At 33.5% G+C, this 215,893-nt stretch carries 211 protein-coding genes, 1 other RNA gene, 2 pseudogenes and 2 riboswitches; of the genes and pseudogenes, 60 read left to right on the top strand and 154 right to left on the bottom strand.

Annotated elements, in window-relative coordinates:
- Positions 1-265: 265 nt before the first annotated feature.
- The 7 genes from KA909_RS02140 to KA909_RS02110 form a co-directional block, all read right to left on the bottom strand.
- Positions 266-1,081 carry a MetQ/NlpA family ABC transporter substrate-binding protein gene (locus KA909_RS02140; protein WP_053029847.1) on the bottom strand — a complete coding sequence of 272 codons (816 nt, stop codon included), beginning with the start codon at positions 1,079-1,081 and terminating at the stop codon, positions 266-268.
- A 20-nt stretch (positions 1,082-1,101) separates the two neighbouring features.
- Entirely contained in the window at positions 1,102-1,797 is a 696-nt protein-coding gene (locus KA909_RS02135) for a methionine ABC transporter permease (protein WP_075109416.1), read from the bottom strand.
- Positions 1,790-2,815 carry a methionine ABC transporter ATP-binding protein gene (locus tag KA909_RS02130; RefSeq protein ID WP_193839598.1) on the bottom strand — a complete coding sequence of 342 codons (1,026 nt, stop codon included), beginning with the start codon at positions 2,813-2,815 and terminating at the stop codon, positions 1,790-1,792. Before KA909_RS02130 ends, KA909_RS02135 begins: the two co-directional genes overlap by 8 nt.
- Before the next feature lie 86 nt (positions 2,816-2,901).
- A riboswitch (SAM riboswitch) is annotated at positions 2,902-3,007 on the bottom strand.
- 57 nt (positions 3,008-3,064) lie between these two features.
- On the bottom strand, positions 3,065-3,361 hold the full coding sequence (locus KA909_RS02125; protein WP_075109418.1) for a thioredoxin family protein: 297 nt from the start codon (positions 3,359-3,361) through the stop codon (positions 3,065-3,067).
- Positions 3,354-3,740 carry a toprim domain-containing protein gene (locus tag KA909_RS02120; protein WP_053029854.1) on the bottom strand — a complete coding sequence of 129 codons (387 nt, stop codon included), beginning with the start codon at positions 3,738-3,740 and terminating at the stop codon, positions 3,354-3,356. Before KA909_RS02120 ends, KA909_RS02125 begins: the two co-directional genes overlap by 8 nt.
- Positions 3,741-3,930: 190 nt before the next feature.
- Positions 3,931-4,311 carry a glycine cleavage system protein GcvH gene (gcvH, locus tag KA909_RS02115; protein WP_053029855.1) on the bottom strand — a complete coding sequence of 127 codons (381 nt, stop codon included), beginning with the start codon at positions 4,309-4,311 and terminating at the stop codon, positions 3,931-3,933.
- 114 nt (positions 4,312-4,425) lie between these two features.
- Positions 4,426-4,779 carry an arsenate reductase family protein gene (locus KA909_RS02110; protein ID WP_053029856.1) on the bottom strand — a complete coding sequence of 118 codons (354 nt, stop codon included), beginning with the start codon at positions 4,777-4,779 and terminating at the stop codon, positions 4,426-4,428.
- 141 nt (positions 4,780-4,920) lie between these two features.
- Between KA909_RS02110 and KA909_RS02105 the strand changes: the two genes are divergently transcribed.
- A complete protein-coding gene (locus KA909_RS02105; RefSeq protein ID WP_053029857.1) occupies positions 4,921-5,244 on the top strand; it encodes a thioredoxin family protein in 324 nt (107 codons plus the stop codon).
- A 725-nt stretch (positions 5,245-5,969) separates the two neighbouring features.
- Here KA909_RS02105 and KA909_RS02100 read toward each other — a convergent pair.
- Positions 5,970-6,509 (bottom strand): nitroreductase family protein, encoded by a 540-nt coding sequence (locus KA909_RS02100; RefSeq protein WP_193839599.1) that lies wholly within the window; start codon positions 6,507-6,509, stop codon positions 5,970-5,972.
- 70 nt (positions 6,510-6,579) lie between these two features.
- Complete coding sequence (aroD, locus tag KA909_RS02095) at positions 6,580-7,305, bottom strand: type I 3-dehydroquinate dehydratase (RefSeq protein WP_193839600.1); 726 nt, start codon at positions 7,303-7,305, stop codon at positions 6,580-6,582.
- Positions 7,306-7,468: 163 nt separating this feature from the next.
- On the opposite strand from aroD, the gene KA909_RS02090 reads away from it, so the two are divergent.
- The 3 genes from KA909_RS02090 (at position 7,469) to KA909_RS02080 (ending at position 9,411) form a co-directional block, all read left to right on the top strand.
- Positions 7,469-7,891 (top strand): organic hydroperoxide resistance protein, encoded by a 423-nt coding sequence (locus KA909_RS02090; protein WP_053029860.1) that lies wholly within the window; start codon positions 7,469-7,471, stop codon positions 7,889-7,891.
- A 290-nt stretch (positions 7,892-8,181) separates the two neighbouring features.
- A complete protein-coding gene (locus KA909_RS02085; RefSeq protein WP_193839601.1) occupies positions 8,182-8,673 on the top strand; it encodes a GNAT family N-acetyltransferase in 492 nt (163 codons plus the stop codon).
- Between the two features lie 120 nt (positions 8,674-8,793).
- Complete coding sequence (locus tag KA909_RS02080; protein WP_193839602.1) at positions 8,794-9,411, top strand: LysE/ArgO family amino acid transporter; 618 nt, start codon at positions 8,794-8,796, stop codon at positions 9,409-9,411.
- Between the two features lie 214 nt (positions 9,412-9,625).
- Here KA909_RS02080 and KA909_RS02075 read toward each other — a convergent pair whose 3' ends face one another.
- The gene (locus KA909_RS02075) at positions 9,626-10,234 is read right to left on the bottom strand and encodes a histidine phosphatase family protein (RefSeq protein ID WP_193839603.1); all 609 of its coding nucleotides are present in this window, start codon (positions 10,232-10,234) and stop codon (positions 9,626-9,628) included.
- 226 nt (positions 10,235-10,460) lie between these two features.
- Here KA909_RS02075 and KA909_RS02070 point away from each other — a divergent pair, with 226 nt between their 5' ends.
- The gene (locus KA909_RS02070) at positions 10,461-10,703 is read left to right on the top strand and encodes a hypothetical protein (protein WP_053029866.1); all 243 of its coding nucleotides are present in this window, start codon (positions 10,461-10,463) and stop codon (positions 10,701-10,703) included.
- Here the strand turns inward: KA909_RS02070 and KA909_RS02065 are convergent.
- On the bottom strand, positions 10,695-10,898 hold the full coding sequence (locus KA909_RS02065) for a sterile alpha motif-like domain-containing protein (RefSeq protein ID WP_053029867.1): 204 nt from the start codon (positions 10,896-10,898) through the stop codon (positions 10,695-10,697). The two genes, KA909_RS02070 and KA909_RS02065, sit on opposite strands and share 9 nt — an antisense overlap.
- A gap of 550 nt (positions 10,899-11,448) precedes the next feature.
- Between KA909_RS02065 and tsaA the strand changes: the two genes are divergently transcribed.
- From tsaA to lnsA, 3 genes are all read left to right on the top strand, one after another.
- Entirely contained in the window at positions 11,449-11,706 is a 258-nt protein-coding gene (gene tsaA, locus KA909_RS02060) for a type II toxin-antitoxin system antitoxin TsaA (RefSeq protein ID WP_210129909.1), read from the top strand.
- Between the two features lie 23 nt (positions 11,707-11,729).
- The gene (tsaT, locus tag KA909_RS02055) at positions 11,730-11,918 is read left to right on the top strand and encodes a type II toxin-antitoxin system toxin TsaT (RefSeq protein WP_053029869.1); all 189 of its coding nucleotides are present in this window, start codon (positions 11,730-11,732) and stop codon (positions 11,916-11,918) included.
- 114 nt (positions 11,919-12,032) lie between these two features.
- A complete protein-coding gene (gene lnsA, locus KA909_RS02050; RefSeq protein WP_210129908.1) occupies positions 12,033-12,614 on the top strand; it encodes a lipoprotein N-acylation protein LnsA in 582 nt (193 codons plus the stop codon).
- A gap of 117 nt (positions 12,615-12,731) precedes the next feature.
- On the opposite strand, the gene KA909_RS02045 is transcribed toward lnsA, so the two are convergent.
- Complete coding sequence (locus KA909_RS02045) at positions 12,732-12,968, bottom strand: hypothetical protein (RefSeq protein WP_210129907.1); 237 nt, start codon at positions 12,966-12,968, stop codon at positions 12,732-12,734.
- Between the two features lie 412 nt (positions 12,969-13,380).
- Here KA909_RS02045 and KA909_RS02040 point away from each other — a divergent pair, with 412 nt between their 5' ends.
- Complete coding sequence (locus tag KA909_RS02040; RefSeq protein ID WP_312883888.1) at positions 13,381-13,866, top strand: hypothetical protein; 486 nt, start codon at positions 13,381-13,383, stop codon at positions 13,864-13,866.
- A gap of 251 nt (positions 13,867-14,117) precedes the next feature.
- Here the strand turns inward: KA909_RS02040 and KA909_RS02035 are convergent, their stop codons facing one another.
- The gene (locus KA909_RS02035; protein WP_193839604.1) at positions 14,118-14,732 is read right to left on the bottom strand and encodes a GNAT family N-acetyltransferase; all 615 of its coding nucleotides are present in this window, start codon (positions 14,730-14,732) and stop codon (positions 14,118-14,120) included.
- A gap of 131 nt (positions 14,733-14,863) precedes the next feature.
- Between KA909_RS02035 and KA909_RS02030 the strand changes: the two genes are divergently transcribed.
- The 5 genes from KA909_RS02030 (at position 14,864) to KA909_RS02010 (ending at position 17,530) form a co-directional block, all read left to right on the top strand.
- Positions 14,864-15,610 (top strand): poly-gamma-glutamate hydrolase family protein, encoded by a 747-nt coding sequence (locus KA909_RS02030; RefSeq protein WP_075109338.1) that lies wholly within the window; start codon positions 14,864-14,866, stop codon positions 15,608-15,610.
- 87 nt (positions 15,611-15,697) lie between these two features.
- On the top strand, positions 15,698-15,985 hold the full coding sequence (locus KA909_RS02025) for a hypothetical protein (RefSeq protein WP_075109337.1): 288 nt from the start codon (positions 15,698-15,700) through the stop codon (positions 15,983-15,985).
- Positions 15,986-16,045: 60 nt separating this feature from the next.
- Positions 16,046-16,270: a hypothetical protein gene (locus KA909_RS02020; protein ID WP_053029879.1), complete on the top strand. Its 225-nt coding sequence runs from the start codon at positions 16,046-16,048 to the stop codon at positions 16,268-16,270.
- Positions 16,271-16,397: 127 nt separating this feature from the next.
- The gene (locus KA909_RS02015; protein WP_193839605.1) at positions 16,398-17,138 is read left to right on the top strand and encodes a hypothetical protein; all 741 of its coding nucleotides are present in this window, start codon (positions 16,398-16,400) and stop codon (positions 17,136-17,138) included.
- A gap of 215 nt (positions 17,139-17,353) precedes the next feature.
- The gene (locus KA909_RS02010; RefSeq protein WP_174841502.1) at positions 17,354-17,530 is read left to right on the top strand and encodes a hypothetical protein; all 177 of its coding nucleotides are present in this window, start codon (positions 17,354-17,356) and stop codon (positions 17,528-17,530) included.
- A gap of 991 nt (positions 17,531-18,521) precedes the next feature.
- Here the strand turns inward: KA909_RS02010 and KA909_RS02005 are convergent.
- From KA909_RS02005 to KA909_RS01925, 17 genes are all read right to left on the bottom strand, one after another.
- A complete protein-coding gene (locus KA909_RS02005; protein ID WP_142237148.1) occupies positions 18,522-19,529 on the bottom strand; it encodes a hypothetical protein in 1,008 nt (335 codons plus the stop codon).
- 706 nt (positions 19,530-20,235) lie between these two features.
- Positions 20,236-21,150: an iron-hydroxamate ABC transporter substrate-binding protein gene (locus tag KA909_RS02000; RefSeq protein ID WP_193839606.1), complete on the bottom strand. Its 915-nt coding sequence runs from the start codon at positions 21,148-21,150 to the stop codon at positions 20,236-20,238.
- Positions 21,151-21,667: 517 nt separating this feature from the next.
- A complete protein-coding gene (locus KA909_RS01995; RefSeq protein ID WP_210129906.1) occupies positions 21,668-21,883 on the bottom strand; it encodes a hypothetical protein in 216 nt (71 codons plus the stop codon).
- 381 nt (positions 21,884-22,264) lie between these two features.
- Positions 22,265-22,576, bottom strand: a complete 312-nt coding sequence (locus KA909_RS01990) for a phage head closure protein (protein ID WP_210129905.1) — start codon at positions 22,574-22,576, stop codon at positions 22,265-22,267.
- Positions 22,577-22,674: 98 nt separating this feature from the next.
- Positions 22,675-24,318 carry a terminase large subunit gene (locus KA909_RS01985; protein WP_210129904.1) on the bottom strand — a complete coding sequence of 548 codons (1,644 nt, stop codon included), beginning with the start codon at positions 24,316-24,318 and terminating at the stop codon, positions 22,675-22,677.
- On the bottom strand, positions 24,311-24,643 hold the full coding sequence (locus tag KA909_RS01980) for a hypothetical protein (protein WP_210129903.1): 333 nt from the start codon (positions 24,641-24,643) through the stop codon (positions 24,311-24,313). The genes KA909_RS01985 and KA909_RS01980 overlap by 8 nt, the downstream gene beginning before the upstream one ends.
- Positions 24,644-24,783: 140 nt before the next feature.
- Positions 24,784-25,074 (bottom strand): HNH endonuclease, encoded by a 291-nt coding sequence (locus KA909_RS01975; protein WP_210129902.1) that lies wholly within the window; start codon positions 25,072-25,074, stop codon positions 24,784-24,786.
- Entirely contained in the window at positions 25,067-25,348 is a 282-nt protein-coding gene (locus tag KA909_RS01970; RefSeq protein ID WP_210129901.1) for a head-tail connector protein, read from the bottom strand. Before KA909_RS01970 ends, KA909_RS01975 begins: the two co-directional genes overlap by 8 nt.
- Positions 25,349-25,413: 65 nt before the next feature.
- A complete protein-coding gene (locus tag KA909_RS01965; RefSeq protein WP_210129900.1) occupies positions 25,414-26,652 on the bottom strand; it encodes a phage major capsid protein in 1,239 nt (412 codons plus the stop codon).
- A gap of 1 nt (position 26,653) precedes the next feature.
- Entirely contained in the window at positions 26,654-27,223 is a 570-nt protein-coding gene (locus KA909_RS01960; RefSeq protein ID WP_210129899.1) for an HK97 family phage prohead protease, read from the bottom strand.
- Positions 27,210-28,409, bottom strand: a complete 1,200-nt coding sequence (locus tag KA909_RS01955; RefSeq protein ID WP_348634704.1) for a phage portal protein — start codon at positions 28,407-28,409, stop codon at positions 27,210-27,212. The genes KA909_RS01960 and KA909_RS01955 overlap by 14 nt, the downstream gene beginning before the upstream one ends.
- A 109-nt stretch (positions 28,410-28,518) precedes the next feature.
- Complete coding sequence (locus KA909_RS01950) at positions 28,519-28,872, bottom strand: pathogenicity island protein (RefSeq protein ID WP_151366276.1); 354 nt, start codon at positions 28,870-28,872, stop codon at positions 28,519-28,521.
- A 334-nt stretch (positions 28,873-29,206) separates the two neighbouring features.
- Positions 29,207-31,798, bottom strand: a complete 2,592-nt coding sequence (locus KA909_RS01945) for a phage NrS-1 polymerase family protein (RefSeq protein ID WP_245339326.1) — start codon at positions 31,796-31,798, stop codon at positions 29,207-29,209.
- Between the two features lie 99 nt (positions 31,799-31,897).
- Positions 31,898-32,152 (bottom strand): DUF1474 family protein, encoded by a 255-nt coding sequence (locus KA909_RS01940; RefSeq protein WP_037558399.1) that lies wholly within the window; start codon positions 32,150-32,152, stop codon positions 31,898-31,900.
- A gap of 1 nt (position 32,153) precedes the next feature.
- A complete protein-coding gene (gene tscA, locus KA909_RS01935) occupies positions 32,154-32,357 on the bottom strand; it encodes a type II toxin-antitoxin system antitoxin TscA (protein WP_210129898.1) in 204 nt (67 codons plus the stop codon).
- A 3-nt stretch (positions 32,358-32,360) separates the two neighbouring features.
- Positions 32,361-32,504, bottom strand: a complete 144-nt coding sequence (locus KA909_RS01930; RefSeq protein ID WP_164967148.1) for a hypothetical protein — start codon at positions 32,502-32,504, stop codon at positions 32,361-32,363.
- Between the two features lie 10 nt (positions 32,505-32,514).
- On the bottom strand, positions 32,515-32,733 hold the full coding sequence (locus tag KA909_RS01925) for a helix-turn-helix transcriptional regulator (RefSeq protein ID WP_210129897.1): 219 nt from the start codon (positions 32,731-32,733) through the stop codon (positions 32,515-32,517).
- Between the two features lie 188 nt (positions 32,734-32,921).
- Between KA909_RS01925 and KA909_RS01920 the strand changes: the two genes are divergently transcribed.
- The 3 genes from KA909_RS01920 to KA909_RS01910 are packed head-to-tail and all read left to right on the top strand — an operon-like array spanning position 32,922 to position 35,151.
- Positions 32,922-33,839 carry a helix-turn-helix domain-containing protein gene (locus KA909_RS01920; RefSeq protein WP_011276365.1) on the top strand — a complete coding sequence of 306 codons (918 nt, stop codon included), beginning with the start codon at positions 32,922-32,924 and terminating at the stop codon, positions 33,837-33,839.
- Positions 33,829-34,917, top strand: coding sequence for a site-specific integrase (locus KA909_RS01915; protein ID WP_210129896.1), 1,089 nt, complete (start codon positions 33,829-33,831; stop codon positions 34,915-34,917). Before KA909_RS01920 ends, KA909_RS01915 begins: the two co-directional genes overlap by 11 nt.
- A 12-nt stretch (positions 34,918-34,929) precedes the next feature.
- Positions 34,930-35,151, top strand: a complete 222-nt coding sequence (locus KA909_RS01910) for a hypothetical protein (RefSeq protein WP_210129895.1) — start codon at positions 34,930-34,932, stop codon at positions 35,149-35,151.
- A 92-nt stretch (positions 35,152-35,243) separates the two neighbouring features.
- Here the strand turns inward: KA909_RS01910 and ssrA are convergent.
- From ssrA to KA909_RS01850, 12 genes are all read right to left on the bottom strand, one after another.
- Positions 35,244-35,605: a transfer-messenger RNA gene (gene ssrA / locus KA909_RS01905) on the bottom strand.
- Between the two features lie 236 nt (positions 35,606-35,841).
- Positions 35,842-36,312 (bottom strand): SsrA-binding protein SmpB, encoded by a 471-nt coding sequence (smpB, locus tag KA909_RS01900; protein ID WP_011276368.1) that lies wholly within the window; start codon positions 36,310-36,312, stop codon positions 35,842-35,844.
- Positions 36,313-36,336: 24 nt separating this feature from the next.
- The gene (gene rnr, locus KA909_RS01895; protein ID WP_210129894.1) at positions 36,337-38,715 is read right to left on the bottom strand and encodes a ribonuclease R; all 2,379 of its coding nucleotides are present in this window, start codon (positions 38,713-38,715) and stop codon (positions 36,337-36,339) included.
- A 40-nt stretch (positions 38,716-38,755) separates the two neighbouring features.
- Complete coding sequence (locus KA909_RS01890) at positions 38,756-39,496, bottom strand: alpha/beta hydrolase (RefSeq protein WP_210129893.1); 741 nt, start codon at positions 39,494-39,496, stop codon at positions 38,756-38,758.
- A gap of 228 nt (positions 39,497-39,724) precedes the next feature.
- Entirely contained in the window at positions 39,725-39,958 is a 234-nt protein-coding gene (gene secG, locus KA909_RS01885; protein WP_011276371.1) for a preprotein translocase subunit SecG, read from the bottom strand.
- Between the two features lie 67 nt (positions 39,959-40,025).
- On the bottom strand, positions 40,026-40,496 hold the full coding sequence (locus KA909_RS01880) for a hypothetical protein (protein ID WP_075109134.1): 471 nt from the start codon (positions 40,494-40,496) through the stop codon (positions 40,026-40,028).
- A 246-nt stretch (positions 40,497-40,742) separates the two neighbouring features.
- The gene (gene eno / locus KA909_RS01875) at positions 40,743-42,047 is read right to left on the bottom strand and encodes a surface-displayed alpha-enolase (RefSeq protein WP_011276373.1); all 1,305 of its coding nucleotides are present in this window, start codon (positions 42,045-42,047) and stop codon (positions 40,743-40,745) included.
- 153 nt (positions 42,048-42,200) lie between these two features.
- Positions 42,201-43,718: a 2,3-bisphosphoglycerate-independent phosphoglycerate mutase gene (gene gpmI, locus KA909_RS01870; RefSeq protein ID WP_075109133.1), complete on the bottom strand. Its 1,518-nt coding sequence runs from the start codon at positions 43,716-43,718 to the stop codon at positions 42,201-42,203.
- Between the two features lie 2 nt (positions 43,719-43,720).
- Positions 43,721-44,482 carry a triose-phosphate isomerase gene (gene tpiA, locus KA909_RS01865; RefSeq protein WP_210129892.1) on the bottom strand — a complete coding sequence of 254 codons (762 nt, stop codon included), beginning with the start codon at positions 44,480-44,482 and terminating at the stop codon, positions 43,721-43,723.
- 126 nt (positions 44,483-44,608) lie between these two features.
- Positions 44,609-45,799 (bottom strand): phosphoglycerate kinase, encoded by a 1,191-nt coding sequence (locus KA909_RS01860; RefSeq protein ID WP_053029904.1) that lies wholly within the window; start codon positions 45,797-45,799, stop codon positions 44,609-44,611.
- Between the two features lie 163 nt (positions 45,800-45,962).
- Positions 45,963-46,970, bottom strand: a complete 1,008-nt coding sequence (gap, locus tag KA909_RS01855) for a type I glyceraldehyde-3-phosphate dehydrogenase (RefSeq protein ID WP_011276377.1) — start codon at positions 46,968-46,970, stop codon at positions 45,963-45,965.
- Between the two features lie 48 nt (positions 46,971-47,018).
- Positions 47,019-48,035: a sugar-binding transcriptional regulator gene (locus KA909_RS01850; protein WP_075109132.1), complete on the bottom strand. Its 1,017-nt coding sequence runs from the start codon at positions 48,033-48,035 to the stop codon at positions 47,019-47,021.
- A 337-nt stretch (positions 48,036-48,372) separates the two neighbouring features.
- Between KA909_RS01850 and KA909_RS01845 the strand changes: the two genes are divergently transcribed.
- The gene (locus KA909_RS01845) at positions 48,373-48,591 is read left to right on the top strand and encodes a hypothetical protein (protein ID WP_193839625.1); all 219 of its coding nucleotides are present in this window, start codon (positions 48,373-48,375) and stop codon (positions 48,589-48,591) included.
- Between the two features lie 228 nt (positions 48,592-48,819).
- Here KA909_RS01845 and KA909_RS01840 read toward each other — a convergent pair whose 3' ends face one another.
- Complete coding sequence (locus KA909_RS01840; RefSeq protein ID WP_053029907.1) at positions 48,820-49,518, bottom strand: DUF4887 domain-containing protein; 699 nt, start codon at positions 49,516-49,518, stop codon at positions 48,820-48,822.
- 205 nt (positions 49,519-49,723) lie between these two features.
- On the opposite strand from KA909_RS01840, the gene KA909_RS01835 reads away from it, so the two are divergent.
- The 3 genes from KA909_RS01835 to KA909_RS13435 all read left to right on the top strand — a co-directional run bounded on the left by KA909_RS01835 (position 49,724) and on the right by KA909_RS13435 (position 51,315).
- Positions 49,724-49,903, top strand: a complete 180-nt coding sequence (locus KA909_RS01835; RefSeq protein ID WP_075109128.1) for a hypothetical protein — start codon at positions 49,724-49,726, stop codon at positions 49,901-49,903.
- Between the two features lie 305 nt (positions 49,904-50,208).
- Positions 50,209-51,108 carry a TIGR01777 family oxidoreductase gene (locus tag KA909_RS01830; protein WP_193839626.1) on the top strand — a complete coding sequence of 300 codons (900 nt, stop codon included), beginning with the start codon at positions 50,209-50,211 and terminating at the stop codon, positions 51,106-51,108.
- An 18-nt stretch (positions 51,109-51,126) separates the two neighbouring features.
- On the top strand, positions 51,127-51,315 hold the full coding sequence (locus KA909_RS13435; RefSeq protein WP_228480579.1) for a hypothetical protein: 189 nt from the start codon (positions 51,127-51,129) through the stop codon (positions 51,313-51,315).
- Positions 51,316-51,500: 185 nt separating this feature from the next.
- Here KA909_RS13435 and clpP read toward each other — a convergent pair whose 3' ends face one another.
- The 21 genes and pseudogenes from clpP to fakB1 form a co-directional block, all read right to left on the bottom strand.
- A complete protein-coding gene (gene clpP / locus KA909_RS01825) occupies positions 51,501-52,085 on the bottom strand; it encodes an ATP-dependent Clp endopeptidase proteolytic subunit ClpP (RefSeq protein ID WP_053029910.1) in 585 nt (194 codons plus the stop codon).
- 617 nt (positions 52,086-52,702) lie between these two features.
- A complete protein-coding gene (gene whiA, locus KA909_RS01820; protein ID WP_053029911.1) occupies positions 52,703-53,647 on the bottom strand; it encodes a DNA-binding protein WhiA in 945 nt (314 codons plus the stop codon).
- Positions 53,648-53,778: 131 nt separating this feature from the next.
- Complete coding sequence (locus tag KA909_RS01815; RefSeq protein ID WP_193839627.1) at positions 53,779-54,765, bottom strand: gluconeogenesis factor YvcK family protein; 987 nt, start codon at positions 54,763-54,765, stop codon at positions 53,779-53,781.
- On the bottom strand, positions 54,762-55,676 hold the full coding sequence (rapZ, locus tag KA909_RS01810; protein WP_053029913.1) for an RNase adapter RapZ: 915 nt from the start codon (positions 55,674-55,676) through the stop codon (positions 54,762-54,764). The genes KA909_RS01815 and rapZ overlap by 4 nt, the downstream gene beginning before the upstream one ends.
- A 201-nt stretch (positions 55,677-55,877) precedes the next feature.
- Positions 55,878-56,819, bottom strand: a complete 942-nt coding sequence (gene trxB / locus KA909_RS01805) for a thioredoxin-disulfide reductase (RefSeq protein WP_053029914.1) — start codon at positions 56,817-56,819, stop codon at positions 55,878-55,880.
- A gap of 63 nt (positions 56,820-56,882) precedes the next feature.
- Positions 56,883-58,322 (bottom strand): tetratricopeptide repeat protein, encoded by a 1,440-nt coding sequence (locus KA909_RS01800; protein WP_193839628.1) that lies wholly within the window; start codon positions 58,320-58,322, stop codon positions 56,883-56,885.
- A gap of 16 nt (positions 58,323-58,338) precedes the next feature.
- The gene (locus tag KA909_RS01795; protein ID WP_075108219.1) at positions 58,339-58,818 is read right to left on the bottom strand and encodes an acyltransferase; all 480 of its coding nucleotides are present in this window, start codon (positions 58,816-58,818) and stop codon (positions 58,339-58,341) included.
- A complete protein-coding gene (gene lgt / locus KA909_RS01790; RefSeq protein WP_193839629.1) occupies positions 58,818-59,663 on the bottom strand; it encodes a prolipoprotein diacylglyceryl transferase in 846 nt (281 codons plus the stop codon). The genes KA909_RS01795 and lgt overlap by 1 nt, the downstream gene beginning before the upstream one ends.
- A 3-nt stretch (positions 59,664-59,666) precedes the next feature.
- Entirely contained in the window at positions 59,667-60,602 is a 936-nt protein-coding gene (gene hprK, locus KA909_RS01785) for an HPr(Ser) kinase/phosphatase (protein WP_053029918.1), read from the bottom strand.
- Positions 60,603-61,055: 453 nt separating this feature from the next.
- A complete protein-coding gene (gene uvrA / locus KA909_RS01780; RefSeq protein WP_075108221.1) occupies positions 61,056-63,890 on the bottom strand; it encodes an excinuclease ABC subunit UvrA in 2,835 nt (944 codons plus the stop codon).
- A 7-nt stretch (positions 63,891-63,897) separates the two neighbouring features.
- Positions 63,898-65,883 carry an excinuclease ABC subunit UvrB gene (gene uvrB / locus KA909_RS01775; RefSeq protein ID WP_075108222.1) on the bottom strand — a complete coding sequence of 662 codons (1,986 nt, stop codon included), beginning with the start codon at positions 65,881-65,883 and terminating at the stop codon, positions 63,898-63,900.
- Positions 65,884-66,334: 451 nt separating this feature from the next.
- Positions 66,335-66,562: a CsbA family protein gene (locus KA909_RS01770; RefSeq protein WP_053029921.1), complete on the bottom strand. Its 228-nt coding sequence runs from the start codon at positions 66,560-66,562 to the stop codon at positions 66,335-66,337.
- A 5-nt stretch (positions 66,563-66,567) separates the two neighbouring features.
- Complete coding sequence (locus KA909_RS01765; protein WP_053029922.1) at positions 66,568-67,209, bottom strand: YfbR-like 5'-deoxynucleotidase; 642 nt, start codon at positions 67,207-67,209, stop codon at positions 66,568-66,570.
- Positions 67,210-67,416: 207 nt separating this feature from the next.
- Positions 67,417-68,238: pseudogene (locus KA909_RS01760) on the bottom strand (oxidoreductase).
- 338 nt (positions 68,239-68,576) lie between these two features.
- Positions 68,577-69,440 (bottom strand): COG3942 and LysM peptidoglycan-binding domain-containing protein, encoded by an 864-nt coding sequence (locus tag KA909_RS01755; RefSeq protein WP_193839913.1) that lies wholly within the window; start codon positions 69,438-69,440, stop codon positions 68,577-68,579.
- Positions 69,441-69,880: 440 nt separating this feature from the next.
- Positions 69,881-70,997, bottom strand: a protein-coding gene (prfB, locus tag KA909_RS01750) for a peptide chain release factor 2 (RefSeq protein ID WP_176747945.1) whose coding sequence is annotated in 2 segments (ribosomal slippage) — positions 69,881-70,924 and positions 70,926-70,997 — 1,116 coding nt in all. Because the reading frame shifts where the segments join, the coding sequence is not laid out codon by codon here.
- A gap of 104 nt (positions 70,998-71,101) precedes the next feature.
- A complete protein-coding gene (secA, locus tag KA909_RS01745; protein WP_053029924.1) occupies positions 71,102-73,639 on the bottom strand; it encodes a preprotein translocase subunit SecA in 2,538 nt (845 codons plus the stop codon).
- A gap of 425 nt (positions 73,640-74,064) precedes the next feature.
- Entirely contained in the window at positions 74,065-74,643 is a 579-nt protein-coding gene (hpf, locus tag KA909_RS01740; protein ID WP_070854846.1) for a ribosome hibernation-promoting factor, HPF/YfiA family, read from the bottom strand.
- 61 nt (positions 74,644-74,704) lie between these two features.
- Positions 74,705-75,379 carry a ComF family protein gene (locus KA909_RS01735; RefSeq protein ID WP_193839630.1) on the bottom strand — a complete coding sequence of 225 codons (675 nt, stop codon included), beginning with the start codon at positions 75,377-75,379 and terminating at the stop codon, positions 74,705-74,707.
- Positions 75,372-76,454: a DEAD/DEAH box helicase family protein gene (locus tag KA909_RS01730; RefSeq protein ID WP_245339325.1), complete on the bottom strand. Its 1,083-nt coding sequence runs from the start codon at positions 76,452-76,454 to the stop codon at positions 75,372-75,374. The genes KA909_RS01735 and KA909_RS01730 overlap by 8 nt, the downstream gene beginning before the upstream one ends.
- A 459-nt stretch (positions 76,455-76,913) precedes the next feature.
- On the bottom strand, positions 76,914-77,780 hold the full coding sequence (fakB1, locus tag KA909_RS01725; RefSeq protein WP_193839631.1) for a fatty acid kinase binding subunit FakB1: 867 nt from the start codon (positions 77,778-77,780) through the stop codon (positions 76,914-76,916).
- A gap of 143 nt (positions 77,781-77,923) precedes the next feature.
- Between fakB1 and KA909_RS01720 the strand changes: the two genes are divergently transcribed.
- Positions 77,924-78,565, top strand: a complete 642-nt coding sequence (locus tag KA909_RS01720; protein WP_070854849.1) for a YigZ family protein — start codon at positions 77,924-77,926, stop codon at positions 78,563-78,565.
- Positions 78,566-78,623: 58 nt separating this feature from the next.
- Here the strand turns inward: KA909_RS01720 and KA909_RS01715 are convergent, their stop codons facing one another.
- The gene (locus tag KA909_RS01715) at positions 78,624-79,709 is read right to left on the bottom strand and encodes a glycosyltransferase family 4 protein (RefSeq protein ID WP_193839632.1); all 1,086 of its coding nucleotides are present in this window, start codon (positions 79,707-79,709) and stop codon (positions 78,624-78,626) included.
- A gap of 366 nt (positions 79,710-80,075) precedes the next feature.
- On the opposite strand from KA909_RS01715, the gene gdpS reads away from it, so the two are divergent.
- From gdpS to pepT, 4 genes are all read left to right on the top strand, one after another.
- Positions 80,076-81,146 carry a GGDEF domain-containing protein GdpS gene (gdpS, locus tag KA909_RS01710; RefSeq protein ID WP_210129891.1) on the top strand — a complete coding sequence of 357 codons (1,071 nt, stop codon included), beginning with the start codon at positions 80,076-80,078 and terminating at the stop codon, positions 81,144-81,146.
- A 231-nt stretch (positions 81,147-81,377) separates the two neighbouring features.
- Positions 81,378-82,139, top strand: a complete 762-nt coding sequence (locus KA909_RS01705; protein WP_053029932.1) for a threonine/serine exporter family protein — start codon at positions 81,378-81,380, stop codon at positions 82,137-82,139.
- A gap of 16 nt (positions 82,140-82,155) precedes the next feature.
- Positions 82,156-82,650, top strand: a complete 495-nt coding sequence (locus KA909_RS01700; RefSeq protein WP_053029933.1) for a threonine/serine exporter family protein — start codon at positions 82,156-82,158, stop codon at positions 82,648-82,650.
- 14 nt (positions 82,651-82,664) lie between these two features.
- Complete coding sequence (pepT, locus tag KA909_RS01695; protein WP_053029934.1) at positions 82,665-83,894, top strand: peptidase T; 1,230 nt, start codon at positions 82,665-82,667, stop codon at positions 83,892-83,894.
- Positions 83,895-83,964: 70 nt separating this feature from the next.
- Here the strand turns inward: pepT and KA909_RS01690 are convergent, their stop codons facing one another.
- The 3 genes from KA909_RS01690 to KA909_RS01680 all read right to left on the bottom strand — a co-directional run bounded on the left by KA909_RS01690 (position 83,965) and on the right by KA909_RS01680 (position 86,725).
- On the bottom strand, positions 83,965-85,086 hold the full coding sequence (locus KA909_RS01690; RefSeq protein WP_193839634.1) for a glycerate kinase: 1,122 nt from the start codon (positions 85,084-85,086) through the stop codon (positions 83,965-83,967).
- 310 nt (positions 85,087-85,396) lie between these two features.
- Positions 85,397-85,717, bottom strand: a complete 321-nt coding sequence (ytxJ, locus tag KA909_RS01685; protein WP_053029936.1) for a bacillithiol system redox-active protein YtxJ — start codon at positions 85,715-85,717, stop codon at positions 85,397-85,399.
- A 132-nt stretch (positions 85,718-85,849) separates the two neighbouring features.
- Complete coding sequence (locus tag KA909_RS01680) at positions 85,850-86,725, bottom strand: EMYY motif lipoprotein (RefSeq protein ID WP_193839635.1); 876 nt, start codon at positions 86,723-86,725, stop codon at positions 85,850-85,852.
- A gap of 109 nt (positions 86,726-86,834) precedes the next feature.
- Here KA909_RS01680 and KA909_RS01675 point away from each other — a divergent pair, with 109 nt between their 5' ends.
- From KA909_RS01675 to KA909_RS01665, 3 genes are all read left to right on the top strand, one after another.
- Positions 86,835-87,350 (top strand): GrpB family protein, encoded by a 516-nt coding sequence (locus tag KA909_RS01675; RefSeq protein ID WP_210129890.1) that lies wholly within the window; start codon positions 86,835-86,837, stop codon positions 87,348-87,350.
- A 79-nt stretch (positions 87,351-87,429) separates the two neighbouring features.
- Positions 87,430-88,353: a UDP-N-acetylmuramate dehydrogenase gene (gene murB, locus KA909_RS01670; RefSeq protein ID WP_075108235.1), complete on the top strand. Its 924-nt coding sequence runs from the start codon at positions 87,430-87,432 to the stop codon at positions 88,351-88,353.
- 32 nt (positions 88,354-88,385) lie between these two features.
- Positions 88,386-88,700, top strand: coding sequence for a CHY zinc finger protein (locus tag KA909_RS01665; RefSeq protein ID WP_210129910.1), 315 nt, complete (start codon positions 88,386-88,388; stop codon positions 88,698-88,700).
- A gap of 53 nt (positions 88,701-88,753) precedes the next feature.
- Here the strand turns inward: KA909_RS01665 and KA909_RS01660 are convergent, their stop codons facing one another.
- The 8 genes from KA909_RS01660 to nrdI all read right to left on the bottom strand — a co-directional run bounded on the left by KA909_RS01660 (position 88,754) and on the right by nrdI (position 98,334).
- Positions 88,754-89,794, bottom strand: a complete 1,041-nt coding sequence (locus KA909_RS01660; RefSeq protein ID WP_193839637.1) for a ferrated catecholamine ABC transporter substrate-binding lipoprotein SstD — start codon at positions 89,792-89,794, stop codon at positions 88,754-88,756.
- A 257-nt stretch (positions 89,795-90,051) separates the two neighbouring features.
- Positions 90,052-91,089 (bottom strand): ferrated catecholamine ABC transporter substrate-binding lipoprotein SstD, encoded by a 1,038-nt coding sequence (locus KA909_RS01655; protein WP_075108238.1) that lies wholly within the window; start codon positions 91,087-91,089, stop codon positions 90,052-90,054.
- 111 nt (positions 91,090-91,200) lie between these two features.
- A complete protein-coding gene (locus KA909_RS01650; RefSeq protein WP_075108239.1) occupies positions 91,201-91,986 on the bottom strand; it encodes an iron ABC transporter ATP-binding protein in 786 nt (261 codons plus the stop codon).
- Positions 91,983-92,942, bottom strand: a complete 960-nt coding sequence (locus tag KA909_RS01645) for an iron chelate uptake ABC transporter family permease subunit (protein ID WP_075108240.1) — start codon at positions 92,940-92,942, stop codon at positions 91,983-91,985. Before KA909_RS01645 ends, KA909_RS01650 begins: the two co-directional genes overlap by 4 nt.
- Positions 92,926-93,900: an ABC transporter permease gene (locus KA909_RS01640; protein WP_075108241.1), complete on the bottom strand. Its 975-nt coding sequence runs from the start codon at positions 93,898-93,900 to the stop codon at positions 92,926-92,928. The genes KA909_RS01645 and KA909_RS01640 overlap by 17 nt, the downstream gene beginning before the upstream one ends.
- Before the next feature lie 871 nt (positions 93,901-94,771).
- Positions 94,772-95,740, bottom strand: a complete 969-nt coding sequence (gene nrdF / locus KA909_RS01635; RefSeq protein ID WP_053029945.1) for a class 1b ribonucleoside-diphosphate reductase subunit beta — start codon at positions 95,738-95,740, stop codon at positions 94,772-94,774.
- A gap of 127 nt (positions 95,741-95,867) precedes the next feature.
- Entirely contained in the window at positions 95,868-97,973 is a 2,106-nt protein-coding gene (gene nrdE / locus KA909_RS01630; RefSeq protein WP_193839638.1) for a class 1b ribonucleoside-diphosphate reductase subunit alpha, read from the bottom strand.
- Entirely contained in the window at positions 97,936-98,334 is a 399-nt protein-coding gene (gene nrdI, locus KA909_RS01625) for a class Ib ribonucleoside-diphosphate reductase assembly flavoprotein NrdI (protein ID WP_053029947.1), read from the bottom strand. Before nrdI ends, nrdE begins: the two co-directional genes overlap by 38 nt.
- Positions 98,335-99,124: 790 nt before the next feature.
- Between nrdI and KA909_RS01620 the strand changes: the two genes are divergently transcribed.
- From KA909_RS01620 to KA909_RS01605, 4 genes are all read left to right on the top strand, one after another.
- Positions 99,125-100,009, top strand: coding sequence for a DMT family transporter (locus KA909_RS01620; RefSeq protein WP_075108243.1), 885 nt, complete (start codon positions 99,125-99,127; stop codon positions 100,007-100,009).
- A 5-nt stretch (positions 100,010-100,014) separates the two neighbouring features.
- Positions 100,015-100,515, top strand: coding sequence for a preQ(1) synthase (gene queF / locus KA909_RS01615; RefSeq protein ID WP_053029949.1), 501 nt, complete (start codon positions 100,015-100,017; stop codon positions 100,513-100,515).
- Positions 100,516-100,818: 303 nt separating this feature from the next.
- Positions 100,819-102,324 carry an S-Cys-Gly-3M3SH uptake peptide MFS transporter gene (locus KA909_RS01610; RefSeq protein WP_053029950.1) on the top strand — a complete coding sequence of 502 codons (1,506 nt, stop codon included), beginning with the start codon at positions 100,819-100,821 and terminating at the stop codon, positions 102,322-102,324.
- 210 nt (positions 102,325-102,534) lie between these two features.
- Positions 102,535-103,461, top strand: a complete 927-nt coding sequence (locus KA909_RS01605) for a diacylglycerol/lipid kinase family protein (protein ID WP_075108245.1) — start codon at positions 102,535-102,537, stop codon at positions 103,459-103,461.
- A gap of 73 nt (positions 103,462-103,534) precedes the next feature.
- Here KA909_RS01605 and KA909_RS01600 read toward each other — a convergent pair whose 3' ends face one another.
- The 7 genes from KA909_RS01600 to KA909_RS01570 all read right to left on the bottom strand — a co-directional run bounded on the left by KA909_RS01600 (position 103,535) and on the right by KA909_RS01570 (position 113,631).
- Positions 103,535-104,068 carry a 5' nucleotidase, NT5C type gene (locus KA909_RS01600; protein ID WP_193839640.1) on the bottom strand — a complete coding sequence of 178 codons (534 nt, stop codon included), beginning with the start codon at positions 104,066-104,068 and terminating at the stop codon, positions 103,535-103,537.
- A 179-nt stretch (positions 104,069-104,247) separates the two neighbouring features.
- Complete coding sequence (gene hisC, locus KA909_RS01595) at positions 104,248-105,303, bottom strand: histidinol-phosphate transaminase (protein WP_210129889.1); 1,056 nt, start codon at positions 105,301-105,303, stop codon at positions 104,248-104,250.
- A gap of 94 nt (positions 105,304-105,397) precedes the next feature.
- Entirely contained in the window at positions 105,398-106,912 is a 1,515-nt protein-coding gene (locus tag KA909_RS01590) for a peptide MFS transporter (protein ID WP_193839642.1), read from the bottom strand.
- A 267-nt stretch (positions 106,913-107,179) separates the two neighbouring features.
- Positions 107,180-108,694, bottom strand: a complete 1,515-nt coding sequence (locus KA909_RS01585; protein ID WP_075108248.1) for an ABC transporter permease/substrate-binding protein — start codon at positions 108,692-108,694, stop codon at positions 107,180-107,182.
- The gene (locus KA909_RS01580) at positions 108,691-109,659 is read right to left on the bottom strand and encodes an ABC transporter ATP-binding protein (protein ID WP_075108249.1); all 969 of its coding nucleotides are present in this window, start codon (positions 109,657-109,659) and stop codon (positions 108,691-108,693) included. The genes KA909_RS01585 and KA909_RS01580 overlap by 4 nt, the downstream gene beginning before the upstream one ends.
- Positions 109,660-109,957: 298 nt before the next feature.
- Positions 109,958-111,736 (bottom strand): DNA helicase RecQ, encoded by a 1,779-nt coding sequence (gene recQ / locus KA909_RS01575; protein ID WP_107629644.1) that lies wholly within the window; start codon positions 111,734-111,736, stop codon positions 109,958-109,960.
- A gap of 14 nt (positions 111,737-111,750) precedes the next feature.
- On the bottom strand, positions 111,751-113,631 hold the full coding sequence (locus KA909_RS01570; RefSeq protein WP_075108251.1) for an ABC-F family ATP-binding cassette domain-containing protein: 1,881 nt from the start codon (positions 113,629-113,631) through the stop codon (positions 111,751-111,753).
- A 119-nt stretch (positions 113,632-113,750) separates the two neighbouring features.
- Here KA909_RS01570 and KA909_RS01565 point away from each other — a divergent pair, with 119 nt between their 5' ends.
- The gene (locus KA909_RS01565; RefSeq protein ID WP_053029959.1) at positions 113,751-114,569 is read left to right on the top strand and encodes a ZIP family metal transporter; all 819 of its coding nucleotides are present in this window, start codon (positions 113,751-113,753) and stop codon (positions 114,567-114,569) included.
- A gap of 549 nt (positions 114,570-115,118) precedes the next feature.
- Here the strand turns inward: KA909_RS01565 and ltaS are convergent.
- From ltaS to KA909_RS01530, 7 genes are all read right to left on the bottom strand, one after another.
- On the bottom strand, positions 115,119-117,056 hold the full coding sequence (gene ltaS / locus KA909_RS01560) for a polyglycerol-phosphate lipoteichoic acid synthase LtaS (RefSeq protein ID WP_193839643.1): 1,938 nt from the start codon (positions 117,054-117,056) through the stop codon (positions 115,119-115,121).
- Between the two features lie 537 nt (positions 117,057-117,593).
- Positions 117,594-118,598 carry a 5-oxoprolinase subunit C family protein gene (locus tag KA909_RS01555; RefSeq protein WP_053029961.1) on the bottom strand — a complete coding sequence of 335 codons (1,005 nt, stop codon included), beginning with the start codon at positions 118,596-118,598 and terminating at the stop codon, positions 117,594-117,596.
- Positions 118,586-119,302, bottom strand: a complete 717-nt coding sequence (locus tag KA909_RS01550; RefSeq protein WP_193839644.1) for a 5-oxoprolinase subunit B family protein — start codon at positions 119,300-119,302, stop codon at positions 118,586-118,588. The genes KA909_RS01555 and KA909_RS01550 overlap by 13 nt, the downstream gene beginning before the upstream one ends.
- Positions 119,303-119,326: 24 nt before the next feature.
- The gene (locus KA909_RS01545; protein ID WP_193839645.1) at positions 119,327-119,533 is read right to left on the bottom strand and encodes a hypothetical protein; all 207 of its coding nucleotides are present in this window, start codon (positions 119,531-119,533) and stop codon (positions 119,327-119,329) included.
- 57 nt (positions 119,534-119,590) lie between these two features.
- Positions 119,591-120,199 carry an aminotransferase class IV gene (locus KA909_RS01540; RefSeq protein ID WP_075108255.1) on the bottom strand — a complete coding sequence of 203 codons (609 nt, stop codon included), beginning with the start codon at positions 120,197-120,199 and terminating at the stop codon, positions 119,591-119,593.
- Entirely contained in the window at positions 120,200-121,345 is a 1,146-nt protein-coding gene (locus KA909_RS01535) for a chorismate-binding protein (protein WP_193839646.1), read from the bottom strand.
- A gap of 3 nt (positions 121,346-121,348) precedes the next feature.
- Positions 121,349-121,924, bottom strand: a complete 576-nt coding sequence (locus KA909_RS01530; RefSeq protein WP_075108257.1) for an anthranilate synthase component II — start codon at positions 121,922-121,924, stop codon at positions 121,349-121,351.
- A 153-nt stretch (positions 121,925-122,077) separates the two neighbouring features.
- Positions 122,078-122,124: riboswitch (PreQ1 riboswitch) on the top strand.
- A gap of 160 nt (positions 122,125-122,284) precedes the next feature.
- On the opposite strand from KA909_RS01530, the gene queC reads away from it, so the two are divergent.
- The 4 genes from queC to KA909_RS01510 all read left to right on the top strand — a co-directional run bounded on the left by queC (position 122,285) and on the right by KA909_RS01510 (position 124,809).
- On the top strand, positions 122,285-122,956 hold the full coding sequence (gene queC / locus KA909_RS01525; RefSeq protein WP_053029967.1) for a 7-cyano-7-deazaguanine synthase QueC: 672 nt from the start codon (positions 122,285-122,287) through the stop codon (positions 122,954-122,956).
- Between the two features lies 1 nt (position 122,957).
- Positions 122,958-123,377 (top strand): 6-carboxytetrahydropterin synthase QueD, encoded by a 420-nt coding sequence (queD, locus tag KA909_RS01520; RefSeq protein ID WP_053029968.1) that lies wholly within the window; start codon positions 122,958-122,960, stop codon positions 123,375-123,377.
- Entirely contained in the window at positions 123,377-124,093 is a 717-nt protein-coding gene (gene queE, locus KA909_RS01515) for a 7-carboxy-7-deazaguanine synthase QueE (RefSeq protein WP_053029969.1), read from the top strand. Before queD ends, queE begins: the two co-directional genes overlap by 1 nt.
- Positions 124,094-124,197: 104 nt before the next feature.
- Positions 124,198-124,809, top strand: coding sequence for a hypothetical protein (locus KA909_RS01510; RefSeq protein WP_075108258.1), 612 nt, complete (start codon positions 124,198-124,200; stop codon positions 124,807-124,809).
- A gap of 44 nt (positions 124,810-124,853) precedes the next feature.
- Here the strand turns inward: KA909_RS01510 and KA909_RS01505 are convergent, their stop codons facing one another.
- The 9 genes from KA909_RS01505 to norA form a co-directional block, all read right to left on the bottom strand.
- Positions 124,854-125,843 (bottom strand): glycosyltransferase family 2 protein, encoded by a 990-nt coding sequence (locus KA909_RS01505; protein ID WP_075108259.1) that lies wholly within the window; start codon positions 125,841-125,843, stop codon positions 124,854-124,856.
- Positions 125,844-126,003: 160 nt separating this feature from the next.
- Positions 126,004-126,843, bottom strand: coding sequence for an aldo/keto reductase (locus tag KA909_RS01500; protein WP_075108260.1), 840 nt, complete (start codon positions 126,841-126,843; stop codon positions 126,004-126,006).
- Between the two features lie 256 nt (positions 126,844-127,099).
- On the bottom strand, positions 127,100-128,476 hold the full coding sequence (locus KA909_RS01495) for a hemolysin family protein (RefSeq protein WP_053029973.1): 1,377 nt from the start codon (positions 128,474-128,476) through the stop codon (positions 127,100-127,102).
- A gap of 703 nt (positions 128,477-129,179) precedes the next feature.
- On the bottom strand, positions 129,180-131,150 hold the full coding sequence (locus tag KA909_RS01490; RefSeq protein WP_193839648.1) for a PTS fructose transporter subunit IIABC: 1,971 nt from the start codon (positions 131,148-131,150) through the stop codon (positions 129,180-129,182).
- Between the two features lie 5 nt (positions 131,151-131,155).
- A complete protein-coding gene (pfkB, locus tag KA909_RS01485) occupies positions 131,156-132,076 on the bottom strand; it encodes a 1-phosphofructokinase (protein ID WP_210129888.1) in 921 nt (306 codons plus the stop codon).
- 2 nt (positions 132,077-132,078) lie between these two features.
- On the bottom strand, positions 132,079-132,834 hold the full coding sequence (locus tag KA909_RS01480; RefSeq protein ID WP_075108263.1) for a DeoR/GlpR family DNA-binding transcription regulator: 756 nt from the start codon (positions 132,832-132,834) through the stop codon (positions 132,079-132,081).
- Positions 132,835-132,987: 153 nt separating this feature from the next.
- Complete coding sequence (ybaK, locus tag KA909_RS01475; RefSeq protein ID WP_053029977.1) at positions 132,988-133,467, bottom strand: Cys-tRNA(Pro) deacylase; 480 nt, start codon at positions 133,465-133,467, stop codon at positions 132,988-132,990.
- 94 nt (positions 133,468-133,561) lie between these two features.
- Positions 133,562-134,047, bottom strand: coding sequence for a hypothetical protein (locus KA909_RS01470; protein ID WP_193839649.1), 486 nt, complete (start codon positions 134,045-134,047; stop codon positions 133,562-133,564).
- Positions 134,048-134,301: 254 nt separating this feature from the next.
- Positions 134,302-135,474: a multidrug efflux MFS transporter NorA gene (gene norA / locus KA909_RS01465; protein WP_193839650.1), complete on the bottom strand. Its 1,173-nt coding sequence runs from the start codon at positions 135,472-135,474 to the stop codon at positions 134,302-134,304.
- Positions 135,475-135,707: 233 nt separating this feature from the next.
- Here norA and KA909_RS01460 point away from each other — a divergent pair, with 233 nt between their 5' ends.
- The 3 genes from KA909_RS01460 to KA909_RS01450 all read left to right on the top strand — a co-directional run bounded on the left by KA909_RS01460 (position 135,708) and on the right by KA909_RS01450 (position 137,223).
- Complete coding sequence (locus tag KA909_RS01460; protein ID WP_193839651.1) at positions 135,708-136,127, top strand: PPC domain-containing DNA-binding protein; 420 nt, start codon at positions 135,708-135,710, stop codon at positions 136,125-136,127.
- Positions 136,128-136,330: 203 nt separating this feature from the next.
- On the top strand, positions 136,331-136,948 hold the full coding sequence (locus KA909_RS01455; RefSeq protein ID WP_053029981.1) for a DUF1361 domain-containing protein: 618 nt from the start codon (positions 136,331-136,333) through the stop codon (positions 136,946-136,948).
- The gene (locus KA909_RS01450) at positions 136,945-137,223 is read left to right on the top strand and encodes a hypothetical protein (protein WP_070854468.1); all 279 of its coding nucleotides are present in this window, start codon (positions 136,945-136,947) and stop codon (positions 137,221-137,223) included. Before KA909_RS01455 ends, KA909_RS01450 begins: the two co-directional genes overlap by 4 nt.
- A gap of 273 nt (positions 137,224-137,496) precedes the next feature.
- Here the strand turns inward: KA909_RS01450 and KA909_RS01445 are convergent, their stop codons facing one another.
- From KA909_RS01445 to KA909_RS01430, 4 genes are all read right to left on the bottom strand, one after another.
- Positions 137,497-138,870, bottom strand: coding sequence for a cryptochrome/photolyase family protein (locus tag KA909_RS01445; RefSeq protein WP_193839652.1), 1,374 nt, complete (start codon positions 138,868-138,870; stop codon positions 137,497-137,499).
- A 98-nt stretch (positions 138,871-138,968) separates the two neighbouring features.
- Positions 138,969-140,534: an SLC13 family permease gene (locus KA909_RS01440; protein ID WP_228480582.1), complete on the bottom strand. Its 1,566-nt coding sequence runs from the start codon at positions 140,532-140,534 to the stop codon at positions 138,969-138,971.
- Positions 140,535-140,709: 175 nt separating this feature from the next.
- Positions 140,710-141,006 (bottom strand): hypothetical protein, encoded by a 297-nt coding sequence (locus tag KA909_RS01435; RefSeq protein ID WP_053029985.1) that lies wholly within the window; start codon positions 141,004-141,006, stop codon positions 140,710-140,712.
- Between the two features lie 75 nt (positions 141,007-141,081).
- Positions 141,082-142,011, bottom strand: coding sequence for a CobW family GTP-binding protein (locus tag KA909_RS01430; protein WP_075108271.1), 930 nt, complete (start codon positions 142,009-142,011; stop codon positions 141,082-141,084).
- A 223-nt stretch (positions 142,012-142,234) separates the two neighbouring features.
- On the opposite strand from KA909_RS01430, the gene mgrA reads away from it, so the two are divergent.
- Positions 142,235-142,672, top strand: a complete 438-nt coding sequence (gene mgrA / locus KA909_RS01425) for a global transcriptional regulator MgrA (RefSeq protein WP_053029987.1) — start codon at positions 142,235-142,237, stop codon at positions 142,670-142,672.
- A gap of 130 nt (positions 142,673-142,802) precedes the next feature.
- Here the strand turns inward: mgrA and KA909_RS01420 are convergent, their stop codons facing one another.
- Together KA909_RS01420 and KA909_RS01415 are read right to left on the bottom strand one after the other, a co-directional pair.
- On the bottom strand, positions 142,803-144,464 hold the full coding sequence (locus tag KA909_RS01420) for an amino acid ABC transporter ATP-binding/permease protein (protein ID WP_193839654.1): 1,662 nt from the start codon (positions 144,462-144,464) through the stop codon (positions 142,803-142,805).
- Complete coding sequence (locus KA909_RS01415) at positions 144,461-146,092, bottom strand: ABC transporter ATP-binding protein/permease (protein ID WP_193839655.1); 1,632 nt, start codon at positions 146,090-146,092, stop codon at positions 144,461-144,463. Before KA909_RS01415 ends, KA909_RS01420 begins: the two co-directional genes overlap by 4 nt.
- A gap of 430 nt (positions 146,093-146,522) precedes the next feature.
- Here KA909_RS01415 and KA909_RS01410 point away from each other — a divergent pair, with 430 nt between their 5' ends.
- The 4 genes from KA909_RS01410 (at position 146,523) to KA909_RS01395 (ending at position 149,311) form a co-directional block, all read left to right on the top strand.
- Positions 146,523-147,392 (top strand): undecaprenyl-diphosphate phosphatase, encoded by an 870-nt coding sequence (locus KA909_RS01410; protein WP_053029990.1) that lies wholly within the window; start codon positions 146,523-146,525, stop codon positions 147,390-147,392.
- Positions 147,393-147,605: 213 nt separating this feature from the next.
- Positions 147,606-148,280, top strand: coding sequence for a hypothetical protein (locus KA909_RS01405; RefSeq protein WP_053029991.1), 675 nt, complete (start codon positions 147,606-147,608; stop codon positions 148,278-148,280).
- A 6-nt stretch (positions 148,281-148,286) separates the two neighbouring features.
- Positions 148,287-148,745: a YaiI/YqxD family protein gene (locus tag KA909_RS01400; protein WP_193839656.1), complete on the top strand. Its 459-nt coding sequence runs from the start codon at positions 148,287-148,289 to the stop codon at positions 148,743-148,745.
- Positions 148,745-149,311: an LOG family protein gene (locus tag KA909_RS01395; RefSeq protein ID WP_053029993.1), complete on the top strand. Its 567-nt coding sequence runs from the start codon at positions 148,745-148,747 to the stop codon at positions 149,309-149,311. Before KA909_RS01400 ends, KA909_RS01395 begins: the two co-directional genes overlap by 1 nt.
- Positions 149,312-149,401: 90 nt before the next feature.
- Here KA909_RS01395 and KA909_RS01390 read toward each other — a convergent pair whose 3' ends face one another.
- The 4 genes from KA909_RS01390 to KA909_RS01375 all read right to left on the bottom strand — a co-directional run bounded on the left by KA909_RS01390 (position 149,402) and on the right by KA909_RS01375 (position 151,543).
- Positions 149,402-149,947: a GNAT family N-acetyltransferase gene (locus tag KA909_RS01390; RefSeq protein ID WP_053029994.1), complete on the bottom strand. Its 546-nt coding sequence runs from the start codon at positions 149,945-149,947 to the stop codon at positions 149,402-149,404.
- Between the two features lie 102 nt (positions 149,948-150,049).
- On the bottom strand, positions 150,050-150,346 hold the full coding sequence (locus KA909_RS01385) for a hypothetical protein (RefSeq protein ID WP_053029995.1): 297 nt from the start codon (positions 150,344-150,346) through the stop codon (positions 150,050-150,052).
- 191 nt (positions 150,347-150,537) lie between these two features.
- The gene (locus KA909_RS01380; RefSeq protein ID WP_193839658.1) at positions 150,538-151,029 is read right to left on the bottom strand and encodes an SA0632 family lipoprotein; all 492 of its coding nucleotides are present in this window, start codon (positions 151,027-151,029) and stop codon (positions 150,538-150,540) included.
- A gap of 64 nt (positions 151,030-151,093) precedes the next feature.
- A complete protein-coding gene (locus tag KA909_RS01375) occupies positions 151,094-151,543 on the bottom strand; it encodes a GNAT family N-acetyltransferase (protein WP_193839659.1) in 450 nt (149 codons plus the stop codon).
- 125 nt (positions 151,544-151,668) lie between these two features.
- On the opposite strand from KA909_RS01375, the gene KA909_RS01370 reads away from it, so the two are divergent.
- Entirely contained in the window at positions 151,669-152,358 is a 690-nt protein-coding gene (locus tag KA909_RS01370) for a DUF1129 family protein (protein ID WP_053029998.1), read from the top strand.
- A 156-nt stretch (positions 152,359-152,514) separates the two neighbouring features.
- Here the strand turns inward: KA909_RS01370 and KA909_RS01365 are convergent, their stop codons facing one another.
- The 4 genes from KA909_RS01365 to KA909_RS01350 form a co-directional block, all read right to left on the bottom strand.
- On the bottom strand, positions 152,515-153,003 hold the full coding sequence (locus KA909_RS01365; RefSeq protein ID WP_070854491.1) for a DUF456 domain-containing protein: 489 nt from the start codon (positions 153,001-153,003) through the stop codon (positions 152,515-152,517).
- Between the two features lie 3 nt (positions 153,004-153,006).
- Positions 153,007-154,224: an MFS transporter gene (locus KA909_RS01360; RefSeq protein WP_210129887.1), complete on the bottom strand. Its 1,218-nt coding sequence runs from the start codon at positions 154,222-154,224 to the stop codon at positions 153,007-153,009.
- Positions 154,225-154,270: 46 nt separating this feature from the next.
- Positions 154,271-155,125, bottom strand: coding sequence for a LysR family transcriptional regulator (locus tag KA909_RS01355; protein WP_075108278.1), 855 nt, complete (start codon positions 155,123-155,125; stop codon positions 154,271-154,273).
- A gap of 137 nt (positions 155,126-155,262) precedes the next feature.
- Positions 155,263-155,880 (bottom strand): ribonuclease FAU-1 family protein, encoded by a 618-nt coding sequence (locus tag KA909_RS01350; RefSeq protein ID WP_070854493.1) that lies wholly within the window; start codon positions 155,878-155,880, stop codon positions 155,263-155,265.
- A gap of 222 nt (positions 155,881-156,102) precedes the next feature.
- Here KA909_RS01350 and KA909_RS01345 point away from each other — a divergent pair, with 222 nt between their 5' ends.
- The gene (locus KA909_RS01345; RefSeq protein ID WP_075108279.1) at positions 156,103-157,206 is read left to right on the top strand and encodes a 5-methyltetrahydropteroyltriglutamate--homocysteine S-methyltransferase; all 1,104 of its coding nucleotides are present in this window, start codon (positions 156,103-156,105) and stop codon (positions 157,204-157,206) included.
- Positions 157,207-157,261: 55 nt separating this feature from the next.
- Here the strand turns inward: KA909_RS01345 and KA909_RS01340 are convergent, their stop codons facing one another.
- The 5 genes from KA909_RS01340 to KA909_RS01320 form a co-directional block, all read right to left on the bottom strand.
- Positions 157,262-157,753, bottom strand: a complete 492-nt coding sequence (locus tag KA909_RS01340; RefSeq protein WP_075108280.1) for a cupin domain-containing protein — start codon at positions 157,751-157,753, stop codon at positions 157,262-157,264.
- Positions 157,753-158,469: a YebC/PmpR family DNA-binding transcriptional regulator gene (locus KA909_RS01335; RefSeq protein ID WP_210129886.1), complete on the bottom strand. Its 717-nt coding sequence runs from the start codon at positions 158,467-158,469 to the stop codon at positions 157,753-157,755. The genes KA909_RS01340 and KA909_RS01335 overlap by 1 nt, the downstream gene beginning before the upstream one ends.
- A gap of 151 nt (positions 158,470-158,620) precedes the next feature.
- Entirely contained in the window at positions 158,621-158,980 is a 360-nt protein-coding gene (locus tag KA909_RS01330) for a transcriptional regulator, SarA/Rot family (RefSeq protein WP_193839916.1), read from the bottom strand.
- A gap of 141 nt (positions 158,981-159,121) precedes the next feature.
- Positions 159,122-161,278, bottom strand: a complete 2,157-nt coding sequence (locus KA909_RS01325) for a helix-turn-helix transcriptional regulator (RefSeq protein ID WP_210129885.1) — start codon at positions 161,276-161,278, stop codon at positions 159,122-159,124.
- Positions 161,279-161,602: 324 nt separating this feature from the next.
- Positions 161,603-162,262, bottom strand: coding sequence for a Bax inhibitor-1/YccA family protein (locus KA909_RS01320; protein ID WP_193839661.1), 660 nt, complete (start codon positions 162,260-162,262; stop codon positions 161,603-161,605).
- 498 nt (positions 162,263-162,760) lie between these two features.
- On the opposite strand from KA909_RS01320, the gene KA909_RS01315 reads away from it, so the two are divergent.
- Positions 162,761-163,579, top strand: a complete 819-nt coding sequence (locus tag KA909_RS01315) for a LysM peptidoglycan-binding domain-containing protein (protein WP_075108283.1) — start codon at positions 162,761-162,763, stop codon at positions 163,577-163,579.
- A gap of 468 nt (positions 163,580-164,047) precedes the next feature.
- Here KA909_RS01315 and KA909_RS01310 read toward each other — a convergent pair whose 3' ends face one another.
- The 7 genes from KA909_RS01310 to KA909_RS01280 all read right to left on the bottom strand — a co-directional run bounded on the left by KA909_RS01310 (position 164,048) and on the right by KA909_RS01280 (position 171,377).
- On the bottom strand, positions 164,048-165,052 hold the full coding sequence (locus KA909_RS01310) for an inorganic phosphate transporter (RefSeq protein ID WP_053030648.1): 1,005 nt from the start codon (positions 165,050-165,052) through the stop codon (positions 164,048-164,050).
- A 14-nt stretch (positions 165,053-165,066) separates the two neighbouring features.
- Positions 165,067-165,684 (bottom strand): DUF47 domain-containing protein, encoded by a 618-nt coding sequence (locus KA909_RS01305; protein ID WP_011276491.1) that lies wholly within the window; start codon positions 165,682-165,684, stop codon positions 165,067-165,069.
- 274 nt (positions 165,685-165,958) lie between these two features.
- Positions 165,959-167,848 carry an ABC transporter permease gene (locus tag KA909_RS01300; protein WP_193839662.1) on the bottom strand — a complete coding sequence of 630 codons (1,890 nt, stop codon included), beginning with the start codon at positions 167,846-167,848 and terminating at the stop codon, positions 165,959-165,961.
- Positions 167,838-168,599 (bottom strand): ABC transporter ATP-binding protein, encoded by a 762-nt coding sequence (locus KA909_RS01295; RefSeq protein ID WP_053030651.1) that lies wholly within the window; start codon positions 168,597-168,599, stop codon positions 167,838-167,840. The genes KA909_RS01300 and KA909_RS01295 overlap by 11 nt, the downstream gene beginning before the upstream one ends.
- A gap of 132 nt (positions 168,600-168,731) precedes the next feature.
- Complete coding sequence (locus tag KA909_RS01290) at positions 168,732-169,772, bottom strand: sensor histidine kinase (protein ID WP_210125394.1); 1,041 nt, start codon at positions 169,770-169,772, stop codon at positions 168,732-168,734.
- Positions 169,765-170,439: a response regulator transcription factor GraR/ApsR gene (graR, locus tag KA909_RS01285; protein WP_193839664.1), complete on the bottom strand. Its 675-nt coding sequence runs from the start codon at positions 170,437-170,439 to the stop codon at positions 169,765-169,767. The genes KA909_RS01290 and graR overlap by 8 nt, the downstream gene beginning before the upstream one ends.
- Positions 170,440-170,453: 14 nt before the next feature.
- Positions 170,454-171,377 carry an NAD(P)H-binding protein gene (locus KA909_RS01280; protein ID WP_075108287.1) on the bottom strand — a complete coding sequence of 308 codons (924 nt, stop codon included), beginning with the start codon at positions 171,375-171,377 and terminating at the stop codon, positions 170,454-170,456.
- A gap of 111 nt (positions 171,378-171,488) precedes the next feature.
- Between KA909_RS01280 and KA909_RS01275 the strand changes: the two genes are divergently transcribed.
- The gene (locus tag KA909_RS01275; protein ID WP_075108288.1) at positions 171,489-171,995 is read left to right on the top strand and encodes a GNAT family N-acetyltransferase; all 507 of its coding nucleotides are present in this window, start codon (positions 171,489-171,491) and stop codon (positions 171,993-171,995) included.
- Positions 171,996-172,423: 428 nt separating this feature from the next.
- Here KA909_RS01275 and KA909_RS01270 read toward each other — a convergent pair whose 3' ends face one another.
- The 14 genes from KA909_RS01270 to KA909_RS01205 form a co-directional block, all read right to left on the bottom strand.
- Positions 172,424-173,470, bottom strand: coding sequence for an alpha/beta hydrolase (locus KA909_RS01270; protein WP_210129884.1), 1,047 nt, complete (start codon positions 173,468-173,470; stop codon positions 172,424-172,426).
- Between the two features lie 258 nt (positions 173,471-173,728).
- Positions 173,729-174,796: a YkvI family membrane protein gene (locus tag KA909_RS01265; RefSeq protein WP_193839666.1), complete on the bottom strand. Its 1,068-nt coding sequence runs from the start codon at positions 174,794-174,796 to the stop codon at positions 173,729-173,731.
- An 832-nt stretch (positions 174,797-175,628) separates the two neighbouring features.
- Positions 175,629-176,129: a hypothetical protein gene (locus tag KA909_RS01260; RefSeq protein ID WP_053030666.1), complete on the bottom strand. Its 501-nt coding sequence runs from the start codon at positions 176,127-176,129 to the stop codon at positions 175,629-175,631.
- A gap of 145 nt (positions 176,130-176,274) precedes the next feature.
- On the bottom strand, positions 176,275-176,655 hold the full coding sequence (dhaM, locus tag KA909_RS01255; protein ID WP_075108867.1) for a dihydroxyacetone kinase phosphoryl donor subunit DhaM: 381 nt from the start codon (positions 176,653-176,655) through the stop codon (positions 176,275-176,277).
- Positions 176,652-177,233 carry a dihydroxyacetone kinase subunit DhaL gene (gene dhaL / locus KA909_RS01250; protein WP_075108866.1) on the bottom strand — a complete coding sequence of 194 codons (582 nt, stop codon included), beginning with the start codon at positions 177,231-177,233 and terminating at the stop codon, positions 176,652-176,654. Before dhaL ends, dhaM begins: the two co-directional genes overlap by 4 nt.
- 32 nt (positions 177,234-177,265) lie before the next feature.
- The gene (gene dhaK / locus KA909_RS01245) at positions 177,266-178,228 is read right to left on the bottom strand and encodes a dihydroxyacetone kinase subunit DhaK (RefSeq protein ID WP_193839667.1); all 963 of its coding nucleotides are present in this window, start codon (positions 178,226-178,228) and stop codon (positions 177,266-177,268) included.
- Positions 178,229-178,464: 236 nt separating this feature from the next.
- The gene (locus KA909_RS01240; protein ID WP_210129883.1) at positions 178,465-179,481 is read right to left on the bottom strand and encodes a FecCD family ABC transporter permease; all 1,017 of its coding nucleotides are present in this window, start codon (positions 179,479-179,481) and stop codon (positions 178,465-178,467) included.
- Positions 179,478-180,437 (bottom strand): FecCD family ABC transporter permease, encoded by a 960-nt coding sequence (locus KA909_RS01235; protein WP_398577053.1) that lies wholly within the window; start codon positions 180,435-180,437, stop codon positions 179,478-179,480. Before KA909_RS01235 ends, KA909_RS01240 begins: the two co-directional genes overlap by 4 nt.
- Positions 180,438-180,514: 77 nt before the next feature.
- Positions 180,515-181,312: an ABC transporter ATP-binding protein gene (locus KA909_RS01230; RefSeq protein WP_053030677.1), complete on the bottom strand. Its 798-nt coding sequence runs from the start codon at positions 181,310-181,312 to the stop codon at positions 180,515-180,517.
- A gap of 215 nt (positions 181,313-181,527) precedes the next feature.
- On the bottom strand, positions 181,528-182,361 hold the full coding sequence (locus KA909_RS01225; RefSeq protein WP_053030679.1) for a YitT family protein: 834 nt from the start codon (positions 182,359-182,361) through the stop codon (positions 181,528-181,530).
- 726 nt (positions 182,362-183,087) lie between these two features.
- On the bottom strand, positions 183,088-184,320 hold the full coding sequence (locus KA909_RS01220; RefSeq protein ID WP_070854508.1) for a NupC/NupG family nucleoside CNT transporter: 1,233 nt from the start codon (positions 184,318-184,320) through the stop codon (positions 183,088-183,090).
- 375 nt (positions 184,321-184,695) lie between these two features.
- Positions 184,696-186,867, bottom strand: coding sequence for a bifunctional glycosyltransferase/CDP-glycerol:glycerophosphate glycerophosphotransferase (locus KA909_RS01215; protein WP_193839670.1), 2,172 nt, complete (start codon positions 186,865-186,867; stop codon positions 184,696-184,698).
- Positions 186,868-186,886: 19 nt separating this feature from the next.
- Positions 186,887-188,392, bottom strand: coding sequence for a glycosyltransferase (locus KA909_RS01210; protein WP_245339324.1), 1,506 nt, complete (start codon positions 188,390-188,392; stop codon positions 186,887-186,889).
- A 164-nt stretch (positions 188,393-188,556) separates the two neighbouring features.
- Complete coding sequence (locus KA909_RS01205) at positions 188,557-190,284, bottom strand: ABC transporter ATP-binding protein (protein ID WP_193839672.1); 1,728 nt, start codon at positions 190,282-190,284, stop codon at positions 188,557-188,559.
- Positions 190,285-190,424: 140 nt separating this feature from the next.
- Here KA909_RS01205 and pbp4 point away from each other — a divergent pair, with 140 nt between their 5' ends.
- Positions 190,425-191,717, top strand: a complete 1,293-nt coding sequence (gene pbp4, locus KA909_RS01200; protein ID WP_210129882.1) for a penicillin-binding protein PBP4 — start codon at positions 190,425-190,427, stop codon at positions 191,715-191,717.
- A 720-nt stretch (positions 191,718-192,437) separates the two neighbouring features.
- Positions 192,438-194,122, top strand: a pseudogene (locus tag KA909_RS01195) (IS1182 family transposase).
- On the opposite strand, the gene tagD reads toward KA909_RS01195, so the two are convergent.
- The 4 genes from tagD to KA909_RS01175 form a co-directional block, all read right to left on the bottom strand.
- Positions 194,115-194,513 carry a glycerol-3-phosphate cytidylyltransferase gene (tagD, locus tag KA909_RS01190; protein WP_016930898.1) on the bottom strand — a complete coding sequence of 133 codons (399 nt, stop codon included), beginning with the start codon at positions 194,511-194,513 and terminating at the stop codon, positions 194,115-194,117. The pseudogene KA909_RS01195 and the gene tagD overlap by 8 nt on opposite strands.
- A 99-nt stretch (positions 194,514-194,612) precedes the next feature.
- On the bottom strand, positions 194,613-195,677 hold the full coding sequence (locus KA909_RS01185) for a glycosyltransferase family 2 protein (protein WP_075108859.1): 1,065 nt from the start codon (positions 195,675-195,677) through the stop codon (positions 194,613-194,615).
- A complete protein-coding gene (tarB, locus tag KA909_RS01180; RefSeq protein ID WP_193839674.1) occupies positions 195,674-196,762 on the bottom strand; it encodes a teichoic acid glycerol-phosphate primase TarB in 1,089 nt (362 codons plus the stop codon). Before tarB ends, KA909_RS01185 begins: the two co-directional genes overlap by 4 nt.
- A gap of 110 nt (positions 196,763-196,872) precedes the next feature.
- On the bottom strand, positions 196,873-197,685 hold the full coding sequence (locus KA909_RS01175; RefSeq protein ID WP_049426488.1) for an ABC transporter permease: 813 nt from the start codon (positions 197,683-197,685) through the stop codon (positions 196,873-196,875).
- Between the two features lie 324 nt (positions 197,686-198,009).
- Between KA909_RS01175 and tagH the strand changes: the two genes are divergently transcribed.
- Positions 198,010-198,804 carry a teichoic acids export ABC transporter ATP-binding subunit TagH gene (tagH, locus tag KA909_RS01170; protein ID WP_210129881.1) on the top strand — a complete coding sequence of 265 codons (795 nt, stop codon included), beginning with the start codon at positions 198,010-198,012 and terminating at the stop codon, positions 198,802-198,804.
- Positions 198,805-199,034: 230 nt separating this feature from the next.
- On the opposite strand, the gene tarA is transcribed toward tagH, so the two are convergent.
- Complete coding sequence (gene tarA, locus KA909_RS01165; protein WP_075108856.1) at positions 199,035-199,799, bottom strand: N-acetylglucosaminyldiphosphoundecaprenol N-acetyl-beta-D-mannosaminyltransferase TarA; 765 nt, start codon at positions 199,797-199,799, stop codon at positions 199,035-199,037.
- 206 nt (positions 199,800-200,005) lie between these two features.
- Here tarA and KA909_RS01160 point away from each other — a divergent pair, with 206 nt between their 5' ends.
- The gene (locus KA909_RS01160) at positions 200,006-200,749 is read left to right on the top strand and encodes a M50 family metallopeptidase (RefSeq protein ID WP_193839675.1); all 744 of its coding nucleotides are present in this window, start codon (positions 200,006-200,008) and stop codon (positions 200,747-200,749) included.
- Positions 200,750-200,816: 67 nt separating this feature from the next.
- Here the strand turns inward: KA909_RS01160 and KA909_RS01155 are convergent, their stop codons facing one another.
- Together KA909_RS01155 and KA909_RS01150 are read right to left on the bottom strand one after the other, a co-directional pair.
- Positions 200,817-201,464 carry a metal-dependent transcriptional regulator gene (locus tag KA909_RS01155; RefSeq protein ID WP_053030796.1) on the bottom strand — a complete coding sequence of 216 codons (648 nt, stop codon included), beginning with the start codon at positions 201,462-201,464 and terminating at the stop codon, positions 200,817-200,819.
- A gap of 331 nt (positions 201,465-201,795) precedes the next feature.
- Positions 201,796-203,838, bottom strand: a complete 2,043-nt coding sequence (locus tag KA909_RS01150; protein WP_053030699.1) for a cation:proton antiporter — start codon at positions 203,836-203,838, stop codon at positions 201,796-201,798.
- A gap of 417 nt (positions 203,839-204,255) precedes the next feature.
- On the opposite strand from KA909_RS01150, the gene KA909_RS01145 reads away from it, so the two are divergent.
- The 3 genes from KA909_RS01145 (at position 204,256) to KA909_RS01135 (ending at position 207,007) form a co-directional block, all read left to right on the top strand.
- Positions 204,256-205,161, top strand: a complete 906-nt coding sequence (locus KA909_RS01145; protein WP_193839676.1) for a phosphatase PAP2 family protein — start codon at positions 204,256-204,258, stop codon at positions 205,159-205,161.
- Between the two features lie 135 nt (positions 205,162-205,296).
- Positions 205,297-206,544 (top strand): ArgE/DapE family deacylase, encoded by a 1,248-nt coding sequence (locus tag KA909_RS01140; protein ID WP_193839677.1) that lies wholly within the window; start codon positions 205,297-205,299, stop codon positions 206,542-206,544.
- Between the two features lie 223 nt (positions 206,545-206,767).
- Entirely contained in the window at positions 206,768-207,007 is a 240-nt protein-coding gene (locus KA909_RS01135; protein WP_193839678.1) for a DUF3923 family protein, read from the top strand.
- Positions 207,008-207,181: 174 nt separating this feature from the next.
- On the opposite strand, the gene KA909_RS01130 is transcribed toward KA909_RS01135, so the two are convergent.
- Genes KA909_RS01130 through KA909_RS01095 form a run of 8 tightly spaced genes read right to left on the bottom strand, consistent with a single transcriptional unit; the run spans position 207,182 to position 213,693 of the window.
- Positions 207,182-207,703: a Na+/H+ antiporter subunit G gene (locus KA909_RS01130; protein ID WP_075108850.1), complete on the bottom strand. Its 522-nt coding sequence runs from the start codon at positions 207,701-207,703 to the stop codon at positions 207,182-207,184.
- Positions 207,678-207,980: a Na+/H+ antiporter Mnh2 subunit F gene (gene mnhF2, locus KA909_RS01125; RefSeq protein WP_053030711.1), complete on the bottom strand. Its 303-nt coding sequence runs from the start codon at positions 207,978-207,980 to the stop codon at positions 207,678-207,680. Before mnhF2 ends, KA909_RS01130 begins: the two co-directional genes overlap by 26 nt.
- Positions 207,977-208,459: a Na+/H+ antiporter Mnh2 subunit E gene (mnhE2, locus tag KA909_RS01120; RefSeq protein WP_053030713.1), complete on the bottom strand. Its 483-nt coding sequence runs from the start codon at positions 208,457-208,459 to the stop codon at positions 207,977-207,979. Before mnhE2 ends, mnhF2 begins: the two co-directional genes overlap by 4 nt.
- A complete protein-coding gene (gene mnhD2, locus KA909_RS01115) occupies positions 208,456-209,955 on the bottom strand; it encodes a Na+/H+ antiporter Mnh2 subunit D (protein WP_070854515.1) in 1,500 nt (499 codons plus the stop codon). Before mnhD2 ends, mnhE2 begins: the two co-directional genes overlap by 4 nt.
- A complete protein-coding gene (gene mnhC2, locus KA909_RS01110) occupies positions 209,945-210,295 on the bottom strand; it encodes a Na+/H+ antiporter Mnh2 subunit C (RefSeq protein ID WP_075108849.1) in 351 nt (116 codons plus the stop codon). The genes mnhD2 and mnhC2 overlap by 11 nt, the downstream gene beginning before the upstream one ends.
- Positions 210,292-210,717 (bottom strand): Na+/H+ antiporter Mnh2 subunit B, encoded by a 426-nt coding sequence (gene mnhB2 / locus KA909_RS01105; protein WP_053030719.1) that lies wholly within the window; start codon positions 210,715-210,717, stop codon positions 210,292-210,294. Before mnhB2 ends, mnhC2 begins: the two co-directional genes overlap by 4 nt.
- Positions 210,704-213,106 carry a DUF4040 family protein gene (locus KA909_RS01100; protein WP_193839679.1) on the bottom strand — a complete coding sequence of 801 codons (2,403 nt, stop codon included), beginning with the start codon at positions 213,104-213,106 and terminating at the stop codon, positions 210,704-210,706. The genes mnhB2 and KA909_RS01100 overlap by 14 nt, the downstream gene beginning before the upstream one ends.
- Positions 213,107-213,135: 29 nt before the next feature.
- Entirely contained in the window at positions 213,136-213,693 is a 558-nt protein-coding gene (locus KA909_RS01095) for a tyrosine-type recombinase/integrase (RefSeq protein WP_053030723.1), read from the bottom strand.
- A 142-nt stretch (positions 213,694-213,835) separates the two neighbouring features.
- Here KA909_RS01095 and sroA point away from each other — a divergent pair, with 142 nt between their 5' ends.
- From sroA to KA909_RS01080, 3 genes are all read left to right on the top strand, one after another.
- The gene (gene sroA, locus KA909_RS01090; RefSeq protein ID WP_053030725.1) at positions 213,836-214,042 is read left to right on the top strand and encodes a sigS mRNA-stabilizing protein SroA; all 207 of its coding nucleotides are present in this window, start codon (positions 213,836-213,838) and stop codon (positions 214,040-214,042) included.
- 34 nt (positions 214,043-214,076) lie between these two features.
- A complete protein-coding gene (locus tag KA909_RS01085; protein ID WP_053030728.1) occupies positions 214,077-214,298 on the top strand; it encodes a DUF2922 domain-containing protein in 222 nt (73 codons plus the stop codon).
- 354 nt (positions 214,299-214,652) lie between these two features.
- Complete coding sequence (locus KA909_RS01080) at positions 214,653-215,579, top strand: DMT family transporter (protein WP_193839680.1); 927 nt, start codon at positions 214,653-214,655, stop codon at positions 215,577-215,579.
- Positions 215,580-215,893 lie beyond the last annotated feature (314 nt).

Raw genomic sequence — 215,893 nt, 5'->3', positions numbered from 1 at the left:
TTAGTTAAGTAATGCTTATTTTAATGATAAGTACTTGACTAATCGTAGGAATAAGGGAGCGGGACAGAATTCTTTTGAATTCGTCGTCCACTCCTAGCTTGCTTTACTTGAAGCATTTCTTAATGAAATTCTCTTTGGTAGGGCTCCGCATCCTCAAGGTTGACTAGAACTGAAAAAGTTTAATTTAAGCGCTTTTTCAGTTCAGTCAGCTACTATGAATTTGCAAAATAGCATCATTATATTATTGATGTCCTAGCCTCTATGCTTACTTCGCTGGTACAACTGCACCTTTGTATTTATCTTTAATGAAGTCTTGAATCTCTTTAGATTGTAATACTTCCATTAAAGCTTTGATTTTTTCATCATCCTTATGTCCTTTTTGAACTGCAATTAAGTTTGCGTATGGGTTGTTGTTTGCTTTTTCAACAGCAATTGAATCTTTTTGTGGACTTAATCCTTGATCAATTGCATAGTTAGAGTTGATGATTGCAGCATCTACATCTTCGTTTTGATAGATTTTTGGAAGATATTCTGCTGATTGTTTACTGTTAAATTTAATGTCTTTTTTATTTTCAGTGATATCTTCGAATTTAGCATCTTCGATTTTTACACCTTTTTTGATTTTAATTAATCCTTCATCAACAAAGAATTTTAAGAAACGACCTTGCTCTGCTGGGTTATTTGAAACATATACTGTTGCACCTTTAGGAAGGTCTTTTAAACTTTTATATTTTTTAGAGTAAACAGCCATTGGTTCTAAGTGAACTTTACCTGCATCTTCAATTTTGTATCCTTTTTCTTTACTTTCAGTTTTTAAGTAAGGTACGTGTTGGAAATAGTTCGCGTCTAGTTCACCTTTATCTAACAATTTGTTTGGTGTTGTGTAATCGTTAATTGTTTTAATTTCTAGATCATAGCCCTTCTCTTTAAGTAAAGGTTTCGCTTTTTCTAGAATTTCAGCGTGTGGTGCTGGAGATGCACCTACAACGATTTTCTTATCTTTGTCACCACTACCATTGCCACAAGCTGCTAAAACGACAGTTAATGTTAGTACTAAAATTAAGCTTAAAAGTTTTTTCATTAAATCATTCCTCTTTTCTTTTAGCGTTTGTCAATTTTATTTGTAATCCAATCCCCAATAAATTGGATTATAAATACGATAATTAAAATAAATACAGTTGAAACTAAAATGACATCATTTTGGTTACGCGTAAATCCTGTTAAGTAAGCTAAGTTACCTAAACCACCTGCACCAATAACACCTGCAATTGCAGTAGATCCAACTAATGCGATTGCTGTTACGGTAATACCTGAAACGAGTGCTGGCATTGCTTCTGGTAATAGTACTTTACGAACAACCGTCCAAGTACTTGCTCCCATTGACCAAGCCGCTTCTATAACACCTTTATCTATCTCTTTAAAAGCAATTTCAACTAATCTTGCATAGAATGGCGCTGCGCCGATGACTAATGCTGGTAAAGCACCCGTTGGACCACTGATTGTTCCGAGTAAGACACTTGTAAATGGAATTAATAACAAGATTAAGATGATAAATGGAATTGCTCGGAACAGGTTAACTATAAATGAAACGATACTATAAAAGACTCTAGCACCTTTCGAATTACTCTTGGCTGATAGAAATAAAAGTACACCTAAAATCAAACCAAAAATAAATGCGAAAATCGTCGACACAATAGTCATATAAAGCGTTTCATAAATGGCTTGCCATACTTCTGGCCACTGGACGTTAGGCATTGTAATCATCTCTTTAAAAATATCACCGTATGATTTATCCATGCTTAACCACCTCCACATTTACATGTTGCTGATGTAAATCTTCTTTAAATGTCTCAAATTCTGTTTCAGCAATATGTGGTATGTGAACCACTAAGAAGCCTACTGCACCGCCACGTGTGTTTTTAATATTTGCCTCAAGAATATTGATATCAATGTTATGTGTTTTACTTATGTACGAAACAACGGGTTCTGTCGTATTATCACCATTGAAATTAAGTCTAACGATATAAGCATCTGAATCTAACGGTTCAAGATGTTGGATAGATTCTTCAAAATCATCATCTAAATCATCTTTCACGAAGCGTTTAGTCACTTCGTGTTGTGGATTTTCAAATACTTGCGTTACTTTACCTTGCTCTATCACACGTCCGCTTTCCATAACTGCTACTTCATCACAAACACGTCTGATAACGTGCATTTCATGTGTGATGATCACAATTGTAAGATTTTCGCGCGCTTTAATCTTTAACAGTAAGTCTAATATTTCATCTGTTGTTTGTGGGTCTAATGCACTAGTAGCTTCGTCACATAATAGAACATCTGGTGCGTTTGCCAAAGCTCGTGCGATGCCGACTCTTTGTTTCTGACCACCTGATAATTCAGAAGGATAAGCATTTTCTCGTCCCTTCAAACCAACAAGATCAATTAATTCTCGTGCTCTTTCAATTGCTTTACCTTTAGAGTATCCTGCAATTTCTAACGGGAACATAATATTGCGAAGTACCGTTCTTGACCATAATAAGTTAAAGTGTTGGAATACCATACTTACTTTTTGACGTTTTTTTCTTAATTCTGCTTTTGAAAGTTTGTTAATATTATCGCCATCTATAATAATATCGCCAGATGTAGGCGCTTCTAGATTATTGAACATTCTAATTAACGTACTTTTACCAGCACCAGAGAATCCGATAACTCCAAAAATAGAGCCCGTTTCTATATTTAAGTTAACGTGATCAACTGCTAGTACATCCTTATCTTTTGTGTGATAGCGTTTAACAACTTGATTTAACTCAATCACGTTTAGTGCCTCCTTAAAATTCATTATGTAATTAAAAAAATGCTTTCTCACTTTAGATTAAGTTGAGAAAGCATTGATTCATCTTTCTCTCATCTTCTAAAGTAATTAACTTTATGTGAATTGGCACCATTTCTAATATTAGACGGTTGCCGGGCTTCATAGGGCACATCCCTCCACCTCTCTTGATAAGAGTTTTCGCACTATTTAATTAATTTATATCCTACCATTGCACTATAATTTCGTCAACAATTATTTTAATTTTTCTAACAAATAAGGTACAGATTGAAATGCATAAATTCTATCTACCTCTATGTCCTTATTCATAACAATTAGAACAGGTACTGACATAATTTTGTTACGTTCACTATATTTAGGATGGTAATTCAAATCGATTTTTTTAACGGGTAAATGTAGTATTTCATTCGCAATATCGAGCATTCGCTCAGACATTTTACATGTACCACACATCGGTGTGTATCCGAAAATGAGGTGTTTATCTTTATTAAAATTCTCACTAATATCTTCAATTTCTATAGATTTACTCATGCATGATTACTAACCTTTCAGTCGTTAAATTGGGAATTAGACGTTTTTCTTTACGTACTGTAAAGCCATGTTTACTCAATACATGCGCAAGATAGTTCTTGGGACATCTAGCAACTTCACAATATGTTTTATCAACATAAATGTGTTCACATTCACTAAGATGACGTTTAAACCACTTTCTTATCTTTTCACCTTCGTCATCTGAATCTGCTAGCACAAAGACTTGCTTGTCATATAATGTTTCAATCATGTCATCTAATTTATCAATACTCATTGTACCATGCGTACAAATAATATTGATAGGTTCAGCGATGACTTGTTGTACTCTCTTCTTATCAGATTTGCCTTCAACAATTATAACTTTATTTAAAATTGCCATGTTAATCCACCTTCTAAGTCGATAATAAACAATCAGTTACTTCTTCACAGAACGCGCATACCTTAAACATCATTTACAATTACTTAACAATGTACGCAATTAAAGACGCCATACCAAACTGAGATGATTACTTTATAGATAAAAAGACAAAATAAAAACTCCATGATCGCAATCAAGGAGTTTAAATTAATTATTCACCAATCATTTCTTTATATTGATCAGCTGATAATAATTCATCTAATTGACTTTCATCGCTAAGTTCAACTTTAACCATCCATGCTTTCTCATATGGTGATTCGTTAACAAACTCAGGACTATCTTCTAATTCTTCATTTGATTCTACAACTTTACCAGATACTGGCGCATATAATTCAGAAACAGTTTTAACTGATTCTACACTACCAAAAGTATCCCCTTCGTTGATTTCATCATCAACTTCTGGTAATTCAACAAATACGATGTCACCTAATTCGCCTTGTGCGTATTCAGTGATACCAATTGTTACTGTGTTGCCTTCAACTTTTACCCATTCATGTTCTTTTGAATATTTTAATTCGCTCGGTACTGCCACGAGAATCCCCTCCTAAAAATAATTACAATTTAATGATGCCATACAGTAAGGTTTCATTCAACTATTAAAGTAAAAGTTACAATAATTTATATAAATAAAATTTGTAATTTTAAACTATAACCAAATTTCTTTGTATTGATCTTCTTTAAATCCTAATGTGATGTTTTCTCCAGAAATAGCTAGTGGTCGTTTAACTAACATGCCATCAGAAGCTAATAGATTTAATTTTTCATCAGTAGATAAATCTTTTAATTTATCTTTTAAACCTAATTCTCTATATTTTGCACCATGCGTATTAAATAGTTTATTAACTTCTACACCTGTTTTATCGATAATATCTTCAAACTCTTTTTTAGTTGGTGTGTGTTGTACAATGTCAATCGGTTCATAACTTACGCCATGCGCATCTAAAAATTTTGCTGCTTTTTTACAAGTTGTGCAATTTGAATATTGATAAAATTTAATCATTCAGATGTAACCTCCTATTTCGTCTTATTTTAAATATATCAGATAATCTATGTAAACGCTCTATATTTTAAGCTTAATTTTTCATTTAAAGTAAATTATTCGTTATAATACATTTAGTATTAATTAAAAGGAGCGTTTATTATGCAAAGTATTACTACAACTGATGCGTTTAAATCAACAATCGAAAGTGATAAACCCGTTATCGTTAAATTTGAAGCCGGTTGGTGTCCTGATTGTAAAGCAATGGATATGTGGATTGATCCAATCGTTGAAAAGTATAACGATTACGATTGGTACACTGTAAATCGTGATGAACTTGAAGATGTAGCTGCAGAAAATGATGTAATGGGTATCCCTAGTTTATTAGTATTTGAAAATGGTAATAAACGCGCACATTTACATTCTGCAAATGCTAAATCACCTGAGCAAGTAGAATCATTTTTAGACGAAACGTTTAATAAATAAGACGTAGCAACGAAAAATAATTTAAACATTTAGTCTTTATATTACGGCGTAGTTGACTGAACTTGAGATAAGTTTGTCTTTTGGTCAGCTTCTAACTCAAATAAGAGTCTGGGACATAATTCCTAGAGAAATAGCCAGTAAATGAGTTTTAACAAATTCATTTACTGGCTTCTTTATTTAGAATACTCCGTATTGTTGGCTCGCTTGCCCAACGTGCTTTGCTTGTAGAAACTGATTAACTCAGTTTCTCTGTGTTGGGGCCCTTCTTATGGGACAGCTTCAGCCTGTAGTCCTCTAAAGAAATTCTTAGATGAACATTTACTCATTCTGTTGTGATGCTTGCCTAGGGGGATGGGTCGAGCCGCGGTCTCGACACTTATCCTACTCCCTCAGGCGTCACACAACGTCATTCGTAGTTCATCTTTAGAATTTCTTACATAAGTGCGCTAGCACTTATGTTCATTAATAATCAACGCAAGAGTCTCGCCAAAATACTTTGTATTTAATAGAAATTGTCTTTATTTACTTATCCAAGAACTTTATGTCCCGGACTCTTATCGTTTTAGCAATAACTCACTGGTTTGAAAATGCGCTTAAATCAATTTCTTTCAAACCTAGTCATGATTGCCACCGTGCCCAAGTGAAGAAAATTTTATCAAGAAATTCTCTTTCCTAAAGAGGGACGACGAATTTATTTTACTTCTGTCCCACTCTCTCCGTTCATTCTAATACTTAGAAATTAAATGTTTATTTTTACGTGATGCTTTTGGTGGCACTTCTTCTAAATCTGTTAAATATAGGAAACCTGCAATAATTTCGTCTCCTTGTACACCAAATACTTTTCGAACTTTAGGTTCAAAAATATAAGGTGGTGTCTTCCAACATGTACCAATACCTTGTTCATGCAATAGTAGCATTAAATTTTGAGCATACGCACCCATCGCAAAGAAGTTTTCGCGATTTTGTCGTTGTCTTGGATCTGTTTTAAGCACGAGTACTAACATGCCACCCAAATTAGTCACATTCTGGTAGTGGTCTTCTTGTTTATCAGGGTCATTTGGAAAAGCAAAATGCGTAACATCTCTACTCATCTCCCCTAATCTATCCTTAGCTATATGGATAATTCTCCATGGTTCTCGCATTCCATGATTTGGAGCATCTGCTGCTTTCTCAATCGCTTGATAAAGCTTATTATCATCTATAGTCATATCATGTTTGAATTTCTTAATACTTCTTCTTGAAGCAATTGCTTCTTGTAGTTCCACAATTATCGCCCCTTATTATTGATAATTCTTCTCAATTATAAAACCTTTACCACTTAATTTCAAATGTCTATTAATGATTCTCATAAAATAGTAATTGCTGTTTTAAACGATTGATATGTATTTGTCCTGGCGCTTGAGGTTCACCTAAACATCCATATGATACTGTACCACCAAATACACCTTGCGCAGTTCTACTCACTAAACCAGTACTAGACATTGAAATACCAATCACTTTCGCATCTAATGTATCTGCACTTGCTGCCATTGCTTCAAGTAACGTAACCACATCTTCTTTGCCATGAGGCATCACAGCAATTTTGACATAATCAGGATTGAATTGATTCATTTTATAATAAGTAAATTTTAATATATCTGTTTCAGGCGTTTCTTCAAAATTGTGATATGAAATGACAACTTGTTTATTGTTTTGATGTGCTAAGTTGACTAAATCTCGGTATGCACTGACATCACAATCACTATCCCATTCAATATCAATCATATGGCAATGATGACCTTTGATAATGTTGTTCAATAAAGCCATGTAGCTTTCATACGACATTTCACCTTGGCCACCTTGTGACAGCGTACGATATGTTACTAAAACTTTAACGCTCAAATTCATATCTTGTAGACGCTTGAGATTGGATTCAAGTAACTCAAGATGTTGTTGTTTCCATTGATCAATTCGTAATTCTAGTATATCCATATCTTCACTAAAGACCTGAATATCATCTAGTGTTGCTGTATCCAATAATTGATTCGGAGCTACTGTTGCAGCCACTTCAACGTTAGTCATAAAGTTTCCTTCTTCCTAAATTAAACTTGCATTTATTTTAAACTATTGTCAGTCTATCTCCAACCTCAAGTAACTTACTTTATCGATTAATTTACTATTTAATGATTTAATATTTTATAAATGGGTAGATAATGATTGTATACGAATTTAGGAGGTAATAATAATGGCAGTTCAATATGAAACAAAAGCAACAAACGTTGGTGGACGTAAAGGACATGTAAACACTGACGATAATGCAATAAATGTAGATGTATTACCACCACAACAAGCGGACGGAAAAGCAACTAACCCTGAACAATTATTTGCAGCTGGTTACGCTTCATGCTTTAATGGTGCATTTGACCTTATCTTAAAACAAAATAAAGTGCGTGGCGCTGAGCCAGAAGTAACTTTAACTGTACGCCTTGAAGATGATCCTGATGCAGAAAGTCCAAAACTAAGTGTAGCAATCGATGCTAAAGTAAAAAATGTATTATCTCAAGAAGACGCTGAAAAATATTTACAAGATGCACATGAATTCTGTCCATATTCTAAAGCAACACGTGGTAATATCGACGTTGACTTAAATGTGGAAGTTGTAGAATAATTGCATTTTAAATAAATAGACAAATAATTAATTTAATCACTTGTCTTAGCTTTAGACACAAAAATTCTTTTTTCTAGAATTTTTGTGTCTTCTTTTTTTGTGAAATTTTCAGATTTAAGTTATTCTATAAATACAGTAAATAAATAACTTTATAAAACATTTATACATATTAAATCTCAAATAGTTTATAATAAAATTGTTTTTACATCAATTTTTTTGAGCTTGACCTATTAATCATACAAATTTTGCGATTATAGAACTGTGACCTATGATAGGTATAGGAGGACATAATGACAACGATTCGTATACTAAAACAAAATGACTTAGCATATTATACTCAATTATTATCAAGCAATTCCCACACTTATTCATGGGATAAAGTATACCTCGAGAATATCTCTAATGATGACCTGAATCAAATACTTTCTGATGATGAAGCATTTTGTAATATAATCGGTGCATTCAAGGATGATAAACTTGTTGCATGTGTGACATTACGTCAGTTAAAACAAGTTGGAACTTCTCATAAAGCCATTCTAGAGAATTTATTCTTTCTTGATAAAAAGGATGAAACAACACTTCAAGATTTAATGAAAGCTGCTTTAGATCATGCCAAATCTCGTAATATCGAAAAACTAATGACATGTGTGACGTCTAATAACATTACCGGTAAAATCTTTTTCTCAACTTTAGGATTTGAAACATTAGGACTTGAAGCGAAATCTTCAAAAATTGGTGATGACTATTTTGATGTACATTGGTTATTATATGATATTGTCTAACCCTTTTTCATAATTGCTTAACATTTTTCTAGACATTTCATATGTGACCTTTATAATGAATTTTATATTCTAAATTTTCAGAATTTGTTGATTCAAAATTGCTTATATGTGGGGTATAAAATGATACAAGCTGTTATACACGGGCTCTTATTGGCAATAGGCTTAATACTACCTTTAGGTGCCCAAAATATATTTGTCTTTAACCAAGGTGCTAATCAAACGAAATTTCGGCGTGCACTGCCTGCTGTAATTACAGCTGGACTATGTGATTCTTTACTCATAGTATTAGCTGTCATAGGTGTATCTTTAATCCTTATGTCATTTCCATTGCTCCAAATTGTAGTATACATCATTGGATTAATATTTCTACTATATATGGCATGGTCATTGTGGCATGAGCAAAGTACGCATTTAGATGATCAGAGGGGAATCTCACCTGCTAAGCAAATAAGCTTCGCCCTTTCTGTTTCACTCCTTAATCCACATGCAATTATGGATACAATTGGAGTGATTGGTACAAGTGCCTCTGCCTACACCGGTTCTGAAAAGATAGCTTTTACTATAGCGACGATTAGTATTTCATGGTTGTGGTTTATCTTTTTAGCAATTGCTGGACGCAGTGTGGGTCACTTTGATAAGTCAGGTCGATTATTGATAATATTAAATAAAATATCAAGCATTATCATTGTTATCGTTGCATTAATGATACTTCAAAAAATGTTCCATTTACTATTTTAAAAGTGCTGTTGTATATGCGCTAAGGACTCATTCTAAATAGCACACTAAAAAGGGGGAGGGACATAAGTAATATAATAATGCTATTTAGCAAATTCGCAGTAGCTGACTGAACTGAGAAGGCGCTTAAATAAAGCTTTTCTCAGTTCTAGTCATCCTTGCGGGGGTGGGACGACGAATTCAAAAGAATTCTGTCCCACTCCCTTCATGAACCAATTTAATTTTCATGTTTAGAAATATCACCATTTTCTGGATCAATTTTTTCTATAAATTGAAATGCGTTATTGTCATATGTAAATTTTAAAATATGACAATTTCCAATAAAGTATTGCGTTGCTGCTACATCTCCAATAACTTTTCTTAAAAAAACATCAAGTGTCGTTCCGTGACTGACAACTAAATTAGTATCACTATCTGTGGTACGCATAATTTCGGTTAAAGTGCCGATAAAACGCGCCTCAACTTCTTCCTTAGATTCTCCGTCAAACACAACCAAACGGTCTCCAAATGCATCTTCGACATCATAATTTGAATTTAATAAATCATTACTTTCCCCTTCTAAAATCCCAAAATGCCATTCTTTAAGTCCCTTTAGGCGCTTATAGTCTTGATCAGGTACAACACATTCTAACGTATCACATGCACGTTCCGAACTTGATGAATATAAATTTCCAAATGAAATGTGATGTGCCTCAAAATATTGACTTGCTTGTTTAGCTTGAGCGATGCCTAAGTTTGTTAGAGGAGAGTCACTTGCCCCTTGCACCTTGCCTCTTAGATTAAACATTGTTTGTCCATGTCTCATTAAATAGAGTGTTTTTACCATTATATACACCTCAAACGTAAATTTTGCTTCTAATCATTCACTTTTATCGATAGTGTTACTAGTTACTACTAATGCTTAAGCACAATTGAATTTTCGAGTAATAGTATACATTAATTTTTTAATTTTCAAAAACAAGAACATCGAAAAAATTTATAAAGTGGTTTGAATACCGTCATGATGGGTATAAATTATTATAAGATTCACAATTCTAAAAGGAGTGTCATTGATGAGCAATCATAATGAATATAATTATGTTAATCCAAATAAGCTCTCGTTAGATTGGGAATGTTTAATCATAAGCAAAACAGACATGTTATTAGATGGTGTTCCTCAAGAATTAATTAATTCTTGGATGGACAGAAATATTATTGAACCTTTTTCAATAAAAAATAATGAAATTAACTTTAAAACTAAAGATGTGTGGAATGCGTTAAACACGCAAAATTGGTATTACGCTCACTCAAATTAATTTATATAAACTTATTGCTCTATTTGTACTTTCAATAAGTTGGTGATCGACGTAGTTTGACATAACGTACGCTCTAATGACTTGATTATTTCGTTCATGTTTCGGAAACTCACCGTCATTCTCGATATACTGAGCTAAACTTCCAAGAGGCGTATCATCGTTAATAAACCCAATTACAAAATCATAAAATGTCATAGTTCCCCCTCCTCAGTTTAATTATGCTTTCTTTGAATATTTCATTATTAATTTTGTCTAAACATATAATATAACTCAACTTTAATATGTAATTAGCATTTATTTTGCTTATTTGTAGTATATAATGTCTTACATTTAATATACTGTTTAAGATTATTAAATCATTAACCCAATAAATAATCACTAAATTTATCATTTATTTAATGGTATCTTGTTGTAATTGTTACAATTAAGTGAATCATTCGAGGTGCGTTTATTTAATTGTGCAGCATATATGAATTTGAAAATAACTATTCAACTCAATTTTCAATTTAATAAGAGATATGATGTCAACCGTTGCTTTATAGCGGTTGGCTTTTTGTATTTACAAATGTTGTCATATTAGTTTGATATTCATTATTGCTTACTTTCCAAATATAAGCAACTAAATTTTTACCAAATTTCAATATTAAGATAAAAACATTTAATTACTTTGATTAACTCGTGTTACCGGTATAAAATAAATGATATGATGTTAGTAAGTTTAACGAATTATAAAGAGGTGACACCCATGAATAATAATAAAATTTTTTGGATAAATATTTTTATGACACTTTTATTTCTGGGCTTTAATATCGTTGTCACCTATAATCCAGATTTAGATGATTTCTTTTGGCTAGTTCCAGGACTTACGGTTAATGGCATTACCATTATATTAAGTTTGAGCACTGCCCTTATTTGTAAGAACATAGTTAGCGAAGTGATTTTTCTAATTAATATTGTTATGCTTCTATACTACATTTATCCTATGGTATATACATTTTTTTAAATTAATATTTAGGAGGCTTACACATGAGTTTGCATTTAACCATATTATTATGGCTCGGGATCATTTTCGTAGTAGCAGCCTCAATTATATTGGGCTTATTACTTAAATCTAAAAAAGAAGAACGCAAAGAATCATACTTAGGCTTTACCGTCATATTTTATATTTTCGGATTTGCATTATTAATCTATGTATTCATATTCGGTATATTATAGCGGTGAATTAGGGAGTGTGACAGGAATCTTATTACATTCATTGTCGCACGCCTTTTTTATTATTATCTATATGCAATATTCATAAATATTTAATAATTACTAAGGAGTACAAAAATGAAATGTCTAATTTCTTCATTTATAAAAATACAATTAGTAATATTAATTACTTTTCTACCTTATTCGACGCATGCAATCGCGCATACAGATGATACAAAAGTACTCTCTCCAACCGAAGATGATTTTGATTTACAGCCAGGTGATATCATACTTACTAAGGGGCCAGTTTTATTTGGATTCTTTGGACATTCAAGTATTGCATTAGATCATGATACTGTTTTACAAATAGAAGGTCCAGGTGATGAACCCATTACTGAATCCTTCCATTCTTTCAAACAACGATTTGGTGAAGGAAAGGATGATTGGATTAAAATTTATCGTTGTACTATGCCAGGTGCTGGAGAGAAAGCTGCCAAGTGGGCTGAAACGCACTATAAAGATACAGATAAAACCTATTTAGTCACTTTAAATCTTAAGAGCGAAAGATTTACATACTGCACTAAAATTATTTATCAGGCATACAAATATGGTGTAAGTAAAAATGCTATTAATGAACATGGATTACTTATCATTTCCCCTTATACCCTAGTAGACAACTTCACCGATGATTACCAACTCCAATTAGTTAAACAATACTAAATAGATATCGCAAGGGAGTGTGACAGAAATAAAATTTTTTCAAATTTTATTTCGTTGTACTACTGCTAACATATAGTTGTAGCCTGAGACATCGATTGTTGTCTCAGGCTTTTTGGATTACACTGTTTCTTTGAAATAATTAATGAAATGCTCGTTTTCTTCTAATAATTCAATATACGAAATAGAACTAAACGGGATAATACGTGTACAATTTTTTAGCGGATAGATAATAATTTCATTTTCATAATCTAAATGAATATCATTTTCCATCACCATTTTTTTAGTACCTACCACAATCGCAATGGCTTTAAAATCATTGTTATCAAAGTACCTTTTTAATAATTTTTTATTCATGTTATCTCACATCCTATTCACTTCATATTTACCATTATTTTGTAAAATATCAGTGAAGTTACTGTATGTTTTATGTAAATTTGTTTTTGAAAATATTTTCAAAAAATAAAAACATTCAATATCTATTTCATTATAAAATAATAATATATTAAATTTAGGAGTGACTATATTGAAAAAAGTTTTATTTACATTATTATTAAGCCTATTTCTATTAGCAGGCTGTAGCTTTTCAAACTAAGACAAGGAAAACGATCATTCTAAGTCTAAGACAACATCTCAAGATAACAAAGATAATGATAAAGAGAAAGACAATCAACAGTCTAGTGCTAAATCGTCAAATAAAGATGCGCAAAGTGATCATCCATCCACGCAACAAAGTAATGACGACCACTCGTCTAATAAACAAGACTCAGTGTCCCAAGACACTAAGCAAATTGATGTTCAAAATATAACTGATCGAGCAACATTAGAAACAGTGATTTATAGTAATAACTATACTGAAATAGAAAAAATTGCTGCATACAATAGCGCGGTAGCTAATGGCGTCATTCCTCAAGGTAATGTGATGGAAGGTCCTGCAAGCGCTGCATACGAAAGCTCATTACGCGTTGAACGTGGACAAGAAAAATCAATTTATGATCAATCAAACCAAACTTCTGAGACAGATGATATAGATGATCCTAATGCAGAAATCAATGCTGCCACTAATGAGGATGAGTATGTTGACGCTTTGAGAAAGAAATATAACGGTGGCTTATCTTCAGGAGAACTTCAAACAAAACACGCCATTGAAGAAGGTTATTATGATGGTGATGATGCTGATGAAGTATATGAAACAATTCAACAACGCGAACAAGATATAGCTAACGGTAAATATGATAAGTACAAGCGTAATTAGTAAAAATTGAGTTGAATAGACATAGAGAGTAGCTAACATGAGGCTAGGACATTATAAAATGTTTCAGCTTCCTTGTTATCTTGGCAATCGCTAATTGATTTGAAAATGCGCTTAAATCAAGCATTATTCAAACCTAGTCATCCTTGACGGCGAGGCCCCAGCAAAGAGCATTTCACTAAGAAATTCTACAAGTTAAGCAAGCTGAGTACGGATAAAGCATTTACTTGATTCCTCTCCCGCACCCGATGATGTTATGCTTTATTTACTTCTTTTCTCATTTTATAAAGATAGTATGGTTTATGATTAATTTCTCCAACAATTTCAAATCCCATTTTTTGATACAATTTCAATGCTGCTTTATTATCTTTCACTACTGTTAACGATAGTTTACTAAATCCTGATGCTTTAGCTTTTTGTTCTGCAACATTTATAAGTTGTTGACCGACACCTTTCCCTCTGGCATTAGGCATCGTCGCTAGCATACTAATATGATATTCATCTTCGTTGCCTTCATCCATCGTAACAAGTGAATAAAACGATTTTGGGTGTGTGATGATAGACTTGAAGGGTTTAATTTTATTCATTGAAATAATTTGAAGTACGGTTGGTATCAACGCCTCATCAATTTGTTTTAAAGGACTGCACGTGATTGCACCAAGAACTTGGTCACCTTCTAAAGCCACAAATGACATATCATGACTAAATCGATTCGCATGATTTTGCCATAATCGTTGTAAGTCTTCAACAATTTCTTTATCTTTAGATTTACCTAGTATAATCGGGGCCATGTCGTCTATTGCCGCATATATTAATTGTCCCCCTTCTTGATGATGCGGTTGTGCTGATTGAATAGTTAATTTAGTCAATGTTATTCCTCCCTATTTAACTATTTACTTATTTTTTAAAATTAAACAATATTTGAGCTTATGAGTAATATAATTTATAATATAAAAGTTAATTTACACATTTTATTATTTCATTTAAAAAGGAAGGTCGTATGAGAAAAAGAAAAAACTGGTATTCAAAAGTATATTATTTATTTGTTACTGTCTTAATTATTGCTATTATAGCGATTGCATTTATACTCTATAAAACGCGTGAAGAAAAACAAAATCGCTCACTAGATTATTATTCAAATTTTCAAGAATTAAAAGATGATACAACAGAAGGTAAAGACTGGCGTGTTAAAACAAAAAACCGCAAAGATAATCACATCCTTGTTACGGCCATTCACGGTGGCGGTATTGAACCGGGTACGACTGAACTCGCTCGTCGTGTGGCCAATCTAGGTAACTATGATTTTTATACTTTTGAAGGATTAATGCCTAAACATAATGAACGTTTGCATATTACTTCAACTGTATTTGATGAACCAACCCTCTTAAAAATGTTGGACCACTCCGAAGAGACTATATCCATTCATGGCTATGCAGGTGAAGATCCAATTGTTTACGTTGGCGGCAAAGATAAACAATTAGCCAAATCAATAACAAAATCATTAAAACGTAAAGGTTTCACAGTTCAAAAGAGTCCTAAAGGTGTTGAGGCAACATCATCCTCCAATATCATTAATAGAAATGACAATGATACCGGCGTACAACTTGAATTAACAACCGGACAACGTGCACTGTTTTTTAAAGATAAACAACTGGATCAACAAACAAGATCGAATCCAGACAACTACACCCGTACGTTCTACAAATTTGCCAAAGCAGTTAATCAAGGCATCGAAAACGCTCAATAATCTATTCTCAGGTGCTAAGCTACCCTCACTACGTTTTCACCCCTATTTAAATTGGGTATAAAGTACTATAGTGAGGGGGAACGTGTTATGTTAGAAACATTAACTCAAGAACAAAAATATACAATAGCGAAATTTTATAAATTATATATGGAACGTTCTAATGAAGGTCAGTCAGAAAATGAAGCAAATTATTTTGGTAATAGTATAAAAACACAAGACGATTATTTCTGTGATCGTGAATATGATGATTTTTTAGAGAATTGTAAAGTACTCATTGATTATGGTTATCTAGATGGACAACTAACAGCAGATAGAATTGACGATATTACGATTACTAACAAAGCTTTCACGGAGATAGAACAAAGTTTTAAATAATTAAACCGCTACGTTAGACTATGACTAACGTAGTTTTATTTTTATGAAAAAGGTGAATATATGACTAACTGGAAAATTAATAATCAATCACATAGACAATTAATGGTTCAAGCATATGAAAATGAAATCTCTATAGTTGAACCTTATCATAATGGTGCATTTAGAATATTAGCAGAAATCGACTTAAATCAAACATCGAATGAAACACAACTTAATGATGAAAAACTATATGTTTCTGTCAGCAAAGAGAATGAGGAGATTAACATTTACGATAGAGTCAATTAATGTGATACATAAAGCCTTTACACTACTGTTTTCAAATAGTAATTAGATGTTAATTACAAGGTAATATGTATTTAATAATATGTGTAGTACAATACAATTAATAATGTAAATTAAATGGAGGTAGCCTATGGAGAAACTGTTGTTCTATACAGGCACGGTATTATTAATCATAGCGATTATTTTAATTTTATTCGCTATTGTGGCAGTTTTTAAAAATAAAAACTATTTAAAATATTTCGCAATGGCTATTACGATTATTTTACTTAGCATGCTTGCTTTAGGCATTCATAAAATGATTGAAAGTAACAATCCATCTGAAAATCACGCAACACAATCTAAAGAGGATAAATCGTCTAAAGAAAAAGATAAAGATAAGGATAAACAAAGCAAAGACAAAAAAGATAATAACAACGATAAAGATGATAGTAATGTTACTCAAGAAGAACAAAATCGCTCTGAAGAAACATCAGCTAATAATGAAACAAATACTCAAGAACAGCAAGACACACAACAAGAACAACCAACCGCTGAACAATCAACTAATGAAACACCTTCTACACAACAAGGAACTACACAAAACAATGCAGTCAATAATCAAAATTCAAATCAATCAAACAACTCAAACCAATCTTATAATCAAAATGGCAGAAATATAAATAACAACTCTAATAATGGCGATCACAACAGTTCAAACGAGAATGCTACTACAGACAACAACTCAAGTGCTGAAGACCAGTCAAATGCTGAAAATCAAGCAGATGATAATCAGGTCCAAAGTTATTCTGTAGATAGTGCAAATGGACAGTTTAGAAGTAATGATACATCAGCAGAAAGTAATACTAATGAGACAGTTAATAGTACAAATTAATTAATAGTGAAATAGTGTGTTTTCTATATTCACTGTAACTAGCCTTGTCACTCAGTGAATGAGATAACAATGACGTAGCTTATCTCATTTATTCGATTTAATTGAATTTATAAATTATTATTAACTGTTGAATTTTTAGAAAAGTGTGACATACTTATATTAATATTATTTATATCAATTAGATATTAAATATAATTAAACAAAGGGTGACACATATGAAAAAAGTAGCTTTTGTACTGCTTTCAAGTTTTTTATTATTAGGGGCATGCGGTAATAATGATGACCCAGTAGACAATGTTAAGAAAAGTTCTGACAAAAAAGACAATCCTAACGCGCATAAAGACAAAGGCGAATCAGATCGTACAGATGGTAAAAAAATTAACGATAACTAATAGCAAAACTAGCATTTACGTGTTTCATTTATTGAAACAGTAAATGCTAGTTTTTTTGTTTTTACATATGCCTAAAACGATACGTTGACTTACTTTCAATTGTGATCTTTATCAAATAATTTTCCGACATCTTTTAATAAATCTTTACTTCCTAGCCATGTAGAAAGAGATGACATCATAAAACTAATCGCTTTCGTTAATAATTCCATATTTCAACAGCTCCTTTACTAACGAGTTGTCTTAGTTCATCATGCTGACTTTAGTCTGCTTACTATATATACCACATCGAAATTGGATGTAACATCATTGAAGCGTGGTGCAAAATTTTAAATCCTTTTTAACCCCAGCTTGCTTTGCTTGTAGAATTTCTTTATGAAATTCTCGTTGCTGGGGCCCCGAACCCCAGCTTTCTCTACTCGTGGAATTTCTTTTCGAAATTCTCTTTGCTGGGGCCCCGAACCACAGCTTTCTCTACTCGTGGCATTTCTTTTCGAAATTCTCGTTGCTGGGGCCCCGAACCACAGCTTGCTTTGCTTGTAGAATTTCTTTATGAAATTCTCTTTGCTGAGGACCGACTTTACTGAGAAAAGCTTAATTTAAGTATCTTATCAATTCAGTCAGCTACTGCAAATTTTCCAAATAGCATTATCATATTATTTATGTTGAAGAATCTTTAAAAAGCGTTAGAACCTTTCGTTCTAACGCTTCGTCTACATTTATTGAAATTTGCATTTCAAATCCGATAATCAATGTACTTGTTTTAAAGTCCACGCACGACCGTTGACTAAAAAGAGAACAAGTCCTACTTACTCTCTTTCCTAAGTTATTTAAAACTTATTCTTAGCTATGCAATGTATTTCGGTTTATAACGTCCACGCATTGTCGTTGACATTTATATTATAACATTTTTATTAAATATTTCAATACTAATAAATATAATATAATTTAGTTGCGCTCATTCAATATATTTTGGATATGACTATGTTGCTTATCAAAAACGCTTAGTCCACGCTTTAAATAGCTTATTGTTTTGGAACTTCACAGTATACATCGTGTATCTATTAATAGAATTTACGATATCATTTACAATCTTTGTATTAACATGCGATTTTAATAATTCGTCTATCTCTATTTTACATTCATTATAAATTGTAGTGATATCAATCACATTTTGCACTTCTAATAACTTTGTTATTTTTACTCTACATTCAGCAATTAACATCTTATCTGCCTTTTCTTTTGCCATAATTTTTCTTTTTTGACTATTACGTGCTTCAGCCTCTTTTAATAATTGCTGTCGTTTTAACTCTCGCTCTTTTCTCAATGCTTCCTGTTCTTTTTCTCTTTGAATACGTCTTTCTCGTTCTAGTTCTTCTATATACGCAAGATATTTCTTTCTATGAAAATAATCAATCAAAGCAAAGACTTTCTGTTCGATGTTAGTGGGCAAAGCCATACTATACTTTTTAAAATCATTAATTAATTCAATATTCTTACTTGTAATAGGCTTTGATGAATTCGCATTAAATTCTTTCACATCTAACTCAGAGATTGTAGTCCACTCTTTATACATGTTTATCACTTTACAATGATACTCTGAATCATTCATTAATTTCTCATGATTTAAGAGTACATCATCCAACCAATCATCTAACAAAAATATATTCTTTCTAACCTGATACGCAATACGATTTGGAATGCCACTATGTTCTTTAAAATGTTCAATCCCAAGTTTCATAATTGTGTCTTTTGACTTTGATCGAAGTATATATTGATACTTTAATTCTTTTCCACATTCACAATATAACGGCGTATCATTACAACTCGTTCGGTAATTTTCATTTACTTTAAAGTCGATAAGTTCCCACTCTTCTGAATAGCGATACATATCATTGATTAATATATTCTTTTTTCTGTATTTATAATACTTAAACAGTATTTCTCTTTGGTTCTCAGTTAATTGACTGATTAAAGCATGTCTATGTTTCTCGTTATTCACATATCTCAAATAACCACCTCTTCTACTTATAAGGGTTAACTTTAGTTCATTACACATTAGTGTGATGGTTTGATTTGTATATTTGCATATGTAAAAAAGAGATATGACTAATCACTCATTAATCATATCTCTTTATCAACACTATGATATTCAATTATAATGCCTAGTCTCATAGCAGACGGCTACTACTGTACATGATTTTGTTTTTTAAAGTCCACGCATGGTCGTTGACTTAATTATATTATAATAATTTTATATAATAAATACAACATTTATATATTCTAACCTAGAAACGTTTAAATACAAAACAAAAAGAGTCCGGGACATAAATAATATAATGCAGCTATTTTGCAAATTCGCAGTAGCTGACTGAACTGAGAAGGCGCTTAATTCAAGCTTTTCTCAGTTCTAGTCATCCTTGCGGGCGGGGCCCCAACAAAGAGAATTTCACTAAAAAATTCTACAAGCAAAGAAAGCTGGGAGTGGACGACGAATTTAAAAGAATTCTGTCCCACTCCCTACATAGTGGAGACGGCGGGAGTTCATTAAAGCTTTTATTTGTTAATGTAAAAACATATATTAATGTTGTCATAACAATGATTATATTGCTTATCAAATTTAGTGTAAAATGTTAATCCGGTTGTTTCATTTAATCACTCCTTAAAAATATTGTTATTAATACATAAGAAATTTTTATAACTTATTTCTAGTGAGATTTATTTAAAATTTCTTTTTTTAATTTACTTCTCAAATGTTCTAATGTAATGGGATCTGTGAACCAATAATCTTCTGCTTTATATGAAATTACATGTCCTTTTTTTACAGCTTCAATATTCTGCCATGTATGTGTTTTTTCAAAATCAAATTTTGCGTACGAAGGTTTACTTAAAAATATATAATCACCAGCATATTTACTAATATTTTCTTTTGAAATGGAAGCATAACCTTTTTTATCTTCTTGTAATTTATCTTTATATTGCTTTGTCATTGGCATACCGAATGCATCATGAACAATATCCAAACCACGACCCCATGTAGAGTTATATATGTATATTTGCTTTTCATCTGGTTCAAACACAGATGCTGTTGCTTGACCAACTTTACTTTGAATTTCTTTTTTATCTTTTCTAGTTTTATCTTCCCACTCTTCAATCCATTTTTTGGCTTTATCCTCATTATTAGTCAACTTGCCTATTTCTTTTAATATTTCTTTATGATTGTATTTATTGTATGTATATGGGACTGTTGGCGCTATTTTTTGATATTTTTTAATATTTTTATCCATAGCATCTACAACTATTAAATCTGGTTTTGCTTTAGCAACTTTTTCAACATCATTTTCTCCAATATAATCAACCCCTTTTAAATAAGGTTTTAAAATTGAAGAATCTTTAGTTATATCTGAAACAGCAATTGGTTTGATTCCTAACTTTATAAAATCACCGACATAAAATCCGGTTAAAACAGCAACTCTTTTAGGTTTCTCTGGTACTTTCAGTGTTTTACCATTTTCAATTTTATAGTCTCTAGTCTTTATCGAGCTACTTGTTTTATCGACAGATGCTGAACACGCAGTCAAAATAAATAAACTACATAATAAAATTCCAAATAATCTTTTCATAATATCATCCTTTAATTTTTAATTTATATTCATTTTCAATTGATATTCATTTTCAATTATAGATTTTTAAAAATAATAGTCAATATTTGTATGTAACCCTCTCGATGATATGAATGTAATACGTAAATTTGTATTCACTGTCTGCAACGTGTACGATCATATTTTTATATCAATGTACAAAAACTGTTTTGCCATTAAAATAAGCACATTCCTGATTAATAGGTAGTTTAGTTTGAGCATTTTATAATTAAAATAAAAAATAGGCAAGTACCGAAGTACCTGCCTAGAAAAGGATCATTCGCTTTTTTACTCGGCTCTATAATAAAAAGCCTACAACCACAAGGGTTATAGGCTATATAATGGAGACGGCGGGAGTTGATAAATAGCATTATTAATGAATTTAAAATTCTTTATGAATGTTGTTATATCAATGTTTTGATTGCCTTAGACATTGAGTGTAAAATGTTAAAATTGCAAAAACAAGAAAAATTTGTGGCAATCATTTAAGATTATGTCACTACATAAATTGTATATATAATATATCTGAGCCTCTGACTACTACGTGTGTTTTACCGACAAAAATATAATTTGCATCATCAGAAATTTTTAATCTATCAAGATTATCTCCAGTGATACTTGTCACTTTTTCTGCACGTACATATGAATATTTAATTTCTGTTAATTCTTTAATTTCTATATATTTATCATCTTTTAATTGGATAAAGCAATTCATCATAAAACCTCCTTATATACATATGTAATTATATACTGTTCAAACTATAAATAAAAGTTATCTTATTTACCTTTTGTTATAATTTTATGTTATAATATAAGTGTATCAATAATCTATTAAATTGATACATCTGTTGTATTCGACTGGTTTCAGTTGAATACTCCAAACGTTTTTCATCTTGATAGTTTTCTTTAATTGACTTTATGGTCATTAATATGAATCTTTAAATTTAAGTTGTTCTCAGAATCTTACAATTGGGTTACGGAAACGTCACATTTATTTGTGGCGTTTTTTTAATACACTTATACATAAAACATTTTCTCACTGCAACACAGAGTTTCTCTCAGCGTCTAAAAAAAGCCCTATTTATATAATAAGGCTTTAATCACTAACTTCTGCAAAGATCGTTAGCGTTTGATTTATTCCATTATCATTAGTGACTGATACTATATTATAATCTTTTCCATTATATCTAACATACTGACGTGGATTAATTCCTTTTCTGTATCTGATAATGAAACGGACATTTTCTTTATTTGCTGTAAGTCTCCATTGTTGAAACTCATTCCCTTTCATTGTTTTAACATCTGCCCAAGGTGTAGCAATTACAACTTTAAATGAGCCAAACGCCTCAGGACTATCATTTTCCTGTTCTTCTAAAATTTCAATCTTATTATTAAAATGATATGCCATTGTTTATCCTCCTTCTTAAATTACTCGCATGCGAGTAATTAGGTATTTCAAACAAATTGTGGTACGTATCAGAATTTAAATATGACGATGTCGTCACATTACATCGCTCTTAAAAATTGCTCATAGTTATCAAATAAACCTACATAGGCATCTAGTAACGACGCTACACCATCAATACGACGTTTAGGCGACTGGTTCTTAATTGGCACAATGTTACCGTTTCTGTCAGTTTCACAACCTGTGTTACTCAAACACCACTTCAATATTGGATTATTATTATAATTAATTTTATGCTTCTCTAAGTCAGCGCCCATATTTTGCATTGGTAAACTTAACGTTTTAGCCCCCTGTGGTGTTCGTACCATGTGAAAGCCGTACGCTTCCATTTCATCTACCCAATATCTTGCCGAATAGTTATCGTAATATATCCACAGTGGCGATATGTCATAGTCATTCATCATCTCAATAAACCAGTCCGTAATATCGCTATAATCAATCGTATTGCCACTGCATAAGCGTAATAGGCCTTGCTCGTGCCATTTGTCATACGGTATTTTGTCCTCATGCACACGTTTATATAAATTATCTTCAGGCAACCAATACATCTGATGAACGTATCTCATTTCAGTTTCAGGGTCAATAAATAATAACGTGGCACAACTTAGGTCTGTTGTGATAGAGAGGTCTGCCCCACCTATCGCATACCAACCTGTAAAATCTTTAATATCGAATGTATTTTCATTATTGATTGCATCGAATGTTAGCCATGCGCTATTTGTCACTTCACGTATGTTAAAATCTTTGGTTAAGATACCTGTTAAGTCATTCATATTATTTTGCGCTCGTGCCACTTTACGCTCAATATCTTCAACTTTTTTTGATACACCTAATGCAGGATTAGCTTTCTGCCAACAATCAGGGAGCTTGTATTCTGCCTTATGGTCTAACTCATACATAATCGGTAGAAAGTTATCATCAGTGAAATTACCATCGACTACGTTACAAGCATACTCATATAAATCATCAAAGATTGTACCCCTATGCGTACCAGCTGTTGTAATCATAATCAGTAATGGCTGTGTACGTGCTGACTGAGATTGTTTCATTACTTCATAAAGGTTTCTATCTTGGATAGAATGTAATTCATCAATCACAACTAAATGCGCATTCAAACCATCTAACGAATTGGAGTTCTTGCCTAATGATTGCATCTTGCTAAAGTTATGTGCAAAGTATAAATCAGACTTACGCTTACGGATATTTCTGTTTAAATCTGGGCTCTGTACAATCATTTCATGCGCTTGATCGAATAATATATTTGCTTGGTCACGTTTCGATGCAACAGAATACACCTCTGAGCCACTTTCACCGTCTGCAATCATCATGTATAAAGCAATCGCTGCTAACATGGTTGTCTTACCATTCTTACGACCAACAAAGAAAAATGATTCAGTATAGCGTCTATAACCTGTTTCTCTATCCACAAAGCCAAATAACGCCGAAATATAAGCCTTTTGAAATAGGTCTAATACTAATGGTTTGCCAGCAAGTTCACCTTTAGAATGACGGCAGAAATTTTCAATAAATTGAATTGGTCGCATGGCTTTATCTTCATCAAAGATATACTTGTCGTGATGTTCCATGTCTTGAACTAATTTCTGATATTGTTTTTTAACACGTTTAGAAGTCACAATTTCGCCATTCTCTATTGCTTTATAATACTGTTCAATATAGTTAGCCATTAGTCACAAAGTCCATGAATGCGTCTGATTCTTCAGTGTCTTGTGGCAATAGAGATAATAATTGCTTAAGTGTAGCGTTATACTTCGAAACTGTCGTATTGTATGACTTCATAGCAGGGCTTTCTTTTAGATAAGACTGTTCACCTTGTGTGAAGATGTATGTTGCACCATGTGTGCGTACTGTATTTTTCAATTCTTCCATTGTTTCTTTCATGAAATTTAATTCTTCTATTAAATCATATGCAACTGGTTTATTAATATTATTATCTTTATCAATTTGCATTTTAAGTTGTTCTAAATTAATTGATTTATATATCTTATTCATATTTTATTCTCCTTAAAATAATTATTAGGCACCCCTAAACTTTTAAAATATCGGATAGAGGAAAAGTTAAGCCCAGCACCGGTTCCCCTCAAATCCTTTCATATCAATAACATGGGGGTGTATTTAATTTTATTATTATATTATATTTTTATTAAATTCCCTTTTTCATCAAATCTTAATCCTTCACCTGTTGTTGGACTGCCAAAGTGTTCTTGATTGTGGCACGTCTGACATAAACATTCTAGTAAATCATGGTTCAATGACACGTAAGGATTAGTATAGTTCTCTGAATTTAAATACACTTTGTGATGACAGATAGACGCTACATCTCCACATCGTTCACACATATAATTCTGTGATGCCATGTAACTATTCTTGCACTTTTGCCATTTAGCTGATTTATAAAACGCTCGTGGTACACTCCTAGCCATCGTGCTCACTTCCTAATGCATGTAATGCGCCTAGTAAGCTATCAATTGTACGCTTTAATCGTTCGCTATCTTGTGTTTGAGGGTCAAACCATAACTGAAGTATAAACTTTGCTGTTGTTTGTGCTAATGGCTGAACTGGTTCATCTAACCAATCACGACCAGTAGTAATATATAAGTAGTTTGGTATTGCCTCAACTAATGGAATGATAATATCATCGTTAAAATCTCCATCAACTCTCAAAGCATTACGTGCATCTTCTATTGATAAAATCATAGCGTTCACTCCTTTATGAATAAAGGACACCAGCTAATCACTGATGCCCTCACTGGTTTATATTGTTATGCTTCCGCTGTTGTAGTAGATAACTTAACAAACGCTTCACTCATTAATACACGAGTATCTGCTACTGCCATAGCTCTATAATCAATTAAGCCGCTGCGGAATGATGATTCACGTGATGATTCAAGCATAATACCTTGTGGCAAGTTATAGCCTATATAGTTGAAGTCACCTAAAATAATTGTGCCGTCTTCGATATTGTCATCAATGATAACTTGCTTACCAAAGATATATCCAACATTCTCATGTTGCGCATCTTGGATAAAGATAGGTCGTTGATTGTTATCCATCACACCGTACACTTGGTTATATAATGTAGCGTTACTCATTGCAAACTTCGCATTTTGTGCATAGCCACGTGATAACATACCTAATGCTTTTGTGAAGTCTGTGTACTTACCTGTTACATCTACTGTGTTTGTAGTGTCCCACTTGATGCCTGTTAGGATACCTTCGCCCTGTCCTTTACCTGTACCATTGATTAATGCATATTCGATCGCTTCAACAACACAGTTAGTTAATTCTTCTACTAGATAAGACTCGAACGCTTGAATGCTCATTGTTTTAGCTTTAACTGAGATAGAGAATACTTTTAAGATTTCATTAGCTTCAAATTGTACTGATGCTGTGATTGGTTTATCTGCTTCTACATAAGCGCCCTCTGTATGCCATTCTGCACGATCCTGTGGCGTACCGATTGGAATACGAATTTTAGTAGGCATATTAAACGTACGAACGTTTGCAAGTAAGCCACCTTGTGTGCGTGCTTTCTTAATTACTTCATTCAAAGTTTGCTCTGGAATAACTGCGCTTGAATTACTTGATGAAGCGAATTCATCTGCACGATGTTCAATGTCTTGTTGTTCCATTGCTCTATTGAATGTACGTTGTTCAATATCTGTTAAGTTTTTACCTAACATTGTTTTAAAGAATGCTGAACGATATTCATTTGAGCCAAAGATATTTTCTGTTGGCACTTCATTTTGTCCTCGTAATTGTGTCCCTGTAATTGGATTGTATGAACGTTGCTCTGTATTATTTTGTTCCACTTGTTGATTCTCCTTATCTTTAATATTTGCTTTAGCTTGGTTTAAGCCTTCGATTTCTATATTTAATTTAGTCACATTTGTTTCTGGGTCTGTATCAATTTGACCTTTAATTTCTCTTGCTCGTGTTTCGATTTCTTCTAGTGAAGAATTACGATAATAATTAAATGCCTCACTTACTGTATTAAACATATTAGTTAATCTCCTTTATAAATAATTTGTTAAGGTTAATTTTCGCTTGATTGATTTGTTGTTGTCGTATTTCCGCCTCTTGCATTTCACTTCTAGCCTCTACTGACGTTTCAGCATAAGCAGGAAAATTCACGACTGAAAACTCTAATACCTTATCTATCTTGTTGATAGTTCTTGTTCTTGTTTCCACATCATAGTCAAAGCCTTGACTACTACACGTGAAACCGAATGACATGCCTGTCATATCGCCCCGTTTTACTGCCGTATAAACAGAGCGTGCTTCTTCGGTATTAGGTAAGGTTGCCCGAATGTGCAAACCAACATCGCTAGTCCACACTTTCATAGTCTTAGGCGCTTTTGCTAAAGGTAACCTGTTTTGGTCATGTGACACTAATAGACGTGTATCATTCAGATTTACACCGTCTAACGCATTACGCTTAATGACTTCGCTATATGAGCCATTAGGTGTATTAATGAGCGCTGGTTTATTAAATACTATCGGTGTACCTTCTAGCACAAGTTCATCATCTGAACGATCTGTTTTGATTTCTGCGCTTCTAATTTCCTTCATCTTGTCCGACCTCCTTATCTCCCATCTGATAATTCTTTGCTAGCGTCTTTTCTATATAGTTAAGACTTTGTATGCGTTCGTCTCCATCTTCCACGCTTGATAGGTTCATTAAGTCACGTGCTTCATTGATTGTAAGTAAGCCAAGTGGTAACAATTCTTTTATCATATTTGATTTAGATTGATTACTCGCATACTGTAATTTAGATGATTCAAAAATAATACGATTACTGAAGGCTTGTTCACGTTCAGTAAATATTTTATCTGTGAGTTCTGATGAAAGTTGTATCGCAAAAGGTTCTATTGTCGATTCATAAAACGCTTGCCATAGATTTTCATCATATTTACCCGTCACAATATCCTCATTGATACCTAGATAGTCGTATATCTTTTTCTTAACGACTTCCATTTGTGATGTATCTATTTGAACATCTGACGTTTTTAATGGAATGTATTCAAGCATGGCATCTAAAGGAATAACGCCCCCGTTGTTACTCATAGAAAGATAATCATTCATAAACGCATCTTTCTTTTCCTTAAGTTTGGAATCTGCTAATTTTTGATTATATTTCAATATCCCTCTGATTTGTGCTGAGTTTTTAATCGCTGATTCCATACCTAAGTTTTGTGTATGAGCCAAGTCTAGCGTATTCATAATGGCTGAATTGTCATCACCTAATAATTCATTAGAATTAAAATGACGGCGTAATATAGCCACCTCGGACAATCTAAAATGAACAATCTCACCATCTTTAAATAAACACTTTAGAAACATCTCGCCTGCACCATCGACCACATACTCAACGCTTGTTGGTGTCAGTGGGTACAAACCTGAAAGATTTCCCTTATTGTCTTTTTGAATGAGAATAAACGCATTATTGAATAAGTAATATTGTGTTGCGATTTTATAAAGAAAATCATAACCACTCATATATGGGTTAGGTCTATTCTGTAATAATCGGTTAATTTTATAATTGTTAAAGTCTTTTGTATCGTTCACATGCTTACCTGATAACTTCGCAATATGTCGAGCAATTGCATCTACTGCACTCCGAAATATGTCATTTGAATACGCATCTCCGTTAAACTGCGAAAACGATTGAAGGCTACCTGAAAGCATTTCAAACTGTCTTGATGTGGTCTGTTCTATCTTATCCAGTCCAAGCATCTTATTAATCCACTTCGGCACATCGTCACCTACTTTTTATATTGTTCACGCTCTATTTTAGTACCTGGTACTAATTATTTACTTAAATTATACCACAAAAGGCTCTATGAAGCCAATTGTGGTAGGGGTTTTAGGCTGTTTTTGTCTTTGAAAATACAACGGGTAGCCAACACTCACGTTTTGCATCGGACGGCTTACGCAATATCGGTAATGAGAGCGATTTACCATCTACTAAATATACAAACGGCTCACATATGTTCATGGCTATATGCCCGTCTCTCTTGAGCTCAGCAATAATATTGAATGCTTGTTTATTCCAACCTATCCAAAATATGACGTTCTGCTGCTCACCACTGCTATATGCGCCATTACCTCTATAATTAAAATGGTTTTCATCAAATAGTTCCTCAATCTCCACGAATGAAGTCCCGTCGTGCCTTTTTATATATTCTAAAATAATTTGTTTCATTCTATTTTTGTTCATAGTTTTAACCTCAGCCTTTCATATGTTTTATTAAATGTTGGAACTATTTCCATGCACATTCCCCTTAATTTTCAATATTATGGAACTCGTTCAGACTTACTCTCACAAGGTGTTTAACCGTATAGTTCCATAATTCCACATTTTTTTATTAATAGAGCTATATATTTTAATTAATACTTAAACTAAGTATGATTAATAAAATTAAAATAATATTAGGTATTTAAATATTTTTATGGAACTTATGGAACTATATGAGTAAAACCATTGATATAACAACATTTAATAGTTCCATATTTTTAAATATTATTATGGAACTATTATGGTACTCATGGAACTAATCTAAATCTATAAATTCTAATTCTTTATCATAATTTGTGAAATCAAAACCTAATTCATTCATAATTTCATTTTTAATAGCATAACCTCTAGGTTTTCTACCTTCATGACTAATTCTTTTTGTATAGGTATTTTTATCTGTGATTAAATAACCACGTTCTTTCCATTGTTTTACAATTGGATTTAACTCATTTCCTAAAAGTTGTTTGACTGTCTCACCTAATACACATAGAAAATCATTTTTGTGTACGGCTTTAATGTCACCTTTAAATACTTTAGTGTATCCTTCACCTTCAATATTGTTTCTGTTAGCATCTAAATATTGTAATACGTTTTCTAATAGCAGCAATGGTTTATCAATATTTTTATTATTTCTTAACATACTGGTATGCGCTTGATTAGTAATCACATAGGGATCATGCTCAAATCCTTCAATATCATTTAATATTTCACCAGCAACTCTAAGTAGTGCAAAACTACGTGCTATCCTTTGCATTACTTCATTATTATTTGCTTTCTCAACGAAATACCTTAGCGCACTTTTAAATGCTTTCTTGTAATCTTCTTTTTTACTCTCGTATTGCTTAATAAATAATTTTCCTAAAAGTCCATGATTTTCTTCCATTGCGTCTGCTATATCACTAAAGGCTAGTTTATCCATGTTAGGAAACGGCTCATCTTGTAAAGTAATCACTCGACCAGCTAAGCCACCTTTTTCTGATAAATCGGGTATAGATACCTCACCACTTGAAAGCATAATATTATGCCATGTTTCTGCATAATCTAAGCCACGATTTGAATTAGCCCTGCTTTTTGATTCTCCACCTGAAAACTGATAAACAATATAAGGTAATTTATTGATATTATTGATTTTTCTTGTGTCGTCTTTAATAATTGGAAATGTATTCAAAAATGCTGCCATTCGTTCAATACTCACATTAGTAGTATTCCACTCAGTTATTAATCTGTCTGTTCCCCAAACGCTTGCACATATCAATAATGTGAAAGTTTTACCGCTTGAAGTACGCCCTGATATTTCACTTACAAAAGGATCAACTTTAAAATCCTTCAATAAGATAGAGCCTAGCGAACTATATAACATCATCATCACCATAGGTTTAGACTTAATCGGATTAAATACGCCGTTTATATAGCCTTCAATCGTTCCTTTAGTTTCAAAGGCTTTAATTAAAGATTGATAACCTTTATCAGAATTAAACAACTGATGTTCGTTATTTTCTTGATCTTCTTCATAAGGTGATATAAAAGCGTTCCCTATATAACCTAAACGTGTGGCTATATTAATAACGGGTTTATTGTTTATTCTCATAAACATTGCCAAATATTCTACTAATTCAGTACGATTAGAAGTTGTTACGTCAAAACCTTTACTTGCTAAATTTATTATGTGTTGAGCATCAACGATTTCACGTGCAGTAACTTTTAATTCATAGGGCAATTTATTTTGTGTAAAGGATAATTGATAATAAAATTCACCAGTTTCAACATCTTTAAATTTATGTTTAATAAATGGTGGTGTAGATGTTAGTAGTTTAGGCACAACTTGCTTATTATCACCTTTTCCTTTTTCTACAAGTTTATAAAGCCAATTGTTATCACCAATCACATAGTTATCAGGTATTTTCTCTTCATCATTAAGTATCACATCAAAGTCATCAAACTTTTTAACTTTATAAACTTCTTTTTGATTTGCAATAGCCTTATTAAGCTCTAATTCCCCCCATGTGGTATTACCACGCTTACTATCCCATTTATCAGTTAAATTATTATAGGTTAAAAATATCTGTTCCATTTGCTGCTTATCTTTGCCTGTATAGAAAGCTAGATAATGCAATAAGCTTTGCACTGCTTCACTAGGACTATCAAAATACTTTTCAAAGTTACCTTCCAATAAGTCGCTAATCTTATCTTTTTGTTTAGATTTCATCATAAGATTTATAACTTCTTCATCTGATAACTCGCTTTTATGATTAGGATCATAAGTTAAAGTAGTTTCAATAGTTTGTTCTTCTTTGAAGAATCGTTCTACTAAATTATTTAATATTTCCTGTTCTTCACAAATTTCAGATTGTCCGATTGTTTCACCTGTGACTGTCATAAATCTAGCCTTATCGTACAATTCTATATCCAAATCTGAACGCTTTTTCTTACGTTGTTCAGGTAATTCTCCTTTAAAAAAACAATGTAATCCAGTACCACTAGGCGACATTTCACAGTAGGTGAGTTCTGTCATTTCTAATGCTAAATCTGAATTGATTTGACCGTTCTCATCAATAGCATTATCTATATCTAATACTATATAATCATCATCTTTACTTAATACAAATCCAAGTCCTTTATATAACTTATTATTTTCCAAAATTTTATAAACAAAATCAAAACTAGACCAATCATCTCTTTTAGTAGAACTAGCTTTGTAACCTCCACTTTTATAAGGTACTTTTTTAAATTCCTGTTTCTTATCATTCCATTCAGCACGCCATAATACCCATTGTGGCAATTCTTTTAATTCTTCGGGTATTTCTAGCGTATTTACTTCAATTATCTTATCTTTTTCTTTAATTGCCATTTAATTCCTCCCAAATACTTCTAAAACAAAGCACGAAATGGTAAAATAAAAATGTGGTAAATAAACCATTCCATGCTTGTTTATTAGTTGTATATTACGCTATGCGTTATCAGTTCTGTCGCCAAACTTCGCTGATGACGCTTTTTCTATTTGTAATCTCATTTCATACTCATTTTTTTGAGCCTCTACTAATCTTTCATACATAAGTTCAATTGCTTCTTTTTTGTTATTGTTCTTTAATAGTTCAATTGCCTTATTATATGTTTTAGCTTCAAACGCATGTGATGTATATAAGACTATATCTTTCACACGGTTTACTTTTTTATGATCATATTTCTTTTTGAATAGTTTCATCTTATTTCACTCCATCAAAATTATTTTCAATTTGTTGTAATGCCCACTCGATTATTGCTTGCAAGTGTTCCTCACGATTTACTGTTTCAACCCATTCATTATGACCTTCTTCAAAACGATGTTCATATTCTGTTGCTTTATCCCCAACAGTTGTCCCTAACGTTGTATAAATATCTTGAATAACATCTTTTTGTTCTTGTTCCATCTTTTACGCCTCCAAGTTTTCATAATTTAAGAATGCGATTGTGCTTCCTAATAGATAAATTGCTAGTCCTACATGAAACGCTATAAACGCACTAGCTAATACAGTAATTAAACTGATTAATAATAGCTGTAATGTGAATTTAACCATTTTGAACCTCCTATGAACCTACTTTAATATTTTTACTAAACAAATCATCAATTGACATACCATACATTTCACTCAAGATTTTAGCCTCTGGTAATGTGAAATAAGCTTTACCACTTTCTTTCAATTGATAACGTTGTGGAGTTATTCCTAATTTCTGAGCTACTTTCTTTTGAGTATCTCCTTTTTCTTTTCTTGCAATGTATAACATCGGATAATTTAAACTTGCCATTGCAATTCCTCCTTTTGAACTTTTTAGAACTGTACTATAAAAATTATAAGTTCTTAAAAAAACAGAACTTTTTAGAACTTACAAGTTAATAATAATGTCTTTAGTTAAAAAAGTCAATAAAAACATTGTACTTTTTAGAACTTTAGTTATATTATATAGACATATATTATTAATAAGGAGGCTATTTCATGTACGATAAAGCTTCTATCGGAAAAAGAATAAAAGAAATTAGACTGAAAATTGGAAAGACGCAAACACAATTCGGTGATTTATTTTCAGCAAGTAAAGGTAATGTAGCAACTTGGGAAAAAGGAGTTTCTTTGCCAAATGCTAAGCGATTAAAAGAAATTGCAAGGCTTGGGGATATGACAACCGATCAATTATTATACGGTTACAATAAAGATGTGTATATCACAATTTATAATAATTTATTAGAAAATAATCCTAAAGAAACCTCTGTTGGTAAAGCATTAAGATACCCAGAAAAAGCAGTAATTAACGAATTATTAAAATCTGCAATTGAATATACGAGCGAAGTACCTATTTTTAAGGATAAGATAAAATCAGAAGAAGATATACTAAAAAATGAATTTTATTATTTTATAGAAAAAACATTTTTAGATTATTATGTTAAAAATCATAAATCTAACAATAATATCTTAATCCTAGCAGAAGATTCCATAACTAATATAAAATCTAATATCAGTGAGTATCAATTTTATGATTTTAACTTACAATTACCAAAAATTTTTAATGAGGCTACTTTGCTTTTTGATGAGTATGAAAATTCTGTTAGTTTAGAGTTGTTAAAAGAAATTGAAAAATTAAGCACCAATTTTTTAGAGGAAATTAACAAATTGAAAGCTAAATATCCAGATAATACTCCACAAAGGATAATAAATGCACAAGTATTTCAAAATGAACCTCTCAAACCGTTAGCTAATTATTCGTTTGATATTCCAGATATTAAAAATAATAAAGATAAGCAAAATTACATTTTCGAAAACCTAAATACTACTATCAATGAGTTAATAAAAGATAATCCTCAATTAATAAAATGGATTAATAAAAATTATATTCACAAGTGTGATTTAAATGAATCATAATTTAAACCTATCCCACAATATCCACAAAGATGGTAAACGTGGTACATATTATTTTAGAATTACCTATTATGATAGAACCAATAAAAGAAAAGAGATAAAACGCTCTGGTTTTAAGCAACGTAAAGAGGCTGTGAAAAAATGCAATGAGATTATGGACGAGTTGGAAGGTATAGGACAAATTAATAAATTGCCTTTTGATAAATTAGCTCAGGAATATTTAGATTGGTATTCTGCACGTCGAAAGGCTTCAAGTGTTAAATCCTTAAAGACACATTTAAATAATCATCTAATACCTCATTTTAATTCTATTGATGTTTTTAATCTTACGACACAAGATGTTATGAAGTTTCAAAACAAGAAATTAAAAGAAGGTCATTCAGGGGAATATCTTAAAAAAATGCATGTATTTTTAGTATCCTTACTTAACCACGCTATGAAGTACCATGATTTAAAATCAAACGTTGCTTCATTAGTTGGTAACTTTGAAATTGAATCAAACAAACGCCTTAATTATTGGACGCTAGATCAATTTAACCAATTCTATGAAGTGCTACCTACTATTGAACAAAAATTATTTTTCAAATTACTGTTTTATAGTGGCGCTAGAAAAGGCGAAATACGAGCATTGACGTGGCAAGATATAAACTTTGATGATAATTATATCCACATAAACAAAACGGACTATCACGGCGATGTGACAGTCCCCAAAACAAAAGCAGCCATACGTGATATTTACTTACCTACTCACATGATGGACGACTTAAAAGAATATTTGAATTGGTATCAAAATAATAACATATATAAAAATGAATATGTGTTATTCGGTACATTTTTCAAAGCATTTAGCGAGTCAAAAATAGATCGTTGGTTTACTAACGCTTATAAGTTACTTCCTACCGACTTCCCTAAAATAGTAATTCATGAAATACGTCATAGCCATGCGTCACTTTTAATTAATCACGGTGCTAGTTTAATGGTTATTGCTCAAAGATTAGGTCATTCTTCAATAGAAGAAGTAAGCACACGGTACGGACATTTATATCCTAGTACACAAAAAGAAATAGTTAAATACTTATGAGGTGTTATAAATATGAGTTGGGAAATAATAAATAATACAAAATTTGAACTTGATTTTAATAACTTAGAAAAAGATATAATCATTCTTAACAAAATAAATAATACTCAATTAGTTTACTTGAAATATGATGTGAAAAACAATACCTACATAGTAGATGAAATAGTCAATGGCTTGATCACTGAAATAAGTGACAATAAAAAATCTATAACAATATATAAAAATGTGGCGCTCTAAAATAGAGCGTCTTTTTTATGTTGTGGCATATCTGTGGCAATACTGTGGCAACAAAAATAAAAATCCTACAACCACAAGGGTTATAGGCTATATAGTGGAGACGGCGGGATTCGAACCCGCGTCCAGAGGTCCTGATACACACCTTTCTACGTGTGTAGTCTATTGATAAATTTCGCATAATAGTAAGCAACAGACAACCAGTATTATGCTAGTTTGATTGGATTTCATCTAAACAGACTTCAAACGGCAGTGTTTAGCATATCCTACTAGGGTTGAATCGCGTTAACAGCACGTAGGCGATGCTGTTAGGCGATGCAGAGTGCTATTACGCAGCTACTGCGAAATTATTGTTTGATTTGTCAGTTATATTTACTGAAATGTGTTGATGTCGGAGACAACCCTCCGACACGCTTAATGTGCTCGAGGGACCCCTGTCGAATCCAAAAACGCCCCCGAAATAATATTAGATACGTTTAGTATATAACACCCCTTTATGGCATCATGTACAAACGCAGTAACTGATTGAACTGAGAGGCTACTAATCTAAAGCATTTCTCAGTTCTAATCATTCTTGCGAGATTGAGATGATGCATTCGGTTAGAATGTCACCCCCATCACTAACTAACATATCAGTTCATTCACAACATCAGTTATCATACCAAATAGAGACCAATTAAGCAACAAACACGCTTAATAACGGTCCTTAATCGCACGATCTACATCACGTTTCATTGCTTTATCTTTTAAAGCTTGACGCTTATCGTGTATCTTTTTACCACGGGCTACACCTAATAAAACTTTACACTGACCATGCTTTAAATACAGTTTCAATGGAATAAGAGAATATCCAATTTCTCTTGTACGTTCTCCAAGTTTAATAATTTCCTTTTTATGGAGTAATAACTTTCTAGAACGTAAAGGGTCATGATTAAAACGGTTCCCTTCTTCATAAGGGGCAATATGCATATTATTAATGAACATTTCGCCACGTTTAACTTGCGCATAGCTATCTTTCAAATTAGCACTACCACGACGAATGGATTTAATCTCTGTCCCTTTTAATGCAATACCCGCTTCAATGGTATCTTCAATATTATAATCATGTCTAGCTTTTCGGTTTTCAGCTAATGTACCGGGTGATTTTGTTTTCTTCTTAGCCATTAATCTCTGTCACCTCTTTGCTGATTATTTTTTCTTGCGTCGTGATTTTTTCTTCACACTTTTATCTTTGTAAAATGGTTTGTGATTCGTTTTACCTTTTTTATCACGATTACGTTGATTCTTACCTTTTCGTTGCTTACGTTTTTTCTTTTTGCCTTTATGATTATCATCTTTTGATTTATCTAGAGATTTGCCACGTGTTTTAGCCTGAATGGTTTTTCCTCTTGATGGACGCTGACTTCGTTCATTTTTCGGTAATGGCATACCAACGATTTGGAAGTCTATCATACGCTCATCTACATCAACATGTGTGACTTTTACTGTAACTTGATCACCTATGCGGAATACTTTTGCTTGGCGTTCACCAATAAGTGCCATTTGGCGTTCATCAAAGTGGTAATAATCATCTGTCATATTTGAAATATGAACCATACCTTCAATGGTGTTAGGCAATTCAATAAACATACCAAAGTTTGCTACTGAACTTACAATACCTTCAAATTCATCGCCGATATGTTGAATCATATATTCCGCTTTTTTCAATTCATCTGTATCTCGTTCCGCTTCGATAGCTCGACGTTCACGTTGTGACGTATGCTCTGCTAATTCCGGCAATTTATCTTCCCATTTATGCAATTCTTTATTATTCATAGAATGATCGATGAGATATTTTCGAATTAGACGGTGAACCGTTAAGTCAGGGTAACGTCTAATCGGTGATGTGAAATGGGTATAGTATTCTGCTGATAAACCAAAATGTCCTAAGTTCGTATCATCATAATGGGCTTGTTGCATTGAACGTAACATCATTGTTGAGATAACCATTTGTTCTGAACGGCCTTCAACCTCCTCTTGAATCGATTGCAATGTTGAAGGATGGATATCTTCACCCGTACCTTTAATCATAATACCGAAGTTAGTAATAAAGTCGAAGAACTGTCTTAAACGATCTGATTTAGGTTGTTCATGGACACGGTAAATAAATGGTACTTCTAATTTATTGAAATGTTCAGCCACGGTTTCATTTGCTGCTAACATAAATGATTCGATTAAGCGTTCACCTTCACCACGTTCACGTAAAACTACATCAGTCGGTAAACCTTCGTTATTCACTAATACTTTGGCTTCACTGATATCAAAGTCAATTTCACCACGACGTTTACGCATTTGGATTAAACGATTTGATAAATCTTGTGCTAAATCAAGCATTGGTGTAATTTCTTGATATTGTTTGCGAACGTTTGGGTCCTTTTCAGTGATAATTTGATTAACCGCATCATATGTCATTCTGTAATTAGAATGGATGACACTATCGAATATGTCATGTTTAACCACGTCGCCACGTTCATTGATTTCCATGCGACAACTTAATGTTAAACGGTCGACTTCAGGATTCAATGAACAAATACCATTACTTAAGCGGTGTGGAATCATCGGAATAACACGGTCTACTAGGTAAACACTTGTTGCTCTATCGTAAGCTTCTTTATCTAGCGCTGAGTCTTCTTTAACGTAGTAGCTAACATCTGCAATACTTACAGTTAATTCAGTATGACCATTTTTTAATTTTTTAACGCTAATTGCATCATCTAAATCTTTTGCGTCAGCACCGTCAATTGTAATCGTTAACTCGTCACGCAAGTCAGTACGTCCTTTGATTTCTTCAGGCTTAATCTCTTCAGGTACTGCCTCAGCCTCTTTCAAGACATTATCAGGAAATTCAATTTCGATTCCATGTTGATAAATGATTGATAAAATATCTACACCTGGATCATTCTTATGGCCTAAAATAGCTGATATATGTCCTTCTGGATTATCCGTACCATCCGCATATTTCGTAATCTGAACGAGCACTTTGTGACCATCTACAGCACCAAGACTTTGGCCTTTAGGAATGAAAATGTCTTGCATTATGCGTTTATCATCTGGAATAACGAACCCGAAATATTTCGCTTCACTAAACGTACCGACTACTTGGGTTACAGAATGTTTCTCAATTGATTTAACTTCGCCCTCTATTTTACCTTTATGTTCACCTTTAGATTTCTGTATCTCGACAATCACTGTGTCGCCATCTAATGCACGATTAATCTTAGTTGGTGGGATAAAAATATCATCCATCTCTTCATCTTCAGGACGTAAAAATGCAAAGCCCTTTTTATTTTGGCTTAATGTCCCCTTAATTAATTTAGAGTTCGTATTTTTATGTGATTGTTTACGTTGATATCTATCCGTTTTAGTTCTTTCAACTAATCCTGCTTGTTCTAGTTCTACTAGCACCTTTATTAAATCTCTAAATGAGTCGGCACTATTAAGACCTAAAGCATCTTGAAAATCAGACACAGACATGGGTTCATAATCAGGTTGTTTTACAATTTCTTCAATGGATTGCTTTAAATTCATCATGCCCCTCCTTTCTACTTTCTTTTAATTTTTAAAATGATTATTCAGACCAATCTAAAGTTTCTAAGAAGTCATAGACGTCTTCGAATACTTGTTCTTTTTCTTTATCGATTGTTATGACATGACCTGAATTTGCATACCATTTAATATGTTTGTCTTCTGAATCGACATTATCGTATATATAATTTGCTGATTGAGGATTAATCATTTCATCGTTTTCAGCTTGTACTACTAATATTGGATCAAGTACATCATCAACTTCATTTCTAACGTTATTTAGTGTCTCACTCAACTCTTTTAACGTTTCAGTTGGCTGGAAGTCTTCCATCTCTTTATCAATCGTATCTTGATCTTTACCTTCATATTTTTTAAAGTTGCGTGCATATTCTAAGAAACCTTCATATATTGTACCTTGCGTTTTACCTTCAGCAGGTGCACACATTGTAACAATACCCTTCACTGGACGGTTCAAGCTTAATTTTAAAGCATACACGCCACCTAATGACAATCCAGCTACGGCGATATCTTCGTAGCCATGTTCCACTAAATAATCATAGCCATCTAGCACGTCTTTAAACCATACATGCGGACTTGATTTTAAAATTTCTTCTGGTGGCGCAGCGTGCCCTTCATATTGTGGTGCATATGACGTGTAGCCTTTTTTCTGTAGAAATCTGCCTAATTGTCTTACGTCTGATGAATTACCTGTAAATCCATGTAGGAGTAAGACTGCGCGTTTGCCTTTCTCAAAGAAGAACGGTTGTGGTAATTTAATTTGCATTCATAATCCCTCTTCCATCGTTATCTCTAAATTACTAATATATACTGTTTTACTTTCAAACATCATTTCTCTTATTTACATATATTTATACTTATTAAATATTCCCTTATTTCTTCGGAAATATGCATTATTTAAACTTGGACATTATGTCCATGAATTGAATATCTAAGACGTCATCCGTCTCTATTCATTATAAATAAAAAAGCCCGACATTAACATCGTCGGACCTTATAAACCAAAGTAACTGATACCAATCATTATTAAAAAGAAAATGACTGCTAAAATAATTGTTAATCTATGCAAGAATAAATCGACGCCACGTTGTTTTTGTTTACCAAATAACTGTTCTGCGCCACCACTAATAGCACCTGAAAGTCCATTACTTTTACCTTCTTGGAGTAATACAACAGTGATTAATGCAATACAATCAATAATTAATAGTACTATGAAAAGTGTATGCATGAAAATTGTCCTCCATTCATTATATACGTTCCGAATTATATCACATACTCGTCTTTATAATCAATGACTATCGATTAAACGTGCTCTTACGTACAATTGAAATGATTAGCATATATAACGCTAATACGGTTGAGCAAATCATAACAATTATAATTGGAATAATAAATAGTACTGATTTCGCTGCTATAATCGCATTGATAACCATGGCTAGGTTTACTAATGTAAATAATACATTGGATACATAGACTGCAAACATAAACCACCATAAGTACTTATGTCTATTCCATAATGCAATGACACCCGCTAAATAAGCTAAGATATACATTATTCCTGTGTATCTGAAACTATTTAAGATGTTAGCGACTGCACTATCACTGACTTTCTGGCCTGCCTGTGATAACAACGTCTTAGCCGTTAATGTATCTAATGCAATAAAGTTATGGATGATCAATAAAATACATAATATTAAAGAACTGTAGCCAATTAACTTACCTGCATTTCGTTCCCTCTGACTAGGTTGATTAAGCTGATTCTCCATCTTTACTTCTCCTTCTTTTATATACAAATCTATTATATCAGTTTGAATACGTAAATTAAATCTGTTCCATTCTCAGCAAACACCTTTTTATCTAAACAATTACAACCTGTCATACACAACGTCGACTTAACATGTGTTCGTTTTGTTTGCCACATGATTAAAAAAACCTGCCACAGTCTCAACTCTGTGACAGGCAATATACATTTGCGTGAACTCTATTATATTAAATAAATCTCTGTATTAAACTTATTTATCTAAATTGTAGAAAGATTTGATGCCATCGAATTTAGCAGTTTCAAATAATTCATCTTCAATACGTAATAATTGATTGTATTTAGCAATACGGTCAGTTCTTGATAATGAACCAGTTTTAATTTGGCCAGCGTTTGTAGCTACAGCGATATCAGAGATTGTAGTATCTTCTGTTTCACCTGAACGGTGAGAAACTACTGCAGTGTATCCAGCTTTTTGAGCCATTTCGATTGCTTCGAAAGTTTCAGTTAAAGTACCGATTTGGTTAACTTTGATTAAGATTGAGTTACCAATACCTTGTTCAATACCTCTAGAAAGGATTTCAGTGTTTGTTACGAATAAATCGTCACCTACTAATTGAACTTTATCACCAATACGGTCAGTTAATTGTTTCCAACCGTCCCAGTCATTTTCATCCATACCATCTTCGATAGTGATGATTGGGTATTTACCAATTAATTCTTCTAAGTAGTCAACTTGTTCAGCTGCACTACGTTTCGCACCATGTTCACCTTCGAATTTAGTGTAGTCATATACACCGTTTTCGTAGAATTCAGATGATGCACAGTCAAATCCTAAGAATACATCTTCGCCTGGTTTGTAACCTGCTTTTTCGATTGCTTTGATGATTGTTTCTACAGCATCTTCAGTACCTTCAAATTTAGGAGCGAAACCACCTTCGTCACCTACTGCAGTTTCTAAACCACGTTCACTTAAGATTGATTTTAAGTTATGGAAGATTTCAGCACCCCAACGTAATGCTTCTTTAAATGATTCAGCACCTGTTGGTAAAATCATGAATTCTTGGAATGCGATTGGTGCATCTGAGTGAGAACCACCGTTTACGATGTTCATCATTGGCACTGGTAGTTGTTTACCATTGAAGCCACCTAAATATTTGTATAAAGGTTGACCTAATAAGTCTGCTGCTGCACGTGCAACTGCGATAGACACGCCTAAAATAGCGTTAGCGCCTAATTTACCTTTGTTAGGTGTACCGTCTAATTGAATCATCATTTTATCTATAGATACTTGATCTAATACTGAAAATTCACCTTCAACGATTTCTGGTGCGATAATTTCGTTAACATTTTCAACTGCTTTAGTAACACCTTTACCGCTATAACGTGATTTGTCTCCATCACGTAATTCAACTGCTTCGTGTTCACCTGTAGAAGCACCTGATGGTACTAATGCACGACCGAAAGCACCGCTTTCAGTTAACACTTCAACTTCAACTGTTGGGTTACCACGTGAGTCTAAGACTTCGCGAGCATAAACATCTGTAATAATTGGCATGTGAAAAATCTCCTTTAATTTAGATTCTAAAGCTATTATAGCTTGATTTAATCTTTAAATAAAATATTTATATCAGATAAGGACTGAATCCCTAAGATTTAGTGATTGTATTAGGGATTACAATATCCTTATACTTTAAAAACGCAACTTCATTTAGTGCTTAATAAGTGATTCACCAGTCATATCTGATGGTTGATCAACATTTAATAAGTCTAATAATGTTGGTGCTAAATCACCTAGACGACCAGTTTCACGTAATGTAACGCCTTCTTTAGTTACAATAACAGGAACTGGGTTTGTCGTATGTGTTGTCATTGGTTGATCATCGTCAGTTAACACTTGATCAGAGTTACCATGGTCAGCAGTAATAATTGCATAACCATTCATATCTAAAATTTTGTCGACAACTTCACCTAAACATTCATCCACTGCTTCGATTGCTTTAATCGTTGGTTCTAACATACCACTATGTCCAACCATATCAGGGTTAGCAAAGTTTAAAATGATTAAATCTAAATCACCTTTGTCTAACTCTTCTAATAATGCATCTTTAACTTCATATGCACTCATTTCAGGTTTTAGGTCGTAAGTTGCAACTTTTGGTGAATCAATCAGACGACGACGTTCACCTTCAAATTCTTCATTACGTCCACCACTCATAAAGTATGTTACGTGTGGATATTTTTCTGTTTCAGCAATACGTAATTGTTTCAAGTTGTTATTTTGAGCAACTTCACCAATTGTATTCGTTAAATCAACTTTTTCGAAGACAATTTCAGCATCTACATTGTCATTGTATTTAGTAAATGTTGCATAGTATAAGTCATTAACTTGTTCTACTTTGAAACCATCAAAGGCTTTGTTAGTAAATACTTCTGATAATTGTGCTGCTCTGTCAGGACGGAAGTTGAAGAAGATAACTGCATCTCCATCGTTCACGCCATCATTTTGACCTTCAACAATAAATGGTTCAACAAACTCATCCGTTAAGTCGTTAGCGTAGTTAGCTTCAACACCTTCTTTAGCTGATACATAAGAAGGACCTTCAAAGTTACGAATCGCATTATATGCTTTTTGTTCACGGTCCCAACGTTTGTCACGGTCCATTGCATAATAACGACCAGAAATAGATGCAAATTGACCTACACCTAATGCTTTAAATTTAGCTTCTGTGTCTTCAATGTATTTAAGTGCTGATTTTTGATCTACGTCACGACCATCTAAGAATGCATGTACATAAACTTTATCTAAACCTTTTTGTTTAGCTAATTCTAATAATGCAAATAGATGTTGGTAGTGACTGTGTACACCACCATCAGATAATAATCCAAAGACATGTAATGCAGAATTGTGGTCTTTAACATGTTGTGCAGCATTATTTAATACATCATTTTCAAAGAAATCACCATCAGCGATTGATTTATTGATACGTGTCAAACTTTGATAAACGATACGTCCTGCACCAATGTTCATATGACCAACTTCTGAGTTACCCATTTGACCTTCAGGAAGACCTACGTCTAAACCACTCGCTTCAATTTGAGTAGTAGGATATTTACTGTAATAACGATCAAAATTAGGTTTGTTCGCTTGTTTCACAGCATTACCATGTTCACTCTCACGATTAGCGAAACCATCTAAAATGATTAGAGCTGTTGGTTGTTTAGCCATAATTATTTTGCACCTTCTAACAATTGTACGAAATCTTCAACTTTTAATGATGCGCCACCTACTAATGCACCATCAATGTCAGATTGAGCCATATATTCTTTAACGTTGTTAGGTTTAACACTACCACCATATTGAATACGTGTTGCATCAGCAACGTCTTGGCTTGCTACTTTAGCTACTGTTTTACGAACGTGTGCACACATTTCATTTGCATCATCAGAAGTAGCTGATTTACCAGTACCGATTGCCCAAATTGGTTCGTATGCGATAACAACTTCTTTAAGTTGTTCTTCTGATAAACCTTCTAGTGCTTTTTCAACTTGGTTACTAACGATTTCATTAGCTTTACCATTTTCGCGTTCTTCATCTGTTTCACCAACACAAATGATTGGTGTCATACCATGATTAAATGCAGCATGTGCTTTTTTATTCACATCTTCATCTGTTTCATGGAATAATTCACGACGCTCTGAATGTCCGATAACTACGTATTTAACACCTAAGTCAGCTAATGCTACTGGAGATGTTTCTCCTGTGAATGCACCATTATCTTCAAAATAAGTGTTTTGAGCACCAATTTTTAATCCTTTTGCTTTGCCATCATTTACTAATGAAATTAGTGCATCTAATTGGATTGTTGGTGCACAAATTACTGATTCAACTTCTTTTTCATCAGGTAATGTTGGTAAGTTATTAACGAAGTCTTTAGCTTCTTTAACTGTTTTGTTCATTTTCCAGTTACCAGCTATGATTGGTTTTCTCATTGATTACACTCCTATATATTTAAATTGTAATTTTAGCGTTAAATATCTTTTAAGACGTAACGTCTCATGCTTTATGCATTTTCCCTAGAAAATGTTTAGAAAAACGTAGACATTTTCATAAGACGATTATTTGTTATTAATCGCTTTAATGCCTGGTAATTCAATACCTTCTAAATATTCTAATGATGCACCGCCACCAGTAGAAATATGTGTGAAGTCATCTTCAAAACCTAAAGAAATTGCAGCTGCTGCTGAGTCACCACCACCGATAATAGTAGTAGCGTCTTTTAAGTTAGCAATGGCTTTACATACACCGATTGTACCTTGAGCAAAATTACTGAATTCAAATACACCCATAGGTCCGTTCCAAACAACTGTGTGTGCACCCTCTAATTCTTTAGAGAATAACTCAACAGTTTTAGGTCCAACGTCCATTGCTTCTTGATCTGAAGGGATGTTGTCTATTGATACTTCAGTGATTTCAGCATCATTAGAGAATTCTTTTGCCACTTTTGCATCTACTGGTAAAACGATTTGATCGCCGTTACTTTCAAGTAATGCTTTAGCAAAGTCGATTTTATCTTCTTCTAATAATGATAAACCGATTTCTTTACCTTGCGCTTTTAAGAAAGTATACGCCATTCCGCCACCGATAAGAATTTTATCAGCAATATTTACTAAGTTTTTGATGACGCCGATTTTGTCAGATACTTTAGCGCCACCTAAGATAGCAACTACTGGTTTGTGTGGGTCGTTGACAACACCACCGATAAATTTAATTTCTTTTTCCATTAAGTAACCAGCTGCAGTTTCTAAATGTGTAGAAATACCGACATTAGATGCGTGTTCACGGTGTGCTGTACCGAAAGCATCATTGACAAATACATCACCTAATGAAGCCCAATATTTACCTAATTCAGGATCGTTTTTAGATTCTTTTTTACCATCTAAATCTTCAAAGCGTGTATTTTCAACTAATAATACATCGCCTTCTTTTAAGTTTTTGATAGCAGTTTCTAATTTTTCACCACGTGTTTCAGGTACGAAAGTGACTTCTTTACCTAACTTTTCTGATAAAGCATCAGCAACAGGTTTTAAAGTTAAACCTTCTTTATCACTTTCTTGTTTAACTTTTCCTAAGTGAGAAAATAGAACTAATTTACCACCTTGTTCGATGATATATTTAATTGTTGGTAAAGCCTGAACAATACGGTTATCATTTGTGATTTTACCGTCTTTTAAAGGTACATTGAAATCAGCACGTTCAAGAACAACTTTCCCTTTTAATTCTAAATCAGAAACAATTTTTTTTGCCATTATAATTTCCTCCTCTAAATAGGAATTACTAATATAAAAATAAGCGGAGAAGCGTTAGTGCTCCCCGCTTACTCATAAGCTAACTTATTTCAATAATTTGTACAAGTGTACTTTGAATCGTACATCTATACTGAGCACAAGTTTATTTAACTATGCTTCTAAATTATTTAGATAATTCTGCTAAATATTCTAAAGTACGAACTAATTGAGCAGTGTAAGACATTTCATTGTCATACCAAGCTGCAACTTTAACTAATTGACGGTCACCAACAGACATTACACGAGTTTGAGTAGCATCGAATAATGAACCGTAAGTCATACCAACTACGTCTGAAGAAACGATTTCGTCTTCAGTGTAACCGAATGATTCGTTTGAAGCGTTTTTCATTGCTTTGTTAACGTCTTCAACAGTAACGTCTTTTTCTAATACAACTGTTACTTCAGTTAATGAACCTGTAGCAACTGGTACACGTTGAGCACCACCGTCTAATTTACCATCGATTTCAGGAATAACTTTACCGATAGCTTTTGCAGCACCTGTTGAGTTTGGTACGATGTTTTGAGCTGCTGCACGCGCACGACGTTTGTCGCCTTTTTTATGTGGACCATCTTGAGTCATTTGGTCACCAGTGTATGCGTGAATAGTTGTCATTAAACCTTCAACTAAACCAAATTCGTCACTTAACACTTTAGCAACTGGTGCTAATGAGTTAGTAGTACATGATGCACCTGAAACAACTGTTTCTGAACCATCTAAGTCATTGTGGTTAGTGTTGAATACGATTGTTTTAACGTCACCTTTAGCTGGTGCAGAGATTAATACTTTTTTAGCACCTGCATTGATGTGTGCTTCTGCTTTTTCTTTATCTGTATAGAAACCAGTACATTCTAATACTACGTCGATATCTAAATCGCCCCAAGGTAATTTGCTTGCATCTGGTTCTTCGTATGATTTAACTTCTTTACCATTTACGCGGAAACCACCATCAATAACTTCAACTTCTCCTGTGAAACGACCTTGCATAGTGTCATATTTTAATAAATGAGCTAACATTTCGTCGTCTGTTAAGTCGTTTACTGCAACTACTTCAATACCTTCTACGTCTTGAATTCTTCTAAATGCTAAACGACCAATTCTACCAAAACCATTAATTGCTACTTTTACTGCCATTATAATGGCCTCCTTTAAAATGATATTTAAAAAGCTATTAACTTTTTATTACTTATTTAATATTACTTTTGCTGCTGCTTCATCAGTAATTAATACTGTATTCTTAGGGGCAATACTTAAGTAAGCTTTAATTGCTTCTCCTTTAGATTGACCTCCGGCAACAGCGAATATAAAATCTTTGGTTTCTAAATCTTCAAGTTGTAGTCCTATCGTCTTTACTTTATAGACTACGTTGCCTTGAGCATCAAAATAGTAACCGAAAGCTTCTGCAACGGCTTGGTGATGTTGAAGGCTTTCAATCACTTCATCTGACGATTGTCTACGATGCGCCATCTTCAGCGCATCACCAATACCGTGGATTGTTATATTTGCTTGTTTGATTTTATCTAATGTATGAACCACAGAAGGTTCCATTAGAAGTGTATTATACGTTGATTCACTTACATTATCTGGTACGTAAAGCGTTGTATAATACCCACCTGTTTGTTGCGCCATGCTCGCTGAAATCGTGTTAGCTTGGTAGATAACATTTTCTCCAAGGCCACCACGCGCTGGAACAAAAAACACATTAAATGGTAAAAGATGCATCGCACGGCTAACATTTGCCATCGTCGAACCACCTGTTACTGAAACAATCGCATCTTCATATAGGATGCTTTCAAGTAATTGACCAGCTTGTCTCCCCATTTCTGATTTTACGTTCTCGTGAGCATCTGCATCACCAGGTATAACATGAACTTCTTTAATACCGAAAGTGGTCTTAATTTGTTCAGCTAATTGATTATCATCAGTATAAATATTGAAATATTCGTTAAGCTGATTTAAAACAGATCTACCTTCTTCAGTGATTTCCATTCCAGTTGATTTAACTTGGATTAAATCTTGTTTCTTCAACATATCTGTTTCAGACCTTAAGACACGTTCAGTAATATCCATATGTTCACTTAAACTTCTTCTACCTACTGGTTGATTATTTGAGATAGTAGTTAAGATAGAAAAGCGTCGATACATTTTATCCACGAGATCAGGTATCAACTTCTGTTGAATTTTAATCAAGTCTTTCACTACTACCTTCCTCCTTTATGTCTAAAAGGTAACCAATAGTATAAAAGCGGTTTGACTATTTGTGTCCCGCCTGGGACAAAATCTAACCTCTTTACACTTGCAATAGTACTATTGTGTTGATGAAAATGCAAGAGAAAAACTCTAATATTTAAAATTATCTGTAAAATTTCCCAAATTAAGTAGAATAAACCTACTATATGCATAATAAAAAGTATAATTTATCTCTTATTTTATAGTATTACCCTCAAAGTTTAATAATTATTCTTTTGCAAAATACTTTCCTATGCAAGTTGTTCTCATTTACAATAGAAGCACTTCATTTAAAGGAGGAGAAAAAATGGCTCGCGAAGAGGATAATCATGTTGAGGTTATTGATCCAAATGATCGAAGATATAAAGATGATGACTATTTTAATCATTCGCAGCCTACTGATCGAGCGCATTATTCCGTTAGGTATCGGTATGGTTGTGGTTGCCCGTTTGGTTGCCTTTCTTCAATCTTTATTTCTATTTTACTTTCTATCATTTTTACTTTTTTAATGAATTGGATGTTTTAAAGATAAGGAGCTCGGTAATGATGTCATATTGGTACAAATTCATTCTAGCGCTTTGTCATCATACTATTGATGACTAAATTAAGAAAAGCAGCCTCATGAGAAATCTCATAAGACTGCTATCATCACTTGCATCCCCTTTAACCATCGATGTTTAACGTTAATTCATTGCTAGTTAATGGGTTTAAATCATACTAATATTACAGGTCTTAATCAAGACCCATGATGCTACTAATTATTATTAGATGATTGTTGGTTTGATTGGCTTTGTGTAGACGTAGCATTTCGTTGTGTCGTTTGTCTTGAAGTTGATTGCTGCGTAGATGGTTGCGTTGTTGAACGTTGTTGTGTTTGCGGTGATTGTTGTGTTCTAGTTTGTGTGCTTGATTGAGTACGATTTGGTTTATTCGTATTTGACTCATTCGTATTTCTATTGTTGTTGCGATTGCTATTATTTTCTTGTGTTGCCTGTTCTTTTGTACGGCTTTCTTCAGTAGTAGCCTCTTCTTTAGTTGTTTTCTCTTGAGTTTTTTCTTCTTTAGTATCTTGTTTTGTACGTTGTTTCTCTTCAGTTGATGGTTGTTTAGTTCTTTCTTGTGTTGAAGGCGTTGCTTGCTGAGTCTGACGTTGTTGAGTTTGAGGTGCTTGTTGCGTAACAGTTTCCTGCGTCACATTCGAACGTTCTTCACTCGATTTTTTGTCATTCTCTTCTTTATCTTTTTTATCTTTCTTGTCTTTTTTCTCTTCAGTTGATTGATTATTTAAGCGTTCACTTGATCGGTTAGAATGATCAACAAATGCGTAAATCGCAAAAGCCAAGCCACTTAATAATAATAAGACTATAATCGTGCTAATCAGTTTCGAAATGCCACTCATTTTTTTCTTTTCCGGTTCACCAAAGTCATCTCTATTTCTATTGTTCTTAGACATAAGTTACCTCACTTTAATATATTCAATTTGTTTAGTCCCTATATGTAGCAAATTATTTTACAGTCATTCACACGAAAATGATATAAAAAGGATTAAGACATAAATTAAATTGATACATAATTACTTATATATGATAACATCATAAGTAATTACAAACATCAATTATGCAAATATAATTTAATTATAATTCGAGAGTGTGAGATAAATGAAGAAAATTGTTTCTGATGATATCTTTGAAGAAGACAAAGCACCTAAACGTGGATTAAAGTCAATGATGTTAAATAATGATAATTATGATGATAGCAACACGTCTCGTCTTGACCTCTTGCTATTATCAATCATTTTCATTCCTTTAATCATATTATTCTTAATCTACATTAATTAGTACTATAATAGATATACAAAAAGCCCATACGATGCTCGCATGGGCTTCTACTAAAGGGAGTCAAAATTGACCTTCGTTTATTTTGCGTAGTCTATGGGGTATACTCAATTTACTCAAAGCTATTGAAATCTACTATATCGAAGGTACAAATTTATTATAACTTAACCTTCGTAAAATTAAATCCTGTTTACAGCATAGTAAATGACATATTATTGACTAATCGTTGTACATTTTTTGAACAACGATCGTTGAACGACAATCGTAGAACGTCTTTTCAAATACAATAAATTAATAGAGGTGTAAATATGAAGCAATTCTTAATAACTGGCGGAACTGGAATGGTAGGCAGTCAATTAGTAAACGAGTTAAAGCATCGCGATGTACACATTACAATATTAACTCGTAGCGATAAGCAAAGTGATGATCCTAAAATTTCATATATTAATTGGTCAAAAGACGGTTGGACATCTCAAGTTCCAGATATAGATGTAGTTATCAATTTAGCTGGTGCAACTTTAAATAAACGTTGGACACCATCATACAAACAATCAATCATGACTAGCCGTATCGAATCAACACAAGCACTCGTTGATTTATTCAGCAATCGCGACCATAAACCTGAAGTCCTCTTCAATGCGAGTGCGATGGGCTATTATCCACCAAGTTTATATCAAACGTATACTGAAAAATATCAAACACTTCCCTTCGACTTTTTATCTGATGTCGTTTATCAGTGGGAACGTTTTGCCAAACGTTTTGAATCATTTGGTACACGTGTCGTACTAGGAAGATTCAGCATGATTTTATCTGATGATGGTGGTGCATTACAAACGATGAAACTGCCTTATAAATTTTTTGTAGGGGGCAAATTAGGTTCTGGATTCCAATGGTATTCTTGGATTCATATTAATGATTTAGTACGTGCAATTCTATTTACCATCGACCATCCTAAAGCCCAAGGTCCTTTCAATATGGCTGCACCTATGGCTGAACGTCAAAATCTATTCGGATATACACTTGCACGTGTCATGCACCGCCCTCATGAAACATGGGTTCCATCGTTCTTGATGCGAATCGCACTTGGTGAAATGTCTACAGTTGTCTTAGATACGCAAAAGATATTACCAAACAAATTGGATGCACTTGGCTTTACATTTAATTATCCTAACTTAAAAATTGCTTTCGAAGATTTAATCGATGCATAGTTATTGGAGTTTTGAATCATGAACGACGAGAAATTAACGTATATTTTATTAATCATCGCTAGTCTATTTCTGATACTAAATGGCATTTTTGCCTTCGAACATCATTTTGTAATTATATTAATGTCAATTTTCTTCATATTCATTGGTGCTATTTTACTTGTGATTTCGGTTCGACTTCTCCTAAAAAGCACTTCAAAAAAATCATAAAAAAATGGGAGTGGAACAGAATTCTTTTTAAATTCGTTGTCCCACCCCCGCAAGTGTGACTAGAACTGAGAAAAGCTTGAATTAAGCGCCTCCTCAGTTCAGTCAGCTACTGCGAATTTGCAAAATAGCTTCATTATATAATTTTTGTCCCGGACTCATTTTTCATGATAATTTAACATTAATGATTAATCTTCAGGCTGCATAACATTATCGATTAAGCCATATGCTTTAGCTTCATCAGCTGTTAAGAAGTTATCACGGTCCGTATCTTTTTGTATTTTTTCAATACTTTGACCTGTACGTTCAGCTAAAATTTTGTTTAATTTTTCACGTGTTTTTAAAATGTGGTTAGCAGCGATTTCGATTTCAGTTGCTTGTCCTTGTGCACCACCTAATGGTTGGTGAATCATAACTTCCGCATTTGGTAATGCGAAACGTTTACCTTTTGCACCAGCAGCTAATAAGAATGAACCCATTGATGCAGCCATACCGATACAAATAGTTTGTACGTCTGGTTTAATGTGTTGGATTGTATCATAAATAGCAAAACCAGCAGTGACACTACCACCTGGTGAATTAATATATAAGTAGATATCTTTCTCAGAATCTTGCGCTTGTAAGAATAATAATTGTGATACAATTGAATTTGCTACGTTATCATCAATTGCAGAACCTAACATAATAATACGGTCTTTTAATAGACGAGAATAAATATCGTATGCACGTTCACCGCGATTTGTTGTTTCAATTACTGTAGGAATTAAATTCATTTATATTTCCTCCTTATGATTAACTGTTATTTAGTATTCTACATGAAAAGTCAAAAATGGTCAAAATTTAAACTCATATAGCACAAAGAAAATTTGACCTTATTTTATTATATTTTGTACACTATAAACATACATTCAGATTGTACTTTTAAATTGATAAATAGTACAGAATTTTGTCTTTGTTACTTTATATCTCCTCGTAGTGTAACGGATAGCACGTAAGATTCCGGTTCTTAAAATAGAGGTTCGACTCCTCTCGAGGGGGCTAATAGTTTTAAATTGCATATATTTTTTACATTATGGGAGTGGGACAGAATGCTTTTGAAATTCGTCGTCCGCTCCCAGCTTGCTTTGTTTGTAGCATTTCTTAGTAAAATGATCTTTGCTGGGGCCCCGCCGAACGCAAGGATGACTAGATCTGAGAAAAGCTTGATTTAAGTGCCTTCTCAGTTTAGTCCGCTACTGCGAATTTGCAAAATAGTATCACTATATTATTGATGTCCCAGGCTCTTTTTAGTCTGCCTGTCATTCAACTATTATAGAATACTAAATGCCATAAACGTGTTAAGAACCTAATCTCTTACAAAAAAATTCGCCACTATGTGACGAGTTCATACCTATAATTCAATTTTTTCGCCACTTCGAATTTTATCTGCAAGTTCATTTAGCTTTCTTAAGCGGTGATTTACTCCAGATTTTGATATAGCACCAGTTGAAACCATTTCTCCTAGTTCTTTTAAGGAGATTTCTTGATGCTCGACTCGAAGTTTTGCAATTTCTCTTAAGCGATCTGGTAAATTATCTAGTCCAATTTCTTGATCAATTAATTGAATGCTTTCCACTTGTTTCATAGCGGCACTTACCGTCTTATTAAGATTTGCAGTTTCACAATTCACTAAACGATTCACTGAATTCCTCATATCCCTAACAATTCGCACATCTTCAAACTTCAATAATGCTTGATATCCACCTATTAAACTAAGAAAATCAGATATTTTTTCGGCTTCTTTTAAATAAGCGATGCTACCCTTTTTGCGTTCTAAGTGTTTAGCATTTAAGCCATAGCTATTCATTAACTTAGTTAAACCTTCAGAATGATTCTCATATTGAGAGAATATTTCTAAATGATAGGATGATGTTTCAGGATTATTTACAGATCCTCCAGCTAAAAATGCGCCTCTCAAATAACTTCTACGCATTTCATCATCTTTAATCATGCTAGCATCAATATCATGAACGAAAATACCATTTTTTAAAATACCTAGTTCGTCCAGAATTTCTTTCGCACGTACTTTTGTACGACAAATATAAATATTATTTTTCTTTAATTTCATTTTTTTACGCACAAGAATTTCAACTTCTACATTAAAAATGCGTTTAATTAATGAATAAATTCTTCTAGCAGTCGTAGCATTTTCTGTTTGAACATTAATTACGAATTGTTGATTAGATAGGCTAAGTGCACCGTTCATACGAATTAATGCGCTAAGCTCTGCTTTAGCATTGCTTTCGTCAACTTCAATGCGTGTTAATTCATTTTTCATATCTGACGCAAAACTCATCACATTTCCCCCTCTAATCAAATTTATATATACATGTAATTAACATCCTATATTGTTACACGTTATTCTACGCATACATGAATACACATACGCTCTTTATCATACCATAGTTATACTGCCGATTAGAAGTGTTATTTTTTCGGTCTAAATTGAATCGTACTTGTCAATTCAAGGGCTAAATCATAGATTAATTTCGCTAAAACTTTCGTATTATGACGCACTAAATGGTCATCTAAGATTTCAACTAAATTCGATGACGTAATGATCTTAATGTTATGATCCGTTATTTTATGTTCATCCATAACAACTGGTTTGGCATTACGCTCTTTATAACGTTTTAAAACATTATCATCGTATTTATCATTACTACAAATGACATAATCGATAAAGTCACTGCCAGCATGATTATGTATCGCTTGAATATGATCCATAACATCGTAATCCGACGTTTCTCCAGGTTGAGTCATAACATTAGATATATATAATTTAGGCGCATTTGAGCGTAAGATAGCGTCCGACATACCTTTAACACATAAGTTTGAAATCACACTAGTATATAACGAACCAGGTCCAAGTACGATTAAATCTGCATCTTCTAGTGCGTCAATCGCTTCTTCCATAGGCTCAACGTTTTCAGGCTCTAAAAAGACACGCTCAATACGTTTGTTTTTCTTTGGTATTTGAGATTCGCCGCGTACAATTTCTCCATCTTCTAACACTGCATTTAACATCACATTCGTGTTTGTAGATGGAATCACTTTGCCTTTAATATTTAATATTTTACTTAATTCTTTTACCGCATGACCAAAGTCATTCTTGATATTGGTTAAAGCTGCTAATAATAAATTGCCAAGTGAATGTCCTTCAATTTGATTCTCTTTAAAACGATATTGAAACAACTCTTCTATGACTGGTTCTGCATCACTTAATGCTGCAATAACATTTCTAATATCGCCTGGTGCTGGTATATCCATTTCACTACGGATTTTACCAGTACTACCACCGTCATCCGCTACAGTAACGATGGCTGTAATATCGATGGGGTACTCTCTTAATCCCCTTGCTAATACTGATAGACCTGTTCCACCGCCTATAAGTACAATCTTTAATTGTTTCATTTTTTCACGCCACTTTCGATATGTGCATCTCTATGATGAACATAAACATTATAATCAAATATGTCTGTTAATTCTTCACTAATACGTTTAGCTAACGCAACAGATCGGTGTTGACCTCCTGTACAACCTATTGCAATCACTAATTGAGATTTACCCTCTTTTTTGTAACCTGGTATCATAAATTTCAATAAATCCATTAATTTTTCGAAAAATATTTCAGTTTCTTTCCATTTCATAACATAATGATAAACGGGTTCGTCTTCTCCCGTCATCGGTCTTAAGTCTTCAACATAATAAGGATTTGGAAGGAAACGAACATCGAACACTAAATCTGCATCTTTTTGTATGCCATGTTTAAATCCGAAACTTGAAACATTAATACTAAATGATTTAAAATTGTCATCTTGGAATTTTTCTTTAACCTTTGTTTTAAGCTCTTTCGTCTTCAATTGTGTTGTATCTACGATGTAATTAGCAATTGAGCGAATATTACTAAGCAATTGCTTTTCTTCTAAAATTGAATCTATTAATGACATTTGACCATTTTCATTCAAAGGATGTGCACGTCTAGATTCTTTGTATCTCGAGATTAACTTCTCCGTTTCCGCTTCTAAAAACATGACATCTACAATAACATCATTTCTACTTTTAATTGCATCAATTTCTTCCACTAACGACTTGAATAATTCTTTCCCTCTTAAATCAATCGCGATTGCTACTTTTTGCAAAGAAGGATTTCCTTGTTCCATTAGTTCAACAAATTTGGGAAGTAATATCGGAGGTAAGTTATCAACACAGAAGTAACCAATATCTTCTAAACATTGGATAACTACGGATTTACCAGCACCTGATAGACCTGTTACTACTAATAGTTCACTTTTACTCATTTCATTTTCATTATGGTTCGTCATTTTGACACCGCCTAGTTCATCTTTTTAACGTCAATATACGTTCACGACTATAGTTAATTTACCTTCATAATATCATATGAACGACTTATCGTAACGATTAATGCGATATAAGTAGTTAGTAGTTTACGCACCCATTAAAAAAGGCTAGAACCCATGTTTAAATCACAATCAAATGTGATGACATGTTCTAGCCTTGCTTAATTATGCTTCTTCTTTATCTTTTAATTCTTCAATGTAATCAATAGCGCTCTGAGCTGCTATACTACCATCACCAGTTGCTGTTACAATTTGTCGTAAGCCTTTATCTCTTACATCTCCAGCAGCAAAAATACCTGGTACTGTAGTACTCATATTGTCTTCCGTTACAATATAGCCCATGTCGTTTGTAATTCCTAAATTAACAAATGGTGCTGTTAATGGTTTCATACCAATATAAATGAATACACCATCTGCATCTAACGTTTGTTCTGAGGCATCTTTAGTTGAAACAAGTGTTACAGAGCCTACTTTACCATCTTTTTCGTTAATAGATTTTAATGTGTGGCTCCAGATAAAATCAATTTTGTCGTTTTTGAACGCACGATCTTGTAAGATTTTCTGCGCTCTTAATTCATCTCTTCTGTGTACAATGGTAACTTTGTCTGCGAATTTAGTAAGGAATGCTCCTTCTTCAACTGCAGAGTCACCGCCACCTATTACAAATAAGTTTTTATTTTTAAAGAAGGCGCCATCACACACTGCACAATAACTTACACCGCGTCCACCTAGTTCTTGTTCTCCAGGGACACCAATTTTTTTATATTCGGCACCTGTTGAAATAATCACAGCGCGTGCTGTTATTTCTTTATTACCTAGGTTAATTTCTTTATAGTCACCTTTATCTTCAATAGATTTAATATCTCCATATTGATATTCGGCACCAAATTTTTTAGCGTGTTCAAACATTTTGGTAGATAAATCCGGACCTGTAATCATTTCAAATCCTGGGAAGTTCTCTACTTCTTCTGTGTTAGCCATTTGGCCACCAGGCATGCCTCGTTCAATCATTACTGTGCTTAAATTTGCACGTGATGCATAAACTGCTGCAGTCATACCAGCAGGTCCTGCGCCGATAATTGCAACATCATAATTTACTTCTGTCATTTCTATGCCTCCTACGTTTTTAATATCATGCGCATTATATATTATTATTTGAAATCTTTAAATTTATATGCTCAATAATTGATTAATCGCACTATCTAACTTGTAACGCGATACATTAAACAATGTCATGATTTTCTTTTTAGTTACATGACTATGATAATAACGATGATATAAATATGCATGTGCAGCTACATATCTATCAACTTCGCTTAAATCAACTTCATTCGCAATTAAACCTTCGCCTTTATCAATCCAACTTATAAATAATTCCGTATCCTTGTGTATTTCATCCATTTCATACAAACGTACTAAACCTTTATGAATGAAATCTAATTTGTTTAAATGTAAACCCTGAACTAAATACGTAAGGTAAAGTTTCTCATAATCATTCATTTTTTCTAAAATAGACCAAATCTCTTGTGTCATTAATATTTCTTTACCATTTAATTGATTTAATAAAAAGACACCATAAAGTCTATAATGACTATCATCATCTAATAACAATGGTAGTATCTTTTGATCAAAAGCTTGTTTACTCTCTTCTAGTATCCAAGGTGCATAACCAACATCTACTTTAGATATTTGAAGTAATTTATCCCAAAAGAATTGACTCTGTTCTTTATTTCCAAGGTAATAATAATTAAAACTCAATGCGTTAAACATTTGAATTGAAGCGAATTTCCCCTTTTTATATAGAGGTAATAATATTTGTTGAGACGCTTCATATTGTTTTAAATAACTTAGTACGATACCTAATTTAAAACTTTCATCATCGTTCATAGGCATAACTTTACTTAATATTTTAAGATATTTATGATATTTGTCTTTTTCATTGGTATTGTAAAGTAGCAATGTATAGTGACATAACGCGTGTACATCTGAATTATCTTCTGATAGCAATGCTTCAAACATGTCTTTAGCAATATCATATTCGCTTAAATATAAATAGCACATGGCTAGTAAGTTGCGAATCACTCTATGCTCTTGAATAGTATCATCTTGATTCAATATATACGTACGTGCATCTTGCAATCGTCCTTGAGAAAATAAATATTGGAATAATAGTTGTGTAGCAAAAAGCTGTGCTTCGAGTTGAATTTTTTCTTCACTCATATATGACACTTCGAAGGTCTTTTCTAATTCTTCTCTGAAATCTTTATCATCTGTTAAAATCACATAATTAATACCAAACAAGAAGGCCTTGTTTGGCTCATTAAGGTCGATGTTTAATTGACTAAGCTCATAATAGCTATCTGCTACATTTTGCCCTTCAATAATACTGTCATAAAACAAATGCTCTGCTCGTCTACCTAAATGAAGTTTATTTAAGCAATGGGCATACTTTAACTTTATATCAAAATCTTGTGGTGACAAATCAAGCACTTTTTTATAGTATTCTGCTGCTTTATTAAAATCTTGTGTTTTATATTTTTGATCCGCCATTTTACGATAAAATGGTTCATCAAATTTCATTGAAATAATTTTATCATTGTTTTGCGCCATTCTTTGTCACCTCTCTTTATTTATAATGAATGTGCATAGGATTGCCATATGCAACGGCATCGTCTGGTATATCTTTCGACACAACTGTGCCGGCTTTCACAACCACATGATGACCGATATTTACACCTGGTAATATTGTCGAATTCGCACCAATTAAAGTTTGATCACCTATTCTAACTGGACCATAGCGATATTCATCTACTAATACCTCATGCGTTAATATTGTAGTATTATAACCAATTACTGTATTATTGCCAATGGTTATAAGTTGGGGATAAAACAAGTCTGGCATGACCTTATAGGCTATAGCTGTATGTTGGCCAATGGACATGTTCAATAAATGGATGTATAGCCATCTTTTCCAACTTAAATTCGGTATAAAGCGACAAATTTCAATAATCATAGTATTCCTAAGCACTCTCGGGAAACGTACAAAACGATAAATTCGCCATAATGGATTAATCTTATGATGACCCTCTTTCGTTAATCGTCTCATTATTTTACTTTACCTTTAGGACTAGGCCATGATAATGGGCCTGCCTCTTTATATAATGGTGGTTGATGTTTAATACGACGATAAATCATTAGCGCTAAACCAATCACAATCAAAATGACTGAAACAAGTTGGGCTACTCTAATGTTACTTGTTAACATCAAACTATCAGTTCTTAGACCCTCTACGAAGAAACGTCCAATGGAATACCAAATTAAATATGATGTGAATGTTTCACCCACACGTAAATGCTTTCTAATTGTAATTAATATGATAAAGCCTAATACATCCCATATTGATTCGTATAAAAATGTGGGATGGTAGTACACGCCTTCTATATACATATTACGGATAATGAACTCTGGAATATGTAAGTTTTCAAGAAATGTTCTTTGAACTGGGCCACCATGAGCTTCATGATTCATAAAGTTTCCCCAACGCCCAATTCCTTGAGCTAATATAATACTTGGTGCTACAATGTCACCTATTTGGAACGGATTAAGATTTTTTACTTTGCATACAATTATACCGGTAATAAATCCGCCTAGAAGACCACCATGTATTGCTATACCACCATGCCATATCATTAGAATTTCAATAGGGTTTTGCATGTAATATGGCCATTGAAAAATCACAAAATAAATTCGAGCAGTGATGAATCCAAAAATGGCACTATAAAAGATGACATCAACAAGCGTATCTTTATGTAGCCCAACATATTTCAAACTTTCTTGAGCTATAAAATAACCAATGAGAATACCTACAGCAATAATGATACCGTACCATTTTATTGAGAGTGGTCCTAAATTAAATGCAGTAGGGTCAATATAATTCAAATTTAAAAGCATGCTCTAGCTCTCCTTGCTTTGATGACCTTTTTTTAGGATTTCTTCATTTAATCGTTGGTTAAACTCTTCTGCAGTATTAATGCCCATTATATTCAGGCGATAGTTCATTGCTGCAACTTCTATAATAACTGCCACGTTTCGTCCTGGACGTACAGGAATCGTTTTTTTAGTGATTTCTGTATCAAGAATTTGTAATGTTTCTTCATTTAATCCAACTCGGTCATACAATTTATCTTTATCCCAATTTTCAAGGTTGATGTTCAAACGAATTTGTTTCTGTGTAAGGATAGAGCCTGCACCAAACAATGTCATAACATTGATGATACCAAGGCCTCTAATTTCGAGTAAGTGTTCAATCAATTTGGGTGGTGTGCCTATTAATTCATCTTTTGTTATTTCACGAATTTCGACATTATCGTCTGCTACAAGTCGGTGTCCTCGTTTCACTAATTCAAGTGCAGTCTCACTTTTACCTATACCAGAATCTCCAGTGATTAATACACCAACACCGTAAACATCGACCAATACACCATGTAATGATGTCGTCTTAGCTAATTCGTGTTCTAAGAACGTTGTTAATCGACTCATCAAACTTGTCGTTGCATCTTTGGATACAATCAGTGGTGTATCCATTTCTTGAGCTGCTTCTATCAACTCTTGTGGCGGTTCTAATCCTCTAGTCACTATGATTGCAGGTGTTTCGGGACGACATAATTTTCTCATTCGTCCGTGACGTTCCTCATCAGGTAATAAATTATAAAACGATAATTCCGTTGTTCCTAATAGTTGGATACGATCTGCAGCATAATGTGAAAAATAGCCAGCCATTTCTAAACCCGGTCTTGATATATCTGTATTTTTAATCGGTTTATGTAATCCTTTTTCACCTGTAAATAATTCTAATTTAAGTAATTTGACTAATTTCTCTGTCGTTAACATGAGTTCACCTCAAAATTTTCACTTGAATTCATTCATCTATTATCATATCAAAAATAAAGAGAAGATTAATATAAAAAAGAAGAATTCCTAATATATTTGTTTCGTTCACATTTTACAACACACTCAAATGAAAAGGGAGTGGGAGAGAATTCTTAATAAATTCGTTCTCCCACCCCCGCAAGGGTGACTAGAACTGAGAAAAGCTTGAATTAAGCGTCTTCTCAGTTCAGTCAGCTACTGCGAATTTGCAAAATAGCTTCATTATATTATTTTTGTTCCGGATTCTATACGGGTCTCGAGTGTCAGGAAAACTTAATTTGTAAGTTTTATGATTTAATGCCCCGTTCCAAGCCTACTTAGCTTGTAGATTTTGTAGTTAAAATTTAATAACTAGGCCACCTTGTGCATTATTAATCATTCTTCGTCTTTATAGTTTCCTGACGCTAGGTTTAGTTATTCAACTTTATCGCGTTCGAGTACTGTTTTTAAATATTTACCTGTGTATGACGATGGTACATTAGCGATGTATTCAGGCGTACCTGTGGCAACAAGTGTACCCCCACCATCGCCACCTTCAGGTCCTAAATCGATAATGTGATCTGCTGTTTTGATGACATCTAAATTATGTTCAATGATGACAACTGTATCACCATTTTCAACTAGTCGATTCAATACTTTTAGCAATCGGCTAATATCATCAACGTGTAGACCCGTCGTCGGCTCATCTAGAATGTAGATAGAACGTCCAGTTGAACGTTTGTGCAATTCTGATGCTAATTTAACACGTTGTGCTTCCCCACCTGATAAAGTTGTAGCTTGTTGGCCGAGCGTGATATAACCTAAGCCAACGTCCACAAGTGTTTGTAATTTACGGTGTATTTTTGGGATATTTTCAAAGAAATATGCAGCTTCTTCCACCGTCATTTCAAGTACTTCGGCAATATTTTTACCTTTATACGTTACTTCTAATGTTTCACGGTTGTAACGTTTACCATCGCATACTTCACAAGGGACATACACATCAGGTAAAAAGTGCATCTCAATTTTGATAATGCCATCGCCTTTACAAGCTTCACAACGTCCACCTTTAACATTAAAACTGAAGCGTCCTTTTTGATAACCACGAATTTTAGCTTCGTTAGTTTGAGCGAATACATCGCGAATATCATCAAATACGCCAGTATAAGTAGCTGGGTTAGAACGTGGTGTTCTACCAATTGGTGATTGGTCAATATCTATAATTTTATCTAACTGGTCAATGCCTTCAATACTATCATATGCACCTGGCTTAACTTTAGATTTATTTATTTTTTGAGCTAAAGATTTATATAATACTTCGTTAACTAATGAACTTTTACCGGAACCTGATACACCAGTCACAACGGTCATTACAGATAATGGAATATCAACATCCACACCTTTTAAATTGTTACTTCTTGCACCTTTAATACTGATTTTGCGATCTGTCACTTCTCGACGATGTTCAGGGACATCAATACGTTTCTTACCGCTTAAATATTGACCTGTTAAAGATTTTTTGTCTTTCATCACTTTGCTTGGTGTACCACTAGAAACAATTTCTCCACCGTGATTCCCCGCACCAGGACCGACATCTACAAGGTAGTCAGCAGCACGCATTGTGTCATCATCGTGTTCAACAACTATAAGTGTGTTACCTAAATCACGCATTTCTTTCAGTGTACTTATTAATCGGTCATTATCACGTTGATGTAGACCAATAGACGGCTCATCAAGCACATATAGCACACCTGTTAAGCGTGAACCTATTTGTGTAGCTAATCGAATTCGTTGTGCTTCACCACCAGAAAGTGTACCTGATGCACGATTAAGTGTTAAATACTCTAATCCAACATTATTTAAAAATGATAATCTTGAAATAATTTCTTTTAATATTTGATTTGCAATTGCACTATCTTGTTCGGATAGTTCAATATTTTCGTAGTAATTCAATGCATTTTTAATAGAGTATTCCACTACTTCACCAATGTTATAGCCACCAACGTAAACAGATAGTGCTTCTTTGCTTAGGCGTTTACCATGACATGTTTCACAAGGCAATTCTGTCATATATTTACTCATCATTTCACGTGTATATTCTGATGGTGATTCATGATAGCGACGGTCAATGTTGGCAACAACACCTTCGAACTTCATTCTTCGATGACGTGTACCTCCATTTCGACTGTGGAAAGAAAAATCAATTTCTTTATCTCCTGAACCATGCATTAATATATTTTTCTGTCTGTCAGTTAATTTTTTATAAGGTTTATCCATATTTATTTTATAAACGTCGCATACGCGTTTTAATAATGTTGGATAAAAATCAGAACTTGTTGGTTCCCAAGGTTCAATAGCACCTTCATTCAAAGTTTTGTTGGGGTCTGGTACCACTAAATCAAGATCGACAGTAAGTTTTTGGCCTAGACCGTCACAAGTTGGACATGCCCCAAACGGACTATTAAAACTAAACATTCTAGGTTCTAATTCACCGATAGAGAATCCGCAAATTGGACAAGCGTGATTTTCAGAGAATTTAAGATCTTCGCCATCGATCACATCGACAGTAATATTACCTTCCGCTAATTCTAAACCTGTTTCTATTGAATCTGCTAAACGTGTTTCAATGCCTGATTTTACGACTAATCTATCTACAACTACCTCGATAGTATGATTTTTATTTTTATCTAATTCTGGCACTTCATTAACATCAACAATTTCGCCATCGACTCTCAGACGGACATAGCCCTTTTTACCAATATCTGAGATAAGTTTCTCATGGCTACCCTTTCTATGAGATACAATGGGTGCTAAAATTTGAATTTTAGTACGTTCCTCAAGCTCAAGTATACGGTCAACCATTTGTTGAACGGTTTGCGATTCAATTTCAATATTATGATTTGGACAATATGGCTTGCCTATTCGTGCGTAAAGTAGACGTATATAATCATAAATTTCAGTTACAGTCGCTACAGTAGAGCGAGGGTTTTTACTTGTCGTTTTTTGATCAATTGAAATTGCTGGAGACAATCCTTCGATTGTATCCACATCTGGTTTATCCATTTGACCCAAAAATTGGCGCGCATATGCACTTAATGATTCGACGTATCGTCTTTGACCCTCAGCATAAATCGTGTCAAAGGCTAAAGATGATTTACCTGATCCTGATAATCCTGTCATAACAATAAGTTTATTTTTAGGAAGTTCTATATCTACATCTTTTAAATTATGTGCGCGTGCGCCTTTTACTACAATACTTGGTCCCTTCATTTAACTGTCACCCTTCTGCTTTTAATTCAAATAACATATCTCTTAATTCCGTTGCTCTTTCGAAGTCTAAATCTTTAGCTGCTTTTTTCATTTCTTTTTCTATATTCTCAATCGTTTTTTGTCTTTCTTTTTTAGTCATTTTCTTAGGTAGTTCAGTTTGTTGTTTGTCATTTGTTTCATCATTATCTACGGTAGCACTAATAACATCATGAATCTTCTTGTTAATTGTTTTTGGCGTGATACCATATTTTTCATTATGTGCCATTTGTATATCACGACGTCTTTGTGTTTCATCAAGTGCATATTGCATTGAGTCGGTGATTTTATCAGCATACATGATAACTTCACCTTTCTCATTACGCGCCGCACGACCAATGGTTTGAATTAATGAACGGTTTGAACGTAGGAAACCTTCTTTATCCGCATCTAAAATGACTACTAATGAAACTTCAGGTATATCGATACCTTCCCTTAGTAAGTTGATCCCTACAACAACATCATATGTTCCCATTCTTAAGTCACGAATGATTTCAATACGCTCTAACGTTTTAATTTCTGAGTGCAGGTAATTCACTTTAATTCCCGCTTCTTTCATATAAGTGGTTAAGTCCTCACTCATTTTTTTAGTTAATGTAGTGACTAGGACACGTTCGTCCCTATCAATACGTTCTTGAATTTCACTAAGTAAATCATCAATTTGATTTTTAGTTGGTCTCACATCAATCTTAGGATCTAACAGACCCGTTGGACGGATAATCTGTTCAACCATCTCATCAGTATGTTCAATTTCATATGGCCCTGGTGTCGCTGAGACATATACTAATTGATTTGTTTTTTGTTCAAATTCTTCAAATTTTAATGGTCGGTTATCCATCGCGCTTGGCAAACGGAAACCATGATCAACGAGCACTTGTTTACGTGCACGGTCGCCATTGAACATGCCTCTAATTTGAGGTAATGTCACGTGAGACTCGTCTATCATGACTAACCAATCATCACCAAAGTAATCTAGCAATGTATAAGGCGTTGAACCTAAAGGTCTTAATGTTAGGTGAACAGAATAATTCTCTATACCCGAACAGAAGCCCATTTCTCTCATCATTTCTAAATCATAATTTGTTCGTTGCTCTAAACGTTGTGCTTCTAATAACTTGTTCTCATCTTTTAATTCTTTTAATCGTTCTTCTAATTCTTTCTCGATACGCTCTATTGCGATTTTCATTTTTTCTTCACGTGTTACGAAGTGAGAAGCAGGGAAAATAGCGAAATGTTCGCGTTCACGAATCACTTCCCCTGTTAAATAATTGACTTCTCGAATGCGATCAATCTCATCGCCAAAGAATTCAACGCGAATACACATCTCTTCGCGTGAAGCTGGAAAAATTTCGACAACATCACCACGTACTCTAAATGTACCACGTTGGAAATCAATATCATTTCTAGAATATTGTACATCTACAAGTTTACGAAGAAGTTCACTTCGGTCCATCTCCATACCAACTCGAACACTTACTACTAAATCTTTATATTCTTCTGGGTTACCTAAACCATAAATACAACTTACACTGGCAATGATAATGACATCATCACGTTCAAATAATGCACTCGTTGCAGAATGTCGTAGTTGGTCAATTTCATCATTAATTGAGGCATCTTTCTCAATAAATGTATCGGTTGAAGGTACATAAGCTTCTGGTTGATAATAATCATAATAACTAACAAAATACTCCACCCTATTCTCCGGGAAGAACTCTTTAAACTCACTATAAAGTTGTCCTGCTAGCGTTTTGTTATGTGCAATGATGAGCGTTGGTTTACCCACTTCTTTAATTACATTACTCATCGTGAATGTTTTACCTGTACCAGTCGCACCTAACAGCGTTTGATGACGCTTACCTTCTTTAACACCTTCCACTATTTTCTCGATTGCTTGTGGCTGGTCCCCTTGCGGATCAAACTCAGAATTCAATTTAAACGGGTAATGTTCCACCATTTTGACAAGCGCCTCCTTGAATTAAACATTCATTTCTATTACTTTTTTAAAGGTTTTATTTACTTATATTTATGTACTAAACCGAAGTTTTGATCTTTATAAATTGCATAGTACATTACAATCATAATGTAATGAGATTAACAGTGACACGCACACGTCGTACTTATAGATTGATATACTTATTAATTACCTATTATTGAAATAATATGCTCACTTAAGGTTATTTTATCAAATATACAAAGAAAAATACAAACGTTTGTTCGCTTACGTTTGTATTTTAAAAAATGTATCGCTATTTTGTATTCCACTTATGAATGTGATTGATTCATATCTCATCTATTGATGCCACGCACTTACATATATTTATTATCTTTACGCTTCAATGTACATATTGTGTATTTACACTATAAATCAACTGACTTTTACATTCAAAAGTTCTGTTTCATAATGTTTATTCTTGATGCTTATGAAATTCAAGATTATCTATGATGACATATCCAGCTAATAAAGAAACGACATCGATAAAAATAATCCACTCATTATGAAAGAAACCTTTATAAATAGAAGCTGCTATCAAAATAAGTGTAACAATCACACCAACCCACTTGCTTCGTGTTATGACACTAAACAACACAACAAGTACACATGGAAAAAATGCAGCTAGCGCGTACCAAATCATTCAACTCACCCATTTCTTCGATTTAAAATCGCCATTGTAGTTTCTCGCAATTCTGCACGAGGAATGAAATTCTCTGTCAACATTTCTGGTATTACATTTTCAATAAAGTCTTGAACAGAACTTAAATGATCAAATTGCATAATTGTTTCTAAACTATTTTCATAAATTTCAAAGAATAAGTCTTCAGGATTACGTTTTTGAATTTCGCCGAACGTTTCATATAGTAAATCAATCTTGTCGGCCACAGATAAAATTTGACCTTCTAGTGAATCATCTTTACCCTCTTGAAGTCGTTTTCGATAAATATCTTTGTAAGGTTCAGGTATTTCTTCATTAATAAACGTGTCCACCATATCTTGTTCAACTTGTGAAAATAACATCTTCAATTCTGTTTTAGCATACTTAACTGGTGTTTTGATATCTCCAGTAAACACTTCCGCAAAATCATGATTCAATGCTTTTTCATATAAACTTTTCCAATCAATGGTATTCCCATGATATTCTTCTACAGTTGCTAAATATTGGGCAATCTTAGTGACTTTGAAAGAATGCGCAGCAACGTTATGTTCAAAGTATTTAAATTTACCTGGTAAACGAATTAATTTTTCTAAATCTGAAAGTCTTTTAAAGTATTGATGAACACCCATATTACCTTACCTCCATGTTTTATTAAATAAAGATTATACTTACATTTATTATATCAATCAACATTTCTATGAGAAGTGTCAATTCTTTATACATTGTAGAAGGTTAAAATAGTATAAAAAATAAGACGCCTCAGTATTGTTCACGCTTAAATGAACGATCGAGGTGTCTTATGTATACAATTTATCGAATGGTTATATTGTGGTACTTTAAATTGAATTTGAGGCTTTCATCATTTTATCGAATACTTTGGTTGGCAATATAGCATGTAAAAGCACAAGGGGTTTAGCTGCAAACCCTATTAGATAACGTGGTTTCGGTTTATTACTATCTATGGCTTTTGAAATCGCTTTTGTAACGACCATTGGATTTGAAAGCAAATTAGAATGATATTGCTTATTCATACTTTCAGCCACTTTCATCGCAGTAGCTTCATAAGCACCGCCTTTTGCAGAATCAGCTAATTTATCAGCGGCGATGATACCCCAATCTGTTTTAATCCCACCTGGTTCAATAATAGATACTTCTATCCCGAATGCTTCTACTTCCATTCGTAAAGCATCACTAAAAGCTTCTAATGCATATTTCGTAGCATGATACCAAGCGCCAAAATATGTTGTAAGTCGTCCACCCATCGATGAAATATTAATGATATGTCCTGACTGTTGTGCTCTCATATGTGGTAAAACAAGCTGTGTAATTCGTGCTTAACCAAATAGATTTACTTCAAATTGCTGTTTCGCTTCTTCAATTGTGACGTCTTCGATTGCACCATATGAACCATAACCGGCATTATTTACGAGGACATCAATTCTTCCTTCGTTTGCGATGATTGTATCGATAGCCGTTTTCATCGATGCTTCATTTGTTAAATCTAATTTTAAAGGATGTACTTGTTTTAAATTTTCAAGGCTTTCTATTCTACGACCAGCGCCATAAACGATATTGCCCTGTGCTACTAAATATTCAGCTGTTTTATAACCAATACCACTCGTTGCTCCTGTAATTAAATGACTTTTCTCACCATTAATTCCACCTTATTATTTTATTTTGAAATCACGATTATGCGCAAAAAACGCAAATCAATTATTAAAATAGTCGCTTACACTAAGCGTACTTCAATACATAACAATTATTTTATTTTCTTTTGTTTTCCAATATATACTAGTTACATAGAAATGTATTGTGATAAGTATTTTAATTAAAGATTAAATTGGTTTCCTATACCTCGTTAATACATTTAATCGTTCTATTATTTTCTAGGAAATGACATTACTTATAAAATAAAGAGTTCAATGACTATGCTAATTCACATAGCCATTGAACTCTGACGACTGAATATATTAAAAATAGTGTCTAAACATATTTATTAGTGAATAAAGTTATAACTTGAAGTATTGGTAATTGTTCTATTAGTGACATGGTTATAGTGTCCATTCCAGTTCATTTCTGAAACATATACCGAACCATCTTGATTCACATGTTCCACAACACCTACATGACCATAATAACCTGCAGTTGTTTGGAAAATTGCACCTACTTCAGGACGATTATCTACTGTTAATCCAGCATTTTTCGCTGAGTATGCCCAGTTATTTGCGTTACCCCAATAACTTCCAATTGCGCGCCCTAATTGTTGGCGACGATCAAATGCATAGTATGTACAATTTCCGTAACTATAACGGTTACCTTGATTGGCAGTTGTAATATGTTGATATGATACTGGTGAATTTACTGATGATTGGTATGTGTCATTCGTTGTAGCCACAGGTGCACTTGTAGGTACAACATTGTAATTAGACACATTTGTTGTGCTAGCACTTACTGATTGAGCTACTACATCCGCTTGATTATAGCCTGTTGTTTCTGTATATGCTTGTGCATAATTAATCTCTTTATTTTCTAATTTTGCTGCACCTTTGTCACTTACCGCTATTAAATCACCTGGATAAATTAATGCCGTTACACCTGGATTAAGGCTATAGAGTTGTTCTAACGATAAATGATGTGATAAAGCAATTTGATATAACGTATCGCCAGCTTTAACTTTAACGATATCTTTATCTGTTAACCCTAAGTTTGTTTCTTGTGCCACTTGGCCATCATAAGCATTTGCTTGGTGTGATGTTGTATGTGTTGAAGTTGTATGTGTCGTTTCTTGCGCATTAGCTAAACCACTTAAGCCTGCTAAAGCCGCAATTGAAGTAAATGTTACTGTAAGCGTCTTATTTATCATACTGTCATTCCTTTGTCGTTTTATATTATTCTTAATTTATACTCTAGCACACCGCATTTCATGTGTGTTCAATGTTATCGGCTTGTAATATAAAGGTTAAAAAGGACTTCAAGAACATGTAAAAAGACGTACTCTAGTAATAATTAATATTACATTTTACATTTATTTAGCGACTATTTATGTTTTATAAATAATTAGAGCCTGGAACATAAATAATATGATGATGCTATTTTGCAAATTGGCAATAGCTAACTGATTTGAAAATGCGCTTAAAGCAAGCTTTTTTCAAACCTAGTCATCCTTGACGACAGGCCCCCCAGCACTGAGTATTTCATCAAGAAATTCTACAAGTTAAGCAAGCTAAGAGCGGAACAGCAATATGAATTTTGGAAAAATCTTATTTTTGTCCCGCTCCCTAATCTATCATTCAATTTTTATTAATTATCGCTATGATTCATTGCTTGTCTTAAGTATGCTTCAATAAATGGTTGAATTTCTCCATCCATAACAGCATCAACTTTACCAGTTTCTTCATTAGTTCGATGGTCTTTCACCATAGAATACGGATGGAATACATACGAACGAATTTGACTTCCCCATCCAATCTCTTTTTGTTCACCACGTATTTCAGCCATTTCACGTTCTTGTTCTTCCAATTTTAATTGGTATAATTTAGCTTTCAACATTTTCATAGCTGCTTCACGGTTTTTTATTTGTGAACGTTCGTTTTGGTTATTGACTACAATGCCTGTCGGATGATGGGTAATTCGGATGGCAGATTCAGTTTTATTGATATGCTGACCCCCAGCACCAGACGCTCTAAATGTATCTACCGTAATATCATCAGGATTGATTTCAATTTCGATTTCGTCATTATTGAATTCTGGAATGACATCACATGATGCAAAAGATGTATGACGGCGTCCTGATGAATCAAAAGGTGAAATTCTGACTAATCTATGAACACCTTTTTCAGCTTTCAAGTAACCGTATGCATTGTGGCCTTTAATTAATAGCGTTACGCTTTTCACACCAGCTTCATCACCCGGTAAATAATCTACGGTTTCAACTTTGAACCCTTGTTGTTCACCGTAACGCTGATACATACGTAGTAACATACTAGCCCAGTCTTGAGATTCAGTACCCCCAGCACCTGGGTGTAATTCTAAAATAGCATTATTAGCATCATGTGGCCCATCTAATAATAATTGTAGTTCAAATTGATCAACTTTCTCTTTGAAGTCGTGTACATTCTGTTCTAAATCGTCTTTTACATCGTCATCTAACTCTTCTTGCAATAATTCCCAAGTTGCAGTCATATCTTCAACTTCTTCATCTAATTCATGGTAACCATTTACAACTGATTTTAATGCATTATTTTTATCAATAATGTCTTGTGCTTTATTTTGATCATCCCAAAAATCAGGTTCAGTCATCATTTCTTCATATTCTTGTATATTTGTCTCTTTATTTTCTAAGTCAAAGAGACCCCCTAATTTGCGTTAAGTTCTGACGATATTCATCTATATTTCGCTTAATTTCAGATAGTTCCATTTTTATCTCTCCTATTCTTTGTTCTTTGCACTTTTAAATGGATATGTAAAAAGTAGGAGCGTAGATTCAGTTCCACAACTCCCACTTATTATTAAAAATTAAAGCTATTCTTCTTTACCGTGGCAATTTTTATATTTCTTACCACTACCACATGGACATGGGTCGTTACGGCCAACTTTATCACCTTTAACAATTGGCTGTTTCTTAGCTTTTTCTTTGCCATCCTCAGCAGAGACATGTTGTGCTTTTCCAAAGTCAGTTGTTTTTTCTCGTTCTATATCTTCATCAACTTGAATTACTGATTTAAGAATGAATTTAGATGTATCTTCTTCAATATTTTGCATCATCATGTCAAATAGTTCATGACCTTCATTTTGGTAATCACGAAGTGGATTTTGTTGTGCATATGAACGTAAATGGATACCTTGACGTAATTGATCCATTGTATCAATATGATCCGTCCAATGCGTATCGATTGAACGTAATAATATCATACGCTCAAATTCTGCCATCTGACCACCGATTTTTGCTTTTTGACTTTCATAAACATTTTCGATCTTAGCCCAAACCACTTCGAAGATATCTTCAGGATCTTTGCCATTAATTTCTTCTTCTTTAAGATCGCCCTCTTGTAAAAAGACATCATTAACATAGTTAATAAATGGTGCATAGTCCGGATTGTCATCTTCTTCACTAATGTGATAGTTCACACCACGCTGTAATGTTGAACGTAACATAGCATTTACTAATTGTGAGCTATCTTCAGAATCGATAATATTGTTTCTTTCGTTATAAATAATTTCACGTTGTTTACGTAACACTTCGTCATATTCAAGTATACGTTTACGTGCGTCAAAGTTATTACCTTCAACACGTTTTTGAGCTGATTCAACAGCACGTGATACCATTTTAGATTCAATAGGTGTTGAGTCATCCATACCTAATCGGTTCATCATTTTTTGAAGTCTTTCAGAACCAAAACGAACCATCAATTCATCTTGAAGTGATAGATAGAAACGACTATCCCCTCTATCACCTTGACGGCCAGAACGACCACGTAATTGGTCATCAATACGTCTAGATTCATGACGTTCAGTACCAATAACAGCTAAACCGCCAATTTCTTCTACACCTTCACCTAATTTAATATCGGTACCACGACCAGCCATGTTTGTCGCTATTGTTACAGCACCTTTTTGTCCTGCATTGGCAACAATTTCAGCTTCACGTTCATGGTTTTTGGCGTTTAATACATCATGTCTAATGCCACGTTTTTTTAATAAATTAGAGATATATTCACTTGTTTCAACTGCAACAGTACCTAAAAGAACGGGTTGACCTTGTTTATGCTTTTCAACAACATCTTCAACAACTGCATCAAATTTACCTTTTTGGCTAATGTAAATTAAATCTGATTTATCGTCACGTTGAACAGGTTTATTCGTAGGGATTTGAGTAACCGTCATATTGTAAATATTACGGAATTCTTCTTCCTCTGTTTTCGCAGTACCAGTCATACCTGCTAACTTATTGTACATACGGAAATAGTTTTGGAAAGTAATGGATGCCATTGTTTTAGATTCATTTTGAATTTTAACGCCTTCTTTGGCCTCAATAGCTTGGTGAAGACCTTCTGAGAATCGACGACCAGGCATCGTACGTCCTGTAAATTGGTCAACAATAAGTACTTCTCCATCGACAACCATGTAATCTACGTCACGTTGTAGTGTTACGTGTGCTTTTAAAGCTGTATTAATGTGACTAATAACTTCCACATTTTGCACGTCATATAAATTTTCTATTTTGAACATGCGCTCTGCTTTGTCTGCACCTTGTTCAGTTAAATGAACTGCTTTTGTTTTTTCATCGTATTTATAATCATCTTCTGCTTTAAGCATTTTAGCGAACACATTAGCTTGCGTGTAAAGTGATGTTGATTTTTCCGCTTCACCAGAAATAATTAAAGGTGTTCTCGCTTCATCGATTAAGATCGAGTCAACCTCATCAATAATCGCAAAATGTAAAGGTCTCATTACACGCTCTTCAGCATAATTCACCATATTATCTCTTAGATAGTCAAATCCTAGCTCGTTATTCGTACTATACGTAATATCTTGTGCGTAGGCCTCACGCTTCTCAACCGTTGACTTACTGTTTAAGTTCAATCCAACTGTTAAACCTAAAAATTCATATAGCTCTGCCATTTCCTCACTTTGAACACTAGATAAGTATTCATTAACTGTGATAACGTGTACTCCTCGACCTGCAAGTGCGTTTAAATAGGTTGGCATCGTAGCCGTTAATGTTTTACCTTCACCTGTTCTCATTTCGGCAATATCGCCTTTATGAATTGCGATACCACCCATTACTTGTACTTTATACGGCGTCATATTGAAGACACGTTTTGCCCCTTCTCTTACTAAGGCATAGGCTTGTGGTAAAATTTTATCTAAATAGTCATTTTGTTTTTTTACATCTTCAATTTCTTGTAGTTCTTGTTGAAATTGTTTTGTTTTATTTTTAATTTCTTCATCAGTTAAGATAGCCATATCTTCCTCTAGCGAAAGTACTTCATCGGCTATTTTACTTAGACGTTTAGTTTCTTTTTTATTGCCGTCAACAATTTTTGATAAAAATCCCATTACGTCCGCTCCTTTAGCTTAAAAACTGTTTGGCTTACAACAATTTATCATATCATTTATACTTTTAAATTTATACTTAAATACTCATATAAGCACAATGCTTAATTGCGTACAACTTAAATAGCTTACTTTCTTTTCCCTCTATTTTGAATCGCTAAGCCTAATTTTTCAAATATCCAATTACTTCATTACATTAGCACAGCATGATAATAGCGTCCACGAATTACTATAATATAAGTTACAAAAAGAGTGGAACAGAATCCTTATCGAATTCACTGTCCCACCCTTATCACAATGACTAAAGCTAAATAGCACATTTTATGGTCACATGCTTAACCAACCAATGACTACAAACTTACATTGTAAATTTTATAATGTTATTGAATTTATAGTAACTTAAAGTTAATCAACTGAGTAAAAATTAATTATTCAGTTGTTTCAATTAATCCATATTTACCATCTTTACGTTTATAAACAATGCTTGTACCATCTGTATCACGATCAGTGAAGATGTAGAAATCATGACCTAATAATTCCATTTGTAATACAGCTTCTTCAGAATCCATTGGTTTTAAGCTAAATTGTTTAGAACGGATGATTTCAATATCGCTATCATTTGTAGCTTCTGCATTAGCCTCACCATTCGTTTCTGGTGGTGCCTCTTGAACTTCTGCTACAAACGCTTCTGGTTCTCCATGCGTTTTATGTTTACGATTAACACGTGTTTTATATTTACGAACTTGACGCTCTAATTTGCTTGTCACTAAATCAATGCCTGCATATAAATCATCGTGTCTTTCTTCAGCTCTTAATGTAACATTCTTCAATGGAATTGTTACTTCAATTTTAGTTGTTGAATTTTGATACGTTTTCACTTTAACATGTGCGACTGCATTTGGCACATCATTAAAATAACGTTCAAGTTTACCAATTTTGTCCTCAATATAGTTGCGGATGGCATCTGTAATAGTGAGGTTATCTCCATGAATTTCAAATCTAATCATAGCTATCTCTCCTTTAACCTCTTATGTTGGTAATTCTTACTATTATAATACCACGTTTAGCCTATCTTGAAAACGTAAACACTTTGAATTTTCTGACATTTTTGTCATATAATTTACACCCTGCGTGATGAATTGTTAATCCTGTTGTATAAATATCATCAACGAGTAAAATTTCTTTATCCGTTAAATCTATATCCTCTTTTATAAAGAAAGGATTCATCGCTTTTGCTCGTTCTACCTTACCTAGTTTTGATTGTTTAGGACGCAAGTCAGTCCCTAATATATCTACATAGTTGACGCCCATCTTTTCTAACACTGTTGCAACTGGATTAAAAGTCCTCAGTGTATCACGTGCTAATGGTGATGGTATAGGAACAATTAGATCATACGTTGTCTGTGGTAATTGAAGTTGTGACGCTAAAACCTCAGCTAAATAATAATCTCTCATAAGCTTGTATTGGTGTATGATGTCTTTCATTATGCCAGTATATTGATAATCGCAATAAAGTTGATCCATTAATGTAAAATTCTTAGCTAAAAATTGACAATCCAAACATTTGCCTTCTTTATTGTTATTGTCATTTAAACACTTAGGACAACGTTGCTCATCTTTAATTAATCGTACGCTCTCCCACATTTGTAGACATGGCTGACATAAGCGTTGAGGTACACGATAGAAATTGAATACACTTAGTGGTTCATCTAGATGTACACCACACTGTATACACTTAGGCATTCACCCACCCACGTTGGATACCTAGTCGATTCATTTTTTTAATTTCTCTTTTTGCTTGTATCATAGCGATGCTCACACCTTCATGCATAAATACCACGTTTCCAGTGGGCGCTTCCTGTTTACGTCCCACACGTCCAGCAATTTGTATGAGGGCAGCCTGTTCAAAAGTATGTGCATTGATAACAATGACATCTAATGTCGCCATAGTGAATCCTCTTTCTAAAATAGTTGTTGTAAAAACAATGGCATGTTCACCATTTCGAAGTGCCTGAACTTTATGAAATCGTAACGCATCTTTACTTGAAACACATATTAAATCCGGAAAATAATAGCGATAGCGTTTATACGTTTCTGTCATTAATTCAATATTATTAAAGAATACTAATGTATAGCGGTTTGCATTGATTTGATTGATTAACATTTTCTTTAATTTAAACTGTATATGTTTAACGTTCAATTTGAAATATGAGAACTTAGGCACGGGTAGTGGGTGTTTATGAAAGCGTGCTGGTAAAGTGATGATTTGCGCAGTTGATAAACGCTTGATTAGGGATTTGGGAGGAGTTGCCGTCATAAAAATGTGGCTATGCTTTTGTTTGGATGACAGTTGGATTGCATTCATTAAGCGCGGATCCATAGATAAGGGAAATGCGTCAACTTCATCAATAAAGATAACATCGAAATGGGATTTGAATCTAAATAATTGATGAACTGTTGCAATAATGAAATGACCATTATAGTGCTGTTGACTACTTTGATGTAAGACATCAATTTTTTCTGAAATAAATGCTGCTTTAATGCGTAAACTAATTTCCACTACAACATCTACTCTTGGAGATACTATAGCAATGTTATAACCACGTTGACGCGCCACACGAATGCCTTCAAACATCATTTCAGTCTTCCCAGCGCCAGTAACAGCATACAATAATAAAGGTTGGTGCTGATTAATTGCTTGTACAATCGCATTTGACGCATATTGTTGTTGTTCTGATAGTTGAAAGGGCAACTCATAATATCCATCAGAAATCGTATGTTCACTTTGCGTAATTCTAAATTCTGTAATATTGTCCATACGGCCCAACTGTATGCAATACCTACAGTATATAATACGCTTGTCTGAAAAAGATGTTTCATATTCGCACATATCATGGATATTGGTATTACCACATTGAAGACAGCAATACCCATTATTTGTAGCGATTATACCAGGCGTGACTTTGATGACTGTTTCATCAGTCAACGTAACGTCAGGGCCCACTAATTTTCCATATGATTTGATTGACTATCACTCCTTATTTCATATAAAAAAGCCTAAAAGCATTTAGAATTCGGATATAAGATATAACGCGTTTAATTAAAATAGAACCCCCCACATGCTTTGTTTGCTGATTTCCATTTCTGAAATACCTTGCAACAAAGGAATTCTATCTTAAGCTTCTGGCGGTATGCCGTAGTTTTGCTACCACCAATGCACATCAATGCTCATTGTCTTAATCCTTATTTACTCAACACTTTTAGACTTGAATTGTTATTAATTAATTTCGATTTTTCTTGGGAAGTATCCTAAACCTAATCCACCTGACCCTAGATGAGATGCAATAACTGGTCCAAATTCTGAATATTGCACATTGATGTTTGGATACGTCTCTTTTAAATGGTTATAAAAGTCTTTGCCTTCATCAATTTTGTCACCATTGATTACAAAGACAGTCACGTCGTCGATGTCTTTAATAATTTCAAAGATATTATCTTCTAATGTATTAAATGCACGTTTTTTTGTACGTACTTTTTCAAATGGATGAATTTTGCCATCCTTTTCAAAACATAGTACAGGTTTCATTTTCAATAATGTTCCAACCCACGCTTGCGCACCAGTGATACGTCCACTTTTTTGTAGATTCTTAAGATCATCAACAAAAAAGTAAGCACCTGTTTGCTCACGGATTTCTTCTAATTCTTCGATAATTACTTCTGGCGTAAATCCTTTGTCAATAAGTTCTTTCGCGTATATTGTATAACTTCCTTCAATCATCGCTGCTAATTTAGTATCAAACGTATGAACATTGACACCTTCTACCATTTCTCCAGCTTGCGTTGCCGATTGATAACTACCACTTATACCACTTGATAAAGTAATCACAATAATATCTGTGTAACCTTTATCTCTTAATTTCTCATAGTTCTCAATCCATTCTCCAATAGCCGGTTGGCTTGTTGTAGGGAACGTCTTAGATGAGGCCATTTTATTATAAAAATGTTCAATCGGTACATTATCATTCTCAGTAAACGTTTCTCCATCATCAAATGCGACACTTAATGGTGCGATAGGTATCTCGTACTTGTCCATAAAGTCTTGTGGTAGATACCCTGTTGAATCTGCCATTACTGCGATTTTCATAGTAGTCCTCCTCAATTATACTCAAAGTTATTATAAATTATTTTTATTGAAAAAGAAATTCATAATCAGATATTTATTCATTTAAAAATTAGCGTGTATAATGAAAGTTAAACATCTTTTCTATTTATTGGAGGTGAACAACTTTGAACGATCCTATTATTACGATCAAACAGGAACATATCATTGAAAATGTCATTAATAAATCTAGATTCATTGCACATATAAAACCTGTCTCATCGGAGGATGAAGCGAAAGCTTTTATAAACGAAGTTAAACAACAACATAAAGAGGCTACGCATAACTGTTCAGCTTATACAGTTGGTGATCAAATGAACATTCAGAAAGCAAATGATGATGGAGAACCAAGCGGGACTGCTGGTGTACCAATGCTAGAAATATTAAAAAAATTAGACGTCCATAATGTTTGTGTTGTCGTTACACGATACTTCGGAGGCATTAAACTTGGTGGCGGTGGCCTTATTCGTGCATATAGTGGTGCCGTAAGGGATGTAATTTATGACATTGGACGCGTAGAATTGCGCGATGCCATCCCCACTACCGTGACCATTAATTATGATTTAACTGGAAAGTTTGAATATGAATTAGCCTCTACAACGTATTTTTTAAGAGATACTACGTATACCGATAAAGTCAGTTATCAAATTGATGTCGTACAAACGGAATATGATGATTTTATTGCATTTTTGAATAAGCACACAGCTGGTAATTTTGAATTGCATGAAGCAGACGTTAAAAAGTTACCCTTTGATATACCTACAAATTAATAAAAACCTTGTTTGTGTAACACTACCTAATCATTTAAGTAGCCTCACAAACAAGGTTTTATTTTTTATGATGTTCATCAATGTCATTATTGGCATGATGTGATTCATTCTTCTTTGTAATTAAATTGAGTATCGGGCGATAACTATCATCGATCAATCCCGTAAATTCAACAATCAATTCAATTGTAATCACGATTAATATGAACATTAGGAGTACACCTAAAGGTTGTGACAAGTATAAAATAATACTTGATAAACTAAATAATATCGCTATTGAATAGATTAACAATACCGTTTGTCTATGGCTGTATCCCAATGCTAGAAGTTTATGGTGCAAATGAGACTTATCCGCTTGCATGATGTGTTGGCCATTACGCATTCTTCGAATCATTGCAAACAATGTATCGATAAATGGTACCGCTAAAATTACAATTGGGAAAAATAGCGAAATAAATGTAATGTTTTTAAAGCCAAGCAACGATAGAAAACCAATGATGAACCCAATCAATAGCGCACCACTATCTCCTAAAAAGATTTTAGCAGGGTGAAAGTTAAAGCATAAAAATCCTAATAATGAACCTATTAACACACTACAAATCATGATAATGAATACATTCGCTTGTAAAATTGCAATAAACGCAATCGTAATAAGACCAATTGCGGATACGCCTGAAGCTAATCCGTCTAATCCATCAATTAAATTAATGGCATTCGTAATCGCCACAATCCAAATAATTGTAATAGGTATACTCAATATTCCAAAATGAATCGTTGGCCCCATCGGAAAGGATATAAAATCAATCGTAATACCATAAAACGCAACAATTGAAGCGGCGACAATTTGTCCAATTAACTTTAAAATAGGCTTTAAATCATAAATATCATCAATTAATCCTACTAAATACATTACAATAGCACCTAAAACTAAGGGCTTAACTTCTCTTTCAATAGGATGTCCAAGCCAAATTCCTATTAAGAAAGAAAGTAGTATAACAGTACCACCCAATACTGAGACTGGCTTTGTATGTACTTTTCTGAAGTTTGGCCTATCTACTAAATCGAATTTAATAGAGACCTTTATAATAATAGGTGTTAATATTAAACTGATTACCAATGTCACAGCAATAAGTAGTAAAGTATACATCAGTTCACCTTCAATAAATCTCTTTTTAATTTGTCATATTTGCTAGTTATCTATTCATTCTATTTAAACAACTTTTAATTCATTTTTGTATTGGACTATAGTTGTAAATTACTGACACTTCATCACAACGTTCAGTAAACTCCAACTATTTTACCCTATTTCTCTATGTTTATCCTTAATTTTTAATTGAATGTAAATTTTTTGTAAAGATATTATAACTTATATCATATCATTTCATTATTCATTTGAATACGAAAGTATATATATTCTATCTAATTTGTTTGTTATATCTGATACAACTTAATGACAAATGGTAAGTTTTCACTTACAATAACTAATGGTTAAATTAAAGGAGTCGATTCCAATATGATTGAATCTATCATTTACAATGTTGCAGTTATGGTAGCGGGAATATATTTATTCCATCGGCTACAATATTCCGAAAATAAAATCATGGTCTTTTCTAAAGGCTATGTCACGGTGTTGATGACTATTGTTGCCCTACTACTTGCAGCATATCCAATTCCATTCCATCAAGAATATTTAGTTCATTTAACGTTTGTCCCATTATTATTTCTAGGTCGTTTTACGAATATGGGTTATACCTTAGTTTCAGCAGTTATTGTTGCTCTAGTTGAAGTATATGCATTTGGAAACTCACTTCTTTATGGCGTAGTACTTATCGTAATAGGTATCATCGTCAGTATGGTCGGTCCATTCTTGAAACAAAATGATATTGTGGCTTTAGTTGTTTTAAATTTGATTAGTGTCATTATTTTACTTATTTTATCCATCTTCAGCCCGCTATATGACCTTACTGAAATCGCATTTTTAGTTCCTATTTCATTCGTTTTAACCATTGCTTCAGCAATTACATTTGTTGATATGTGGCACTTCTTTTCATTAGTTACACGCTACGAAAATGAAGATAAGTTTGACTATCTTACTGGTTTAGGAAATGTGAAAGAATTTGATAGACATTTAAATCATGTATCACAAATCGCCGAAGAGAAAAAAGAAAGTCTTGCCTTATTATTAATTGATATCGATGGTTTTAAAGATGTTAATGATACGTACTCACATCAATCTGGAGATGCTGTGCTGAAACAAATGTCACAGCTATTAAAGAATTATGTTCCTAAACAATTCCAGATTTTCCGTAATGGTGGTGAAGAATTTTCAGTTGTCATCCGTGATTATTCATTGGATCAAAGCGTTAAATTAGCTGAAAATATACGAACTGGTGTTGAAAAGTCTTCATTCCACTTACCTAACAAGGAAGTTATTAAATTATCTGTCTCTATTGGTGTAGGCTACTTAACGCAAGATGATCATAAATCGCAACGCAAAGTCTTTAAAGATGCCGATGATATGGTCCATGTTGCTAAAAATGAAGGTCGTAATCAAGTAATGTTTAATCCAATCATTAAATTATAAAACTAAAAGCAGTCAACATATTAGATAATCAAAGTAGGATTCATATAGGTTATCTCATTATGTTGACTTTTTTATGATGTCTATCTTAACGTTGCGTTATTTTTCATGTTAATAGGAATTAGATGTGGTAGGAATACGTAGCGTACTATTGCAAGTTGCGTGTGCAAGTTGTACACTTCAAATTGTCTATGAAATTAAATTTAATTATCCAAAGTACTGGAGGTGCCGTTTATGTCAGATTCAATCACTATTATCGATGAAAATAAGGTGATTGATGTAGTTTTAATAGCTGGGAGAATCCTTCTTGAAGCTGGTGCAGAAACGTATCGTGTAGAAGATACAATGAACCGTATTGCACATAGTTACGGTTTAAATGATACATATAGTTTTGTAACGTCAACAGCCATTATCTTTTCACTTAATGACCGCACAAATACAAGACTAATTAGAATTCGCGAACGTACAACGGATTTAGAGAAAATTGCACTAACAAACAGTTTATCTAGAAAAATTTCTAGAAATGAATTAACCATTGATGAAGCAAAATCTGAATTGATTCATTTACGTCGTGCATCGTTACAATACTCATTTCTATTAAACTTTTTTGCAGCTGCAATTGCCTGTGGATTCTTCTTATTTATGTTTGGTGGTGTAGCTTCAGATTGCTGGATTGCTGTTATAGCTGGTGGGGCCGCTTTTTTAACGTTTAGTTTAGTACAACGATTTATTCAAATTAAATTCTTTTCAGAATTCGTTGCCTCAGCAGTCGTTATCACAATTGCAGCCACCTTTACTAAGCTTGGTATTGCAACGAATCAGAATATCATTACCATTTCTAGTGTAATGCCACTTGTACCCGGAATATTAATCTGTAATGCGATTCGAGATTTAATGGCTGGTGAATTGTTAGCCGGAATGTCTAGAGGCGTTGAAGCTGCATTAACTTCATTTGCCATCGGTGCTGGTGTAGCCATCGTTTTATTAATTATTTAAGAAAGGCTGTGTATAAATGTTATTTTATTTATTCCATTTCACAATTAGTTTCATTTCTACAGTGCTCTTCTCAATTATCTTCAATGCACCGAAGCGACTACTCGCAGCTTGTGGATTTGTAGGCGCTGTTGCATGGACCATATATCAATTCACTGTAGATATGGATTTAGGAAAAGTTGGCGCCGCATTTCTTGGAAGTTTAATCCTCGGATTATTAAGTCATGTTATGAGTCGTCGTTACAAACGCCCTGTGATTATTTTTATAGTGCCAGGTATCATTCCGCTTGTACCTGGGGGTACCGCATATGAAGCAACACGTTATTTAGTGTCAAATGATTATACACAGGCAGTAAACACTTTTTTAGAGGTAACACTTATTTCTGGTTCTATCGCGTTCGGAATTTTAGTAGCTGAAATCCTCTACTATATTTACACACGCATCAAGCAGTATTATGATAAAATTAAAGGTAAAACATATAGAAAATCATACAATATGAATAATAGAATCTAAGGGGATGTCTTGCTATGAAAGCACAGATTATAGACAGATTATCACGTTACGTCAAAATCGATACACAATCTAACCCAGAATCGTCAACCACACCTTCAACTGACAAACAATGGGATTTATTACATTTATTACAACAAGAACTTGAAGCCTTTGGTCTAGAAACAGACCTTGATGACAATGGCTATCTATTTGCGACGCTAGAAAGTAACATTTCTTCCGACGTTCCTACTGTTGGATTCCTAGCACATGTTGATACGTCACCTGACTTTAATGCTAGCAATGTGAATCCTCAGATTGTAGAAGCCTACGACGGTAGTGCAATCAAACTTGGCGATACGGGTCGTGTATTGAGCCAAGAAACTTTTCCAGAATTAAAAAAGCTTAAGGGCCATACACTCATGATTACTGACGGCACATCATTGTTAGGCGCAGATGATAAAGCTGGCGTTGTGGAAATTATGGAAGCCATTAACTATTTAATCGAGCATCCTGAAATTCAACATGGCCGTATTCGCATAGCATTCACACCTGATGAAGAAATTGGGCGTGGTCCACATCACTTTGATGTTGAACGCTTTGATGCAGACTTCGCTTATACAATGGATGGCAGTGAATTCGGTGAGTTACAATTTGAAAGTTTTAACGCTGCAGAGGCAAAAATTACGACACATGGCGTCAATGTACATCCAGGGTCAGCTAAAAACATCATGGTAAATGCAATATCATTAGGCCACCAATTTCATAGTCTTTTACCTGCAAGTGAGGTTCCAGAACGTACAGAAGGTTATGAAGGTTTCTATCATTTAATGAAATTTGAAGGTAATGTTGAAAAAGCGACATTGCAATATATTATTCGTGATCATGATAGAGATGCCTTTGAATTGCGTAAAAAGAAATTATTAGAAATTCGCGACGATATTAATATTCATTACGAAGATTTCCCAGTCGAGGTGACAATCGAGGATCAATATTATAATATGGCTGAAAAGATTAAACCACACCCATATATTATTGATATACCTAAAAAAGTGTTCAAAGATTTAAATATTGAACCTAATACAGCACCTATTCGCGGTGGTACTGACGGATCACAATTATCCTATAAAGGGTTACCAACACCTAACATATTTACAGGTTGCGGTAATTTCCATGGACCTTTTGAATATGCATCAATCGATGTAATGGAAAAAGCAGTACAAGTCATTATTGGTATTGCACAAGAAGTCACACATCATCATAAATAGATATCATCAATTAGGGAACCATGATGACCATATGGGTCATTGTGGTTCCCTTTTATTAGCATTTATTCATTTATCCATGGTTCAATGTCGTTTTTAATAATCTAAGTGCCTGAACAGTGAAATGTCTGATTTGTATGCCCATTTTAAAGTCTGTGTAGCTTTCTGGCATCTCAATAAATGTATTGAACATTGCTGTAACTTGATATTGGTCAAAGACATTAAATTTGTCGTCCGTCGCGCAAATAGCAATTGCTGGTTTATGATGTTTATGTGCTAATTCCGCAATTGTTAAAGTCGTTGTTTCAAGTAAGTGGTCTTCCTCTTTTACACCTTCACCAAAGATAATTAAATCAGCTTGAGATACGAGATCATCTAAATGCGTGATTTGATTGACTAATTCATGACTTGTTAATATCTCAGCATCATACAATCCACTTAATAATGCTGCAATACCACCGCCAGCGCCCCCTCTTTCGATTGGACCCATGGCAATTTTCATTTCATTTTTAACCAACTCACTAAAGTACCAAATTAAATTATCGATTTCAGCGGCCTTATCTCGTGTCATTCCATAACCTTCGTACGTCTTCATAATTTCACTATGTTTACCATATAATTTACTAGAAAAGTCAGACATCACTTGAATATGTGCATCTTTAAAAGTTTGAGGTATCTCAGAAAAGTCAATACGTCGAATAAATTTGATGACTTGAGCCCCTTCGCGCGCATCCAAAAGTTCTCCTTCATCATTATAGAATTTCGCACCTAAGGCTTGCATCATACCGATACCACCGTCGAAACTATCGATACCGCCTAGTGAAATAACAATGTTCGCAGCGCCGTTATTCAATGCATCTAGAATAACCTCTCCTAAGCCATAACTTGAGCGTTGTTCGATTGGCTTTTGACCTTTAACAAACAAATTGCCTTCAATTATAGTTAATCCTTGTTCAGTTTGACCATAGATTGTTTCAACTTCATTCATATCTGCATCATGGACATTCACTCTATATTTTGTGCCTGATTGCCACAAGAATACCGAATCCATAAGTTCATGGCGACCATTAAATAATGGCACTTGTACAATATCAGCATCTTCAATTTGACTGGCTACCGCTTCTTCAACAAAGCGATTTGCTTGATAACTCGAAATGATACCGTTAAATTCATCCATTGCTACTAATACTTTCATCTGTTAATCACCTCATGCCATTTTCTTTATTTATATATTGATTTAGATGTTATATATTCGACTTCACTTTCACATTATACATGGGTTGTCTCTACTTTTCATAATAATAGCAGTTATAATAACATAAATAAAAAACAGGGGTGACGCAGAATTCACTTTGAATTCATGTCCCCCTGTAAGGATGATGCGCACTAAGAGACGCCTGATATGGCCATCTTCTCAGTGTCGCCGGCTACTGTCCTTTTAAAATGTAGCCTTAAACAATGGTTGTTATTTGAATTTAATCTTTACTTTCTTAAGTCGTGATCTATTATTCTTCAGCTTGCGCTAATGAAGATACGTTAATATCACTGTGACTCGCGTTCCACTTTGCTTCTCCATCAATAAAATAGAATGCTTGTGGAGATTCATGTTTCACATGGGTCTTTTCAGCGATATAGTCAGAAAGTTTTCTTTCTTCTTGAACGACTAAATAATAGCCATCCATATCTCTTTCATATAAAAACTTGTTAAATTGATCGTATGCATCTGCTGAGATTGGACAAGTATCACTATGTTTTAATACAAATACATATTTATTGTCTTTAAGTACTTGTTCAAACTGGTCAATCGAACTCAGCTTTATAGCCATTCTATTCACCTCTAAAATTATTTATGTCCATATTGCACTTTATAATCATTATAAACTACTCAATGGGTTCAATTATACACATTTCATTGTCCATTGTTAACCAAAAATTTTAATTTTAATAACTGTGTCTACTTATTGCTTTTTTAACTTTTTCAATTCTTCGTAAAATCCACTATTATCCTTACTTAATTCTTTACCCGTTTTCGGTAACTTTTCTACATCAATTTTAGAAAGTTTTTTCTCTATCTCGATGGTTGTTTCTCGCGTATCATAATAATTCAATAAATTATAATACATTTCAATAGCATTTTTACGCGCACTGTTAACTTTTGGATCAGTAATATTCGTTTGATTCAATTCTGTTATTTGCTTCTCAATCAATGGCTTAATATGATCATCTATTGCTTTATTAGTAGTCGTATCATCACGCTCTAAATATTTTTGTGCTGCCTCTTTCAACTTCTGATTGTTATTTTCAATTTTAGATGTTAATTGATTCGCATCTTCTTGGTTCGTTGCTTTTTGAATTTGTGTTTCTACCTGTGAGCGATTGCTTTCAAATAGTTTAGTATAATCCAATATATCCTCATTCGCCTTGATTGATCTATTACATAAATCTACAAAGGCTTTAATGTCATAGATGGATTGTTTTTCTTGTTTCACATTTTGCAAATACTTATCTTTTAAATCTTTAACATCTTGATGTTCAGCAGGTAATTGTTTAGCCGATTTTTCATATTTCTTAAATTCAGGAATTAAGTGCTTGTTTATATCCTTCTGCAACGCTTTAAATTCTCTTTTATTCTTATCAGTGGTGTCCGTCTTGCTTAATTGGTCTAATTGTTTTAAATGAATTTTATCCATCACTGTTTTGACGTCTTTCTTCTCATCTTCAACCTTATTCAGTTGTGTTTGGAAATCATTTAAATCTGCACGCTTTTGATTACCACACGATGCGAGTAATACGCCACATATCAACATTATAGAAAGTATTGCTAATTTCTTCATAAATGCACTCCTATCACCACGTATTATACCTAAAGCTATTTATATTGAAAATGATTTGTGTTATAGTATTTCAGAATTTGACAAAACTTACCATTTAAAGGAGATACGTATGTACGCAACCGTTCAACCTTTTATTCAAGATGACGCACACAACGAGTATGATACATTATATCAAACTACGAAAGCATCGCTATTCAACTTGCTAGATTCTCCTGTAAAATTCACACAACATATCGGAGGCACACGTCATTTTAATTATGCAACTGAACCTATTCTAGATGTTTTAGTGGGTGTAAATAATTTACATGATATCACAGCTTTAGACGAGAAACGATTGAATTATTTAGGCTTTTATCGTCTCCATCATCCCTATAAGAAGAAAGTGATGATGGCAAAGTTTAATAATATGATTGATTTAAAGCAAACCATTCGCTTACATATCATTCAAATGGATACCTTGCTATTCAAACAGTACATTGATGTTGACAATGCACTTGCAACATTGCCAGATATTGCGCATCATTTTTCAGAAAAAAAGCATTCTATCATTCAACATATTAATTATATAAGACCCTATGAAAATCAAAAGCAGAAATACTTCGAAGACATCTATCAAAAGTTATAAAACGTTGTCGTCTTCGCAAATCATCGACAAAATTGCTATAATAAAAGGTAGATTATAGAAGAGAAGAAAGGATGTACTTATGTTAAAGCAAGAAGACATCTTACAAGATTTAAAGTCCTTAATACCTGAAGATATTATTAAAGTTAATGAACCACTCAAACGCTATACATACACTGAAACTGGTGGTAATGCTGATTTTTATTTATCACCGACTAAAAATGAAGACGTCCAAGCTATTGTACGCTATGCCAAAGAGAAGGCTATCCCTGTTACTTATCTTGGAAATGGATCAAATATTATTATTCGTGAAGGTGGCATTCGTGGCATTGTAATTAGCTTATTGTCATTAAATCACATCAATGTATCTGACGATGCTATTATTGCAGGAAGCGGTGCGGCAATTATTGATGTGTCACGTGCTGCTAGAGACCACGTGTTAACAGGATTAGAGTTTGCTTGTGGTATTCCTGGTTCGGTTGGAGGCGCCGTTTATATGAATGCTGGCGCATATGGCGGCGAAATCAAAGATTGCATTGATTACGCACTTTGCGTTAATGAACAAGGTGATTTAATTCAATTGACTAATAAAGAATTAGAATTAGATTACAGAAATAGTATTGTTCAAAAACAACATTTAGTCGTACTTGAAGCTGCATTTACACTTGAACCAGGTCAACTAGACGATATTCAAGCTAAGATGGATGACTTAACTGAACGTCGCGAATCTAAACAACCGCTTGAGTACCCATCATGCGGAAGTGTATTCCAACGTCCACCTGGTCATTTCGCAGGCAAATTAATACAAGATTCAAACTTACAAGGCCATCGAATTGGTGGTGTAGAAGTTTCAAAAAAACATGCCGGATTTATGGTTAATGTAGACAATGGAACAGCTACAGATTATGAAGATTTAATTCATCATGTTCAAAAAGTAGTAAAAGAAAAATTTGATGTTGAACTTCATCGTGAGGTTCGTATTATCGGAGAACATCCTGAAGAATAACAACATGGTACGTTGATAGGAGACGATGAATGATGCCAAAGGTCTATGGTTCGCTTGTAGATAATGAAACACGCTGTACACACTATCATACATTTTTAGATGTAATCGCTATTAAATTTAAATGTTGTAATACATATTACCCGTGTTATCAATGTCATGAGGAACATGCGTCACACCCCATTCAACGATGGTCAGAACAAGAATTCAATGAAAAAGCGATTATGTGTGATGTATGTAAACATGAGATGTCTATTCAAGACTATATGATGACAGAGCTATGTCCGAAATGTAAGGCACATTTTAATAGTCGTTGTAAATTTCACTATCATTTATATTTTGAATTATAATAATAATGGCTTAGTAACGATTGACAGATGGTTACTAAGCCATTATTTGTTTCTTATTTATTTAATTTTTCAATAATGTGATTTAATTCATCAATTTGTTTGATTGTCGTAGACGTTGATCCTGCGCTAAAGTACCATAGTTTAGGATCGAGTTCATAAACATTGCCGTGTTTAACGGCATTCACACCTTTAATTACATCATTAGATAACGTTTGTTTCGCGCTTGATTTACCACTCACAACTTGTCCTCTATCCATCGCTAGAATAATGTCAGGATTTTTAGTTGTAATATACTCATTATTAATATTTTGACCGTGTGGGCTAGCTTTAACATGCATATCAGTCGGTTTAAAGCCTAGTGTATTATAAATTAAATCACCAAATCTACCACCTGGACCGAAAGTTGATAACTCACCTTCATTAACTAACAAGTACATCGTTTTCTTATCTATTTTTTCAACTTTTGCTTTTGTATCTGCTATTTTTTTATCCAGTGCGTCATTTAAAGATTTTGCTTTATCTTCTTTACCATAAATTTTACCTAATTTTGTTGTTACTGATTTCATATCATTAATATAATTTTTCTCGCTAGCACCAACATAAACAATTTTGGCGTTTGGTGCAGCCTTCTTCAATTCATCTATATTTTTCACGGTTGCTGTTCTTCCAGAAATATAAATCACTTCTGGTTTTGCTTTAGCTACTTTATCAAAATTAATTTGCATTAAATTACCCGTATTGATGTATTTCTCATCTTTAAATTCTGAAAGAAATTCAGGTAATGCCGCATTTTTCTCACCTTTAGGTAAACCAATAATTTGGTCTTGTACGCCAAATGTTTTCAATACATCGACAGCACCGTAATCAAAGACAATTGCACGCTTTGGATGCTTAGGAACATCCACCGTTTCTTTAACCTCTTTAGCGTCACTTTTATCTTTCTTCTCGCCTCGTGTCTTATAATTATTTTCTATTTGAACGATGTCTTTATTGTCATCTTTTTTTGCGGCACCATGATCGCTATCTGAACTTTTGCCACATGCCGTTAAAACTAAGGCAAGACTTAATACTAAAAACACAATTATTTTCTTCATCGTTGCAACATCCTCTTGTTGTTGTATTTAAGTGATAACGATTATCAATATCACTTAAAAATATATTACTTTATTATAAAATATTTTTCAATAAAAAGTTGCAAGCTATACTGAATATAATGTTGAAGTATAAGCGTATTTTTTTAATACATGATAGGACTAACTTATTTTCTAAATAAAAAAGTCAATGAATGCATTTGTACACGCATTCACTGACTTTTAGCCTAAGCATTATAATTTAGATGCTTTGAAATGGTCTATTTATCTACGACTTCTTCTAATTCATCAATTTGTTTAATTGTAGTAGTAGATGAACCTGATGCAAAGTACCATAATTTAGGATCTAATTGATATACTTTGTCATTTTTAACTGCTTTAACATTTTTAATAACGTCGTTGCTTAATACTTTTTTAGCAGTTGATTCACCACCAACCACTTCACCACGGTCCATTGCTAAAATAACATCTGGATTGTGCTCACTGATGTATTCATTGTTCACATTTTGGCCATGTGAACTATTACTTACGTTTTTATCTGCTGGTTTGAAGCCTAATGTATCAAATACTAAACCACCAAATCTTCCACCAGGACCATAAGTTGATAATTCACCTTCGTTTACTAATAAATACATTACAGTTTTATCAAAGTTTTTAGTTTCATCTTTCATTTCAGCGATTTTTTCATCTAACTCTTCGTTGATGTCTTTAGCTTTATCTTCTTTGTTGTAAATTTTACCTAAGTTTTCAGTGTTTTTCTTCATGTCTTTAACTAGATTTTTCTCATCAGCACCAACGTAAACGATTTTAGCGTCTGGGGCTGCTTTTTTGAATTCATCTAAATTTTTCTGATTGGCAGTTCTACCTGAAATGAATATTACTTCAGGTTTAGCGGCTGCTACTTTATCGAAATTCACTTCTTTAAGATTTCCAGTATTTACGTATTTATCATCTTTAAAGTCTTTTAGGAAATCTGGTAATGATTCATTGTTTTCACCTTTTGGTAAACCTTTGACTTTATCTGCCACGCCTAATTCTTTAAGTACATCTAAAGCACCATAGTCTAAAACAATTGCATTTTTAGGATTTTTAGGAACTTCAACTGTGTTGCTAACTTTCTTAGCATCACTACCGTCGCGTTCTTCACCTGAAGCTTCAAAATTATTTTTGATTTTTACAGTTTCTTTTGAATCTTTGCTATCACTTTTAGATCCTGAATCGTTACTACTTGATCCATTACTACAAGCTGATAAAACTAATACTAAAGATAAGACTAAAAATAAGACTGTCTTTTTCATATGTACGACTCCTCTAAAAATTATTTAACCTTTATGCTGCGTATCGATGGACTTCTCTCTTGTCTACGTCTTCTAATAGCATCACCCCTTTAAAATATGAGGTTAAATGATTTAATTACAAAGTGAGTCAAATGTGATTTCATCGTAATACAGACAAATGCGTTGCCCTCTGATCTCTTCAATATGAACATCCATTTCATATAATTGCTTTAGAATCTCGGTCTGAATAACATTATCTCTTGTATCTGCTTTGACGATTTCACCATCTTTTAATGCGATGATATCGTCTGAATAACATGACGCAAAATTGATGTCATGTAGAACAATGACAATTGTTTTGTTTAAGTCTTTACAAAGTCGGCGTAACGTTTGCATAATCTGCACAGAATGTTTCATATCTAGATTGTTTAACGGTTCATCTAATAAAATATAATCCGTATCTTGCGCAATAGTCATTGCAATATACGCACGTTGTCGTTGACCCCCAGATAACGTTTTAATATTTCGATGACGAATGTTTTGAAGCTGCAATAAATCTAGCGCATACTCAACTTGTTCATAATCTTCCTTCTTCATACGTCCTTTTGAATAAGGGAATCGACCAAAGTTTACTAATTGTTCAATCGTTATATTCATATCTGTATGATTCGTCTGTTTTAAAATGCTTAACTTTTTAGCTAAATCATCACTTTTATAATCATCGACTGCTTTACCTTCAATCTTAATTGAACCCTTTTCATACTCAAATAAGCGACTTACCGCAGATAATAAGGTACTTTTACCAGCGCCATTGGGTCCTATAAGAGAGGTGAGCCTACCTTTCTGAATATCAACGTTAATATTTTTTAAAATTGGCTTATTCTGTATCGCTTTATCTAAATTTTTAATCTCAATCAATTTGCACTTCTCCTTTTGACAAGTAAGTAAATGAAGTAACTACCACCGATTAAATCAATGATTAAGCTAAACTCTGTTGTAGCTTCAAATAAATTTTCAACAACCCATTGTGCTAAAAATAAACTGATCCAGCTAATTAAAATGGTTGCTGGCAAAATGTATTTGTGTTCATACGTCTTCATTAATTCATGTGCTAAATTTACAGTTAATAATCCTAAGAATGTAACCGGACCAACCAAAGCCGTTGAGATAGAGACCAATAAAGCCACTAATATAAGAAGTAAACGCGTCATTGTCTCATAAGATACACCTAAATTGATTGCTTGCGCTCTTCCAAGTAGTAATACATCTAAGTATGGACGCAATATCACTGTAATCACAATTAAAACAAGTAATAAGCATGTAGAAATAAGGACAAGTTTAGAGTTAGATGCCTCAAAACTTGCAAACATAGCACTTTGTACTGCTAAGAACGACTCAGGATCCATAATCAACTGGATAAAACTCGTAATACTTCGGAAGAATGTCCCTAAAATCACACCTACAAGTAAAATAAAATATACTGAGAAGTTCCCTAATTTGAACATGCCTTCAAATAGCAATAATGAAAATAAGACCATAGCAATTAGTGTCACAAAAAAGTTCAAGTATACATTAGTGACAACTGCAGCTTGTGTACCTACTAAAAAGACTGGCAACACTTTTACAAATAAATAAACAGAATCCAATCCCATAATTGATGGTGTTAATAATCGGTTGGTTGTAATCGCTTGAAAGATAACAACTGATGCCCCAATCGCACCACCTACAATGAGGATAAGCACCAATTTTCTCAACCGACTTTGAAATTGATACTGAAAAATCTCATAGTCTAAACCTACTAATAAGTAAAATGCTGCCATGCAAATTGTCGCAATAATTAATATGGTAATTTTCTTGTTAGAACTCATTTGCATAATGCTTTCTACCTTTCATTAGTAATATTAGGAATATCACTGTTCCGAAGACACCAATAGTCAATCCGATATTAATTTCATAAGGATAGACAATCAATCTACCTACGATATCAGCGAACAATACAAATATTGATCCTAGCATGAGTGTATGTGGAAGTGCATTTTTTAAATGGTCACCTCTATACATCGAAATAATATTTGGTACGATCAGACCTAAAAATGGTAGCGTACCTACAGTAACAACTACTAATGCCGTCAGTGCAGCTGTAATGAACAATGCAATATTTATAATTTTTTCATAGCTAACACCCAAGTTATGGCTAAAATCTTTCCCCATACCAGCAATCGTAAAGTGATTTGCGAAGATAAACGCAATAATCAGTAGCGGCACAACAAGATAAAGAACTTCATAGCGTCCACTTGTTATAATTGCAAAGTTGCCATTCATCCAGTTCCCAATGCTTTGCAATGCGTTAGTTCTTAAGGCAATAAATGTCGTGAAACTGGATACAATACCACCAATCATAATTCCTAGTAATGGCACAAAGATAACTTCTTTAACACGAATTAAATTAATTAATTTCACAAATAAGAATGTCCCTGCCAAACTTAATCCAACCGCAAATAATAATTTAATTAATATATGACCTTTTGGGAAAAAAATAAGCGAAATTAAAATACCTAACTTAGCCCATTCCATTGTTCCTGCCGTCGTCGGGCTTACAAATTTATTTTGCATCATTTGCTGCATAATTAATCCTGCTAATGCGAGTGAACTACCAGAAAGAAGAATACTAACTGTTCTAGGTATACGACTTGAAAACAAAATATTTTGCTGTTCTTCGTTTAAGTGGAAAATATCTGAAAGAGAGAGCTGACTCACCCCAACAAATAAGGAGACTATAGTTAAACATACTAATATGATAAGTAAAACATAACCCTTAAATAAAAACTTCACTATCTATTCTCCTCGTCTTGCTATATGTATTGAAATGATAGTCGTTATCAACGATAATGATTATCATTGTCGCTATAATCAATATTAAAGATTACTGACCTGAATTTCAATAGTAATTTGAAGATATATTCATATTTATACATGAATCGAAAGAAATAATTTAGATTGTACGAACCGAACACATAATAGATAACACGGTTAAGTTGTTTCATCATGATGGCCAACAATCAGACGTATCACAACCAAAAAAGGTCCGCGGCAAAGAGACTTTCAATATGAAAATCAACAAGCAAAACGAGCTGGGGTTGAGGAACTTAAGTGCACACACTTACGTAAATAGTTCTAAGATAGATAACGAAACATAGTTGCGGAGACTCCTAGGGGAGCAGTAATTTTAATGAACCTAAGTGCAATAGCACTTAAGTAAGAAATTCTAGAGATGAATGACGAATATTTTTGCGCGCGGGGCCCTAGCAAAGAGATTTTCAACATGAAAATCTACAAACAAAACAAGCTGGGGGTGAGGAACTTAAGTGTTTACACACTTAAGTAAGTAGTTCTAATGATTAAAATCAAAGAACTACTTTAGAGACGGCACCCCAGGAACACGAAGCAACTTATGTGAGTGATTATCTATCTAAGATCGCCTTTAGAGGACTACAGGCTGAAACCATTCCATAAGAAGGGCCCCAACACAGAGAAACTGAGTTAATCAGTTTCTACAAGCAAAGCACGTTGGGCAAGCAAGCCAACAATACGAAGTATTATAAATAAAGAAGCCAGTAAATGCATTTGTTAAAACGCATTTACTGGCTAACGTTCTGAGAACTAGGCCTCAGATATTATCTCATTTATATCATATTGTTACTGATTAATCTTCAAAAATAAAATCTTCATCTTGTAATGCTTCTACATTTAATGCCAATGTGTAACCATCACCTTTTACTGAGAAGAAGTCATGATTTTTAGTTGAAGTATCTAAAGCATTTTCAATGATAGGATTAAATTCTTTTTCCTCAAAATAAGGTTCGAAACCTAAATTTGATAAAGCTTTATTTCCGTTATATTGAACATAATTCAATACATCTTCACTTAATCCGATATCATCATATAGCAAGTGTGTATAAGAGACTTCATTTGCATATAAATCCTCTAATAATTTATACATTTCTTTGTCTGCTTTTTGTTTTTCATTTTCAGAAAGTTCATTACGCAAACTTTGTGCATCTAGTCCTGTAAATACACCATGTATCGATTCGTCTAATAAAATCTTTCTAATGATCTCACCAGAAGTAGTCATTCTACCTTGCCCAGCTAGGTATAGAGGATAATAGAAACCAGAATAGAATAGGAATGTCTCTAAAAATACACTTGAAACTCTCGCAATATATTGATCATATATAGAGGCTTCTTTTCCCCACAATTTATGATAATTTTCGATAATTTTATCAGATTTATATTTTAAATGAGGCTCTTCAATAACCCAAGTATCTAGCAAATAGTTCGTTTCACTAGAAGGAAGTAAAGTTGTAAAAATATGTGAATAACTTTTCGCATGAATTTGTTCCATCATTGCCATAAATGAATACACTGCTTTTTTACGTAAGTCTGTTGTGTGTAACATAATCAACGGCATACCATCATCTGCTTGATGCGTATCCAATCCTGTTAATCCTGCTAATGCACGTTTAAATGTATTTTTCTCGTCTTCAGTTAGTGTCTTCCAACTTGCAATATCTTTTGATACTTTAAATTCTGTTTCTACCCACATCTGAGAGATATTCTGACGCCAAAACATATTCGTCATATCTTCTTGGGTATTCCAATTGACGGCCTTCATTTAAAAATCCTCCTTAATTACTAAAAAGCAAATCTCATTCGTTAAAGGGAAAGGAGGTGAATCAATTTGTCGTGTTGACCCTACAACCTTCCCCTATTTAATACTTTATTCTATTAACTTCTAAAAATTAAATTGCGCAACTTGTACATTCTTCAACGCTTAATAATTTATTACGCGTATAATATAGTGATTTAAGCCCTTTGTGATGCGCATAAACATATAATCTTGATAATTCACGTGTTGAAATTTCAGAATTCACATATAAGATTGTTGAAATACCTTGGTCCACGTGTGTTTGAATCGTAGCAATCAAATCGATGAGTTTCATTTGATCAGTATTGAAAGCTGATTTATAGTACCACATTGTCTCTGGAGACAAGAATGGCATTGGGTAGAATGTTTCAGCGTTTCCGTACGTACGACGCTCAATTTGATCAACAATTGGCATAACTGAACTTGTTGCATTTTGTACATATGAAATACTTTGTGTAGGTGCAATCGCTAATCTATATGCATGATATAAACCATGTTGTTGCACTTGTTCTTGTAATGCTTTCCAATCATTAGCCGTTGGAATATCAATATGATCAAATAAACGTTTTACCTTTTCAAATTTAGGTTCAAAGTCTTGAGATGTATAGAAATCAAAATATTTGCCACTAGCATAATCAGACTTATCAAAATCTTGATATACTTCACCACGTTCTTTAGCAATTTCCATTGAACGCTCAATTGAGTAGTAGTTCATCATCATGAAGAATATATTCGCAAAATCTTTAGCTTCTTCTGATTCATACCCTATTTTATTTTTAGCTAAATAACCATGTAAGTTCATAACACCGAGTCCAACTGAGTGTAACTCACTATTCGCTTTTCTAACGCCTGGTGCATTTTGGATATTAGCTTCATCACTAACTACAGTTAACGCATCCATTCCAGTATGAACAGAGTCTTTAATTTTACCTGTTTCCATGACGTTAACGATATTTAATGAACCTAAGTTACAAGATATATCACGTTTGATTTCATCTTCAATACCATAATCGTTAATTACTGATGTTTCTTGTAACTGGAAGATTTCTGTACATAAATTACTCATTTTAATTTGACCAATATTTGAATTGGCATGCACTTTATTCGCATTATCTTTAAACATTAAATATGGATAGCCCGATTGTAATTGTGTTTGTGCAATCATATTCAACATTTCTCTTGCATCTTTTTTCTTCTTAACGATATTAGGGTTTGCTACCATATCGTCATAATATTTTTCTAAATCAATATCATCTAGTGTTACACCATATTCTTGTTTAACCGTATGTGGTGCAAACATATAGAAATCTTTGCCTTCTTTTGCTAAATCAAAGAATTTAGAAGGTACAATCAAACCAGTAGAAATTGTTGATAAACGCAAGTCTTCATCAGCGTTTACTTTTTTAGTGTCTAAGAATTCTTCAACATCATAATGGAAGATATTTAAATAGACAGCACCAGCACCTGGACGTTGACCGAGTTGATCCGCGTAGCTAAATCCACCCTCTAACGCTTTCGCTACAGGTAACACACCTTTCGCTACACCTTTAATACCTTTAATAGCTTCACCACGGGCACGTAATTTAGATAGGTTGATTGCTACACCACCACCAATTTTACTTAGCTGTTTGGCAGTAGAATCAATGAAGTTGATAGAATTTAAGCTATCATCCACTTCTAACAAGAAACATGATACTAATTCACCACGACGTGCGCGTCCTGCATTTAAGAACGTTGGTGTCGCAGGTTGGTATCGTTGTTCAATCATTGCTAGAATAAATTGCTTTGCTTGTTGTTTATTTCCGTCTGCTAAATAAAGCGCAACGATTGCGACGTGTTGATTATAATCTTCTAGATATTGTGATTTATCGTTAGTTTTTAACGCATAATCTTTATAGAACTTACTAGCAGACATGTAGCTTGCAAATTCAAAGTTGATTGATTTAGCAAATTCAGTGATTTCAACTAAGTCTGCTTCGCTATATTTCTCGAAGACATTAAAATAAAAATTGTTATCTACGAGATAGTGTAATCGTTCAATCTCACTGTCAAAATAAATTGTTTTATCATGGATTTCTTCAAGGTAAACCGCTAATGCTTCCTGATCCTTCTCTAAGTTAAAGAAACCATTATCTTTACGTTTCGTAACTTCATTATTTAGTTCAATATGATTGTACTTTTTCTCGTTCATCATTTTCATTGAAATGCCCCACCTTATTTTTAAATTCAATAACATCTTTATTAGAACCTTGTACTTCAAATTTCATTAATAGAGGTACATGATATGATTCGGAAATTGTTTTACCCGCTTTAGCAAAGTTTTGTCCCCAGTTTCGGTTACCACTTGCTGCAACTGCGCGTAAATTTTGATGATTAACATCTAAAAACGATTGTACTTCTTTAGGCACTTCACCAAATCCAATTGTTCCCGTAACTAAAATATAAGGTTCATCAAATGGATCTGTACAATTATCTTTAGTTATTTCCATTACATCTGAAATTTCACTTCGCTTGATAAATCTTCTTACATTACCAGAAAAAGAGAAATAAACTACTTTCATTGGAACGCCTTCTTTCGTCAGTCCATATTATTAACTAAAAAGAAGTTCTCTTAATTAAATAAGAAAACTTGCTAGACATTAAATACGACATATTTTAGACATTTATTTGGATGTCAACTAGCTGATGATTGTTATACTTAAAAGAAGTGACTTTCATTTCTAGCCACTACATGTAGTGTTTAGACTAAAATTTCGAGACTATTTCATCTATTAGCTCGTTCGTATAAATAGCATTGAATTGGGGATTTATACTTAAAATCCAGTGTGAAATTTCTATTAAAATGAATAATTTGTATAACACAAACTTTTTATACAACCACAACATGTTGTGGTTCATTTACAAATTCAATACTATATTCTGTGTTTCATTATACAGAATTGCTCTCTCAATTGAAAGTAACTATTTCGTGACAAAAGTTCGGAAAAACGTCTGAATGTGCATCACATCAAAGTTAAATTGATACAAATATTTATTTTTGAATATTTAATGTGTTTTAGTTGCATTTTCACCAGCAATATAAATGATTGAATTGTCAGCGTTCTTGAAGACCAATTATTTAAACAATCAATGTATTTTGTACAATTATTCAAATATATATTATGTCTCTCTCTAAAAACACGAATATAACATTTATAAAAAAATGGCATCTAACGTGTTTTTATTTAAACAGAACATTTGTTCGTGTTTAAATCATATTACATCCCCATATTATTTTCAAGTATTTATGCATTACTAATTGAATTATGCTACTATATATACGGTAATTTTTTACAAATGAGGCGATTAACCTTGAATCCAAAAGTTAAGGGCATCATTGCAATTCTAATTTCAGCGATTGGTTTTAGTTTTATGTCTGTATTTTTCAGGCTTGCAGGAGACTTACCTGTATTTCAAAAATCATTAGCAAGAAATTTTGTCGCAATGTTTATCCCATTGTTTTTCATATTTAAATATAAACAGCCTATGTTCGGGAAATTAAGTAGTCAACCTCTGTTAATTTCTCGCTCCACATTAGGACTTATAGGTGTCTTATTAAATATATATGCCATTGATCATATGGTATTAAGCGATGCAGATACTCTAATGAAACTTAATCCTTTTTGGACTATTTTACTGAGTTTAATTTTTCTAAATGAGAAAGTTCGTAAATATCAAATCGTTGCTATGATAGTAGCAATCTTTGGTATGTTATTTATCGTTAAACCTGAGTTCTCTTCAACAATGATTACGTCATTAGCCGGATTATTCTCAGGTATTTTCGCAGCCTCTGCATACACATGTGTTCGTGCACTTAGTACTAGAGAAGCACCTTATACTATCGTGTTTTATTTTTCATTATTTTCAGTTGTCGTTTTAATTCCGTTTTCAATTGCGACATATGAACCAATGACAACGATACAAATGGTTTACCTTTTAGGAGCGGGTCTTTCAGCAGCAGTTGGCCAAATTGGTATTACACTTGCCTATAGCTTTGCACCTGCGAAGGACATATCTATCTTTACGTATGCTTCGATTATTTTCACGGCAGTCTTCGGATTTATTCTGTTCGGAGAAACACCAGATTTCTATGCACTCATTGGTTATGTCATTATCATCGGCGCAAGCTATTATATGTTTGAAAAAGCGCGACGACAAACAGTAACAACGCAACACCAAACTAACACTAAGGAGTGATTCATATGACGCAAGGACGTCAAAAAGAAGAACTACAAGATATTACTTTATTAGGTAATCAAAACAATAAATATGAATTTGACTATACGCCAGAAGTTTTAGAAACATTTGACAATAAACATCAAGGGCGCGATTACTTCGTAAAATTTAATTGTCCTGAATTTACATCTCTTTGTCCTATTACAGGTCAACCGGATTTCGCTACCATTTATATTTCATATATTCCAAATGTTAAAATGGTAGAATCTAAATCATTAAAATTATACTTATTTAGCTTTAGAAATCATGGCGACTTCCACGAGGATTGCATGAATATTATTATGAATGATTTAATAGAGTTAATGGATCCACATTATATCGAAGTTTGGGGTAAATTCACGCCACGTGGTGGTATCTCTATCGATCCATATACAAATTATGGTCGCCCTAATTCTAAATATGAAAAAATGGCTGAGCATCGATTAATGAACCACGATTTATATCCAGAAAAAATAGATAATAGATAAAAGATTAATAAAATCCACTAAATTGTTTGACAATTTAGTGGATTTTTTCATTATTTGTGATATTTTATTTAAATTTACTATTGCCTATTAGTGAATTAAAGCGTATTTTATTATTATCATTTAAAATTACAAAAGAGTAAGATGATCTAAATAAAGCAACTTATTCTCATTCAATTTTAAATCATCAACTCATTGACTGAAATTTCTAAAAATTTCTATTTTTAAGAAATTACATTATTTTACATATCATCATCTTGATTATTAAATTTCAGTCTTTAAAGGGAAGAAAGGATTGGGATACATATGGCAACAAACAATTCCCATGAACAAGCAGTTCAAACAATACCTCAGCGTGGATTCTTCGGACATCCTAATGGCTTAGGTGTACTATTCTTTGTAGAATTTTGGGAGCGATTTAGTTATTACGGTATGCGCGCCATGCTCATTTTCTACATGTATGACCAAATTAAAAATGGTGGTCTAGGCATTGACCAAACGACTGCAATGTCTATTATGTCCGTTTACGGGGCATTAATTTACATGTCTTCAATTCCAGGTGCATGGGTCGCAGATAGACTCTTCGGTACTAGAGGCGCGACCTTGATCGGTGCAGTATTGATTATTATTGGACATATTTGTTTAAGTTTACCATTCGCAATGTTTGGGTTATTTGCATCAATGTTCTTTATCATTATCGGTTCTGGTTTAATGAAACCAAATATTTCAAACATTGTTGGACGATTATATCCTGAGAATGATACACGTATGGATGCTGGGTTCGTTATATTCTATATGTCAGTTAACTTAGGTGCATTAATTTCACCAATTATCTTGCAACATTTCCTTGATGTGAAAAATTATCACGGCGGTTTCTTAATCGCAGCAATTGGTATGGCATTAGGTTTAGTATGGTATATGATTTTCAACAAGAAAAATTTAGGCTCTGTTGGTATGAATCCAACAAATCCACTTTCTCCTGAAGAAAAAAGAAAATATGGATTAATTGTTAGCTTAGTTGTAATTGTAATTGCTATTGTATTATTAGTTACATACTTTACTAATACATTATCATTTAACCTTATTAGTAATACTGTTTTAGTTCTAGGTATTGCATTACCAATTATTTACTTTACAACGATGATTCGTAGTAAAGAAGTTACAGATGTAGAACGTTCTCGCGTTAAAGCATTTATTCCATTATTTATTCTAGGAATGTTATTCTGGGGAATTCAAGAACAAGGTTCAAACGTTTTAAATATTTATGGATTAGAGCGTTCTGATATGCAACTGAATTTATTTGGTTGGCAGACACAATTTGGTGAAGCATGGTTCCAATCAATTAACCCATTATTTATCCTACTCTTCGCACCAGTCGTTTCAACAATCTGGTTAAAAATGGGTAAAAGACAACCAAGCTTACCAGTCAAGTTTGGTATTGGTACCTTATTAGCAGGTGCTTCATATATTCTAATGGGACTTATCGGTATGAGTTATGGTGATTCACACTTCTCAGTAAACTGGGTTATCCTATCTTATGTAATCTGTGTAGTTGGTGAATTATGTTTATCTCCTACAGGTAATAGTGCAGCAGTTAAATTAGCACCGAAAGCATTTAATGCGCAAATGATGAGTGTTTGGTTATTAACAAACGCATCTGCACAAGCACTTAATGGTACGTTAGTTAAATTAATTGAACCTTTAGGTCAAACAAATTACTTTATCTTCTTAGGTAGTGTCGCAATTGTCATTACTGTGATTATCTTAGCTTTCACACCGAAGATTTCTAAAGCAATGAAAGGTATTCATTAACCTTTTAGACTATTTAAAAAGTGTCCTAATATTTAGGGATGGAACAATGAATTCAAATTGAATTCTGTTCCATCCTTTTTCTTTGTGTATCAACGTAAAAAGTGTAATCATAAAGACTTGAGCACTTGAAATACGCAAATCATAATTAAGTAAACCTGATTTCGGGTAAATATAAGATAATTAAAGTAAATTACGAAAGTAGGCATTATTATGGATCAAACATTTAATCATGGGGTTCTTTTTTACCATGAACATAGTGGTCTAAAAGATATATATGATGGTTTAGGAGAAGTTACTAAATCGCTAACAACCATTTGTAAGCATTTATCCATTCAATTAAGTGAAAATGAAGGCGACATCATTAAATATTGTGAAGATATTAAAAATCAAAACTATAGCAGTGATGTGGATATTGTCTTCATATTAGGTGGCGATGGTACTGTTAATGAACTTATCAATGGTGTTATGACAAATCAACTCAACCTCCCTATCGGAATTATTCCTGGAGGGACATTTAATGACTTTACTAAAACATTAAATCTACATCCAGACTTCCGAAAAGCCAGTGAGCAGTTAAAGACTTCACATTTAGAATCGTATGATGTCATGAAAGTAAATGATACGTACGTACTCAATTTCGTTGGCTTAGGATTAATCGTTCAAAACGCTGAAAATGTCCAAGAAGGTCGTAAAGACATCTTCGGCAAGTTGAGCTATGTCGGTTCTACCGTTAAAACATTAATGAACCCTGAACATTTCGATTATAAATTAACTGTAGATGACAAAGAATATACAGGTAACACATCAATGCTTGTTGTTGCTAATGGCCCAAACATAGGCGGTAGTCGTATTCCACTTGTCGATTTATCTCCTCAAGATGGTAAAGTGAATAGCTTTATCTTTGATAAACAAAGTTTCACTATTCTTAATGACATCTTTAAGAAACGCGATAGTATGGATTGGAACGAAATTACAAACGGGATTGATCATATTGCTGGTGCGCATATTACATTATCCACGGATCCAATTATGAAAGTAGACATTGACGGTGAAATTAATTTAGAAACACCTATTTCTATTGAAGTTCTGCCAAAAGCAATTCAAATTCTAACTTTCCCAGAAAATGCTGAACAATAACTATTAATTCTATCAATATAAAAGCGATTAAGGTTAATGACTCATTCATCATACCTTAATCGCTTATTTTTAATTATGTTTCAAGAAAGAATGCTTCCACATCTTTCCATCCATTAACACGTTTAAAGCGTTTTTCATTAACATTATGAGACGCAGTAAACATGATTGGTTCTCCTTCAAAAATTTGTAATTGTCGAGGATTATCATCAATGAGATAATCTGTTTTTACTATATTTTTACGACCGCAAAAGATAAATTGTTGAGGGTCTAAAAATGGGAAGAACTCAAGTAACCATTCATATTTATCATGAAATGATGTTGGTACATCCATCGCCGCTGTTGCAATGTAAACATCGTAATGTTCTGTTAATTTCTCAACTACCTCTTGTGCATGTGGCATTACCTTTAGATTTCTAAAAAAGCCAGGCGCTCTTAAAATATCACGCACTAATCCATCATGTTCCGGTATCACGTTTTTAAGCTTTTGACCATTGAGCGACTCAACCGTGATCCCTAATTCAGTTTTAACATTAACCGCTTCAATAATGGCACCTAATGTGTCTGCTAAGACTTCATCCATATCAATAGCTATAGATTTTCTAGACATAATATCTCTCCCTTAATCATCACCTATATACTGTTAAAGTATAGCAAAAATTCAAAAGAGAGTGGTACAGAATTCATATCGAATTGATTGTACCACTTTCTTGCTATATTTAAATTTATAGCACTATCAGAACTGATTCAATTATCTTGCATCGAAAGCTTAATCCGTTAGATTCGTCTTTAATAATCAAAGTGTTTCAATACTTCTATCATCTTGTCATTTTGTTCTGGGAATCCGATTGTAATACGTACACCAGTTGGAAATGGTCGTGTAATACAACCAATATTTAATAATGCTTCGTATAATTCTTGTGCTTTGTTTGTAACCACAAATACAAAGTTCGTTTGACTTGGTAAGAAATGTTTACTTTGCGGTATAGCATAAAATTTCTGACGTTCGACAGCATTTTTAGCTGTAATCTCATTTAAATAGTCTTGATCTTCTAACGCTGCAATGGCTGCATATTCTGAAATACGAGTGACATTAAATGGTGGACGAATGATGTTCCATTTTTCAATTGCTTCATTCGTAGCAACAACATAACCTACACGTAATCCTGCTAAGCCATAAGCTTTAGAGAACGTTCTTAATAAAAATGCATTATCAAAACGTTCTTGCAATTTCAATGTATCAGGATAATCATTTGCCGTAACGAACTCGAAGTATGCTTCATCAATCAATACTGGTACGTGACTAGGCACTTGTTCTAAAAAGTGTTCTAGTTCATCATGAGTGAAATACGTTCCAGTTGGGTTGTTAGGATTACATAACCATACTAAGGCAGTATCTTCATCTACTTCTTTTATAATCCCATCTAAATCAAAGCCACCATCTTTCAATGGTACTTGGACAACATCAGCTGATTCTACAATCGCGTTGTGATAGTACTGACCAAATGTTGCTTCACTCGTTACAATCTTATCACCCGGTGTTAATACCGCTCTTGAAATCATCAAGATAACTTCATCTAACCCAGCACCAAATAGAATTCTAGACGCATCCACATTCAAGTGCTCACTAATCGCTTTGCGTAGTGATGGCGACCCAGTTTCCGGGTAGTAGAATAATTCATCTACGTGTGCTTGAACTGCTTCTTTTGCTTTTGGAGAAGGGCCATATAAATTCTCATTTGAGGCAAGTTTATATAGGTCCCCTTCAATGCCATGTTTTTCTTTAAGTGCTTGTGGTGATAAACCTGGTTGATACGCTGTTAATTGATTTAATTGTTGTTTCATTGCCAACCACTCCTTTTCATAAATATAAAATGTTTATTCAATCATAAACGATGTTGCCTTACACAATATCAAATTGCAGGACTGCTATCGTATCTTAATGTACGCCATTCATTGCTTTTTTAACAATTGGAGAAATCGCAACTAAGATAACACCAATGAGAAGTGTAAACAATCCAGAATATAAGAAGAATTCTTTTTCACTAATAATTTTAAATAGGACAACAATTTGACTATTGATACTTTGTGCAGTCGCGTTACTTAACATCCATAGTGCCATCATCTGTGCTGAGAATTTTGCAGGTGCTAATTTAGACGTTACTGATAACCCAACTGGTGAAATACATAATTCTCCCAATGTGATTAAGAAGAAACTTAACACCAACCAAATAGGATGAATCATTTGAACATGACTACTTAACGGTATAATCATGACTAAATAAGATAACCCAGCGAAAATTGCACCTAGTGCAAATTTGTATACTGTACTTGGATTATGCTTACCTAATTTCGTCCATATACTAGCAAAGATAGGTGCTAATATTATGATAAATACCGGGTTAATCGACTGGAACCAGGCTGCTGGTATATGAAAATCGAGAACACCATTTGTCAGTTTAGCCAAACTTAGTTCTGTCTTCTGATCTGCAAAGTTAGCTAAAACTGTTGAACCTTGTTCTTGAATCATCCAGAATGCAACAGATGTAATAAATAACGGTATGTAACTATAAATTCTTGAACGCTCTTCTTGACGCGTCTTATGACTTGATAACATATAAACAAAAATACAAATCGGTAAAACGATACCTACGAATGTAACAATCATACTAAAACTAGATAGGCTTAATTGTCCAGTAAATTGCAAGATAAGTAGGATAATTGCGAAAATTAAAACGATAATACCAGTAATAATTGATAACCTTTTGATTTCTTCTTTGCGAAGCGGATTAGGCACACTTAAACCAGCTAATCCTAAGTTCTTTTTATTGGTAATATAGTATGTCACTAATCCTACGAACATACCTACTGCAGCTACAGCGAAACCATAGTGAAATCCTAGTCTTGTTTGTAAATATCCTGTCGCAAATGGTGCTAAAAAACTACCTAGGTTAATACCCATATAAAAAATAGTAAATGCTGCATCTAAACGTCTGTCATTATGGTCATATAATTCTCCAACGGTAGTTGAGATATTAGGTTTCAATAAACCTGTACCAATAATAAGCAGTAATAATGCAATCATAACTACGGTTAAACTACCCGGTATCGTCAACAGAATATGTCCAAACATAATAAGTATGCCACCATAAAACAGGGCATGACGTGTGCCAATCATTCTGTCTGCGATCCAACCTCCGATGGTACCAGACATATAGATAAGTGCACCGTATAACGATACAATTTGTAGTGCTGTCCCTTGTGGTAAACCAAAGCCACCTTTACTAACAGAATAGTACAGATAATAAGCTAAAATGGCTTTCATACCATAGTAACTGAATCGCTCCCAAAATTCAGTAAAGAATAGTGTACTTAAACCTTTAGGATGACCGAAAAATCCTTTTTGAGGTACACTCTCCACTATTTCTTGTCTAGAATAGTTCTTTGTATTCATTTTCTCCCCCCTAAAACCATACACGCTAATTTTGTGTATTTATTCATTAGTGTAAATAAAATCAAATCAGATTACAATTGTCTATACGAAATTCTCACTAAAAAAAGAAGCAGGACAGAAATTGAAATCAATTCGTTGTCCCGCTCCCTGAGCATCATTTGTACTATGAGAAACTTAATGTTAGCGTTTTTCAGTTTAGCAATCATCAAAGGCACTTTTATCAAGTAGCCTTAAAATAATCGGTGTGTCAATCGCTATACACTTCTTTTATTTGACTAAACCTTCTTGTTCAAGATAATGTTTTGCAACCTTATAAGGATCTTCATTTTTTACGGTAACTTTATAATTCATTTCTTGCATCTCTTCATCTGAAATTTTACCTTTTAACTTATTCAATGGTTTTTTAATTTCAGGATGTTCTTTTAAGAATTTCTCTTTAAACATCGGTGCACCTTGATATGGTGGGAAGACATGCTTATCATCCTTTAAAACGACCATATCATATTGTTTTAATTCCGCATCGGTTGAATACGCATCAATCAAATTGATATCGCCTTTTTCGACTGCAGTATATCGTAATTTTGGCTCCATTTTTTTAATATTTGATAAATCGAGTCCATAAGCTTTAGACACAGCTTTGTAGCCATCAGGACGGTCGTTAAATTCCATCGTAAATCCTGGTTTAAGTTTGTCCTCGACTTTTTGTAAATCACCTATCGTTTTAATATTATTCTCTTTAGCGAAATCCTTTTTTACTGCTAACGCATACGTGTTGTTGTACTTCATAGGTTCTAACATGGTCATGTCATATTTTTTCTCTAAACTTTGTTTAGCTTGTTGATATACAGCATCTTCTTTTTTAGATTTTAAATCTTCTTTCGTTAATTCTCCTAACACTGTACCTGTAAATTCTAAATAACCATCTATATCATCTGATTTCAAAGCATTGAAGAGGAATGATGTTTTCCCCATACCATCTTTAACATCAACTGTATTGTCTGTTTCATCTTCAATTAAAATTTTATACATATTTGTAATAATTGAGGGTTCTGAACCTAATTTACCTGCAAGCGTAATTGTGTCCCCTTTTTTCCCGAAAAGTGGTACAACAATGACCAATAATATAATAAGGATCATCACTCCAACAGTGATTAATAATTTCTTGTAAGACAATTTCTCCATATATCGCAATATCAAATCAAACATAATAGCGAGTAATGCAGCAGGAATCGCACCAATAAGAATGAGTGATGCGTTATTACGGTCAATACCTAATAAGATTAAATCACCAAGTCCGCCTGCACCAATTAATGCAGCTAAAGTTGCTGTACCGATAATTAATACCATTGCTGTACGAATACCGGCCATCATCACTGGCATAGCAATAGGTAACTCAACTCTCGTTAATCGACGCACCGGTTTCATACCTATACCTTTAGCAGCTTCAATGAGTGATGGATCGACTTCTTTAATGCCTGTATATGTATTTCTTAAAATTGGTAACAAGGCATACACAACTAACGCGATAATTGCAGGAAGTCGACCAATACCAAAGATTGGAATCATCAAGCCTAATAATGCTAAAGATGGAATAGTTTGTAATATTGCCGCTAAATTCATGATGACTTCAGACAAACGCTTCGTTTTCGTTAAAGCAATCCCTAGTGGAACAGCGATTAAGATCGCGATTAATAATGCGATAAATGATATTTGAATATGTTCTACAATAGTTGTAAATACTTCGCCTTTACGGTCGTTGAGGGTACTCAATAAGTTACTCATACTTTACCCTCCTTATCGTAGTCATCTTGAGATAAAAATTTAAAGACATCTTCACGCTTTAAGAGAGACTGCGTAGAAGTTGATGCATCATTCACAATCACCGCTTCATGCTGTGCTAATTTCGAATAAATTGAACGTAATTGGACATCACTATTGATGATTGGGTAATCGTGTTGCGTTTCTGTCTCTGTGAGCGGTGTTGTAATCTTTAAGTCTTTCAACTGCAATGTTTCTTGATTTTGATTTAAATGACTTCCCATAAATTCTTCTACAAATGCATTTTTAGGTTGATCTCGAAACGCTTGCGGTGTATCAATTTGTTCAACACGGCCATTGTTGAGTAAGCAAATACGATCGCCTAACTTCATAGCTTCTTGTATATCATGTGTGACGAACACGATTGTCTTCTTTATTTGTGTTTGTAATGTTATTAAATCATCCTGTAGCTTTTCACGACTTATCGGGTCCAATGCGCTGAATGGCTCATCCATCAATATGACTGGAGGATCAGCAGCTAATGCTCTGATTACCCCAACTCTTTGGCGTTGGCCACCTGATAATTCATCTGGTTTACGATCACGATATTTTTCTGGTTCTAAACCAACCATTGTAAGTAATTCGTCTACACGTCGATCAATATCTTTGTCTTTCCATTTTTTCATCTGTGGCACTTGTGCAATATTTTCTTTAATTGTCATATGCGGAAAAAGTGCAATTTGTTGTAACACATATCCAATGTCCCATCGCATTTCATAAACGGGATAATCGCTAATGGGCTTATCTTTGAAATAAATATAGCCTTCACTTAACGGAATTAGTCTGTTAATCATTTTCAAAGTGGTCGTTTTTCCACACCCAGATGGGCCGATGAGTACAAAGAACTCTCCTTCATTGATTTTGAAACTCACATTATCGACAGCTACATTATCGCCATAACGTTTGGTTACGTTTTTAAATTCAATCATTTAGTCACCTTCATTTAATCTACCTATTTAAAATGTTTGCATTCTTATTCCCTATTTAAACATGTTTAATGATGAATTCATATTAAATTAGTCATATTATTGTAATTACATCCAAAAAATATAGCATAACAATATAAATAAAAAATAAAGAGAGTAGGATAGAATGTTTTGTGCATTCATTATCCCACTCTCAAGTAAATTGGACTGTCTTTTCAATTCAGCTAGTTGCTATGCATTGGCTCAGGCGCCTCATAACATTGTTTGTTCTAGGTTCTCCTAATATATTTAGATGTTGCGTTTATATACTGGCTTTATAAGAGTGAATAGTTTCTAAGAATTTCGGACAATAATGTTTTAGCTTGTAACTACCAACACCATCAATAGATATCATTTCTTGCTTAGATTCCGGCTTACGTTTAGCAAATTCTTCTAAGGTATAATCTGAAAAGATACTTACCGGCGCAATATTTAATTTCTCACTTAATTTACGACGTACTTCAACCAATTCACTGTATAATGCACGATCGACACCTTCAACTGTATTGATATAAACCTTCTCTTTAGATTTTTGTTTAAATGGTGTCGTAAATACTTTAATTTCATCATTAAGTAGCTTTTTAACACTTTCATCACATATCAATATTTCATCAAATTCATTTAAAAATCCTTTAAAGCGCAATTCGTCTATTAAATGACTTAATTCTGAAGTAGTATAATCTTTCATTAAGCCGTGTGTCGTCAACTTATCATAGTCATTATACTTAATATAATCACTTGTTTCTCCACGCAAGACTTGAATGATCACACTATAACTTTCTTTTTGACGCATACGTGCAATACAACTAATAATCATTTTAGCTTCTTGTGTCATATCATATGTTTTATTTTGTTGAATACAACTACTACATTGGCCACACTCTTCTAGCTTTTCATTGGGTTCAAAGTAATGAACGACTGTTGCTTCGAGACATTTTTTTGTTTTTGTGTATTGAATCATTTTAGTAAGTTTTTCACCCATTTTATCTTTGTAGTCCTCATCGGCCTGTGACACCGTAATAAAGTATTCATGTAAACCTTTATCACGCTCACTAAATAAAAGGATGCATTCACTTTCTAATCCATCACGCCCTGCACGGCCTGCCTCTTGATAATATGATTCCAGATCACCGGGCATATTGTAGTGTATGACGTATCTAACATTTGATTTGTCTATCCCCATACCAAACGCATTTGTCGCAATAACAACTTTAACTTTGTCATAGACAAATTCATTTTGAGCTGTCTCACGTTCTTTATTTGTTAAACCTGCATGATAAATAGCAGAAGAAACATTTATAACGTCAAGTGCTTCTTGTAACTCTTCAACTTGTTTACGTGTAGAACAATAGATTATACCCGCTTGTTCTTTATGCTTTTGCACATAGTCTACGACAAATTTTTGACGTTGATACGTAGGATTCACTTTAAAAATTAGGTTACGGCGTTTTGTACTCGTTTTTACTTCATCGTGCCTATCGATGTTTAACTTTTCCATAATATCTTGTTGCACTTCTGCAGTTGCTGTTGCCGTCAGTGCGACAATTGTAAAGTTTTGGGGTAATGTGAATACTTTCTTAATCACACTTTGATAGCTAGGTCTAAAATCATGCCCCCATTTAGATATACAATGGGCTTCATCAAATGCGATAAGATGAATATCAATACGACTTAATAAACTTAAAAAATATTGATTATCAAAACGTTCTGGTGCCACATATAAAAATTGAATATGACCCTTCATTAAATCATTTTCAATATCCTTTTGTTGTTTCTTGGTTAAACTACTATTTAAATAGGCGGCTTTAATTCCCATAGCCTTAAGCTGATCGACTTGGTCTTTCATTAAAGAGATTAATGGACTAATGACAATCGTCGTTCCGCCCAACATTAAACCAGGCACTTGATAACAGATTGATTTCCCACCACCTGTAGGTAATACACCTAACACATTATGATGATTCATTATTTTAGTTATGATTTCTTTTTGCCCCGGTCTAAACTTCTCATAGCCAAAATAATGCGATAATGTTGCTTCCATACTTTACATTCCCCTTATTGCTCTTTTAGTTCTTCTAATTCACTCCATCTCGTGATGTCTGTTTCATATGTTAGCTCTAATTGTTCTTTCTCTTCATTTAATTCTTTGATTTTGGCATAATCAGCACTAGCCGCAATCATCTCTTCATCGATTTCTTCTAAACGTGTTTCTGTTTGATCAATACGTTCCATCAATGACTCATATTCACGTTTTTCTTTATATGATAAGCCAGATTTTTTTCGAACAGTTGTCTTTTGTTTCGGCTGTTGCGCTTGTTTCTCTAATGTCGCAATTTTATCTTGCTCTTTCTTGTATGCCTCATAATCTTCAAACGTTCCTACGATACGTTCCATTTTCCCGTCATGAATATACCAGTATGCTTGAGCAACTTTATTTAAGAAGTAACGATCATGACTCACAGTGATAACTGAACCACCAAACGTACTAATGTAATCTTCCAAAATGGTTAATGTTTCAGTATCAAGGTCGTTCGTTGGCTCATCCAACAACAATACATTAGGTTGATGTACGAGCAAACGTAGTAAATATAAACGCTTTTGTTCTCCACCCGATAATTTGTAAATTTTCTTACCATGCGTTGCACTTGGGAATAAGAATCGTTCAAGTAATTGTGTTACAGAAATGGATGTGCCATCCTTTTCTTTAGCCACTTCACTTTCTTCTCTCAAGTAATCAATCATACGTATGTCTCTATCTAACGTTTCTTCTGTTTGTTTGAAGTAGGCTACTTTTACAGTCTGACCAATTTTAAGCGTGCCTGTATAATCGTTATCTTCTCCACTTAAAATATTTAATAATGTCGTTTTCCCAGCACCATTCGGACCAACAATACCAATACGCTGACCGCTTTGAATGATTTCTGTAATATCTTCAAACAACGTTTTACCATTCATTTGCTTAGATACGTGTTCCAGTTCATACACTTGCTTACCTAATCTTGAATATGCCAAGTTAAGTTGACCCTTATCTTGGGCGTGGTGGCCTTGAACTTCTGATTCCAAATCATTAAAACGATTGATACGCGCTTGTTGTTTTGTCGTTCTTGCCTTAGCACCAGCTCTCATCCACGCTAATTCCTGTTTATATAAAGCCTTTTGTTTGTCTTGTTGCTTTTGTTCGATCATTTCATTTTCAGCTCGCATTGCGATGTAATCTTCATAATTACCCGGATACGATTTTAATTTACCTCGATCTAGCTCAATGATTCTACTCGCGATTTCATTTAAAAAGTAACGATCATGCGTTACAAATAAAACAGTATGAGGATATTGTTTGATGTAATTGATTAGCCATGTAATGGATTCAAAATCAAGATGGTTCGTTGGCTCGTCTAGTAACAATAAATCAGGTTGTTCTATTAACGTCTTAGCTAGTACGACTCGCTTTTGTTGGCCACCAGACAACTCACTTATCTTTTTAGTCGTATCGTGAATACCTAGTTTAGATAAGATCGTTTTGATTTCTGCGTTATAATCCCATGCATGATGTCGATCCATAGCTTCTTGCGCTTCCATCATTTTTTGAAAATGCGTATCATCTTGGTGCTGTGTGTAATTTGTTACGGCTTCTTCGTAAGCTTTAATAATTCGAAGCGTTGTTGTATCAGAGCTAAGTACAGCTTGGAAGACCGTCATAGTGCCATCTAAATCTTGTTTTTGAGAAGAATAACGTATACGATATTGATTAGGATGTGTAATATCAGCTGTAAAATCATCGTCTAGATTGCCAATCACTTTAAGTAATGTACTTTTACCAGTACCATTAATTCCTACTAGTCCTATTTTTTCATGTTCAGAAATAGATAGGTTTAAATCATCGAAAATGATTTTATCCGCATATGATTTATTTAAGTGTTCTATTTTATACGCTTCCATGCTTCTACTTCCTTTTCCAAATCGAAATATCGAATTTTTAAATATTTTTTGATAAGCTTAAATCAGTTCTATATATTATACACCTTTTTAAGGTTAAATGATACAAGGAGACAAGAGTTATGATTGACTTTTTCGAAAGTTTACCGCCCTATTTACAGGCACTTATAGCCGGTATTATTACGTGGCTACTCACTGCATTGGGTGCGGCTGCTGTGTTTGTATTCAAATCCGTTAATGAACGCATATTAACTTCAATGCAGGGCTTTGCTGCTGGGATTATGATTGCCGCCAGTTTCTGGTCATTATTACAACCTTCAATTGAATATGGTAAAGATGGTAGTTTACCTGCCTGGTTACCTGCTGCAATTGGTTTTTTATTTGGTGGCATCTTCATACGTGCCCTCGATTCAGTTATCCCCCATTTACACCAAAGAATTGGAGATAAAAGTCAATACCGTGAAGGTGTAAAAACGTCATTAAGTAAGAATACACTCTTAGTACTTGCCATTACGTTACATAATATTCCAGAAGGTCTATCAATCGGTGTTGCTTTTGGTGGTATCGCGACTGGTAATAGCCAAGCAACATTTCTAGGTGCTTTGGGCTTAGCAATAGGGATTGGGATTCAAAATATTCCAGAAGGTGCAGCATTATCTATGCCAATCAGAGCTGCTGGCGCATCTCGTTGGAAAGCCTTTAATTACGGCCAAGCTTCTGCAATTGTTGAACCCATTTTTGCTACGATTGGTGCGGCGTTAATATTAGTGATTACGCCTGTGTTACCATATGCTTTAGCTTTTGCAGCTGGCGCTATGATATTCGTTGTTGTCGAAGAGCTCATACCTGACTCACAATCTGGTAATAATACAGATTTGGCAACATTAAGTTTAATGTTAGGCTTTACTATTATGATGATTTTAGACGTTGCGCTTGGCTAATTGATGTAAATAGCATAAATATTTAAATTATATTGTTCTATATTTTGTTAATACCACTACTGATAATGGGTATCTAAATTATGTAGTATGTTACAAATTAATCATGAAACAACGTCTAGAAAGTTAAGTTTTAGACAAAAAAGCAAATTCTATTGAAATACGATAGAATTTGCTTTTTTTATGATTATTTAAATCTTAGTTAATTTGGTTTAGTGATTTTAATTAAATGATATGGAAGTGCCTTATTTTTAAAGTATTCCAATGTTAAATTACATATAAATACAATGTATTTTGACGAGACCCCTATGTTGATTATTAATGCACATAAGTGCTAGCGCACTTATGTAAGAAATTCTAAAGATGAACGACGAATGACGTTGTGTGCGGGGCCCCAGCAAAGAGATTTCCAACATGAAAATCTACAAGCAAAGCACGTTGAGCAAGCAACCAACAATTCGGAGTATCGCAAATAAAGAAGCCAGTAAATGAATTTGTTAAAACGCATTTACTGGCTTCTTACTTTTACATTAAAACCAGACACTGTTTCAATTATTTTTGATTACCTTGTGGTCCAGTTTTATACTCATATTTTGATGGATTAATTTTCTTGAAATCAGGGTTGTTATAGAATCTGAACAAGTCACCATTTAAGACATTGTCACTCATTTCTAAATCTTTCTCAACCTGTTTCTTATTCTTTTCTAAATCTTTAGGTGGCGTTTCTAATAATTCGTTTGTTTTATTAGAATACGCTTTACCATTTACAAATTTATAGTCTTTCGTAATGAAGTCACCATTTCGGAATGGAATGACATCATCATGATCTTTAGACAACATATCCGTACCGAACATTAAGTAGTTTTTAGAATCAATTCCTACTAAATGTAAGATAGTAGGCATAACGTCTACTTGTCCAGCATATGTTTTATCTACTTTACCTTCTTTACCAGGAATTTTAAGCCAGAAACCTGTACGGTTTAAGTCCATAAATTTCGCTGGCGTAATCTTTTCACCTAATAATTTTTCCATTGCATTATTATGATTTTCTGAAATACCATAGTGGTCACCATAAATCATAATAACTGAATCATCATATAGACCTTTTTTCTTAAGATCAGTAATATATTCTTCAAGTGCTTGGTCTAAATAATGTGCTGTTTGAATGTAACCATCAACAGTTGAATCACCTGTATTAGGTTTATCAATATCTGCATCTTCTTCACTCAATGTGAATGGGTAATGGTTTGTTAATGTAATTAAGTGTGAATAGAAAGGTCCTTTCATTTTAGATTGATACTCTGCTGACTCTTTAAAGAATGGTTTATCTTTTAAACCTAAGTTGACAATATTGTCATCAGACATATCGTAGTATGTCGCATCATAGAATTTATCAATACCAAAATGTTTATAGACTTGGTCACGGTTCCAGAATGTTTTATAGTCACCGTGCATAACGTCAGATGTGTAACCTTGCTTTTGGTCTAAAATCGCAGGTAATGATTGGTAAGTATTATCACCTTTCAATGAAAATGCAGAACCCTGTGGTAAACCATAAAGGCTGTTATCCATTGTAAACTCAGCATCTGATGTTTTACCTTGACCTGTTTGGTGGAAGAAGTTTGGATAATATCTAAAATCATCATTGCCCGTTGATAATTTATTTAAGAACGGTGTGACTTCTTTACCATTGACCTTTTTATTGATTAAGAAAGTTTGGAAACTTTCTAAATGTATTTTAATAATATTTTTCTTCTTAGCAACGCCAAAGTACTCTGAATTTGGTGTTGTATTTTTTTGTTTCGTATAATTTAACACTTTAGTTAAATCATCTTCAGAAGCTAATGCTTTTTGTTGGTTATTTTGAATCGTCTTAACACCATCATAAACTGTGAAGTTATATGGACCTAAATATTTCACTAAATATTTATGGTCAAATGTACGTGTTAATAACTCAGGACGGTCTGTTTCAGCAAAAGCTAAATTTAAGAAGAATAATGCTACAGATGCAGCCATTACAACTGGCACAAACTTTTTACTGAAGACACGTTTATCCAACCAACTTCCTTTGAAAATAAGGATAAATAGATAAATAATTGTATCTATAAAGTAAACAAAGTCATACCATTTAAATGATGCGCCAACAGCACCACCCATAGACTCAACATTACTTGCTTGGTTAAGCGTACTGAATGTTAAAAAGTCTGAGAAGAATCTAAAGTAAACTACATTTGCATATAGCAAGAATGTTAGTAAAAATCCCCCAATAAAGATGAACCAATATGCTTTTTTCCCTTTAAAGAATAAGAACACACTTAAAATAAGCGCGATTAAACTATATGGATTCATCAATAGTATTAAGTTTTGAACTAGTCCTTTAACACCCAAAGAAAAATCAACATAATATGAAAAATACGTCTTCAATGTCACTGTAAACACAGTCAGTAAGAAAAACGCAAAAAGACTTATTTTCTTTTTGTGTAAACTCATGTATGTTTCCTCCGTTTATAGTTATTCAACTTTGAAGAAATGTTAAAGACTTAACTGAAGACTTAAACACTTACTCAAATATGACCGTTATGCAATTACTTACTCGTTTTTTAATTTCATTTATATTATTTATATTAATTTAAGCATATACCCTACAAATACATTTTACATTAACGATAGTTCATCAATAAATCGCATTCCCAATGTTCACTATACGTTTGTAATGCTTTATGTATATTATGTTGGATGCTATTTTATGTCATCATTAATGGCATATTAACAAATCATGAACTTTGTAATATTATTGTAATATTGCCCGTAGTTCAATATATAAATATATAGTATTTTTACTCATTTATCAAGAAAAAGCATTTTAATATAACGACGCTTTCATTGTTTGTTACAAAATAATGTCCCATTAAGACGATTCACTGATTTATTCATTATAGCTTCTTAATTGCATTTTTTAATCAGACCATAGTCCGACATAAATTATAAGTGATTTATTTAAGTATGTTGACTTTCATCTATCATGACTTATTTCATCATTTCTAATTGCATTCTGTATTCAATTCCGTGAAATAGTTGATTCATCCAATTACTAAATTTCACAACATTCTTTTCAGCAGTTTCGATATCAATAAATTGGAACTTCAAACGTGAGCCTTGTGGCTTCTGAGCAAGTTTAGTTAAATGGTAGCTTGCAATTGTACCAATTTGAGGATAACTTCCGATTGTATAATGATCATTTAATAAGATGATAGGTGTACCATCTCGCTTAACTTGAATCGTTCCTCTTTTAACTGATTGATGCGCCGGCATATCGTCGTAATATGCTTTGATCTTCTCACCATCTAGTAACATACCAACACGATTTGATTTATTCGTCACCTTATATTCTCCTCTAATAAAGTGAGATTGCGTTTCTTTATCAAAATCTTCTGTCCCTTTATTGGCAATAACATGAAACACATCAGAAACATAGTTGAATGACAGTGCATAACCGTCTATACCCCAATCAGTAGTACGTTTTTCTTTTAAATTTTCAAATAACTTTTGATGACGTTCTGTATAGTGTCGTTTCATTTCTACTTCATCGCCATTTTCAAGTTTACGCCCATGATAACCGCCGATTTTAACATTTAAATCTGTTGACGTTGATCCTAGCCAATCATCTAATTTGAATCCGCCACCGATTGCAAGATACACACGTGACGTTTTATTTGTTTCTTTAAAAGACAGGACGTCTCCTTTATCTAAAAGGTATAATTTATACGGTTTTACTTGCATAGTTTGCGTGTAAGCTTCAAAGTTATGACCTGTTAAAGCAATTAATGTAGGCTCAGTAAATCGAATTTTAGCCATAATGTGTGTCATTTCAAGCGTTGCTTCATTTTTATTATTAGCAACTAAACGATTTGCGATTTCATGACCTAGTGTGTCTAACGCACCACACGGAATAACACCTGCATATTCATATCCATGACGTCCAAAATCTTGAAAGCTACTAAACAAACCGGCTTTTTCTATTATGATTGACATGGTTTAAATTCTCCTAATTCAATATCTTTGCGTTTCTGAGGTTTAAAAATAACATTGTCTCCTAATTTTAACAGTGTAAAATCATCTTTTTCAGGAGTGAATAATGTCATTGGCGTGTACCTTATCACTAACCAATCATTGTAGGTATCAGTTGTTACGATGCCGCACTTTTTCCCTTCAATAATAACTGAACCTGCAGTGACAAGCTTCTTCTTTTTACTCGTATGATTAACGTACAGTTCTTCATTCATTCCAGTTAAATATGGGAAACCCGGTGCATAGCCCATCATAGACACAAAATACGGTTTATCAGAATGTAATTGAATAAATTCATCTTTAGTTAACTTGTAATACTTTAATAAATCCGGTAAGTCTGGACCAAACTCGTCACCATAAATAATAGGAATTTCATAGGTCGTGCTTTCATCTTTACACGTTTCTAAATGTTTTAATTCTTCTTGTATTGAAGTGACTAATGCCTTCATATATTGAAAAGGTGAAGTAATATTATGATGTTTAATCATATCTCGAGCATCATAGCAAATCATCATATCTGATTCAGTAGGCACAATTTCTGTGATAAATGGTAATGCTTTCTTTAATAAATGATAACGTACTGCGATTAATTCAGTTGTTACATTTTTAGATACATCCTTTTCAACCGCAATTACAATTGCTTGATCTCCTTGACTATAAATCTTCATAACGCCACCTCAAAGTAATCATATTTAGTGATGATAAAATATATTTAGAAATTCCACCACATAGGGCATGATTGATTTAATTAACAAATAAACGAATACACATTGAATTAAAACGGTAACAGTTGCAACGACACGTGCCTTGATGAGTGCATTATTTTTTAAATATCGATCTGCTAAAAATTTACTTACCACATTTAAAATCACAATTATTGCAACCCATAATATTGTCATAGCTCACTCCGTTAGTTCATTGTTATCAATCAATTCGCATATACTTCCCATATTATTTTATAGATAAATAGATACATCGGCAACCTCTCGTAAACTATTTAATAAATAGATACGAATCTGTTGTTTCTGTATTTTGTCGATGAGTTCTGATTTAGTATAGTCTTTAATAACCAGTTTGCCTTGGTCCAAAAGGCTTTGACGCATACACCCTAATAAAAAATCATTATCATAGCTTGGCGTATAACACACACCAGCTTCTTCTATCATGATATTACCAATATCAAACTCCAGAATTTTACCAGTTTCATCATATAATAATACTAAATCTGTCTCATGATTGTGTGCTAAGTGTTGTCGTTGTGATGTCTTATTAATAACGTATTGGTCATTGCAATTCGACTGTGCCTGTTTAAATTTAGCCGTAAATAATGTTTTAGCAGGTAGGGGCTTAATCATATGGTCTATTTGGCCGGATTTATCTATTTCTATTTTCAGTCTATAGATTCCTTTGGGATGATGACTTATAACCTCATTGACGCGTTGCATCCAGACCTCTTTTGAAAATGAATACCCTAATCGTTCGCATGACTGTTGCACTCGTATCATATGATATTGAAGTCTAGGAATCTTACCATTATCTAGACGCATCGTTTCAAACAATTTCATCTATAGCATCTCCAATATCTTTGTTTTATCTCGAAACTCTTGAACTTCCTTTTCTGGTACCGAATCAATCGTAATCCCTGCACCTACACCATAGTGAACTTGATCATTTCGATACTCAAGCGTACGAATAGGTATATTAAATATCATTTTATCATCCGGACATAATAAACCGATTGTGCCACAATAAATATATCTAGGATGTGGCTCGAGTGCTTTAATATACGCCATCGTATTACGTTTCGGTGCCCCTGTAATGGAACCACAAGGGAATAATGCTTTTAAAATATCCGTGAGACGCACGTCATCTTGCAAGTGACCTGTAACCATACTCGTCATTTGATAAACGGTCTTATAGGTTTCAATAAAAAATGGCTTGTTTACGTGGATCGTTCCAGGTTTACAAATTCTGGAAATGTCATTACGCAATAAATCGACAATCATAACATTTTCAGCACGATCTTTAAGTGAATGCTTCAATGTGTCATAATTCTTTAAATCTTCATCGTCGTCATTGCTACGTGGCATAGTACCTTTCATTGGTTTACTTACAACTACATTTTTATGATGATCAAATTCACCTTTTTGGAAGAATAATTCAGGAGAAATAGAAGCAACTTTAACCTCTTCTACATCTAATAAAGCAGTGTAACCACCATTATTCGTTTGCGTTAAATAATAATATAAATCAGCTATCGGATAATATACATCACTCACTAAACGTGTTGTATAGTTCACTTGATACGTTTCGCCTTCAATAATTGCATCCTGAACGTGTTTAATTTTGTCTTCCATTTGTGCATCACTCTCCATGAATCGAAAGTGATGTTTAGGGATGTACTGTTGACTTGGATGTTCAGGTGACGTTTCAGCCATACTCGGACTAAAACTATATGCTAATGCTACGATTTGATGTGCTTCCAATTCATGTGTTGCCATATGGTGATTAAAATAACTTGCCGCTTCATATGGCAGATACAGTGCCACATAGCGTCCTTGTGCTTGCTCAGTCTGCGCAAATTGAATAACTTTACCGACCTCTTCCAGTGTATATGCCACCATTTTTGAGACGTACGTGTTAAAGCGCACTGCTATCGTTTCAAAATGATCAGGCGTTGTATAGTAACGATAATTAAACGTGATGTCCATAGTTTACGCGCCCACCTTTTCCAAAAATAATCGTATTTGCTCATGTCCGTATTCACTTAAAATCGATTCAGGGTGATACTGAACGCCAAATATAGGATAACGTTTATGTTCAAACGCCATTAAAATCCCCTCATTATTATGGGCGGAAATATTTAAAGACGCAGGAATATGTGTTTGATCCGCAATGAGTGAATGATAGCGCATTACTTTGAATGCTTGAGGAAGCCCTTTAAATAATCCTGTTTCATTATGCGTTAATGGCGTTGTATGACCATGGACCGGCTTTGCACCATGTACAATTGCGCCCCCATAATATTCGTACAAGAATTGAAAGCCTAAACAAACGCCTAATATAGGCACTTCCCCCTCAAACTGATTCATAATTTCCGTTAAAATAGGATAATCACTAGGTTTACCCGGTCCTGGCGAGATAACAATAGCCTCTACATTAGATGCCCTTATTTGCTCAACGGATACTTGATCCACTTCGTATACAACGATCTCATGCGCTGTCTCTGTCTTAAAATAATCTATCAAATTATATGTAAATGAATCTTTATTATCTATAACTATAATCATGCATGTCGCTCCAACTCTATGTTAAATAATTTCATCTCTTACCTTATTATAAATATTAAACTTTTGAAAATGTAAGGGTTTACCTTTATATTGTACTAAATTATAACTTGATTTTAAGAAATGAATGTATTACGCTAACTAGCGTACAAAAACTCAAAAGAGGTTCCTAGCTGAAACCCTCTATAAAAAACTAGACAATTTACGAAATATTTAGTTTGAAAGTTAAGCTTCTTTTATATAACTGATTACAATGTTTCTAAGTCTATCTTTTTTATAGAGATAGACTTTTTTTATGTTCTCATGGCTAGGTTAGAGACGGCATAAAGTATCATTCTAATCTTTTCAAAAAGGAGAATATTCATGACAAACAAAGATTTAAATAAGGATAAAGCAATTGTAGTATTTAGCGGAGGGCAAGACAGTACGACGTGCTTATTTTACGCTAAAAAGCATTTTAAAGAGGTTGAACTTGTAACATTTAATTACGGTCAACGCCATGATACAGAAATTGAAGTTGCGACACGTATCGCTAAAGAACAAAACTTAAAACATCATATATTAGACATGTCATTATTATCGCAATTAACTCCAAATGCCCTAACACAACATGATATGGACATTGAAACGGGCGAAGATGGGATTCCAAATACCTTTGTACCAGCACGTAATTTATTATTCTTATCATTTGCTGGCGCATTAGCATATCAACGCAATGCTAAACATATCATTACAGGGGTGTGTGAAACAGACTTTTCTGGTTATCCAGATTGCCGTGATAGCTTTATTAAATCTATGAATGTAACACTTAGTTTATCTATGGATAAAGATTTCGTTATCCATACGCCCTTAATGTGGTTAGATAAATCACAAACTTGGGAACTTAGCGACAAATTAGGTGTGCTAGATTATATTCGATACAATACACTGACATGCTACAACGGTATTATTGGAGATGGTTGTGGCGAATGCCCTGCATGTCATTTACGCCAACGTGGCCTACAACACTATTTAGAAACTAAAGGAGCGAATTAAAATGATGCAACAACTTTATCCAACTGTTAATCATCCTTATAGTTTTGAACTTAATAAAGATTTCAACTTTTCAGCGGCGCACTACATTCCAAGCGAAGATGCTGGTAAATGTATGAGAACACACGGACATACTTATTTTGTCAATTTAACAATTGCTGGGGATCATTTGGACCACAATGGTTTCTTAATTAATTTCAGTGAATTAAAAAAATTAATCCATGATCAATTTGACCACTATCTATTAAATGACTTACCTCAATTTAAAGATAAAAGTCCTTCAACGGAGGTTGTGGCGCAAACGATATATAAAATGGTACAAACACACCTCCAAAGCTACGATAATCACCCGCAATGTGTACAAGTCTACTTACGTGAAACACCAACAAGTTATGTAGTATATCGTCCAAAGGAGTTTAAATAATGACAGCTAAAATTCCAGTACTTGAAATTTTCGGACCTACGATTCAAGGTGAAGGACGTGTTATCGGTCGTAAAACAATGTTTGTTAGAACTGCAGGTTGTGATTATCGTTGTAGTTGGTGTGACTCTGCTTTCACCTGGGATGGCAGTGCCAAGGAAGATATTCAATTAATGTCTGCTGAAGAAATTTATCATCAGCTAAAAGCGATTGGCGGTGATTGTTTCGATCATGTTACGATTTCTGGCGGTAATCCGGCACTCATTAAAGGGATACAAGAATTAGTTGATCTATTTGAAGAGAAACAGATTTATACCGCATTAGAAACACAAGGAAGCAAATTCCAACCGTGGATGAGACAAATTAACGACTTAACTATTAGTCCTAAACCACCAAGTTCTAATATGACTCCTAACATTGACATATTAGATAGCGTCATTGAACAATGTATTGCTTCAACCCTTAATTTAAAGGTCGTTATTTTTGATGATGCAGATTATGATTTCGCTAAAATGATACATCATCGCTACCCAAATATTCCTTTTTATTTACAAGTTGGTAATCCATACTTAGATGATGATGTAGACAATCATACCGATAAACTTTTAAATCGATATGAAACATTAGTTGATAAGGTTATGACGAGTGATGATATGAATCGTGTCTATGTTTTACCACAGCTACACACACTCTTATGGAGCAACAAAAAAGGCGTTTAATCAATTCATTATAAATGAAAAATATTTTCTAAGTGTTTTGAAATGATTAAGTTTGTTTTAATTGGTATAATGTTCTAATGAACTATGTGAGATAGGAGTACAACATGATTATATATGTATTGATTAATATCGCCGTTGTGCTTGGCATACTCGGCTTTGACTTATATAAGCACCAATTCAAACAACTCAAATTCAGCTCCGTATTAATAGCTATAGCGATTAACGCTTTAATTAATGCTATTGTCATTGACAAATTTAATTTTATAACAATAAGTTCAATTGCCTTTTTTATAGGTTGGATGGGACTGCAATATTATTTAAATCATCAACACTATACTTTTATGATTTCCGAATATAAATCGATTGCTTTAATATTTTCGATCATTGTAAGTTGTTCATTATTTATCACTTATGGTTCAAGTGATCAATCAATTTACATGTCCGTTCCATATTTAGCACCAACCATATTTTTAATAGGCGCAAGTGCAATATTTTTAGGTACCTTTCCTAAAGGTGAACTTGGCATATTTAAATTCATAAACAAACTTAAGTTTCCAATTATGATTGGCTACATGCTTATTATTATGTCTATTGTATTATTAACGATTTTGACACCTTTTTGGTATGTTTTCTTAATTATATATGTACTATTTAGTGTTTATCTTGCTTGGCAGTTGAAACACGCTAAATTAAAACAACATTTAACACACAAATAAACGCTTGAAGTTCTTATTAATGAAACTTCAAGCGTTTATTTTATTTAATGTACTTTTTCATTTTCCTGCTCAACTAATTTGAGATCGTAGGAAGGTTCTTTTAAATTTGATGCTTGCACAATGTATTTAGGTCTTTGCTTAACCTCATAATAAATACGACCAATATATTCTCCTACCACACCTATAGACATTAATTGAATGCCGCCAATGAGTAGGACTGCTGCTATCGTTGTAAAATAACCTGGATTATTAATACCATTTACCATGATACCTATCAACAAATATAGGATATAGACAATACTTAAACTGAATATAGTCATTCCAAGGTAAATCATCGCACGTAAAGGTTTATTATTAAATGAAATGAGCCCGTCAATGCCATAGTTTAGTAATTTCGTGAATGTCCATTTAGAATGACCGGCTTCACGTTCAACATTTTGATATGTAAAGATTTTAGTATTATATCCTATCCATTCAAATAAACCTTTTGAAAAACGATTATATTCTTTAAGTGAAGCGATTGATTTAACTGCACGTTGACTTAATAATCTAAAATCTCCGACACCATCTATAAATTCAATATCCTCGACAAAACTGTTAATCAATTTATAGTATAGCTTTGTCATTGATTTCCGAGCGATATTTTCTCCAGTTCTATCACGCTTAGCGATAACCTGGTCATAGCCCTCTTTGAATCCCTCTATCATTTGTGGAATAAATTCAGGTGGATGTTGTAAATCCCCATCTACCATCACTACAGCATCACATTGTACACTATGTTGAAAACCAGCTATCATTGCTGATTCTTTACCGAAATTTCGGCTGAAAGAAATATATTTAACATGTTGATCTTCGCTTGCTAAATGTTGGACATGGTCGATAGTATTATCTTTACTACCATCATCGACAAACAATAGGTCATAATCATACCCTTTGTCCAAACTATCTTCCATCAAAATTTCAGTCAATTTGTCGTACGTTTTTGTTACGACTTCACCTTCGTTAAAACAAGGCACAATGACTCTGATTTTCATTAAATTACATCCTTTTCATCATTCTTATTACTATTTTATCAATAAAATTGACAACTATTCTACTAAAAACTATGCAATTAACAAATAATTAATAAAAATTAAATGAAAACAATACAATTATTCTATATTTTATCTATCCAATTGAGTTAAAGAGACAATGCTATTTCAAATCGCCTATGCTAACATCATCAGGGTCTTTACCTTGGCGCGCGTTACGATTTAAACTATCAATTTCTGCGATTTCTGTAAGTTCTAAGTTAAAGTCAAATATATTATGATTTTCTCGAATACGTGATGGTGTTTTAGATTTTGGAATAACAATACGATTATGCGCAATATGCCAACGCAATACGATTTGTGCTGGTGTCTTATCGTATTGTTTTGCTAATTTAGTAATTGTTGGGTCTTCTAGTAAACCTCTGTTTCTCATTAATGGCATCCATGCTGTCACGACTATATCATGTTTATCACAGTAATCTTGAACATCTTGTTGATTAAAGTAAGGATGAACTTCAATTTGATTGACTTGCGGAACAATAGTTGTTTCACGCATCAATGTTTCTAAATGATGCACTTTAAAATTACATACACCTATCGCTTTCACTTTACCTTCTTCATATAATTTTTCTAGTGCTTTATACGTTTCAATATAAAGTTGATCGTTCTCACAAGGCCAGTGAATTAAATATAAATCGATATAGTCTAAACCTAAATTGTCTAATGAGCGATTAAAATACTCAAGTGTACGGTCATACCCTTGGTGATCATTCCATAATTTTGTTGTAATAAATAAGTCTTCACGAGGTACACCACTATTTTTTAATGCTTTACCAAGTGCCTCTTCATTCTTATAAAAATATGCTGTATCAAATGCACGATAACCATCGTCTATTGCAGACTGAATCGCTGTTTCCATTTCTTCATCTGAGACTTTATAAACACCTAAGCCGATTTTTGGCATTGGATAACCATTATTTAAAATTTGTGTGTCATTCACCATTCTATCTTCTCCTGACTTTTCTATTAATGTTTTACATTATCATCATTTAGGATAACTCAATTGCAATAGGATAGACAAATAAATCGTATGTAATTTAAATATACAGAAGAAGGGAGCGGGACAGAATTTTTTAATTCGTCGTCCCACTCCCAACTTGATTTAAGCGCCTTCTCAGTTCAGTCAACTACTGCGAATTTGCCAAGTAGCATTATCATAGTATTTATGTCTCAAATGCTACTTTCTTAATCATTTTAAATTAGTCATGTGTTTCGTCTTTTTTATCTTTTTTGTCTTCATTTTCATCTTCATCTCCACCGAATGTTGGTCGATTATCGATGAATTCATATTTAAGTACAACCCAAACTAATTGATGGTTATCCATTTCAGATACTATCCAACGATCGTATTGCGTATCGATATGATCTTCAACTTGTAGGTTAGTGTTATGGGCTTGAAGCCAACCACCTATAGTATCAATGTCTTCTGAATCTTCAAACTCAATGTCGAATTGTTCATTTAAGTCATCCAATAGAACGCGTCCATTAATTTGGTAAGTGTCATCGCCTAATTTAACAATGTCATTCACCTCATCATCGTCAAATTCATCTCGAATTTCACCTACGATTTCTTCAAGAATATCTTCCATTGTTAAAATACCAGCTGTACCACCGTATTCATCAATAATTAAACTGATATGTACGTGTTCACGTTGCATTCTAACTAATGCATCACTAATGCGTGTTGTTTCTGAAATCATTGGCAGTTCATGGATATAATTGTTAATTTTAATCGGTTTACCAGAAGCGTATTCTGTTAAAAATTCTTTAACATTGATGAAACCTTTGATATGGTCTTTATCTCCGTCTTCAGTAATTGGGTAACGCGTAAATTGATGTTCTTTAATCGTCTCTAATAATTCATCAACATTAAATGGTTCATTTAAAGTCACCATTTGAGTACGTGGTACCATGATATCTTTTGCATGTCTTTCATCAAATTGAAAGATATTTTGCATATAGTTTAATTCTGTTTGGTTGATTTCGCCACCATTATAACTGTTGTTAATAATGATCTTAATTTCTTCTTCAGACATAGCATCTGTTTGAGCATCAGGATCAACGCCTAACATTCTAATAATTACACGTGCTGAACCATTCATTAACCAGATTAAAGGTTTCATTATATTACCAAAGTAATACAATGGTCTTGCGTATGTTAACGCTAACTTCTCGGTATGCTGAATCGCAATCGATTTCGGTGCTAATTCACCTAATACAACGTGTAAATAAGTTACGACTATGAATGAAATCACAAATGAAATCGTTGTAGTTAATGCATCAGGTAATTGTAATAAATTAAAAATAGGATGCAACAATTTCTCAAATGTCGGTTCTCCTAACCAACCTAATCCTAAAGAAGTAACTGTAATACCTAATTGGCAGGCTGATAAATAATAGTCAAGGTTTGCAATCATCTTTTTGACAATTTTAGCACCACGATTACCCTCTTCAGCGAGTTGTTCAATGCGCGTTGAACGCACTTTAACTAATGCAAACTCCGATCCTACGAATACTGTTGTTAATGCGATTAATAGAAAGAATATTACTAAATTTATTATGGTCACTGTTTCCAATTAATTCCCTATTTCTAGGGATTCACCTCCAAATATTATGTGTCCCATATGGGTAACACGGATTTATTGTGTTTTGCTTATTAACAATATATGCACATGTTAAGACCTTCCCATTGCGACACCCCCGAAAAAATGTATTACTTTTATTTTATCATATATCAATTACAAATAGTTGATTGTAACCCTTTTGATTAAAAAGTTACAACTTATCATTTAAAACTAATATTGCGTAATAGTCAAGAAAGGTAAGCGTAAAGTGACAGAAACCAACGTACAATGAACCATCATACAAAAACGGTACCCTAATCGAAGTACTTTTGCCGGTCATTAAACTTCCATATTTAAAGCTTAAGACTTTATTACTCATTCTCTTGCCTTCTTATTCTATATTCTCATATGTTTACCCATTTTTGTATGTTTTAACATTCATCATTCAATAAACTAACGATTTAGTTAAATCATACTAATTTTAATTATAAGTACTTGACTAACCGTTTAAAAGGAAGCAGAACAGCATTCTTTTTAAATCCGTTATCCCCCAGCTTGCTTTGCTTATAGCATTTCTTGATTGAATTCTCCTTGCTAAGCAGGCCCACAAAAATGACTAGAACCGAGAAAGCTTACACCTTCTCGGTTCTGTTAGCTACTGCAAATATGCAAAATAGCATCGTTATATTATTTATATCATAAACTCTTATCGCATCTATTCATCCATAGCTTTTGATGCTTCAATTTCATTTTCAGTAACTTTTGGTTTTAATAAACCATACATAATTGCTGAAACAAGTGTACCAACAATCAATGCAATTAATGTTTGTAAAATATGACTAAAGTCTGTTGCCGCAATTACGATAATACCACCATGTGGTGCATTGATACTTGAACCAAGTGCTAATGCAATTGCACCACCTACACCTGAACCAACCATCATTGATGGAATCACACGTAATGGGTCAGCTGCTGCAAATGGAATGGCACCTTCAGTGATAAATGATAAGCCCATTACATAGTTTGGCACGATAGAACCGCGTTGTTCTTTAGTGAATTTACGTTTAAAGAATACCATCGCTGTAGCAATTGCTAATGGTGGAATCATACCACCAACCATTGCTGCTGTAATTGGTGCTGCATTACCTTCTGTTAATGCGGCTGTCGCGAATACATAGGCTGCTTTGTTAAATGGTCCACCCATATCGATGGCCATCATAGCACCAATAACTAATCCAAGTAATACAATGTTAGAACCTGATAAGTTATTTAAACCGTTAAGCAATAAGTTATTTAACCACGCTGCTGGCGGGTTGAATGCATATATCATTAATAATCCTGTGATTGTTACACTTAATAATGGATAAATTAACGTTGGTTTTAAACCTTCAACTGCTTGTGGTAAACCACGCGTAATATATTTAATACCTTGAGTTAAGTAACCTGCTAAGAAACCTGCAATGATACCGCCAATGAACCCAGAACCACCAGAAATAGCTAACATACCACCTACTAAACCGGCTGCAAATCCTGGTTTATCAGCAATACTACGTGCAATGAAACCAGATAAAATTGGAATAATTAAAGCAAAGGCACTTTTATTACCAATATTCCATAATTGTTCAGCAAAGGCGTTATGTTCAGCACTTTTTGGATCAAATGAGTTCGCACCGAATAAGAATACGATTGCCATTAAGATACCACCAGCAATAACAAGCGGTAACATATTAGATACACCATTCATTAAGTGTTTGTAGAATGCTTTACCAAAGCTTTGTTTTTCATTACTTTCACTATCTTTTGATTTTGAACTTCCACCGCGTGCAACAAATGGTTTACGGCTTGTATCTAACGCTGTATTAATGAGTTCCTCTGGTCGTTTAATACCATCAGCTACGGGTACTTCTACAACGTTTTTACCATCGAAACGATCTGTTTCAACATGCACGTCTGCTGCAACAATAATACCTGTTGCGCGGTCTATATCTTGTTGTGTGATATGGTTTTTAATACCGCCTGAGCCATTTGTTTCAACTTTCATTTTAATGCCCATTTTATCGGCTTGCTTTTTCAATGCATCACGAGCCATGTACGTATGCGCAATACCTGTAGGACATGCCGTTACTGCTAATACGTATGGTTCATTTGAATCTGCCTCATTACCGCTACCTGCTACAGTTCCTGATGAAGCCGCTTGTTCTTGCGCTTCTTGTTCTTCTTCTTTTGTAGCCTCGTCATCCGCATTATCGATAATTTGTAAGACTTCTTCGTGCGAATTAGCGTGCAATAAACTTTCTCTCACTTTATCATCCATTAAAATGCCTGATAATTTTGCAAGGGCATCTAAATGTGTTTGCGCACCACCTTCTGGTGCAGCAATCATAAAGAATAAATGTGCTGGTTGACCATCTAAACTTTGATAATCAACGCCCGCTTTAGATTTACCAAACGCAATAGCTGGAGATTTAACCGCTGCCACTTTAGCATGTGGAATGGCGATACCTTCACCTATACCAGTAGTACTTTGAGATTCACGATTGTGAATGGCCTCCTTAAATTGTGCAATATCACTTAATTTCCCAGCTTTATCTAATTGATTTACTAATTCTTCGATAACGCCATTTTTATCATTTGCTGCCAAGTCCATTGCTATGGTTTCTTTAGTTAGTAATTCTGTTATTCTCATTTATTTCACTCCCCATCAAGTAACGTCACTGTAACTTGTGATTTTATTTTTTCAATACCTTCTTTTGTTGCCAAGTCCTCTGTAAATGCTGTAGCTGTTCCTGAAGCGACTGCTTGTCTAAATGATTCCTCAAGTGTCAATCCTGATTCAAGACCAGCGACCATTCCTGCAACAGTACTATCGCCTGAACCCACTGTATTGATCACCGTACCTTTAGGGTTCTGAGCTTTAATACTACGTTCGTTATCAATATAAATCGCACCATCTCCACCTAAAGATATAATGACTGATTGTGCGCCTTCTTTTAAGATTTCACGACCATATTTAACAACATCTTGGTCACTTTCTACAGTCATATCAAACATTTCTTCTAATTCATCTTTATTAGGTTTAATAAATAATGGCTTATATTTTAATACTGTATTCACTAAATCTTTTTCAGCATCGACCACTAATTTTGCTCCCGTTTGCTGCGTGATTTCAGCAATCTGCGCATAAGCATCACTCGGAATACTCTTTGGCACACTGCCAGCAACAATCACGGTATCTTCGTTCGTTGTCAGTTTAATTTGATTTAATAATGCTTGAAATTGATCATCTGTGATTGATGGCCCAGGTGCATTAATTTCTGTTTCATCTCCAGACTTCAATTTGACATTAATACGCGTATCTTCATCTACTTTAATAAAGTCCGTTTTAATATGGCTTTTTTCGAGTGTTTGTGCAATAAATGCTCCAGGAAAACCACCAGCAAATCCTAATGCAGTAGATGAAACACCTAAAGTTTTTAATACACGTGAAACATTAATGCCTTTCCCACCTGCAAATTTATAAGTAGATGTCGCTCTGTTTAATCCTTTTAATTCAAAGCCATCAGTAAACATAATGTAATCTATCGATGGATTGAACGTAACTGTATAAATCATGATTAACCTCCAATGAATGCATATTTCTCTTTATATTTACTAAAATTTAAATGTGCTACTGTTTGTTTAGCTATGATCATTTCAACATGGTTATCACTAATTGGAACGTGCGCAAAATAAACAGCACCTATTTTTGAATGATCAAGTAAAACATATGATTGATTTGCTTGTTTCATAGCCTTTTCTTTAATTAATGCCTCTTTTTCATCTGGGGTTGTTAGACCGTGTTTTAAATCTAAACCATTCATTCCAAGAAATGCTTTATCAAAGCAATAACGACTTAATGTATCAAGTGCACTGGCACCTACAGTTGCAAGTGTTGTTTCTTTAACTTGTCCACCTATCATTAATGTTTTAATGCCTTGTTTAAGCAACTTTTCAACATGGGTTAATCCATTTGTAACCACTACGATATTTCGCGCTTTTATAAATGGAATCATTTCAATTGTTGATGAACCAGCATCCATAAAAATGCAGTCATTGTCTTGAATGTGTTTGGCTGCAATTTGACCAATGACTCTTTTTTCTTTTAGATTTCGAGACATTTTATCCGATAGAATCGGCTCATTGTTTCTATTACTATTTAATGTTGCTCCTCCATGAACTCTTTGAAGTCGACCTTGTTGTTGCAATTTCGATAAATCTCTTCTAACAGTTGAAGCGCTGCAACCTGTTCGCTCTATTAATTCTTGGAGTGTAAGAAAATCTTTTTTTCTTAATTCCTGAAGTATTAAGTCATGTCTTTTTTCAGAAATCATATAACCACCCCGCTTCACCTCACATTATAATGTGTACGCTTACAATTTTCAATCAAAAATCGTCAAAAACAATCAAAAACATTCATTTCAATTTAAAAATTAACAGATATTACACAATTTGTCATCCCATTGGTAATATCTGTCACTATATTGCTATTTTTGAACGATGTCTTCTAATTGAGCATTTGTCATTGACACTAAATCTTCTAGTTGCAATACAATTTGAACACCTCGTTGTCCACCACTCACTATAATTTTGTCTCGTAACGATGCAGATTGATCAATCGTCGTTGGGAATAAATGTTTCATACCTATCGGAGAACACCCACCACGTATATAACCAGTCACTTGTTTTAAATGATCTAATGGCATAAGTTGTAATTTCTTTTCATTAACAACATGTGCCGCTACTTTCATATCTAATGAACCACTTACTGGAACTACAAACACAAAATGCTCGTGCGCAGCGTTTTCTAATACAAGCGTTTTAAAAACATCTTGGACATTTTCACCGACGAGTTCTGCAACGCGTTCACCATCCATATGACCTTCTTCAACTTCAAATGTTTTAACTTCATAATCTATTTTGGCTCTGTCTAACATACGCATTGCATTTGTTTTCTTGTGTTTCATTCACATTCACCTCTATTCGTCTTTACCTATTATATTACTACCTTGCTATAAAAAATAAAAATAGCGCTCTTCTCTACTATTAGAAAAGGCGCTATCATTGTGCGTTATTTGATGATGTTTCTATTTTACCCGTTTTATTTACTGCAATATTACTATTTGGCGATGAATGATGTGTATTCAATTGATACGTAATATCTTGGTTGGTTTCACCGCTACGCTCTAAATTAACAACTTTGCCGTATTGGTGATTTGTATAATTTTGAGCAATGATTCTACATTCTTCTGAAGAATATTCATGTTTGTTGCGCTTGTCGTTATCTCGCGTAGTTGAATCTAATTTATTATAATGCGCTTCTATTTTACGTTCATTGACGTCTTTTTCTGATGCTTTAGCAGTGTGGCTTGTCGTTATATTTAACATTTTCTCTGCTGCAGAAACATTATTCATCTTTGAAAATGTAGAAATCGTTTGATGTACTTTTGCTAAGGCATTTTGATTCGTAGCTATGAATAATAAAAACGCTAAACAAATTGATAGAATAACAGCTACCATACCTAAAAGTATGTTTTTTAAATTCATCTCCTTATCCACATTTCTCTCTAAATTTTTATTTATCTTAACATATAAATTGAGTAAAAATAATTATGTAGACTGCAATTTAAAATAACTGTAATCTTTGTAATACTTCTATTAATAAACGACGCTATATTGTTACAATTTAACAACCTAAATGTAAAAATAAGCAATGACATCATCATTTAATCATTTAAAAACGAATAATGTCATTGCTTATTAGATTTAATATTCATATTATCATTTTTTACGACTATTAATTATTTCGCAGCACGTTTTCGACGTCTTGTTGCTTGCAGTGCTTTTTCAACAAAAATAATCACTATACCAAACAACATGACTACAATAGCCATATACAATGGGAACTCTACGTTAACATCAAACAGGGCACCTGCCACTAACGGACCAACAAAGTTCCCCATACTTGTAAATGTGGAGTTTAAACCACCAGCAAAACCTTGACGATTGCCTGCAATATTTGAGTAATAATTGGTAAGTGCAGGACGGATTAGATCGAAACCAATGAAAACAATGAAACTAATAAACATGATTGTCCAGTAGCTATGTGACACTATCAACAAGCCAAGCACAATCGCTGAATATAGTAATGACCAAATAATAAAGGTTAATTCAGTCATATATTTCATAAATTTATCAAAGAAGAAGACTTGGAATAGTGCTCCGGCCACACCGCCTCCAACAATTGCGATGGATATATCTCTTGGCGTATAGTTAGCTTTTTCAGCTGTATATAAAGAGAATAAAGTTTCAAATGCTGATAGTCCAAAAGCTAATACCAGCGTCAAAATAATTGGTGTAATAAATACTTTCCAGTTAATTTTAGTAAATACTTCCGGCTCAATTGTTGTGAAACCATCTGTTGTTTCTTTGCGCGGATTATGAATTAATAATAAAGACATGATAAAGGCTACTACACCCAATGCACCCGCAAAGTAAAATGGCGCACGATGTGAGAATTCTGCTAAAAATCCTCCAATTCCTGGACCTAAAATAAAGCCTGAATTAATAATGGCTGACATATAACCGAAATTCTTTGCTTTGTCTTTTGCTGGTGAGATATCTGCAATCATACCTGTTACACCAGGCATAACCATTCCAGCACTAAAACCACCTAATATACGAGAAGCAATGAGCACAGGAAAATGATGACCAATCGCAAATAGAAATTCAGATATAGCAAATAAAACTAAACCAATGCAGATAATTAATTTTTTACCAAGTTTGTCGGCCATCGTACCGCCAAATGGTGAAATAATCATTTGAGACAAGGCAAACACTGCTACCAATATACCTAAGTCACTACCTTTTAGGCCTAAATCCTTTAAGTATACAGGAAGTACAGGTATAACCAGCCCGATACCTACAAAGATTAAGAAAATATTGAAGTACAATGTAAATAATTGTTTTTTCATGATGACACCTCATTTCATAAATAATTGGTAAATTCAATCGTCTCATTTAAATTTAATCTTGCTTTTGATTCAATCTAAACGAGCAATGTACAATGACATAGTTGAAAATTACATAATATTAGGACATTGTATACTATTTAACTTCTATATTACAATAGTAAAATTTAAATTCTAAGCAATTAAACTTACTGGCTAGTATAATAGATGTAACTAATCAAATTGAGGTGACAATGATGAAATATAAAAAAGATGATCAAACGTTTCTTTTAGTACTAGATAAAGGCGAAGATATTGTAGAAGCTGTTACACAATTTGCTGTGGAACAAGAAATGAAATTTGGATCAGTCAGTGGTATCGGTGCCTGTGATAATGTAACACTCAATTTTTATAATTTAGATAGTCAAAAATACGAAGCACGTGAAATTAAAGAATCTTTAGAATTAACAAGTTTACTTGGCAATATTTCTCACATAGATGATAAACCATTTGCCCATTTACACGGTACCTTTGGCACACGTGATTTCCAAACGTTAAGTGGTCATCTAACTCAAGCTGTGGTGTCAGCTACTGCAGAAATCGTAATCCAGATGACAAACTTAGATATTAATCGCACACATGATGAAGAAACCGGATTAAACTTATTAAGACCTTAATACAACGATAATAACCCATAGATAGCCTATTTAGTTACGCATCTATGGGTTATTTATATCTTCCTTCATTTTTTACAATGATTCATGCTACCTATTTAGATAAGATAAATGCTTTATTATTTGATTACCATTTAAGTAACCTTTATTATTAATCATTGACTAACAAAAATGAACATTTAGTTTTAAAGAAAGTAGTGTATAACATGACTTCGCGTTATATTGCCAGACTCTATTTTATAATCCTTTTCACATTCTCATTATTTGAAACACGTGTTTTTAACTTTATGAGCTTAAATCTATTTTTAGCATATATTCCATTTGAATTATGCTTACTATTACGCTTATTCAAACCAAGAAAAAATTATGAGTGGCCACTCTTTATCGTATTTGGTTTGATTTTTATATTACTAGTACCTAATACATTTTATATGCTGACAGATTTAATTCATTTAAATCAATTCACATTTGATTTTTATGTTCGATTAAATATTATGGAATGGCTATATTTCACCTACATATTACTAGGTGTTTTCTTAGCAATGTATTGTATGATTCTTATTTTTATAAATATTATGCATTTTACTACAAAAGTATGGCTTAATCGGACTTTAATTATTGTTCTTATGTTTTTAAATGGTTTAGGAATCTATATGGGACGCTTTTTACGATTCCATACTGTTCATTTAATTACTGAACCATTCACAATCATTCATCAAGTGATCACGTCTTTAAATACACAGACCATTACCTTTATTTTACTAATGGTTCTATTACAAACCGTTATCATTATCTTTGTGAAAGGAGTGAGGGTTGCTAAATGATTGGACATATGTTTATTCTTTTTCTCATTATTATATTGTTACAACTCATTATTGGTCATTTCTTTCATAAAAATGGTTTCAGCATGACACATAGCATTCTTCTCATGCTATTACCATTAGGGATTGGTTTGTATCTTATTCAAATCTTTTATTATGAACGTCACTATCCTAATTGGGAAGTGCCACTTGATATCAAATTAAGATTAAAATACATGTATATCATCACTTTCTTAGAATATGTGGCGGTTTATATTTGCTTATTCGCTTTAAAATAAACTCAAATCCTAGAACATTAAGACTAAGGAAATATGAAAATAGGCCTATTTTTCAAATGCTACGACAATCTAGAAATGAAATATAAATCATGTTGTAAAGGGCCCCTAATATAGAATATTTCGAAGGAAAATTCTATATTAGGGGCCCTTCGGCAAAGATGACTAGATTTGAAAGTAGCTTGATTTAAGCATCATTTCAAATTAGTCAGCCACTGCCAAAATAATAAAGTAGGCTGAAATAATTTGTTTTATCCCAGGCCCACTTCAATTATTTTAAAATTGCTTAAATACTGACATCACATGTGCTCTCGCTTCTTTATGATCCACTAAAGGCTTGGGATAGTCTTGTCCCAATTTAATTTCTTCTTGTTCCAATGCTTCTTCATGTTTGAAAGGTTCGTGTAAATATTTAGCAGTAACATCATTTAACTGTGGTATATATGTCTTAATATATAATGCGTCCTTATCAAATCGTTCACTTTGGCGACTTGGATTAAACATTCTGAAATATGGCGCAGCATCTGTTCCAGTTGATGCAGACCACTGCCATCCATGTACATTGGACGCAGAGTCGAAATCAATTAATCGTCTTCTGAAATAATCTTCACCCCACGTCCAATCTATAAATAAATCTTTCGTTAGGAACTGAGAAACGACCATTCTCATTCTATTATGCATAAATCCAGTTTGATTTAACTCAGACATAGCTGCATCAACAATTGGAAACCCTGTTTGTCCTTCACACCAGCGTTTAAAATTATTTTTATTATATGACCATTGAATATCACGATACTTCTCATTGAACGCCTCATGCGCAGTATGTGGATAAAGTGTCATTAATACATAATAAAATTCTCTAAACATAAGCTCTCTGATAAATTGTTCAATATTATGTTCATCCTCTTCATAAGCCTCTAACAATTGTGTAACAATTTGCTTAATATCTATTAAGCCATAAGCTAACACAATGCTGAGTTGGCTTGTTAAGACTTCAGGTAAATATTCACGATTGGTTTCATAATTTTGTATGTCTTGCTCAATGTAGTTATTCCAATTTTTTATAGCCTGTGATTCTGAAAGACCCTTATTTGAATAATCTTGTTTTAGTGTTTGCTGCGATTTGACACATAAGTGTGACAAATCACCTAATTCGTAATGATATGATTCATGTTGTCTTAGTTTAGAGCGATGTGCCTTGTAAAAACTCGTAAAGACTTTGTAAGGTTCACCTTGTTTATTCATCGTTGTGCTTGGTTTGAAATAGTGATTTGCACGAACGGTAGTAACCGTAATATTGTATTTGTTGAAAGCCTTTTTCAAATGACGAATGTCATAACTTTCATGATGATAGCTCATAATATCTCCAGCAATGACAACTTCGTCGATGCCCTTATCAGAACAAAAATCTCCTAATTCACGATAGTCTAATAAAAACGGTTCGATATCATACTGATGAAGTGCTTCAAGAAATGATTGCAAGACACCATAATAGTAATTTGCTTTCATTTCTGTACCATCTTCATCAAATATTTCCTGTGGAATAATAAGATAACATTTCTCAATATCTTCTTTATTTTGATTTATATATTCAAATAATGGATTATTATGAATTCTAAAAACGCGATTAAGTATTACACCAATAGTCATTATTTCACTCCTGTTATTAAAGGTTCATTAACTTTACCCTTTTTCTAACAATTTAAAATCCGCTTCATAGAATGATAATTTCAAAGAGCGTGTCACACTTAAACAAGTCCTAACCATTTCCAATAAGTCAAACTAAAAATTAGTACCAAGATATACGCAATAATCGTTAGCGGTACCCCAGTCTTCAAGAAGTCTTTGACTGTAAATGTCCCTGTTCCATAGGCAAGCATATTTTGTGGTGCACTCACAGGTAATAAGAACCCAAAGCTAATTACAAATTGTTGAATTAACACAAACCCAATTGATTGATCACCTAAATGTAATGTTGCTGTTAGTGATATAAAGACCGGAATAAGTGCAGATGATAGACTGGTTGCACTCGCAAACCCAAGATGAATTAAGATATTGAATAACGTTATTAGTGCAATCGTAGCGATTAATGGCATATGTTGTAATCCCATAAGCCCAAATGTTTTATCACTCAGCCATTGTGCAGCACCTGTTTTTAATAAAACATTACCTAATGAAATTCCTACACCGAAGACAATAATGGTTCCCCAAGGTATTGTTTTCTCTACACCTTTCCATGTAATCACACCAATCTTAGGCGTCAACATAATACCTAAAGCAATTAAAGTAATGGACGCAGAGTCTATGGGATGTAAGACCTTCTCAGTAGACCAGAAAAAGAGTAACAATACAGAAATAATAATAAGTCGCCACTCTCTATTAGAAACAGGTCCTAATTGATCTAATTCTGCTTTTATTAATGCTTTACCCCCTTCGATTTCTTTATGTTCAGGTGGCATTACTTTCATCATGACAAAGAATAATGCAATGGACATAAGTATAGACCATGGCGCCGCATATAAGAACCATTCGCCCCATGATACGTCATGTCCTAAGTTCTGGTTAATAAAATTTGTCGCTACGATATTTTGTGCAGCTGCAGTTTTTATGCCTATATTCCAAATGGAAACAGCTTGAACTGCAGTAATAATTAAAAGGGAGGCCAGTTTACTTTCTTTTGAAACTTTGAATGCAGCAATCATCCCTAATAAGATTGGTACAACGGCACCTGCTCTAGCAGTAGCTGAAGGAACAAAGAAAGCGAGTAATATTGAAACCAAAATAGCACCAATCACAATGTTTCTTGTTTTATTGCCAACAATAGATAACACGAGTAAAGCTAAACGTTTGTGTAATTGTGTTTCTTGCATAGCCGCAGCTAAAAATAATGCTGCCGCAACTAATGCAACCGCAGATGTTGAGAAGCCACTAAAGGCATGCGTCAATGCATTCCCAGTACCTAGCCAATCTGCGCCAGACAAGATTTTATCTCCTTCTTTTGGATTGCCTAACTTCTCTGACAACTGTTGAACTGGACTAAATCCACAAATTAAAATAATTAAACCTAGAATCATCGTTGCTGATACTGGATATGTTACAGCTTCTGTCACCCACATAATGACCGCAAACGCTAAGATTGCTAGTGCGCCTTTAGCCATAATCGGTAAACCTTCTGGTGTTGGTAATACTAAGATGCTGAATAAAACAGCAAAACTGATTATAATCCAAATTGGCTTACAACCACTTTTACGTTTCTTTTCTTTGTCATGCTTTAAAAGATTATCATTGTCCTGTATTGATTGTGCTTTCTTCATCATTACCCCTCCCTCAATTCGTCAATGTCAGTATATCAAGAAAGCGCTTTATCAAAGACGATTATGTGATAAAATACACAAAATAGTCACTTTTCAGACAATTAGAAACAAAAAAACTTTGCGATAAACATTTAATTGCTTATCACAAAGTTCATATCATTTAACATGTATTTATCTAACCAAAAATTTCACGATTTAGTCCAAAAACATATAATAATGTAAAGAATGTAGCTGCGCTTAGAATGGTTAAGATTAAGGATAAAATCAGCGTTCGTTTAAAACGATTAATGAATGCGATAAATAAAATCCCTAAATTATAAGCGAAAAAGAGTCCAAATAAAACCATTGTCACTTTAATATTGGTATAAAATATATTAAACAGCAGTACGATAATAGCAAAAATTGTATATGGAATCGTAATCCATCTAAATTCAAAGCGAATTTGCTTCGCACGTTTATCTTCGTTATTCATGGTCAAACCCCCCTATTTTCAATTATAAATGATTAAAAAGCAAACGCCTATGTCATAACTGTGACAATAACCTATTTAAGTAAATTGAATCATATCAAGTTGATTACGTAATCGATTCGTATCTAATGCCTCCCCGATGATGACAATTGTCAACGGCACCTCTTTGTCGATAATGCCATAATCAGGTAATCCCATAGCATATTGAAATTCATAAGTGACCTCTGGCAAATCTCTAAACGTCACAAAGCCTTTTAGTCGAAGCACACTATCTGGTAGACGCATAATAAATTGATAAAACAATTGGCGATCTATAGCAGTTGTAAATGTATATTGCATTGATTGTATACCATGATGATGGGCATGCTTATGTTGTTTTTCATGGTGCTGAATCGCATTAACATGAATTTGATCATATTGAAATTGACTGTAAGTGGTAACAATAACAGGCGCATTCGGATTGATTTGTTTTAGATTTTCTTTAATGTTATGGATGGCTTCTTCATCTACTAAATCAACTTTATTCAATATTATTGTGTCACTATAACTTAATTGTTCTTCTAATAATTGAGCAGTTGACGGACTATATACATCTTTCTTTATAAATCTTTGTGCATCTACAATACCAATGATTGTAGGTTTATGAACGTTATTTACAAGCATCGGATCTTGGCAAGCCGTATAAATCTCAAGCGGATGTGCTAAACCTGTGGCTTCGATTATGATATGACTGGTTTCTTGAAGTTCAATTAACTGCTTCATCTGATTTACTAAGTCACTATTTAAATCACAACACACACAGCCATTAATTAATGAACGAATGGATACGTCATCTCCAAGTAATAAACTATCAACGTCGAAACTGCCAAATTCATTCATAATAATTGTTATTTTCTCATCTTTTTTTAATAATTGCTCTATATAATGTTTTAGAAATGTAGTTTTACCACTTCCTAAAAAGCCATTTACAATTGTAATTGATATTTTTTCATTTTTATTATTTATCATTTTAAAATCTCTTTTCTTTTTAAAATTAATTCGAATATGATAATATATGTATTTATTTTAGATTACACTTGATTAAAATAGAAATATCTTCTAGAATTTAAACATACTTTAATTTTAGCATGGCATTGAGACGAAGTGTGTTGCAAGTTATATTTTATACAACATAGACGAAATTTAATCCGAAACATAGAGAGACGGATAGAATGTCTGGAGGAGAACTTTAATGTCTGAACAACATAATTTGAAAGAGCAACTCTGCTTTAGTTTGTACAATGCTCAAAGACAAGTTAATCGCTACTATTCAAATAAAGTCTTTAAAAAGTACAATCTTACTTACCCACAATTTTTAGTGCTAAGTATTTTATGGGATGAATCTCCTGTAAATGTTAAAAAGGTAGTTACAGAACTAGCTTTAGATACTGGTACCGTATCACCTTTATTAAAAAGAATGGAACATGTTGATCTCATCAAACGTGAACGTTCGGAAGTTGATCAACGTGAAGTATTCATTCATCTTACTGAGAAGAGTGAAAAAATCAAACCTGAATTAAGCGATGCATCTAAGAAAGTTGCAACTGCTTCTTCTTTAAGTAAAGATGAAGTACACGAACTTAATCGTCTATTAGGTAAAGTCATCGACGCTTTTACCGAGTCAAAATAAAATGACATGCTAATACTAAGCCAATTAAAGTTATTCGTTTCGAATCAAATTATAATATATTTATCAATAACGAAAAGCCTGAGTTATCTATCGTAGATATCTCAGGTTTTTCGTTTATAGCATATGTGCGCTAGTTCATTTTTAATAAACGACTCAAATAGTGATCACCTTGACTTAATTCATCATAACGTCCTTGTTCTTTCACTTGACCATCAATGAGAACGACAATCTTGTCAAAGTGTGGCAATAATTTCAAATCGTGTGTTGCAACAATCACTGTTTCAGCTTGTTCCTCAACCATTTGCATCACTTGCTTAGTGTTAACTTCATCCAATGCCGTCGTTGGTTCATCTAACAACCATACATTGGCATCTTTTAGAAATAGACGTGCTAGCGCAATACGTTGCATCTCTCCACCCGATAATGTATTTCCATCTAAAGTAATGGGTCTTTCCAAATTAAGATGGCCTAAATTCAATCTTGTTAAAACATTTTGAATAACACTATCATTATGATTCGTGAACATGTTAGAACGCAGTGTACCATCAAATAATTGTTGAGATTGTAGTAGTACATTAAGTTGTTCAAAGCGACTGTCTTCATTTAGATGTGAAACGTTTTGTCCATAAAGAGCTACTTGTCCACTATCAATATCATACAAGCCACTCATGATTTGTAGTAACGTGCTTTTCCCAGAACCTGATGGTCCAACAATTGCTATTTTCTCGCCGTTATCTACAGTTAAGTTTATATTGGATAATGTAGGCATTTCTTGATGTTCGTAACTAAATGACATTTCTCTAATATCATAAACACGGTGCTGCATCACTTCTAATGTTTGCTTCGATTCGTCCACTGGATACGACAACACATCATTCAAACTATGTAATGCTTCATCTGTATCCGCTTTATAGTATGCAAAGTTGCTCATCGGCACTGTTTGTTCAAATAAAGTTAACATCATCAATACAATACTCGTTAAGTACACCACATTTAATTGTCCTTCTTTAACTTGTAAAATGCCCAAGGCTAAAGTCGCAAATATAGCGAGCATAGCGATTAAATTGAGCATATAATCATATAATGTTAAAAATCGTGATTCTTTCGATTGCATGTTGTCATATGTTTCTAATGCGTGCATCAAATGATTACGATAGTCTTCTACGTTGTTAAAACGAGCTAACTCAGCATACCCTTCCTTGTAATCATAAAATTGCGTAATCGTAGTTTGTTGTTGCTGTGCAACTTGTTCCTTTAAATGGCCTACCCGCTTAGCACTTAACCACGGTACCAACCATAGTGAACATAACATACTTATTACGATAACAATCGCATGAACCGCACTAAAATAAATTAATGTGACAGCTGCAATAATTGCTGTGAAACCAATGACAACCGGTGGATAGTAGACTCGTAAGTAAATGTTTTGCAAAGCTTCTACTTTGCTTATCATTTTTGTTAGTAAATCAGCAGATGAATACTTACGATACAAATTAGGTACTCTTGGAATTAATTGCTCTAAAAATTGAACTCGAACATCTCGCAACATTGTAAATGTTGTTCTATGCGAGAGCAAACGTTCTCCATATCGGGCAATAGCACGTATAAACCCAAACATCTTAACTGATACAACCAACACCATTAATGCGTATAAAGGTGCTCCTAATGCACTTTGGGTTACCATATAGCCGCTTAAGAAGAACATTGCTAAGGCAACGATGCTCCCTATAACCCCCGTCAAGATGACTAATATTAAATCCTTATCCGGCCGAAATCGAATATGTGGTTTCATATGAGGTCACCACCTTTATCTAGTCTTACAGAAATCGTCTGGTCATCTTCAACTAAGTGACCCGCTTCAATAAATAATCGTCGTGTTGCTTGGCGAATCGTTGAATCACGATGTGCAATCATAATCATCGTTACACCATTAAAATGTTGAGCGATGACACGTTGAATGATCGTCTCCGTTTCTAAATCTAAGCCAGTCGTCGGTTCGTCAAACACAACTACATCAGGATGCATTAGTAACACTCTAGATAACTCGATACGACGCATTTGACCACCTGATAACATTTCGCCACCTTCACCAATTTGACTATAAATCCCCTTTTTTAGTGACAATACTTTCTCTTTTAAGCCAACCATTTCTAATACATGAAGGATTTGATCATCATCAACTTCTTTAAACATGGCGATATTATCTTTAATAGATGCCGAAAAAATATATGGCGTTTGACTCAACATTCCAATTTGATGAACATTGTAGTTAAACGTTACTTGGCCAGATGTTGGTCGAATCGTTTGAGTAAGTAGCTTTGCCAAAGTTGATTTACCTGCACCACTTGGTCCTACAATAGCGATAGTCTCCCCACTATTGATTGTTAAAGACATATCTTGAATCGCATAAGATGATTGATTCGGATAGTGATACGTTACATGAGTCATACAAATTTGAGGTTTCTGCTGTACTTTGACCTTCTCTTGATTTACAAGCGTTGCACTATCAGAATCTAAAAAGTCAAAAACGACATCACTCGCCCCCTCACTTTGCTTACCTGTATGGAAGGCTTGTCCTAAATCTTTAATCGCATTATAAAACTCAGGTGCTAATATGATGGCAATTGCCGCCGTCTTAAAATCAATGCTATGAAAAACCACAAGACTTAGCGCAGCTTCCAAAGCAACCAATCCAATACCTAACATACTAATGAACTCGAGCATTAAACTCGATAAAAACGCGCTTTTTAATATGCGCATCGTTAAATCACGAAATCGCGTACTATCTTCATATACATGTGCTTTCGTGTGTTCGGTCTGTCTAAAAAGCTTAAGTGTAATAAGCCCCTTAGACACATTGAGAAAACGCTGACTAAACTGATTTAAATACGTCATTTGATTTTTAGATTCATCACGCGTTTTAAGACCAAAAATAATGTAAAAAAGTGGAATGAATGGTGCTGTAACAATCATAATTAATGCGGTATTTAAATGGATGAAACACATTGCTATGATAATTATTAAAGGAATCATCATTGACTTAAAGACTTGTGGTAAATAGTTTTTAAAAAATGGAGACAGGCCGTCTATAGTCTCGGTTAAAATATTAATTTGCGTTCCCGTGGCAACGACGGTGTCTTTTAAAACAACTTCTTTGCGTAATTGATGTTTCACCTTACTAGCTAACGTATCACCTAATCGCAAGTTAATCATATTCAATGTTGCTCTTAGAATTAAGACGATTAAAATGATAATTAACAATGAAAAAATAGACGATGTATGATTATATAAGACTTGATCTAAAAAAGTCGCAATACTTATATTTTGAATAACGACAGTTATTGCTAGGCATGTGCTTACAATTCCCATTAACAATGGAAATATTTTATATTTAAAGACTAAATTCATTAATTTTTTCACTTTATCTTCACCTAATTTCCTATTATAAAAGGTTCTTATTGGTTTAGCATTTAATACCTTTTGAAAAACAGTGACAATATAATGAACATGTTATTAGATTATGTATTTTTGCTTTATATTCGAATTATTTAAGATATATGCGCCTCTTAAAGTAACCATTTCATACTTAAGACTGTTGTGAAATGCGCTGTTATACTAGTACATTGGAAAAGGTATAAAAATATATTGTAGGTCGTTAAACACTTTTCCACTTTTTAAATAAAAGTCTGCTCAAAGCATCACTAACATTTATACATAAGGCTTAAGTAGTTGCCTTAATATTATTAGCATAGATTTAATGCATTATGATATTATAGTAAAGTGAATTTTGACAACAATATATTTAAAGACAACAATATTTTAAATTTCTAATAAAAGAAAGAGGTTACTTATGATTATTATCGAGTTTATCAAGGGCCTTATCCTAGGTATCGTCGAAGGATTAACTGAATTTGCGCCAGTTTCATCTACGGGTCACATGATTTTAGTAGACGACATGTGGCTAAAATCGACTGAATTTTTAGGTTCTGAATCAGCTTTCACCTTCAAGGTTGTAATTCAATTAGGTTCTGTTTTTGCTGCAGCATGGGTCTTCCGTGAGCGTTATTTCGAAATGTTACATATTGGCAAATACAGAAAAACGTCAATTAATGAAGAATTTCGTTCTAAGCCACGTCGCTTAAACTTACTACACGTCTTAGTAGGTATGATTCCGGCTGGTATTTTAGGCGTCTTATTTGATGATTTTATTGAAGAACATTTGTTTAGCGTTCCTACTGTAATGATTGGTTTATTCCTAGGTGCAATTTATATGATCATTGCAGACAAATATAGCAAGAAAGTGACAAATCCTCAATCTGTTGACCAGATTAATTATGTTCAAGCGTTTGTAATTGGTATCTCTCAGGCAGTCGCAATGTGGCCTGGTTTCAGTAGATCTGGATCTACTATTTCAACAGGTGTCTTAATGAAGTTAGATCATAAGTCTGCTTCTGACTTTACATTCATTATGGCTGTACCTATTATGCTAGCTGCTAGTGCGTTATCACTATTTAAAAACTATCAATATATCGAACTTTCACATATCCCATTTTACTTAATTGGGTTCTTAGCTGCCTTTGTTGTCGGCTTAATTGCAATTAAAACGTTCTTACACTTAATTAATAAAGTTAAGTTAGTACCATTTGCAATTTATCGTATTGTATTAGTAATCATTATTGCTATTCTGTACTTCGGTTTTGGCATTGGCAAAGGCATTTAAAATTAAATTATGGTTAATACCATTGAACGAGAGCGGGACAACGAATTTATTTTAATTTCTGTCCTGCTCTCATTTTTTGCACTGAAAGACAATTTAATGTTCACGTCTATTGTTTATTCAAGATATTATGAGTGTTCTAGCTAGTTCCTTCGTTTAGTATCATGTATCATAGGGTAATGAAGATAAATAGTAAATCTAATGGAGGCAACGTGTATGGACAAAAAGAAACTCATTAAAACGGCAATTAATGTTTTACCAATCATTATTGTGCCACTAATTGTAGAACGTAAACGTATTAAATCTCACCCTGAGGTGCAAAAAGCAACAAACGCAACGTCTAATGCTGGTCACGCTATTGCGAATAAAGCATCAGATGCAAAAGACTATTTAGGAGACAAGAAACAAGAATTCGACAACAAGAGAGAATTGAAAAAAATTGCTAAAGAAAACGATCCTGAATACATTCAGAAAAAAGGCGAAAAATTAGCTAAGAAAAATTATAAAGAAGCTGATAAAATGAACAAAAAGCTTCAAAAAAATATAGAGCAACGCCATAAAGAAGAAGAAAAAGCACGTGAAAAGAATGAAAAACAACGTGTGAAAGATATGAAAAAGACTCAAAAATATCAAGAAAAAGTTGGTTTAACGCCTGGTAAACTTGATGATGAGACTGAGAAAAAAGGCGAAAAACTCGAAAAAGAGAACAAAAAAGACGTTAATAAACTAGATAAAAAACTTCAAAAAAACATTGATAAACGTCATAAAGAAGAAGAAAAATTACAAAAACAAGAAGAAAAAGCGCGCATCAAAGAAATGAAAAAATTGGACGGTCATGAAGCTGATAGTATTGTTTCACAAAATAAAAACGAAGAGAATAATAAGGCGTAATGTTTTATGACACGGGTAATCATTGATGGAGATGCTTGTCCAGTCGTTGATTCTGTAATTGAATTAACTGCTGGGACAGGCATTTTTGTTATCATTTTGCGTAGCTTTAGTCACTTCTCAAATAAAGTACTTCCAAATCATGTTGAAACACTCTATGTCGATGATGGTCCAGATGCTGTTGATTATAAAATTGTGAAATTAGCTTCGTCAGAAGACATTGTAATTACTCAAGATTATGGATTGGCCGGTTTGTTACTTTCTAAAGTTAAAATTGTCATGCATCATAAAGGTCATATTTATCATTCCAGTAATATAGATTTGTTATTGCAACAACGTTATAATAATGCACAAATAAGAAAGCAAGGTGGTCGTCATAAAGGACCTCCACCCTTTTCAAAGGAAGATAGAAAACAATTTGAGCGAGCATTTCATACTATTATCAAGCAACTTAAGGAGGATGTATAATGAAGCGAATTGCAGTATATTGTGGTGCTAGTAAAGGGAAAGACCCTATTTATGTTAAAGAAGCATACGAACTTGGAAAATATATGGCTGAACAGGGGTACGAATTAGTCTTCGGTGCCGGTTCTATAGGTATTATGGGTGCGATTCAAGATGGTGTTTTAGATCATGGCGGTCATGCTATTGGTGTAATGCCAAAGATGTTAGATGAAAAAGAGATCACGAGCCAAAATGTTAGCGAACTGATTCTTGTCGACTCAATGCATGAGCGCAAACAGAAAATGGCCGAACTTGCAGATGCATTTGTGATGGCACCAGGTGGCGCTGGGTCGCTCGAAGAATTTTTCGAGACATATAGCTGGGCACAAATTGGCATTCATGAAAAACCAATCGGCGTCTACAATCTAAATGGATTCTTTGAACCGCTTCAACAACTTATTGATAGTATGATCAAAGAAGGTTTTATTGATGAAAAATATAAAAACTTAGCTCCTTTATACAATACTAAAGAAGATTTAATAAACGGGTTACTTAACTTTAAACCGTTAGGCACACGTACATACGATTAATGATAAAGCGACATGCTTTGGACTTTTATATTTCATTTAGTGATGACTTATCACGAAATATACTTTTCCAATATCATGTCGCTTTCACGTTTAAATTGATAACTGTTTATAATAGCGTACTTGTCGTTTCAACATGTGATATTTACTTAGTTCTGGTAATTCAAAATGGTCATATAATGTCATACCAATCTTTTCCATCACTTTTCTAGATGGTAGATTATTTTCTGCAGTAAAACTGTAAATCGATTCAATCCCCTTTTCTTTAGCAAATGCTAATACAGCTGTTGCACCTTCTGTAGCAAGCCCATTCCCCCATACTTCTGGAATCAGACGCCATCCAATTTCATATAATGGCAACTCCTCGAACGGATATGAACTGTCTTGAGGGATATAATTCACCCCAATAAAACCAAGCCACTCTCCAGTTTCTTTAAGTTCAACGGCAAATAAGCCAATACCATTTTCTTTAATAATATCATCCATTTTTTTCATATCTAATTCAGAACGTCGATAACTTAACAGACTTGGGAAATAGCGTCGCACTTGAGGATTGGCATTCATTTTCTGAAATGGCAATAAATCTTCTTGCTTCCAATCTCGTAATTTTAGTCTTTCCGTTTCTATATATGTAGCCATTTTCAACACCCCACTTTAAAGAAATACATGATTAAAAAAGTGCGATATGGCGCATTAACCATAGCACACTTTATCCATCTTTAAATTTGATTGATTAACTCTTTATCCTCGAGATATGTAACTAACGAGTTCAATGTGTACTGGAATTTCTTTTAAACGATCGCGTTGATCTTTAGGCGCAACAAAAGTTGCATCGACAAAATCATTACGATGATTAAGTTTAAATGTAGCTACAAATGTATCTGTATCAGATTCAAAGTTAGGTAAATGTGCGATAACACGTTTGATTTCTCCAGTAGAATCAACGATAGTACGTCCAGTAATATTTTCAATTTCACGTCCTAATTCAGGTAATGTTATGTCGCGACCTTCTAAAATATGAAAATCTTGTTCATGCATATGTCATCTCTCCAATATTATAAAGTTTATATTTAATCATTTTATGATGTCGTCCATTTTTGTCCACTAAATACATCTAAAAAGATAAAATGTGAATTCAAAATTGATTTAAATCTATTTTACCCTTCATACATACATATCAAACTTGCCATAACGCGAGCCAGATGGCTTCTATTATTTAAAAATGGCCATTATGAATGGCTGTTACTTGATGATGTATTTTGAGTGTTACTTTGCTCGCTAGAAGGATGCGCTTGGCTATTTGATTGATTGTGTTTGGCATTCTTAGTTGATTGTGCGTCATTGCTATGACGCGTTTCAGAAGTACTTGATTCATTACTTGATGCACTACTTTGTGATGTACTTTCATTCTTAGTCTGCTTATCTGTATGACTGCCTGATGATTCCGTTGACGTTGGATCACTACTATCTTTGTCATCACTATCTGAGTCGTCCTTAGCAGATTCTGACGCTACTGATTCATCCACTTCTTTTTGAAGTTTTTCACGTTGATCATTGAGTTTCTCTTTTTGTTGTTCTAAATCTTTCTTTTGCTTTTTCAAATCATCATTTTCTTTTTGTAGTTGCTTCACATCTTTTTCTAACGATGTTCTTTCATCACTCTTACCACATGCAGACAACATTAGTGTTGCTGACAGTAAGAGTATTAACCATTTCTTCATGCTTTTCTCCTTTATAACGAATGAGTAATCTTATTTTAACATGAATTTAGAACCTATTCATTTTTTACCTAAGGTCTTTACGCATTTTTACATGACTTATCTCATAAGCTTTGGCTTTATTAAGTTCAATCATTGCGACATTCTTGGCATCGATTGTGCCTTCAATAGATTTAGCTTGCTTTTCAATCGCCCAGCGTTCGAGTGCAGCTTTTAAACGCTTAGCGTATCCCATCCCTCGAAAATGTGGATCTGTATAAAGCATCTCTGTTATTACTTTTTCATGCACCGCTTCAAAATGTCCCCAAATAAATGCGATGACGTGGTTTGTGTTTTCACGCAATTCAACTAGAATCATATCATCACTATGCTTTAATCGTTGAACAATCATATCTTGACGCAAGGCAATCGATAGTTGAGTTGCATTGTAATGTAATTCTCGCCTTTCAATATGATGTTCTTGTATCTTAGCTATTGTTTCAATCCAGTCAATATCTTCAACAGTTAGTTTCCGCATAATAACTTCCTTTGTTATAAACATTATATTCTATATTTATCTATGGTATGATTATCCATATTTAACATATAATAGTCTATTATTTTGAAAAATAAATTAATTTTAAACGTTAAGGAGTTTAGTCAATGAAATCCACTGCGAAATTAGCACGTGAAAATAATGTAAAATCATTGCGACTAAATAATACAGATAGAGAAATCTTTGAGAATTATATGACATACGTTCGTGCTGACTTGAGTGTCAATCCGCATGATAGCGAGGTAATGCTAAGTCGCATATTAAAAAGATTATTAGAAGCTGAGAATGAAGGCACACTCGCATTAGAGTTTTTCGAGCATAATCCTAAAGCACACGCTAAAAAAGAAATTAAATCTTTACCTAATGAAACATTTCAAAATATATTTAAGTATATATTTCGGAATTTTATTTTTTTAATTGGTATTTTTTGTTTCTTCAAAGGGTTTATTGGCTTTTTTATTGGTGGCGATAATAATGAAGTTTACTTATATACATTCCCTATTACTGTTGTTGCAGGGTTATTTATTATTTTTATGTTTATATTAGTCATATTTAAGACTGTCCAACTACAAAGTTTCAACAACTCGCACTGGGTATGGCTATTAAATTACTGTATTATAGCACTATTATTAGTCGCTTTATTTTATGTCTTTTTTATTCCACAATCATTTTTAGCTTTTGGTCCATATGTTCTGATTAGTAATTGGTCATTTATTATTATCTCTGCCATCATTACACCGATTGCTTTTTATATACAACATCATTTCGTGAATAAAGATTCTAATACGAGTTTATAATTTTTAGCATCATTACTTAACATTTACTAAGTAGCGCATGAGCTATCAAAAAAGGTTAAGCATTTTTATCAAAGTTATGCATTTACGTTTCCATTATACTGATTGGCAACGAATTGCTCATTTGATATGAATGACTTAACCTCTTTTTATTGATCATTATCCAACTAAAAACACATCTATAAAGAACCAGATAATCATAATTAGCATAATGAATGCTTGTGCAACTGAACTCGCTAAAAATGCGATTACTGATCCAACACTTGCTTTAAGGGCTTTTCCAAAATCAAAGTCTTGAATTAACTCTACAATAAGTACTGCAATAAACGGTATGATAATAATACCGAATGGTGGAAAAACAAAGCACCCTACGATTACACCTATTAACGCAGCATATTCCCCTAATTTAGAACCACCAAATCGATTTACAAAGTATTTATTCATTAAAAAGTCTGATACTAAGATAAATACAGTAAATAAAATCATGGCAACATAAAATATCCATGATAGCCCTTCTTGAGGAAATCCAAATTGATAAATTAAGAAGCCTACCCATAGTACAAGTACTGATGGAATAATTGGCTTAATTAGACCTACAAAAGCTAAAACAAATGATAATAGTATTAAAATCCATAAAACAACTTCCATTATTTAACTGTCACATCCGCTTCCGTATATTTTTTGATCTTTCGTAAAGAAGATTAATATCATTCCTATAAAGATAGATGATGCTGACACGAAGAAGACATTCTCCAAGCCAACCCAATGACTCATTGCCCCACCCAATAAATTTCCGAGTAATTGTCCAATGACCATTGCATTCGCAAATAATGTTGATGCATAACCCGGGAAATCAGGTAGAATATCTTGGAAATAGCTAATACCTAAACCAAGCAATATAGCTAGAAATAGTGCTAAGAAGATTTGTCCAACCATCATGGCATAGATATTTTCAAACACACCAATACTAAAGTAGAAGGCACCACCACTAATGGCACCAATAATTAACAATGTACGTGTAGCCAGTTTAGCTGATAACATTCCTAATATCACCATAAAAGGAACTTCCAAACCTGCACACAAACTGGCTAACGTTCCTACATAACCCTCTTGCTCTTTAAGATAATCCGTTACAAATAATGGCATATTCATTGTGTACATCCATTGCCCTATATGTAATAAAATAAATGCAATGAATGGTACAAAAAGTGTTTTATCCTTAAGCATATTGGGAGCAGTCTTTTCAATATTAGCTGTACCACCAACTTGCTCTTTAGCGGATAAATTTAAATCCTTATAAAAGAAAATTTGTAAAACAAGTGTGAATAATAATATAAAGACGATGCCACCAAAAAGGCCAGCATATCCCATAAATTGAATTAAATATGCACCAATTAATGGTCCAAACAAGAAACCAAAAGAAAACATTGAACGTAAAACTGTATTTGCAAATTTAGCGTTATTTCTTGAGGAAGAAACATTAATTGATTCACGTGCAGATGCATATAACTGCGGCATTGCTGGGGCAAATAACCCTTGAAAAATAGCGTACACAATAATAAACAACCAAATATGATGAATATAAAAATATATTGAGAAACTAATCGCCCCCATCATTAACGCACTAATGATGAGTACCTTTCTATTTATACTATGTGTATCAGAAAAGCGAGCGACAATAGAATTTACAGTAAATTGACTCACCGCTGCTAAGGCAAGCAAAATACCGAATTGATTGGTTGTCATTCCTAGTTCTTTCGTCGCAAATAGCACAAAGTAAGGCACGGTAATGGCGATACCCATACCTAATAGCATCATATTCACAACGAATAATTTGTAGTTCTTTATATGCAACAATGCTGCAAACATTTTTACTACCCCTATTCTTCTTTGATATAACACATCATTCTAATGATTAGCGAATAAAATTAATCATCAAAGTGACAAATGACTCAACTTGTGGCAACTGTAACATGCTACTGTCATAACTCATAAATGTTGAGCGAATAAGCGGTTGATTATCGATATTCACCTTTTCAAATTCGAACATATTTTTGTCGATATTTCTCATCATGATTTCTGGGAGAATCGTTACGCCTACGCCACTTACTAACATTTCTTTACATGTTGCAACTTGATCCACTGTTATCGTTGCATGATAATCTTGACCAAGATTTTCATTATACCATTCTTTAATTTGATTAATATAGATAGGATCCGCTTGAAATTCTATGAAAGGCAACTTAGAAACGTCATTTCTTCTTTCTTTCGGGTAGATGAAATAATGATCGTCGTCAAAGAGATGTGTATTGGTCAAATTCATGACTTTATTACCTCTCGTAATCATTACGTGATAATCTCTATGATTGGCTTTGATTTGTTCTGTAGAGCCAACTTGCACTTGAATTTCAACGTTCGGAAATTGTGAATTGTATAAACTCAACACTTCAGGTAATAACGTTTGACCAATTAAAGATGAACACCCAATCGAAATTGTGCCATTCACTTCTCCAATATGCGCTTGCATTTTATCGAAAAATAAGCGTTCGCGTTTCAACATATCACGCGCGTGTTCAATAATCATAGCACCTTCAGTGGTAGTGATTAATTGTTTCTTTGTACGAATAAATATATCCACACCAAATGAGTGTTCAATAGCTTTAAGACGTTGTGTTACAGCTGGTTGAGAAATGTATAGTATCTCTGCTGCTTTACGTAACGTCTTAGTTTCATCGAGTGTAATTAATAATCGATAGTCTTCTATTTTCATAGCTTCCCCCTACTAATGTTTATTCATGAACTTGGCTATGAGCAACACAAAATTTAAGACCGAAACGAAAAATGTTAAAACACATGCCTTGCATTGACTTATTGTTTCGTTTCGCTCCTAATATAAAAGGATTTGTGTTAATATCGTTCCCCTTTATTTAAATGTGGCTTATGATGCTGAATATGTTTTTTATAGGTTTTATTGTAATTTGGTTTCTTCAATTTACCAACCATCTTGTTATAACAATACATGATTCGGTTATTTAAATCGTCGAAATTCTCATTGATTTCAATCATCAATTGATGCGCAATCATATAGGCTTCATGATATTGTTTTTTAGTGATTTGTTCATTTTTTAATGCTAGTTCCAAGTCATTCTCATCAACGAGTTCATATTCTCCAGTAGACGGCAATACGAGCACATCTAAGAATAAATCAAGTGTTCTAGCATTGCCCTTTTGTGTAATATTTTTAATATTAATATCGAAGTAATACTCCAATGGATTTCCTTTATCATCAAACATTGCAGTAATACTATAACGTTTCTTCTCCGGCAAAATCTGCAACCATTGATAATTGTCATTAGCAACAATTATATTCTGGCCTACTACCGTCACCTCTAAAGGTTCACGAACCTTCTTCATCGTGACCAAGCCAATAATACCCTTAAATCTATTATTATTTACCTTAACTTCTATATAATCACGTTCTAATAGGCGACGCCAGTGACGTTTATCTATATATTTTATTTTCATAAAGCCACCAACTCCTTGTCATTATTATATTAAACTAACCTATTAATGTCATCTTTGGTCGTTTTTATTTGCATTACACACATAAACCCATAAATTTTTTCAATTTTATTTTACTACATCTATTCATTTTTTAGGGAAAATTGACAAAAATACTCGTATTTGATAAATTTAAAATTATATTATCTGAAAATTCTAAATAAAATGATAAAGGGGGAATGGTTAATGACCAATAGACCATTTAAAGCAGATCACGTAGGAAGTTTATTACGTCCAAAGCGTTTAAAAGAAGCACGTGCACAATATCAAAATAATACAATTTCAGCCAATGACCTAAAACAAGTAGAAGATGAAGAAATCGAGCGCATTATTGAGAAACAATTAGAAATTGGGTTACATAGCATCACTGATGGCGAATTCCGAAGAAGTTGGTGGCACTTTGATTTCTTAGAGCATATTGACGGTGTGGAAGGTTATACACCTGACCACGGTTTAGAATTTGAAGGCATTGAGACACGTGCACATAATGTGAGAATCGTTGATAAAGTGAAGTATAATCCTAACCATCCTCACTTTGACCATTTTAAATTCTTATATGATAAAGTTGATGGTCGCGCAACTGCAAAAGTTTCTATCCCAAGTCCAAATCAATTATTTCACCCTAACATATTAAACGAAGACATTTATCCAAACATTGAAGATTTTGCTCATGATATTGCTGAAGCTTATCGTCAATCATTGCAACATTTTTACGATTTAGGTGCAAGATACATACAAATTGATGATGTATATTGGGCCGGTTTAACTGAGGGAAGTCAAAAAGTACGTGGACGTCAACGCACGGATGAAGAAAAAGTACAAGCTCGCGAATTGGCATATAAAGTAATCAATCAGGCAGTACAAGGACTTCCGGATGATTTGATTTTAACTACACATATTTGTCGAGGAAATTATCAATCAACGTGGGCGATTTCAGGTGGTTACGAAGCCATTGCGCCTTATTTATTCAAAGAACATTTGGATGGCTTTTTCTTAGAATATGACGATGATCGTTCTGGCGACTTTGAGCCTTTACGTTATTTTAATAAAGATGCATATGCGGTCCTTGGTTTAATCACATCGAAAACACCTAAACTCGAAGACAAAGACTTGATTAAACAACGCATTGAAGAAGCACAACAATATGTTGATTTGGAACATATTTGTTTGAGTCCACAATGCGGGTTTGCCTCTACTGAAGAGGGAAATCAACTCACAGAAGAAGAACAATGGGCTAAATTAGCCTACGTTGTTGAATTAGCAAATGAATTATTAGGTAGCGCTAATTAACGACTTATTAAATTTAAAAGACACAAAGCTAGGTGGCACCTAACTTTGTGTCTTTTTATGATTTATTTATATCTAATAAGGCATACTGTTGAATCAACTTCTTATGTTGAGGATATAAATGCATTAACGTCTCTTGTGTAAACAATTCAAAGTGATTAAATTCAAATGCTGGTTGACACATACAACCTACCAAACTGTATCCTTCTCTGTCTATTAAACTTGAAGCAAAAATCGTATCTTTAGGCACCTTATACTGAAGTACTTGTCCTTCTTCAATTGCAGGTCCTAATTGAACACTTTCATAGTCGCCATCAGGTGTAATCATATGAATCGTTAATGATTCACCTGCATGGTAGTACCATACTTCATCTGCGTCGATACGATGAAAATGAGAAATATCACCTGTCTTCAGTAAGAAATAAATACTACTAAAAGGCGCACGTTGTGTTTCATCCGTTGATTCTCGAATGGTTTCCTTGAAATAACCACCTTCTGGATGAGGCGTAAGATTAAGTTGTTTAATCCAATCATCTGCGTGTTTTTTCATTATTTTAAGTCCACATTGTGGAAGACATTTTGAACATCTTCAAGATCTTCGAGTGCATCAATTAATTTCTCAAATGTTGCTTGGTCATCTTCCGATAATTCAATATCAGTTTGTGGTAACATTTCAAATTCAGCAACTTTAAAATCTTCTACGCCTGTTTCACGTAACGCATCTTGAACTTGAGCAAATTGGTCCGGTTCCGCATAGACAATTGTAAGATCTCCATCTTCAATAACATCTCTAACATCGACATCTTGTTCCATTAATGCCTCTAAAACGTCATCTGCTGACTTACCTTCAATTCCGAATGTCGCAGTATGATCAAACATATAAGCGACTGAACCTGATACGCCCATATTACCGCCATTTTTGCCGAAAGCTGCTCTAACATCTGAAGCCGTACGGTTTACATTATTTGTTAAGGCGTCTACGATAAGCATTGAACCACTTGGTCCGAACCCTTCATAACGTAAGTGGTCGAAATTTTCATCCCCAGCACCTTTAGCTTTGTCTATAGCTCTATCGATAATATGATTTGGTACTGAATAAGTCTTAGCTCTCTCAAGTACTAATCTCAACACTTGGTTAGATTCAGGATCTGGCTCACCAGATTTAGCTGCTACATAAATTTCTTTACCAAATTTTGCATATATTCTACTTGTATTTTTATCTTTTTGGGCCTTTTTTTCTTTAATATTGTTCCATTTACGTCCCATAATGTCATCTCGCTTTCATACTCAATAATCCTTATTATATAGCATTAACAAAGCATTGTCTAAAATGGAATCCATTTTATGATGAATCAAATTAAAAGAAAAAATACTGACAAAAACGACTTTGTCAGCACTCTTTGTTTAACATATTAAATTAAATATCTAAAAATTCTTCAACATCATTGAATAAAGCATCGAAATTTTTAATATTTTTTTCATCCATGTAGATAAAAATTTTTCTTTCATCTTCAGTGGATCGAACCTTACTTAATCTTTCCTTTTCTATAAGTCGTCGAATTGATACTAACAATTTGGTTCTACTCAACTCCAACTCACTAATTGCTATTTTTAAAAACTTTTGCATTAACATTTGATCATTAGCAATATGTTCATGAGCAAGTTTTAGTAAAGCTAAATCATTTAATGTCAACTTATATTGTTTATCTATATACTCTGACAATGCTTTATACTGTTTATAGAATTCTAGCAATTTATTTAATTTGTCATTATTCAATGCTTCTTGCACCTCCAAATATAAGCAGACAACTTAATTACTATTATCCTTTATATTTGTAAGTATGTCCTATAACTTTGTTTAGAAATTTTTGTCTAATTTACTAACAAAGTTAAATATAGTTGTACAAAACATTATTTATTATTTCGTGACTCTTTTTAAAATCTTAACGACATATAAAGCATTGTAATTGAGGTTAATTTGAAGTGGTTCTTTTTTGAAATTGTGTTCTACGAGTTTTAACGTAGGATGAATGTGATAATCCATTTTTCTTAAAAAACGTTTCGACCATTTATATTTATTCCTAATATGCTTTGAAATAAGATGATTAATATTGCCGTTGTAGTCATCAATGAGCTGAATTTTGACTAAATACGTATCCTTTAACGCGTTATCGTTAAAATCAATAAACACGTCTGTTTGGTCATAATTGACTTGCAAGGATTCATTCTCTAACACGCGCCAATCATAGATGAAAATCGTATAGTGCGCTTCATCATCAATTAAGATGTAGTTTTCATTAAACAATTTAGGTTTCGTACTAATTTCAAGCAACTGATCCACTATTGTGCCTAAAATAGATTTAAATCCATTTTCGTCAAATATGTGCAGTGCATTAAATTGTCTATTATGATGCTTGAAATCGAAGCCAATGCCATTAAAGTAAGAAGCTGTTCTTACAAATGTTTCTATTAATAAAGGTGCGCTATTATTCAAATCATTATATTTACTATTTAAAAATTTATGATTTTCAAAATTTAAAAATATTATCTTCTGATTCTCTAAATCAATTTGCTTTAGAATTTGTCGGATATTTTGATAACGTACTATATTTTTTACCAATAAGTGTTCATTTTGTTCAATTAGATATGGCATTTTCAGTTGCGCATTATCAATATATAAAAATTTAAAATTAATACGTTTGATTTGTGATTCTAGCGCTTTAAACAAGACTGGGTCATTTAACAATTTACTTATTTCTAAACCGAATGAAAATTGTTGGGTCTTATGCTGTATCTTTAAAATGACGCGATAGATAGATTTTAAATTTAACTCCTCTAAATCAAATACAAGCTCTAATTTATGATTACCAGTCGTAGGCAGTTGATGTGCTCTGAAGTAGTCTGCTACATCCTCATAATTTGACTCTAAAAAATCTGTTAACCCTAAATCTTCTAATCTAAAGACCACATTTAACCCATTACGAATAATATATTCAAATAAACGTTGTCTCTCATTCTTAGTCATTTGATCTTTAATATCACGCATATCTACATTAAGGTAAAACTTCAATGTTGTTTTGCCAAAATACATTGGTCGTGCAAAATCTTGAAGAAAAAGTAACCTGATTTCTTCAATCGTATTAACTTGAATGACTAAATAATATGGATTGACAACCGAACCAACCGTTGAATCTGCATAAATTTTATGTTCATCATGTTGGTTATAATATTGTTGCTTCGTTTTAATCAAATGTCGTATATCCTTCAAACTAGTATCATTCAATGTTTCATAATCCATGTAAATTGTTTTGTCGAATTTATCACAGTATCGGTATTCATTAGGCGTCATGCCGACATGATTTTTAAAGGATTTTGAATAACTTGAGGCATTACTAAAACCTACTTTTTCACTTATGAGACTGATTGTATTTTCCGTAGTTAACAACCATTCAAATGAATTTGCAATTTTCAAAGTATCGACATAGGTTTTAAAGCCCATATTTAACAATTGGTTAAATTGTGCTGAAAGATTGGATTTAGAAGTAAATAATTGTGATGCAATACCAGTTAATGTTATTTTCTTATTAATATTTTGATTAATATATTCTAGTACATCGCTTAACTCTCCGTAATAAGAAAAGTTATATTGATGATTAGCAATCATCTTTTCAATTGCCCCTTCTTTCCCAATAATATCGACAATAGAAGTGATGTGTGTCGTATCATCAGAAATGGCGTCAACATTTAAAGCGTTTAGTGCTATATGTAGTAACAAACGTTTGATTGCGCTGGTTGATTTTACTAAATTAGTCGAATATTTATAATTAAAAAATTCAAAACCTCGATCTCTAAACCAGTCACTAGCGATGTATAGCATCAACGTTTTTTTATTTTCTATAATTGAAAAGATATCTGTGTTATTGATGACGTAAATATCATTTTCGACGCTAACAGTTTTAGTAAAGTGCTGAAGTTTAAGTTGACCTTCAATTGGAAACAACAGAATAATACCGTCTTGGCAACGTGTCATTTTGTATTCATGTTTAGTCAATATATGAACATAGGTATTAGCCATTGATTAACCTCTTTCTTATTCATGATCGTCTTTCTAAATGTTGTACTATTTCTTCTTTTGGTATCTTAGCACTATCACAGTGATTAAATGTAAATTTATCACAACATGATAAACAAATCAAAAATACATTTTTTTATAAATTAATTACTTTTTATTATTTATTTAAATTATGAATTTGATAAAAAAGATGCCTCGTTATTGCTCAATAATTCAATCATGTATTTAGTAATGCGACCAATCATACAATTACTAAACAAATTAAAATCATTAAATACAATACGAAGACATCTCAAATGTATAGTTTCTCATTATATGTGTTTTTATTTAATTTTTAAAGCGATTTGCAAGTCTTAATACATCTTTTATAATATTTAATAAATTGATAAATAGATTAAAACCCATTTCCCTCGGTGAGAAATTCCCTCGTTTCATACGATTGAAATCATACAAGGTATACAGTAAGAATAATATTAAACCTACCACTGTGATAACTGTATGATATATCGGATTATTGATGAACATACCAATTAATCCAGCAATAATTAACGCAATTAATGCGACAAATAAATATTTACCAATACTTGAGGCATCATTGATTATAAAATAGCCCAAAATACCGAAAACAATGAACGCTCCAATTGCCAATAGGACATTTTTATAAAAGACCTCTGGCCCTAAATTTTGCATATAAGTTGTAAACGTGGCGTATGATAAAAGACCCACAAGTATGGCGTAAATATGCGAAATGATCAATCCATATTTACGTGCCCGTTGAATAAATAATGTTGCTAATATTAATACAAATAGTGCTATGGATAAAGGACGTCTCCATTCCATAGGTAAATACTGTCCAAAGTAACATCCAATTCCAAATATAATCCAATAATACATAAAATAGAGCCATACTTTACCATAAGCATGTGATTGATCTTTCTCTTGATGCTTCCGATTCACATGTTGTGCATTATTGTACGTCTGAGACATATTTTAAATCTCTCCTTATTAACTATCCCTTTTTCAATTCGATTGTATCGCATTCTAATTACTTTTCAAAAATAAATCATTTACGATTGATATGTTTTCTACAATTACATTACTAATAATCATTAATTTAAGTACAAAAAATATACGTTACAATTAAGTTTAATACAACCTTAAAGCCTGTTGTTAAGCCATTTTGAGCTAAATTTACTTAAATTAGTTGTTCTAACATCTCATCAAAATATTACAATTTACTTAATTTTAAAAATGAAATCAATGAGCAAATGTTAGCTGAATCCTATCATATCAACGGATTGGACGGTTTTACACAATCAATGACAAATATTAACAATGTTACAAGATAATAACAAAGCCCACAGTGTGTCACATTTTTGATAGTATGAATACGTGATATATGTGAATGAATATATATAAGGTAATGAATAGTTTAGGAATAAATTAATTAAAAATATAATGAATTTTCTCAAGGAGGACATTTAGTTGAAAAAGTTAGCAGTCGCAGCTTCTGTCGCAACCGGAGCAGTTGCAGTATTATCAAACCATAATGCTGAAGCATCAACACAACATACTGTAAAATCCGGCGAGTCGCTATGGAGCATCGCTAGTAAATATAATACATCTGTAGATAGTATTAAGAAGAGTAACAACCTTTCTAACAATATGATTTTCCCTGGCCAAGTTATTACTATTGGGGGCAGCAGTAATAGCGCTAATAATGCCAGTTCAAACGCAACAACTTCTTCATCATATTACACAGTAAAATCTGGCGATTCTTTATATGCAATTGCTAGTAAGAATGGTGTATCGGTCAATGCATTAATGAAGGCCAATAACTTATCAGGTTATTTAATAACACCAAATCAACAATTAAAAATACCAAATGGTTCAGCAAATACACCTACTGAAACAAATCCGAATACAACGAATAACGGTGGCGGAAGTGGTGGTTATGCTAGCCCATCATTCAATCACCAAAACTTATATACTGCTGGTCAATGTACATGGTATGTATTCGACCGTCGTGCGCAAGCTGGTAAACCAATTAGTACTTATTGGTCAGATGCTAAATATTGGGCAGGCAACGCAGCAGCAGATGGTTATACAGTAGATCATAATGCAACTGTTGGTTCAATTATGCAATCAACTACAGGCTACTATGGACATGTGGCTTATGTTGAACGTGTTAATGCAGATGGTAGCATCTTAATTTCAGAAATGAATTATGCTAATGGTCCATATAACACAAATACAAGAACAATTCCTGCATCTGTAGTTTCAAGCTACAATTTCATTCACTAAATAATATAATAATGCTATCTTGTGGATGGTCACCCTATCAAAGAGAACTTCATCAAGTAATTCTACAAGCTAAGTAAGCTAGGAGTGGAACAGCGTTTTAAAATTCTGTTTCACTCCTTTTGTGTTCTATAAAAATACATGGCAACAGCACACCACTGTATTAATTTGATTTGACTACCTATAACTGTTATTTAGGTTTGATATCCTATCAAAATAGCTACATGCTTAGATTGTCATTACTAACTTAATTCATCTAAATGATTTAGCATATAAGTAAGACACTTTAAAATGAACATTCAGTTAAGCAATACTTTAAAGAATGTCTTTATAACCAAATCCCCCTCCCTATCTCAGGACGTACATAAAAAAACTGCCTACAAAGTCAAAGACTCTATAGGCAGTTTGAAAAGGGTGAGACGACGAATTTAATAAGTATTCTGTCCCACTCCCCAACACTTAATTATTTAATTATAAGAAAATGTTCATAACTAAGAAAATCAAAGCAGCTAAAATAGCTGAGATTGGTAATGTAATAACCCATGTAATAATCATACGTTGTGCAGTGTTCCATTTAACACCTTTAGCTCTGTTAGAAGCACCAACACCAAGAATTGATGATGATACAACGTGTGTTGTAGATAATGGGAAGTGTAATGATGATGCTACAAATATTGTTAATGCTGATGATAAGTCAGCTGCAGCACCGTTAGCTGGGCGGATTTTCATAATGTTTCCACCTACAGTTTTAATAATCTTCCATCCACCAATGGCAGTACCTAGACCCATTGCAGTTGCACAGGCAACTTTTACCCATAAAGCTGGTTCAACATTCGATGGATCTTGAATATTGGCTACAATTAAAGCTAATGTAATGATACCCATTGATTTTTGTGCATCATTCGTACCGTGTGAGAACGATTGTAATGCTGCAGTAAATACTTGGAAGAATCGGAAATTACGATTCGCTCTAGTAAGGTTAGCATTTTTAAAGACAATTTTAACAATCGTGTACATAATGAATCCGACACAAAATGCAATAATTGGTGAAATGATTAAAACAATAATAATTTTAGTGAAACCTTGATAATGAAGTACACCAAATCCTTGTGCTGCAATCGCTGCACCTGCGATTGAACCTATCAACGCATGAGATGATGAACTTGGTATACCATAATACCATGTTAATAAGTTCCAAATAATTGCTGCTAATATTGCGGCTAATACAACGACTAACCCATTTTGTAATTTAAATGGATCAACAATATCTTTCGTTATTGTACCGGCAACACCAGTGAAGGTTAGCGCACCAACAAAGTTCATAATTGCCGCTAAAAAGATAGCAGTTCTAGGCGTTAAGGCACGTGTTGATACTGCTGTAGCAATCGCATTGGCTGTATCATGGAAGCCATTGATAAAGTCAAAGATTAAAGAAAATATTACGATAGCTATAGTGATAATTAATACATATTCCATAAATTAAAACTCCCTTAGCTATTTTTCATAATAATCGTTTCGAAATTATTTGCCACAACTTGACATTTATCTGCGATTTCTTCCATGCTTTCATAAATATCTTTTATTTTAATAAGTGTGATTGGATCAGTTTCGCTGTTAAAAATGTGTTTAATAGATTGACGTAAAATGCCATCACAGTTTGTTTCAAATTCTTTAATGTTAATAGAATGAATGCGCATGTGTGATAATTTTTTCTCTACTAATAAACCAACAGCTAATTTCATTTCTGCTACTGCTTTTTGAATATTTTCTACGAATTCTGCCATGTATTCATCTGTATATTCAATTGAATACATTTCAAACATTGCTGATGTTTCTTCCATAGCGTCTAGCACATCATCAATTGCATTACATAAAGATAGAATATCTTCACGTTCAATTGGTGTAATAAATGTTTGATTTAAATCCGTAATGACTTGATGCATTAATTCGTCACCATGTGACTCATAAGTCTTGATATTATCAGAATAAGCTTTTAAATCTAAGTGCGTATTGAAATCCATTTTCCCGAATTCAACTGCAGCACGGTCCAAGTTAAATACCATTTCCTCTAATTGAACCATGAACTTATCCTTTTTCTTAGTAAACATTATAAAGCCTCCATTATAGCGATCGTTTCCAATCACGTTGTAAATTTTTATTATTGTAAGACAACTTTAGATAAAGAATACATTTACAATAAGAACTTTTCAAAAGTCTTTTTTCGGACTATTTGTAAATTTTATGTAAATATAATGTTTTACTGTTATTCACGTAATACTCCATTACTGAATTTGTCCCTATTTGAAAATATCACAAAATTTACATAACCACAATTACATTTACAAATTCTTTACAAATACGAAATATTAGAAAAACATTAGCTTAAATTGAGTGATTAATTGTACGTTTAGAATGGTTATATGCGATAACTGCAAAAATGCTGTAAATGATTGAGTAAATGCCCATTACGACAAAAATCGGAACTTGATTATCAAATCCAATGATCTTCATAAAGACCACAGCAGCAAAGTATGAATGCAACAAAGCAATAATCAATGGTATACCAAAGTTAAATGCCACTTTAAGCTTTAATCCTTTGGCCATATCTTTTTGAATGAATCCTAATTTACGTAATACCGAATAACTTTCCAACTCATCCTCTGTTTCATCAATTTGTTTAATGTAAATAATACATCCTGTGGCAATCAAGAATGCAATGCCTAAAAATGACGTTACAAACAGTAATATGCCAGTTAAACTGGATACTTCACTAACGACTTCACTGCGCGTTTGCACATCACTATTGAGATCTTTCGTAATGCTCTCAAGTTTTGGAATATCTCTATTATGTTGTAAATCAAAACCATATTGTGAAACGATATATTTACGATTCGCATGTGTTTTCAAGTAATTATAATCGGTATCATTCAATACTAGTGTAGGACCACCTAAATCAATACTTTGTTTAAAATAAATTTTGTCCATCACTTTATGCAATTTAATATTCACGTGATGTTTTTTAGTTCCAATAGAAGCCGTACCATTTGATTTATGCTTCGACAACTCTTGAATTAAACCTTCAGGCATAATTAAATTTGCTTCACCTTTTTTTAAAGACACATTTGGAAAATATTTTTCGCTCGTTACAGTAACTGCATAAGGTTGTATCTGACTATTGTCAAATAACTGATCTTTATATAGTTGAGAATATACGACTTGTTTAAAATCATAACGATAAGGAATATGATGGCGACTTAATTCAAATCCTAATTCATTTGCAAGTTTCTCTTCTTTTAGCGTAACTTCATGGGGTGACTCTAAAAGCACTTCATTTGCCAAAGAACCTCTACTAATCGCAGCGAAACATAAAACTGATACAGTAATTGCTGAGATGATGGCCATTACAGTCAATGAAAATGCATTTTTTCTAATTCGAAACATGAGTGATGACGTGAAAATAACATCATTTACAGACACATTTCCGCCTTTAAAATATCTAATCATCTTCAATATGAGTGAAATCGTACTTCGGAAGAAAAAATAAGTTCCTAAAACAGTTACAATTAAAATAACAAATGGTAGTATGACATCATCCACAATCTCAACAAAGCGCGTTGATAAATAATACCCCGTCAATATCAGCACAACGCCTAAGACACCTAATATAACTTCTCCTAATGTAAGCGTGATATGACTATCTTCTTTAGTATCTTGAAAGGCCATCAAACTTTTAATTGAGGATTTACTTAAATAAATAGATGCTTGGATAATGATGAGTATATAGGCAATGACAAGTATAAATAATGTTTGTGCAATCGCTTGAAAACTAAAAATGAATGATACAGATGTATGTATACCTAATAATTTCAACACAATCATTAGTAGTATTTTCGAGCCTAAAATGCCAATAATCATACCTAATAGTGCAGTTATAATGAAAATAAATAACTGCTCAAGCATTAGCATGTAAATAATACTTTTTTTACCTAAACCAATCGTTTGCAATAACCCGAATTCATAACTCCGTCGTTTAATAAACAACATATTTGTATACATGATAAATACGACAATGATGATAAATAAAAAATAACTTCCCACTTGTGTACCTTGACGTATCATTGACAAAGATTGGTGCACATTTAAATGATGTACATATTTGATCGTAATAAAACTAAAGAACAACACGATACTTAATACAAGTGAAAAGATATAAATTGCGTAATGAATAATATTTTGTTGAAAGTTCTTCCATATAATATGACTAAAACTCATACATCATGCCACCTAAGATACTTTGTGCACGTAGAATTTCTCTGTGAAAGACGTTTTTATCATCTTCACCTTGATATATTTCAGTAAAAACTTGTCCATCTTTCAACATAATCACACGCTCTGAGAAACTTGCTGCTAATGGGTCATGCGTGACCATCACTATCGTCGCATTATAGAGTTCATTAATTTTTTGAAAACGTTGCAACAAATCTCGAGTATTTTTGGAATCAAGTGCGCCAGTAGGTTCATCCGCAAAAATAATCTTTGGATATGTAATAAATGCACGTGCAGCTGACGTTCTTTGTCGTTGTCCACCTGAAATTTCTGACGGATACTTATCACTAATTTCAAATATATTTAACGCCTTTGTGATGCGTTGATAGCGCTCATTCATTTCGCTTTTATCTAACTTCTGAACGGATAAAGGTAACATGATGTTCTCTTTGACCGTTAGTGTATGTAGCAAATTATATTCTTGAAATATAAATCCAATATCTTTTTTTCTGATGTCAGACAATGCTTTGTTAGACAATTTTTCTAATTGTTGACCGTCTAAAATAATAGAACCGTGTGTTAAATAGTCAATTGAACTTAATACATTCAATAAGGTTGTTTTGCCTGATCCCGAGGGCCCCATGATAGCAACAAACTCTCCCGCTTCAATTGACAGGTCAATATCTTTTAATACTTCTTGTTCAGTTTGCTTGTTACCATAGGTTTTGGCTATTTGCTTTGCCTGTAATATTGTCACGTTAATCGTTCACCTCGTCATTCAATATATCTCCGTGCGCGTTTATTTTAGTGATTCCGCACTTCTTTAGTCAGTTTAATTATAAAAGTAATTACAATGGATGAAATGAAGATGGAGTAACAAATCAACGTTTTAAGGTAACATTGTTGTCACTTGCGTCATACGCGCCATTAATTCATTTTGTTTCGGAAAAGTTAAAACAAATGTAGTCCCTTGCCCTACGGTAGACGTAACACGAACATCGATACCTAATTGTTCCTTAACGCTGTTTACCAAATACAGTCCAATACCCGAAGATGTCGTTTCATTACGATTCGCAGTCGAAGTGAAACCACGCTCAAATATGCGTGGTAAATCTTTGTGACTAATTCCTCTACCAAAGTCTTTAATTTCTAATGCCACATGATCATCCTTTATAAAAGAACGGATAACAATATCCTGGCCTTGTGAATATTTCAAAGAATTAGATAAAATTTGACGAATCATCATGCGACACCACTTGACATCTGTATATACATCTAAATTTGTCTCAAAATTCAAATCATAACCTATACCCTTAGCCTGACTAATATGACGTGTCAATTGAATCTCATCGATGACCAGTCGTTTCAACGCAGTTTCTTCAAAATACATATCTCTATTTTTAGACTCTAATCGAGTTAAATACAGTTGTTTATCTAATAACTCATTAATACGTGCCCACTCATATAATAATGACTTTTTACGGGTACCTTCTGCTTCTTGGTCAATTAACAACTTCATCGCTGTTACAGGCGTTTTAATATCATGCACAAATTCAGTTAAAGATTGTTCCGTCATTTTGATATGTAATTGTTGCTCAACTACACGTTCTTTTTGACTTGTTAATTTACGATAAAGGTAATTAACAACTTCCCGTTGAAACGGATCTTCAGCCAAATCTTTGTGCTTAATTTCTTCAATTTCCTTATTATTATATAAATGTTGATATAACTTAACTTCTTTCAAAAAGGTAAAAACTAAAAATAGTGCAGTAAGACCAAGATTTAGCATTACAATAAAGCTGATACCTTCAATTGAAATATCATAATCAATATAAGCCATACCTAATAAAATCAAATGTAAAAACACAATCCAAAAAATCCAATTACTACGTGTTTTAAGAAATAACCAAAACCATTTCAAGTTACTCATGCGCCATGTATCCTTTACCTACTTTAGTTTCAATTTGCGTATCCATACCAATATCAGATAGCTTTTTACGCAAACGATTAACATTAACAGTTAACGTATTATCACTTACAAAAGCTTCATCATCCCAAAGCGCAGTAATTAACGTGTCTCTCGTAACAATTTGATTCTGCTTTTGTATTAACATTTCTAAAATAATCATTTCAGTCTTAGATAAATAGATCACTGCGTCGCCTTTTTGAATGCTATCCTTTGATAAGTCTACAAGCGCATCTTGCCAATTCAATGTTCGCTTTTCTTCTGCGCCAAATTCATAGACACGTCGATAAATCGCCTGCAGTTTGGCTATTAGCACGTTTGTATGAAATGGCTTTTGCATATAATCATCCGCACCTAATTCCATACTCATCACTTGGTCCATAGGATTATCGCGAGAAGATAAAAATAAGATTGGCACGTTAGACACTTGTCTAATCTTTCTACACCAATAAAATCCATCATATTTAGGTAATTGCACATCCATAATAACTATTTCTGGATTAGTTTCTTCATAAATATCCATTACTGCACTAAAATCATCTATTCCTGTCACGAAGAAATCCCAATGTTCGAGTTCTTTTTTCAATTCTTGAAATAGTGTTTGATCATCTTCTACTAATAATACTTGCATCACTTTATCACCTATTATTTTGTATATTTCATTTTTTCTCCAGATTGTACGCGTCCGTTAAAATGTTTAATACGGCAGTCAATTTCAAACCCTCGCATAATCAAGCCTTGTAACGGTGCTTGAACGAAGTAATATATTGGCCATAACAATTTCGGGATATAATCATATAAATGAATCATGACTAAGCGTGTACCTTTAATTTGTCTAAATTCTAATTTGCCTTGTTTCTTTTGATTACGTTTAATTATCGAACCTGAAATGAAATGTAACGTTATCAATCCTATATCGTCTTCAACTTTCTCCATTACTAGTAGTGGCTTAGATTTTTTACGGGCATAAATGAAGTATCTGCCATTCTCTTGATACGTATGCATCAATGTACCACGTGTATCATTCAGCCATTTCATAAAGTAATCTACTAGATACGTCAATGTCCATTTCCTAGGTAATATCATTCGCATCGCTGTTCTGATATCATCGTATTTAGACATTTGTAATTCAGCGTTAATATGTGGACGTTTAATTTGAGTGTTTGTCTTTTCAACAGGAACACCGTAATTCTCTAAACGCTGTACTGTCTCACTATCAAATCGACTGCCACTTACATACACTATTTTAGACACACCTTGTTGCGCTGCTGCTCTAGCAAAGTTATCTGCTGCAATTAGATTTAAATCTCGCGCAGTTGCTTGCGTTAATTTCGCTGAGTTCTTGTTAGGGTCCAAATAATAAACCGCAATATCCATTCCTTCCATAGCCTTTACAACATCAGTATAACTATAAATATCTCTTTTCAACCATGTTATGCGATTATTATTTTCTTTTTTGGTATTAGGATATTTCGATAAAGCATAAATATGTGCTTCTTCTTGAATCACATTACTTATATATTTGCCAATATAACCACTACCGCCTGCTAATAGCACATTTGGTTTCATTTTTGAAATTGCCCCTTTAGTTTAAAAAGTTTTTTATTTTATGTATATTTAAGAATTATTGCTATAATACCATGTAAGACACAATAGTTTATTAATTTGGGAGGAAGCCGTATGGCTCATATTATTCGTGAAATTAGTATAAAAGACGTTGAAGACTTTATAAAATTATTAAGCAAAATTTATGATGAATCTGAATACACACTATATAACCCTGGTGAATATACACCGAGCATTTCAAGCGTGAGCAATCACCTAGAACGCATTATCACTTCTCCAAGAAACACAGTTTACGTTGCAGAACAAGACGATCAATTGGTTGGTTATGCATTTATGACAACTGAAAATTACGAACGTAAACGTCATGAAGCGGTCATTACAATTGGCGTTAGACAGCTTTATCAGAAACACGGTATCGGTATGGCATTAGTAAACGCTGCTGAAGCTTGGTCGATTAACCATGATATTAGACGTATTGAAGCCTCTGTTGTCCCTGAAAATGCACGCGCAGTTGAACTCTTTAAAGCTTCAGGATTCAATATTGAAGGCGAATTAAAAGATAAATTGTACATTAACGGCCAATACTTCAATAAATATGTTATGGCCAAATTACTGATTTAATAATGATTTACCATCACTAATATTATACTCTAGTCATTAGAATATTAAACTAAATTACTACAAAGTTAATTTAAATTTTCAATTACTTCTAAGATTTCAACACCATCATCGCTAATAAAATAGAGAAATGGGAGTGGGACAGAATTCTTTTTAAATTCGTCGTCCCACCCCCGCAAGGATGACTAGAACTGAAAAAAGCTTGATTTAAGCGCATTTTCAGTTCAGTCAGCTACTGCGAATTTGCAAAATAACATCATCATATTATTTATGTCCCACTCCCACTGTTTTGGTTAGACATATCTTTTTATATAAACTACGCTCTAAACACCACAACACTATATAGTCATCATTGGACATAAGCTATGATGTTATGCGTCACTCACACGCTTTCTCATTATCATGTAACTAATGCTCGCGGCACACCGCTTCTAATACGGAGATAATGAAAAATGATTATCTGAACCTGTTGATCCATCAAATGGTGATTGGTAATTTTGTTCTACACCAGATGACGACGTATTTCTACTTAGGAATGCAAGTACACGTTTCATGTTCTCTTTAGATTCTGGTTTGTCTAGATGGAATTGATATTGATGATGTAAATGATGTGAACCATCATAAAACAATGTACTTACCGGTATATTCGCCTCTTTCAATTTGCGATAAAATTCAATGTTTTGACTATAGAAAGGATCCGCATCACCTACTGATAAATATGTTGAAGGATAATCCTTAGTCACTTGATTAATGGTTGACATTTGAGAAATATTTTTAAAATCAGTTTCCCAATGTGTTGCACCTGTATAACTATGCATAAACATTTGAATTCTTGGAAATTCAGTTTCTCTTACCGTCTTCATATCATAAAACCCACCGAAAAAGATAGCACCTTTAATTTGTGAGGGTGTAAAACGCTGTTCAAATCCCATTTCGTTTCGTAAAGTACTGTTTGTTTGCATCGCAACATATTGACTCGTTAGTTGTGCACCGGCAGAATCACCACCAATAATGACTTGGTTTAAATCGATTGGGAAACGGTCTTTATTATGCTTAATAAATTGAATGGCATCATCAAATTGAATAAGCGGTGTAGGATACTTATAGTTAGGCGCTAAAGCATAGTTAACGTTGACTACTACATATCCTTGCTCAACAATTTGAGATAGTAATGGATTTTTGTATTGTTTATCACCTGCAACATAGCCACCACCGTGCATCCAGAAGATAACCGGTAATTGAGTATCCTTATCTACATCATCAGGCATCATGATATCAAGTTGACTTTTAGGAAGATGATTATTGTATGTAATATTTTGAAATAGTTTGACGTTAGGGTTATTAATTTGAACTTTTTCACGCTGCTGTTTGCGTTTTTCACTTTCCTGTTGGTGGTGATATAACCCTAAAGCAACTACGATACTGACGATCATAATTGTGACACCAGTAATCATCGCCCACTTTTTCTGAGTATTCATTCCTTATGATCCTTTCAATTGATTATAGACGGTTTGTCCGCTTTTTTAATAGAAAAGGGAGTGGGACAGAATTCTTTTTAAATTCGTTGTCCCACCCCCGCAAGGGTGACTAGAACTGAGAAAAGCTTGAATTATGCGCCTTCTCAGTTCAGTCAGCTACTGCGAATTTGCAAAAATAGCTTCATTATATTATTTATGTCCCAACCTCTTTAACATTAAAACATTCAATTTAAATTGTAAAGTATAGCTGTTTTAAATCTAAGCGATATGGTCTTTATTATCACTCTTACGTAGATAATATTTAATTAATACTGCAACTACGATAAACAGACCGACAACACCCATGATGTTATAAAGGAAGTTAATTAAGTCTGCAAATCCTACAAAGCTTAGAATAAACGCAGCAACCATCATAATAGCAATGAAAATGTGATATTTTTTACTATATGGTTCTGTAAAACGTGCTGCAAATGAATAGCATAGTCCTAAAATTGTATTGTACATAACTGCTAACATAATGACAGTTAAAACAAGACCAATCCAAGGATGTATAGCATTAGCTAATGTTAATGTTGGAATTTCAACATTTTTAATTTTAGGATATTCAGATTGTAATGCAAAGTTGATTAAGGCTAATAAGATTGTGTAAATCACACCGCCAAACATTGCACCTCCACCTGAAATTTTACGTTTAGAAGCGTCGCCACCAATAGCAACAACCGTACTAAAGCCAACTGCAAAAGCTAGGCCTCCGTACATTAAGCCTCTAATTACACCCCAAAATGCACTTGTTTTATCAACTGTACTATTAACTTCGTTTAATGGAACGCTACCTGCAAATAAGTAGTAAACGGCAATAAGGATTACCATAATAATTAAGAATGGTGTTACGATACCAAGCGCGCTCACAATTTTGTTGAAGTCTAATAATAATGTTAAATAAATGACAATCGTCATAATTAAGGCACCTAACCATGTAGGTATACCAAAACTCTCTTGGAATGTTGAACCAGAGCCTGCAATCATAGTAACTGCAATACCGAATAAAAAGAATACTAATATATAATCGAAGATTTTGCTAAACTTTTCTCCGAATAAATATTGTAATGTTGACTCATGGTTTGTAGCTTCAAACGCGGTACCTATTTTAGCTACTTGTCTACCAATGAAACCAAGAATTAAACCTGAAATAAGTACACCGATATATGACCATAAACCATACGGTGTAAAGAATTGCATAACTTCTTGTCCAGTTGAGAATCCGGCACCTACTACAATGCCGACATAGGCGAAACCAATTTTTACAGCTTCTTTATTTAATCCCATGCGAAAATATAACCTCCTTAAATTTGACACATTGTGCATTATAACGTACTACAAATAATATGCAACAGTGTATACTAGTTGCGACACGCCGTTTATCGGCTATAACCACTATGTTATATACGCTTATTAAAGATTTAAAATTTCTAAAAAAATTATTATTCTTACCTCATTTTCCATAAATAAGTAACTAAGCACATCGTAATTTATGTTACGTTTATGATAAATATCACATTAGAAAAAATGAATGAAGCATTATAATTGGGAATGCTTTAAAGCCCAAATTAATAGAATGCTTGCAAAATCAAAAATAAAAATCATCTACAGTCAAAGGAAAATTGATGTGGGGTCTGTTTTTGAATTTATGAAGGCTACCTTGGGTTTCACTTGAATGTCTGTACAATGGATATATAAAGTCAAAAGAGAACTAGGATTTGGGAGTGGGACAGAATTCTTTTAAATTCGTCGTAACCCCAACTTGCTTAGCTTGTAAAATCACTTTCGTGATTTTTTGTGTTGGGGCCCCGACCCCAGCTTGCTTTGCTTGTAGAATTTCTTGATGAAATTCTCTTTGTTGGGGCCCCGCCCGCAAGGATGACTAGAACTGAGAAAAGCTTGATTTAAGCGCCTTCTCAGTTCAGTCAGCTACTGCGAATTTGCTAATTAGCATTATTATATTATTTATGTTCCAGACTCTTAATATAAGAAAAATAACAACTCAACGAGCTGAGAATAATCAGAAAAATTATAAAAAAGACAATTTCTATATTATTTCAATAGAAATTGTCTCTTTTCACTTATCCAGGAACTTTATGTCCCGGACCCTCTATCTTTCCTAATTAGAATTTCCATATTGTTGTAATTCGTTAATATCAACGACAACATTATCCATACGCTTAGCTGTTTCTTTAAGTGCATTTCTTGCAACATGATTACTTGGATCTAATTTCAAAATTTGTTTAGCTACTTTGAAAGCTTCAGAATCTGTAATAACAGGCTCTGGAATTGCGTGTAATAATAACATTTGCAATAGACTCTTAATTTCTTTACCATTTGTTAATTGGATGGATGCTTGCGCATGGTAGTACGCAGAATCTAATGCACCCTCAATTTCACTTAACGGATACACAAGTAATAGAAATGCTAAATCATGCAACTCAGACGTTTCTTCAAATTTAATCATATATAAAATACAAGTATAAAACATCATGCTTTCATGTTCATGTGCACATGAAATGTAGGCTTCTTCAAAATCTAGAAAGTCTGCTTTGGCCATTATCTGTCTAACTTGTTCAAATTCTCCACTTAAAACGTTTTCCTTGATGCTGTTTTGCATGACCTTGCCCACCTACTCTTTCGCTTTACTATAATAACCTATTTTATCACAATCATTTGTCATTTTCATTTTATAAATTACTTAATTATAAAATTTATTTTGCACATATCAATGATTATTATATTACAGCTGATTAACCTAGATTTTAGTCAAATGCATTTGCTTTAAATGACGTTTGTGCAACTTCTTGTATCGCTTCATCAGTAGTTCCACCAACTGACAATTTGACTGCTGCAGTGAAACTGCCTTCTACAATTGGTGCATCTATTTTCTTAATATGATGGGGGCCATCGTACATTTCAATCGCTAAATCGATATTCATTTCAGATGATCCTAAATCATAGAAACATAGTGCATCATCTTCTAGGTCATTGATAATATTTTGAATGTCATCAAATGAGGTACCTATACCGCCATCGACACCACCGTATGCGATAATGTTTACATCCTTGGCCATCTGATTAAGTAAAGATTTAGTGCCTTTCGCAATATCTGCACTATGGCTAATAATTATGATTGATGTCATTTGATATCATCTCCAATCAAAGCGCTTAAGATATACACCATACTTTGAGCACCGGGGTCAACATAACCTATTGAATCTTTTTTAAAGTATGCTGCACGTCCTTTTGTAGCTTCAATAGCTTTCGTATCAGTCGCAAATTGTTGCAATACTTCAAATGTTAATGTTTCTTCATTCTCTAAAGCTTCACGTGCACGATCTACAACATCAAACATAGTTTTCTCATTACGTTGCACTTTACCTCTTTGCGCAATCGCATTTGCAAATTCAGTAACGACAGCTTTTAAATTATCATTGTCAATATCATCTTTAACGACATTAGACATTTTAACAAAGCTAAATCCGTATAATGGACCAGATGCACCGCCAATATTTGACATTAATGCCATACCTGTTGTTTTAAACAGCGATGCCATACTACTATCATCTAGCTTATCTTTCAAACTTTTGAAGCCGCGTAACATATTAACACCATGATCACCGTCACCAATTGCTCTATCTAAATCTGTTAATACTGTTTCTTTTTCTGAAAAAGTTGTCTCCAAATCTAACAAACGTTGTTTCATTTCTTTAACATCCATTTTTATCACCTCAGTTGAAAGTAGTGTTTCTGTTAAAAGTAACGTGATGCTGTAGGCGCTTGTAAGGCTTTTAATAGCGCTTCATCGCTAGGTAATAGAGTAATTGAGAAACCTTGCATATCTAGTGAAGTCATGTAGTCACCAACAAACCATTGTGCGACTTCTCGGTTCTGTTCCTCTAAATAACGTGCGCTAAATTTAGTTACGATATTCAATTCAGATAATGGTGTACCTCCCATGCCATTAATCATAACGATTAATGATTGCGCTTGGCTTTCTTTGAGTAATCGACCCAATAATCGTTCAACGATACCATCTATTTCTTCATATTGAATGCGTTCAATGCCTTTTTCGCCATGAATACCTATGCCAATTTCAATATCATTGTCATCAATATCGAAGCCATATTGTCCTGTCGTCGGAACCATTGGTGGTGTAAGCGCCATACCAATACTTTTAATTTGAGAAGCAACTGCTTCACCTTTCTCTTTAATATCCTTTAATGTCATACCTTGTTCAGCTAAATAGCCTACATATTTATGCACAAATACTGTACCGGCAACACCACGTCTTTGTGTTGCTTCAGATACTGAAATGTCATCTTTAACAATAATCATTTCTACTTGAATGCCTTCCATTTCAGCCATCTCTTGCGCCATTTCAAAGTTCATTACATCACCGGCATAATTTTTAACAACTAATAGCACACCATCACCTGTATCGACAGCCTTGATTGCTTCTAATACTTTATCTGGTGTCGGTGAGGTGAAGACTTCCCCGCACACTGCTGCATCAAGCATTCCTTGTGCGACATACCCTGCGTGAGCGGGTTCATGACCACTACCGCCACCTGAAACAATTGCCACACCTTGAGATTTCTTGTGACGTCGTACGACAATCGTTTCTGCGATGATGTCGATATCATCATTTGCTATTACTAAACCATCCAACATGTCTTTTAAAAAGTGCTCTTTTTGTTTAATTAGCTTTTTCATATGCAATTTCCTCCCTTGGCTATCATCTCAATTATAAATCAAGCACAATGTATGCGCTAACATTTACATGCATGTCGTTATATTTTTCATTTTTTTACAAAAAAATTGGGAATGGACTAGATTTCGTCGTTATGCTAGAAAATCTATCCACTCCCGTGAGGATCACTCGTATCAATGAAAAATTTAGTATTGAACTACTTAGATACGAGATATTATATAGTGTCACTTTCGCTTTATTATATGCGTTTTGATTTATACATTAAGTAAATGAAATATGGTGCGCCGATAATAGCAACTACAATACCAGCAGGTACACCTGTTGGTTCGAGAATAATTTTACCAATCGTATCTGATAGAACAAGTAAGAAAGCACCTACTACAATTGAAATTGGTAAAAAGAGTTGATGGCGTGGTCCAATAATTGATTTTGCAATATGCGGCCCCATTAAACCAATAAATGCAATCGCACCTGCAACTGCAACAGCAATTGAAGATAATACAACCGCAATAAAGAATAGAACGATACGCTCGCGTTCAATCTTCACGCCAAGCCCTTTGGCAATATGCTCATGTGTATGAATTAAATTAAGCATATTAGATTTGTATAACAGAAATGGAATGATGATGATAAGCCATGGAATCGTTGCAATCACAAATGTCCAATCATCGCCCCAAATATTACCAGCAAACCAAGTCGCTATAAATTCTGACTGATCTTCGTTAAATTTTGACATAAGTGTAATAGAACCACCATATAAAGCTGTCTGCATCCCTACACCAATTAACACCATACTTGAAGGTGTAATGCCATCTCTTTGATTCACACTAAATAAAAAGATAATAATAGCGGTTGCTACGCCACCAACAATACTTATTAGCGGTAATACATATACAAAATTATCTGGATTAATATGACCAATTGAAATAAATAAAGCAATAGCAAAACCACCGCCAGCATTAATACCTAAAATACCTGGTTCGGCAATTGGATTCTTAGTGACACTTTGAATAATAGCACCACTTAAACTAAGCGCTGCACCTGCTAAAATCGTAATTAACATTCTAGGAAATCTAAATTCCATTAAAATTAATTGATCATAATATTCACCTTGACCAATAAGCGTCTTTAAAAATCGATCTACGGGTATCTTATACTCTCCAGAAGACACACTCCATGTACATGCTGCTAATAATAGTATTGAAAAGATGATTAACGTAATGATTTGTTTACGTCTTAATTTTGGATGTATCATATTGTGCGCCCCCCTCTTTTAACTAAATATAAGAAGTAAGGTACGCCAATAAACGAAATAATAGCGCCCACTGGTGCCTCACCTAACATACGTGCAATGGTATCAGCTAATATCATGAGCAAACCGCCTGACAACGCAGTTAATGGTAATACCTTGGCGTAATCAGTACCCACTAAAAATCTAACAATATGAGGTACCATTAATCCGACAAAGGCAATTTGTCCTACCATAGACACGGCAACACCAGCTAAAATCATCGTTAAGAATAGACTCACACCACGAATCATCGTGATATTCTGTCCTAATCCTTTCGCAAGGGTTTCACCTAAATTTAAAATCGTTAGTTGTTTACTCATTGCTATAATGATTATGATAGCAATAATAATTACTGGGCCACTCCACATAAGTTGCTTCCAAGTCGTACCTGAAACACCACCGGCAGTCCAGAATGTTAGTGTTTGGTTTAGTTTAAATGTTAACGCAATACCCTGACTTAAAGCCGTTAATAATGCACTTACAGCAGCACCGGCTAAAATAATTCTCATAGGGTTAAACCCATCTCGTCTAGATCGCCCTATCGTTAAGACGATAAAGCCACCTAGCATTGCGCCTAAAAACCCTGCAAACATAAGCATTAAAAATGGCGCCGAGGGATAAATGGCAAACGTTAATGCCAACGCAAATGAAGCACCTGAATTCAAACCAATTAGACTCGGATCAGCGAGCCCGTTTTTTGTTACACCTTGAATCACAGCACCTGCAACTGACAGTGCCATACCTACTAATACCGCACCTAAATCACGCGGTATACGTATCTCACTAATAATGTTATGTTGTTGGTTTTTAGGATTATAATGAAAAATAGCATCCATAATAGTTGAAAAACTAATTTTTGCTTCGCCTATCAAGATAGATACGAGCAATGCGCCTATTAACAACACAAAGACTAAAATCATATAGCCAATAAAACCGATGTTTACTTTTTTATCTTTCTCCATCATGATAAATTCCCTTTTCTTAGTTTATCTATATATTATGAATAATTACGTTGGAATAAGTCATATGTGACTAATAATGGTTTCCCTGTACGTGGATCTGTACTAAGCACGACATCAATATTGAATACTTGTTCTAAAATATCTTTCGTTAGCACGTCTTCCGTAGGGCCACAAGCAATGATATCACCTTTCTTCATTGCAATAAGATGATCAGAAAAACGAATCGCTTGATTAATGTCATGTAAGACCATGACGATTGTGCAACCTTGTTCTTTATTTAATTGTTGTACTAATTCTAATATTTCTAATTGATGTGAGATATCTAAATATGTCGTAGGCTCATCTAAGAAAATGATGTCTGTTTTTTGAGCAAGTGCCATCGCAATCCAAACACGTTGGCGTTGACCACCACTTAAATCATTAATAGAGCGATGTCTAAATTCAGAAGTTCCAGTAACAGTCAAAGCCCAATCAATTTCTTTCTTATCTTCAGCAGATAGTCGTCCAAATCCTTTTTGATGTGGGAAACGACCATAAGACACAAGTTCTCCAACTGTAAGGCCATCTGCTACTTCAGGTGTTTGTGGTAATATCGCAATTTTTTTAGCAATCTCTTTTGTAGACTGTGTATGAATATTTTCACCATCTAATTGAATTTCACCATTTTTTATTGTTAGTAAGCGCGATAATGCTTTTAATAATGTAGATTTACCGCAACCATTAGGGCCAATAATTGACGTAACTTTGCCATCCGGAATTTCTACATCTAAATTGTTAATAATCGTATGATCCCCATAACCTATTTCCACTTGTTGTGCTTTTAAACGATTCATGCTTTCCCTACTTTCATAATAAATAGCTTTGGATATGATTGAAATAGTCAATTGATAATAATTATCATAGTCAATAGATGTATTATAACATCTTTGCAAACAACTGACTATTTGTAATTAATGCACAAAAGGTTAGGCATTTTATGGATTGGCAGAGTCATTTAACCTTTACCAATCAATGAAAACACCTAACCTCATTCATTCACTATTATCAATTATTCATCAATTAAAAATCCATTGCCATATACATCTCTCACATCATGGACAACTAAAAAGGCATGATTATCAATCTTACGTATCATTTTCTTTGCTTTAGATACTTGTGTTTTCGCAACAACAACATAAAGGACGTCTTTTTCTTCACGACTATAATAGCCTCGCCCATCTAAGATGGTAAGGCCACGCCCTACTTGTTCATCTATTGCCTTCGCTACTTGGTCTGGCTTACTTGAAATAATTGTCATTGCTTTTTTAGTATTTAAACCTTCAATCACATATTCCATCACTTTTGTACCTATGTACAGTGAAATAACTGTCACTAATGCCATTTGTAAAGGTAGTACCGTTAACGATATAAGTACAACAATTAAATCGAAAAATAACAAGGCATATGCCGTACTAACATCTAAATATTTATTAGCAATTTGGGCTAGTATCGTTGTTCCTGCAGTGGTACCACCGGCGAGAACTATAATACCAATACCTAATCCAACACAAGAGCCACCAAAAACGGCATTAATGATGACATTTCCTGTTTCAACATGCCACTGCTCAGTTAAACTCAAGAAAACGGAGATCAATACAGTTGCTATTATAGTCAATACCATACTTTTTTTACTTAAAAATTTATATCCAACTATGATGAGTAATGCATTAGCTACAAAATTTGTAATGGCTGGAGAAATGTGAAACGCATAATATAGAACAATAGCTATACCTGTTACCCCACCTTCTCCTAAATTACCTGAGATAATGAACGCATTTACCCCAGCTGAAAATATGAAAGAGCCTAGTATGACCAAAAGTAAATCTTTAATATTTTTATTCACATATACCAACCCCTTTAATTGTAATATCACTAAAAATGTTAGCACATTCACTAGCAAGGCTACAATATTCATTTTGAAAAGGGATTAAAACCATGAATGTTTAACCATATCATTGTCTTGTCTCTCGTTTGAATCCTCATTATAAATAAAGAGAATCATAAATAAATATAAATTTTCTGAATTTTTTGTTTACTTTAGCGATTCCTTTTGCTATAATGTGTATAACTTCTTAATAAGAGAAGTTATCTCCTTTGTGTTGTTTATAGTAACAAAACAAATTTTGCTCGAAGTACTGTGACAGTACCTAGTCCTTACCGTTACAAGTACATTAATATTCATTTCCCATAAAAACCAAGTATATAGAGTGTCTCCTCACTCTACATACTTGGTTTTTATCATTTATCTTAAAATTATCAATCATTATAATATCGATAGCTTGTCTGTCTCACCCAAAAACGAAAAAAACTGAGAAAAGAGGCTGGGACATAAATAATATAATGAAGCTATTTTGCAAATTCGCAGTAGCTGACTGAACTGAGAAGGCGCTTAAATCAAGCTTTTCTCAGTTCTAGTCACCCTTGCGGGGGTGGGACGACGAATTCAAAAAGAATTCTGTCCCACTCCCATCTTCTCAGTTCATTTAGCTACTGTGCATAAACAACATCACTTTTATGAATCATACGTATCTTAGATTTCATTAATTGAATAAGTATAAATGATATCTTCTTACCAAGCGAATAATCCAACAAACGCTGCAGTAAGTAATGACACTAAAATACCTGCTAATAACATCATTGGTACATATTTAGATACAAAATCTGATGTTTTTTTATCAACAATCCCTTTTAACGTTCCTACAATCATGCCAATCGTTGAGAAGTTGGCAAATGAAACTAAGAATGTTGAAATGACTGCTCTTCTATGTGGACTATATGAATCTACTACTTTACTAATTTCACCCATAACTACAAATTCATTCGTAACAATTTTCTTAGCCATTTGTTGCGCAACGATCCATGCTTCTCCCCATGGTAAACCAAGTAAAAGTGCAAATGGATACATAAATAAACCTAAAATTTGATTCAAGCCGAAACTGCCTTTTACACCAATCCATCCACCAACAAGACCTGTAATCAGATTTATAAAGCGATCAATTAAGTCTGCTAAAGCAACAAAGCTAATGACGAAAGCAATAATGATTAATACCAGTTTACCCGCATTCAATACAGAATCACCTAGGAATGAGAAGAATGGTTGACGTTCAACTGCTTCATCATTCTTAATGCTATAAATGATATCTTCTTGCTCTTCAACACTTACTGGATTCAAGATTGAAGAAACAATAATCGCATTGATAATATTTAAAGGTATTGCAGTTAATACAAGTTCACCAGGTATCATTTGTACATATGCCCCAACAATGGCACCAGAGATAGAACTCATTGACATCATAGCTACAGTTAATACACGCATTTCATTCATGCGTTTAAGTTGTTCATTAGATACAGCTAACGCTTCAGTATTACCTAAGAACATCATTTCAATACCGAAGAATGATTCAAATTTAGGTTGACGTGTAACCTTAGCTAGTACCCAACCAATACCACCTATAACTTTAGGTAGAATGTTGAAATACATTAAAACGTCAAACAATGGTACAACAAGTAGAATTGGGAATAGCGCACTAATCGCCATATCCATTTGTTTACCGCTAGTAAAGCTGCTAAATGCAAACCCTGTTCCAGTGTGTGCGGATTGAATTACCCATGCAATTGCTGAAGCTAATCCTTCTACAATCGTTCTCCCAATTTGGAAATAAACAAAGAACCATGCTAAAAACAAGTTTAAAACAACAAGAATTAAAATAGATTTCCATTGGATATTTTTGCGATCTCTTGAAAATAATACTGCAATTCCCAAAAATGCAAGTAACCCAATGATGTTAATCACTAAAAACATAAGGCACCTACCTGACTAAATTTTTATGACGTGATGTCATGGCATGTTTATATAACAGAACCGTACTTTAAACTCTAATTAACCCCAAAAGTTCCGTTAATAATATATTTCTCATTATACCATGAGGCAATGTTCGAGAAAATATAGATTCGTCAAATTAACATAAATGAAAAAGCGCGAGACAGATTTCGTTTTGAAATCATTGTCTCACGCTCTCTACTTGCTTTACTTATCGTTGTTCATGCTGACCATCTATTTGCTATAACCCTAGATTGGGTTTTAGAAAAACTTAGTATACATGTCTTTTAAATTCGGGTAGTGATTTTACAATACAGCATCACACTATGGTTGGTTACAGGTGTGTTTTACATTCATTTAATCATGGTTCTTTTCAATATCATGATAAATATAATCACCAATATACTGAGACGCTTTTCCGTTCTCTATTGAGCAGAAATCATTATAAAATGCTTCGATTTTATCTTTATATTTTACTTTATGTTGTTCAATTTGTTTTAATTCTTTAGCCAATTTAAATTCATCTGTAATGATTTCACCAGGTAGATCATTCATATAATCCATGTAGAAACCACGTAGTCCTTTATCATATTTTTCTATATCATAGGCAAAGAAAAATTGTGGGCGTTTTAAGATACCAAAATCAAACATAACAGATGAATAATCAGTTATTAACGCATCAGAAATGAGGTATAATTCCGAAATATCGCTATAATTTGATACATCGATTGCAAAGTCGTCAAATCCATGTAAATCTAACGCATTAGCAATAAGATAATGCATTCTTAGTAAGATGACATAGTCATCGCCAATTTCTTTTTGGAGATTTGCCAAATTAATTTTCAAATCGAATAAGTATTGGCCTTTCTTCACAAACTCATCATCTCTCCAAGTTGGTGCATACATAATGACTTTTTTATCTGCAGGTAAATTTAAATTACGCTTAATTTGTTCAATATATTCAGTATCATTTTGACGATTAACTAAAACATCATTTCTTGGGTATCCAATTTCCCAGATACGATCTTCGTCCATCCAAAATGCAGATTTGAAAATATTTGAAGAATATCTATTAGGTGATACCAAACGATCCCAACGCGATGCTTCAGCATAGAAATTCTTCTTATAGTTTGCAGTAGTTGTGCCAGGCATTCTAACCACTTTCATATCGTTAGCTAAACGTTTTAATGGTGTTCCATGCCAAGTCTGAATATACATTTGATTCTCTTTTTTATTTAAATATAGTGGCAATCTAGCATTTGTCACCCAATATTTTGCTTTAGCATAGGCATCATAATACGCTTTTGATCCCTTTTTAACTTTAGTTGCATTGCCTGGAACAATGTTATTTTCAGGCTTAGAAAAGACCCATATATAATTTAAATGTGGATAATGTGTCTGCATGTATTCATAGATATACTTAGGACTATCGCTGTAGTTTTTACCGCCGAACGCTTCAAATACAATGGTATTTGGATCGACCATAGCCTCATTATCACTGAGTTGATATTTTGAACGTTCTTTCATTTTGCTATTTAACAAAATATTTTTAACTAAGCGTGTTTTATTACGCAAATCATTAACATATTTAGCATTTTCAATATTATCCATAGATAAGAATACTATTTCTAAATTGTATAATATCTTTCCATCTTTAAAGATGTCCCATTTGATTGCTTTAACAATCTTAATCAATACATCTTCAAGTGTTACATATCGAGATTTTATATCTCTAAGGGCTGGATCGAAGCCGCTTTTAATTTCATTTTTCATTCTGTTGATCAAGAAATGTTTGACGCGTTTATCATTAGTTCGTCGCATTGCATCAAAGAAACTATTAACGTGATCTTCAAATTTATTTGTAAAGTCTTGATCACTTAAGGTATTACCATAAAACGGATCATAGACTTCGCCACGATAATAGAATGGGAAATTAGTAATTCTAACGAAACGCTCTGCATATTTTAAATATTCCAACACAAATGATGTATCTGCATATATACTTAATGACTCATTAAATTGAATTTGGTGTGCTTTAATGATGGCATTTTTAAACAGAATATTACATGCTGATTCTTTTCTCAAAATTGAGTTTGGACTTTTTTGATGCGTATCATATTGCATACGCACTCTGTCTTTATCTACATATTGTGGACGTTGACTTCTAAATTTATGAATAGGTGCAATCAATGTATCTAAACCATTTACGTGTTGTAGGTAAAAATCAACAGCATAGGATGCTAATTGATCATCCGCATCTAGGAATAGTACATATTGCCCATGCGCTTGTTCTAAAGCTACATTACGTGCATGTGCGTGACCAGTATTTTCTTGTAACTGAATGAAGTGAACGTCTTTGTCATATGTCTTTAACGTTTCTTGTAGTCGTTCTGTTGAACGATCAGTTGAACCATCATCGACAATAATAACGTCGAAGTCTTGGTTTCTTTGACTTTTCAAGCTGTGAATACACTCACTAATATAATCTTCATTATTAAAATACGTAATAATAATCGATAATTTATTCAATATATTTCTCTCCAATTTTCTAATTATTCATCGTATGCGTCACGTCATTGATGAGGGATTGGTAGTTCATTAATGCTTGTTCTACACTAAATTTTTCACTTAATTTTACATCTTTGAAATGGATATTTCTAGCCATTTCCATTGCATTCGCAAACCCTTCAATGTCATCTTTTTCCACAAGTATACCATTTTCGTGATTCCGAATTAACTCACTTGGTCCATAGCGTACATTATACGAAATAACAGGACAACCACAATTAATACTTTCCATAATGGATAACCCAAAGCCCTCATATCGACTTGTTAGAAGGGAAGCAATTGCCTTTGGAAATACTTCTTTAGGCGTATTCGTGTGCCCTTTAAAAATAACTTTATCTTCAAGTTGAAGCGTTCTAACTAGTTGTTTGAGCTTGTTTAAATTACCTTCTTTATCATCGCCATACACTAAAAGTTTAGATGAATACCCTTTTTTCAAATACATATCGAATGCTTTGATAATATGATCAATCTGCTTTTCAGAAGCTAATCTACCAATAAAACAAAATTGATCTTCAACAGCATCTCGATGATTTGATTGCGCTATGTCTAGAAAATGAGGTATCACCTCTATTTTATTATCATCTATATCAAATTGCGATTGAATATCACGTTTTTGGTAATCGGTTAAAACAACATATTTGTCAATCTTTTCATGATTATCAAGCGCAAGCTTATACGAATGACGAACGTTATGATCTTGTAAATGGTTACTATGAAACATTAATATACGCTTAATATTATTTTCACACTCAATCAATGGTCTGTCGAGTAAGCGTGCATCATTGAATACGATACTTCCATCTGCTAAAACATGATTGTAATAATACGTAAATAAAGCTTTTTCTTTTTTGAAGATGCGCGTTTCACCTTGCTTAGTGAAATGTTGTATATCAATCAATTGATTCTTTTGATCGTTCATAAAATGTTTCTTTAAATACATGTTACCCTTTTTATCGTAATATTCTTCCGATGTTTTGATGGCTGTTACGTCGTCAAAATAATCAATTTTATGCAGTCTACCGTTCAAAGTAAATGATTTGCGTTTAGCTATCTTTTGCGTATTGGGATTTATTGTATCTTCAAACTTAATCACCTGTCTGTCCGTATAATATCTACGAAACAATACGTATGTCTGATCTTTATAATACTTTACGCTATCTCCTTCTTGAACAGCTTCCAATCCGCGTATCTTAACCTTCGTTTGGATGGGTAACTTTCGAAATAATTTAGGTTCAACAGGCTCCTCTAATAATTTATAATTCGCCAACCAGTCATATATGTTTTCAATGACTGTGTTGTCAGTAATTAACTTTTTATTTCTAAAAATGCGATATACATTTTTATAATTAGCGTTATAATTCGTCGTTAAAATCGTAGATGTTTGTCCCAATTGTGTTTCTAAAAATTGTATTCTATGCAATAAAGATTTTGTTCTTCCACCATGTGTAGGCGGCAAAGTAGATGTTATTGTATATAGCATAGTCATTCTCCAATCTCATATCTTAATGATGTAAATGTTTATATGTCGCTTAATTAGTGTCGATTATTCCACAATCGCCTTCATAACTCAAAGCATATCTATTATTTCAGGGTTACTTATTTAAAAAAGTAGCTGGAACTATTATTAGTCCCAACTACACACACCGCGCATTATTCAGTTAGGTTTTGTGTTGTAACAAATTGATGATATTTGTCATGGTTACGCATTAATTCAATATGCGTACCTTCTCCTGTCACTTTACCTTGATCTAAGAAAATGATTTTACCCGCTTTTTTAATAGTTGAAAGACGGTGGGCAATAACTATCGTTGTTCTACCTTCCATGAGAACTTCTAATGCCTCTTGGATTTTTTGTTCACTCTCACTATCTAAATTTGCAGTCGCTTCGTCTAATAATAAAATATCAGGATTCTTCACGAAACTACGTGCAATATCAATACGTTGTCTTTGACCACCCGATAATTTCAGTCCTCGTTCTCCTACTAACGTGTCATAGCCGTCATCAAACTGCATGATGAAGTCATGACAATTTGCTAATTTAGCATATTTAATCAATTCTTCATCTGATACTTCTCGATTAATACCATATAGAATGTTGTCACGTATTGTACCGCTCATCATAGAATTCGATTGCATGACATAACCAATCTTATTACGCCAATTTGTGATAGGTACATCATAAATACTTTGGGTGCCATACTTAATATCTCCAGATTCAATGTCATACATACGTTCAATCAGATTGAATATTGTACTTTTACCTGAACCTGATGGCCCAACAAATGCACTGACCTCGCCTTGAGGAATACGGAAAGATACATTGTTGAGAATGGTTTTGATATCATATTTGAAATCAACATTTTCAAATGACAATTCGCCATCGTTGATTGAAATATGATCTATAGGTTGCAAATCTTCCATTGGTTCAATAGGTTCTTGCATAATTTCAAAGATCCTACTACTTGCACCCACTGCCTTTTTATAGTCTGTAACTAATGTTGAAAGATTCATTAATGGCATTGATAATTGCATCACATAAAAAATCATTGAAATGAGTGCACCCGCTGTGATTGCACCAGTTGCTATTCTTATCGCACCGAAACCTAAGATAACTGCAATCATTAATAACATAATTACACTTGAAATAGGTTGAATCACTGCAGTAATTTTGGCTTGTCGTAGACCCAAATTATAAATTTCACGTAAGTTACTATGCGCATTATTTAACTCTTGTTTCTCTGTATTCGATACTTTAACTAATCGCATCTCAGTTAACACACGTCCTAATAATCCACTAAAGTTCGCAATTTCAGTTTGTGTATTCATTGATATCTTTTGCATTTTACGTCCTAGTGGAATCATGATCGCCATAAATATCGGAATAGCAATAAATGTTAATAATGTCATTTGCCAATCCATAATAAATAGCATGACGATTGACCCAATGAGCGTTATAACTGCTGGTAGTAATTGTGGCAATTTCTGTGAAATAAATTCATTAATAACCTTTGTATCGTCTGTCAAACGACTCATTAGCTGTCCGCTTTCATTCTTATCAAAAAATGGCATCTTTAATTTAATGATATGTCCCCATAATATGGATCGAATATCATAAATCATTTTTTCACCAATTTTACTTAGTAAATAAATACCTATACCACTTAATAGTGCATTGGCAATAAATATACCTGCAAATAATAGAACGATATTCCAATTAATACTACTTGTAGAGAATTTATCAACCAGCCGTCCGGTAAATAGCGGAATTAACAGACCACTAATACTCCCTAGAGAAGAAATTATGATTGCCGCGATAATTAGTCCATATGGCCACGACAAACGTTTAAATAAGAAAAATAATGGATTTTGTCCTTTCATATATTAGCCCTCTTTTTATATTCATTTTAAAAATTTAATTATCTCATTTTCCAAGTATAAAGCTTTAGCAAAAAAATTCATATAAACATACTTATATGATAAAATATTTTAGTTGAAATTTTGAAAAAGGAAAGATAAGAATGAAACGACGCTTTACAATGATATTGGTTGCATTGTTAACCATTGCTATTATAGCACCTAAAACATATGCTTCCGAATATGAGCCAACACCTACCGAAATTGCTAGACAATATGGTTACCCAAATGTAACAGATGCCTATCAACCTGAAGGTAGTATTAATGTTAGTCAAACCGGGCAAATTTTATATGACTATCAATCTAACCGAAAATGGTACCCTGCTTCAATGACGAAGTTAATGACCATGTATTTAACACTCGAAGCCATCAATAAAGGGGAACTTTCTTTAAATGACAAAGTACATATTACGGATCAGCATTATCGTATGTCAACGTTACCAGAATTAAGTAATACGAAATTATATCCTGGGGAAACTTATACCATTAGTGAGTTACTTCAAATTACAGTCTCTAACTCAAGTAATGCCGCTGCTTTAATTTTAGCTGATGAAGTTTCTGGAAACGTCAATGATTTTACAGATTTAATGAATAAGAAAGCCAAAGCGCTAGGTATGTCAAATACGCATTTCGTTAACCCAACAGGTGCCGAAAATTCACAATTAAAAGATTTTGCACCATCAAAATATAAAGATCAAGACAATTCCACTTCTACTGCAAAGGACTTCGCAATTCTAGATCACCATGTCATTAAAGAAACACCGAAAATACTACACTTCACTAAGCAACTTGCTCCAACACAACACGGTGTTACATACTATACTTTTAATCATTCATTAGAAGGTGCCGATATGAGTTTGCCAGGTACTGACGGATTAAAAACAGGTTCAAGTGATGTTGCAGATTATAACCATACGATTACAACTAAACGTAAGCAATTCCGTATCAACCAAGTTATTATGGGCGCTGGAGATTACGTTAATTTAGGCGGTGAAAAACAGCGTAACATGATGGGCAATGCGATGATGAACCGTTCTTTTGATCAATATCGTTATAAAAACGTGCTTTCTAAAGGTACGCATAAAATAAACGGTAAAACATACTATGTCAAAGAAAATTTATATGATGTAGTGCCTAAAGACATGACTCAAAAAGATTATAAATTCATTATTAAAGATGGTAAGGTTCATCTTGATTATGATCGTCAATTTCTTACAAAGGACGATGGACCACCTAAAGTTGACGTAACGAAACCCTTATTACACAAAGCAAACACTATTGCTCAAACGACTTGGAAAGAACATCCAATTGTCACTTTTATAGCATTAGCGTTATTAGCAATTGCATGTATACTTATTGTACGTTCAATTATTCATTTATTATTTAAACGCAAATAGCATCAATTAAACGCATATAGTTTGAGACAATGTCTCAGATTCGAGTGATACTCAAATCGATAACATAACGCTGTTATACGACGCCTAGTGGAAATGAACTATATCTACTTTAAAATGACGCACAGGACAGAAATTAAAATACATTCATTGTCCGCTTCTAATATGCTTTAAGCGCGATTTCAAATCAGATAGCTACTGCCAAATGATAAAGAGTCTGGGACATAATTCCTAGAGAAATAGCCAGTAAATGAGTTTTAACAAATTCATTTACTGGCTTCTTTATTTACAATACTCCGTATTGTTGGCTCGCTTGCCCAATGTGCTTTGCTTGTAGAAACTGATTAACTCAGTTTCTCTGTGTTGGGGCCCTTCTTATGGGACAGCTTCAGCCTGTAGTCCTCTAAAGAAATTCTTAGATGAATATTCACTCATTATAGTTGCGACGCTTTCCTGTGGGAAAGGCTCGTGCCTGTAGTCACTCGACACTTTCTTTTCCACTAGGAGTCGCGCAACAACATTCGTCATTCATCTCTAGAATTTCTTACATAAGTGCGCTAGCACTTATGTTCATTAATAATCAACGTAAGAGTCTCGCCAAAATACTTTGTATTTATATGTAATTTTACATTGTAATACTTAAAAAAATAAAGCACTTTCGTATAATTTAATAAGCATCACTAAACTAAATTAACGAGGTGCCTTATGTATAAAGATTAAAACATGACTCAACTTACACTACCAATGGAAACTTCAGTTCTTATCCCCACAAATGATATATCACGACATGTAAATGATATTGTTGAAACAATTCCTGAGAATGAATTCGATGAATTCAGACACCATCGTGGTGCGACATCATATCATCCAAAAATGATGTTGAAAGTAATTCTATATGACTACACACAATCTGTGTTTTCAGGGTGTAAGATAGAAAAATTACTTAATGATAGTATCCGAATGATGTGGCTATCACAAAATCAAAAGCCTTCTTATAAAACGATTAATCGATTTAGAGTAAATCCAAAAGTAGATGCTTTATTAGAATCACTATTTATTCAATTTCATAGTCAATGTTTGAAACAAAATCTTATAGATGATAAAGCTATTTTTATTGATGGTACAAAAATTGAAGCAAATGCCAATCGATATACATTTGTATGGAAAAAGAGTATTCAAAACCATGAGCCAAGGATGAATGATGATTCTAAAGCTCTCTACCATGAATTGGTAACCAATAAAATCATACCTGAGATTAAAAAAGATTGCGATAATGACTTAAAAAAAGAAGAAATAGATTTGATTGGTAGTCATTTAGATAAAGAAATCGAAGGTTTAAACCAACATATCGATAATGAAAAATGTACTAAAATAAGAAAACAAATACGGCTCAAAAGAACTAAAATTAAAAAATACAAAAAGCAAATTAATAATTACTCTGAGCGTAAGCAAAGATACGAAGTTCAAAAATCTATTTTAAAGGATAGAAATAGTTATTCTAAAACAGACCATGATGCCACATTTATGAGAATGAAAGAAGATCATATGAAAAATGGACAACTCAAGCCTGGTTATAATTTACAAATAGCGACAAATTCTCAATTTATTTTATCGTATAATGTGTATCAAAATCCGACTGATACAAGAACAATGATACCATTTTTAAATTCAATTCAAGAGACCTACGGTCAATTACCTGAATACATTGTAGCTGACGCAGGTTATGGTAGCGAATCAAATTATATGGCAATTATAGATAATTTTAATCGGACACCACTCATAACTTATGGAATGTTTATAAAAGATAACACTAAAAAATATAAACACGACATCTTTAATACTCAAAATTGGGATTATGACGAAATTAACGACGAATTCATTTGTCCGAATAATAAACGGCTAGGTTTTAAAAGATATGCCTATCGTCATGATAAGTATGGTTACAAGCGAGACTTCAAATTATATGAATGTGATGATTGTTCAGAATGTCCTCTGAAAAATCAATGTATGAACTTCAATTCAAAAACAAATAAAAGAATAATGAAGCATTATAATTGGGAATATTTTAAAGCCCAAATTAATAAAAAGCTTTCAGAACCAAAAACAAAAGCCATCTACAGTCAAAGAAAAATTGATGTGGAACCTGTTTTTGGATTTATGAAGGCTATTTTGGGTTTCACTCGGATGTCTGTCCGAGGACTCAATAAAGTCAAAAGAGAACTTGGTTTTGTATTAATGGCACTCAATATAAGAAAAGTAACAGCTCAACGAGCTGAAAATAATCAAAAAATTATAAAAAAGACAATTTCTATATTATTTCAATAGAAATTGTCTTTATTTACTTATCCAAGAACTTTATGTCCCGGATTTTTTTAATAGGATTAAATCTCATATTCTTAATTATTTAGCATCTTTGCCATATAATTCTTGTTTAATTTTAGTTGTTGAAATACCTTCCGTACGTTTTAAGTATACAACTTCACATTTGTCTTTTAAGAAGTCAAATTCGCCTTCCCAGTCATGTCCCATTACAAAGACATCTACTTCAAAACGATCTACGTCAGTTTCTTTTTGTCCCCAATCATTCTCAGGAATGACTAAGTCAACATAACGAATTGATTCCAACATCATTTTGCGTTGCTCATAATCATAATATGATTTTTTATTCTTAATTTGATTGAATTCATCTGAAGATAAAGCGACAATTAAATAATCGCCCATTTCACGCGCTCTTCTTAATAATTCAATATGACCATAATGTAATAAGTCGTAAGTGCCGTAAGTAATAACTCTTCTCATATAACGCTATCTCCTTAACATAATTTTTAACATTTTTTCATAACTTTAATTTAGCATAAATAAAATTTACATACCATTAATTATATAAGACATATTACACTATCGCTTTAAAAGGCGTTTGACAGACTGTTTACTATTAAATGCAAATTTCTTAGGCATGACCTGTGCTTTAAATCGGAAATATCCAGGTCGTCCAATACCGACATCAATAAGTGTTTGACGCCACTTCTCATAAGTATCGCGCGTCCAATGCGTTGCACCTTGCTCAACAGCTTGGATAATTCTAAACAACGCATCTCCAGAGTAATTGGTATGTTGCATATCCTTAATATAATGCGTAACTTTATCAATAAAGTTAGGTGTTACTCTACTATATTTTAATAAATAAGCTTGAATAAGATAACTCACGATTAAATCATCCATTCGATAACTATAGTAGGCTTTCTCATTTGTTAAAAGGAGTATCTCCATAACCCTTTGACGTACGCGTCTGGCATCTTCAATATAGGAGATAAACGTATCACCACGCTTATCAGTGATCGAACCTTCTTGCTCATTATATCCATATATCATCAGCGGTAATAATTGTATATCACGTGCAGTTAAATAAGCACGTGTGATAAAGGTATGTTCTTCACAAAACACAACATCTTCATCAAAGCGCAACGCACTAAATTTAGAATTGAATAGTTTTCCACCTGGCCCAATAGATTGCAAGATTTCAGGTGCTTGTGCTAATGATACTAATGCTTCACGGTTCATTTCTTCATGTGTAGGTACAATTTTCCAGTCTCCATGAACGCCTCTTCCAATTTGTCCTATAACGATATCGACTTCTTGATTACGCTCATAATAATCAATCATTTTATCAAGTCTTCCCGGTAGAAACTGATCGTCTGCGTCTAAAAACATAAATGCTTCCACATCATCAGACATTGCAGCTAATCCAAAGTTTCTACTTGCAGCTGCACCTTGATTATCTTGATTGTAAATCATGATATTTTTAACTTCTTTTTGCAATTGCGTAAGTTCATGCCTTGAATGATCTGTAGAGCCGTCATTCACACAAATAATCTCAACTTCATGCGTTGTATCAATCGATTTGATTGCCCTACGTATTGTATTTTCTGCATTATATACAGGAATTATGATAGCTATTTTCATTTTTCCACCATCTTTTCAATAAATTCTGTAACACGTTGAACGCTTGCTTCACTATTATATTTATGCCAATGTTTAAATAATGGTTCAAACAGCGCAACATCATTTTTAATTTTTACAATCAATTCTTCCTCAGTCGTTACTTTATATCGTTGAGGAATGGCTTTGTAAAATTGGTTTAAGCCACGAATTTTATCATATTTTTCTTCGTCATACACATAAAACAATGTCGGTTTATCTAGCAAACTTGCCTCAATAGGTAATGAACTATAATCGCTAATAATGATATCCGCCATAATCATCAATTCTTGAGTTGTCGCTACAGATTGACGTTGCGAAATAGATGGATGTAGTTGATTAATCAATGTGTACTCAGGCAAAGCTTGCTCAAATCGTTCAACATCTATGTGTCTATTATTTTCTGAACCTTCACGATACGTTGGAACATAGACAACTAAGGTTTTATGAATATTATAAAGTCTTTTCAAACGTTCTTGCTCGGCCTTAAGATTGAATTTTAAATAGTGGGTTAAACGAGGTAAACCAAGTGGCAACATTTGTGATTCAGTAGCACCAAATGAGGCCTTAAAGCATTCCCCCATCTCTTTTCCACCAATAAGATAATAATCTGTTGCATGATATACACGCTGGTATTGCTTAACCATTGTGTTGTTAGTTAAATCAACTTGATGATCGGTTAAACCGAAATTTTTTAGGGCACCTGATGCATGCCACGTTTGAATAATCGTTTGTGAGTGTTTCTTAGAATAACCACCTAGCATTAAATAATACGTATCAATGACAATGACTTTTGAACGACTCAACGCTCTGATATGTTTGACGATATGTTTATTTCCTGCAGGTATAAAAGTAATATGGTTAAGATGTTCTAGCCTATATTGTTCTTCAATCTTCGCAATCACAGTTATATTGTAACCCTTACTATCTAAGTCATTAATAATTGGCATGACATCTTCAGGGAACGTCATTAGAACAGTGATACGTTGTTTGTCTACGGATTTCCCTTTAAAAATGAAGTTCAATAATGCAATCATCAACATATATACTTTTTTTATAATTAGTCGCATACGTTTACCTCTCATATTTTCAATATAAAAATTATAAATCAAAACTACCCGATGTGCTGAATATACAAAATCCTTGATAAACGCTTCTACATTTATCAAGGACTTTAAAATTATAAGAAATCTGCGAAATGATCACGATATCTACGATGTAAAATTGAACCTAATACGAAGAATATTAAAATAACGATAACGTTATATAGTAATAATTTCCAATGTTCAATAAAGTACCATTCGTGGAATAATATTGCAGCACGATATGATTCTGCTAAGAAATAGACTGGATTAAATTTAATGATTTCACCAATTGTTCCACCAATACCTGAATCTTTAGGCACCCATAGTATTGGAGACATATAGAATAGAATTCTTAGCAAAGCCTGCATAATCATTTGCGTATCACGTACAATAATGCCGAGCGTCGATGTGAATAATGCAACTGACGCCGTAAAGAAGAATGTAAGTGGTACGTAAATCAATAATTGCACAATATGAATCGAAGGGTAAATACCATTAACGATACAAATGCCAATGATAATTAACAATAATCCTATATGACCATAAAATCGGCTGGTTACCGTATACGTCGGTATAATAGAGAGCGGGAAGTTCATCTTTGCTACTTGATTAAATTTCATCGCTACCGATTTCGTTCCTTCTAAAATACCTTGATTGACGAAGAACCACATACTAATCCCTACTAGCAACCAATAAATAAAAGGTATACCGTGAACAGGCTGGTTACTTCTGATTCCCATACCAAATACGAACCAATAAACCATGATTTGTAATGCTGGATTCAGTAATTCCCATGCTACGCCAAGATAGTTATTCGTATTCGTTATTTTAATTTGAAATTGTGCAAGTCTTTGCACTAAGTAAAAATTCTTGATGTGTTCTTTAAAAACAGATCCTACTGCCGACATTGAAATTAACCACGCTTTCAATTAAATATATACAATGTATTAACGTATTTATTAATGATTCGGATAACTACATTATATATAACATTTTCTCAAAAGTTTAATATAATTATTACGTACGCATCATATTATTATATATTGTAAAGTAGATTACTATAAAATAAGACCATAACTATGGACTTCATTTTATAAAAAAAGTAAAATCTACTTATTGTTTACAAAAAGTTATACAAAATCTCTTATACACTTTACACTAGGTTAATAAATTTAACAACTATTGTATGATGTATTATAATCTATATAAGTATTGATAAGGAAGGAATTATCATGAGCGTATCTGTAAATATCAAAAATGTGACAAAAGAATATCGCATTTATCGCAATAATAAAGAACGCATTAAAGATGCCTTAATCCCTAAAAATAAAAATAATACATTTTTCGCTTTAGATGATGTCTCTATCACAGCACACGAAGGTGATGTCATCGGTTTAGTCGGCATCAACGGCTCAGGTAAATCTACATTAAGTAATATGATTGGTGGCTCAATCTCACCTACTTCAGGCAATATTGAACGCAACGGTGAAGTGAGTGTCATTGCAATCAATGCAGGCCTTAACGGTCGTTTGACTGGTGTGGAAAATATCGAATTTAAAATGTTATGTATGGGGTTCAAAAGAAAAGAAATTAAACAACTTATGCCTCAAGTAATAGAATTTAGTGAATTAAGCGAATTTATTCATCAACCCGTTAAAAATTATTCAAGTGGTATGCGTGCTAAATTAGGATTCTCAATTAACGTTACAATCAACCCTGATATTTTAGTTATTGATGAAGCATTATCCGTTGGAGACCAAACTTTCACACAAAAATGCTTAGACAAAATTTATGAATTCAAAGAAGCCAACAAAACGATATTCTTCGTTAGTCATAACATCCGTCAAGTTCGAGAGTTCTGTACTAAAATTGCTTGGATTGAAGGCGGAAAGCTCAAAGAGTACGGAGAATTAGAAGAGGTACTTCCTAAATATGAGCAATTCTTAAAAGACTTCAAGAAAAAATCAAAAGCCGATCAAAAAGCATTCAGAAAAGGTTTAGATGAAAAACGATTTATTGTTAAATAGCGATCATCAAGATAAAAAATATGAAGAGGCTGGGACAAAATAAAATGTCTCAGCCTCCTTATCATTTTGGCAGTAACTGGCTGAACTGAGGAGGCGCTTGAATCAAACTTTTCTCAGTTCTAGTCATCCTTGCCAACGGGGGCCCGGCAAATGAAATGTTATTAAGAAATTCTATTTGCTAAGCAAGCTAGAAGCGGGACAACGACTTCAAAAGCATGCTGCCCCACTCCTTATTTATTCTTCTTCATTCGTCGCTGTACTTTAAAAATTTTATACATAAATTTAGGAATACTACGCATACGCCCAATACGCTTCCAATCGATTAATAAGCGATATACCCATTCTATATTCAATTGAATAAATAGTTTAGGCGCTCTCTTCTTCGTGCCACTGTAAATTTCAAGTGAGCCACCTACACCCATCATTACAGTACTTTTAAAGGTATGTCGATACTTTTGAATCCACTCTTCTTGTTTTGGAAAGCCCATCCCAACGAAAATATAATCCGGATTAAAACGTTGTATTCGTTTGATGACGGTCTCATCATTTAAGTCTATATAGCCATGATGATAATCAAATTGGGCTTGCGGATATTTCTGCTGTAAATTATTGTGTGCCAGTGTGACTACTTCATGTTTAGCACCCAGTAAATATACCTTTTGATAATTCGTATGCGCAATCTTTAAACAATGTTCCATCAATTCGATACCTGGCACACGTCTTTTTAACGGCGTCCCTAATCGATTCGATGCCTTAATAACCCCAGTACCATCTGGAACAACGTAATCCGCACTATTAATTAGCTGTCTATATGTACTATGCTCTGACGCATAATCAACGATTTCTGGATTAGCTGTCACGATAAACAAATTATCCTCAGTGTCTTGCGTGAAAAATGTTTTGACATGTTCAATCATATCTAGCATTGTTACATTGTCGAATTGAACACCTAAAATATCCACTTTAGTCGCTGTTGTCTCTTTTTGATCATGCATTTAAGTAATCTCCTTACTGTCTAAACCATTTCATATGCATATAGTATATGAAAATAGAATCATAATAAATAATTATTTTTTTCTTCTCAACACGTTTTCAACTGATATTCATGTTCTCTCTAAAAGATACATCTAAAGTCTAAACGCTAAATCATTAAATTTACTTTATAATCAATACTATAATCTTATACTCGACGAGGTCAATTATGGTCTATTTAGAACAATTTTTTACTACAACTATCAATTTAAATATATATTTAATCCTTATTATAGCAATGATCTATATAATGATTCATCAAAATAGACATCGCTCATTTAATCAGTATTTAGACGTTTATTTAAACTATATTCCTGTACTTACACATGAATTTGGTCATGTATTATTTAATAAAATCAGTGGCGGACGCGCAAAAGATTTGGTTATCGTTACCCGTCCATCTGAACGATTGCAAACGATGCAACAAGGTTATGCTATTACGCAATCCAAAGGGCGTATTGGACAATTCATTACAACACTAGGCGGCTATATCATGCCTCCATTGATGCTCTTAATTGGTCTAAGTGCTGCTTATTATGGTCATCCAAGTCTATTCTTAAGCGTTTATATCATTATTTTTATTTATTTTTTCATTCTAACATCACGCAAACTATCACCAATGATTGTATTAATCATATTCATCGCACTTTTATACTTTTTAGTGCAACACGATAATCAATTGCTATTTTATTATTTAGTCATTTTTATGTATCATCTGATTCTTGGCGTATTATTAGGCGAAGTTTTACAATCAAGTTGGACAATATTTAAACTAACATTTCAACGACCCATCCCGAGTTGGGATGGGCGTACCTTAACAGAAATCACACGTATACCCACGTTCATTTTCAGTACCTTATGGATAGCGTTTAACGCGTTAGCAATATACATTATGCTTATCTTCACACTTTAATTCAATTTAAACAAATCTCCACTAAAGCGGTATCACTGACCCATTTAGTGGAGATTCTATTATCTAATTAAACATGTTCTGCAAATATATTCATTGCGTTGTCATAGCTTAGTATCGTTACAATATCATTTCGTTTCACTATCATGACTTTATTCGTTTCATCTTTAGTTACTATTTCAACATCATTTCCAATTGAAATATCTTTGCTTGAAAGATAGACCAGAAGTTCAGTCTTATCACGTACACGTTTAATCGTCACTTTATCACCAGGCGCGAATGCTAATAAAGATATTGTAAATTTCTCTTCGAAATGTTGATTTCTTGGGATAATGCCACCATGTGGACATGTTTCAGGATAATCAAGTATCTTATCCAAACGTTCTACAAACAAATCTGAAATGCGATGTTCTAATATTTCCGCTTCTTGATGTACCTCTTCCCAAGTATATTGTAAAACCTCTATTAAAAATAACTCCAACAGACGGTGACGCTTAATGATATCTAACGTATGTTTCAACCCCTCATCTGAGAGCTTTACACCTTTATAGTGTTTCGTTTCAACATAACCAGCTTTTTCCAAACGTCCAACCATTTCACTAACTGAAGGAGGCTTTATATTTAAATACTGAGATAACTTTTTATTTGAGACAAAGGATGTATCTCCATCATTAGCTAATATTGCTTTCAGATAATCCTCTTTTTCTTCAGTTAACATCATTTCACCTCACCCATGCATTCACTTTATTGTATCATGAATTGCTAATGAATGTTATTCACGCTTATTTAAACAAACTGCAATTTTATTAAAATGCAATCCTGGACAAAAATTATAGAGTGATGCTACTTTGCACATTCATAGTAGCTGACTGAACTAGGAAAAACTCAAATCAAACTTGTATCCCTTCTAGCCATTCTTGTGAGCGGTTCTCAACAAAGAGAATTTCATCAAGACATGCCACAAGTTAAGCAATGTGGGAGTGACCACGAATTTATAAAGCATTCCGTCCCACTCCCACATCGCTATATCTTCAACAACCATGATTAAATTAATCCGTTAAACTGTCAACGATAACCATTTCATCATAGTTAATTGCTTCTCTTAACTTTAATGCTGTACTTTCAGTAATGTCGCCATCATCAGTCAAACTAGATAAAACACGACGTTGTTCTCTCAAAGCATTTAATTTAATCTTCGTAATTGAATCTTCTGCTCGTGTATTAAAGAAATTAGATGGCGATAAGTTATCTATTCTCATAAGATATCCGTCACAAATCATACCAACTTCTAATTTATTATCTTCATTCGCTTCATCTACTAAACGACTGACTACATTATAGTGAACAATCTTATTGATTTTAGATAGTTCCAATAAGTTATCCGTCACACTTAACGATGATGCGGCATTTGTACGCGTTCTTATACGACGTTTTAAAAGTAAAGCTCTTGCGCCAACAATCATTCGACGTATAAGTGAAGCTTGACGATATACTTGAGTACGTTCAGCGTAACGCATATAGTTTTCTAATACGCTCGCTGTAATTTCACCATCATCGGCAAGTTGTTCTAACGTTTTCGTTTCAACTTTAAATGCTAAACTTTGTAATCGTTCAAGTTCTTTAGAGTTCTCGTCATCCTTTTCAACAGATTTCAAGAACGTTAATTTATCGTGATATTCTTTAATCACATTGCCATAGCGGTAACTTGTTTCAAACGATGAATGATGATTCAAGTAATCAATGACATGCTCAAGAATATAAATTCTTGCTTCTTTAAAATTCATACTTCCAATCTTCGCTTTAGGTGCACTCGCTGTTACAAACGGCAATACTACTTGTGCAACCACTAGACTGATAATAACCATACCTGAGGAAATAAATAATAAATCATTACGATATGAGAATGCATGATGATCTGCTAAAAAATAAGGCAGTGTTAATGCGATTGCCAATGAAATGGTTCCATGAACACCACATAGCGTCATGATAAGTGCATACATACTTCGTTTAGGTGGTTTTTCTTTTTTCTTGTCTTCCCCTTCTTCATTCATTAATTTTTGGAAAGGACTGACAGATAAATAGAATAATGGATATAGCACATACACCCAAATAAATCTAAATAGATAGACTGCTAACGCAACCAAGGCCGTGATCACAACTAAGAACAATAAATTGTGTGGTTCTGTTTTTACAATATTCCCAATAACTTCTGGAACTAAAAATCCTAATATTGAAAAAACAAAACCATTCAATGCGTACCCTAGAATATTCCAAGTGTGGTTATAACTCATTTGAAGTCGTGTGCGCGTCTGAGCGATACGATCACGTTCAAAGCCATGTACTAAACCTGCAACAACAGCGGCAATAATTCCTGACGCATGAAACATTTCAGCTACAAGATATGTAACAAATGGTGTTAATAATTGTAAGAACGTAAACATATTAATGTTCTCTATGCCACGTCTGGTAAGCGTTAAACGGAATCTAACGAGTGCAATACCAATAAGTAAACCAATAATTGCACCACCAATTGACGCAATCAGAAATTGTTGCACCGCTTCAAATAATGAAAATGTACCAGTAATTAGAACACCTACTGCAATTTTAAATGAAATGATACCTGCTGCATCATTAAGTAATGATTCACCTTCAAGTATAGTCATAGCACCTTTAGGTAGAACCTTACCTTTTGTAATTGCTTGCACAGCCACAGCATCCGTTGGACATAATATTGCGGCTACAGCAAATGCGGCACCTATAGGAAGTGTCGGCCAAATCCAATGAATAAACAGGCCTACACCAATTACAGTTGTGATAACGAGTCCTAATGCCATTAACATAACCGGTTTAATATAGCGACGTAAATGAGCTCTGGAAACGTTAACACCTTCCACAAACAGTAACGGTGCAATCGTTGCTACCATAAAGAGTTCTGAATCAAAGTTGAATTCTACAGGTACAGGTGTTAAAAAGAGGAGCATTCCTAAAGCAATTTGAATGAATGCCAGAGGCACTTTGGGTATAAAAGTATGAACAAAGGAGCTTATAATCACTACGGCTAGAAATATGAGAATCGTTTCAAATATTTCCAAACTTCCACCCCATTTTATACTTCATATTTAATTGGAGAAATAAGACTTGCCTAATATAAAAAATACGCTTTATGTCTATTTATATCTTTATAAGATACATCTTAAACTCACAATCGGTTAGTTATAATTTTACCATTAAAGTTACAATGAATTAACTAACTTGCATTCATTTTTAATCCATTTTCATTAAATTGATAGCATTCCAATCTACTTCTAACCATTCATTTGTTTGATCACCTATAACAATGATCTTTATAGCTAATAAGACTTTCATTTAGATTTTAATAAAATTTTTACTATCCCCTAACATTGAATTAAACATTCATTACTATGCTTTAGTTAGAAATGTTCAAACTGAAATCATTTCGTTTTAAACAATCGGGTACTTCAATTGAAAACCATTTAGGAGGATTATACATGACTATTTCAAAAAGACTTACTGCGACAGTATTAGGCATTTTACTCTTAATTATGTTGCTTGCAACAGTCGCAGATCAACCGATATCAAATGCATTGATGAATCAAAATGATCTATTTGGCACACTCTTTCAAAATTATGGGTTATTCCCGCCTACGTTAGTACTCATTATTTCTGTGATTATATTCAATTATTATGTATTCACAACGTTTAATCATCGATTTGCTAAGTTAATCATCTTAGTTATGACTTCTGTATTCACACTAATTAAAACGAACGCACTAGTATCAGAAACTGTTCAATACATATTATCAACATCAAATAATATAAAGCACCATAAGCCAATGGGTATGGCAAATAATGAAGGAAATGCAGGTACCGCTTTACCCTTAGGTTGGAGTATGTTTATATCACTAATCATTTTATTAATCATCGCATTTGTTTGTTATTATTTTTGGTTAAAAAACACAAATACTGCTGAATTAACTAGATTATTTAAAGTGTCACTTATCAGTTTTATCGTACTATTTATCGGCTTAGAACTTGTTGGCAATATGAAAGAATTATGGGGACGTGTCAGACCATATGAACTTAGCGACAAAGGAGCACATTTTACCAATTGGCTTACCATAAATGGCAATACAGGGCATAGTTCATTCCCATCAGGGCATACGGGTAATGGTGCCTTTCTCATGTTTCTAGCTTTCTATTTCCATAAGCTTCGCTCACGAAAAATCATGTTCGCAATTGGTCTATTTTATAGTGTATTAATGGCATTAAGCCGAATTCGAATCGGTGCGCATTTTACTAGCGATGTAACCATGAGTTTAATCATTATGTTTGGTCTTATGGTGATGGCAGACGTTCTTATTCATAAGATAACTTCAAATACTAATCAGCAATAATGTGGCATGTATGACGGACGTATCATCATCGATTCAATTGCTACGTTCTAAATTAGAAATAACTACAGTTGACGTATATTTTATCTTTACTACAATTTTAACCGTACGATATTTCTATTTTAAGGAGTTAAAATCATGAATACATTTTCAGAGAAAGAGAAACTGACATTATTATCAGATATTGTAGAGATTAATACGGTGAATGATAATGAAATGGAAGTTGCTACTTATTTAAAAGACTTATTTGAAGCACATCATATTAAGGCAGAAATTGATACGGTTGAAGGTCAACGTGCAAACTTAATTGCTACAATCGGTAGTGGAAGTCCTGTGGTAGCAATTTCAGGCCACATGGATGTTGTATCAGAAGGAGATCACAATGATTGGGACTATCCCCCATTTCAATTGACCGAAAAAGAAAACCGACTATATGGCCGTGGTACTTCAGATATGAAATCTGGATTAATGGCTTTAGCCATTGCAATGATTGAATTGAAAGAAAACCATCAACTACCTCATGGCACGATAAAATTCATGGCAACTGCGGGTGAAGAAAGAGAGCAACTTGGTTCAGCACAACTATATCAAAAAGGTTATATGAATGACGTTGACGCTTTGATTATTGCTGAACCATCTGAAACAAACATCGTTTATGCTCATAAAGGATCAATGGATTATAAAATCACTTCTAAAGGTAAAGCTGCTCACAGTTCTGTACCTGTTATCGGATATAATGCGATTAAACCATTAATTGACTTTATTCAAGATATCGACACTGAATATGAACGTATTTCTAAAACTTTAAAAAGCGAGAAACTAGATTTTTCACATCTTATTGAGCGCATTCAAACACAATTAACACAAGACAACCACATAGATGCGGATGAGGTTGAACGTGTGATTTCTGGACTTGTTATTAGCAATACCATTTTACATGGTGGGAACCAAGTGAATTCAGTTCCTGATATTGCCACTGCTGAATTTAATATTAGAACGATTCCAGAATATGATAATAAAAAAGTTAAAGCCCTATTTAAAACTTACTTAGAAGAAGTAAATAAACAAGGGGGTCAACTTGAAGAAGATTTATATTTAGACTTAGATCCAGTATTAACAACAGGAGATAACCCATTAATTAAGATTGGACAACGTGTGGCTAAGCAGATATTCGGCGAAGACATTGTTGCTTCACCAACAGTCGGTGTCACAGACGCTTCTAATTTGTTACGAGATAAAGATGAACACTTTTCTTTCCTAATGTTTGGACCCGGAACAGTGCCACATCAAATTAACGAGTATGTAGAAAAAGAAAAATACCTTCGTTTTATCGACTACTACAAGGAATTACTCATAACTTATTTAAAAGAAGAGTCCGGGACATAAATAATATGATGATGCTATTTTGCAAATTCGCAGTAGCTGACTGAACTGAAAAGGCGCTTTAATCAAGCTTTTCTCAATTCTAGTCACCTTTGCAGGGGTGGGACGACGAATTTAAAAGAATTCTGTCCCACTCCCAACTCATATTTACAACGAGAAAATCTATAATCAAAAGCATAAGTTAGCATCGTACGACGTCACACATTCAAAAGGAGCTGTGGATTTTATGAAAATTTCATGGATCTTTTGGTGGATAGTAAGCGGCATTGAAGTACTAAGTTTTTTAGGATTTGCACTTTTACTTTGGTTAAGATCAGTAGATGCTACAGGTGTCATACAAACGACTGAAGTAAAATGGATTAATATTGCAGTACTAGGATTTGCGTACTTACTCCCCTTCCTAGTACAAATCATATGGCTAGTGATTAATCTCATTTACTCAAAAAGACAACAAACACCCATATAAATGATTTATTCAGCAGGTATTACTTTGTGCTTCACCTATATCATTGTTATTTCTTTATGTTTATTTAAATCTATTAATGACATTAATTTTATATATCAACCTAAAAAATAAGATTGAACATTCAAACCAGTCGTCTTTACGATGACGTGTTTATGTTCAATCTCATTCATTTAATCATTCTCTAGTTTCTTTTCTAGCTTCTGATAAGCTTTCAATATTCTCTTCTTGTTGCTTTTCTTTTTCTTTCTGTCGTTGCTTTTGAACGTCATAATAAATTTTCTCTCGACGTTCCTCTCGAATTCGAGCACGATTTTTAAGTTCCTCTGTTGAATTGTATTCTTTAGAGCTCAATAAAATTGAAGAGCGTTTTGGTGCATCATCTTTACGATACATGTATGCGCCTGTACGGTATGCTGCTCTCGCAACTAAATGCATACCAACTGGTGATGTTAAATTGATAAAAACAATCGATAATAACAATCTTACACTAAAGAAACTCTGTTGATTCGTAAAGTAGATTAACACGCCTACTAATGTTAATAAGACAGATAACGTCGAACTTTTAGTAGATGCATGACTTCGTAAAAAGACATCTTGAAATTTAACAATTCCAATCGCACTAATCACAGCAATAATACTACCAAGAAATATAAGGAGCGCGGCAATCAACTCAATGATTTCGTTTATTTGTACCATTGAATACACGACCTCCCCCTATAAATCTAGAAATAGATACAGAACTTACAAATGAAATAATGGCAACAAGCATAATAGAATCAAGGAATGACACAGTGTTATAAATCACACTAACCACACCTATAATACACATAATAACAGCACTGGAAGCATCAAATGCTACAACCCTATCTGCTGTTGTAGGTCCTTTGATTAAACGGAATAAGCCAATTATGAACGCTATGCCAAACAATACTAATGCACTTGTAATGAAGAAATTCGTGAGCGTTTCAATCATTGTGTCACCTCCGTAATCAAGTTCTCATATTGTTTTATACTTTTAAGTAGGCTTTCTTTTTCTTTTTCAGAAACATCAATACTGTGTATAAAGAATTTATTCGTTGTCTTTGAAATTCGAATCACTGTCGATCCAGGCGTAATAATAATTAAAATTGTCAAAAAGGTTATGGCCCAATCATTTTTTAATTTCGTTTCATACGTTAATAAGCCCGGATTCATGTGATTCGTTTTGAATAAAATGTACTTAATAATACTAATACTAGAAGTAATTAATTGATATAAATAGACGCCGAGAAACTTGATAGCTACCCATATCTTTTTAGGATAAAAAGCTTGTCCAAAGAAACGATGCAGTATATAAATTACTATTAAACCAATGATGAAGCCAGATACGAAGGTAGAGAATTGAAATGAGTCTTCATCTTGAAACAGTACCCATAAAAATGCGATTAATATGTTCAATACAATTTGTCTCATTTATTCCCCTCCTTCAAATGTGTGTTAACAATGCTATGGAAGTAGTTATCATCCAAATTCAATTTTGTAGCATTTTCAGTAGCATGCATCACGACTGGTGCTGCAATTCCCATTGCAAGTACTACTGCGACTAAGACGCCCAGAATTGTTTTACGATGTTTAGGTAGCGGGTTGAAATCAACCTGTTCACCATCATTATCTCCAAAATACATAATAAATAGAATTCTAAATAAGCTATACATAGCTAATAAACTTGTGATAATCATTAATGCTAAGCCAATGTAATTACCATTTTCAATTGCACCTTGGAAAATTAACACTTTTCCTGGGAAACCACTAAATGGTGGAACGCCTCCAATCGCAAATATCATAACAACAAATGCAACACCAAAGAACGGTTCCTTCTTAGCTAGCCCACATAAGTATTTATATTCACGGTAACCAGACATATACACTAAGCTACCTATAATAAAGAACAACATCGTTTTAACGATAATGTCATTGGCTAGATAGAAGATGGCACCATGGACACCTGCAAACGTATTTGAACCTAGACCTAAAATGACAAAACCTATTGATAATATAACTTGATATGAAGCGACTTTCTTAATATCACGATATGCGATAACGCCGAATGCACCTATGAGCATTGTGATACAAGACATAAATACTAGCAATGGATGTGTCACACCTGTATGTTGGTCAAATAGAAGTGTAAAGAAACGAATCAGTGCATACGCACCTACTTTCGTCATTAATGCAGCAAATAAAGCTGCAAGTTCAGTGTTAAGTACTGCATAGGCTTTAGGTAACCACATGAAGAGTACCAATGCGGCTTTCGAACCAAATGCCACAATAAAGACAATTGAAATAATAATAATCGCTTTATTGTCATGAATTTGATCTAAGCGTAATGCGACTTGTGAGAAGTTTAATGTTCCAACTGTCTTATATAACAAGCCGATACCAAGTAAGAAAAACCATGAACCTATGATATTTAATACAACATAAATAATGGCCGCTCTTAATTGTTCGACAGATTGACCTAATGTTACGAGCACGAATGAAGCGAGTAACATAATTTCAAACATAACATATAAGTTGAATAAATCAGATGTTAAGAATGAACCAATAACACCCGTTGTTAAGAACAAGATAAATGTAGGCAAGTAGTATCGATTAACACGATCCTCGCCACGTCCAAATCCATAAGACATGATAAGTGTCACAACAAATGATGCGACAGTCACCATAACTAAACTTAAAGCATCACCTAAAAATTGAATACCAAAAGGTGCTGCCCAACCACCAAAATCAAGGGTGATAGGTTTATGCTGTAGCACATAGATTAATAAATAAAGTGAAATAATTGTATTAATAGACATTGTTCCAATGTACAAAATTTTAGATAACATGTTTTTTTCTTTCGTAAAAACAAGCACCAATGCACATAACAATGGCAATAGGATAGGAAGAACTAATAAGTTACTGTTCATTGTCATCCTCCTCTCCTCTTAATACATCAATATTAGATTCCTTAGTAACACGGTATGTTCGATAAACAAGCACTAATAGAAATGCAGTCATCGCAAAGCCAATAACAATTGCAGTAAGTACAATCGCCTGCAGTAACGGGTCCACATAATTGGTATTAGAACCATGAATTAACGGTTCTGTCATCTTATTACTATAATGACCCATACTCATAATGATTAGATTCCCGGCATGTGTATAAATCGAAATACCTATAACAATTCGAATTAAGTTGAGTGATAGTATCATGTACGTTCCTATAAATACTAAAAATCCTATCACAAGTAATAATATTAAATTCATGATTTACCACCACTCAAAGCCAACATAATTGTCTCAATAACACCAACAACCGTTAACAATATACCTAATTCAAATAATGTAATTGTTGTTACATGCAATTCACCTAATAAAGGCAAATGGATGTATGCTTCACTTTGATATAGGAACGCTTTACCAAAGAACACTGGCACAATTGCAGTAAGTGCCGAAATGATAGCACCAACAATCATCAATTTTTTAAAATCGATTGGAAGACTTTCTAAAACTTCATCTACATCAAAAGCTAAGAACATTAGGATAAAGGCCGAGCTAAAGATTAGACCACCTATAAAACCGCCACCCGGATTATTATGTCCCGCAAAGAAAACATAAAACCCAAAGGTTAATAATATAAAGACAACGATTTTAGTAACGGTTCTTAACACAACATCATTTTCTTTCATCTTGGCCCCTCCTATCTTTGTAATGTAATAATGTATAAATACCTAAACCAGCTATGATTAAAACAATACCTTCAAACATTGTATCCAATGCTCTGAAATCACCTAAGATTGCATTTACGATATTTTTACCGCCAGTTAATTCATAGGCATTCATATAATATTTAGAAATTGACTCAAAACCATCACCTTGTTGTGCAATAAATATCAGAGTCACGACGGCTCCAGCCATAATAAATGACACGATAATTTTGACAGTTTCCTTTTTCATATTCGCAGTAGTTCGTGCGATGTTTGGCAATCTTGAGAAACTGACAATAAAGAGAATTGTCGTAATTGTTTCTACTACTAATTGCGTTAATGCTAAATCTGGTGCTCTCATTAATAAGAAGAACAATGCCACACTATAACCGATGATGCCATTTAAAATAACCATCGTTAAACGTTGACGAATAAACACTAACGCGATACCAACAATACTGATCATAATGCCTAAAATAACTTCCAATGGGCCAAATTCTGAAACTTCTATTTGATGTAGCTTTGGCAAGCCGACTTGGAATATACCGTAAGCAATTAATATAGAGAAAATGAGTACTGTAATAATGTTATAGTGGTTTAATCTGTTGTTCATTAAACCGCGAATCATTTGACCAGAATAACGCTCGAAACCTCGATACACATTACGATAAGAAGTTGTTATCGATGCATATTTAATCACTTGATGCGTTATCGCTTTCCAATTCACTTTTAACGCTAAAATGAGACCAACTATAATAACAATCACACTAAAAATGAGTGGTAAGTTAATGCCATGCCATTGAGATACGTGCGGTGCTATTGCATCGACGTTGCTACCTAAATTGGTAACATTACGAAGTGCTGGCAATACTAAACGCTCAGTGAAAACGTTAGGGATAAAGAAAATAACGGGTATCATAACCATTAAAATGATTGCGGGTAAACTAAACAGCCATGGTTCGTGAATGTGTTTCTTAGGCACTTTCTTTTCATCAAATTCTCCCCAAAAAGTTTCTTTAAGCATGTAAACTGCATAGACAAAAGTAAAGATACTCGCGATAACACCAATTGCTACCACAATAATCGTTAACGTTAGACCAAATTGTTGTAATTCGATTGCGCTAACTAGAGAATCAAAGAACATCTCTTTACTCAAGAAACCATTTAATAACGGTACACCTGCCATTGATAACGCAGCGAGTGTCATGACTAAGTTCATTTTCGGGAAGTATTTTCGCATACCACTTAAGCGACGAATATCTCGTGTACCAGCTTCATGGTCAATAATTCCGACACCCATAAATAAAGCACACTTAAATATAGCGTGATTCATTAAATGGAATAAACCTGCGAATAATATGAGTGTGTAGGTTTTTGCCATTACACCTGATGGATGTTGTGCAATGCCTCCACCTAGACCAACCATCGACATAATCATTCCTAATTGACTAATAGTTGAATACGCTAAGATACCTTTTAAATCATATTGTCTCAAGGCTGTTACAGAGCCGAATATCATCGTAATCAATCCAACAAACGTAACAATATAAATATAACTATCACTTAAGCCTAAAATAGGTGTGAATCTAAATAGTAAAAAGATACCAGCTTTAACCATTGTAGCCGAGTGCAAATAAGCACTTACAGGTGTTGGTGCAGCCATGGCTTTAGGTAACCAAATATGAAATGGAAATTGTGCTGATTTAGTAAAAGCCCCAATTAACAACATTATCATCATTGGTATAAATAGAGCATGTTCGCTAATGCTATGACTTTGTGTAAGTAATTCTGAAATCGTATTTGTACCAGTAATGATATATAGCATAATAAAACCTGTTAATAAGGCTAAACCACCTAATACGGTAATGATAAATGACTGAATTGCACCTAATTGACTTTCAGCATTGCTATACCAGTAGGAAATTAATAGAAATGACGATACACTCGTTAATTCCCAAAATACATACATTAAAATAGTGTTGTTTGAAACGACAATACCTAACATACTAAACATGAATAATAATAAATATAAGAAGAAACGTGGCAAGTTATCTCTATTAGCAGATAAATATTGAGTAGCATAGAAAAATACTGCCACCCCTATAATGGAGATAATTAATCCGAACATTAATCCCAGGCCGTCTAATCTGAGGTTAAGATTAACATCAATAGCGGGCATCCATGGAATCTTAAATTCTACAAATTTTCCATTTAAAACACTGGGAATTTGGGTCAAGAAATACCCTGAAGCTAAAATAGGTGCTAACAATGCAATATATCCCGCAAACCGTCTCAATGGTTTAATAAACAACGTCATTAGGACGATTAGCATAATAACGATTAGTCCACCTAGTAAGTATACTAAGCTCATCAAAAGCCTCCTTTTCAGTAAAAATTAAATTATAAATTTAAAGCGATAATTGTATGAAGTTCATCATCGGCAGACAACCCGATAAATTTAACCGTTTCTTGTGTTGTCTGATGACCTAAATATTTTTGTATGATTGCAATAGAAATACCCGATTGGTAAGCATGATAAGCAAACGTTTTACGCAAAGTTGTCAAACCAATATGACACAACCCTAATTCTTCAGCCGCATGATGAATGATTCGGTAAGCTTGTTGTCTAGAAAGTTCCTTATGTGTTCTTATTGATTGGAATAATAATTGATTATCCATAAGGTTATTATATTCAATAAACCGCTTAATTTCTCCACGCAAGTCATTCGGCAACAAGATTTTGATTGCAGGTGCACATGATTGAATCCAAGAAGATTTAATGTCATCTTGATCATCCATTTTGACGTCGTTTACTTTTAAATTTAATAAATCTGTTAAACGTATACCCGTATGTATTGCTAATTTAAATAAAAGATAATCTCTATCTGATTTACGTTTTAATACATCATACATCTTTTTTATATCATCTTTATTTCTGATTGGTTCAACTTGATTCATCTATCCACCTCATAAAAGTTTCTTATTTAATGATAAACCATATTTTAGTAACATGAAACGTTTTTGCTCAAATTTCTTTAAAATAATGTGTCTCTTTTTTGAATTGATTTCGATATATAGAGTGAAAGGAGGTGACAAACACATGAATGAAATTTCACAATTATCTGTTGTTTGTACGCATATCACTCACGATGCAAGTGGCAAAGCAAAAGAAACGAAACGTCGTTTTACAAACTTAAATACAAGAGCCACAGATTCAGAAATCAGATCTTTTGTTAATATCATCGCACATCTGATTAATGAACCATTCGACAAAATTGAAGTCGTTAAAACTCAAGATTTAACTTAATTCAAATCTAAAAATAATTAAGGAGGTATATAATATGACTAAAACTTTAGAACTTGCTTTTAAAACAAATTTAAATAAAACTGCTAAATTGCAATTCCCACAAGTTAACGTTGTTGTATCAGAGGCTGATGCTAAAGATGCCATGGATAATATTATTAAGCTTAATATTTTACAACCCACAGCCGGTACACCGATTAAAGCGACATCTGCTAAATTAATAGATGTTACGAGTACTGTCATTTTCGAAACGAAATAACCTATCACGATCGTGTTATGTCATTGATTTCGAAACAAAGCGATTATTATGCGTCCATATCGAAAATTGGCAGTAATGAATTGAATTGAGAAGGTACTTCAATGATACTGTTCTCAGTTCTAGTCATCCTTGCGAGCGGACCGTAGCATCAAACATGCGCCTATAAGCAAGACAAATTAGGAGAGTAACAATGAATTCAACTTGAATTCTGTTACTCTCCTTTTTTACTTCAATTCAAAGTCCTACACCTATAATGATGCGCATCAAGACAATTCCGCTACTGTATTTTGAAAATAATATTTAAAATGCGTATAATAATGATGCGTTAATTATAAAAAATGTAGGAGGTCAATTGTGGCATTTTTATTTATACTCGGTATCGTGGCTGGTATGATGGTTCCAATACAAACCTCAATTAATTCTCGTCTAGGACGTTTCACTGAATCATCTTTCTATGCGTCTACCATTTCATTTTTTATAGGTAGTTTATTTTTATTTATATTAAATGTAATTTTTAACCCTAAATTATTTGATGCTTCATTTTATAGTGGCCACACAATAGACTATCATTGGTGGGTTGGTGGTCTGTTAGGCGTTTGTTTCTTAACAGGAAACTTATTATTACTTCCCCGTATAGGTGCAGCATTAACAGTAGTTATGACCGTAGCTGGTCAAATCATCATGGGGCTCTTCATTGATACTTTCGGTTTACTTGGCGCGAGTAATCATCCCTTCACACTTTTAAAAGCAGTAGGCATTTTAATCTTACTCTTCGGTATTTTATTGATGAATGAGATACCTAAAAATAAACTTGAAGAAAAAACAAATCTTATGTTTTATGTATGGCTAATTATCGGATTTATATTTGGCTTTGCACCGCCATTACAAACAACCATTAATAGTGGTTTAGCTCAACAAATGCATAATTCATTGTTTGCGTCACTTGTATCATTTAGCGTTGGCACATTCGCGTTATTCATTCTAACGTTAATATTTAACCGAAGCCTTAAAATTAAAGTCTCACAACCAGATATAGGTAAAATCAAGCCTATTCATTTCATTGGTGGTGTATTAGGCGTTATTTTTGTCACTTCAAACATTATTCTAATGCCATTTTTAGGCGCAGCGTTAACTACAATTGTTGCCATGTTGGGACAAATGCTCATGGGCGTATTGATCGATCACTTTGGCTTAGGTGTTCCCAAAAATTCAATAACATTGCGCAAATTCAGTGGATTAATCGCTATTGCCATTGGGATTGTTTTATTACGTCTCTTTTAATTTGTATAACAGAATATTGATATATTTATTCAAAATGTCTTCTTTTCTTAATTGTTGAGAAGACATTTTTTTAATTTAATAATATTGGGAGTGGGACAGAATTCTTTTTAAATTCGTTGTCCCACCCCCGCAAGGGTGACTAGAACTGAGAAAAGCTTGAATTAAGCGATTGCTCAGTTCAGTCAGCTACTGCGAATTTGCAAAATAGCTTCATTATATTATTTTTGTCACAGCCTCATCACCATTGTATAATCATTGTATAACAACTTTATAGAGGTGATTTTACTGAAGACATTTTTTACCCCATTAAAACT

Source organism: Staphylococcus sp. GDX8P54P, from assembly GCF_017893165.1.
GTDB lineage: Bacteria > Bacillota > Bacilli > Staphylococcales > Staphylococcaceae > Staphylococcus > Staphylococcus borealis.
The sequence above is the reverse complement of the archived record's forward strand: the minus strand, read 5'-3'. Positions and strand labels throughout refer to the sequence as shown.

Excerpts from the sequence above, each read along its gene's own strand:
- graR (WP_193839664.1), bottom strand. The coding sequence starts at position 170,439 with ATGCAAGTATTATTAGTAGAAGATGATCAAACACTATTTCAAGAATTG.
- KA909_RS02120 (WP_053029854.1), bottom strand. The coding sequence starts at position 3,740 with ATGGCAATTTTAAATAAAGTTATAATTGTTGAAGGCAAATCTGATAAG.
- KA909_RS01240 (WP_210129883.1), bottom strand. The coding sequence starts at position 179,481 with ATGATACATCCAAAATTAAGACGTAAACAAATCATTACGTTAATCATC.
- nrdI (WP_053029947.1), bottom strand. The coding sequence starts at position 98,334 with ATGAAAGTAGTTTATTTCTCTTTTTCTGGTAATGTAAGAAGATTTATC.
- KA909_RS01500 (WP_075108260.1), bottom strand. The coding sequence starts at position 126,843 with ATGGTGAATGACACACAAATTTTAAATAATGGTTATCCAATGCCAAAA.
- mnhF2 (WP_053030711.1), bottom strand. The coding sequence starts at position 207,980 with ATGATTGAAACGCTCACGAATTTCTTCATTACAAGTGCATTAGTATTG.
- KA909_RS01505 (WP_075108259.1), bottom strand. The coding sequence starts at position 125,843 with ATGAAAATCAGAGTCATTGTGCCTTGTTTTAACGAAGGTGAAGTCGTA.
- KA909_RS01280 (WP_075108287.1), bottom strand. The coding sequence starts at position 171,377 with ATGAAACCAAATGTGCTATTAGCAGGCGGTAGTGGTTATATTGGCAAA.
- KA909_RS01655 (WP_075108238.1), bottom strand. The coding sequence starts at position 91,089 with ATGAAAAAGACAGTCTTATTTTTAGTCTTATCTTTAGTATTAGTTTTA.
- hprK (WP_053029918.1), bottom strand. The coding sequence starts at position 60,602 with ATGTTAACGACAGAGAAATTAGTCAAATTACTTAAATTAGAATTATTT.
- KA909_RS01915 (WP_210129896.1), top strand. The coding sequence starts at position 33,829 with ATGAATCATAATTTAAACCTATCCCACAATATCCACAAAGATGGTAAA.
- KA909_RS01830 (WP_193839626.1), top strand. The coding sequence starts at position 50,209 with ATGAAGCAATTCTTAATAACTGGCGGAACTGGAATGGTAGGCAGTCAA.
- tscA (WP_210129898.1), bottom strand. The coding sequence starts at position 32,357 with ATGGAACAAGAACAAAAAGATGTTATTCAAGATATTTATACAACGTTA.
- KA909_RS01770 (WP_053029921.1), bottom strand. The coding sequence starts at position 66,562 with ATGATTTGGTACGCGCTAGCTGCATTTTTTCCATGTGTACTTGTTGTG.
- KA909_RS01715 (WP_193839632.1), bottom strand. The coding sequence starts at position 79,709 with ATGTATACTTTACTACTTATTGCTGTGACATTGGTAATCAGTTTAATA.
- KA909_RS02085 (WP_193839601.1), top strand. The coding sequence starts at position 8,182 with ATGACAACGATTCGTATACTAAAACAAAATGACTTAGCATATTATACT.
- queC (WP_053029967.1), top strand. The coding sequence starts at position 122,285 with ATGACAAACAAAGATTTAAATAAGGATAAAGCAATTGTAGTATTTAGC.
- KA909_RS01645 (WP_075108240.1), bottom strand. The coding sequence starts at position 92,942 with ATGCAAATGAGTTCTAACAAGAAAATTACCATATTAATTATTGCGACA.
- KA909_RS01300 (WP_193839662.1), bottom strand. The coding sequence starts at position 167,848 with ATGAGTTTTAGTCATATTATATGGAAGAACTTTCAACAAAATATTATT.
- KA909_RS01095 (WP_053030723.1), bottom strand. The coding sequence starts at position 213,693 with ATGAATCAAGTTGAACCAATCAGAAATAAAGATGATATAAAAAAGATG.
- ybaK (WP_053029977.1), bottom strand. The coding sequence starts at position 133,467 with ATGAAACACAAGAAAACAAATGCAATGCGTATGTTAGACAGAGCCAAA.
- mnhE2 (WP_053030713.1), bottom strand. The coding sequence starts at position 208,459 with ATGAGACAAATTGTATTGAACATATTAATCGCATTTTTATGGGTACTG.
- KA909_RS01140 (WP_193839677.1), top strand. The coding sequence starts at position 205,297 with ATGAATACATTTTCAGAGAAAGAGAAACTGACATTATTATCAGATATT.
- KA909_RS01370 (WP_053029998.1), top strand. The coding sequence starts at position 151,669 with ATGAAATCCACTGCGAAATTAGCACGTGAAAATAATGTAAAATCATTG.
- KA909_RS01930 (WP_164967148.1), bottom strand. The coding sequence starts at position 32,504 with ATGGTTAAATTCACATTACAGCTATTATTAATCAGTTTAATTACTGTA.
- KA909_RS01545 (WP_193839645.1), bottom strand. The coding sequence starts at position 119,533 with ATGACAATATTATGGGTTGCAATAATTGTGATTTTAAATGTGGTAAGT.
- KA909_RS01550 (WP_193839644.1), bottom strand. The coding sequence starts at position 119,302 with ATGAAGATTTATAGTCAAGGAGATCAAGCAATTGTAATTGCGGTTGAA.
- ytxJ (WP_053029936.1), bottom strand. The coding sequence starts at position 85,717 with ATGGCTATAAAGCTGAGTTCGATTGACCAGTTTGAACAAGTACTTAAA.
- secG (WP_011276371.1), bottom strand. The coding sequence starts at position 39,958 with ATGCATACACTTTTCATAGTACTATTAATTATTGATTGTATTGCATTA.
- aroD (WP_193839600.1), bottom strand. The coding sequence starts at position 7,305 with ATGACTAACGTTGAAGTGGCTGCAACAGTAGCTCCGAATCAATTATTG.
- KA909_RS01155 (WP_053030796.1), bottom strand. The coding sequence starts at position 201,464 with ATGTTAACTGAAGAAAAAGAGGATTATCTGAAAGCAATATTAGCTAAT.
- KA909_RS01665 (WP_210129910.1), top strand. The coding sequence starts at position 88,386 with ATGCCAAAGGTCTATGGTTCGCTTGTAGATAATGAAACACGCTGTACA.
- KA909_RS01940 (WP_037558399.1), bottom strand. The coding sequence starts at position 32,152 with ATGAAACTATTCAAAAAGAAATATGATCATAAAAAAGTAAACCGTGTG.
- tsaA (WP_210129909.1), top strand. The coding sequence starts at position 11,449 with ATGAATAATAATAAAATTTTTTGGATAAATATTTTTATGACACTTTTA.
- KA909_RS01335 (WP_210129886.1), bottom strand. The coding sequence starts at position 158,469 with ATGGGACGTAAATGGAACAATATTAAAGAAAAAAAGGCCCAAAAAGAT.
- KA909_RS01360 (WP_210129887.1), bottom strand. The coding sequence starts at position 154,224 with ATGTTTGCAGCATTGTTGCATATAAAGAACTACAAATTATTCGTTGTG.
- KA909_RS01920 (WP_011276365.1), top strand. The coding sequence starts at position 32,922 with ATGTACGATAAAGCTTCTATCGGAAAAAGAATAAAAGAAATTAGACTG.
- KA909_RS01450 (WP_070854468.1), top strand. The coding sequence starts at position 136,945 with ATGATTGGACATATGTTTATTCTTTTTCTCATTATTATATTGTTACAA.
- queE (WP_053029969.1), top strand. The coding sequence starts at position 123,377 with ATGACAGCTAAAATTCCAGTACTTGAAATTTTCGGACCTACGATTCAA.
- KA909_RS01880 (WP_075109134.1), bottom strand. The coding sequence starts at position 40,496 with ATGGAGAATCAGCTTAATCAACCTAGTCAGAGGGAACGAAATGCAGGT.
- KA909_RS01410 (WP_053029990.1), top strand. The coding sequence starts at position 146,523 with ATGATTATTATCGAGTTTATCAAGGGCCTTATCCTAGGTATCGTCGAA.
- KA909_RS02025 (WP_075109337.1), top strand. The coding sequence starts at position 15,698 with ATGTTAGAAACATTAACTCAAGAACAAAAATATACAATAGCGAAATTT.
- KA909_RS01565 (WP_053029959.1), top strand. The coding sequence starts at position 113,751 with ATGATTGACTTTTTCGAAAGTTTACCGCCCTATTTACAGGCACTTATA.
- KA909_RS01700 (WP_053029933.1), top strand. The coding sequence starts at position 82,156 with ATGTTATTTTATTTATTCCATTTCACAATTAGTTTCATTTCTACAGTG.
- KA909_RS02010 (WP_174841502.1), top strand. The coding sequence starts at position 17,354 with ATGAAAAAAGTAGCTTTTGTACTGCTTTCAAGTTTTTTATTATTAGGG.
- KA909_RS01840 (WP_053029907.1), bottom strand. The coding sequence starts at position 49,518 with ATGTCTAAGAACAATAGAAATAGAGATGACTTTGGTGAACCGGAAAAG.
- KA909_RS02000 (WP_193839606.1), bottom strand. The coding sequence starts at position 21,150 with ATGAAAAGATTATTTGGAATTTTATTATGTAGTTTATTTATTTTGACT.
- KA909_RS01230 (WP_053030677.1), bottom strand. The coding sequence starts at position 181,312 with ATGAATCGTTTAAAAGCACAACAAGTGGAAATAGGTTATGGGGATCAT.
- secA (WP_053029924.1), bottom strand. The coding sequence starts at position 73,639 with ATGGGATTTTTATCAAAAATTGTTGACGGCAATAAAAAAGAAACTAAA.
- KA909_RS01970 (WP_210129901.1), bottom strand. The coding sequence starts at position 25,348 with ATGATTTTATCAATAGAAGATGCACGTAATGCTTTGAGAGTTGATGGA.
- fakB1 (WP_193839631.1), bottom strand. The coding sequence starts at position 77,780 with ATGAAAATCGCAGTAATGGCAGATTCAACAGGGTATCTACCACAAGAC.
- dhaM (WP_075108867.1), bottom strand. The coding sequence starts at position 176,655 with ATGACATCAATCATAATTATTAGCCATAGTGCAGATATTGCGAAAGGC.
- KA909_RS01960 (WP_210129899.1), bottom strand. The coding sequence starts at position 27,223 with ATGAAGGAAATTAGAAGCGCAGAAATCAAAACAGATCGTTCAGATGAT.
- KA909_RS01235 (WP_398577053.1), bottom strand. The coding sequence starts at position 180,437 with ATGATTTTAGTCTTTGTGTTGTTAATAGGCGCATTGCTCGTATCTATC.
- KA909_RS01455 (WP_053029981.1), top strand. The coding sequence starts at position 136,331 with ATGACTTCGCGTTATATTGCCAGACTCTATTTTATAATCCTTTTCACA.
- KA909_RS01395 (WP_053029993.1), top strand. The coding sequence starts at position 148,745 with ATGAAGCGAATTGCAGTATATTGTGGTGCTAGTAAAGGGAAAGACCCT.
- KA909_RS01690 (WP_193839634.1), bottom strand. The coding sequence starts at position 85,086 with ATGAAAGTATTAGTAGCAATGGATGAATTTAACGGTATCATTTCGAGT.
- KA909_RS01945 (WP_245339326.1), bottom strand. The coding sequence starts at position 31,798 with ATGGCAATTAAAGAAAAAGATAAGATAATTGAAGTAAATACGCTAGAA.
- KA909_RS01490 (WP_193839648.1), bottom strand. The coding sequence starts at position 131,150 with ATGAGAATAACAGAATTACTAACTAAAGAAACCATAGCAATGGACTTG.
- KA909_RS02110 (WP_053029856.1), bottom strand. The coding sequence starts at position 4,779 with ATGATTAAATTTTATCAATATTCAAATTGCACAACTTGTAAAAAAGCA.
- KA909_RS01535 (WP_193839646.1), bottom strand. The coding sequence starts at position 121,345 with ATGGACATCACGTTTAATTATCGTTACTATACAACGCCTGATCATTTT.
- KA909_RS02030 (WP_075109338.1), top strand. The coding sequence starts at position 14,864 with ATGAGAAAAAGAAAAAACTGGTATTCAAAAGTATATTATTTATTTGTT.
- KA909_RS01435 (WP_053029985.1), bottom strand. The coding sequence starts at position 141,006 with ATGAATAACGAAGATAAACGTGCGAAGCAAATTCGCTTTGAATTTAGA.
- KA909_RS01605 (WP_075108245.1), top strand. The coding sequence starts at position 102,535 with ATGGATCAAACATTTAATCATGGGGTTCTTTTTTACCATGAACATAGT.
- tarA (WP_075108856.1), bottom strand. The coding sequence starts at position 199,799 with ATGCATGATCAAAAAGAGACAACAGCGACTAAAGTGGATATTTTAGGT.
- tagH (WP_210129881.1), top strand. The coding sequence starts at position 198,010 with ATGAGCGTATCTGTAAATATCAAAAATGTGACAAAAGAATATCGCATT.
- KA909_RS01270 (WP_210129884.1), bottom strand. The coding sequence starts at position 173,470 with ATGAATACTCAGAAAAAGTGGGCGATGATTACTGGTGTCACAATTATG.
- KA909_RS01175 (WP_049426488.1), bottom strand. The coding sequence starts at position 197,685 with ATGTCGGCAGTAGGATCTGTTTTTAAAGAACACATCAAGAATTTTTAC.
- tpiA (WP_210129892.1), bottom strand. The coding sequence starts at position 44,482 with ATGAGAAAACCAATCATAGCTGGTAACTGGAAAATGAACAAAACAGTT.
- KA909_RS01390 (WP_053029994.1), bottom strand. The coding sequence starts at position 149,947 with ATGGCTACATATATAGAAACGGAAAGACTAAAATTACGAGATTGGAAG.
- KA909_RS01420 (WP_193839654.1), bottom strand. The coding sequence starts at position 144,464 with ATGAAACCACATATTCGATTTCGGCCGGATAAGGATTTAATATTAGTC.
- KA909_RS01610 (WP_053029950.1), top strand. The coding sequence starts at position 100,819 with ATGGCAACAAACAATTCCCATGAACAAGCAGTTCAAACAATACCTCAG.
- eno (WP_011276373.1), bottom strand. The coding sequence starts at position 42,047 with ATGCCAATTATTACAGATGTTTATGCTCGCGAAGTCTTAGACTCACGT.
- dhaK (WP_193839667.1), bottom strand. The coding sequence starts at position 178,228 with ATGAAAAAGCTAATTAAACAAAAAGAGCACTTTTTAAAAGACATGTTG.
- KA909_RS01510 (WP_075108258.1), top strand. The coding sequence starts at position 124,198 with ATGATTATATATGTATTGATTAATATCGCCGTTGTGCTTGGCATACTC.
- KA909_RS02065 (WP_053029867.1), bottom strand. The coding sequence starts at position 10,898 with ATGACATTTTATGATTTTGTAATTGGGTTTATTAACGATGATACGCCT.
- KA909_RS01815 (WP_193839627.1), bottom strand. The coding sequence starts at position 54,765 with ATGAAACAATTAAAGATTGTACTTATAGGCGGTGGAACAGGTCTATCA.
- KA909_RS01705 (WP_053029932.1), top strand. The coding sequence starts at position 81,378 with ATGTCAGATTCAATCACTATTATCGATGAAAATAAGGTGATTGATGTA.
- uvrA (WP_075108221.1), bottom strand. The coding sequence starts at position 63,890 with ATGAAGGGACCAAGTATTGTAGTAAAAGGCGCACGCGCACATAATTTA.
- tsaT (WP_053029869.1), top strand. The coding sequence starts at position 11,730 with ATGAGTTTGCATTTAACCATATTATTATGGCTCGGGATCATTTTCGTA.
- queD (WP_053029968.1), top strand. The coding sequence starts at position 122,958 with ATGATGCAACAACTTTATCCAACTGTTAATCATCCTTATAGTTTTGAA.
- recQ (WP_107629644.1), bottom strand. The coding sequence starts at position 111,736 with ATGGAAGCAACATTATCGCATTATTTTGGCTATGAGAAGTTTAGACCG.
- KA909_RS01265 (WP_193839666.1), bottom strand. The coding sequence starts at position 174,796 with ATGGGATTAAATAAAGAAGCTGTAAAAATTGGTTTCGCCTATGTCGGC.
- KA909_RS02105 (WP_053029857.1), top strand. The coding sequence starts at position 4,921 with ATGCAAAGTATTACTACAACTGATGCGTTTAAATCAACAATCGAAAGT.
- KA909_RS01580 (WP_075108249.1), bottom strand. The coding sequence starts at position 109,659 with ATGATTGAATTTAAAAACGTAACCAAACGTTATGGCGATAATGTAGCT.
- KA909_RS01585 (WP_075108248.1), bottom strand. The coding sequence starts at position 108,694 with ATGAGTAACTTATTGAGTACCCTCAACGACCGTAAAGGCGAAGTATTT.
- tarB (WP_193839674.1), bottom strand. The coding sequence starts at position 196,762 with ATGCGACTAATTATAAAAAAAGTATATATGTTGATGATTGCATTATTG.
- KA909_RS02075 (WP_193839603.1), bottom strand. The coding sequence starts at position 10,234 with ATGGTAAAAACACTCTATTTAATGAGACATGGACAAACAATGTTTAAT.
- KA909_RS01530 (WP_075108257.1), bottom strand. The coding sequence starts at position 121,924 with ATGATTATAGTTATAGATAATAAAGATTCATTTACATATAATTTGATA.
- KA909_RS01320 (WP_193839661.1), bottom strand. The coding sequence starts at position 162,262 with ATGTCTCAGACGTACAATAATGCACAACATGTGAATCGGAAGCATCAA.
- pfkB (WP_210129888.1), bottom strand. The coding sequence starts at position 132,076 with ATGATTTATACAGTTACGTTCAATCCATCGATAGATTACATTATGTTT.
- mnhC2 (WP_075108849.1), bottom strand. The coding sequence starts at position 210,295 with ATGAATTTAATATTATTACTTGTGATAGGATTTTTAGTATTTATAGGA.
- KA909_RS01405 (WP_053029991.1), top strand. The coding sequence starts at position 147,606 with ATGGACAAAAAGAAACTCATTAAAACGGCAATTAATGTTTTACCAATC.
- KA909_RS01205 (WP_193839672.1), bottom strand. The coding sequence starts at position 190,284 with ATGAAAGGACAAAATCCATTATTTTTCTTATTTAAACGTTTGTCGTGG.
- KA909_RS01185 (WP_075108859.1), bottom strand. The coding sequence starts at position 195,677 with ATGAAAATAGCTATCATAATTCCTGTATATAATGCAGAAAATACAATA.
- KA909_RS01260 (WP_053030666.1), bottom strand. The coding sequence starts at position 176,129 with ATGCAAAACAGCATCAAGGAAAACGTTTTAAGTGGAGAATTTGAACAA.
- KA909_RS02090 (WP_053029860.1), top strand. The coding sequence starts at position 7,469 with ATGGCAGTTCAATATGAAACAAAAGCAACAAACGTTGGTGGACGTAAA.
- smpB (WP_011276368.1), bottom strand. The coding sequence starts at position 36,312 with ATGGCTAAGAAGAAAACAAAATCACCCGGTACATTAGCTGAAAACCGA.
- KA909_RS01460 (WP_193839651.1), top strand. The coding sequence starts at position 135,708 with ATGAAATATAAAAAAGATGATCAAACGTTTCTTTTAGTACTAGATAAA.
- KA909_RS01160 (WP_193839675.1), top strand. The coding sequence starts at position 200,006 with ATGGTCTATTTAGAACAATTTTTTACTACAACTATCAATTTAAATATA.
- KA909_RS01540 (WP_075108255.1), bottom strand. The coding sequence starts at position 120,199 with ATGAAATTGTTTGAAACGATGCGTCTAGATAATGGTAAGATTCCTAGA.
- pbp4 (WP_210129882.1), top strand. The coding sequence starts at position 190,425 with ATGAAACGACGCTTTACAATGATATTGGTTGCATTGTTAACCATTGCT.
- mnhD2 (WP_070854515.1), bottom strand. The coding sequence starts at position 209,955 with ATGAACAGTAACTTATTAGTTCTTCCTATCCTATTGCCATTGTTATGT.
- KA909_RS01600 (WP_193839640.1), bottom strand. The coding sequence starts at position 104,068 with ATGTCTAGAAAATCTATAGCTATTGATATGGATGAAGTCTTAGCAGAC.
- clpP (WP_053029910.1), bottom strand. The coding sequence starts at position 52,085 with ATGAATTTAATTCCTACAGTAATTGAAACAACAAATCGCGGTGAACGT.
- mgrA (WP_053029987.1), top strand. The coding sequence starts at position 142,235 with ATGTCTGAACAACATAATTTGAAAGAGCAACTCTGCTTTAGTTTGTAC.
- KA909_RS01430 (WP_075108271.1), bottom strand. The coding sequence starts at position 142,011 with ATGATAAATAATAAAAATGAAAAAATATCAATTACAATTGTAAATGGC.
- KA909_RS02045 (WP_210129907.1), bottom strand. The coding sequence starts at position 12,968 with ATGAATAAAAAATTATTAAAAAGGTACTTTGATAACAATGATTTTAAA.
- KA909_RS01590 (WP_193839642.1), bottom strand. The coding sequence starts at position 106,912 with ATGAATACAAAGAACTATTCTAGACAAGAAATAGTGGAGAGTGTACCT.
- gdpS (WP_210129891.1), top strand. The coding sequence starts at position 80,076 with ATGATTGAATCTATCATTTACAATGTTGCAGTTATGGTAGCGGGAATA.
- KA909_RS01925 (WP_210129897.1), bottom strand. The coding sequence starts at position 32,733 with ATGGCAAGTTTAAATTATCCGATGTTATACATTGCAAGAAAAGAAAAA.
- KA909_RS02140 (WP_053029847.1), bottom strand. The coding sequence starts at position 1,081 with ATGAAAAAACTTTTAAGCTTAATTTTAGTACTAACATTAACTGTCGTT.
- hisC (WP_210129889.1), bottom strand. The coding sequence starts at position 105,303 with ATGAAACAACAATTAAATCAATTAACAGCGTATCAACCAGGTTTATCA.
- KA909_RS01735 (WP_193839630.1), bottom strand. The coding sequence starts at position 75,379 with ATGCCTAAGTGTATACAGTGTGGTGTACATCTAGATGAACCACTAAGT.
- KA909_RS01340 (WP_075108280.1), bottom strand. The coding sequence starts at position 157,753 with ATGAAAAAACACGCAGATGATTGGATTAAACAACTTAATCTTACGCCT.
- KA909_RS01325 (WP_210129885.1), bottom strand. The coding sequence starts at position 161,278 with ATGGCTAATACCTATGTTCATATATTGACTAAACATGAATACAAAATG.
- KA909_RS01470 (WP_193839649.1), bottom strand. The coding sequence starts at position 134,047 with ATGAATTTAAAAAACATACTTTTAGGTATGGTAGCTGTTATTCTATCA.
- KA909_RS01985 (WP_210129904.1), bottom strand. The coding sequence starts at position 24,318 with ATGGCTAACTATATTGAACAGTATTATAAAGCAATAGAGAATGGCGAA.
- KA909_RS01860 (WP_053029904.1), bottom strand. The coding sequence starts at position 45,799 with ATGGCAAAAAAAATTGTTTCTGATTTAGAATTAAAAGGGAAAGTTGTT.
- KA909_RS01375 (WP_193839659.1), bottom strand. The coding sequence starts at position 151,543 with ATGCGGAAACTAACTGTTGAAGATATTGACTGGATTGAAACAATAGCT.
- KA909_RS01220 (WP_070854508.1), bottom strand. The coding sequence starts at position 184,320 with ATGTTTTTAGTGATTAACATCATTGGGTTACTTGCATTTTTGGGAATT.
- KA909_RS02070 (WP_053029866.1), top strand. The coding sequence starts at position 10,461 with ATGAGCAATCATAATGAATATAATTATGTTAATCCAAATAAGCTCTCG.
- KA909_RS01555 (WP_053029961.1), bottom strand. The coding sequence starts at position 118,598 with ATGTCAATCATAATAGAAAAAGCCGGTTTGTTTAGTAGCTTTCAAGAT.
- KA909_RS01085 (WP_053030728.1), top strand. The coding sequence starts at position 214,077 with ATGACTAAAACTTTAGAACTTGCTTTTAAAACAAATTTAAATAAAACT.
- KA909_RS01210 (WP_245339324.1), bottom strand. The coding sequence starts at position 188,392 with ATGACTATGCTATATACAATAACATCTACTTTGCCGCCTACACATGGT.
- KA909_RS01660 (WP_193839637.1), bottom strand. The coding sequence starts at position 89,794 with ATGAAGAAAATAATTGTGTTTTTAGTATTAAGTCTTGCCTTAGTTTTA.
- KA909_RS01765 (WP_053029922.1), bottom strand. The coding sequence starts at position 67,209 with ATGGGTGTTCATCAATACTTTAAAAGACTTTCAGATTTAGAAAAATTA.
- KA909_RS02135 (WP_075109416.1), bottom strand. The coding sequence starts at position 1,797 with ATGGATAAATCATACGGTGATATTTTTAAAGAGATGATTACAATGCCT.
- KA909_RS01570 (WP_075108251.1), bottom strand. The coding sequence starts at position 113,631 with ATGGAAGCGTATAAAATAGAACACTTAAATAAATCATATGCGGATAAA.
- KA909_RS01130 (WP_075108850.1), bottom strand. The coding sequence starts at position 207,703 with ATGGTACAAATAAACGAAATCATTGAGTTGATTGCCGCGCTCCTTATA.
- lgt (WP_193839629.1), bottom strand. The coding sequence starts at position 59,663 with ATGCTTTTAAATTTGAATTATATTGACCCTACTGCATTTAATTTAGGA.
- KA909_RS01800 (WP_193839628.1), bottom strand. The coding sequence starts at position 58,322 with ATGGCGCAAAACAATGATAAAATTATTTCAATGAAATTTGATGAACCA.
- KA909_RS01440 (WP_228480582.1), bottom strand. The coding sequence starts at position 140,534 with ATGAAGAAAGCACAATCAATACAGGACAATGATAATCTTTTAAAGCAT.
- KA909_RS01845 (WP_193839625.1), top strand. The coding sequence starts at position 48,373 with ATGGCTCGCGAAGAGGATAATCATGTTGAGGTTATTGATCCAAATGAT.
- norA (WP_193839650.1), bottom strand. The coding sequence starts at position 135,474 with ATGAAAAAACAATTATTTACATTGTACTTCAATATTTTCTTAATCTTT.
- KA909_RS02020 (WP_053029879.1), top strand. The coding sequence starts at position 16,046 with ATGACTAACTGGAAAATTAATAATCAATCACATAGACAATTAATGGTT.
- KA909_RS01380 (WP_193839658.1), bottom strand. The coding sequence starts at position 151,029 with ATGAAGAAATGGTTAATACTCTTACTGTCAGCAACACTAATGTTGTCT.
- KA909_RS01350 (WP_070854493.1), bottom strand. The coding sequence starts at position 155,880 with ATGAAAATAAAATATATAGATAAACGTCACTGGCGTCGCCTATTAGAA.
- uvrB (WP_075108222.1), bottom strand. The coding sequence starts at position 65,883 with ATGGTGGAACATTACCCGTTTAAATTGAATTCTGAGTTTGATCCGCAA.
- KA909_RS01910 (WP_210129895.1), top strand. The coding sequence starts at position 34,930 with ATGAGTTGGGAAATAATAAATAATACAAAATTTGAACTTGATTTTAAT.
- KA909_RS01795 (WP_075108219.1), bottom strand. The coding sequence starts at position 58,818 with ATGAGACGATTAACGAAAGAGGGTCATCATAAGATTAATCCATTATGG.
- queF (WP_053029949.1), top strand. The coding sequence starts at position 100,015 with ATGACGCAAGGACGTCAAAAAGAAGAACTACAAGATATTACTTTATTA.
- murB (WP_075108235.1), top strand. The coding sequence starts at position 87,430 with ATGTTAAAGCAAGAAGACATCTTACAAGATTTAAAGTCCTTAATACCT.
- rapZ (WP_053029913.1), bottom strand. The coding sequence starts at position 55,676 with ATGACGAACCATAATGAAAATGAAATGAGTAAAAGTGAACTATTAGTA.
- KA909_RS01355 (WP_075108278.1), bottom strand. The coding sequence starts at position 155,125 with ATGAAAATAGAAGACTATCGATTATTAATTACACTCGATGAAACTAAG.
- gpmI (WP_075109133.1), bottom strand. The coding sequence starts at position 43,718 with ATGGCTAAACAACCAACAGCTCTAATCATTTTAGATGGTTTCGCTAAT.
- whiA (WP_053029911.1), bottom strand. The coding sequence starts at position 53,647 with ATGAGTTTTGCGTCAGATATGAAAAATGAATTAACACGCATTGAAGTT.
- KA909_RS01345 (WP_075108279.1), top strand. The coding sequence starts at position 156,103 with ATGACCAATAGACCATTTAAAGCAGATCACGTAGGAAGTTTATTACGT.
- pepT (WP_053029934.1), top strand. The coding sequence starts at position 82,665 with ATGAAAGCACAGATTATAGACAGATTATCACGTTACGTCAAAATCGAT.
- KA909_RS01145 (WP_193839676.1), top strand. The coding sequence starts at position 204,256 with ATGACTATTTCAAAAAGACTTACTGCGACAGTATTAGGCATTTTACTC.
- ltaS (WP_193839643.1), bottom strand. The coding sequence starts at position 117,056 with ATGAGTTTACACAAAAAGAAAATAAGTCTTTTTGCGTTTTTCTTACTG.
- KA909_RS01135 (WP_193839678.1), top strand. The coding sequence starts at position 206,768 with ATGAAAATTTCATGGATCTTTTGGTGGATAGTAAGCGGCATTGAAGTA.
- KA909_RS01975 (WP_210129902.1), bottom strand. The coding sequence starts at position 25,074 with ATGGCTAGGAGTGTACCACGAGCGTTTTATAAATCAGCTAAATGGCAA.
- KA909_RS01980 (WP_210129903.1), bottom strand. The coding sequence starts at position 24,643 with ATGAATAAGATATATAAATCAATTAATTTAGAACAACTTAAAATGCAA.
- KA909_RS13435 (WP_228480579.1), top strand. The coding sequence starts at position 51,127 with ATGAACGACGAGAAATTAACGTATATTTTATTAATCATCGCTAGTCTA.
- hpf (WP_070854846.1), bottom strand. The coding sequence starts at position 74,643 with ATGATTAGATTTGAAATTCATGGAGATAACCTCACTATTACAGATGCC.
- KA909_RS01675 (WP_210129890.1), top strand. The coding sequence starts at position 86,835 with ATGTACGCAACCGTTCAACCTTTTATTCAAGATGACGCACACAACGAG.
- rnr (WP_210129894.1), bottom strand. The coding sequence starts at position 38,715 with ATGAATTTAAAGCAATCCATTGAAGAAATTGTAAAACAACCTGATTAT.
- KA909_RS01680 (WP_193839635.1), bottom strand. The coding sequence starts at position 86,725 with ATGAAGAAATTAGCAATACTTTCTATAATGTTGATATGTGGCGTATTA.
- KA909_RS01995 (WP_210129906.1), bottom strand. The coding sequence starts at position 21,883 with ATGAATTGCTTTATCCAATTAAAAGATGATAAATATATAGAAATTAAA.
- nrdE (WP_193839638.1), bottom strand. The coding sequence starts at position 97,973 with ATGAAAATGATGAACGAGAAAAAGTACAATCATATTGAACTAAATAAT.
- KA909_RS01835 (WP_075109128.1), top strand. The coding sequence starts at position 49,724 with ATGAAGAAAATTGTTTCTGATGATATCTTTGAAGAAGACAAAGCACCT.
- KA909_RS01950 (WP_151366276.1), bottom strand. The coding sequence starts at position 28,872 with ATGAACAAAAATAGAATGAAACAAATTATTTTAGAATATATAAAAAGG.
- KA909_RS01730 (WP_245339325.1), bottom strand. The coding sequence starts at position 76,454 with ATGGACAATATTACAGAATTTAGAATTACGCAAAGTGAACATACGATT.
- trxB (WP_053029914.1), bottom strand. The coding sequence starts at position 56,819 with ATGACAGAAGTAAATTATGATGTTGCAATTATCGGCGCAGGACCTGCT.
- KA909_RS01400 (WP_193839656.1), top strand. The coding sequence starts at position 148,287 with ATGACACGGGTAATCATTGATGGAGATGCTTGTCCAGTCGTTGATTCT.
- KA909_RS01445 (WP_193839652.1), bottom strand. The coding sequence starts at position 138,870 with ATGACTATTGGTGTAATACTTAATCGCGTTTTTAGAATTCATAATAAT.
- mnhB2 (WP_053030719.1), bottom strand. The coding sequence starts at position 210,717 with ATGAAAGAAAATGATGTTGTGTTAAGAACCGTTACTAAAATCGTTGTC.
- gap (WP_011276377.1), bottom strand. The coding sequence starts at position 46,970 with ATGGCAGTAAAAGTAGCAATTAATGGTTTTGGTAGAATTGGTCGTTTA.
- tagD (WP_016930898.1), bottom strand. The coding sequence starts at position 194,513 with ATGAGAAGAGTTATTACTTACGGCACTTACGACTTATTACATTATGGT.
- KA909_RS02125 (WP_075109418.1), bottom strand. The coding sequence starts at position 3,361 with ATGAGTAAATCTATAGAAATTGAAGATATTAGTGAGAATTTTAATAAA.
- KA909_RS01365 (WP_070854491.1), bottom strand. The coding sequence starts at position 153,003 with ATGGAAGTTGTTTTATGGATTTTAATACTATTATCATTTGTTTTAGCT.
- sroA (WP_053030725.1), top strand. The coding sequence starts at position 213,836 with ATGAATGAAATTTCACAATTATCTGTTGTTTGTACGCATATCACTCAC.
- KA909_RS01290 (WP_210125394.1), bottom strand. The coding sequence starts at position 169,772 with ATGAGTAACTTGAAATGGTTTTGGTTATTTCTTAAAACACGTAGTAAT.
- dhaL (WP_075108866.1), bottom strand. The coding sequence starts at position 177,233 with ATGGATGTTAAAGAAATGAAACAACGTTTGTTAGATTTGGAGACAACT.
- KA909_RS01480 (WP_075108263.1), bottom strand. The coding sequence starts at position 132,834 with ATGATTTCTGAAAAAAGACATGACTTAATACTTCAGGAATTAAGAAAA.
- nrdF (WP_053029945.1), bottom strand. The coding sequence starts at position 95,740 with ATGAAGGCCGTCAATTGGAATACCCAAGAAGATATGACGAATATGTTT.
- KA909_RS02015 (WP_193839605.1), top strand. The coding sequence starts at position 16,398 with ATGGAGAAACTGTTGTTCTATACAGGCACGGTATTATTAATCATAGCG.
- KA909_RS01310 (WP_053030648.1), bottom strand. The coding sequence starts at position 165,052 with ATGGAATATGTATTAATTATCACTATAGCTATCGTAATATTTTCTTTA.
- KA909_RS02080 (WP_193839602.1), top strand. The coding sequence starts at position 8,794 with ATGATACAAGCTGTTATACACGGGCTCTTATTGGCAATAGGCTTAATA.
- KA909_RS01305 (WP_011276491.1), bottom strand. The coding sequence starts at position 165,684 with ATGTTTACTAAGAAAAAGGATAAGTTCATGGTTCAATTAGAGGAAATG.
- KA909_RS01990 (WP_210129905.1), bottom strand. The coding sequence starts at position 22,576 with ATGGCATATCATTTTAATAATAAGATTGAAATTTTAGAAGAACAGGAA.
- KA909_RS01100 (WP_193839679.1), bottom strand. The coding sequence starts at position 213,106 with ATGAGCTTAGTATACTTACTAGGTGGACTAATCGTTATTATGCTAATC.
- KA909_RS01275 (WP_075108288.1), top strand. The coding sequence starts at position 171,489 with ATGGCTCATATTATTCGTGAAATTAGTATAAAAGACGTTGAAGACTTT.
- KA909_RS01385 (WP_053029995.1), bottom strand. The coding sequence starts at position 150,346 with ATGCATGAACAAGATTTTCATATTTTAGAAGGTCGCGACATAACATTA.
- KA909_RS01890 (WP_210129893.1), bottom strand. The coding sequence starts at position 39,496 with ATGCAAATTAAATTACCACAACCGTTCTTCTTTGAGAAAGGCAAACGC.
- lnsA (WP_210129908.1), top strand. The coding sequence starts at position 12,033 with ATGAAATGTCTAATTTCTTCATTTATAAAAATACAATTAGTAATATTA.
- KA909_RS01965 (WP_210129900.1), bottom strand. The coding sequence starts at position 26,652 with ATGTTTAATACAGTAAGTGAGGCATTTAATTATTATCGTAATTCTTCA.